Origin of the sequence: Pseudorhodobacter sp. E13 (assembly GCF_003991405.1) — a bacterium.
Lineage (GTDB): Bacteria > Pseudomonadota > Alphaproteobacteria > Rhodobacterales > Rhodobacteraceae > Pseudorhodobacter.
In genome coordinates, this window is the sequence record NZ_RPEN01000157.1 from 1 (window position 1) to 226,825 (window position 226,825).

Annotated in this window: 213 protein-coding genes, 1 tRNA gene, 2 pseudogenes and 1 riboswitch (1 of these 217 cut by a window edge); of the genes and pseudogenes, 125 read left to right on the top strand and 91 right to left on the bottom strand. The window is 60.4% G+C overall.

The genetic code is table 11. The annotated features are described in order from the left end of the window. The first annotated feature begins 355 nt into the window (after positions 1–355). Positions 356–673 (top strand): hypothetical protein, encoded by a 318-nt coding sequence (locus tag EGN72_RS19490; RefSeq protein ID WP_233587128.1) that lies wholly within the window; start codon positions 356–358, stop codon positions 671–673. A 16-nt stretch (positions 674–689) separates the two neighbouring features. On the opposite strand, the gene EGN72_RS12285 is transcribed toward EGN72_RS19490, so the two are convergent. Further along, positions 690–1,505, bottom strand: a complete 816-nt coding sequence (locus EGN72_RS12285; protein WP_158623186.1) for a ParB/RepB/Spo0J family partition protein — start codon at positions 1,503–1,505, stop codon at positions 690–692. 70 nt (positions 1,506–1,575) lie between these two features. Between EGN72_RS12285 and EGN72_RS12290 the strand changes: the two genes are divergently transcribed. The 3 genes from EGN72_RS12290 to EGN72_RS12300 are packed head-to-tail and all read left to right on the top strand — an operon-like array spanning position 1,576 to position 3,059. Further along, the gene (locus EGN72_RS12290; protein WP_127048003.1) at positions 1,576–2,457 is read left to right on the top strand and encodes an SPFH domain-containing protein; all 882 of its coding nucleotides are present in this window, start codon (positions 1,576–1,578) and stop codon (positions 2,455–2,457) included. Next, the gene (locus tag EGN72_RS12295; RefSeq protein ID WP_127048005.1) at positions 2,454–2,729 is read left to right on the top strand and encodes an NfeD family protein; all 276 of its coding nucleotides are present in this window, start codon (positions 2,454–2,456) and stop codon (positions 2,727–2,729) included. The genes EGN72_RS12290 and EGN72_RS12295 overlap by 4 nt, the downstream gene beginning before the upstream one ends. A gap of 60 nt (positions 2,730–2,789) precedes the next feature. Beyond that, entirely contained in the window at positions 2,790–3,059 is a 270-nt protein-coding gene (locus EGN72_RS12300; protein WP_127048007.1) for a hypothetical protein, read from the top strand. Here EGN72_RS12300 and EGN72_RS12305 read toward each other — a convergent pair. Then, positions 3,056–3,841 carry a DUF998 domain-containing protein gene (locus EGN72_RS12305; protein ID WP_158623187.1) on the bottom strand — a complete coding sequence of 262 codons (786 nt, stop codon included), beginning with the start codon at positions 3,839–3,841 and terminating at the stop codon, positions 3,056–3,058. The genes EGN72_RS12300 and EGN72_RS12305 overlap by 4 nt on opposite strands. A 188-nt stretch (positions 3,842–4,029) precedes the next feature. After that, the gene (locus tag EGN72_RS12310; RefSeq protein ID WP_127048011.1) at positions 4,030–4,866 is read right to left on the bottom strand and encodes an SDR family oxidoreductase; all 837 of its coding nucleotides are present in this window, start codon (positions 4,864–4,866) and stop codon (positions 4,030–4,032) included. Positions 4,867–4,937: 71 nt separating this feature from the next. Between EGN72_RS12310 and EGN72_RS12315 the strand changes: the two genes are divergently transcribed. The 6 genes from EGN72_RS12315 (at position 4,938) to EGN72_RS12340 (ending at position 9,832) form a co-directional block, all read left to right on the top strand. Next, positions 4,938–5,552: a class I SAM-dependent methyltransferase gene (locus EGN72_RS12315; RefSeq protein WP_127048013.1), complete on the top strand. Its 615-nt coding sequence runs from the start codon at positions 4,938–4,940 to the stop codon at positions 5,550–5,552. Between the two features lie 114 nt (positions 5,553–5,666). After that, entirely contained in the window at positions 5,667–7,148 is a 1,482-nt protein-coding gene (locus EGN72_RS12320) for an AMP nucleosidase (protein ID WP_127048015.1), read from the top strand. Between the two features lie 141 nt (positions 7,149–7,289). Continuing rightward, positions 7,290–7,577: an HU family DNA-binding protein gene (locus tag EGN72_RS12325; RefSeq protein WP_127048017.1), complete on the top strand. Its 288-nt coding sequence runs from the start codon at positions 7,290–7,292 to the stop codon at positions 7,575–7,577. A 155-nt stretch (positions 7,578–7,732) separates the two neighbouring features. Continuing rightward, positions 7,733–8,611 carry a DMT family transporter gene (locus EGN72_RS12330; protein ID WP_127048019.1) on the top strand — a complete coding sequence of 293 codons (879 nt, stop codon included), beginning with the start codon at positions 7,733–7,735 and terminating at the stop codon, positions 8,609–8,611. 78 nt (positions 8,612–8,689) lie between these two features. Continuing rightward, complete coding sequence (locus EGN72_RS12335) at positions 8,690–9,415, top strand: cytochrome c biogenesis CcdA family protein (RefSeq protein ID WP_127048021.1); 726 nt, start codon at positions 8,690–8,692, stop codon at positions 9,413–9,415. Between the two features lie 12 nt (positions 9,416–9,427). After that, positions 9,428–9,832 (top strand): thioredoxin family protein, encoded by a 405-nt coding sequence (locus EGN72_RS12340; protein ID WP_127048023.1) that lies wholly within the window; start codon positions 9,428–9,430, stop codon positions 9,830–9,832. On the opposite strand, the gene EGN72_RS12345 is transcribed toward EGN72_RS12340, so the two are convergent. Next, positions 9,829–10,446: a glutathione S-transferase family protein gene (locus EGN72_RS12345; RefSeq protein ID WP_127048025.1), complete on the bottom strand. Its 618-nt coding sequence runs from the start codon at positions 10,444–10,446 to the stop codon at positions 9,829–9,831. The two genes, EGN72_RS12340 and EGN72_RS12345, sit on opposite strands and share 4 nt — an antisense overlap. A gap of 71 nt (positions 10,447–10,517) precedes the next feature. Here EGN72_RS12345 and EGN72_RS12350 point away from each other — a divergent pair, with 71 nt between their 5' ends. Continuing rightward, on the top strand, positions 10,518–11,231 hold the full coding sequence (locus tag EGN72_RS12350) for a YafY family protein (RefSeq protein WP_127048027.1): 714 nt from the start codon (positions 10,518–10,520) through the stop codon (positions 11,229–11,231). Here the strand turns inward: EGN72_RS12350 and hspQ are convergent. Continuing rightward, the gene (hspQ, locus tag EGN72_RS12355) at positions 11,228–11,554 is read right to left on the bottom strand and encodes a heat shock protein HspQ (RefSeq protein ID WP_127048029.1); all 327 of its coding nucleotides are present in this window, start codon (positions 11,552–11,554) and stop codon (positions 11,228–11,230) included. The two genes, EGN72_RS12350 and hspQ, sit on opposite strands and share 4 nt — an antisense overlap. 83 nt (positions 11,555–11,637) lie before the next feature. Here hspQ and EGN72_RS12360 point away from each other — a divergent pair, with 83 nt between their 5' ends. Then, positions 11,638–12,519, top strand: coding sequence for an AEC family transporter (locus EGN72_RS12360; protein ID WP_127048031.1), 882 nt, complete (start codon positions 11,638–11,640; stop codon positions 12,517–12,519). Between the two features lie 75 nt (positions 12,520–12,594). Then, positions 12,595–13,176 carry a lytic transglycosylase gene (locus EGN72_RS19195; RefSeq protein WP_158623188.1) on the top strand — a complete coding sequence of 194 codons (582 nt, stop codon included), beginning with the start codon at positions 12,595–12,597 and terminating at the stop codon, positions 13,174–13,176. A 497-nt stretch (positions 13,177–13,673) separates the two neighbouring features. Here EGN72_RS19195 and EGN72_RS12375 read toward each other — a convergent pair whose 3' ends face one another. The 8 genes from EGN72_RS12375 to EGN72_RS12410 are packed head-to-tail and all read right to left on the bottom strand — an operon-like array spanning position 13,674 to position 22,812. Further along, positions 13,674–14,579 carry an FAD:protein FMN transferase gene (locus tag EGN72_RS12375; protein WP_127048035.1) on the bottom strand — a complete coding sequence of 302 codons (906 nt, stop codon included), beginning with the start codon at positions 14,577–14,579 and terminating at the stop codon, positions 13,674–13,676. A gap of 4 nt (positions 14,580–14,583) precedes the next feature. Further along, positions 14,584–15,153: a nitrous oxide reductase accessory protein NosL gene (locus EGN72_RS12380; RefSeq protein ID WP_127048037.1), complete on the bottom strand. Its 570-nt coding sequence runs from the start codon at positions 15,151–15,153 to the stop codon at positions 14,584–14,586. Then, a complete protein-coding gene (locus EGN72_RS12385; RefSeq protein WP_127048039.1) occupies positions 15,150–15,974 on the bottom strand; it encodes an ABC transporter permease in 825 nt (274 codons plus the stop codon). The genes EGN72_RS12380 and EGN72_RS12385 overlap by 4 nt, the downstream gene beginning before the upstream one ends. Beyond that, entirely contained in the window at positions 15,971–16,867 is an 897-nt protein-coding gene (locus EGN72_RS12390) for an ABC transporter ATP-binding protein (protein WP_127048041.1), read from the bottom strand. The genes EGN72_RS12385 and EGN72_RS12390 overlap by 4 nt, the downstream gene beginning before the upstream one ends. Next, positions 16,833–18,194: a nitrous oxide reductase family maturation protein NosD gene (locus tag EGN72_RS12395; RefSeq protein WP_127048043.1), complete on the bottom strand. Its 1,362-nt coding sequence runs from the start codon at positions 18,192–18,194 to the stop codon at positions 16,833–16,835. Before EGN72_RS12395 ends, EGN72_RS12390 begins: the two co-directional genes overlap by 35 nt. A gap of 3 nt (positions 18,195–18,197) precedes the next feature. Next, positions 18,198–20,135 carry a TAT-dependent nitrous-oxide reductase gene (gene nosZ, locus EGN72_RS12400; protein WP_127048045.1) on the bottom strand — a complete coding sequence of 646 codons (1,938 nt, stop codon included), beginning with the start codon at positions 20,133–20,135 and terminating at the stop codon, positions 18,198–18,200. Positions 20,136–20,155: 20 nt separating this feature from the next. Then, positions 20,156–22,351 (bottom strand): NosR/NirI family protein, encoded by a 2,196-nt coding sequence (locus EGN72_RS12405; protein WP_127048047.1) that lies wholly within the window; start codon positions 22,349–22,351, stop codon positions 20,156–20,158. Continuing rightward, positions 22,348–22,812 carry a hypothetical protein gene (locus EGN72_RS12410; protein WP_127048049.1) on the bottom strand — a complete coding sequence of 155 codons (465 nt, stop codon included), beginning with the start codon at positions 22,810–22,812 and terminating at the stop codon, positions 22,348–22,350. The genes EGN72_RS12405 and EGN72_RS12410 overlap by 4 nt, the downstream gene beginning before the upstream one ends. Before the next feature lie 213 nt (positions 22,813–23,025). On the opposite strand from EGN72_RS12410, the gene EGN72_RS12415 reads away from it, so the two are divergent. Beyond that, the gene (locus EGN72_RS12415; protein WP_233587129.1) at positions 23,026–24,381 is read left to right on the top strand and encodes an MATE family efflux transporter; all 1,356 of its coding nucleotides are present in this window, start codon (positions 23,026–23,028) and stop codon (positions 24,379–24,381) included. Positions 24,382–24,411: 30 nt separating this feature from the next. Here the strand turns inward: EGN72_RS12415 and EGN72_RS12420 are convergent, their stop codons facing one another. Next, a complete protein-coding gene (locus EGN72_RS12420) occupies positions 24,412–25,095 on the bottom strand; it encodes a GntR family transcriptional regulator (RefSeq protein WP_127048053.1) in 684 nt (227 codons plus the stop codon). A 317-nt stretch (positions 25,096–25,412) separates the two neighbouring features. On the opposite strand from EGN72_RS12420, the gene EGN72_RS12425 reads away from it, so the two are divergent. From EGN72_RS12425 to EGN72_RS12480, 12 genes are all read left to right on the top strand, one after another. Further along, positions 25,413–26,516, top strand: a complete 1,104-nt coding sequence (locus EGN72_RS12425) for an ABC transporter ATP-binding protein (RefSeq protein ID WP_127048055.1) — start codon at positions 25,413–25,415, stop codon at positions 26,514–26,516. After that, positions 26,513–27,508: a sugar ABC transporter permease gene (locus tag EGN72_RS12430; RefSeq protein WP_199743743.1), complete on the top strand. Its 996-nt coding sequence runs from the start codon at positions 26,513–26,515 to the stop codon at positions 27,506–27,508. Before EGN72_RS12425 ends, EGN72_RS12430 begins: the two co-directional genes overlap by 4 nt. 13 nt (positions 27,509–27,521) lie before the next feature. Continuing rightward, on the top strand, positions 27,522–28,403 hold the full coding sequence (locus EGN72_RS12435; RefSeq protein ID WP_127048057.1) for a carbohydrate ABC transporter permease: 882 nt from the start codon (positions 27,522–27,524) through the stop codon (positions 28,401–28,403). 32 nt (positions 28,404–28,435) lie between these two features. After that, positions 28,436–30,001, top strand: coding sequence for an extracellular solute-binding protein (locus tag EGN72_RS12440; protein ID WP_233587130.1), 1,566 nt, complete (start codon positions 28,436–28,438; stop codon positions 29,999–30,001). 87 nt (positions 30,002–30,088) lie between these two features. Continuing rightward, positions 30,089–32,416 carry a DUF4962 domain-containing protein gene (locus tag EGN72_RS12445; RefSeq protein ID WP_127048059.1) on the top strand — a complete coding sequence of 776 codons (2,328 nt, stop codon included), beginning with the start codon at positions 30,089–30,091 and terminating at the stop codon, positions 32,414–32,416. 30 nt (positions 32,417–32,446) lie between these two features. Then, positions 32,447–33,190, top strand: coding sequence for an SDR family NAD(P)-dependent oxidoreductase (locus EGN72_RS12450; RefSeq protein WP_127048061.1), 744 nt, complete (start codon positions 32,447–32,449; stop codon positions 33,188–33,190). 157 nt (positions 33,191–33,347) lie between these two features. Then, entirely contained in the window at positions 33,348–33,659 is a 312-nt protein-coding gene (locus EGN72_RS12455) for a cupin domain-containing protein (RefSeq protein WP_127048063.1), read from the top strand. Positions 33,660–33,777: 118 nt separating this feature from the next. Next, positions 33,778–34,434 carry a paraquat-inducible protein A gene (locus EGN72_RS12460; RefSeq protein ID WP_127048065.1) on the top strand — a complete coding sequence of 219 codons (657 nt, stop codon included), beginning with the start codon at positions 33,778–33,780 and terminating at the stop codon, positions 34,432–34,434. Further along, positions 34,401–35,036, top strand: coding sequence for a paraquat-inducible protein A (locus tag EGN72_RS12465; RefSeq protein WP_127048067.1), 636 nt, complete (start codon positions 34,401–34,403; stop codon positions 35,034–35,036). The genes EGN72_RS12460 and EGN72_RS12465 overlap by 34 nt, the downstream gene beginning before the upstream one ends. After that, positions 35,033–37,117, top strand: coding sequence for an MlaD family protein (locus EGN72_RS12470; RefSeq protein ID WP_127048069.1), 2,085 nt, complete (start codon positions 35,033–35,035; stop codon positions 37,115–37,117). Before EGN72_RS12465 ends, EGN72_RS12470 begins: the two co-directional genes overlap by 4 nt. Position 37,118: 1 nt before the next feature. Next, positions 37,119–37,691: a membrane integrity-associated transporter subunit PqiC gene (locus EGN72_RS12475; protein WP_233587131.1), complete on the top strand. Its 573-nt coding sequence runs from the start codon at positions 37,119–37,121 to the stop codon at positions 37,689–37,691. Between the two features lie 288 nt (positions 37,692–37,979). Next, positions 37,980–40,154: a calcium-binding protein gene (locus EGN72_RS12480; RefSeq protein WP_158623191.1), complete on the top strand. Its 2,175-nt coding sequence runs from the start codon at positions 37,980–37,982 to the stop codon at positions 40,152–40,154. Between the two features lie 365 nt (positions 40,155–40,519). On the opposite strand, the gene EGN72_RS12485 is transcribed toward EGN72_RS12480, so the two are convergent. From EGN72_RS12485 to EGN72_RS12500, 4 genes are all read right to left on the bottom strand, one after another. Then, positions 40,520–40,595, bottom strand: a tRNA-Thr gene (locus tag EGN72_RS12485). A 43-nt stretch (positions 40,596–40,638) separates the two neighbouring features. Continuing rightward, positions 40,639–42,105, bottom strand: coding sequence for a heme biosynthesis protein HemY (locus EGN72_RS12490; RefSeq protein WP_127048073.1), 1,467 nt, complete (start codon positions 42,103–42,105; stop codon positions 40,639–40,641). Positions 42,106–42,115: 10 nt separating this feature from the next. Beyond that, positions 42,116–43,486, bottom strand: a complete 1,371-nt coding sequence (locus tag EGN72_RS12495; RefSeq protein WP_127048075.1) for a COG4223 family protein — start codon at positions 43,484–43,486, stop codon at positions 42,116–42,118. 70 nt (positions 43,487–43,556) lie between these two features. Further along, a complete protein-coding gene (locus EGN72_RS12500) occupies positions 43,557–44,297 on the bottom strand; it encodes a uroporphyrinogen-III synthase (RefSeq protein WP_127048077.1) in 741 nt (246 codons plus the stop codon). A 46-nt stretch (positions 44,298–44,343) separates the two neighbouring features. On the opposite strand from EGN72_RS12500, the gene tsaD reads away from it, so the two are divergent. The 5 genes from tsaD (at position 44,344) to EGN72_RS12525 (ending at position 47,605) form a co-directional block, all read left to right on the top strand. Continuing rightward, complete coding sequence (gene tsaD / locus EGN72_RS12505) at positions 44,344–45,423, top strand: tRNA (adenosine(37)-N6)-threonylcarbamoyltransferase complex transferase subunit TsaD (RefSeq protein ID WP_127048078.1); 1,080 nt, start codon at positions 44,344–44,346, stop codon at positions 45,421–45,423. Beyond that, positions 45,420–46,352 (top strand): NAD(P)H-dependent glycerol-3-phosphate dehydrogenase, encoded by a 933-nt coding sequence (locus EGN72_RS12510; protein ID WP_127048080.1) that lies wholly within the window; start codon positions 45,420–45,422, stop codon positions 46,350–46,352. Before tsaD ends, EGN72_RS12510 begins: the two co-directional genes overlap by 4 nt. A 4-nt stretch (positions 46,353–46,356) precedes the next feature. Then, positions 46,357–46,629, top strand: a complete 273-nt coding sequence (locus EGN72_RS12515; protein WP_127048082.1) for a YciI family protein — start codon at positions 46,357–46,359, stop codon at positions 46,627–46,629. After that, the gene (locus EGN72_RS12520; RefSeq protein ID WP_127048083.1) at positions 46,629–47,048 is read left to right on the top strand and encodes an EVE domain-containing protein; all 420 of its coding nucleotides are present in this window, start codon (positions 46,629–46,631) and stop codon (positions 47,046–47,048) included. The genes EGN72_RS12515 and EGN72_RS12520 overlap by 1 nt, the downstream gene beginning before the upstream one ends. Positions 47,049–47,203: 155 nt before the next feature. Further along, entirely contained in the window at positions 47,204–47,605 is a 402-nt protein-coding gene (locus EGN72_RS12525; protein WP_127048085.1) for a DUF1761 domain-containing protein, read from the top strand. Positions 47,606–47,869: 264 nt separating this feature from the next. Here EGN72_RS12525 and EGN72_RS12530 read toward each other — a convergent pair whose 3' ends face one another. From EGN72_RS12530 to ahcY, 3 genes are all read right to left on the bottom strand, one after another. Then, the gene (locus EGN72_RS12530; RefSeq protein ID WP_127048087.1) at positions 47,870–48,211 is read right to left on the bottom strand and encodes a DUF2853 family protein; all 342 of its coding nucleotides are present in this window, start codon (positions 48,209–48,211) and stop codon (positions 47,870–47,872) included. Positions 48,212–48,343: 132 nt separating this feature from the next. Next, complete coding sequence (locus tag EGN72_RS12535; RefSeq protein ID WP_158623192.1) at positions 48,344–48,898, bottom strand: class I SAM-dependent methyltransferase; 555 nt, start codon at positions 48,896–48,898, stop codon at positions 48,344–48,346. A gap of 184 nt (positions 48,899–49,082) precedes the next feature. Then, complete coding sequence (gene ahcY, locus EGN72_RS12540; protein WP_127048091.1) at positions 49,083–50,471, bottom strand: adenosylhomocysteinase; 1,389 nt, start codon at positions 50,469–50,471, stop codon at positions 49,083–49,085. Between the two features lie 110 nt (positions 50,472–50,581). Between ahcY and EGN72_RS12545 the strand changes: the two genes are divergently transcribed. Continuing rightward, on the top strand, positions 50,582–51,172 hold the full coding sequence (locus tag EGN72_RS12545; protein ID WP_127048093.1) for an HD family hydrolase: 591 nt from the start codon (positions 50,582–50,584) through the stop codon (positions 51,170–51,172). Between the two features lie 35 nt (positions 51,173–51,207). Here EGN72_RS12545 and EGN72_RS12550 read toward each other — a convergent pair whose 3' ends face one another. The 3 genes from EGN72_RS12550 to EGN72_RS12560 form a co-directional block, all read right to left on the bottom strand. Next, a complete protein-coding gene (locus EGN72_RS12550) occupies positions 51,208–51,522 on the bottom strand; it encodes an H-NS family nucleoid-associated regulatory protein (protein WP_127048095.1) in 315 nt (104 codons plus the stop codon). A 135-nt stretch (positions 51,523–51,657) separates the two neighbouring features. Continuing rightward, complete coding sequence (locus EGN72_RS12555) at positions 51,658–52,212, bottom strand: ActR/PrrA/RegA family redox response regulator transcription factor (protein WP_127048097.1); 555 nt, start codon at positions 52,210–52,212, stop codon at positions 51,658–51,660. A gap of 66 nt (positions 52,213–52,278) precedes the next feature. Next, positions 52,279–52,893, bottom strand: coding sequence for an SCO family protein (locus tag EGN72_RS12560; RefSeq protein ID WP_127048099.1), 615 nt, complete (start codon positions 52,891–52,893; stop codon positions 52,279–52,281). A gap of 114 nt (positions 52,894–53,007) precedes the next feature. On the opposite strand from EGN72_RS12560, the gene regB reads away from it, so the two are divergent. The 8 genes from regB (at position 53,008) to trxA (ending at position 65,015) form a co-directional block, all read left to right on the top strand. Continuing rightward, positions 53,008–54,399: a sensor histidine kinase RegB gene (regB, locus tag EGN72_RS12565; protein WP_127048101.1), complete on the top strand. Its 1,392-nt coding sequence runs from the start codon at positions 53,008–53,010 to the stop codon at positions 54,397–54,399. A 139-nt stretch (positions 54,400–54,538) separates the two neighbouring features. After that, positions 54,539–56,140, top strand: a complete 1,602-nt coding sequence (locus tag EGN72_RS12570) for a PAS-domain containing protein (RefSeq protein WP_127048103.1) — start codon at positions 54,539–54,541, stop codon at positions 56,138–56,140. Between the two features lie 53 nt (positions 56,141–56,193). Further along, positions 56,194–56,673 (top strand): tRNA (adenosine(37)-N6)-threonylcarbamoyltransferase complex ATPase subunit type 1 TsaE, encoded by a 480-nt coding sequence (tsaE, locus tag EGN72_RS12575; RefSeq protein WP_127048105.1) that lies wholly within the window; start codon positions 56,194–56,196, stop codon positions 56,671–56,673. Next, positions 56,666–57,676 (top strand): aminoglycoside phosphotransferase family protein, encoded by a 1,011-nt coding sequence (locus tag EGN72_RS12580; RefSeq protein WP_127048107.1) that lies wholly within the window; start codon positions 56,666–56,668, stop codon positions 57,674–57,676. Before tsaE ends, EGN72_RS12580 begins: the two co-directional genes overlap by 8 nt. After that, positions 57,652–58,359, top strand: coding sequence for a nucleotidyltransferase family protein (locus tag EGN72_RS12585; RefSeq protein WP_127048109.1), 708 nt, complete (start codon positions 57,652–57,654; stop codon positions 58,357–58,359). Before EGN72_RS12580 ends, EGN72_RS12585 begins: the two co-directional genes overlap by 25 nt. After that, on the top strand, positions 58,349–61,285 hold the full coding sequence (addB, locus tag EGN72_RS12590) for a double-strand break repair protein AddB (RefSeq protein ID WP_127048111.1): 2,937 nt from the start codon (positions 58,349–58,351) through the stop codon (positions 61,283–61,285). Before EGN72_RS12585 ends, addB begins: the two co-directional genes overlap by 11 nt. After that, positions 61,282–64,635 carry a double-strand break repair helicase AddA gene (gene addA / locus EGN72_RS12595; RefSeq protein ID WP_127048113.1) on the top strand — a complete coding sequence of 1,118 codons (3,354 nt, stop codon included), beginning with the start codon at positions 61,282–61,284 and terminating at the stop codon, positions 64,633–64,635. The genes addB and addA overlap by 4 nt, the downstream gene beginning before the upstream one ends. A 59-nt stretch (positions 64,636–64,694) precedes the next feature. Next, the gene (trxA, locus tag EGN72_RS12600) at positions 64,695–65,015 is read left to right on the top strand and encodes a thioredoxin (RefSeq protein WP_127048115.1); all 321 of its coding nucleotides are present in this window, start codon (positions 64,695–64,697) and stop codon (positions 65,013–65,015) included. A gap of 63 nt (positions 65,016–65,078) precedes the next feature. Here trxA and EGN72_RS12605 read toward each other — a convergent pair whose 3' ends face one another. Beyond that, positions 65,079–65,978, bottom strand: a complete 900-nt coding sequence (locus EGN72_RS12605; protein ID WP_127048117.1) for a hypothetical protein — start codon at positions 65,976–65,978, stop codon at positions 65,079–65,081. 132 nt (positions 65,979–66,110) lie between these two features. On the opposite strand from EGN72_RS12605, the gene hslV reads away from it, so the two are divergent. The 3 genes from hslV (at position 66,111) to EGN72_RS12620 (ending at position 69,328) form a co-directional block, all read left to right on the top strand. Beyond that, on the top strand, positions 66,111–66,668 hold the full coding sequence (hslV, locus tag EGN72_RS12610; protein WP_127048119.1) for an ATP-dependent protease subunit HslV: 558 nt from the start codon (positions 66,111–66,113) through the stop codon (positions 66,666–66,668). Beyond that, a complete protein-coding gene (gene hslU / locus EGN72_RS12615; RefSeq protein WP_127048121.1) occupies positions 66,665–67,972 on the top strand; it encodes an ATP-dependent protease ATPase subunit HslU in 1,308 nt (435 codons plus the stop codon). The genes hslV and hslU overlap by 4 nt, the downstream gene beginning before the upstream one ends. A 126-nt stretch (positions 67,973–68,098) precedes the next feature. After that, entirely contained in the window at positions 68,099–69,328 is a 1,230-nt protein-coding gene (locus tag EGN72_RS12620) for an MFS transporter (protein WP_127048123.1), read from the top strand. On the opposite strand, the gene EGN72_RS12625 is transcribed toward EGN72_RS12620, so the two are convergent. Genes EGN72_RS12625 through EGN72_RS12635 form a run of 3 tightly spaced genes read right to left on the bottom strand, consistent with a single transcriptional unit; the run spans position 69,311 to position 71,585 of the window. Beyond that, positions 69,311–69,883, bottom strand: coding sequence for a Smr/MutS family protein (locus tag EGN72_RS12625; RefSeq protein WP_127048125.1), 573 nt, complete (start codon positions 69,881–69,883; stop codon positions 69,311–69,313). The two genes, EGN72_RS12620 and EGN72_RS12625, sit on opposite strands and share 18 nt — an antisense overlap. Further along, the gene (locus EGN72_RS12630) at positions 69,883–70,926 is read right to left on the bottom strand and encodes a murein transglycosylase A (RefSeq protein WP_127048127.1); all 1,044 of its coding nucleotides are present in this window, start codon (positions 70,924–70,926) and stop codon (positions 69,883–69,885) included. The genes EGN72_RS12625 and EGN72_RS12630 overlap by 1 nt, the downstream gene beginning before the upstream one ends. Next, positions 70,926–71,585 (bottom strand): Tim44/TimA family putative adaptor protein, encoded by a 660-nt coding sequence (locus EGN72_RS12635; protein ID WP_127048129.1) that lies wholly within the window; start codon positions 71,583–71,585, stop codon positions 70,926–70,928. The genes EGN72_RS12630 and EGN72_RS12635 overlap by 1 nt, the downstream gene beginning before the upstream one ends. 152 nt (positions 71,586–71,737) lie before the next feature. On the opposite strand from EGN72_RS12635, the gene EGN72_RS12640 reads away from it, so the two are divergent. After that, positions 71,738–72,235, top strand: coding sequence for an FxsA family protein (locus EGN72_RS12640; protein WP_127048131.1), 498 nt, complete (start codon positions 71,738–71,740; stop codon positions 72,233–72,235). A 54-nt stretch (positions 72,236–72,289) separates the two neighbouring features. After that, positions 72,290–72,799 carry a protein-export chaperone SecB gene (gene secB, locus EGN72_RS12645; protein ID WP_127048133.1) on the top strand — a complete coding sequence of 170 codons (510 nt, stop codon included), beginning with the start codon at positions 72,290–72,292 and terminating at the stop codon, positions 72,797–72,799. A 50-nt stretch (positions 72,800–72,849) separates the two neighbouring features. Here the strand turns inward: secB and dnaQ are convergent, their stop codons facing one another. From dnaQ to EGN72_RS12665, 4 genes and pseudogenes are all read right to left on the bottom strand, one after another. Next, complete coding sequence (dnaQ, locus tag EGN72_RS12650; protein WP_127048135.1) at positions 72,850–73,545, bottom strand: DNA polymerase III subunit epsilon; 696 nt, start codon at positions 73,543–73,545, stop codon at positions 72,850–72,852. Next, positions 73,538–74,131, bottom strand: a complete 594-nt coding sequence (coaE, locus tag EGN72_RS12655) for a dephospho-CoA kinase (protein WP_127048137.1) — start codon at positions 74,129–74,131, stop codon at positions 73,538–73,540. Before coaE ends, dnaQ begins: the two co-directional genes overlap by 8 nt. Beyond that, entirely contained in the window at positions 74,128–74,967 is an 840-nt protein-coding gene (locus tag EGN72_RS12660) for a shikimate dehydrogenase (protein WP_127048139.1), read from the bottom strand. Before EGN72_RS12660 ends, coaE begins: the two co-directional genes overlap by 4 nt. Further along, a pseudogene (locus EGN72_RS12665) lies at positions 74,964–75,556 on the bottom strand (nucleoside triphosphate pyrophosphatase). Before EGN72_RS12665 ends, EGN72_RS12660 begins: the two are co-directional and overlap by 4 nt. Before the next feature lie 396 nt (positions 75,557–75,952). Here EGN72_RS12665 and hemJ point away from each other — a divergent pair. From hemJ to EGN72_RS12700, 7 genes are all read left to right on the top strand, one after another. After that, a complete protein-coding gene (gene hemJ / locus EGN72_RS12670) occupies positions 75,953–76,402 on the top strand; it encodes a protoporphyrinogen oxidase HemJ (RefSeq protein WP_127048141.1) in 450 nt (149 codons plus the stop codon). 130 nt (positions 76,403–76,532) lie between these two features. Beyond that, complete coding sequence (gene rho / locus EGN72_RS12675) at positions 76,533–77,831, top strand: transcription termination factor Rho (protein ID WP_127048143.1); 1,299 nt, start codon at positions 76,533–76,535, stop codon at positions 77,829–77,831. Positions 77,832–77,949: 118 nt separating this feature from the next. Continuing rightward, the gene (gene mnmE / locus EGN72_RS12680; protein WP_127048145.1) at positions 77,950–79,251 is read left to right on the top strand and encodes a tRNA uridine-5-carboxymethylaminomethyl(34) synthesis GTPase MnmE; all 1,302 of its coding nucleotides are present in this window, start codon (positions 77,950–77,952) and stop codon (positions 79,249–79,251) included. Between the two features lie 11 nt (positions 79,252–79,262). After that, positions 79,263–81,128 (top strand): tRNA uridine-5-carboxymethylaminomethyl(34) synthesis enzyme MnmG, encoded by a 1,866-nt coding sequence (gene mnmG / locus EGN72_RS12685; RefSeq protein WP_199743744.1) that lies wholly within the window; start codon positions 79,263–79,265, stop codon positions 81,126–81,128. Next, on the top strand, positions 81,125–81,739 hold the full coding sequence (rsmG, locus tag EGN72_RS12690; protein WP_127048149.1) for a 16S rRNA (guanine(527)-N(7))-methyltransferase RsmG: 615 nt from the start codon (positions 81,125–81,127) through the stop codon (positions 81,737–81,739). Before mnmG ends, rsmG begins: the two co-directional genes overlap by 4 nt. Beyond that, the gene (locus tag EGN72_RS12695) at positions 81,732–82,559 is read left to right on the top strand and encodes a ParA family protein (RefSeq protein WP_127048151.1); all 828 of its coding nucleotides are present in this window, start codon (positions 81,732–81,734) and stop codon (positions 82,557–82,559) included. The genes rsmG and EGN72_RS12695 overlap by 8 nt, the downstream gene beginning before the upstream one ends. After that, positions 82,559–83,467: a ParB/RepB/Spo0J family partition protein gene (locus EGN72_RS12700; RefSeq protein ID WP_127048153.1), complete on the top strand. Its 909-nt coding sequence runs from the start codon at positions 82,559–82,561 to the stop codon at positions 83,465–83,467. Before EGN72_RS12695 ends, EGN72_RS12700 begins: the two co-directional genes overlap by 1 nt. A gap of 7 nt (positions 83,468–83,474) precedes the next feature. Here the strand turns inward: EGN72_RS12700 and hemW are convergent, their stop codons facing one another. The 3 genes from hemW to rph are packed head-to-tail and all read right to left on the bottom strand — an operon-like array spanning position 83,475 to position 85,976. Further along, on the bottom strand, positions 83,475–84,665 hold the full coding sequence (hemW, locus tag EGN72_RS12705; protein ID WP_127048155.1) for a radical SAM family heme chaperone HemW: 1,191 nt from the start codon (positions 84,663–84,665) through the stop codon (positions 83,475–83,477). Beyond that, complete coding sequence (gene rdgB / locus EGN72_RS12710; protein WP_127048157.1) at positions 84,653–85,261, bottom strand: RdgB/HAM1 family non-canonical purine NTP pyrophosphatase; 609 nt, start codon at positions 85,259–85,261, stop codon at positions 84,653–84,655. Before rdgB ends, hemW begins: the two co-directional genes overlap by 13 nt. A gap of 1 nt (position 85,262) precedes the next feature. Next, positions 85,263–85,976 (bottom strand): ribonuclease PH, encoded by a 714-nt coding sequence (rph, locus tag EGN72_RS12715; RefSeq protein WP_127048159.1) that lies wholly within the window; start codon positions 85,974–85,976, stop codon positions 85,263–85,265. A 119-nt stretch (positions 85,977–86,095) separates the two neighbouring features. On the opposite strand from rph, the gene hrcA reads away from it, so the two are divergent. Beyond that, positions 86,096–87,175: a heat-inducible transcriptional repressor HrcA gene (gene hrcA / locus EGN72_RS12720; protein ID WP_127048161.1), complete on the top strand. Its 1,080-nt coding sequence runs from the start codon at positions 86,096–86,098 to the stop codon at positions 87,173–87,175. 6 nt (positions 87,176–87,181) lie between these two features. Then, positions 87,182–87,763: a nucleotide exchange factor GrpE gene (locus EGN72_RS12725; RefSeq protein ID WP_370323275.1), complete on the top strand. Its 582-nt coding sequence runs from the start codon at positions 87,182–87,184 to the stop codon at positions 87,761–87,763. Positions 87,764–87,823: 60 nt separating this feature from the next. On the opposite strand, the gene mutS is transcribed toward EGN72_RS12725, so the two are convergent. Next, positions 87,824–90,439 carry a DNA mismatch repair protein MutS gene (gene mutS, locus EGN72_RS12730; RefSeq protein WP_199743747.1) on the bottom strand — a complete coding sequence of 872 codons (2,616 nt, stop codon included), beginning with the start codon at positions 90,437–90,439 and terminating at the stop codon, positions 87,824–87,826. A 174-nt stretch (positions 90,440–90,613) separates the two neighbouring features. On the opposite strand from mutS, the gene EGN72_RS12735 reads away from it, so the two are divergent. The 3 genes from EGN72_RS12735 to EGN72_RS12745 all read left to right on the top strand — a co-directional run bounded on the left by EGN72_RS12735 (position 90,614) and on the right by EGN72_RS12745 (position 95,672). Then, a complete protein-coding gene (locus tag EGN72_RS12735) occupies positions 90,614–92,344 on the top strand; it encodes a DUF563 domain-containing protein (RefSeq protein WP_127048166.1) in 1,731 nt (576 codons plus the stop codon). A gap of 92 nt (positions 92,345–92,436) precedes the next feature. Next, complete coding sequence (locus tag EGN72_RS12740; RefSeq protein WP_127048168.1) at positions 92,437–94,695, top strand: NADP-dependent malic enzyme; 2,259 nt, start codon at positions 92,437–92,439, stop codon at positions 94,693–94,695. A 110-nt stretch (positions 94,696–94,805) separates the two neighbouring features. Beyond that, positions 94,806–95,672 (top strand): ribokinase, encoded by an 867-nt coding sequence (locus tag EGN72_RS12745; RefSeq protein ID WP_127048170.1) that lies wholly within the window; start codon positions 94,806–94,808, stop codon positions 95,670–95,672. On the opposite strand, the gene msrA is transcribed toward EGN72_RS12745, so the two are convergent. Continuing rightward, the gene (msrA, locus tag EGN72_RS12750; protein WP_370323276.1) at positions 95,673–96,323 is read right to left on the bottom strand and encodes a peptide-methionine (S)-S-oxide reductase MsrA; all 651 of its coding nucleotides are present in this window, start codon (positions 96,321–96,323) and stop codon (positions 95,673–95,675) included. It abuts the gene before it with no gap. Between the two features lie 88 nt (positions 96,324–96,411). Between msrA and EGN72_RS12755 the strand changes: the two genes are divergently transcribed. The 3 genes from EGN72_RS12755 to EGN72_RS12765 all read left to right on the top strand — a co-directional run bounded on the left by EGN72_RS12755 (position 96,412) and on the right by EGN72_RS12765 (position 98,615). Continuing rightward, positions 96,412–97,311 (top strand): D-amino acid aminotransferase, encoded by a 900-nt coding sequence (locus EGN72_RS12755; RefSeq protein WP_127048172.1) that lies wholly within the window; start codon positions 96,412–96,414, stop codon positions 97,309–97,311. A gap of 84 nt (positions 97,312–97,395) precedes the next feature. Beyond that, the gene (locus EGN72_RS12760) at positions 97,396–98,118 is read left to right on the top strand and encodes an HAD family hydrolase (protein ID WP_127048174.1); all 723 of its coding nucleotides are present in this window, start codon (positions 97,396–97,398) and stop codon (positions 98,116–98,118) included. An 86-nt stretch (positions 98,119–98,204) separates the two neighbouring features. Further along, positions 98,205–98,615 (top strand): hypothetical protein, encoded by a 411-nt coding sequence (locus tag EGN72_RS12765; protein WP_127048176.1) that lies wholly within the window; start codon positions 98,205–98,207, stop codon positions 98,613–98,615. 84 nt (positions 98,616–98,699) lie between these two features. On the opposite strand, the gene EGN72_RS12770 is transcribed toward EGN72_RS12765, so the two are convergent. Further along, positions 98,700–99,941, bottom strand: a complete 1,242-nt coding sequence (locus tag EGN72_RS12770; protein ID WP_127048178.1) for an argininosuccinate synthase — start codon at positions 99,939–99,941, stop codon at positions 98,700–98,702. A gap of 134 nt (positions 99,942–100,075) precedes the next feature. Between EGN72_RS12770 and ilvA the strand changes: the two genes are divergently transcribed. Further along, positions 100,076–101,323, top strand: coding sequence for a threonine ammonia-lyase IlvA (ilvA, locus tag EGN72_RS12775; RefSeq protein WP_127048180.1), 1,248 nt, complete (start codon positions 100,076–100,078; stop codon positions 101,321–101,323). Positions 101,324–101,326: 3 nt separating this feature from the next. Here the strand turns inward: ilvA and EGN72_RS12780 are convergent, their stop codons facing one another. Then, entirely contained in the window at positions 101,327–101,659 is a 333-nt protein-coding gene (locus EGN72_RS12780) for an Hpt domain-containing protein (protein ID WP_127048182.1), read from the bottom strand. 181 nt (positions 101,660–101,840) lie between these two features. On the opposite strand from EGN72_RS12780, the gene EGN72_RS12785 reads away from it, so the two are divergent. Further along, the gene (locus EGN72_RS12785; RefSeq protein WP_127048539.1) at positions 101,841–103,100 is read left to right on the top strand and encodes a PP2C family protein-serine/threonine phosphatase; all 1,260 of its coding nucleotides are present in this window, start codon (positions 101,841–101,843) and stop codon (positions 103,098–103,100) included. Here the strand turns inward: EGN72_RS12785 and EGN72_RS12790 are convergent. Continuing rightward, positions 103,097–103,543, bottom strand: a complete 447-nt coding sequence (locus EGN72_RS12790; protein ID WP_127048184.1) for an NUDIX domain-containing protein — start codon at positions 103,541–103,543, stop codon at positions 103,097–103,099. The genes EGN72_RS12785 and EGN72_RS12790 overlap by 4 nt on opposite strands. Positions 103,544–103,619: 76 nt before the next feature. On the opposite strand from EGN72_RS12790, the gene EGN72_RS12795 reads away from it, so the two are divergent. The 8 genes from EGN72_RS12795 to EGN72_RS12830 all read left to right on the top strand — a co-directional run bounded on the left by EGN72_RS12795 (position 103,620) and on the right by EGN72_RS12830 (position 112,710). Continuing rightward, a complete protein-coding gene (locus tag EGN72_RS12795; protein ID WP_127048186.1) occupies positions 103,620–104,612 on the top strand; it encodes an Hsp33 family molecular chaperone HslO in 993 nt (330 codons plus the stop codon). After that, a complete protein-coding gene (locus EGN72_RS12800; RefSeq protein ID WP_127048187.1) occupies positions 104,602–105,192 on the top strand; it encodes a CoA pyrophosphatase in 591 nt (196 codons plus the stop codon). The genes EGN72_RS12795 and EGN72_RS12800 overlap by 11 nt, the downstream gene beginning before the upstream one ends. Further along, positions 105,189–106,316, top strand: coding sequence for a CCA tRNA nucleotidyltransferase (locus EGN72_RS12805; RefSeq protein WP_127048189.1), 1,128 nt, complete (start codon positions 105,189–105,191; stop codon positions 106,314–106,316). The genes EGN72_RS12800 and EGN72_RS12805 overlap by 4 nt, the downstream gene beginning before the upstream one ends. Positions 106,317–106,379: 63 nt before the next feature. After that, a complete protein-coding gene (locus tag EGN72_RS12810) occupies positions 106,380–108,224 on the top strand; it encodes an ABC transporter ATP-binding protein (protein ID WP_127048191.1) in 1,845 nt (614 codons plus the stop codon). Next, positions 108,221–110,065 carry an ABC transporter ATP-binding protein gene (locus tag EGN72_RS12815; RefSeq protein WP_127048193.1) on the top strand — a complete coding sequence of 615 codons (1,845 nt, stop codon included), beginning with the start codon at positions 108,221–108,223 and terminating at the stop codon, positions 110,063–110,065. The genes EGN72_RS12810 and EGN72_RS12815 overlap by 4 nt, the downstream gene beginning before the upstream one ends. Further along, positions 110,062–111,282 (top strand): class I SAM-dependent RNA methyltransferase, encoded by a 1,221-nt coding sequence (locus EGN72_RS12820; protein WP_127048195.1) that lies wholly within the window; start codon positions 110,062–110,064, stop codon positions 111,280–111,282. Before EGN72_RS12815 ends, EGN72_RS12820 begins: the two co-directional genes overlap by 4 nt. Before the next feature lie 41 nt (positions 111,283–111,323). Then, the gene (locus EGN72_RS12825; RefSeq protein ID WP_127048197.1) at positions 111,324–112,109 is read left to right on the top strand and encodes an ion transporter; all 786 of its coding nucleotides are present in this window, start codon (positions 111,324–111,326) and stop codon (positions 112,107–112,109) included. A gap of 97 nt (positions 112,110–112,206) precedes the next feature. Then, positions 112,207–112,710, top strand: coding sequence for a murein L,D-transpeptidase family protein (locus tag EGN72_RS12830; RefSeq protein WP_127048199.1), 504 nt, complete (start codon positions 112,207–112,209; stop codon positions 112,708–112,710). A gap of 21 nt (positions 112,711–112,731) precedes the next feature. Here EGN72_RS12830 and EGN72_RS12835 read toward each other — a convergent pair whose 3' ends face one another. Beyond that, positions 112,732–113,244, bottom strand: coding sequence for a CAP domain-containing protein (locus EGN72_RS12835; protein WP_127048201.1), 513 nt, complete (start codon positions 113,242–113,244; stop codon positions 112,732–112,734). A 158-nt stretch (positions 113,245–113,402) separates the two neighbouring features. Here EGN72_RS12835 and EGN72_RS12840 point away from each other — a divergent pair, with 158 nt between their 5' ends. Then, the gene (locus tag EGN72_RS12840; protein WP_127048203.1) at positions 113,403–114,002 is read left to right on the top strand and encodes a L,D-transpeptidase; all 600 of its coding nucleotides are present in this window, start codon (positions 113,403–113,405) and stop codon (positions 114,000–114,002) included. 274 nt (positions 114,003–114,276) lie between these two features. After that, positions 114,277–114,456: a hypothetical protein gene (locus EGN72_RS12845; protein WP_127048205.1), complete on the top strand. Its 180-nt coding sequence runs from the start codon at positions 114,277–114,279 to the stop codon at positions 114,454–114,456. Positions 114,457–114,574: 118 nt separating this feature from the next. Here EGN72_RS12845 and hemH read toward each other — a convergent pair whose 3' ends face one another. Next, complete coding sequence (gene hemH / locus EGN72_RS12850; protein WP_127048206.1) at positions 114,575–115,657, bottom strand: ferrochelatase; 1,083 nt, start codon at positions 115,655–115,657, stop codon at positions 114,575–114,577. Between the two features lie 54 nt (positions 115,658–115,711). Beyond that, complete coding sequence (locus tag EGN72_RS12855; protein WP_127048208.1) at positions 115,712–116,545, bottom strand: methyltransferase domain-containing protein; 834 nt, start codon at positions 116,543–116,545, stop codon at positions 115,712–115,714. A 23-nt stretch (positions 116,546–116,568) separates the two neighbouring features. Between EGN72_RS12855 and EGN72_RS12860 the strand changes: the two genes are divergently transcribed. Genes EGN72_RS12860 through EGN72_RS12885 form a run of 6 tightly spaced genes read left to right on the top strand, consistent with a single transcriptional unit; the run spans position 116,569 to position 120,346 of the window. After that, positions 116,569–117,291: a ComF family protein gene (locus EGN72_RS12860; RefSeq protein WP_127048210.1), complete on the top strand. Its 723-nt coding sequence runs from the start codon at positions 116,569–116,571 to the stop codon at positions 117,289–117,291. 36 nt (positions 117,292–117,327) lie between these two features. After that, a complete protein-coding gene (gene grxC / locus EGN72_RS12865) occupies positions 117,328–117,585 on the top strand; it encodes a glutaredoxin 3 (protein WP_127048212.1) in 258 nt (85 codons plus the stop codon). A gap of 3 nt (positions 117,586–117,588) precedes the next feature. Continuing rightward, a complete protein-coding gene (locus EGN72_RS12870) occupies positions 117,589–118,425 on the top strand; it encodes a carbon-nitrogen hydrolase family protein (protein WP_127048214.1) in 837 nt (278 codons plus the stop codon). Next, positions 118,422–118,865 (top strand): MarR family winged helix-turn-helix transcriptional regulator, encoded by a 444-nt coding sequence (locus EGN72_RS12875; RefSeq protein ID WP_127048216.1) that lies wholly within the window; start codon positions 118,422–118,424, stop codon positions 118,863–118,865. The genes EGN72_RS12870 and EGN72_RS12875 overlap by 4 nt, the downstream gene beginning before the upstream one ends. A 6-nt stretch (positions 118,866–118,871) precedes the next feature. Further along, entirely contained in the window at positions 118,872–119,717 is an 846-nt protein-coding gene (locus EGN72_RS12880; RefSeq protein WP_127048218.1) for an NAD(P)-dependent oxidoreductase, read from the top strand. Then, the gene (locus tag EGN72_RS12885; RefSeq protein WP_127048220.1) at positions 119,714–120,346 is read left to right on the top strand and encodes a sugar transferase; all 633 of its coding nucleotides are present in this window, start codon (positions 119,714–119,716) and stop codon (positions 120,344–120,346) included. The genes EGN72_RS12880 and EGN72_RS12885 overlap by 4 nt, the downstream gene beginning before the upstream one ends. A 75-nt stretch (positions 120,347–120,421) precedes the next feature. Here EGN72_RS12885 and EGN72_RS12890 read toward each other — a convergent pair whose 3' ends face one another. The 13 genes from EGN72_RS12890 to EGN72_RS12950 form a co-directional block, all read right to left on the bottom strand. Beyond that, entirely contained in the window at positions 120,422–122,137 is a 1,716-nt protein-coding gene (locus EGN72_RS12890) for a hydantoinase B/oxoprolinase family protein (RefSeq protein ID WP_127048222.1), read from the bottom strand. Beyond that, complete coding sequence (locus tag EGN72_RS12895; RefSeq protein WP_127048224.1) at positions 122,130–124,163, bottom strand: hydantoinase/oxoprolinase family protein; 2,034 nt, start codon at positions 124,161–124,163, stop codon at positions 122,130–122,132. Before EGN72_RS12895 ends, EGN72_RS12890 begins: the two co-directional genes overlap by 8 nt. Positions 124,164–124,269: 106 nt before the next feature. Beyond that, positions 124,270–124,965: an ABC transporter ATP-binding protein gene (locus tag EGN72_RS12900; RefSeq protein WP_127048226.1), complete on the bottom strand. Its 696-nt coding sequence runs from the start codon at positions 124,963–124,965 to the stop codon at positions 124,270–124,272. Positions 124,966–124,969: 4 nt separating this feature from the next. After that, positions 124,970–125,677: an ABC transporter ATP-binding protein gene (locus EGN72_RS12905; protein ID WP_127048228.1), complete on the bottom strand. Its 708-nt coding sequence runs from the start codon at positions 125,675–125,677 to the stop codon at positions 124,970–124,972. Beyond that, the gene (locus EGN72_RS12910; RefSeq protein WP_127048230.1) at positions 125,665–126,600 is read right to left on the bottom strand and encodes a branched-chain amino acid ABC transporter permease; all 936 of its coding nucleotides are present in this window, start codon (positions 126,598–126,600) and stop codon (positions 125,665–125,667) included. Before EGN72_RS12910 ends, EGN72_RS12905 begins: the two co-directional genes overlap by 13 nt. Further along, entirely contained in the window at positions 126,597–127,475 is an 879-nt protein-coding gene (locus EGN72_RS12915; RefSeq protein ID WP_127048233.1) for a branched-chain amino acid ABC transporter permease, read from the bottom strand. The genes EGN72_RS12910 and EGN72_RS12915 overlap by 4 nt, the downstream gene beginning before the upstream one ends. Positions 127,476–127,566: 91 nt before the next feature. Beyond that, entirely contained in the window at positions 127,567–128,847 is a 1,281-nt protein-coding gene (locus EGN72_RS12920) for an ABC transporter substrate-binding protein (RefSeq protein ID WP_127048235.1), read from the bottom strand. An 89-nt stretch (positions 128,848–128,936) separates the two neighbouring features. Beyond that, positions 128,937–130,250 carry a hypothetical protein gene (locus EGN72_RS12925; protein WP_158623193.1) on the bottom strand — a complete coding sequence of 438 codons (1,314 nt, stop codon included), beginning with the start codon at positions 130,248–130,250 and terminating at the stop codon, positions 128,937–128,939. 74 nt (positions 130,251–130,324) lie between these two features. After that, entirely contained in the window at positions 130,325–130,906 is a 582-nt protein-coding gene (locus EGN72_RS12930; protein WP_127048238.1) for an amino acid synthesis family protein, read from the bottom strand. Continuing rightward, on the bottom strand, positions 130,899–131,717 hold the full coding sequence (locus EGN72_RS12935; protein WP_127048240.1) for a UPF0280 family protein: 819 nt from the start codon (positions 131,715–131,717) through the stop codon (positions 130,899–130,901). Before EGN72_RS12935 ends, EGN72_RS12930 begins: the two co-directional genes overlap by 8 nt. Before the next feature lie 79 nt (positions 131,718–131,796). Next, a complete protein-coding gene (locus tag EGN72_RS12940) occupies positions 131,797–133,236 on the bottom strand; it encodes a 6-hydroxynicotinate reductase (protein ID WP_127048242.1) in 1,440 nt (479 codons plus the stop codon). A gap of 97 nt (positions 133,237–133,333) precedes the next feature. Continuing rightward, positions 133,334–136,021, bottom strand: a complete 2,688-nt coding sequence (locus EGN72_RS12945; protein WP_127048244.1) for a molybdopterin cofactor-binding domain-containing protein — start codon at positions 136,019–136,021, stop codon at positions 133,334–133,336. Then, positions 136,018–136,860, bottom strand: a complete 843-nt coding sequence (locus tag EGN72_RS12950; protein WP_127048246.1) for a xanthine dehydrogenase family protein subunit M — start codon at positions 136,858–136,860, stop codon at positions 136,018–136,020. The genes EGN72_RS12945 and EGN72_RS12950 overlap by 4 nt, the downstream gene beginning before the upstream one ends. Before the next feature lie 261 nt (positions 136,861–137,121). On the opposite strand from EGN72_RS12950, the gene EGN72_RS12955 reads away from it, so the two are divergent. Genes EGN72_RS12955 through EGN72_RS12965 form a run of 3 tightly spaced genes read left to right on the top strand, consistent with a single transcriptional unit; the run spans position 137,122 to position 141,435 of the window. Then, on the top strand, positions 137,122–138,150 hold the full coding sequence (locus EGN72_RS12955) for an ABC transporter substrate-binding protein (protein WP_127048248.1): 1,029 nt from the start codon (positions 137,122–137,124) through the stop codon (positions 138,148–138,150). Positions 138,151–138,197: 47 nt separating this feature from the next. After that, positions 138,198–140,366, top strand: coding sequence for an iron ABC transporter permease (locus EGN72_RS12960; RefSeq protein ID WP_199743745.1), 2,169 nt, complete (start codon positions 138,198–138,200; stop codon positions 140,364–140,366). A gap of 1 nt (position 140,367) precedes the next feature. Beyond that, positions 140,368–141,435 (top strand): ABC transporter ATP-binding protein, encoded by a 1,068-nt coding sequence (locus tag EGN72_RS12965; protein WP_127048251.1) that lies wholly within the window; start codon positions 140,368–140,370, stop codon positions 141,433–141,435. Positions 141,436–141,441: 6 nt separating this feature from the next. Here EGN72_RS12965 and EGN72_RS12970 read toward each other — a convergent pair whose 3' ends face one another. Continuing rightward, on the bottom strand, positions 141,442–142,557 hold the full coding sequence (locus EGN72_RS12970) for a hypothetical protein (RefSeq protein WP_127048253.1): 1,116 nt from the start codon (positions 142,555–142,557) through the stop codon (positions 141,442–141,444). Between the two features lie 65 nt (positions 142,558–142,622). Beyond that, positions 142,623–144,857: a Hint domain-containing protein gene (locus EGN72_RS12975; RefSeq protein WP_127048255.1), complete on the bottom strand. Its 2,235-nt coding sequence runs from the start codon at positions 144,855–144,857 to the stop codon at positions 142,623–142,625. 199 nt (positions 144,858–145,056) lie between these two features. On the opposite strand from EGN72_RS12975, the gene EGN72_RS12980 reads away from it, so the two are divergent. Together EGN72_RS12980 and EGN72_RS12985 are read left to right on the top strand one after the other, a co-directional pair. After that, positions 145,057–145,392, top strand: coding sequence for a hypothetical protein (locus tag EGN72_RS12980; RefSeq protein ID WP_127048257.1), 336 nt, complete (start codon positions 145,057–145,059; stop codon positions 145,390–145,392). Between the two features lie 35 nt (positions 145,393–145,427). Next, positions 145,428–145,567, top strand: a riboswitch (FMN riboswitch). Positions 145,568–145,628: 61 nt separating this feature from the next. Continuing rightward, positions 145,629–146,150 carry a 6,7-dimethyl-8-ribityllumazine synthase gene (locus EGN72_RS12985; protein ID WP_127048258.1) on the top strand — a complete coding sequence of 174 codons (522 nt, stop codon included), beginning with the start codon at positions 145,629–145,631 and terminating at the stop codon, positions 146,148–146,150. Between the two features lie 4 nt (positions 146,151–146,154). Here the strand turns inward: EGN72_RS12985 and EGN72_RS12990 are convergent, their stop codons facing one another. The 14 genes from EGN72_RS12990 to EGN72_RS13055 form a co-directional block, all read right to left on the bottom strand. After that, the gene (locus EGN72_RS12990) at positions 146,155–146,952 is read right to left on the bottom strand and encodes an inositol monophosphatase (RefSeq protein WP_127048260.1); all 798 of its coding nucleotides are present in this window, start codon (positions 146,950–146,952) and stop codon (positions 146,155–146,157) included. Between the two features lie 102 nt (positions 146,953–147,054). Further along, the gene (locus EGN72_RS12995; protein ID WP_127048262.1) at positions 147,055–147,993 is read right to left on the bottom strand and encodes an MBL fold metallo-hydrolase; all 939 of its coding nucleotides are present in this window, start codon (positions 147,991–147,993) and stop codon (positions 147,055–147,057) included. A 3-nt stretch (positions 147,994–147,996) separates the two neighbouring features. Beyond that, positions 147,997–148,887, bottom strand: a complete 891-nt coding sequence (locus EGN72_RS13000; protein WP_127048264.1) for an MBL fold metallo-hydrolase — start codon at positions 148,885–148,887, stop codon at positions 147,997–147,999. A 51-nt stretch (positions 148,888–148,938) separates the two neighbouring features. Next, entirely contained in the window at positions 148,939–150,195 is a 1,257-nt protein-coding gene (locus EGN72_RS13005; RefSeq protein ID WP_127048265.1) for an NAD(P)/FAD-dependent oxidoreductase, read from the bottom strand. 21 nt (positions 150,196–150,216) lie between these two features. Then, a complete protein-coding gene (locus EGN72_RS13010; RefSeq protein WP_127048267.1) occupies positions 150,217–150,930 on the bottom strand; it encodes a c-type cytochrome in 714 nt (237 codons plus the stop codon). 1 nt (position 150,931) lies between these two features. Beyond that, entirely contained in the window at positions 150,932–152,056 is a 1,125-nt protein-coding gene (locus EGN72_RS13015; protein ID WP_127048269.1) for a c-type cytochrome, read from the bottom strand. After that, positions 152,040–153,305, bottom strand: coding sequence for a sulfite dehydrogenase (gene soxC / locus EGN72_RS13020; RefSeq protein ID WP_127048271.1), 1,266 nt, complete (start codon positions 153,303–153,305; stop codon positions 152,040–152,042). Before soxC ends, EGN72_RS13015 begins: the two co-directional genes overlap by 17 nt. A 32-nt stretch (positions 153,306–153,337) precedes the next feature. Beyond that, positions 153,338–155,029 (bottom strand): thiosulfohydrolase SoxB, encoded by a 1,692-nt coding sequence (soxB, locus tag EGN72_RS13025; protein ID WP_127048273.1) that lies wholly within the window; start codon positions 155,027–155,029, stop codon positions 153,338–153,340. 128 nt (positions 155,030–155,157) lie between these two features. After that, on the bottom strand, positions 155,158–156,018 hold the full coding sequence (gene soxA / locus EGN72_RS13030; RefSeq protein WP_127048274.1) for a sulfur oxidation c-type cytochrome SoxA: 861 nt from the start codon (positions 156,016–156,018) through the stop codon (positions 155,158–155,160). Between the two features lie 31 nt (positions 156,019–156,049). Further along, positions 156,050–156,379, bottom strand: coding sequence for a thiosulfate oxidation carrier complex protein SoxZ (gene soxZ, locus EGN72_RS13035; protein ID WP_127048276.1), 330 nt, complete (start codon positions 156,377–156,379; stop codon positions 156,050–156,052). A 17-nt stretch (positions 156,380–156,396) separates the two neighbouring features. Beyond that, entirely contained in the window at positions 156,397–156,816 is a 420-nt protein-coding gene (soxY, locus tag EGN72_RS13040; protein ID WP_127048278.1) for a thiosulfate oxidation carrier protein SoxY, read from the bottom strand. A 53-nt stretch (positions 156,817–156,869) separates the two neighbouring features. Then, entirely contained in the window at positions 156,870–157,343 is a 474-nt protein-coding gene (soxX, locus tag EGN72_RS13045) for a sulfur oxidation c-type cytochrome SoxX (protein ID WP_127048280.1), read from the bottom strand. A gap of 135 nt (positions 157,344–157,478) precedes the next feature. Continuing rightward, complete coding sequence (locus tag EGN72_RS13050) at positions 157,479–158,039, bottom strand: thioredoxin family protein (RefSeq protein ID WP_127048282.1); 561 nt, start codon at positions 158,037–158,039, stop codon at positions 157,479–157,481. 12 nt (positions 158,040–158,051) lie between these two features. Further along, on the bottom strand, positions 158,052–158,789 hold the full coding sequence (locus EGN72_RS13055) for a cytochrome c biogenesis CcdA family protein (RefSeq protein WP_127048284.1): 738 nt from the start codon (positions 158,787–158,789) through the stop codon (positions 158,052–158,054). A gap of 158 nt (positions 158,790–158,947) precedes the next feature. Between EGN72_RS13055 and EGN72_RS13060 the strand changes: the two genes are divergently transcribed. From EGN72_RS13060 to EGN72_RS13070, 3 genes are all read left to right on the top strand, one after another. Further along, positions 158,948–159,343 (top strand): thioredoxin family protein, encoded by a 396-nt coding sequence (locus EGN72_RS13060; protein WP_127048285.1) that lies wholly within the window; start codon positions 158,948–158,950, stop codon positions 159,341–159,343. 100 nt (positions 159,344–159,443) lie between these two features. After that, a complete protein-coding gene (locus EGN72_RS13065) occupies positions 159,444–159,800 on the top strand; it encodes a helix-turn-helix transcriptional regulator (RefSeq protein ID WP_127048287.1) in 357 nt (118 codons plus the stop codon). A gap of 21 nt (positions 159,801–159,821) precedes the next feature. Continuing rightward, a complete protein-coding gene (locus EGN72_RS13070) occupies positions 159,822–160,868 on the top strand; it encodes a YeeE/YedE family protein (RefSeq protein WP_127048289.1) in 1,047 nt (348 codons plus the stop codon). 24 nt (positions 160,869–160,892) lie between these two features. Here the strand turns inward: EGN72_RS13070 and EGN72_RS13075 are convergent, their stop codons facing one another. Continuing rightward, positions 160,893–161,795 (bottom strand): LysR substrate-binding domain-containing protein, encoded by a 903-nt coding sequence (locus tag EGN72_RS13075; RefSeq protein WP_127048291.1) that lies wholly within the window; start codon positions 161,793–161,795, stop codon positions 160,893–160,895. 196 nt (positions 161,796–161,991) lie between these two features. Between EGN72_RS13075 and ugpB the strand changes: the two genes are divergently transcribed. From ugpB to EGN72_RS13095, 4 genes are all read left to right on the top strand, one after another. Continuing rightward, a complete protein-coding gene (gene ugpB, locus EGN72_RS13080) occupies positions 161,992–163,305 on the top strand; it encodes a sn-glycerol-3-phosphate ABC transporter substrate-binding protein UgpB (protein ID WP_127048293.1) in 1,314 nt (437 codons plus the stop codon). Between the two features lie 61 nt (positions 163,306–163,366). Continuing rightward, positions 163,367–164,248: a sn-glycerol-3-phosphate ABC transporter permease UgpA gene (gene ugpA, locus EGN72_RS13085; RefSeq protein WP_127048295.1), complete on the top strand. Its 882-nt coding sequence runs from the start codon at positions 163,367–163,369 to the stop codon at positions 164,246–164,248. Positions 164,249–164,280: 32 nt separating this feature from the next. Then, entirely contained in the window at positions 164,281–165,117 is an 837-nt protein-coding gene (ugpE, locus tag EGN72_RS13090) for a sn-glycerol-3-phosphate ABC transporter permease UgpE (protein ID WP_127048541.1), read from the top strand. Between the two features lies 1 nt (position 165,118). After that, a complete protein-coding gene (locus EGN72_RS13095; protein ID WP_127048297.1) occupies positions 165,119–166,174 on the top strand; it encodes an ABC transporter ATP-binding protein in 1,056 nt (351 codons plus the stop codon). Here EGN72_RS13095 and EGN72_RS13100 read toward each other — a convergent pair. Both EGN72_RS13100 and EGN72_RS13105 read right to left on the bottom strand, forming a co-directional pair. Continuing rightward, entirely contained in the window at positions 166,171–167,322 is a 1,152-nt protein-coding gene (locus tag EGN72_RS13100) for a TIGR03862 family flavoprotein (RefSeq protein WP_127048298.1), read from the bottom strand. The genes EGN72_RS13095 and EGN72_RS13100 overlap by 4 nt on opposite strands. Then, a complete protein-coding gene (locus EGN72_RS13105) occupies positions 167,319–168,596 on the bottom strand; it encodes a mechanosensitive ion channel family protein (RefSeq protein WP_233587132.1) in 1,278 nt (425 codons plus the stop codon). The genes EGN72_RS13100 and EGN72_RS13105 overlap by 4 nt, the downstream gene beginning before the upstream one ends. A gap of 124 nt (positions 168,597–168,720) precedes the next feature. Between EGN72_RS13105 and EGN72_RS13110 the strand changes: the two genes are divergently transcribed. Both EGN72_RS13110 and EGN72_RS13115 read left to right on the top strand, forming a co-directional pair. Then, complete coding sequence (locus EGN72_RS13110; protein WP_127048301.1) at positions 168,721–169,029, top strand: HNH endonuclease; 309 nt, start codon at positions 168,721–168,723, stop codon at positions 169,027–169,029. 57 nt (positions 169,030–169,086) lie between these two features. Next, complete coding sequence (locus tag EGN72_RS13115) at positions 169,087–170,115, top strand: proline racemase family protein (protein WP_127048302.1); 1,029 nt, start codon at positions 169,087–169,089, stop codon at positions 170,113–170,115. Positions 170,116–170,172: 57 nt separating this feature from the next. On the opposite strand, the gene EGN72_RS13120 is transcribed toward EGN72_RS13115, so the two are convergent. The 6 genes from EGN72_RS13120 to EGN72_RS13150 form a co-directional block, all read right to left on the bottom strand. Continuing rightward, positions 170,173–170,661, bottom strand: a complete 489-nt coding sequence (locus tag EGN72_RS13120; protein ID WP_233587133.1) for a GAF domain-containing protein — start codon at positions 170,659–170,661, stop codon at positions 170,173–170,175. A gap of 120 nt (positions 170,662–170,781) precedes the next feature. Next, a complete protein-coding gene (locus EGN72_RS13130; protein WP_158623194.1) occupies positions 170,782–171,945 on the bottom strand; it encodes an HPP family protein in 1,164 nt (387 codons plus the stop codon). Positions 171,946–171,971: 26 nt separating this feature from the next. Next, entirely contained in the window at positions 171,972–172,985 is a 1,014-nt protein-coding gene (holA, locus tag EGN72_RS13135) for a DNA polymerase III subunit delta (RefSeq protein ID WP_127048306.1), read from the bottom strand. After that, positions 172,982–173,497 carry an LPS assembly lipoprotein LptE gene (gene lptE / locus EGN72_RS13140; RefSeq protein ID WP_127048307.1) on the bottom strand — a complete coding sequence of 172 codons (516 nt, stop codon included), beginning with the start codon at positions 173,495–173,497 and terminating at the stop codon, positions 172,982–172,984. The genes holA and lptE overlap by 4 nt, the downstream gene beginning before the upstream one ends. Next, complete coding sequence (gene leuS, locus EGN72_RS13145) at positions 173,484–176,036, bottom strand: leucine--tRNA ligase (RefSeq protein ID WP_127048308.1); 2,553 nt, start codon at positions 176,034–176,036, stop codon at positions 173,484–173,486. Before leuS ends, lptE begins: the two co-directional genes overlap by 14 nt. 132 nt (positions 176,037–176,168) lie before the next feature. Next, a complete protein-coding gene (locus tag EGN72_RS13150; protein WP_127048310.1) occupies positions 176,169–176,717 on the bottom strand; it encodes a DUF3576 domain-containing protein in 549 nt (182 codons plus the stop codon). Between the two features lie 431 nt (positions 176,718–177,148). Here EGN72_RS13150 and EGN72_RS13155 point away from each other — a divergent pair, with 431 nt between their 5' ends. The 4 genes from EGN72_RS13155 to EGN72_RS13170 all read left to right on the top strand — a co-directional run bounded on the left by EGN72_RS13155 (position 177,149) and on the right by EGN72_RS13170 (position 180,036). Next, complete coding sequence (locus tag EGN72_RS13155) at positions 177,149–178,099, top strand: porin (RefSeq protein WP_127048311.1); 951 nt, start codon at positions 177,149–177,151, stop codon at positions 178,097–178,099. 161 nt (positions 178,100–178,260) lie between these two features. Further along, positions 178,261–178,623: a porin gene (locus EGN72_RS13160; protein ID WP_127048313.1), complete on the top strand. Its 363-nt coding sequence runs from the start codon at positions 178,261–178,263 to the stop codon at positions 178,621–178,623. Positions 178,624–178,730: 107 nt separating this feature from the next. Beyond that, positions 178,731–179,384 carry a YggS family pyridoxal phosphate-dependent enzyme gene (locus EGN72_RS13165; protein WP_127048315.1) on the top strand — a complete coding sequence of 218 codons (654 nt, stop codon included), beginning with the start codon at positions 178,731–178,733 and terminating at the stop codon, positions 179,382–179,384. Then, positions 179,377–180,036, top strand: a complete 660-nt coding sequence (locus EGN72_RS13170; RefSeq protein WP_127048317.1) for a hypothetical protein — start codon at positions 179,377–179,379, stop codon at positions 180,034–180,036. The genes EGN72_RS13165 and EGN72_RS13170 overlap by 8 nt, the downstream gene beginning before the upstream one ends. On the opposite strand, the gene EGN72_RS13175 is transcribed toward EGN72_RS13170, so the two are convergent. Together EGN72_RS13175 and ribA are read right to left on the bottom strand one after the other, a co-directional pair. Then, positions 180,033–180,533: a L,D-transpeptidase gene (locus EGN72_RS13175; RefSeq protein ID WP_127048319.1), complete on the bottom strand. Its 501-nt coding sequence runs from the start codon at positions 180,531–180,533 to the stop codon at positions 180,033–180,035. The two genes, EGN72_RS13170 and EGN72_RS13175, sit on opposite strands and share 4 nt — an antisense overlap. Further along, on the bottom strand, positions 180,530–181,612 hold the full coding sequence (gene ribA / locus EGN72_RS13180; protein WP_127048320.1) for a GTP cyclohydrolase II: 1,083 nt from the start codon (positions 181,610–181,612) through the stop codon (positions 180,530–180,532). The genes EGN72_RS13175 and ribA overlap by 4 nt, the downstream gene beginning before the upstream one ends. A 157-nt stretch (positions 181,613–181,769) precedes the next feature. Here ribA and EGN72_RS13185 point away from each other — a divergent pair, with 157 nt between their 5' ends. Further along, positions 181,770–182,456 carry a response regulator transcription factor gene (locus tag EGN72_RS13185; RefSeq protein ID WP_127048322.1) on the top strand — a complete coding sequence of 229 codons (687 nt, stop codon included), beginning with the start codon at positions 181,770–181,772 and terminating at the stop codon, positions 182,454–182,456. A 161-nt stretch (positions 182,457–182,617) separates the two neighbouring features. On the opposite strand, the gene EGN72_RS13190 is transcribed toward EGN72_RS13185, so the two are convergent. The 4 genes from EGN72_RS13190 to uxaC form a co-directional block, all read right to left on the bottom strand. After that, positions 182,618–184,039: a mannitol dehydrogenase family protein gene (locus EGN72_RS13190; RefSeq protein WP_370323281.1), complete on the bottom strand. Its 1,422-nt coding sequence runs from the start codon at positions 184,037–184,039 to the stop codon at positions 182,618–182,620. Then, a complete protein-coding gene (gene kduD, locus EGN72_RS13195) occupies positions 184,029–184,772 on the bottom strand; it encodes a 2-dehydro-3-deoxy-D-gluconate 5-dehydrogenase KduD (RefSeq protein WP_127048326.1) in 744 nt (247 codons plus the stop codon). The genes EGN72_RS13190 and kduD overlap by 11 nt, the downstream gene beginning before the upstream one ends. Next, a complete protein-coding gene (gene kduI / locus EGN72_RS13200) occupies positions 184,769–185,593 on the bottom strand; it encodes a 5-dehydro-4-deoxy-D-glucuronate isomerase (protein ID WP_127048328.1) in 825 nt (274 codons plus the stop codon). The genes kduD and kduI overlap by 4 nt, the downstream gene beginning before the upstream one ends. Positions 185,594–185,678: 85 nt before the next feature. Then, on the bottom strand, positions 185,679–187,085 hold the full coding sequence (gene uxaC, locus EGN72_RS13205; protein ID WP_127048329.1) for a glucuronate isomerase: 1,407 nt from the start codon (positions 187,083–187,085) through the stop codon (positions 185,679–185,681). A 162-nt stretch (positions 187,086–187,247) separates the two neighbouring features. Here uxaC and EGN72_RS13210 point away from each other — a divergent pair, with 162 nt between their 5' ends. Continuing rightward, on the top strand, positions 187,248–187,973 hold the full coding sequence (locus EGN72_RS13210; protein ID WP_233587134.1) for a GntR family transcriptional regulator: 726 nt from the start codon (positions 187,248–187,250) through the stop codon (positions 187,971–187,973). On the opposite strand, the gene EGN72_RS13215 is transcribed toward EGN72_RS13210, so the two are convergent. After that, on the bottom strand, positions 187,970–189,202 hold the full coding sequence (locus tag EGN72_RS13215; protein ID WP_233587135.1) for an MFS transporter: 1,233 nt from the start codon (positions 189,200–189,202) through the stop codon (positions 187,970–187,972). The two genes, EGN72_RS13210 and EGN72_RS13215, sit on opposite strands and share 4 nt — an antisense overlap. A gap of 130 nt (positions 189,203–189,332) precedes the next feature. On the opposite strand from EGN72_RS13215, the gene EGN72_RS13220 reads away from it, so the two are divergent. Continuing rightward, positions 189,333–190,121 carry an exodeoxyribonuclease III gene (locus EGN72_RS13220; RefSeq protein WP_127048333.1) on the top strand — a complete coding sequence of 263 codons (789 nt, stop codon included), beginning with the start codon at positions 189,333–189,335 and terminating at the stop codon, positions 190,119–190,121. 27 nt (positions 190,122–190,148) lie between these two features. Here EGN72_RS13220 and EGN72_RS13225 read toward each other — a convergent pair whose 3' ends face one another. Further along, a complete protein-coding gene (locus EGN72_RS13225; protein ID WP_127048334.1) occupies positions 190,149–190,604 on the bottom strand; it encodes a CreA family protein in 456 nt (151 codons plus the stop codon). A 147-nt stretch (positions 190,605–190,751) separates the two neighbouring features. Between EGN72_RS13225 and EGN72_RS13230 the strand changes: the two genes are divergently transcribed. Together EGN72_RS13230 and EGN72_RS13235 are read left to right on the top strand one after the other, a co-directional pair. Next, positions 190,752–191,198, top strand: coding sequence for a MarR family winged helix-turn-helix transcriptional regulator (locus EGN72_RS13230; RefSeq protein ID WP_127048336.1), 447 nt, complete (start codon positions 190,752–190,754; stop codon positions 191,196–191,198). A gap of 12 nt (positions 191,199–191,210) precedes the next feature. Further along, the gene (locus EGN72_RS13235; RefSeq protein ID WP_127048338.1) at positions 191,211–194,417 is read left to right on the top strand and encodes a 4Fe-4S dicluster domain-containing protein; all 3,207 of its coding nucleotides are present in this window, start codon (positions 191,211–191,213) and stop codon (positions 194,415–194,417) included. A 7-nt stretch (positions 194,418–194,424) separates the two neighbouring features. Here the strand turns inward: EGN72_RS13235 and EGN72_RS13240 are convergent, their stop codons facing one another. Both EGN72_RS13240 and EGN72_RS13245 read right to left on the bottom strand, forming a co-directional pair. Beyond that, complete coding sequence (locus tag EGN72_RS13240; protein WP_127048340.1) at positions 194,425–196,002, bottom strand: hypothetical protein; 1,578 nt, start codon at positions 196,000–196,002, stop codon at positions 194,425–194,427. 36 nt (positions 196,003–196,038) lie between these two features. Continuing rightward, positions 196,039–196,383, bottom strand: a complete 345-nt coding sequence (locus EGN72_RS13245; RefSeq protein WP_127048341.1) for a hypothetical protein — start codon at positions 196,381–196,383, stop codon at positions 196,039–196,041. Positions 196,384–196,665: 282 nt separating this feature from the next. On the opposite strand from EGN72_RS13245, the gene tssA reads away from it, so the two are divergent. From tssA to EGN72_RS13360, 24 genes and pseudogenes are all read left to right on the top strand, one after another. Then, positions 196,666–197,703 (top strand): type VI secretion system protein TssA, encoded by a 1,038-nt coding sequence (gene tssA, locus EGN72_RS13250; RefSeq protein ID WP_127048343.1) that lies wholly within the window; start codon positions 196,666–196,668, stop codon positions 197,701–197,703. A gap of 63 nt (positions 197,704–197,766) precedes the next feature. Then, on the top strand, positions 197,767–198,285 hold the full coding sequence (gene tssB, locus EGN72_RS13255; RefSeq protein WP_370323282.1) for a type VI secretion system contractile sheath small subunit: 519 nt from the start codon (positions 197,767–197,769) through the stop codon (positions 198,283–198,285). 3 nt (positions 198,286–198,288) lie between these two features. Continuing rightward, entirely contained in the window at positions 198,289–199,782 is a 1,494-nt protein-coding gene (tssC, locus tag EGN72_RS13260) for a type VI secretion system contractile sheath large subunit (RefSeq protein WP_127048347.1), read from the top strand. Positions 199,783–199,957: 175 nt separating this feature from the next. After that, positions 199,958–200,500 (top strand): type VI secretion system tube protein Hcp, encoded by a 543-nt coding sequence (locus EGN72_RS13265; RefSeq protein WP_127048348.1) that lies wholly within the window; start codon positions 199,958–199,960, stop codon positions 200,498–200,500. A gap of 121 nt (positions 200,501–200,621) precedes the next feature. Next, positions 200,622–201,458, top strand: coding sequence for a type VI secretion system accessory protein TagJ (locus EGN72_RS13270; protein WP_127048350.1), 837 nt, complete (start codon positions 200,622–200,624; stop codon positions 201,456–201,458). Beyond that, on the top strand, positions 201,458–201,982 hold the full coding sequence (tssE, locus tag EGN72_RS13275) for a type VI secretion system baseplate subunit TssE (RefSeq protein ID WP_127048351.1): 525 nt from the start codon (positions 201,458–201,460) through the stop codon (positions 201,980–201,982). Before EGN72_RS13270 ends, tssE begins: the two co-directional genes overlap by 1 nt. Further along, positions 201,982–203,859, top strand: a complete 1,878-nt coding sequence (gene tssF, locus EGN72_RS13280) for a type VI secretion system baseplate subunit TssF (RefSeq protein WP_127048353.1) — start codon at positions 201,982–201,984, stop codon at positions 203,857–203,859. Before tssE ends, tssF begins: the two co-directional genes overlap by 1 nt. Continuing rightward, on the top strand, positions 203,823–204,887 hold the full coding sequence (tssG, locus tag EGN72_RS13285; RefSeq protein ID WP_127048355.1) for a type VI secretion system baseplate subunit TssG: 1,065 nt from the start codon (positions 203,823–203,825) through the stop codon (positions 204,885–204,887). Before tssF ends, tssG begins: the two co-directional genes overlap by 37 nt. A 79-nt stretch (positions 204,888–204,966) precedes the next feature. Continuing rightward, positions 204,967–207,660, top strand: a complete 2,694-nt coding sequence (gene tssH, locus EGN72_RS13290) for a type VI secretion system ATPase TssH (protein WP_127048356.1) — start codon at positions 204,967–204,969, stop codon at positions 207,658–207,660. A gap of 47 nt (positions 207,661–207,707) precedes the next feature. Further along, positions 207,708–208,643, top strand: a complete 936-nt coding sequence (locus EGN72_RS13295) for a hypothetical protein (RefSeq protein WP_127048358.1) — start codon at positions 207,708–207,710, stop codon at positions 208,641–208,643. Between the two features lie 52 nt (positions 208,644–208,695). Then, positions 208,696–209,547 carry an ion transporter gene (locus EGN72_RS13300; protein ID WP_370323283.1) on the top strand — a complete coding sequence of 284 codons (852 nt, stop codon included), beginning with the start codon at positions 208,696–208,698 and terminating at the stop codon, positions 209,545–209,547. Continuing rightward, a pseudogene (gene tssB / locus EGN72_RS19495) lies at positions 209,544–210,029 on the top strand (type VI secretion system contractile sheath small subunit); the annotation flags it as partial. The gene EGN72_RS13300 and the pseudogene tssB (EGN72_RS19495), both read left to right, overlap by 4 nt. 6 nt (positions 210,030–210,035) lie before the next feature. Further along, positions 210,036–213,485, top strand: a complete 3,450-nt coding sequence (locus EGN72_RS19680) for a type VI secretion system contractile sheath domain-containing protein (RefSeq protein WP_370323298.1) — start codon at positions 210,036–210,038, stop codon at positions 213,483–213,485. Next, positions 213,485–213,790 (top strand): hypothetical protein, encoded by a 306-nt coding sequence (locus EGN72_RS13310; RefSeq protein ID WP_127048362.1) that lies wholly within the window; start codon positions 213,485–213,487, stop codon positions 213,788–213,790. The genes EGN72_RS19680 and EGN72_RS13310 overlap by 1 nt, the downstream gene beginning before the upstream one ends. Positions 213,791–213,861: 71 nt before the next feature. Next, entirely contained in the window at positions 213,862–215,892 is a 2,031-nt protein-coding gene (locus tag EGN72_RS13315) for a type VI secretion system Vgr family protein (protein WP_233587136.1), read from the top strand. 7 nt (positions 215,893–215,899) lie between these two features. After that, positions 215,900–216,514, top strand: a complete 615-nt coding sequence (locus EGN72_RS13320; protein WP_127048365.1) for a hypothetical protein — start codon at positions 215,900–215,902, stop codon at positions 216,512–216,514. A gap of 30 nt (positions 216,515–216,544) precedes the next feature. Continuing rightward, the gene (locus tag EGN72_RS19585) at positions 216,545–216,814 is read left to right on the top strand and encodes a PAAR domain-containing protein (RefSeq protein WP_255417435.1); all 270 of its coding nucleotides are present in this window, start codon (positions 216,545–216,547) and stop codon (positions 216,812–216,814) included. A gap of 7 nt (positions 216,815–216,821) precedes the next feature. Then, complete coding sequence (tagH, locus tag EGN72_RS13330) at positions 216,822–218,426, top strand: type VI secretion system-associated FHA domain protein TagH (RefSeq protein ID WP_127048369.1); 1,605 nt, start codon at positions 216,822–216,824, stop codon at positions 218,424–218,426. A gap of 72 nt (positions 218,427–218,498) precedes the next feature. Continuing rightward, positions 218,499–219,839, top strand: a complete 1,341-nt coding sequence (gene tssK / locus EGN72_RS13335; RefSeq protein ID WP_127048371.1) for a type VI secretion system baseplate subunit TssK — start codon at positions 218,499–218,501, stop codon at positions 219,837–219,839. A gap of 21 nt (positions 219,840–219,860) precedes the next feature. Further along, complete coding sequence (gene tssL / locus EGN72_RS13340; protein WP_127048372.1) at positions 219,861–221,285, top strand: type VI secretion system protein TssL, long form; 1,425 nt, start codon at positions 219,861–219,863, stop codon at positions 221,283–221,285. Then, positions 221,285–224,872 carry a type VI secretion system membrane subunit TssM gene (tssM, locus tag EGN72_RS13345; RefSeq protein WP_127048374.1) on the top strand — a complete coding sequence of 1,196 codons (3,588 nt, stop codon included), beginning with the start codon at positions 221,285–221,287 and terminating at the stop codon, positions 224,870–224,872. The genes tssL and tssM overlap by 1 nt, the downstream gene beginning before the upstream one ends. Next, the gene (gene tagF / locus EGN72_RS13350) at positions 224,872–225,552 is read left to right on the top strand and encodes a type VI secretion system-associated protein TagF (RefSeq protein ID WP_127048376.1); all 681 of its coding nucleotides are present in this window, start codon (positions 224,872–224,874) and stop codon (positions 225,550–225,552) included. The genes tssM and tagF overlap by 1 nt, the downstream gene beginning before the upstream one ends. Continuing rightward, a complete protein-coding gene (locus EGN72_RS13355; RefSeq protein WP_127048378.1) occupies positions 225,549–226,259 on the top strand; it encodes a PP2C family serine/threonine-protein phosphatase in 711 nt (236 codons plus the stop codon). The genes tagF and EGN72_RS13355 overlap by 4 nt, the downstream gene beginning before the upstream one ends. 141 nt (positions 226,260–226,400) lie before the next feature. After that, positions 226,401–226,825, top strand: partial view of a hypothetical protein gene (locus EGN72_RS13360; protein ID WP_127048380.1) — the beginning only. Its footprint extends 2,143 nt past the window's final position; 425 of the gene's 2,568 nt are visible here — the first part of the coding sequence; the start codon lies at positions 226,401–226,403; its stop codon lies beyond the right edge, outside the window.

Here is a 226,825-nt window from a genome sequence, read left to right on the forward strand (position 1 = left end):
CGCACGGTCAGCGGGGCCGAGGTAAAGGCAGATGTCATTGCGTCTCATGCCCCGATTGTGACACACCTGTTCACGGTTGGGAATCTTCCGTCAGGCGGCTAACACTAGTATCGATTCATTAACGATCTCACCAGCCCTTGCCTACCTATTATGTAGAGCCAAGAGAAATGTTGAGACAACGAAGTTTGACTGTGTTTTTCACTTTCATGAACCCCAAGTATTCAAAGGTGTCGTAGAGGGAAACGCTTATCCTATAGTCACGATTGATACAAATCGGGACGAGCAGCACCGCGACATTCAAGATCTTCAAGCGCAGTTGTTGCAACTCCCAAGCAAGGCCGATTTTCTTGTCCTTATGGAGTATCTTGAAAAATACATTGCATATCGAAAAATCGAAATGCCTGCCCTTAAGCTAACGGTTGCAAGCGCAGATGTTGCGCTACCTGAACACTATCTCAGTTATATTGATGAATGGGAACAGCTTTCGAGAGATTTGGCCGATGTTGTGGCCCTCGAAGTCGAGGCGGCAGAAGACGCCAACTCATCCGGTCTAGCCGGTAACGGCGACATGACCGAAGCAAACACAGTCCTAGAGCGCTGGGTTAAACAGCTTGGTACAAAAGGTGAAAAAGCTCAAAAGGATGACGATCCTGACAAGGCGGTCATCAAATAAGGGGCATTAGGCTCCCTCACCCAAACAACCTCTCCACCTCATCCATCACGAAATCCATCCGCATGCCCGTGGCATCCGGCCCCGTGAACCTCAGCACCCAGCCGTCGGAGGTCATCTCGCGCCGGACCACCACGCCCGGCGCTGGCCGTAAGACGCGGCGGGGGCGGCCGGGGCGTTGGGGGTGGGTGGGTTGGGGCTGTTCGGCCTCGGCCATCACGGGCAGCAGGGCTTGCCATTGCGCCTCGATGGTTTTGGCGCGGGTTTCTTGCAGGGTGGCCACGATCAGCGGGGTGAAATCGGCGCGCAGGGCGGCGCTCAGGCGGAGGATCTGACGTTCGGACAGATGCTCGGGGGTGGCGAGGTGGCCGTCCAGTTCCTCTACCACCAAGGCGGCGGAGCGCAGGCGTTGGCGTTTGGCGGCATTGGCATGGGGGTAGAGCGCGCGGGTGGCGGCGTCCAGCGTCTCAAACTCTCCATTATCGCGCAGGGTGGTGATGATAAGGCCGCGCTCCCACGCCGATGGGTTCTGGCGGATGTCATTCTCCTCCACCATGGCGATGAGGGCATCGGTCAGGGTGGCGGGGCTGCGGATGAAGGCGGCGATTTCGGGCGTGGTGCCGCGCAGGTTGCACAGGTTTGTCACCGCGGTCAGGCGGCAGAGGCCGGAGATGAGCGCGTAGCCGGTTTCGGTCTGGAACACCTCGATCGGCATGCGCAGGCCGTTGGTGGCGATGGAGGCTTGCAGTTCGGCAATGGTTTCGGGGTTCAGGTGGATGCGGTCGCGCGGCAGGGCTGTGGCGTCGATTTCCGCGATGGGAAGGGTGGTGAGCATGTGCATCCTCTTGCGTGGGGGGGGCTTTGCGGCCATGTAGGAAGGCAGGTGTTTTTGAGAGGGTTCTGCGATGGATATTGAGCAATTGATTGGTGGGAATGCGGTTTACCTTGCGGTCGCCGTCTTCATCATTGTTTGTATTTTTCTGGGCGTGCGGATTGTGCCGCAGTCCGAAAAGCATGTGGTGGAGCGGTTTGGCCGCTTGCGGTCGGTGCTGGGGCCGGGGATCAACTTTGTGGTGCCGTTTCTGGACAAGGTGGCGCATAAGATTTCGATCCTTGAGCGGCAGTTGCCCAATGCGATGCAAGACGCGATTACCGCCGACAACGTGTTGGTGAAGGTGGAGACATCTGTGTTCTACCGGATCACCGAGCCGGAAAAGACGGTGTATCGTATCCGCGATGTGGATGGCGCGATTGCGACGACGGTGGCGGGGATCGTGCGGTCCGAGATCGGCAAGATGGAGCTGGATCAAGTGCAATCCAACCGGACGGAGTTGATCGGCAAGGTGCGGGAGTTGGTGGCCGCGATGGTCGATGACTGGGGCATTGAGGTGACGCGGGCTGAGGTGCTGGATGTGAATCTGGACGAGGCGACGCGGGCCGCGATGTTGCAGCAGTTGAATGCGGAACGCGCGCGGCGGGCGCAGGTGACGGAGGCCGAGGGCAAGAAGCGGGCGATGGAGTTGAACGCGGATGCCGAGCTCTATGCCGCCCAGCGCGAGGCGGAGGAGCGCCGCGTGTTGGCCGATGCCGAAGCCTATGCCACGGGGGTGATTGCCGAGGCGATCCGCCAGAACGGGTTGGAGGCGGCGCAGTATCAGGTGGCCTTGAAACAGGTGGAGGCGTTGACGGCTGTGGGCCAAGGCTCTGGCAAGCAGATGATCATCGTTCCGGCGCAGGCGCTGGATGCGTTTGGTGATGCGTTCAAGATGTTGAAGGGCAAAGCATGAGCTGGTTTGCTACCTGGTGGGTCTGGATCGTCGCGGGCTTTGCCTTGGGCGTGTTGGAGGTGCTTGCGCCGGGCTATATCTTCCTTGGCTTTGCCATCGGCGCCGTAGCGACCGGGGTTTTGGTGGGGGTGGGCCTGTTGGGCGCATCGCTGCCGCTGACCTTGCTGGTGTTTGCGTTGGCCTCGCTGGGTGCGTGGTTTGTCACGCGCAAATTGCTGGGCAAGCAGGCAGGGCAGGCAAAGATCTGGGACCGCGACATCAACGATAACTGACGATCCGTCGCGCCCTGCCATCGGGTGGGGCGCGACCCTTTGGTGACATTGGGGGCCGTTATGCCCATTTTTCTTCTTGCGCTGGTCTGTATCGGGTTTTTCATCTGGTCCAATTGGGGCCGGGCGAAGGCGCGATCGGAACTGAGCCGCAAGCTGGACCCGATGTGGGACCGGCTGCGCAAGCCAAAGCAATGCCGCTGGGTGGCGAGCCGCCAGCACGGGCAGGGGTTGCGCGAATTCACCTGCGAAACCTGCCATGTCACCGCCTATAGCGGGCACCCGGACGGGCCGAAGGATTGCAAGAAAACCATCGGCGGCGGCGCGCTTTAGGAGGTCTTGGTCATCAACGCCTCTAGTGGTTGCAAGGCCTTGCCCTTGGTCAGCCATGAAATTGCAAAGGCAAAGATGCCGATGCTTTCCAGAATGAAAACCAGATAGCTGCGATCAAGCCGGGTTTTGCCTACGCTGTCTTGCATGGCATAGACCACGCCATAGACGCCCAGCGCCAGAACGCAGGCGACGATGGTCCAGCCGCACAGAGCATAGATGCGGTTGCGGGCGGCTTTTTCGGCATCCTGACCCTGCCCGCCATCGCGGCGGAACAGCACAAGGCAGAACAGGGCCAAGGATGAAAAGAAGATGCCCGCAGCAAGGTAGTGCAAGCGCCGGCTGATATTTTCGCCGACAAGGCATTGGAACACGCTGCAATCCTGCATGACCTGACCGGGCGGGGCGAGGTTGTCGCCGGTTGGGAACAGGGCCACGCAAATCACGGCGACAGCGGCAATGCGCGAGACTTGTTTGTCGGTCGGTGCCTCGCCCCGATGCGCGGGCGGGTAGCCGACATAGGACCACAGGAACACCCCGATGGCGCAAAGCGTGCCGACAAAGAATTCGCGGCCCTGACCGTGGTAGAATTCGGAAATCGAGGGGCGCATGGGTTCATCGGTCAGGATGGCGGTGGCCAGTAGCGACAAGGGCAGGAACAGGCCCAAAAGCCCCAGCATCCGGCGCACGGCGAGGAAGGACAGCACCAGATCATTCTGCGCCTCGGCGACAAAGCCGGGTTTGGGGTCGCGGGGTTGCATCAACGCCTCCTGTCCGTTGTTCACGATCAGGATGCCACAAATTTGGCAAGAAATCAGGCGTGGTGCGGGGGCTGGGGCCCCATTTGACGCGGGATTGACGGGCGGCAGGCACGGGGACCAAGCGGGGTGGCCAAGCGCGGGGGGCTGTCTGCCCCCCCTTGGCCTTGCGGCCAATTCCCCCCCGAGGATATTTGAGCCGAAAAGAAAGTGGATCAGGGGTCTTGGGCCAGCAGGGCCGCAAGGCCCGCGCGGTAATCCGGGTGGATCAGGGTGATGCCAAGATCGGATTTTAGCTTGTCGTTCCGAACGCGTTTGCTTTCGGCGTAAAAGCTGCGGGCCATTGGGGTCATCTCCGCCTTGTCCCAGTCTTCGGCGGGGGGGATGGGCAGGCCGAGCAGTTCGGCGGCATAGGCGATGACATCTTCGGGCGGGGCGGGATCATCGTCGCAGACGTTATAGATGGCGCCCGGATCAGGGCGCGTGATGGAGGCGGCGAGGATTTGCGCGATATCCTCGACATGGATGCGGGAAAACACCTGGCCGGGTTTCAGGATGCGGCGCGCGCTGCCATCGCGCACTTTGGCAAAGGGGCCGCGACCGGGACCGTAAATGCCCGCCAGCCGGAAGATGTGCAGGGGCAGGCCGAGGGCTTGCCATTGTGCCTCGGCCTGCACGCGCTGTTGGCCGCGTTTGGTGCCGGGGGTCAGCGGGGTGGTTTCATCGACCCATCCGCCTTGATGGTCGCCATAGACGCCGGTGGTGGACAGATAGCCGACCCATTCGAAGGCGGTCTGTGCGATCTCCTTGGCGTGTTCGGCCAGCACCGGGTCGCCATTGGCATCGGGCGCGATGGAGCTGAGCAGATGCGTGGCGCGGGGCAACGGGAGCGGGGTGCCCGGCCAGACCAGCGCTTCGACCCCTTGGGCGCGCAATTGGACGGCACCTTCGGTGCTGCGGGTGGTACCGATGATATGCCAGCCCTGCGGCTGCAACAGCCGGGCAAGCGCTTGGGCGGAATAGCCATGGCCAAGGGAAAGCAGTGTTTTCATGCCCCCTTTATCCGGTGCGGTCCCGTGCTGTGCAACTTGATTTTATGCGCCGGATGCGGCTTGATTGACGCATGAGCCAGCCACCCGATCTTGACCAAGCCTATGCGCTGAAAACGCCCGACGATAACCGCAAGCTTTATGCCACATGGGCGCAAAGCTATGATGAGGGGTTTGCCGCGCGGATGGCCTATCGTTTGCCCGCGCTGGTGGCGGGGGCGTATGCGGGGGCCGGGCCGGTGCTGGATGTGGGTGCGGGGACGGGCCTGCTGGGGCAGGCGCTGGCTGCGCGCGGGGTTGGCCCGATTGACGGGATCGACATATCGCCCGAGATGCTGGCGGTGGCGCGGGGCAAGGCGGTGTATCGCGACTTGCGGTTGGCGGATGTGACGCAACCGCTGGATCTGGGCCAGCGCTATGCCGGGGTTGTCAGTTCCGGCACCTTTACCCATGGCCATGTCGGGCCGGCGGCGATTGCCGGATTGCTGGATCTGGCCCTGCCCCGGGCGCAATTTGTGCTGTCGGTGAACAAAGGGGTTTTTGCCGCCCAAGGGTTTGACGCGGCACTGTCGGCGCTTGGCGGGCGGATCGCCGGGGTGCATCTGCACGAGGAGGCGATTTATGGCGATGCCCCTGACCCGGCACATCGGGCCGACCGGGCCATCATCCTGACGTTTCGGGCCGTGTGAAAGGGTGTCTTTGCCCTGTTACCAAACGGAATTAGCGTTACGCGAGGGCTTGCAGTGGCCCCCCGGCATCGGGTTATATGCCCAATCATTTTTAACAAGAAAAAGAAAAAACGAATGAACGACGATACCAATCTACCGATTTTGACCCCCGCGCATCCGATCAGCGACAGTTTCACCAGTGCCGAGGCCGCCGTAGACCGGCTGGAAGCGCTGTATCGTGAGGCGACGGAATTTCTGGCGCGGCATTTCAGCACCACGGTGCAAGGCGCACGCCCCGAGGCGCGGGTGCGGGCATTTTATCCCGAAATCCGGCTAACGACGACCAGCTTTACCAAAAGCGACAGCCGCCTGAGCTTTGGCCATGTGGCGCAGCCCGGCACCTATTCCACCACGATCACCCGGCCTGATCTGTTTCGGAAATACCTGATCCAGCAGATTGATCTGTTGATGAAGAACCACGGCGTTTCGGTGCAGATCGGGCCATCGGAAACACCTATCCCGGTGCATTTTGCGGTGGCGGGCAATCCGGGTGTGTCGATCCCGCAGGAAGGTGTGCTGGAGTTCAGCCTGCGCGATGTGTTCGATGTGCCGGACCTTGCGACCACCAATGATGATATTGTGAACGGCACCCGCACGGCCTTTGCCGATGGGTCGTTCCCGCTTGCGCCCTTTACGGCGCAGCGGGTGGATTACAGCCTTGCCCGGTTGACGCATTACACCGCCACCGACCCCGAGCATTTCCAGAACCATGTGTTGTTCACCAACTATCAGTTCTATGTGGAGGAGTTCGAGGCCTATGCCCGCGCGATGCTGGCAGACCCGGACAGCGGCTATACCGCCTTTGTCGGCACCGGAAACGCGGTGTTGACGGATGCGAAGGGCGATTTGCCGGTGCCGTTGAAACTGCCGCAAATGCCGACGTATCACCTGAAGCGCGCCGATGGGCAGGGGATTACGCTGGTCAATATCGGGGTAGGCCCCAGCAATGCCAAAACCGCCACCGACCATATTGCCGTGCTGCGCCCACATGCCTGGATGATGGTGGGCCATTGTGCGGGCTTGCGCAACAGCCAGAGCCTTGGCGATTTCGTGCTGGCCCATGCGTATCTGCGCGAAGATCATGTGTTGGATGATGACCTGCCGGTTTGGGTGCCCATTCCCGCATTGGCGGAAATTCAGATCGCATTGCAAGAGGCGGTGGCCGATGTGACCAAGCTGGAAGGGTATGAGCTGAAGCGCATCATGCGGACGGGGACGGTGGCCACGATTGACAACCGCAACTGGGAATTGCGCGACCAATCCGGCCCGGTGAAACGGCTGTCACAATCCCGCGCAATTGCGCTGGATATGGAAAGCGCGACGATTGCCGCCAACGGGTTCCGGTTCCGGGTGCCCTATGGCACCTTGCTTTGCGTCTCTGACAAGCCCCTGCATGGCGAGTTGAAGCTGCCGGGCATGGCCTCGGATTTCTACAAAACCCAAGTGGCCCGGCATTTGCAGATCGGAATTCGGGCGATGGAACGGCTGCGCGAGATGCCGCTGGAGCGCATCCACAGCCGCAAGTTGCGCAGCTTTGAGGAAACCGCCTTCTTGTGACGCAGAGAAAACCCGCCGAAACATGCTGTTTTACTGGAATTTGGGCTTGATTTAGGTCGCAAAAACCTGTGTAGCGATGGCATCGGCCCTGAAGGGCAGCGACGGCCCCTGACATAATGGGGCATGAACAGGAGACAGGACATGAATAAGCCGATGACCAAGACGCAGTTGATTGCTGCACTGGCCGAAGAAATGGGCGCAGACAAGAAAACCGCAACCGCAGCGCTGGACGCTGTTGCTGCGATCGTCACGCGCGAAGTGGCTTCTGGTGGCGCGATCACGCTGCCGGGTTTGGGCAAAATGGCTTGCCGCGCCCGCCCGGAGCGTATGGTGCGCAACCCGGCGACCGGTGAAACCGTGCAAAAGGCTGCCGACAAGCAGGTGAAATTCACCATTGCCAAGGCACTGAAGGATTCGGTCAACGACTGATCCAAGGCGTTCGGCACTGCCGGAACCGATGGGCCGCCCCTGCATCAGGGGTGGCCTTTTTCTTTGCGCGCCTATGACCTGCCAAGGGCCAAGGGCGGTTGACCTTGGCCGCGTGCAGGTTCACCAAAGGCCGCAGGCAGCAGCAGGTGAGACGGATGGATTTCAAAGCGATTGCGATGGGCTTGGCCTTTGCGCTGATGTGGTCTTCGGCCTTTACCTCGGCGCGGATGATCGTGGCCGATGCGCCACCGCTGACGGCGCTGGCCTTGCGGTTTCTCGTTTCGGGCCTGATCGGGATCATGATCGCCACGGCCCTTGGGCAAAGCGCGCGGCTGACGCGGGCACAATGGCGGGCCACGGTGATTTTCGGCATTTGCCAGAACGCGCTTTACCTTGGCTTCAACTTTGTCGCGATGCAATGGATCGAGGCGTCAATGGCCGCGATTGTCGCCTCGACCATGCCGCTGTTGGTGGCGCTGGCAGGCTGGCTGATTTTCCGTGAGAGGTTGGCCCCCTTGGGCTATGCCGGGTTGATCGCCGGGATGGTTGGCGTGGGCATCATCATGGGGCATCGCATTTCGGATGGGGTGGACCTGATGGGCCTGTTGTTCTGCGGGATCGGGGTTCTGGCGCTGACCTTTGCGACGCTGTCGGTGCGCGGGGCCTCCAGCGGGGGGAACCTGCTGATGATCGTGGGGCTGCAAATGCTGGTCGGCTCTGCGCTGCTGGCCGTGGCGGCACTGGCGCTGGAAAGCTGGGATGTGAACTGGACGCCGCGGCTGGGCCTTGCCTTTGCCTATACCACGTTGGTGCCGGGCTTGTTGGCAACATGGGTCTGGTTCTTGCTGGTGGCGCGGATCGGGGCGGTGCGGGCGGCGGCGTTTCACTTCCTTAACCCGTTTTTCGGGGTGGCGATTGCGGCGCTGCTGTTGCGCGAAAGCCTGACGTTGTGGGATGTGGCGGGGGTGGTGATCATCGCGGCGGGGATTCTGGCGGTGCAGATCAGCCGCGTGGCGCGCGCGCCGGTTTCGTAACAATTCATCACGCAGGCTTTGGGTGACTGTGATCCCGGCTTGCGCCAATTTGGCCCAAAGCAAGTTAGCCGGGGCGTGATGGAGATTTTACTGGGATATGTGGCGGGGCTGTTGACGCTGATCAACCCGTGTGTGCTGCCGGTGCTGCCCATCGTGCTGGCCAGTGCCTTGCAGGCGCATCGGCTGGGGCCTGTGGCGCTTGCGCTGGGGATGTCGGTCGCCTTTGTCAGCCTTGGGCTTGGTGTGGCCGTGGCGGGGCGCAGCCTTGGGATTTCCGAAGAAACGGTATCGAAAGCGGCGGCGCTGCTGATGGTGGGCTTTGGCCTTGTGCTGCTGGTGCCGCGCCTGAACAGTGGGTTCGCACTGGCCACCGGGGGCATGGCCGCGCGCGCCGATGCCGGGTTTGATGAGGCGGTTCAGGGCCGCTTCGGCGGTGGATTGCGCGGGCAGGTTCTGGGCGGCGCGTTGCTTGGCGCGGTCTGGAGCCCCTGTGTCGGCCCGACCTTGGGCGGTGCAATCGGTTTGGCCAGCCAAGGGCAAAGCCTGATCTGGGCGGGTGCGATCATGGTCGCCTTTGCCGCCGGTGTTTCCAGCATCATTCTGGGCCTTGGCTATGGCGCGCGGGCCGCCCTTGCGCGGCGCAAGGCGCTGTTGCGCCGGGTGGCCGAGGTTTCAAAGCCCGTGATGGGCGTGGTGTTCGTTTTGGTGGGGCTGATGATTTTCTTTCAGCTTCATTATGTGATCGAGGCATGGCTGTTGGACGTATTGCCCATATGGCTGCAAGACCTTTCGGTATCTGTTTAGGGAGAAATGCAAATGAACCGTCGTGATTTTATGTTGCTGACCGCTGCTGTCACCTTGGCCGCCCCGATGGCGCGGGCCGAAGCGGCCGCCTATACGCCGGACCTGCTGGAGGCAGAGCTGGCCGCAGGCAAGACCGTGTTTCTGGATTTCAAGGCAAGCTGGTGCAGCACCTGCAAGGCGCAAGGCCGCGTGATCGCGGCGTTGAAGGCCGAGAACCCGGAGTATGCCGCCAAGATCAGCTTTATCGACGTGGATTGGGACCAGTGGAAAGACGATATGATCGTCGCTGATCTGAACATCCCGCGCCGGTCCACCTTGGTGGTCTTGCGCGGGGATGCCGAATTGGGCCGCATCGTGGCAGGAACCGCCAAGGATGAGATCAAGGCGCTGCTCGATACGGCCCTCGCGGGCGCTTAAGCGGCGGCGTGCTGGGGTGCCAGTTTGGCATCCCGCGCCTTGGTGCGGACGCTGGCCGGGCGGGCGATGCAGCGCGCGACCCAATCCGCGATCAGCGGGTCATCGGGCATGGCCTCGGAAAACCACGCATAGGGCGAATGGACCAGCAGGTCTGCGGCGGTGAAATGATCGCCCAGCAGCCAAGGCCCCTTTTGCAACGCCGCGCGCAGCCGCGCCTCAACCGCGTCGGTGCCGCGAAAGGTTTTCGTCAGAATAGGGTGGGACAGGCCCGCAAAGCTGTGGATCAGCACAGGCTCCATCACCGATCCATACCAGAACAGCCATGTCAGAAAGGGGCCGCGTTGTGGGTCGCCCTGTTGCGGGGCCAGCGCTGAGGGGAACAGATCGGTCAGGTAAAGCATGATCGCGGCGGTTTCCGAAATCAGCGCGCCGTCATGGTCCAGCAGCGGCACCTTGCCTTCGGGGTGCGGGTTCGCCGGGTCCGCGCCGCCTTTGCCATCGTTGCGGGCGATATCCACCAGTTTCAGGGTGATCTGATCGGTGATCCCCAACTCATCCGCCAAAGTCAGGATACGAGAGGAGCGGGACGGGGCCGCGTGATACAGCGTCAGCATTTTGTTTTCCTTTGTCGGTTGCGATAGCGGTGGTATAGCCGGGGCATCCTGACAAAAACCGACAGTATGCCATGGCCCGCTCTGACCGATTGTTCCGCCTTCTGGATGCGCTGCGGCGTTTGCCGCAGCCCGTCACCGCCGCCCGTCTTGCCGAGGAAACCGGCGTTTCAGAGCGCACGCTGTATCGCGACATTGATACGCTGCGCGCGGGCGGGGCGCTGATTGATGGGGCGGCGGGCTATGGCTATACCCTGACCGAAGACCCAAGCTTGCCGCCACAGATGTTCACCCGGCTGGAGGTGGAGGCGCTTGTGCTGGGGCTGGCCGAGGTGCAGATGGCCGGGGATGCCGCGCTGGCTGCCGCAGCGCAGGCGGCTTTGGCAAAGATCACCGCCACCCTGCCCGAACGGGTGCAGCGCCAAGCGTTACATGCGGTGCAACAAACCTATCGGTTTGAAAGGCGCCCCCCTGCCCCCGCTGCGCTGGCTTTGATTCGCGAAGCCTGTTGGGATGAGGCGGCGCTGGAGATCACCTATACCGACAACACGGGCGCGCAGACGCAGCGGCGTATCTGGCCGCTGTCGGTGGTCTTTCTGGACCGCCGGTTGATGATCTTGGCGTGGTGCTGTCTGCGTCAGGGCTTTCGCAAGTTCCAATTGCACAGGATCGAAGATGCCAAACGGACGGGAGAGTCGTTCCGACCCCGGCGGGTGCCGCTGTTGCGAGAGTTTCTGGCAGAGTTGAAGCGCGAGGGCGCAGCGCGGCGCGCAAATGTTGAAGGTTAGTTCAACTGAAATTGCAGCGGATAGCGGCCATCTTCAAAATCGCCGAACAGGTCCGACAGGTCCGGGTGATCCACCGGTTCGCCGGTTTCATCCGGCATCAGGTTTTGTTCCGACACATAGGCGACGTAATAGCTTTGGTCATTTTCGGCCAGCAGGTGATAAAATGGCTGGTCCTTGGAGGGGCGGCTTTCTTCGGGAATATTCTCATACCATTCATCGGTGTTAGAGAACATTGCATCCACATCGAACACCACGCCCCGGAACGGATGTTTCCGATGCCGCAGCACTTGGCCCAAATGGTATTTCGCGCGTGATTTCAGCATCTGTTGCATCCCCCGACTGTGGTTAGTAATCCCTTGGGCTAGGTCTTGTCCACTGGGCAGACGGCAAAATAGGGAAACAGTCTGTGAACCTCATCCTTACAGTCCTGCAAATCGTGGCCCCCGTTGGTATTTTGGCAGGCGTTGGCTTTGCTTGGGTCAAGGCCGGGTTCGAATACCGGATGGAGTTTGTGACCCGTCTGGCGATGACGCTGGCGACCCCCTGCCTGATCTTTACCGCGCTGATGAAAACCGAGATTGACCGCGCGGCGCTGGCCGATCTGCTATTTGCGGCCATTGCGGCTTATGGCCTGCTGACGCTGGTGTTCTGGGGGCTGACGCTGGTGCTGAAACTGGAACGGCGGACCTATCTGTCACCGCTGATTTTCGGCAATACCGGCAATCTGGGCCTGCCGCTGGCCCTGTTTGCCTTTGGGCAGGTCGGGCTTGGCTATGCCGTGGTGGTGTTTGCGGTCGCGGGCGTCTGGGGGTTTACCTTTGGTGTCTGGCTGGTCAGCCAAGGCGGATCACCGCTGCGGGTGCTGAAAGAGCCGCTGGTCGCAGGCACGCTGCTGGGTGCGCTGTTTTTGTGGCAAGGCTGGCATACCCCGCTGTGGCTGACCAACAGCCTTGACCTGATCGGGCAGATGGCGATTCCGCTGATGCTGATCACACTGGGGGTGGCCGTGGCGCGGCTGTCGCCGGGGCGGTTGGGGCAGGCCGTCTGGTTGTCGGCGCTGCGGGTGGTTCTGTGTCTGGCGATCGGGGCCGGGGTGGGGCATCTATTCGCGCTGGAACCGGTGGCCGCGGCGGTTCTGATCTTGCAGGTCAGCACGCCAGTGGCCGTGACCACCTATATGCTGGCCGCAAAATATGGCGCAGATTCCGAGGCTGTGGCCGGGATGGTCATCGTTTCTACTCTGCTGTCGATTGTGACTTTGCCGCTCACTCTCGCTTTTCTGATCTGACGCGACCCCCTGCCCCATTTCCCTTTGCCGCGTTTTGCCCTATGTTGGCTAAAAATAGAATGTGCGAGGGGCATAATGAGCAGGTTTCTCCGCGCGTCGATCCTTTTGTTGTTGCTTGGCTCTTGCGGCGGCGGCAATTTTTCGGCGCCCCGTGATTTGGACAATGCGTGCAGCATCGTGCGCGAACGTCCGAAATATTATAGCGCCATGAAGGCGACAGAGCGGAAATGGGGTGTTCCTGTTCACGTTCAGATGGCGACGATCCATCAGGAATCGAAGTTCATCGGCGATGCCAAGACCCCGCATAAATATGCGTTGGGAATTATTCCCTTGGGGCGTCAAAGTTCGGCCTATGGCTATAGTCAGGCGCTGGATGGCACATGGGAAGAATACCAGGACGATCAGCGCCGCCGATCGGCACGGCGCGACCGGATCTCGGATGCGACCGATTTCATGGGTTGGTATATGGACCAATCGGAAAAGAGCCTTGGCATTTCCAAATGGGATGCGCGCGCGCATTACCTTGCCTATCACGAAGGCCGCACCGGCTATGCGCGGGGCAGCTATAACAGCAAGCCTTGGCTTATCACCGTGTCGCAACGGGTGGCCGACCGGGCAGAGCTGTATCGCGCGCAATTGGCAAGCTGCGGACGGTGAGCGCGCAAGCGCTTGCCCCGGCTTGGCCCAAACTGGCGTGAAGGTGTTTCGAGCTTCACAAGATTGGCCTGTCGCGGCCTGACATCACAGGTTTCAATGCGATGGGTGGCGCTGTTCGCCACGGGCCAAAAGGGGAAATGGTGTCCACGGCGGGATTCGAACCCACGGCCCCAGGATTCATACCACTTCGGCTTTCACCGCCGCCCTTTCGGGGCGTTCGTGGTCTGGACTGTCCCTTCACCCTAGGCTTTGCGGCCCTTAGGTGCTGCCCTACCAGTCTCTACACCTTCCCCGGTTTGCGGGGCTTGGCTCGGGATTGGCAAGGTGCAAGCGCACCGTAGCGTTCCCCGAATTTGAGCAGATCCGTTACGCCGTTTCCGCACGCAACGCCCAATTTTGAACTAGGAATCCTGTGCTCTATCCAGCTGAGCTACGCAGACGTCATTTCCTTATGGTCCGTCCTACACTGATCCGGCTGTCTGGGCAATATCTGCGCGTTACCCCTTGGCGGCGATAGCGGCTTCCAGCACGGCGCCGGGAAACGGGGCCAGCGTTGCGTCAATCTCGGCGCGCGTTTGTGCAAGGCAGGCGCTGGTGGACAGCGCATCGGCCAGCGCCGCCGATGGGGCCGAAACGGTGATGGACTGCCAGACAGGTGCCGCGCTGTGCCCGGTTCTTGGGTCCAGAATGTGGCCTTGCTGCCGCCCTGCATCGAAACACGTCCCCAAGGGGGCAGAGGTGGCCAGCGCGCGTTGGGTCAGCGGCACCTCCCCGCCCGAGGCAAGCTGCACGGGCCAGGCCCCGCCCCCCGGATGGCCGCCCAGCGCGCGGAACTCGCCCGTGTCCACCAGAATATCGTTCAACCCTTCGGCAGCCAAAAGCGCCGCTACCCGGTCAGCGATATAGCCCTGCGCGATGCCGTTCAACGTCAGCGCCATGCCGGGGCGCAGGGTGATGGCATCCGGTGCCAGCGTCACCCCGCCCCAGCCTGTCAGGGCGCGCGCGCGGTCAAGCTGGGCGGCCAAAGGCGTGCCCCCGGCTTGCGCATAAGCGGCCCACAGCGGCTGCACCGTGGGGTCAAACCGACCTTCGCTGGCGCGATGCACGGCCCCGGCAAGGCTCAGGCATTCCAGCAGCTCAAACGGTGGGTTTGCCAGCGTTCCGGCGGCGTTCAAGCGTGACAGCGCGCTTTCGGGCTGGAACAGGCTGAACACACGCTCCAGCCGTGCCATTTCGGCCATGGCGCGGGCGGCGATGGCCTGTGCATCCGGGTGGGCCAAGCGCAGCACGGTGCGCGCGCCCAGCGCCTGGCCCGTCCATGTGGTCACATTGGCCGCGCGGACAAGGCTGGGCAGGGCAAAGGCGGCGGCGCTGATGGTCAGAAAACGGCGGCGGGTGGTCATGGTCTTATCCTTTCGGCTGGCGCGACAGGGCGCGCAGGCGATCTTCGAAATCCTGATCTTCGGCAGAGGTCGGGTCGGGTTCGGCAATCGGGGCAAGGGCGGCGCTGTCGGGGATATCGTCAAACCGCATCACCGCGCCGCCGTGCTGTTGCACAAAGGCATTGGCGGCGGCGGCGGTGGCAAAGGGCACGATTTCCGGCGCACCCATGCCGCCTTTGATCTGACTGCCGACCACGAAATAGGCCTGCGTGGCATCGACCCAATTCGTGGCCCCCGGTGCGGCCCAGCTTGCGCCTTCGGCCCCCATGTCATTGACCCAGATCGCCAGAATGGCGTGGCTTTGTTCTGGCATGCGGGCATAGGCCACGGCATCGCGGACCTGACTGAAGAACAGGGGCGCGCCGGGCAGGCCCGACAGGTGTATCTGCGCCTTGGGGCCATCATGTTCCAGCAGGGTCATCTGGCAGTAATAGCCCGCCGCCGTTTCCGTCAGCGCGACGGGGGAGGTGTCTTGCGTCACCTCCTCTTGGCAGGCGGCCAAAAGTAACAAGGGCAAAAGCAACAGGTGTTTCATGGTGTCACCTTACGAAAGGCGAGTGTGGCAAGACCAAGCGCGGCCACGGGCCAGAGCAGGATGGACAGCAGCGATTGCCACAGCGGAATCGCCGCAGCCGCAGCCCCCACACCTGCCGCCGCCGCCGTTGCCTGCGATGCGGCAAGGTTGAACAGGCGGAAGGCATCGGCAGGGTTGGCCAGCAAGGCCACGGGAAAGACGCGGGTGGTGAACACCCCGCCATCATCGGCCACAATCGCCGCCAGCAGGCCCAGATCATAAAGCACGACAAAGCCCAGCCACAGCCCGATCGCCAGCCCCGCCGCCGCCGAAGGCCTGCGCGCCAAAGCCGAAAGCGCATAGCCCGCCGACAGGAAGGTAGCGCCAAGCAAGACCGCGCTCCATGTCAGGCGCCAGAGGGCGGCAAGGCCCGCAACCGCGCCTGCATCCGTGAACAGCGCCGCAATCGCCGCCGCGCCAAAGCCGGCCACAATCGCCAGCGTCAGCACGCCCAGATGCGCCAGCAGCTTGCCCAAAAGCACCTCCCACCGCGCAACGGGATAGGTAAGCAGCAGGGGCAGCGTACCGCGTTCCACCTCGCCCGCGATAGCATCGAAAGACATCAGCAGCGCAATCAGCGGCACCAGATAAACCGACAGCGAGGTAAGCGAGGCAACCGTGACCGACAAACGATCCGCCCCCAAAGCGCCAGAGGGCGCAGAGCCAGCGGCGGCCAGCACGAGCGAGAACACCAGCATCAGCAGCACCGCAATGGCAACCCAGCGGTTGCGGCTGGCGATGCGGGCCTCGGTGGCGGCGGTGGCAAGGATGCGGGCGATCATTGGCCGTCCCTCCGGCTGAAGTGGCTGTAGATATCTTCAAGGCTGGGCGGGATGATTTCCACGTCTGCGACCTTGGAATGCTGAGCGGCGATCTGCGCCAACAGGCCCAGCTTTTCGCCCTGCGCGCAGGTCAGATGCACATCGCCGCGCAACAGGGTGGCACCCGGAAAGGCCGCCATCAGATCCGGCGCATAGCCATTGCATGGCGTGATATGCAGCGCCACGGGCAAGGCGGCATCGCGGCGCAGATCGGGCATCGTGCCGCTTGCCACCAGCTTGCCCTTGGACAGGATCAGCAAGCGGTCGGTGCGGGCCTCTACCTCGGTTAGGGCATGGCTGGACAACAGGATTGCGGCGCCTTCGGCGGCAAGCCCGTCCAAGAGCGCATAGAAATCGCGGCGCGACACCGGGTCAAGGCCAGAGGTCGGCTCATCCAAAACCAGCAGTTTCGGGTGGCCGATCAGCGCTTGGGCAAGGCCGACACGTTGGCGCATGCCTTTGGAATAGGTGCCGATCCGGCGTTTGGCAGCATGGCCAAGGCCGACCCGGTCCAGCAGGCCAATGGCCTGACCGGGGCTTTCGCCGCGCAGGCGCAGGTAATGGGTGATTTGTTCCAACCCCGTCAGCGCCGGATGAAAGGCGGTGTTTTCCGGCAGATAGGCCACCTGCGCGCGGGCCTCGGCGCTGCCCGGTGCCGCGCCGCAGACGGTCACATCGCCTTTGTCGGCGGCGATCAGGCCAAGGATGATCTTCATCATCGTGGATTTGCCAGCGCCGTTATGGCCCAGCAGGGCCACGCGTTCCCCCGCTGCGACATGCAGCGACACATCCGACAAGGCGGCCAGCCCGTCGAAGGTCTTAGTGAGATGAGAGATCGTTAATGTCGAAGTCATCTTGCAGTCCTTTGGCCCGGTTTTCAGCAGCCTCTAGGGCCATTTGGGCATAGGTTGGGGGAACGGCGATCACGGGCGGGGCCATCAGCGGAAAGCTGTCGACCACACCACCCGGAAGCGTCGCGGGAAAGCTGGATTGTGACCAGCGCACAAGCTGCACGGCGGGCGAACCCGTCAGCAGCCGCGCGGCGGGCTGTGACCACAGGATGTGATCCATCAGGTCATTGGGGCGGAACGGGCTGTCGGCAAGCGCATCGCCGTTCAGGTCAAACCCCGGATGATCCGACCAGAAATTGCCGCGCCCCTCAAAGCTCCATTCCACATCGCGGGTGCCGACGTATTTCACCTGCTCGCGGTTGCCAACAAAGCCGTTGCCTGTCAGCACATTGCGCTCGGACCCGGCGGTGAAATGGATGCCGATATCGCAGTTTTCAAAACGGTTGTTATAGATCAGGTTCTTGTGGGCGTTATAGATGAAGGTGCAGCGGTCAGTGCCAAGCTGCGGCTGGCCATCGGCGCGCGGGGCCATCCAGCCCAGCACCAGATTGCCGGAAATATCGGAATTGTTGGTGTAGTTCAGCATCACGCCATGGCTGCGGTCGCCAAGGCTCAGGTTATCCTTGGCGACGACCCGGTCAGAGAACATCAGCGCAAAGCCCAACTGATTGCCGATGGAGATATTGCCCGAAACCTCGGAATCGTTGGTATACATGTAATGCACGGCAAAGCGCAGATCGCGGAACAGGTTGCCGCGATAGATGCCCTTGCGCGAGGTGTTCGAGAAAATGCCATCGCGGCCCCAGCGCACGGTATTGCCTTCGACCAAGGCACCCGGCGCGTTCCAGACATAAATCCCGTTGCCGCGATCATTCACGCGGGGCTGGCGGGTGCCTTCGATGGTATTGCCGCGCACGGTGGCATCATGGCCGCCGTGAATATCGACCCCGTGCAGATTGCCGAGGACATGGGTGTTTTCGATCAAAGCGCGGTCGGCGCCTTTGACAATCTTGATACCGGCATCAAGGTCTTGGCTGTTCATACCCGAACCGGTGACGGTGACGCCGCGCATGGTCACATCATCGCCGGTGATGGTGACAACCGTGCCTTGCCCCAAACCGTCGATAATCGCCGTGGCAGGGCCGGTGACGGTCAGCGCGCGGTCAATCACAACGGGCCCGGCATAGGTGCCCGGTTGCAAGGTCAGCACATCGCCGGGGGCGGCCCCGGCGATGGCGTTGGCAAGCGCGCCCTGCCCCGGCAGCACAGCCACATCCCGCGCCAAAGCGGGCGATGCAACCAAGACCAGAAGAAGAAGGGCGCGCAGCATGGCTCAGGCCTCTTTCGGTTCAACGAACATACGGCCGCGCATTTCCATGTGCAGCGCGTGGCAGAACCACTGGCAGTAATACCAGTAAACGCCGGGCTGTGCTGCAATGAACGTGACCGACGATGTTGCTTGCGCGCTGATCTCCATGGCGACGCCGTGGTTGCCCATGGTGAAGCCGTGGGTCAGGTCGTCGATGTCATCAAGGTTGGTGACGATCACCGTGACCTCATCGCCTTCCTTCACGGTAAAGCTTTCGATCGCGAAGTTCGGTGCCTGAGACGACATATAGACCCGGACCTTGTTGCCATCGCGGATGACGGTATCCTGATAGTCATCCAGATCAACACCATCCGCTTCGGCCTGCTTGCGGGTATCGGCCCACATCGGGTCTTGGCGGTTCCAGATCGACAGCGGGTTCACCTTGGACGGGTCCACGATGATGCTGTCATGCGGCTCGGCAAAGGTCGGGCCGTCATGGATCAGCGTCAGCGTGTCGCCATCAATGGCAAAGAGCTGCTCGTTTTCCGGCTTCAACGGGCCGACGTTCAGGAAGCGGTCCTTGGAAAACTTGTTCATCGACAGATAGTATTTGCCGTTGGCATCCAGGGTTTCGCCCATCGCGGTGGAGTTATGGCCCGGCTGGTAATGCACATCGGTTTTCGACCGGATCGGGTCCACCGCCTCGCCGTTATAGGCCTTGATGGCGTCTTCGATGTTCCAGCGCACAACCTGACTGTCAAGGAACAGCGTGGTCATGGCGTTGCCGGTGCCGTCAAAGCAGGTGTGCAGCGGGCCAAGGCCCAGTTCGGGTTCCGCCACCACGACAGAGCGCGGCTCTGCCTCGTCATTGAACACCGCGTCCAGTTTGCGCACGTCGATCACCGACACGGTGGGCGACAGTTTGCCCCCGATGCACAGGTGAATCTTGTCCGGGGCCATGTTGCAGCCATGCGGGTTGTTCGGGATCGGGATGTAGCGGGTGTATTTCTTGTTCTGCCCTTTGCGGCCGTCGATCACCTTGACGCCGTTCAGTTCGATGAAATCGCCCTCGGCAATCCCTTTTTCGATTTCCGCGATGTTATAGACGACGACATGGTCCATATCGGATTCTGTCATCTCGGGCAGGGTCATCCCCATTTCCGAGTTATACGAGGTCGAGAAGGCGTATTTGCCTTCGTAATCGGCATCGGTGTTGTCAAGGTTGCCCGATACCATCACCTGCCACGCCACGGTCATATCGTCAGCGTTCAGCGCGGTGTAGAAGTTTACATATTCTTCCGGCTTGTCGAGGATCTTGCCGTCATTGACCATCGGCACTTCGTCTTCGCCGTTGCAGAAGACATAGTTGGTGCGGGGCCAGCGTTGCGGGCGCAGACCGTGGATGCCCTTGGCGTTCGGGATCTCGGTGATCTTGTCGCATTTCATCACATCGCAGCGCACGCGGGCGACGCGGGTGTTGGCCTTGTCGTTCATGAACAGGAAGCGCCCGTCATAGGTGCCTTCGGTAAAGGACATGTGGACGTGGTGCAAATCGCCGTTGCGCGGGAATTCCAGACCGTTGGCAGCAAGGAATTTCTTGGTTTTCTCGGTCAGCCCTTCGGTCAGGATTTTCTTGGATTCATTGGTGATGCCCCAACCCGTGGCCGAGCAGATGTTGAACACCGGCACGCGCATGAATTCGCGCATGGAGGGGATGCCAAGGATGCGCATCTCCCCAGTCTGGCCCGAGGACCAGAAGCCGTAATATTCGTCCAATTGGCCGGGCGCGACATTCGCCGCCTCGGAGGCATGGGCCGCTGTGGTCGCGGCCACGGTGGCCCCACCCAATGCACCGCCTGCCAGAATCGCGCGGGCACCAAGGCCACCGGCAAGGGCAGCGCCCCCGGCTGTTGCGCCCAGAAGGCCGCGGCGCGTCAGTTTCATTCCAAGATCGTCAGACATGACTAGTCCTTTCGGTTCAGTTAGGATTTGAGTTGGTTCGGATGCCCCATGAACCCGCGACCGGGGTTCGTGCCAAGATCGGGCACATCCCCCACTTTTTCGCGGCGCTTCATCTTTTTGATGACAACGGGGCAGGTGGTTTTCGACTGATACAGAACCTGACAATGCAGGCAGTTTACACACTCGTTCGGGTTGATCTCACCCGTCGGGTGGATGGCTTGCACGGGGCATTGATTGGCGCAGGACTGGCAGGGGTTGCCGCATTCCTTGTAGCGTTTCAGCCAATCAAACATCCGCAACCGCGCCGGAATCGCCAAGGCCGCGCCCAAGGGGCAAAGGTAGCGGCAATAGAACCGTTCCACGAACAGGCCCGCGATCAGCAAGGCGGCGGCATAGGCCACAAAAGGCCAGGCCCGCACGAATTTCAGCACGATGGCAGTTTTGAACGGCTCCACCTCGGCCAGATGCTCGGCTTGTTCGATGCTCATCAAGGACACGCCGAACAGGCCAAGGAAGATCATGTATTTCAGCGGCCACAAGCGTTCATGCAGGCCCCAAGGCAGCGTCCATTGCGGGATGTGCAGCGCCTTGGCGATCCGGCTGAGCAGTTCTTGCAGCGCGCCAAAGGGGCAAAGCCAGCCGCAATAGGCCCCCCGGCCCCAGAACAGCAGCGCCGCAGCCAGCGAGAACCAGAGGATGAACGTCATCGGGTCCAGCAAAAACGCCTGCCAGCTAAAGCCCGACACCAGCGCGCCAAACAGCGCCATCAGGTTGACTACCGACAATTGCGCATTGGCATACCAGCCAAGGAACACCAGCGTGACGGTCAGATAGCCGATGCGGAACCAGAAAAAGGCGCGGGCGTTGCGGGTGGCAAGCCCTTGGAAAAAGAACACCCCCGTCAGCACGCCCAGCATCGCGATCAGCACGATGATCTCGGGCTTTTTGTCCAGCCAGATGCGTTTCCACAGGGCCTGATGCGCGTCGGCTTCGGATTGCGTGGTCGCCTCTGCCACGGCGGCGGGCATATCGGCGGCAGGCGGGGCTGCGATCTGGCGCAGATATTGTTTCGGCAGTTGATAGGCCAGATCGAAGGTGGTGAAGACCTTTTCAATCGCGCCCACCTCGCGCTGCACCAAAAGCTGAATGCGGAAGGGTTGCGTTGGGTCAAACCCGGTATCGGCGGGAATTTTGAACAGATCGGCCTCGTTAAAGGCAGGCGCGCCCTCGGCGGCCAACCCATTGATGCGGCGGTGCTGTTTGTCGTGGAAGCGGACAGAGACATCATCCTGAATCAGCACGATCCGGTCAAAGATGCCGCCACGCACATAGCCCGAGCCTTTGAAGGAATAGATGCCCTTGCCGACAATCGCGATGGCGGAATCGCCTGTTGCCAGCCAGTTGGCAAGGTTGCCCGCTTCGGCCTCGCCCAGAATGGTTTTGGCGATGGCAGGCTGCGAGACAAGCGCCACCTGCATTTCGATATAGGTCGTCTCGGGTGCTTCGGTCAGGGCGCGCTGGGCGGCGCGGGGGTCTTCCATCGCGGCAAAGGCGGCGTTGACCTGCCCCACGTCCAGCGACAAGCGGCGAATGGTGCCATCACCTTCCAGCGTCATCCAATCGGCGGCGGCCTCTGCCTCGGGGTTCACTTCGAACTGGGGGCCTGCGGGGCGTTCTTCGACGGCAAGCCCGCCAAGGCCCAGCGCGCGCGCCACTTTCAGGCCAGACCGCACGATGGAATCGTCAATCACCATCACCGTCACAGTCGCGCCCGAGATGATGTCCAACTCATGCGCGGTGCCGCCGGAATTGGCTTCGGCCACCAGATCCATGCCGCGATAATTCGCGACCAACGCTTTCATCTTGCTGTCGGGGATGCCGATCAGGACGATGGGTTCGGAATGTTTGACCAGTTGCACGCCAATCACGCGTGCATCCGCGTCTACCGCGACCAGCGTATGAATGGGCTTGCCCGAATAGCCCGTGGTCGACACGAAATCCGAGGTGATGAAGGCCCAGCCCACCTGTGCCCCCGCTTTCAGGATCGGCGCAACCGCCACATCTTCGCGCAGCGGACCAAAGCTGTCGGCACCGTCAACCAATTCGCCCGCCACAAGGTCGGGCAGCATCTTGGCCAGCACCGTATCGGCCTGCGCGGGCAGGGCCAGCAGCAGAAGGGCAAGCACAAATGCAAGAAGGGGGCGCAGCGGGCTCATGTAAGGCTTCCTTGAAGGTAGGCCCCGCCGCTGTGCGAATAGTCTCCGAGTGACACTTTTGATTTGTCAAATGTCGCTGGGACAACCATTCGGTGCGTCATCCGGTTTCCGACTGCTTGCGACAGCGGGGGACCACGCGGCATGGGGCGGGCAATGCTAGGGACAAAGGGATCGGCCACAGCCAAAAGGCGCAGCAGCGCAGGGCGCGGCAGCGGCGGGGCCATGGTTTCGGGCGCAGGTAGCAAGGCCAGCAGGGGTGGGGCGTTGCAATCCAGACAGGGGCAGCAGGTTTGCCCCGGTTCCATCGGCGTGCCACTGGCATCCAGATAGATGGTTTCGGTGCCACCATCGGCACAGATCACCATGGCCGTGCCGCGTGAATCCGCCTTTTGCGCGACTGCGAACAGGGCGACACAAATGCAAAGGACGCTGAGCCCAAGATATCTGGCGATGGCTTTCATGCGGGCCTTCTATCAACCGCCGTCAGCGCCGGGATTGATCTAGGTCAAGGGTCCGCGAATATTTCTTCGTGTTTTCAACTACATATTCGCATTTTAAAATATGTTGCGCCTTCGGTCACTATGGAAAAGAGTTTCCGCCCAATACTGGTATTCTAGTCGACAAGCCTCACGTCTCGGCTTATGGCTAAGGCCATAGCTTGCCACAGGGTCCGCATGCACGCCGCCTCTACCCGTTCCATGACCGATGTTTATCGCATTGCCTGGCCGCTTGGCCTGAAGGCGTTGATGCTGCACGGCATCATCGTGATCGACGCCTATCTGATTTCCGCGCTGGGCGAGGCAGCGCTGGCCGCGATGGGGATCGCGGGGGCGGTGGCGGGGTTGCTGCTGGGCATTCTCTTTGCCTTTTCCAGCGCCACACAAATCCGCATCGCGCAAAGCTTTGGGGCCTCTGGGGCCATCGGGTTGAAAACCGCGTTTTATTGTGGGCTTGCGATCAATCTGGCCTCGGTGTTGGTCGGGGTGGTGTTCGTGCTGGCCTTTGGCGATACGGTCATCACCAGCGCCGCCAAAACGCCGTGGATTGCCGAACAGGCCAAGGCCTATCTGCATGTGTTCTTGCTGGTGGTGTTTGCCGAGGCGGTCGGGCAATGCCTTGGCAGCCATTTCAACGGCTGCGGCAAGACCAAGATCACCTTTCTAAGCTATCTGATCGCCATGCCGGTCAATGTCGGTGTCAGCATCATCCTGATTTACGGGCTTTATGGCGCGCCGGAGCTGGGGGTTGTGGGGGCGGCCTATGGCAGCGCGATGGCGTCCTTGCTGCGGGCGCTGTTTCTGGCGCTGCGCTTTCACCGCCTGCACCGCAGCTTTCTGGACGTGGAAGGCTGGGCGCGCGGCAGTTTCGCCAACAGCCTGAAGCGGCACATGGCCTTTTCATGGCCCATCGCGGGCACCTTCCTTAGCATGACCTTCGGCACCCAGGTGTGCGTGCTGATCTATGCACGGATGAGCGTGAATGACTTTGCCGCAATCTCGCTTATCAGCCCTTGGGTGCAGGTGGGCGGAACCTTCGGGATGAGTTGGGCACAGGCCACGGGCATCGTGATCGCGCAGATGCTGGGGGCCAAGGCGGATGAGGCGACGCTGGACCAGTTTCTAAGCCGGGCGTGGCGGGTGGCCTTTGCGGCGGCGGCGGTCGTGGCGCTGGTTTACCTAGTGCTCTGCCTTGCCTCGCCGTGGATCTACGACGATCTGGAAGCGGAAACCCAAGCCGCGCTGATGCTGTTTTTGCCCACGCTGCTGCTGTTGCCCTTTCCCAAGGGTTCGAATGCGATGTGCGGCCAGACCCTGCGCGCGGCAGGCGATACGCTGAGTGTGATGAATATTTTCATCATCGGGCAATGGGCGTTCAAAGTGCCGATGACGGTGCTGTTCGTGCTGGTGCTTCAGCTTTCGGTGGGCTGGGTGTTCGCACTTTATCTGCTGGAAGAACTGGTCAAGTTTCCGTTCTTCCACCGCCGCCTGTTCAAAGGCCAGTGGAAGCGCGCGGATGTTGATGACAGGTAGCGCAAGACCCGGCGCGCGGAAACACCGGGTTCAAGTGTCAAAGTAATCGGGGTTGCGTTCAAAGATCGCCTCGATCGTGGCATCCAGCCGCGACAGATGCAGCATCCCCGCCTTGACCGCGCCTTCCTCATCCCCGGCCTTGACGCAATCCGCGATCGCGCGATGATCCTCCAGCAATTGCGGCATCCTGTCCTCTTTGGAAATGCTCAGCAGACAAAGCCGATCAACGCTTGCTTTTTCAACGGCGATCACCTCAAAGGCGAATTCGACGCCGCCGATCCGGCACAGTTCCTGATGAAATTCGTAGTCAAGCTTGCCGAAGGCTTCGTAATCGCCCTTTTCCACCACCGCCGCCTGTTTGGCCAGATGCCCCTCCAGCACCTTGCCATCTGCGGGCGTGGCCAGACGAGAGGCGCGGCGCAGAACCTCAGCCTCGACGCTGGAGCGCACGAAGCGGGATTTGGTGACCTCACGCAGGGAAAATCGTTTCACCTCGGTCGCCTTTTGCGGGCGGATCACCAGCAGATCAAGGTTTTGCAAACGGCTGAACGCATCGCGCACGGGCTGGCGCGACACGCCAAACTGCGCGGCGATATCGGCCTCGGAAATCTTGTCACCGGGCAGCAATTCCAACGTGGTAATGGCTTTTTGCAGATGGTCAAAAACCACATCGACGCTGGTTTTGCGGTCTTTTGACTGAATAAGCGACGGCATCTTCACCCCTTCCCTTTGCTGACAGGGTGGTTGCCCCCCTGTTCTTTTTCCAGCCCGGCCCAGCGCTTTTCCCCCGCTGTCGCCCCTGCTGCGCGCTGTGATGTGGGCCATCAGCCATGACTTGGCAAGCCCCCCACCCAACGCTTTGAAATGAGTAGACATCCGAAAAAATCAAAAATCAATACTAGTATACTAGATATTTTAGACTAGTATACCAGATTAACCTGAACGAATCACCCACCCGCCATTTTGGCAGGCCGGTGCGGCAGGGTTGCAGCGCGCGCAGTCGCGCAATGTATCACGGGGGGGGAGAAGCCATGGCTGGCGTTGAATTGAAGAGCATCGTGAAAGCCTATGGGGCGGTTCAGGTTGTGCATGGCATTGACCTTGACGTTCAGGAAAAGGAATTCGTGGTTCTTGTCGGCCCTTCGGGCTGCGGCAAATCCACCACCCTGCGCATGATCGCCGGGCTGGAAGAAATCTCGGACGGTGAGCTGACGATTGACGGGCGCGTGGTGAACAATGTGGCCCCAAAGGATCGCGATGTGGCGATGGTGTTTCAGAACTACGCGCTTTACCCGCATCTGAACGTGGCCGAAAACATCGCCTTTGGTCTGCGCATCCGCAAGGAGGGCCAGAAAGCGATTGACGACGCGGTCGAAGAGGTCAGCGGCATCCTTGGCCTGCGTGACTATCTGGAACGCCGCCCCGCCGATCTGTCGGGCGGGCAGCGGCAGCGCGTGGCGATGGGCCGGGCGATTGTGCGCCGCCCCAAGGTGTTCTTGTTCGACGAGCCACTGTCCAACCTTGACGCCAAGCTGCGCACCCAGATGCGTGCGGAGATCAAGCGGCTGCACAAGCGGCTGGGCGTGACCAGCATTTACGTCACCCATGATCAGGTTGAGGCGATGACACTGGCTGACCGGATCGTCGTGATGCATGACGGCCGGATTGAGCAGATCGGCACCCCGATGGAACTGTTCCTCAACCCGGTGAATTCCTTTGTCGCGGGCTTTCTGGGCGCACCGCCGATGAACCAGATCAAGGGTAAGATTGTCGCGGGCAGCAATGGCCCCGCCGCCGATCTTGGTGGCCAGCATATCGCCTTGGCCCCGCTGCCCGGCCTGCAAAACGCCGTGGGGCGTGAGGTGATCGTGGGCGTGCGGCCCGAATATGCGCAGATCGTGACCGAAAAGCAGGATGGCGCGATCATGGGAGAGTTGGACCTTGTGGAAACGCTGGGTTCCGAGGCGCTGCTGCATATGTCCGTCGGCGGAGCCCCTTTTGTCATCCGCACCGAAACGCTGGGCAATATCAACAAGTTGGAGGCTGTCAAAGGCTTCACCGCCGCACCGGAACTGATCAAGGTGTTTGACGCGAAAACGGGTATGGCCCTGTCCGGCCAGACGCGTGTCGAATGAGCGGCCCGGTGGAAAAAGCGGGCACCTCCTCGGCTGAAATGGCGGTCGCTGCCCAAGGCCGCGTGCTGGCACCCAAACGCAGCAAGCTGGACCGCTTGGTTGGCCATTTGCGCCGGGAATGGCAACTTTATGTCATGTTGCTGCCCACGATCATCTGGCTTTTGGTGTTTCTGTATAAGCCGATGTATGGGCTGCAAATCGCCTTCAAGGATTACAGCGTATTCCGCGGCATCGCGAACAGCCCCTGGATCGGGTTTGAACATTTCGAAACCCTGTTCGGCAATGAGCAATTCCTGCGGGCGCTGAAAAACACCATTTACATCAGCATGCTCAGCCTTGTGTTCGGCTTTCCGATGCCGATCCTGCTGGCGCTGATGTTCAACGAGATTCTGAACCAATGGTTCAAGAAAACCGCACAAACCATCGTTTATCTGCCGCATTTCATCAGCTCGGTGATCATTGCGGGGATCGTAATCACGGCGTTTTCACCTTCTGCCGGGATCGTCAATACGGTGCTGGGCTGGTTCGGCTATGACTCGGTTTACTTCCTGACCAAACCGGAATGGTTCCGCCCGATCTTTGTGGGCACAAGCATCTGGCAAGAGGCGGGGTTCCAATCCATCGTCTATCTTGCCGCCATCGCAGGCGTTTCGCCCACGCTTTACGAAAGTGCCGTGGTCGACGGGGCCAGCCGCTGGCAGATGATGTGGAAGATCACCATCCCGTCGATCATGCCGACCATCATCATCATGCTGATCATCCGCATCGGCAACATGCTGGAAGTGTCGTTCGAGATGATCATCCTGCTGTATCAGCCCGCAACCTATCAGACGGCGGATGTGGTCAATACCTTCATCTATCGTCAGGGCATTCAGGGCGGCCAATATGATCTGGCCGGTGCTGCGGGCCTGTTCAACGCGGTGGTCGCCTTTGTGCTGGTAATGACGGCGAACACGATTTCGAAGCGCTATTCGCGCACGTCCCTGTGGTGAGGAGCTTCGCATTATGACAAACATGAATCTGTATTCCCGCGGCGACAAGATGTTCGTCATTCTGAACATGGTGCTGATCGCCCTGTTCACCCTGTCGACGCTGTATCCGTTCATCTACATCGCATCGCTGTCGATGAGCACGGGGTTCGAGGCGCGGGCCGGCAATGTGATCTTGACACCCGTTGGTTTCACACTGGAGGCGTATAAGCAGGTGTTGTCAGAACCGCAGTTCTGGAACAGCTACAAGAACACCTTCATCTATACCATCGGCGGCACGCTGATGAGCCTCGCGTTCATCATCCCCGGTGCCTATGCCCTGTCGCGCCCGCAGCTTTACGGGCGGCGGTTCTGGAACCTGATGGTGGCCTTTACCATGTGGTTCCATGCCGGGATGATCCCGTTCTTCCTGAACATGCGCGATCTGGGCCTGCTGGACAGCTATTTCGGTATCATCATCGGCTTTGCGGTCAACGGTTTCAACATCATCCTGCTGCGCAACTTTTTCGAAGGTATCCCGCAAAGCTTTGAAGAAGCGGCCCGGATGGATGGCGCGAATGAGTTTCAGGTGCTGTGGAAGGTTTACCTGCCGCTGTCCAAACCCGCCATTGCCACGGTTGCGCTGTTTTGTGTGGTGTCGCGCTGGAACGGGTTTTTCTGGGCCATGGTTCTGCTGCAAGATGACAGCAAGATCCCGCTGCAAGTCTATCTGCGCAAGGTCATCGCCGACCTGAGCGATGACGAGGAATTCGCCACCAGCCTGCTGAACGCCGCCTATTCCTTTGAGACGGTCAGCGCCGCCATCATCGTCTGCTCGATCATCCCGATCCTGCTGATCTACCCTTTCCTTCAGAAATACTTCTCCAAGGGGATTCTCTTGGGTGGGGTCAAGGAATGACCAAAAATAACGCATCAAGGGAGGACACCATAATGCGGAAACTACCATTAGCGCTTGCCATCCTCGGCACGACCGCCATGACGGCACCGGCCTTTGCCGATGATCATCTGCCGATCGTCGACAAGCCGCTGGAACTGACCATCCACATGCACTGGCCCCGCGCCCAAGGCTATGGCCCCGGCGGCGACACGACCAAGCTTTACCCCGTGGAAGAAGTCGCGCGGGAGCGGACGAATATTCACCTGATCGACAAGACCTCGGGCCGCAACACCAAGGACAACAACGAGGCGATGAACCTGTTGCTGGCCACTGGTGATCTGCCCGATATCGTCGGCGGCAACCGTATTCAGCAGCCGGTCAACCAATATGGCCCCGAAGGCGCGTTTCTGCCGCTGAACGATCTGGTCGATGAACATGCCCCGAACATCAAGAAGTTCTGGGAAGAGCATCCCGGCCTGAAAGAGGCGATCTCGGCCTATGATGGCAATTATTACTACATCCCCTATCTGCCCGATGGCAAATATGGCCGGGCGTGGTTCATCCGTCAGGATTGGCTGGACAAACTGGGCCTGAAGCAACCCGACAATATCGACGAGCTGTATGACGTGCTGGTGGCCTTCCGCGACCAGGACCCGAACGGCAATGGCAAGAAAGACGAAGTGCCCTATTTCGCCCGTGACTGGGAAGAAGTGCTGCGCCCGTTGACCTTCTGGGATGCCCGCACCTCGGGGTCGGATACCTATCACGACTTTTACGTCACCGACGAAGGCAAGATCGCGCATCCCTATGCGCAGGACGCTTATCGCGACGGGATGGCCAATCTGGCGAAATGGTATGCCGAAGGGCTGATCGACGCCGAAGTCTTTACCCGTGGCTCCTCCTCGCGCGATTATCTGCTGGGGGAAAACCTTGGCGGCCTGACGCATGACTGGTTCGCCTCTACCTCGGGCTATAACGCGGCGCTGGCCGAAAAGATTCCGGGCTTCAACTTCATCCCCTTCCTGCCGCCGAAATCGGCCAAAGGCGTGCGGATGGAAGAGCATCGCCGCATCCCGATCAAGCCGGATGGTTGGGCGATCAGCTATAACAACAAGCATGTTGTCGAAACCATCAAGTATTTCGACTACTGGTTCTCGGAAGAAGGGTCGCTGCTGTCCAACTTTGGTGTGGAAGGCAAGACATGGAACATGGTGAACGGCGAGCCGATCTTCACCGATGAAGTGTTGAAGTCGGAAACCCCGGTGAACAGCCAGATGTATCTGGAAGGCGCGCAAATCTATCGCGGCTATCCGCAAGATTACCGCTATGAATGGCAGTGGACCGCCGAAGAAGCGCGTAAAGGGATTGAGCTTTACGACACCGAAGACCTGCTGGTCGATCAGTTCCTTGGCGTGGCCTTCAACAAGGACGAACAAGCCGTCTATGACAAATACTGGCCGTCGATCCAGACCTATATGCTGGAGCGTCAGCAGGCTTGGGTTCTGGGCACCGGCGACGTTCAGGCCGATTGGGCCGACTATATGAACGCGCTGGAAAAGATGGGCTATTCGCAGGTCATCGAAGTGATGAACTCGGCCTATCAGCGGCAGTATAACTAAGCCCCTGCGGGTTTCCTGAAACGCAGGCACGGCCCGATCTTGGGCCGTGCCACCCCCCCTTGATCCGCAAAACTGGAAAGAAAGCGCATGCCTCGCAACGACCTACCCCCCCTTGACGAACCGGTTGCCGGGCGCCTGACGATCCAATATGCGCCGGCCGAAGATGCCCGGATCATCGAAAACCCGCCGCGTTTTTCGTGGCTGCCGGTGATCGAGGATGAAGCCGAATATGTGCTTCGCATCTCCTCCGATCCGAAGTTTCCCGCCCAAGCCACGCAAGTGTTCAGCGGGATCACCCTGAATTTCTTTACGCCTGACACGGTTCTGCCCGCAGGCGATTATTACTGGTCCTATGCGGTCTGGGATGCCAAATCCGGCAAGCCCGGTAGCGGATGGAGCACGGCACGCCGCTTTCATGTGGCCGAAGGATTGCCCGAAACGCCGCTGACCAGCCGGGCAAAACGCTATGCAGGTTGCGACAAAAGCCACCCCCGCCTGTGGCTGACGCCAACCCGGCTGGCGCAGTTCCGCAAGGATGTGGCAGCGAACCCCGATCATTGCACCTGGTCCACCTTCTTTGAACAATCCGTGCTGCCTTGGATGGACCGCGACATCATCCCCGAGCCTGCGGGGTATCCCAACCACCAGCGCGTCGCCGCTGTCTGGCGCAAGACCTATATCGACTGTCAGGAACTGATCTATGCAATCCGGCATCTGGCCATCGGGGGGCAAGTGACCCAAGACGCCGCCATGCTGGCGCGGGCCAAGGACTGGCTGCTGTCGGCGGCGGCATGGAACCCTACGGGCACCACTTCGCGCAGCTATACCGATGAATGGGCGTTCCGGGTGAATGTGGCGTTGGCTTGGGGCTATGACTGGCTCTATGACCAATTGTCGGAGGCAGAGCGCGCCGTGGTGCTGAAGGCGCTGCTGGAGCGGACCCGCGAAACCGCCGATCACATCATCAAACACGCCAATATCCATCTGTTCCCCTTTGACAGCCATGCCGTGCGCGCGGTGTCTGCGGTGCTGATCCCGGCGTCGATCGCGATGCTGGATGACACGCCCGAAGCGGCGGAATGGCTTGATTACTCCATTGAGTTTCTGTTCACCGTCTACAGCCCTTGGGGCGATGCCGATGGCGGCTGGGCCGAGGGGCCGCATTACTGGATGACAGGCATGGCCTATCTGATTGATGCCGCCAACCTGATGAAAGGCTATACCGGGATTGACCTGTATCAACGCCCGTTCTTCCAGAAAACCGGGGATTTTCCGCTGTATACCAAGGCCCCCGACACCCGCCGCGCCACCTTTGGTGATGACAGCACCATGGGCGACCTGCCTGCGGTCAAGGTCGGCTTTAACCTGCGGCAATATGCAGGCGTGACGGGCAATGGTGCCTATCAATGGTATTACGATGAGATAAAGCGCACCAACCCCGGCACCGAAAAGGCGTTTTACAACTGGGGCTGGTGGGATTTCAACTTTGACGAATTGGCCTATCGCACCGATTTCCCGATTGTGAAGGCAGTGCCGCCTTCGGATGACGATCAGTTGCGCTGGTTCAAGGGCATCGGCTGGGCCGCGATCCAGCACCGGATGCAAGACCCGGAAAACCATATCCAGTTTGTGATGAAATCTTCGCCCTACGGCGCGATCAGCCACAGCCACGGCGACCAGAACGCCTTTTGCCTTGCCGGGTTTGGCGAGGATCTGGCGATCCAGTCGGGCCATTACGTTGCCTTCAACAGCACGATGCACCAGAAATGGCGGCGGCAGACCCTGTCCAAGAACGCCATTCTGGTAAATGGCAAAGGCCAATACGCGGGCAAAGACAAGGTTCTGGCGATGCAATCCGCAGGCCGCATCAATGCCGCGGAACAGCGCGAAGATCACATCTTCATCCAAGGCGATGCCACGGCGGCCTATCAATCGCTGTCGCCGGAAATCACCTCGGTGCTGCGCGATGTCTATTTCGTGCAGAACCAGTATTTCGTGATCGTCGACAGCATTGACGCTGCGGAACCGGTTGAAATTGATTGGCTGCTGCATGCCAATGCCCCAATGACGCTGGGCGATACCACCTTCCGCTATTCCGGTGAAAAGGCCGGGTTCTATGGCAAATTCCTGTGGTCAGAGGCTGGCGCGCCTGCCCTGTCACAGACAACCGGTTTCCCCGGTGTTGACCCGACCGAGATTGAGGGTCTGCCCGTCAGCACCTGCCTGACCGCCCGCTTCCCCAAAGCAATCCGCCACCGGATTGCCACGCTGTTGGTGCCTTACCCGACAGCCGCCCCCCGCCGGGTTTTCAGTTTCCTCGACGATCAGGGATATGACTGCGACCTCTACTTCACAACCTCAGACGACCGCAGCTTCAAGGTTGTCGTGCCCAAGACATTCGATGTCGGGGCTTAAACAATAAAACGCTTACGAAAGGGACACTTTATGAAACTCGCAGGACAAACGGCAATCGTCACTGGCGGCGGACGCGATATCGGGCGCGCTTGCGCGATCAAGCTTGCCTCGGAAGGCGCGAATGTTGCCATCAACTACTTTTCCAGCAGCGAAGGCGCTGACAGCGCTGTTGCCGAGATCAAGGCCGCAGGCGGCAAGGCATTCGCGCTGCAAGGCGATCTGAACAGCCAAGCGGGCGTTGATGCGCTGGTCGCCAAGACCGTGGCCGAGTTTGGCGGCATCAATGTGCTGGTCAACAACACCGGCGGCCTGATTGCACGCAAGAAAATCTCGGAAATGTCGTTGGAGCATTGGAACAAGGTGATGGAGCTGAACCTGACCAGCACCTTCCTGATGACCAAAGCCTGCTTGCCGCATATGGCCACGGGCACGATTGTCAATCTGGCCAGCCAAGCGGGCCGGGATGGCGGCGGCCCCGGCTCGGTTGCTTATGCGGCGTCCAAAGGGGCTGTGATGACCTTCACGCGCGGTCTGGCCAAGGAATTGGGGCCGAATATCCGCGTCAACGCGCTGTGCCCCGGCATGATTGATACCGATTTCCACAACATCCACACCGCCGATGCAGCCCGCCGCGGCTATGAGGCGAATGCCCCGGTGCGCCGCCAAGGCCTGCCGGTGGATGTGGCCAATCTGGTGCTGTTCCTTGCCTGCGACGATTCCGCCTTCATCACCGGCGCGAATGTCGACATCAACGGCGGCATGTTGATGAGCTGAGGCGCATCAAAGCCAAATCGACCCAAAGGCGCAGCGCCCGGTGCTGCGCCTTTCCATCATTTCACAAACAGGGGCAGGCGGCAGTAAGGCCCTTTTCTTTTGGGCGCAGATTGCTGATCCTGCCCAAAGCCACCACCGCAAATGCAGGAGACATCACATGACCCAATTTCCCGTTGTCCAGACCGGAGAGAATGTAACCCGTCAGGTGTTGGCAGATCATCCCGATCTGATGGTCGTTGCCTTCAGCTTTGGCGCGGTTGGGGCGGTTGGGGCGCTGCACAATCACCCGCATGTGCAATCGACCTATGTGCAATCGGGCCGCTTCCGCTTTTCGGTGGATGGCACCGAAACCGAGGTCGGCCCCGGCGACAGTTTCGTCGTGCCGTCCAATGCCGTGCATGGCTGCGTTTGCCTGGAGCCGGGCCGCTTGGTGGATTGTTTCACCCCCCGCCGCGACGACTTCCTGTAAGCGGGCGCAAGCCACGGCCAGCACCCGCCTTGACCCGCGTAACAAGATTGAAACATTCGGGATACATCGTTTAGGAGCGGGCCTTTTAACCCGCTTGGCCCTGCTGTAGAAGGCAGGAATGGAAAACGCTGCCACCACACACAAGGCTGATTTTGGCCCGGATCTGAATGATCTGGTGGCCTGCCCTGTCTGCGATACGCTGCACCGCTTTTCGGCTATTCCTTCGGGTGGGCGGGGGCGCTGTGTGCGCTGCCATCACACCCTTGCCGCCCCCCGCCAGAACGCGATGACCCGGATCGTGATGCTGGCCATCACCGCGACCATCCTGATGATCAGCGCGATCAGCTTTCCGTTTCTGACCATCGAAACCCATGGTTTGCGGCAGCAAGCCTCGGTGATTGATACGATTTTGGCCTATTCCGACGGGTTGATGGTGCCGCTGTCGTTGGCCATGGCCGCGCTGATCGTGGTTTTGCCGCTGACCCGGCTGTTCGCCATTCTTTACACCATCGCCCCCATGGCCATCGGGCATCGGCCCATCCGCGGCGCGGCGCAGGCCTTTCGCATCGCCGAATATCTGCGCCCCTGGGCCATGGCCGAGGTGTTTATCGTCGGTGTGGCCGTTGCCTTGGTCAAGGTGGGCGGGCTTGCCACGCTGACCATCGGCCCCGCCTTCTGGGCCTTTGCCGCCCTTGTTCTGATCACCGTCGTCAATGACACTTACATGAGCAGTCTGATCATATGGAAAACGCTGGAAGCGCGCGTCACACCCTGACCGCCCGCGAGGCGGGTCTGGTCAACTGTCGGGCCTGTGGCAAGGTCAGCCCGGCCACAACGCAGCTTTGCCCGCGTTGCGGTGCAACATTGCAAAGCCGCGACACGCAAAGCCTGCAAAAGGTCTGGGCGTGGTGGATTGCAGGCGTGATTGCCTTTGTTCCGGCCAATACCTACCCGATGCTGAAAACCGCCACGCTGGGCACAGAAACCGAAAGCACCCTGCTGGGCGGGATCGTGGAATTGCTGCATCACGGCTCTCTGGGGATTGCGGCGATTGTGTTCTTTGCCAGTATCGTCATCCCGGCCAGCAAGTTCTTTGCCATCGCTTATCTGGCAATGGGCACCCGCAAGCCCAGCCGCATCACCGCCCATCGCCGCCACCAGATCTATGAGGTGGTGGAATTTGTGGGCCGCTGGTCAATGATCGACGTGTTCGTCGTTGCCATTCTGGCCGCACTCGTGCAACTAGGCTCCGCTGCAAGCATCCATCCCGGAATTGCGGCGGTAAGCTTCGCCCTGTCTGTTGCTTTCACCATGCTCTCGGCCCAAAGCTTTGACCCAAGGCTTATCTGGGATGCCGACAAGGATACCCCTAAATGACCATGCCCGACCTGCCCGAAATGGATGTAACCCCCGCAAAGCGGTCGCCTTGGCGCAACCTGTCCTTTGTGTGGCTGGTGCCGATCCTTGCGCTGATCATTTCGATGGCGGTGGCGTGGCAAAGCTATAACAACAAGGGCACGCTGATCACCATCGTCTTCAAGGACGCCGCCGGGATCACGCCCAAGGACACCACGATCCGCTTTCGCGATGTGATCATCGGCGCGGTAGAGGAGGTCAACTTCTCCAAGGATATGGCCCAGGTCGAAATCTCGGCCCGCATCAACAAGGATGTCGCCGATACCTTTACCCCCGAAACCCTGTTCTGGGTGGTTCGGCCAGAGGTCAGCGCGCGCGGCATCAGCGGGTTGTCGACCGTTTTGTCGGGTGTTTACATCGATTCCGACTGGGTGCCGACGCAGGATTCCGCCGAGCGCGACTTTGTCGGCCTGTCCGAAACCCCGCTGATCCGCCCCGGAAACAAGGGCACGCGGGTCAAGATCCGGTCCAAGAACGGCACCAGCCTGACCCCCGGCGCGCCGGTGTTCTTTCGCGGGATGGAGGTCGGTCATCTGGACACGCCGCGCCTGTCTGAAACCGGCGACAGCACCGATGTCGAGGCTTTCATCAACGCACCCTATGACAAGTTTCTGACCACGGATTCGCGCTTCTGGAACCTTGCCGGCTTTTCGGTCACGCTTGGCCCGGCAGGGCTGGATTTGAACGTGGCCAGCCTTGGGTCGCTGCTGACAGGCGGGGTTGCGTTTGAAAACATCGTATCGGGCGGCCAGCCTGTCACGGATGACACGCTGTTCCGGCTGTTTGCCAATGAAACCGCCGCACGCGAAAGCATCTTTACGCAGCTTAGCGCCAATTCGGTGACGATGTCGGTTGTCTTTGGCGAATCCATCAGCGGCTTGGCCGCAGGGGCACCGGTGGAATATCGCGGGTTGCGCATCGGGCAGGTCAACGGGATTGGGGCGTTTATCGTCAAGAACCCGGCAGGCAGTTCGGTGAACATGCGCGCGGTCATCGCAATTGACCCGCAGTCACTGGGGCTTGGCGCAGAGGCGGGCGAAGATGTCACCCGTTCTTTCGTGGAAAAACTGGTGGCGGACGGCATGCGCGCCCGGCTTTCGACGACCAGCATCTTCAGCTCGGCGCTGAAAATCGAACTGGCCGAGGTGCCGGATGCCCTGCCCGCCCGGCTGGAAGATGATGCCGATGGCACACCCGTGATCCCCAGCGTCAAATCTGATCTGCCGGACTTTACCGCCACCGCCGAAGGTGTGTTGGAACGGGTAAACAATCTGCCCATCGAAGACGTGATGAATCAGGCCATCTCTCTTATGGCGTCGATTGAGGCGATTGCAGTTGCCCCCGGAACCCAGCGCGCGCCCGATGCCATTCTGGGCCTGCTGGAAGATGCGCGCGGGCTGATCGGCAAGGAAGATACTCAAGCCATCCCGACCGAATTGCGCGCTGTGATTGCCGATCTGCGCAGCATCGTGGGCGAGTTGAAGGAACGCGGCGCTGTGGACCAATTGTCCAGCGCGCTGGCCAGCATCGACAAGGCATCGGCTGATTTTGCCACCGCTTCGGGTGATTTGCCCAAGCTGATCGAGGACCTGCGCGCCATTGCCGCCAAGGTGAACGACCTGAAAGCCGAAGAGCTGATCGCCTCTGTCACCCGCGTGATGGACAGCACCGATGCGCTGATCGGCACCGAAGGCGCGCGCAGCATCCCGCCCGCACTCGCCTCGGCGCTGGAGGAGGTGCAGGTGGCGCTGAAAGAATTGCGCGAAGGTGGCGCGATTGAAAACACCAATGCCACGCTGGCCTCGGCCCGCGAGGCGGCGGATGCGGTGGCGAAAGCCGCCAAAGACTTCCCTGATGTGACAGCACAGCTAGACTCTGTCATCTCCAAGGCCGATGCGCTGATCTCTGCTTATGGCGCGAAATCGACCTTCAATTCCGAAACGCTTGACCTTCTGCGCGAGTTGAAGGCAGCGGCGAAATCCGTTGCCCAATTGGCCCGCACGATTGAGCGTAACCCCAATTCCCTTATCCTAGGACGTTGATGTGACCCTACGTATCGCTGCCCTCACCCTCGCCGCTGCCCTGCCCCTTGCCTCCTGCGGGGATACCAATGCCCGTTTCCCCATCGCATCGGCGACGACGGAAACCGTGGCCAAATCCCGCGTTGCCGTGGGCACGATCGAGGTGCGCGACGTGTCGCTGCCCGCCTATGCCGCCGCATCCGAAATTGTGGTGGAACAGGACAGCGGCGCGCTGACCGTGGTGCCCAAGGCGATCTGGGCGGATGACCCGGTGCGCGCGGTCACAGGTTCGCTTGCGCGCAGCCTTGACCTGCGCTCCACCGCCTCGGTCGCGTCAGAGCCGTGGCCGCTGGCCGAACCCGCCGCCGTGCGGGTAGAGGTGCGCATCGACCGCATGATCGCCAAGGTGGACGGCACGTTTGAGCTGAGCGGGCAATTTGCCATTGCCGCACCGGATGGGGCTGTGCGCGAAACGGTGCAGCGCTTTGCGGTTTCGGCCCCGATGGCCGATAACTCCCCCGCGGCTGTGGCGCAGGCCACCGGGCAGGCGATTGATAACCTGGCCAACGAGATCATCAAGAAACTGCGCCGCTAAGCCAGCGCTTTGTCAGACGCATAAAAACCGCGGCGGGTTTCCCTTCGGCGCGGCGACACTGCGGCTGCAACAGGGCAGGCGCAGGCCAAACCCTACCGCTGCCAATCCGCCAGATTTAGCTGCCGTCTGCCTATATTTTACGCTAGGTTAATTTGTTGCCGTTTGCGACGGGCCTCCAATTGACGCTGTTGAATTAGCACCTTACGGTGACACAAATTTTTAGATGGTTGGGAGTTATCAATGCCATATCCAAGCTGGTCAGAAGTATTCGATATCGATGGCTCTAACGTGAGCCAAACATCAACCATGTTGGCCCTTCTGAACACCGATGGGACGCATACCCGTGTTCTGGGCACGGGGCTTACCTACAGTGGGACGCATCTCATTGGCGGAACGATCACCGGGTTGGCACTTTTTGACCCCAACACAAGCACCGTTTTGGTAAGCTATCTGGGCATGAGCCGACCCGTTGTCGACGTGCTTGCGGACCTGAGCGTCATCGAAGATGTTACCGAAGACTTTGCGCAGCTTTCGGCCTTTTTTGATTTTGAATCATCGGAAGACCCGGCCACTGTGTCACCAAGCTTGTTCGAATCCGTGGATAGCGCTGGGAATGTCGCGCAGTTCATCGGCACCAATCTGTTGACCAGCAGCGGTGACTTCAACTTTGCCACCGGGGTCATCACAGAGGTCCGTATTCTGAACTCCAATGGTGTCCAGTTGGGGACAACAGGACCTGTTTCGTATAATCTGGGTCTGTTTGCTGATGGGTTTGACGGTCCCGGGCGCTATCTTATTAACTCTGCGGCAGGCGCCGCCAGCAACATCTATTACGATCCATCCTACAGCACCGACGATAATTATCTGGATATTCTGCCGGGTTCTGTCGCCAAGACCCTTGACCTGAATAGCAGCGGATTCTTTCTGGTGGGCTATGTCGGAACCAACGGTTTGATTGCCGACCTTGGCGCCGGAACGGTTATTCGTGACGGCGTCACCGATACTTATACTGGCTCTCCGACCGGCTTTGGCCTGCTTGATGGCAGCCCCGGCGACGACATCATCACGATGGGCGGCAATGTTTTCAAAGGCGTCTTTGGTGCAGGGGGCAATGACTCTATTCTTGGATCAAGCGGCAATGACCAGATCGAAGGCGGCGATGGCGCGGATACGATCGAAGGCGGCGCTGGCGGCGATGCCATGTGGGGTAACGGATACAACTATGGTGATTCCGACGAGGATACCTTGGCCTATACAACCTCGGACGCCGGGGTCACGATCAATCTGACCACACAAACCGCCAGCGGTGGCCATGCAAACGGCGATTTCATTCAGGGCTTTACACATGTGCTTGGGTCTGACCATGGCGATGACCTGACCGGGTCAGACGCTGGCAACACTTTGCGCGGCAATGCGGGGAATGACCGACTGTCGGGTGTTAACGGCAACGATATTCTGGTCGGCAGCGCGGGTCTTGACTCGCTTTTCGGCGGCAATGGTGCCGATAGATTGTTCGGCGGCCAAGACGCAGATATTCTGGCGGGCGGTAGCGGTGATGACGAAGCCTTTGGCGGCGACAGCAGCGACGTGATCTACGGGAATGATGGCAACGATACGCTGGACGGCGGCAGCGGCGAAGACGACATGTCGGGCGGCAATGGCAACGACCGGATGTCGGGTGGCGATGACAATGACCTGATGCGCGGCGGCAATGGCGATGACCGCCTTGACGGTGATGACAACAATGACGTGATGGCCGGCAACAATGGCAATGACACGCTTTTGGGCGGAGACGGAGACGACCGCTTGTTCGGCGGCGCGGATGCGGATTTGCTGGCCGGTGGCAACGGCGATGATCTGGCCAATGGTGGCAGCGGCGCCGACCTGATTTACGGGAACAGCGGCCTCGACAGCCTTTATGGCGGCGATGGCGGCGACGAATTGTCCGGCGGCAATGACAATGACCGTCTGTGGGGTGGCAACGACCTTGATACCATGCGCGGTGGCAATGGCGATGATGAGATGTTTGGCGGCAATGGCGAAGATCTTCTGGCCGGCAACCTTGGCAATGATTCCATCTATGGTGACAGTGGAAATGACTCTTTGTTTGGCGGCGGCGGGGATGACTTCATCTTCGGTGGCAGCGGCTCAGATAGGATGAACGGCGGCGCTGGCGCGGATGTGTTCGTGTTCACCGCTGTGACAGACAGCATTCACGGCGCTGGCCGTGACGTGATCACCGATTTTGCCCATGGTGTCGACAAGATCGACCTCAGCGGTCTTGCCGCATCCCTTACATTTGTGGGGGCCAGCTACACGGGCACAGGCACCGCCGGAGAGGTGCGCTATAACGCGGCTATCGGGCGTGTCTATGTCGATTTGACAGGCAGTGGCGCTTCTGATTTCAGCATTGATCTGGACGGCGCGCCGACCATCACGGTGGATGATTTCATTCTGGCCTAAGGGTCATTACCTGAACGAAGAAAACAGGGGCAGCTTGCGGGCTGCCCCTTTTGCCAATCCGCTTTAGCCACTGACCTGCCACGCAGCCAGCCGATGACTGGATGACCAAGGACTTGGCTTGCGCAGAATGAAAGCCTGCACCTCTGGCCGCCCCATCACAGCGCCGCGCCCCTTCCGATACGACAGCCAAAACTATCGCACCCTTCGGTCAAGGGCGCATTGCGCAAGGTCTGTCTCGGGGGATCAGGCGTCGCATTGAGGTTCAGAAAGCGCCTTCTGCGCGTGGCGACGCGGATAGCCTCTTTCCCGAACCCATTCACGCGCAACGGCTTTCCGGGTTTCGTCGGGATTCTGAAAAGGGAAAGTGGTGCCGCTGAAGGGACTCGAACCCCCGACCCCATCATTACGAATGACGTGCTCTACCATCTGAGCTACAGCGGCTTGGTGGCGGGCTATTACCACCGGGAAAGGTAACTGTGTAGCCCTATTTTTCGGTTTTTTCCTCTGGCGTATCGGAAATGATTTCGGCGTCGTCGGGTTCCGGCTCTGCGTCGACGGTGACAGAGGCCGGTTCGGGCGCGCCGATGATCAGTGGCAGGAGTTCCGAGCCAGTGGCGCTGGGGCCAGTTGCATCTGCGGGTTCACGCCATGACAAGGTGTCAAAGCTGGCGCAGTTGTCGCAAACCGGAACCCATTGCGCATGGATCGCCTGGCATTTGTCGCAGCACCATTGCGGGCCGCGCGGCGCTGTCAGCGCGCGGGCAAGCCAGCCACGGATCACCGCATCATCGGCACCTTCGCCACGTTCCACCGCCGCCATGATCGCCAAGGTCCGCGCATTCGGGTGCGAGGTGGCCAGATCGCCCAGCGCGCGGCGGGCGGCGGGGAAATCTTCGGCAGTGATGTTCAACTCGGCCAGAAGCAGGCGGGTTTCGATATGGTCGGGGTTGATGCCAGTCAGCGTGCGGAACCGCTTGAGCCGGGCCGCCACGGATTCGTCCGGGGCAATTTCGGCAAAGGCGGCCGCCAGATCAGGGTGCGGTTGCGCCGACCACGCTTTCTTGAGAACCTTGGTCGCGTTGCGGCTGTCGCCTTTGGCGATATAGCTGCGAGCGGCCATGGCAGCGGCGGGGATCAGATCGGGCGACAGGCGATTCGCCTCGATCGCGGCCTCGCGGGCTTCGATGCTGGCATCCTCGTCGAACACGCCTTTCGCCTCTTGCAGGGCCAGAACGGCATCGCGGCGGCGGAAGATATCGCGCGGCAGATCGCCGGATTTCAGCTTGGCGCCCAGCGTGACGCGCGCGCCTTTCCAATCGCCATGTTCGGTTTGCAGGCCCAGCAAGGTTTCCTGAATCTCGCTATGCTTGGGTTTCAGCGCAAAGGCCTTTTCGGCCAGTTTCAGGGCGGTTTCGGTATCGCCTTCGATCATCTTCTGGCGCATCAGGCCACGGATGCCGACAAAGCGCGATTTGTCATCTTCCAGCAACTGCTTATAGGCCTCGGATGCGCGCTTGGTGTCGCCTGTCATCTCGGCGGCTTGCGCGATCAGCAGGGTGGTCAGTTCCGGACGGTCCAGCAGCTTGTCGGCCTTGGCCGCGCGTGACAACGCCACCCGCCCTTCGCCCGAGGCCAGCGCCATCAGCCCATCCGACAGCGCCTGATAACCCTTGCGTTCGCGGTTGCGGTCAAAATAGCGCGAGATGGCAGTTTCATCACCATTGAGAAAGCGCAGCACCGCGACCAAGAGGCCGATAAGCTTCAGCAGCAACCACAGCGCCAGCATCAGCACCACAAGGGCAACCGCCGCCTGCAAGGGGCCAAGGTTATATTCCATGCCCAGCATGGCGATACGGATGCCGCCACCGGTATCCATCAAGATACCTGCGCCATAGGTAAGCCCGGCGATGGCTGCGACAAACAACAGAACTTTCAAGAGCGACCAGATCATTTTGTGGGTGTTACCTTTCGCTCAGTGCGGCGGCCAATTCGGCCGTTGCTGTTTGTGCGGACAACCGCAGTTTGGCCTGATCGACCCATGCAGCCATGGCCGCTTGTGCCGCTTCTGGCAGGGCAGAGATTTCGGTCAGCGCGGCAGGCAGATCCCCTGCCGCCACGGCGGCATTGGCGCGTGACAGCACGGCATCCGGGTCATTGCCTTCGCGCGGGGTCAGGGAACGTGCGCCGGTCTGGCTGCGCAGGAAAGAGCCGAAGCGTTCGGACCAAGTGCTGCCCATATCGCCGCGCAGGCTTTCGGACAGCGCCTCGCGCGCGGGGGCGGCAAAGCTTTCGGTCAGGGCAGCGATGGAGGGCACGCCTGTCTCGGCGCTATCGGTCAACACCGCAGGCACGGCCAGCCCGGCCTCGGACAACAGGGCCAGCGGTTCGGCAAAGGGGGCGCCGCTGTCCATCGCGGCCTCGACCTTGACCAGCGCGGCTTGCAGCAAGGTGGTTTCGGCCTCGGCCTCTACTTCCAAGCGGGCGGTTTCGGCTTGGGCGGCAGCGGTTTCGGCGGCGGCTTTCTGGGTGTCAATCTCGTTGCGCAGGGCGGCGATATCCGCGGTCAGCGCCGACAGCGCCGCCGGGTCAACCGCAGCACCGCTGGCGGGGCGGGTTTCCAGCGCGGTCAGGCGTTCTTCGATCGCGGTCAGGCGCGGGCCGAAATCTTCGCCGCTTGGGGTGTTGCTTGCAGCCTCTGCCGCGGCCTTTGTCGCAGCTTCGGCGGTTTGCAAGGCGGTTGTGGCGGTATCGCGCAGCGTGGCCAATTCGCTGCCAAGGGCTGCCACCGCATCGCTGGTGCTGTCGGTTTGTGGCAAGGCGGCGACAGTGCTGCGCAGGTCAGCAATCGCGTTGCCCTGTTCGGTGATCTGGCTTTGCAACGGGCTTGTGCCGGGCACGGGCCACCCTTCGGGCACGACATAGCGCGCAAGGGCAAAGCCAAGACCTGCAGCCACCACGCCACCCAGCACCAGCGGCACAAAGCCGGGGCTGGCCTTGACCAAGGGCGGCGATGCAGGCGCTGCCATGGGTTCTGGCTCTGGTTCTGGCGCGGATGGTTCCGGGTCCGGGCTGCTTTGCGTGGCTGCGGCCCGCGCGGGTTCGCTGGGGGTTACAAGGTCGGCTGCGGCGTCATGCTTTTCAGCTTCGGCCGCGATTTCGGCTTTCACGGCGTCGGGTTCATCCAGCACCACTACGGCATCTTCAACGGGGTCTGGCGTGCTTGTCGTGGCGCTGTCCTCGGCGGAAACGATTTCGCTTTTGTCCTCAGGCACAGGCGCAGTGCTGTCTTTGGCCGACTTGTTGCGCTTGCCCGATGATCCTTGGGTAGCCATAAATGCGTCTCCGTTCCAACTCCCCAGATTTCCGGGGTTTTTATCAATCTAGACTGTGATCGTCACAGGCTCAAGGCGTCTGGGTTGCGTCATAGGCACCCACAAGGGAATCAAGCAGCGCCACCGCGTTTGGTTCCTTTGCATAAAGCAGTTTTATCGGTTGCGACAGCAAAGGCTCGGCCACAGCCGCGCTTAGAACCGCACAAACCAACGGCGCGCGCGGGGTGATTGGCCCGACCTGCGCCAAGAATAGGTGGGCAGAGCGGGGCGAGAACAGGGGAACCACAACCGGGCGTTCCCCCCGCAGCAGGGTCTTTGCCTGATCTGTCAGCGGCTGGTCGGCTTGGCGATAGGCGGTGCAGGCTGTGGTGGGGATGCCGCCTGCGGTCAGCCGCCCGGCCACATCGCCGCGCGTGTCGGCACCGCAAAGGTGCAGCAAAGGGCCGCTTGGGCGCTGCGACAGGATCAGGGCGACCAGCGCATCGGCATCGCCTTCGGCAGACACCGGGGCGAGACCCGCCGCTTGCGCCGCCTGCGCGGTGCGCCCGCCCACGCAATAGGCGGTGTTCCCGGTGACAGCAAAGCGCGCCGGATCGCGGCGATAGGCGGCGACCCCGGTTTCAGAGGTAAAGACAAGGGCGGCAAACGGGCCGGATGGCACCTTTGGCACCGGAAACTCTGGCTCCATCAGGGGGCTGATGACCACCGTCAGCCCATCGCCAAAGCGGTCACGCAGCATATCGGCAAACCGCGCGCTTTGCGCGGAGGGGCGTGTCAGCAGAAAGGCGGGCAGGCGGGATTGTATGGCCATAGGGTCGGTGTTACCTGCTAGGAACCCAAACGGCAACTGATCACGCATGGACACACCGCTTACATTCCTTGGCATCGAAAGCAGCTGCGATGATACCGCAGCGGCGATTGTGCGCGATGGCCCTGCGGGGCGCGAGATTTTGGCAAGCGTGGTCGAAGGCCAAACCAGCCTGCATGCCGATTTCGGCGGCGTGGTGCCCGAGATTGCCGCCCGCGCCCATGCCGAACGTGTGGATGGCTGCATCGCGCAGGCGATGGCGGCGGCGGGGCTGGGCTTTACCGATCTGGATGGAATTGCGGTGACGGCCGGGCCGGGGCTGATTGGCGGCGTGTTGGCAGGTGTGATGTGCGGCAAGGGGCTTTCGGCGGCGACGGGTTTGCCCTTGGTCGGCGTCAACCATCTGGCGGGCCATGCGTTGACCCCGCGGCTGACCGATGGCTTGGCCTTTCCTTACCTCATGCTGCTGGTTTCGGGCGGGCATTGCCAATACCTGCGCGTTGACGGCCCCGAGGCGTATACGCGGCTTGGCGGGTCCATCGACGATGCCCCGGGCGAGGCGTTTGACAAAATCGCCAAGATCCTTGGCCTGCCGCAACCGGGTGGCCCAGCGGTCGAGGCAAAGGCGCGCAAAGGTGACGCCAAACGCTTTGCCCTGCCGCGCCCGCTGCTGGATCGTCCGGGCTGCGATATGTCTTTTTCCGGGTTGAAAACGGCGGTGCTGCGCACGCGCGACAAGATGATCGCGGAACAGGGCGGCTTGACGCGGCAAGATCGCGCCGACCTTTGTGCCGGGTTCCAGACCGCTGTGGCCGAGGTGATGGCCGAAAAGACCCGCCGTGCGCTGGAACTGGCCCCGGTGGCCGCGCTGGCGGTGGCCGGGGGTGTGGCCGCGAATGGGGCCATTCGTGCGGTGCTGGAACAGGTGTGCGCCGCGGCGGGCGTGCGGTTTCTGGCCCCGCCTTTGGCGCTGTGCACCGATAACGCGGCGATGATCGCCTGGGCGGGGATTGAACGGTTCCGGGCCGGGGGGCGCGATGACCTGTCGCTTTCGGCGCGGCCCCGCTGGCCCTTGGATCAGACCAGCCCGGCGCTGCTTGGCTTTGGCAAGAAAGGGGCGAAGGCATGATCGGGATCATTGGCGCGGGGGCCTTTGGGGGGGCCTTGGCGATTGCCTTGGGGGCCAAGCAACCTGTCAGCCTGTGGGGGCGTGGCATGTCAGGGCGCGAGATTGCGCGGCTGCCGGGGGCGGTGCTGCCGCAAACGGTGCAAGTGGTTGGGCTGGACGTGGTAAGCCGGGCCGATACGCTGTTGCTGGCGCTGCCCGCGCAGGCGATGGGGCAGTTTCTGGCCGAGCATTGGCGCGTGCTGGATGGCAAGGCGCTGGTGGCTTGCTGCAAGGGTGTCGATGTCCTTAGCGGGTTTGGGCCGACGGGGGTGATTGCCCAGCATTGCCCGCGCGCGCGCGCCGCCATTCTGACGGGGCCCAGCTTTGCCAGTGACATTGCCAAGGGCCTGCCCACCGCGCTGACGCTGGCCTGTGCCGACAAGGCGGAAGGCGAGGCCTTGCAGCAGCGCCTGTCGACCGATGTTTTGCGCCTGTATCGGACCAGTGACGTGACCGGGGCCGAGTTTGGCGGCGCGTTGAAAAACGTGATCGCGATTGCGGCGGGCGTGGTGATGGGCGCGGGCCTGGGCGAAAGCGCGCGGGCGGCCCTGATGACGCGCGGCTTTGCCGAAATGCAGCGACTGGCCTTGCACCTTGGCGCACGGGCGGAAACGCTGGCGGGCCTGTCGGGCTTTGGCGATCTGGTGCTGACCTGCACCTCGGCGCAATCGCGCAACTATCGCTATGGGCTGGCGCTTGGCGCGGGGACGGGGTTTGATCCGGCCCAAACCGTCGAAGGGGTTGCGACCGCGAAAGCCGTGGCTACACTCAGCCAGCACAAACAGGTGGATATGCCGATCACGCAGATGGTGGCGGCCCTTACACAGCAAAAGATCACCCTTGAGGCTGCGATCCATGCCCTCATGTCCCGCCCATTGAAACAGGAGTAAACCCATGCGTGTCGCCCTTATCGCCCAAGACAAACCCGGAGCGTTGCAAATCCGGCTGGACAACCGCGCGGCGCATTTGGCGCATATTGAGGCTTCGGGGATTGTGGAAATGGCAGGCCCGCTGCTGACCCCCGAAGGCACGATGAGCGGATCTCTGGTGATCCTGAGCGTGGAGGATATGGCGCAGGCTCAGGCTTGGGCCGATGCGGACCCTTATGCGCTGGCAGGGCTGTTCCAGTCGGTGACGCTGACCGAGTGGAAAAAGGTTATCGGCTGATGGCATATTGGCTGTTCAAATCGGAACCCGATGTCTGGGGTTGGGACCATCAGGTCGCCAAAGGGGACGCGGGCGAGGAATGGGGCGGCGTGCGCAACTATCAGGCGCGCAACAACATGCGTGCGATGAAGGTCGGTGATCTGGGGTTTTTCTATCATTCCAACATCGGCAAGGAAGTGGTGGGCATCGTTGAGGTGTGCCGCGAAAGCGCGCCCGACAGCACGACCGACGATCCGCGCTGGGATTGCGTGATGATCAAGGCGGTGGAGCCGTTGAAAACCCCGGTCACGCTGGAGGCCTGCAAGGTTGCGCCGGGGCTGGAAGATATGGCCTTGGTCAAGAACACCCGCCTGTCGGTTCAACCCGTAACGCCCGAGGAATGGCGCATCATCCGGCGGATGGGCGGGCTGGACGCGTAAGCGGTTGGGAACAAAACCTTTTCCACGGAAAAGGCGTTCGCAGCCTTAGGGGTTTTGCAAGGGTTTCCTGCCTGCCCTGCGCGCAAGGCCGAAATCCTTTGCCTGACGGGCTGCCTGTCTGTCATCTTGATCCGAACAAGAGGGGGAGAGAGACAATGGGCTTTCTGAGTGTGATCGTGGCGGCGGCAGCATCCTGGGTGCTGGGGGCCGCGTGGTATATGACGCTTTCCAAGCCATGGATGGAGGCGGCGGGCATCGCCTACGACGAGAACGGCAAGCCGAAAGGCGGGGGAAGCCCGCTGCCCTTTGTCTTGTCGGCGCTTTGCATGCTGTTGGTCGCGGGCATGATGCGGCACATCTTTGCCGGGTCTGGTGTTGATACGGTGTTCAAAGGGTTGATGGGCGGGCTTGGTATCGGGCTGTTCTTCATCGCGCCTTGGGTCATGATCAACAACGCCTATGCGATGCGGCCCTTTAAGCTGACGCTGATTGATGGTGGCTATGCGGTGGCGGGCTGTGCGGTGATCGGGGTTGTGTTGACGCTGTTCCAAGCCTGAACCGCGCAAAAGATAGGAGGGCCCCGACCCCATCAGGACCCTCCTCCCACACCACGTGCTCCCTCAGCACCACACGTGTTCTGTTTGAAAAGGTCCCGGGCGTCCTGCCCTATGGTTTTGATATACCCGATCCGGGCCAAGCTGGCAAAAGCCATTCACATCGCAATTGAAACAAGCGCGGTGCAGTTTGTCAGGCTTTTGGAAACACATGCACCCGCGACCTTGCGGGCGCGGGTGCGTGTTGGACTGAAACCGGGGCTGCGTTCAGCCGTAAACGGATTCTTTGCCGAAATGCTTGGCCAGCATGTAATAAATCACGGCGCGGTATTTGTTACGCTCGGACTTGCCATAGGTGTTGATGACGGCATTGATCGCTTCCATCAGGGCGGGGCTGTCGGCAAGGCCCAGCTTTTTCATCAGAAAGTTCTTTTTGACGGTTTCCAGTTCGGACGGGTCGGTGCCCGCGACCGTAGAGCTGTCAGCGTTATAGATCGCGGGGCCGCAACCGATGGTGACTTTGGTCAGCAGTGCCATATCCGGTTCCATCTTGCACTTGGTGCGCAGGTCCTCGGCATATTTCGCGATCAGATCGTCTCTCTTGCTCATGTGTCGTTGCTCCTTGTTGGTTGACGTCCGCTTTTTGCCCTGACTTTGGGCGGCTTGCGAAAGCTTAGGCGGAAAACGAAGGCTAAATAAAGGGAAAATTCACCCAGTTTTCACCCTAAGCGGTGCGACGGTTTATCCGCGCTTCAACTCGATGATATACTGGTTGGCCATCAGGGTCAGCTCAGCCTTGTCGCCCAGCTCTTCCATCAAAGCCTCGACTGCGCGGCGCACGGGGGCACCTGACGCTTCGGTTTGCCAGTTATAATCATCGCCGGAAATAATGCCGTTCGGTTTTACCTTTTTAAGGCACAGCGCCAGATCATTGCCGATAAAGGGTTCGTTGTGATTGCCATCAATATAAACCCAATCCAGCGAGGCATCGGGCAAGCTGTTCAGCGCGTCTTCGGAGGTGGCGCGGTGAATATGCACGCGGTCATCGGATTTGAAGGCGGCGACGACATCTTGATATTTCACTTCCATCAGATGTTCGTTTTTCTTGCGGCCAAACCCGGTGTTGCCAAATTCGGGCTGATAGAGCCATGGGTCGATCAGGTGCAGTTCCTTCGGCTCGCAGATCTCGATGATGCGGCGGCTGAAATTGCCTTCCCAGACACCGATTTCGGCCACGACCGCGTTTTTCGGCATGCGGCCAAGCAGGCGGCCGCGCACGATATCCCGTTTACTCATTTCTTCCATGATCTGCCTCTCTTGCCCCAGTTATCGGGGCTTTATTGTTTTCGTTGGCGCAACAATACACGGGCTTTTGCCAAACACAAAAGCCTTGCGCGCGGTCGCGGTGCAAGCGTTGTAGAAAAGCCGCAAGGGCCGGACCTCTGTGTTGGGTCCGGCCTTTTGGCGCGTGGGACGCGCCTTAGTAGCGGTAATGCTCGGGCTTGAAGGGGCCTTCTTGCGGCACGCCGATGTAATCGGCCTGTTCCTTGCGCAGTTCCGTCAGCTTCACGCCGATACGGGCAAGGTGCAGACGGGCCACTTTTTCATCCAGATGCTTGGGCAGGATGTAGACGCCGGGGGCGTATTCGTCGCCCTTGGTCCAGAGTTCGATCTGCGCCAGAACCTGATTGGTGAAGGACGCCGACATCACGAAGGACGGGTGGCCGGTGGCGTTGCCAAGGTTCAGCAAACGGCCTTCGGACAGCAGGATAAGACGGTGCCCGTTGGGCATCTCGATCATATCCACCTGTTCCTTGATATTCGTCCATTTGTGGTTTTTCAGCGCGGCGACCTGAATTTCATTGTCGAAATGGCCGATGTTGCCGACGATCGCCATGTCCTTCATCTCGCGCATATGCTCGATGCGGATCACGTCTTTGTTGCCGGTGGTGGTGACGAAAATGTCGGCGGTGGCCACAACATCTTCCAGCGTGGTCACCTGGAAGCCATCCATCGCGGCTTGCAGCGCGCAGATCGGGTCCACTTCGGTGACGATCACGCGGGCACCCGCCCCCTTGAGCGAGGCAGCAGAGCCTTTGCCCACATCGCCGTAGCCCATCACAACGGCAACCTTGCCGGCCATCATGGTGTCGGTGGCGCGGCGGATACCGTCAACCAGCGATTCCTTGCAGCCGTATTTGTTATCAAACTTGGACTTGGTGACAGAGTCGTTGACGTTGATCGCCGGGAAGGGCAGTTGGCCCTTTTTGTGAAGGTCATAAAGACGGTGCACGCCTGTCGTGGTTTCTTCGGACACGCCTTTGATCGCGGCTTTGGTCTTGGCGAACCAGCCGGGGGTTTCCTTGATGCGCTTCTGGATTTGCAGCTTGATGACTTCTTCTTCTTCGGATTGCGGCACGGACAGCACGTCCTCGCCTGCTTCCATCCGGGCACCCAGCAGAACGTAAAGCGTGGCGTCGCCGCCATCATCAAGGATCATGTTCGCGCCTTCGGGGAACATGAAGGATTTGTCCAGATAATCCCAATGCTCGGTCAGGGTCTGGCCCTTGATGGCAAAGACCGGAACGCCAGCCTTGGCAATGGCAGCGGCGGCGTGATCCTGGGTTGAAAAGATGTTGCAAGAGGCCCAGCGCACATCGGCACCAAGGGCCACCAGCGTTTCAATCAACACGGCGGTCTGGATCGTCATATGCAGCGAGCCGACGATACGCGCGCCTTTCAGCGGCTTGGCAGCGCCGAATTCCTCGCGCAGCGCCATCAGGCCCGGCATCTCGGTTTCCGCGATGTTCAGTTCCTTGCGCCCAAACTCGGCCAGCGCGATATCTTTTACGACGTAATCCTTCGGCATGTGCCGATCTCCTTGGCAATTATACTGTTGTGGTCCAGATACCATTGTATCCATGTGGGGGCAATGACGGCGAAATTTGGTGAATTAATGGCAGAAATGGGAACAATTCGATGAAACAGGCACGGGCATGGCAACGGATGCTTTCGGGGCGCAGGTTGGACCTGCTGGACCCGACGCCGGTGGATATCGAAATTGAGGATATCGCGCATGGCTTGGCCTTTGTGGCGCGCTGGAATGGGCAAACTGTGGGGGATTGGCCCTATTCGGTGGCCGAACATTCGCTGCTGGTCGAGGAGATTTTCACGCGCGCCCATCCGGCGGAGGCGGCGCGCTGGCAATTGGCCGCGCTTTTGCATGATGCGCCGGAATATGTGATCGGTGACATGATCAGCCCGGTCAAGGCCGCCGTGGGGCCGGGTTATGGCGCGCTGGATGAGCGGTTGACTGCGGCGATCCACATCCGCTTTGGCCTGCCTGCCGTTTTACCGCCCGCGATAAAAAAGGCGATCAAGGCGGCGGACAAGGTTTCTGCCTGGATGGAGGCGGTGCATATCGCGGGGTTCACACAAGCAGAAGCAGACAAGCTTTTTGGCAAGCCCGCGCCCGCGCTGATCCAGAACCTGACCATTCAGCTTCGGCCCCCGATGCCTGTGCGCGCCGCTTTTGTGGAACGGCACGCACAGCTTTTAAGCCAGATGTAGCGAAAAAATAAACGCTGCCCGGTGGGCTAACAATTTCAAATCGTTAAATCATCCGGCGATTTACCCGCAGCCAATGCTGCGGCAAACCAACGCGGTTTGCGCCCGCGGCCTGACCATGTTTCGGTTTTATCCGCCGGGTTTGCATATTTCGCGACAGCCGGGGCGCGTTTGCGCGTCACAGAAACGCTCGTCAATTCGGACAGAGAAAATCCAAACTCTTTGGCTTTTTCTTCCAGCTCTGCGAGCGCTTCTTTTTTCCGGCGGTCTTCAAAATTTGCAATGGCCTTTGAAACCCGGGTTTGCAGGTTTCGCAGGTCATTGAGTGAGAGTGCATTAAGATCAATTTCCAAATCCGGGTCCCTTTCTTCATTGGAACCCGCAAAATACAGGAAATCATTAACTCTCGCAATGAGGCCCGGCTCAATTGGGCGCGATAAAGCCTATTTGGCATTATCGGGTCAAAACCGTTTTGTGGCGCGGGACAATCAGCGTGGGCTGCGTTTGGCCAGAATACGCTGCAAGGTGCGGCGGTGCATGTTCAGACGTCGGGCCGTTTCGGACACGTTGCGATCGCACATTTCATAAACGCGTTGAATATGTTCCCAGCGCACGCGGTCGGCTGACATCGGGTTTTCCGGCGGGGGTGGCAGGGCATCGCCGCGTGCCAGTAGCGCATTGGTCACTTCATTCGCGTCAGCCGGTTTCGACAAGTAATCCGTCGCGCCGATTTTCACAGCGGCCACGGCTGTTGCGATGGCACCATAGCCAGTCAGCACCACAATGCGGCAATCGGGGCGCTTTTCGCGCAGCACCTCGACCACATCGAGCCCGTTACCATCCTCCAGCCGCAAATCCACCACGGCAAAGGCCGGGGGGCGGGCCTGCGCAATCGCCTTGCCCATCGCCACGGTTTCCGCCGTTTCCGGAATAAAACCACGCTTTTCCATGGCTTTGGCCAGACGTTTCAGAAAGGGTTCGTCATCATCTACCAAAAGAAGCGAACGGTCGGGCCCTATTTCTGCGCCAAGATCTTCGGACATTTCAAATCCTTCTTTCTTTGTATTCTTATCTAGGGCTTGTCGCAGACTATCAAGTCACCTTGGGAATTATCGCGCCGCAACGAAACAGGCGACCGATGCGGCCATTTCATCTGGCGTCACCTCACGTTTGAAAAACTCGGCAAAGCCGGTGCCTGGCAACATCAGATAGGTGAAGGTGGAATGATCGACGAGGTAATATTCATCCTCGGCCGGTTGCGCCTTGAAATAGGTTTTATAGGCGAGCGAGGCGGCTTTTACCTGTTCTTCGCTGCCAGTCAGGGCGATCATCTTGGGGTGCATGATTTCGGCATATTCGGCCATCACCTCGGTCGTGTCGCGCTTGGGGTCGATGGTGATGAAAACGGGCGTTGCATCAATGCCCATTTCTTCAAGGATATCCACGGCCTCGGCGTTACGGGTATTATCCAGCGGGCAAACATCGGGGCAGAAGGTATAGCCAAAGTATACCAGGCTTGGCTTGGTAATCACGTCAGCATCGGTGACGGTTTCACCCTTTTGGTTGACCAGAGTGAACGGCCCGCCAATCGCGCCCCCGGCGACCTGACCGGCGCGGCATTGGGCGAAGGGGTCAGAGGATTGGTTGCTGTAAACCCAATAGGCCGACCCACCGATCAGCGCGGCCACCACAGCGACCGCAGCGCCTGCATAAAGTTTGATCATCTGCATCTCCTCGGGCTTGGACGCCGGTTTTCGCGCGGGTCCGGTTTCCGTTGAAACCCTGTCATCCGCTGCGTATCAGTTGAAATAGTCCTTTTGCACTTTAGAGGCAATGCAATGATCTTTATCGAACCCGGCCCCAGCCCGTTTCCGCGCGATGTCGGGCGCAACCAGTTGCGGCTGCGGACGCTGATCTTGCTGCGTTGGATGGCGATTGCGGGGCAATTGGCCGCCATCACTATCGCCTATTTTTACTTTGATCTGATGCTGCCGCTGGGGCTGTGCTATCTTGTGGTAGGGGCCTCGGTGATCGCCAATCTGGTCTCGGCCACCATCTTTCCGGAAAACCGGCGGCTTTCTGAGATGGAAGCGATGGTGGTGCTGCTGTTCGATCTGGCGCAGCTTTCCTTCCTGCTTTACCTGACCGGCGGGCTGACGAACCCTTTTGCCTCGTTGATCATTGCGCCGGTCATCATTTCGGCTTCGGCGCTGCGGGTGCGGACAACGGTTGTGCTGGGCTTCATGGCGATCTGGTTGATCAGCCTTGCCGCGATTTTCAACTTTCCGCTGCATTTTGCCGATGGCTCCATGCTGTCGGTGCCGCGCTTGCTGGAGTTTGGGCTGTGGCTGTCGGTGGTCATCGGGATCTTGTTTCTGGGCCTGTATTCGCACCGGGTGTCGTCGGAAATTCAGTCAATGTCCGATGCGCTTTTGGCCACGCAGATGGCATTGGCGCGGGAACAGAAGCTGACCGATCTGGGTGGGGTGGTCGCCGCCGCCGCGCATGAGTTGGGCACGCCGCTGGCCACGATCAAGCTGGTCAGTGCCGAGTTGATCGAGGAACTGGCCGACAGTCCCGAACTGCGCGACGATGCGCAATTGATCAAGGATCAGGCCGACCGCTGCCGCGATATTCTGCGATCCATGGGGCGGGCGGGCAAAAGCGATCTGCATCTGCAACGCGCCCCGCTTGAAACGGTGTTGCGAGAGGCGGCAGAGCCGCATCTGGACCGTGGCAAATCAGTGATCTTCAAGCTGCAGCCCTTGCAAGGCGGGACGGACCAGCAGCCCACCATTTTCCGCAAGCCCGAGTTGATCCATGGCATGCGCAACCTGATCCAGAACGCGGTGGATTTTTCCCAAAGCCGGGTCTGGGTGGATGCGGAATGGGGGCCAGAGGTGTTGACGGTGCGCGTGGTGGATGATGGCGAAGGCTATCCCAGCCATATCCTCGGCCGGATTGGCGACCCCTTTGTCACCAAGCGCAACGCGCCCCGGCAAAACCAAAGGCCGGAATATGAAGGCATGGGGCTTGGCCTGTTTATCGCCAAGACCTTGCTGGAACGGTCGGGGGCAGAGCTTTCCTTTGCCAATGGCACCGACCCGTTCCTGACCTCCAGCGAAAAGCCGGACCGCTGCGGCGCGATTGTCGAGGTGATCTGGCCTTTGGAAAAGATCGTCGCTCCCGATCAGGGCAGCCTCGGAGAGAACCTGCCCATCGCGCATTGACCGAAGGCCGCGCCGGCAGCGGGCCACAGTAGCGAAAAATCTATGAAAATGACGCGCTTTCTACGGCGCAGTTAACGTCACATTAACAAAATCCCCTTCTGGTTGTGGTTGAAACCGGAAGCATCGCCGAGGGGAAATTGTGACGTTTGATCCGCTATTGGCCTCGGGCCTGCTTGTGACAGGGGTTTTGTCGGCACTGGTGGGCGTTTTGTTCCTTGCTGCGCTTCAGAAAAAGCCAGCCATCGGGCGCGCATCGATTTTTGTGGAAGGCGGCAATACGGCAGAATATCTGTTTGATGGCGAGGTGTTGGTTGATGCAACCCCCACGGCGCGCAGCTTGTTGCCTTCATCTTGTCGGCGGGGGGCGGCGGTTTGGCCCGGCCTGCTGAACTATCTGGAACACCGCTTTCCCGGCGCAAGCGCGCGCATTGCCAACCTGCTGACCGAGGGCACGCTGGTGATGAGCACGGATCAGGACGGAGACTCCAACCCCTTGCTGTTGCGGGCCGAGATCAGGGGCGGGCTGACCCGGATCACGATCATGGATGCAGAAACCAGTCAGGCCCTGCGCGGGATGGACCCGCTGACCCGCCGCGCCATCCGCGAAGAGTTGGAGCAATTGCGCCAAATCTCGGCCATGGCACCGCTGCCGATCTGGCGTGAATCTTTGACGGGCGATGTGATCTGGGCGAATGCCTGCTACCTTGATCTCGCTGCCGAACATCTGGGCGAGGAGGAGGATCTGACATGGCCGCTGCCCAAGCTGTTCGACCCATTGCCAGAAAGTGATACAGACAAAGCGGCAAGCAATGGGCAAAGGCAAAAGCTGACGCTGCGCAGCACCGGGCAGAATCGTTGGTTTGATCTGCGCGGCTATGCCGAGGGCAAAACCCGCCATGTCTACGCTCTGCCCATCGACGAAGCAGTCAAGGCCGAGGAAGGGTTGCGCGCCTTCATGCAGACGCTGACGAAAACCTTTGCACATCTGTCCACCGGGCTTGCGATATTCGATCAGGGGCGCAAACTGGTTCTGTTCAACCCCGCCTTGATGGACCTGACGGGCCTGCCGCCGGAACTGCTGATCCGCCGCCCCTCGCTGCCCGCCTTTTTCGACGCCATGCGCGAGAAATCCATGATCCCGGAACCGCGCAATTATAAAAGCTGGCGCAACCAGATCACCGATATCGAGGAGGCCGCCGCCAATGGGCTATATGAAGAAACCTGGAGCCTGCCCAGCGGCCAGACCTATCGCGTAACGGGGCGGCCACATCCGAACGGGGCGCTGGCTTTGTCATTCGAAGATATTTCCACCGAAATGTCGCAAACCCGGCGCTACCGTGCGGATCTGGAGCTTGGGCAAGCGGTGATTGATGCGGTGGATGCGGCGATTGCGGTGTTTTCCGCCTCGGGTGTGCTTGTGATGTCCAACGCGGCCTATGCAAAGCTTTGGGGCCATGACCCCGCGGCCAGCCTTGGGGGGGAGGGCACGATTTCCATGCTGTGCAACTATTGGCGCACGGCCACGGCCCCTACGGCGCTGTGGGACCGGGTGGAGGATTACTCGACCCAGCTTGGCGAGCGCAGCAGTTGGCAAGACCCGGCCTGGTTCCCCGATGGACGCAGGATCACTTGCCAGTTTTCGCCGCTGGCAGGCGGGGCCACGATGGCAACCTTCCGGCTGGAAGCTGTTGATCCACAAGCACAAGAGGGTTCGGTTTCGCAGGCGCGCAAATTGGCCTGACCACAGGGGGCTTCGCCCTTGCGCCGGGCGATGTGGCGCGTAAAACTGCACCCATGTCATCCCAGCCGCCCTTGTCCCTTTTCCTTGCTGACGAAAGCGCCTCAACCCGGTTGGGGGCGGTGCTGGCGGATGTGTTGCAACCCGGCGATGCGGTGTTGCTGCGCGGCGGCATCGGTGCGGGCAAGACCCATCTGGCGCGGGCCTTCATTCAGCATCGGCTTGGCCGGATGGAGGATGTGCCCTCCCCCAGTTTCACGCTGGTGCAAACCTATGACGCGGCAGGGGCCGAGATCTGGCACGCCGATCTTTACCGCTTGTCGCACCCGGATGAGGTGATGGAACTGGGGCTTGATGCCGCTTTTGACAGCGCGATTTGCCTTGTGGAATGGCCCGACAGATTGGGCGATCTGGCCCCGGCGACCGCGCTGAACATCGCGCTTTCCCCCAGCGGCGACGGAAGGCTGGCCGCGTGCAGCGGCGGGCGGCCCGGATTACTGGCGGCGATCAGCGCTGCATGGGGGCAAGATGACTGACCGCGCGGCCGCATCGCGGCAGTTCTTGCAACAGGCAGGCTGGGGCGATGCCGAGCGCCGCTTTCTGGCGGGTGATGCGTCTGACCGCAGCTATGACAGGCTGCACCGTGCCGGCGAAAGCGCCGTTTTGATGGATGCGCCACCCGGCAAAGGCGACGACCCCAAGGATTTCATCGCGATTGGCGCGCATCTGAACACGCTTGGCCTGTCGGCCCCGCGCATCCTTGCCAAGGATCTGGCACAGGGGTTCCTGCTGATTGAAGATTTGGGCGATGGCATTTTCGCCCGTCTGATCGCGGGTGACGCTAGCCAAGAAGCCACGCTTTACGCCGCCGCCACCGATGTTTTGCTGCATATTCAATCCCATCCCGCGCCGCCCGCCCTGCCGGACCTGAGCGCGCGGGACTGGGCGCAGGCCGCCGCCTTCGCGCTGGATTGGTATCGGTTCGGCATTACCGGGGCGCGGACTGAAACGGATGTTTTTGTCGACATCCTGAACGGGCTGCTGCGTCGCCATGCCGATGGCCCGCGTGTGTTGATCCTGCGGGATTACCATGCCGAAAACCTGTTGTGGTTGCCGGGGCGCGCGAGTCTGGCGCGGGTTGGGTTGCTGGATTTCCAGCTTGGCCAGATGGGCCAGCCCGCCTATGATCTTGTGTCGCTGTTGCAAGACGCCCGCCGCGATGTCAGCCCAGAGGTTGAGGCCGCGATGATCCAGCGCTTTCAAGCGGCACGGCCCAGCCCTGAATTTGAGGCCAGCTATGCCGTGATCGGTGCCCAGCGCGCCTTGCGGATTCTGGGGATTTTCGCGCGGCTTTGCATGGTGGCGGGCAAGCCGCAGTATCTGGCGCTGGTGCCGCGGGTCTGGGGCCAGTTGCAGCGCAATCTGGCACATCCGTCGCTGTCGCCGCTTGCCGAATATTGCGCCCAGACCTTGCCGGAACCGACCCCCGACGCCCTTGAAAGGATTGCCGCCGAATGCGCGAAACACCGGATGCCGTAATGCTGTTTGCTGCCGGGTTCGGCACGCGGATGGGCGCTTTGACGGCCAATCGGCCAAAGCCCTTGATCGAGGTGGGCGGCAAGGCCTTGCTGGATCATGCGCTGGCGCAGGTGCGGGGCGCGGGCCTGTCGCGGATTGTGGTGAACACGCATTACCACGCCGACCAGATCGCCGCACATGTGCAGAGCCAGCGCGATGTTCAGCTTTCGCCAGAGCCTGACCTTATTCTGGAAACCGGCGGCGGGTTGCGAGCGGCCTTGCCTTTGCTGGGGGCTGGGCCGGTGTTCACGCTGAACACCGATGCCGTCTGGACGGGGGCGAACCCGCTGAAAACACTGGCGCAGGCGTGGGACGCGGGGCGGATGGATGCGCTTTTGCTGCTGGCCCCGCCGGACCGGATTGTCGGGTTTCGTGGCACGGGCGACTTTATGCTTGGTGCCGATGGCCGGATTGAACGCGCCAAGGGGCGGGCCGGTTTGGCCTATCTGGGCGCGCAGATTTTGCTGCCGAAAGGGATTGAGGATATTGCCGAACCGGCCTTTTCGCTGAACCTGCTGTGGGACCGGATGATCGCTGAAGGCCGCGCCTTTGGTGTGCTGCATCCCGGCGGCTGGTGCGATGTTGGCCGCCCCGAAGGCATTCCCGAGGCCGAAGACCTGTTGCGGGGTGCGCATGTTTCCTGACCCTCGTCCGCATGTGTTTGCCATGCCCCCCGGTGCCGATTTTCCCGCGCAATTGGTGCAGGGGTTGAAAAGCCGCATGGCGGGGCAACCGCCCGAGGCGATGGCCCGCGTGACGCTTTACGTCAACACCACGCGGATGAAGCGCCGGATCACCGAGATTTTCGTGGCTGGGGGTGCAAGCTTTTTGCCGCGCATCCGGTTGGTCACCGACCTTGCCGATACGCATCCGGCGGCGGGCCTGCCCCCTGCGGTATCGCCTTTGCGGCAACGACTGACGCTGGCGCAACTGATTGAACAATTGCTGCAACAGCAACCCGATCTGGCCCCACGCGCCGCGCTTTATGATCTGGCCGACAGCCTTGCCACCTTGCTGGATGAGATGCAGGGCGAAGGCGTTTCGCCCGATGTCATCGCCGGGCTGGATGTGGCCAACCATTCCGCCCATTGGGCGCGCACCCGTGCTTTCATGGCCATCGTGGCGCAATTGCTGCAAGACCTTGCGCAACCCGACAGCCAGACCCGGCAGCGCAAACTGGTCGAGGCGATCGCCGCCTTGTGGGATGCCTCGCCCCCCCTTGATCCGATTATCGTTGCAGGCTCTACCGGGTCGCGCGGCACGACGGCGCTGTTCATGCAGGCGGTGGCGCGGTTGCCGCAGGGCGCGATTATCCTGCCGGGGTTTGATTTTGACATGCCCGCGCCGATCTGGGACGGGCTGGCAGACGCGATGACCGCCGAAGACCATCCGCAATACCGGTTCTTCAAACTGGCGCGGCAACTGGGCATCACCCCGGCAGATGTGGCCCCTTGGGTTGACCACAGCGCGCCCAATCCGGCGCGGGCGCGCTTGGTATCACTGTCGCTGCGCCCGGCCCCGGTGACGGACCAATGGTTGACCGAAGGCAAGCACCTTCCCGATCTGGTGCAGGCCTGTGCCGAAATGACGCTGATCGAGGCGCAAACCCCAAGGGCCGAGGCGCTGGCGATTGCGCTGATCCTGCGCGATGCGGCAGAGCGGGGGGTGACGGCGGCGCTGATCTCGCCCGACCGGGGGCTGACGCGGCAGGTCACTTCGGCGCTGGATCGCTGGGGCATTGTGCCGGACGATTCCGCGGGGCGGCCTTTGGCGCTGTCGGCGCCGGGGCGGTTCATGCGGCATGTGCTGGGGCTGTTTGAAGATCGGCTGACCGCCGAGGCGCTGTTGATCTTGTTGAAACATCCGCTGACGGCTTCGGGCGGGCCACGGGGGCCGCATTTGCTGTTCACCCGCAATCTGGAACTGAAGCTGCGCCGCTATGGGCCTGCCTTTCCGACCGGTGCGGATTTGATCGCTTGGGCAGGGGCAGAGAAGGACGCGGCGGTTTTGCCTTGGGCGCAGTGGTTGGCGGGGCTGCTGGATGGCATTGCGCTGGGCGCTGTGATGCCCTTGGCCGACCATATCGCGCGGCATCGGGCGCTGGCCGAGGCTCTGGCGCTTGGCCCTGCGGCATTGGCCACAGATAGCGAGTTGTGGCGCAAGGAGGCAGGTGAAGCCGCGCTGAAAATGCTGGTGGAGCTGGAGTCAGAGGCCAGCTATGGCGGCATCATGACCGCCAGTGATTACCGCCATCTGTTTGAGGCACTGTTGAACCGGGGCGAGGTGCGGGAAACCGTGCAGGCGCATCCGCGCATCATGATCTGGGGCACGCTGGAGGCACGGGTGCAAGGTGCGGAACTGGTGGTTCTGGGGGGGTTGAACGATGGTATCTGGCCACAACTGCCACCGCCCGACCCGTGGATGAACCGCGCGATGCGGATGGAGGCGGGCTTGCTGCTGCCCGAACGGCGGATCGGGCTTTCGGCGCATGATTACCAGCAAGCGGTTTGCGCGCCGCAGGTGGTGATCAGCCGGGCCGTGCGCAACGCAGAGGCGGAAACAGTGCCTTCGCGCTGGTTGAACAGATTGACGAACCTGTTGGGTGGGTTGCCCGATCAAGGTGGTGCCGCGGCATTGAAGGCGATGCGCGCACGCGGGCAGGCCTGGCTTGCGCTGGCCGAAGCCTCGGAGCGGCCCGACCCGGTGGTGCCCAGCGCCAAGCGCCCTGCCCCGCGCCCCCCCGTTGCGGCGCGACCCGACAAACTGGCGGTGACGGGTATCAAGACGCTGCTGCGCGACCCTTATGCGATTTACGCGCGTTATATCCTGCGGCTGTTCAAGCTGAACCCGCTGCGGCCATCGCCCGATGCCCTGCTGCGGGGGTCAGTGTTGCACAAGGTGTTGGAGAATTTCACCAAATCGCGGCCAGAGGGCGAAACCCGAGAGGCGGCGCGCGCGCGGCTGATCGCCGAGGCGACCGCCGTTCTGACGCAAGAGGTGCCTTGGCCCGCCGCGCGCGCGCTGTGGATGTCGCGCCTGCACCGGGCCGCCGATTTCTTTTTGGCGACCGAGGCTGATCTGGGCGGCGTGCCGGTTGTGGTGGAAAAGCAAGGCGCGGCCCCACTGACCGGCCTGCCCTTCACGCTGACCGCCAAGCCTGACCGGATTGATGCGCTGCCGGATGGGCGGGTGCATATATTCGACTATAAAACCGGAAGCCCGCCGACCAAAGATCAACAGGCGTTTTTCGACAAACAGCTTTTGCTGGAGGCGGCGATGGTCACACGCGGCGCTTTTGCAGCACTTGATGGCCCGCGAGAGGTGTCTGGCATCACCTATATCGGCCTCGGTTCAAGCCCAAAACGTGAAACGACGACCCCGGATGAGGCCATGTTGGGCAAGGTTTGGGAAGAATTGCACCACCTTATCAGCAGCTATATGGACCCGTCGCGCGGCTATGTTTCACGGCGCGCGATGCATGGAGAGCGGTTTCCCGGTGACTATGACCACCTTGCCCGGTTTGGCGAATGGGAAATGACGGATGTGCCCAACCCCGAGGATGTGACATGAGACGCGACGCAGCCTCGGAACGGCAGGTGCAATCGGCAAACCCGCGCGCCTCGACATGGTTGTCGGCGAACGCGGGCTCCGGCAAGACGCGGGTGTTGACGGACCGGGTGGCGCGGATGCTGCTGTCGGGCGTCGATCCGGGGCGGATTTTGTGCCTGACCTATACAAAGGCAGCGGCGTCCGAGATGCAGAACCGCTTGTTCAAACGCCTGGGCGAATGGGCGATGAAAGAGGATGCCGCCTTGCGGCAGGCCCTGGGCGAATTGGGCGTTGACGATGCGGTTGATGCGGCCCGTCTGGCGCGGGCGCGGCAGTTGTTTGCCCGCGCGATTGAAACGCCGGGCGGATTGCGGATTCAAACCATCCACTCGTTTTGTGCGTCCTTGTTGCGGCGCTTTCCACTGGAGGCGAAGGTTTCACCGCAGTTCACCGAAATGGACGACCGGGCCAGCGCCTTGCTGCGCGAAGAGATTGTCGATGAGCTGGCAGACAGCATCGCGCCGGAGGTGATCGGCGCTTTGGCAGGGGCCTATACCGGCGAGGATTTCGATGCCTTTTCGGATGAGGTGGCCGGGCGGCGCGGCGATTTCGGAACGTTCCTGAGCGAGGCAGAGTGTTTTGCCTTGTTCGACGTGCCAGAGGGCCAGACCGAGGACGCGATTTTGGCGCAGGTGTTTCTGGGCGGCGAGTCGGAATGGCTGGCGGAGGCGACCGCGATCATCGCCACCGGCACCACCAATGATGTGAAAGCGGCGGAGAAGCTGCGCGCGCTGGATTTTGGGCGCATGGATATGGCGCTTTTGTCCGGGCTTGAAGGGATTTTGCTGACAGGTCCGGGCGCGAAAGAGCCATTTACCGCCAAGTTAGGCTCTTTCCCAACCAAGGGCACGCAGACAAAGCTGGGGGATTTGCTGAACCGGCTGGAAGATCTGATGCGCCGGGTTGAGGCAGCGCGGGCGGCGCGGCTTGCGCTGTCCGCCGCGCGGCGCACCGCTGTTTTGCACCGCTTTGCCGCTGTGTTTTTGCCGATTTACAAGGCCCGCAAGGATGCGCGGGGCTGGCTGGATTTTGATGATCTGATCACCGCGGCCAAGGGGTTGCTGACCGATCCAGCGGTGGCGCAATGGGTCTTGTTCCGGCTGGATGGCGGGATTGACCATATCCTTGTTGACGAGGCGCAAGATACCAGCCCCGACCAGTGGCGGGTGATCGAATTGCTGGCGGATGAGTTTACCTCGGGCCGCAGCGCACGTGAGGAACCGCGCACGATTTTCGTGGTGGGGGATAAGAAACAGTCGATCTATTCCTTTCAGGGTGCCGATGTCGCGGCTTTTGATGAAAAGCGCGATCTGTTCCGCGCCAAGCTGGAACAGGTGCAAACCCCGCTGCAAGAGTTGCAGTTGGAGCATTCCTTCCGCTCCTCTCATACGGTTTTGCGGCTAGTTGACCTGACCTTTGATGAACGCCGCCAAAAGGGGTTGGGCGGCGAGGTCAAGCACATCGCCTTTTCGCCGGATATGCCGGGGCGGGTGGAGGTGTGGCCGGTGATCGAGCGGCAGACGAACCCGAAGCCAGAGAATTGGTATGACCCGGTTGACCTGATTTCCGAGGAGCATCACGCGGCGAAGCTGGGCCGCAAAGTGGCCGAGACGATCAAGGCGCTGATTGACCGGGGCACACAAATCCCGATCAAGGGCGGGGCGGAAAGCCGGGCCGTGCATGCCGGGGATTTTCTGATCCTTGTGCGCAGGCGATCCGAGATTTTCAGCGAGATCATTCAGGCCTGCAAGACTGCGGGCTTGCCGATTGCGGGGGCGGATCGGCTGAAACTGGGCGCGGAACTTGCGGTGCGCGATCTGGCGGCGCTGTTGGCCTTCCTTGCCACGCCCGAGGATGATCTGTCGCTGGCCGCCTGCTTGCGCAGCCCGTTGTTTGGCTGGACGGAACAGCAGCTTTACGCACTGGCGCAGCCGCGCAAAGGCTATTTGTGGCGGGCGCTAGAAAACGATGCGGCACATGTCGAAACAGTCTCTATCTTGCAGGATTTGCGGGATCAGGCGGATTTCATGCGCCCCTATGATCTGATCGAACGCATGCTGACCCGGCATGATGGCCGCCGCAAATTGTTGGCGCGTTTGGGGGCCGAGGCCGAGGATGGGATTGACGAACTGCTGTCGCAGGCGCTGGCCTATGAACGCAATGATGTGCCCAGCCTGACCGGGTTTCTGGGCTGGTTAGAGACGGATGACGTTGAGGTAAAGCGCCAGATGGACAGCGCGGGCGACCGTATCCGCGTGATGACAGTGCATGGCGCAAAGGGCTTGGAAGCCCCGATCGTGATCTTGCCCGATACCGCGCAATACAACGCCCGCGAACGAAATGAGCTGTTCGTGCTGCCGCAGGGCGCGGTGTGGAAAGTCAGCAAATCAGACAGCCCGGAGCTGATTGCCCAAGCCCGCGCCGCCAAGAAAGCGCGCGACGAGGCAGAGGCGATGCGCCTGCTGTATGTGGCGATGACCCGCGCGCAAAGCTGGCTGATCGTGGCAGCAGCGGGGGAGATTGGCGCAGATCGCAGCGACGAAGATGCGCCCGGCGTGGTCTGGTATCGGCTGATCCAAGAGGCGATGACGGCGGCAGGCGCGGTGGCGGGGCCCGATGGCAGCCTTGTGCTGGCCGAGGGTGATTGGCCGCCCGATCTGGGGGTGCAACCGCGCAAAACCGTTGCGGCCAAGGCGCTACCCGCCTGGGTTTCCGCCCCCGCGCCCGATGCGCCGCGCCCTGTGCAGCCGCGCAATCCTTCGGATCTGGGCGGGGCCAAGGCGCTTGCAGGCGATTACACCACCGATGATGACAACCGCGCGGCGATGGATCGCGGCACGCAGGTGCATTTGTTGCTGGAACATCTGCCGAACCATCCGCAGGAAAGCTGGCCCGCGCTGGCCGACGCGATGCTGCAAGGCAGCCCCGACAGCGCCGCCCTGTTGGCCGAGGCGCGCGCGGTGTTGACACAACCTGCTTTCAGCGCGCTATTCGCCCCCGGCACCTTGGCCGAGGCACCGATTACCGCCGATCTGAACGGCACGCCGATGGTCGGCACCATTGACAGGCTTGTCATCACCGAAACTTCGGTTCTGGCGGTGGATTTCAAATCCAATCTGATCGTGCCGCAAAGCGTGGCCGAGGTGCCCGAAGGCCTGTTGCGCCAGATGGCGGCCTATCATTCGGCGCTGTGCCAGATTTACCCCAACCGCGCGGTAGAGGTGGCGCTGTTGTGGACCCACTCGGCGCAACTGATGCCACTGGATCGCGATATAGTGAGGTCAGCCCTTGCGCGCACTACACTCCCTTGACGTTACTGGGGCGCGCCCTTACCTTCGATAGCAACACATTCCAATCAGGAGATATGTCCATGGCCACCACCGCCGTCACCGACGCAACTTTCGACGCCGAAGTTCGCAAATCGGATATTCCCGTCGTCGTCGATTTTTGGGCTGAATGGTGTGGCCCCTGCCGCCAGATCGGCCCCGCTCTTGAAGAGCTTTCGGCCGAATATGAGGGCAAAGTGAAGATCGTGAAGATCAACGTCGACGAAAACCCCAACAGCCCGGCAGAGCTGGGTGTGCGCGGCATTCCGGCGCTGTTCCTTTTCAAGGACGGTCAGGTTGTGTCGAACAAAGTCGGCGCGGCCCCGAAGGCAGCGCTGGCGACCTGGATTGCCTCGGCGGTTTGATCTTGCCTAACGTTGAGAAAAGGGCGGCCTTCGGGCCGCCTTTTTGCGTTTCATCGGCCTAATTCACACCGGCCAGCCACACGCCCGCATCCGCGCCAAAATCTGCGCCTCTGCATCTTCGGCACCGCCGTTGATCATATGGGATTTGAAAAACCAATAGAGGTAGGGAACAAAAGGCGCGCGGGCCTCCATCTGTGCGAAAGCCGCCGCCACCCCGTCCCGCGCGACCGAGCCCGCGATATGATGGAAATCTATGCCCGCAAACAGCACCGCCGGCTTTTTGGCAAAGAAGCCCGACAGCGCCACGGAGGAGTTTTGCGTCACTACATAATCACAACGCCACAACAATTCCCGCGCATCTGCCTTGATCAGTTGAAACCGTGGAAAGCGCTGCGAAACCGTCTCTAACATGGCGAAATCTTCGGGGTCATAGATCTCTTTCGGGTGCAAGGTGGCGCGGATTTCACGCTTTGGGTCGGCCTGCAAACACGCCTCGATCATGGCTTTCGGGCTCATGGTTTGAAAAGAGCGGTGATCGCGCAGCCGCCCTTGCAACGGCATGAAGATAAACCCCTCTTGGCTGCGCGCGCCCTCTCCCAACAGTCGTTTGCGCCAACGCCGGAAAAAGGGCTGCGCCTCCTCCAGATCAACAAGGCTTCGGTCAAACCGTTCCCGCGCGATGCTGAAATTCCAGCGCTCATTCGTCGCCTCGATCTGCCAGAACGGGTAAGTATAGGCCCGGCGCAGGGTCAGCACATTCGGCGCGTTGGGTTCCTGCATGTGAAACAGATGCAAATCCGGCCCCGGCACGGCGCGGGCGCGTTCTTCGGGCGTGTCGCCGTGATAGGCCATGCCATAGCCCGCCTGCCCCACCGCCGCCCCGATCCGGTTGATGATGTTGACCTTGCCCTGCATCGCATCATCCCGCATTTGCGGCGGCAGGTAGACATGCAGGTTTGGCATCGGGCATTTTCCTTGGCGATTTTCCCAAGATTACCGAATGCCGCGCGCGGCGAAAGCCAAATCAACCCCCCTACCGTTCTTGTGCCCCGGCCCCAGCGCGGCCATATAGGGCAAGACGAAGGAGAGATTGAGATGGCAGAGGATAAGTTTCCCGGTTGGCACGGCACCACCATTCTGGCGGTTCGGCGCGGTGGAGAGGTTGTGGTGGCGGGTGATGGGCAAGTCAGCCTTGGCCAGACGGTCATCAAGGGCACGGCCCGCAAGGTGCGCCGGCTAAGCCCCGGTGGCCGCGATGTGGTCTGCGGCTTTGCAGGCTCTACCGCTGATGCCTTTACCCTGCTGGAACGGCTGGAGAAAAAGCTGGAAGCCATGCCGGGGCAACTGGCCCGCGCCTCTGTCGATCTGGCGAAGGACTGGCGGATGGATAAATACCTGCGCAATCTGGAAGCGATGCTGATCGTGACCGATGGTGCGGATTTGTTCGTGATCACCGGGGCAGGCGATGTGCTGGAACCGGAACATGATGTTGCGGCCATCGGCTCTGGCGGGAATTTCGCGCTTGCCGCCGCGCGTGGCCTGATGTCCACCGATCTGCGCGCCGAGGAGATCGCGCGCAAGGCCATGGCCATCGCGGCCGATATTTGCGTCTATACGAATGGTAATCTGACCGTGGAGACGATTTCAAAATGACAGACCTGACCCCCCGCGAAATCGTATCCGAACTGGATCGCTATATCATCGGCCAGAAGGACGCCAAGCGCGCGGTGGCTGTGGCCCTGCGCAACCGCTGGCGGCGCAAGCAATTGGCCGATGATCTGCGCGATGAGGTTTATCCCAAGAACATCCTGATGATCGGGCCAACCGGCGTTGGGAAAACCGAAATCAGCCGCCGTCTGGCAAAGCTGGCAAAAGCGCCGTTTCTGAAGATCGAGGCCACGAAATTTACCGAAGTCGGCTATGTCGGTCGCGATGTGGACAGTATCATCCGCGATCTGGTCGATGCCGCGATGATCGACACCCGCGCCCGCATGCGTGAAGACGTGAAGGCCCGTGCACAAGCCGCCGCCGAAGATCGCGTGATCGAAGCGGTGGCCGGCAAGGACGCCCGCGAACAAACCCGCGAAATGTTCCGCCGCAAGCTGAAAGCCGGAGAGTTGGACAATACGGTGATCGAGCTGGACATCGCTGATACCACCAACCCTTTCGCCGCCTTTGATCCCACGGGCCAAGGCGCTGGCGGCCCGATGGGCGGCATGATGAACCTTGGCGATCTGTTCGGCAAAATGGGCCGCACCCAGAAACGCCGCCTGACGGTGGCCGAAAGCCATGAACTGCTGGTGTCAGAAGAAGCCGACAAGCTTCTGGATGATGAGGCCGTTAAACTGGCCGCGCTGGAGGCGGTGCAGGAAAACGGCATCGTTTTCATTGATGAGATTGATAAGGTTTGCGCCCGTGCCGATGCCCGCGGCGCCGATGTGTCGCGCGAAGGCGTGCAGCGCGATCTGCTGCCCTTGATTGAAGGCACAACCGTCTCCACCAAGCACGGCCCGGTGAAAACCGATCACATCTTGTTCATCGCCAGCGGTGCCTTCCATATCGCGAAACCCTCGGATCTTTTGCCCGAACTGCAAGGCCGCTTGCCGATCCGCGTCGAACTGCGTGCCCTGACCGAAGAAGATTTCGTGCGCATCCTGACGGAAACCGACAATGCGCTGACGCTGCAATATTCGGCCCTCATGGGCACCGAAGGCGTCACCGTCACCTTCACCGAAGATGGCATCAAGGCGCTGGCCCGCATCGCCGCCGAGGTCAATCAATCGGTGGAAAACATCGGCGCGCGCCGCCTTTACACCGTGATCGAACGGGTGTTCGAGGACCTGTCCTTCACCGCCCCCGATCGGATGGGCGATGCGGTTGAAGTCAACGCCGCCTTCGTGGAGGCGCATCTGGGCGAATTGTCCCGCTCCGCCGATCTGTCGCGCTACGTTTTGTAAGCGCCACCCCTTCATCTTGGTCCAAATACCTCGGGGGTCCGGGGGCAGCGCCCCCGGCCTTCATCACATTGCAAAAGGCCCAAATTGGGCCTTCCCCCTGCCGGCTTTCCCGATCATGACTGGGGGATGAAAACTCCAACGCTTGCCTTTCTCCGCGACAACGCGCCCTTTCTGGCCACAGGCGCGCTTTTGTCCTTTCTTTCCAGCTTTGGGCAAACCTTTTTCATCTCCATCTTCGGCGGTGAAATCCGGGCGCATTTCGGGCTGAGCAATGGTGATTGGGGCGTGATCTATATGGTCGGCACCGGATTCTCCGCCTTGGCCATGGTCTTTGCGGGCGGCTTGGCAGATCGATTCCGGGTGCGGGTTCTGGGTGTGGCTGTGGTGGGGCTACTGGGGCTGGCCTGCCTTGCGATGGCCTTCAACCCATGGGCTGCCGCCCTGCCCCTTGTCATTTTCGCGCTGCGATTCACCGGCCAAGGCATGACAAGCCATGTCGCCGTGGTTGCGATGGTGCGCTGGTTCGTGGCGGCGCGTGGTCGTGCGCTGGCGGTGGCCACCATGGGCTTCATGACCGCCGAAGCTTTGATGCCGCTCACCTTTGTCTGGCTTAAACAGCATATCGACTGGCATCTGCTTTGGGTGGGTGCGGCGCTGTTTTGCTTTCTCTGCCTGCCGATCCTGCATCGTTTGCTCCGGTTGGAACGCACACCGCAAAGCAGTGCCGAAAGCAACGCCACCTTGGGCATGAATGGCCGCCACTGGACACGGGCCGAGGCGCTGCGGCACCCGCTGTTCTGGTCGCTGACCCCGGCGCTGTTGTTCTTTCCGGCATTTGGCACCGCTTTCTGGTTCCATCAGGTGCATTTCGCCGAGATCAAGGGCTGGGACCATCTGGCGCTGGTTGCGGTGTTTCCGCTGGGCACGCTGACCTTTGGTCTGTTCACCCTTGTCTATGGCTGGGCGATTGATCGGTTTGGCGCGGCGCGTCTGCTGCCGATCTATCTTCTGCCGTTAATCCTTGCGTTCAGCCTGCACGCTTTCGCCCCCTCTTTGGGCTGGGCGGCAGCGGGTGTGATCCTGATGGGCATGGCCGGGGGCGGGCAATCGACCATTCCCAACGCGGTCTGGGCCGAGTTTTACGGCACCCGCCATCTGGGCGCGATCAAATCGGCGGTGGCGGCGGTGATGGTGCTGGGGTCTGCCATCGGGCCGGGGCTTTCGGGTGCGCTGATTGATGCGGGCATCGGATATGAGACGCAGCTTTACGGCTTTGCTGCCTCTTTCGCTTTTGCGGTGCTGGTGATGCTGCTGCCGTTGGCCCGGGCGCGCGCGGCCTTATCGGTGGCGGCGTAGATAGATGTAATACGCCCCGCTGCCGCCATGGCGCAGGTGCGCCTCGGTCACTTGCAGGATTGCCGGGGCGAGGGGGGGCTGGTGCAACCAATGCGGCACCTGCTGACGTAAAATCCCGGTGCGGCGCGGAATGGGCCCGGTATCGACCCCCGGTTTGCCCTTACCTGTAATCACCAGAACCAGCCGCATCCCCGCCGAATGGGCATTCAGGATAAAGCGGATGAGTTCGGGATGCGCCTCGGCCAGCGTCATGCCGTGCAGGTCGATCCGCGCCTCGGGGGCCAGTTTGCCGCGCGTCAGCTTGCCAAAGGCTTTGGCATCCATTTGCAGCGCCGGCGGCGCGGCGGTTTGCGGGCGGGGTGTGGCAGGTTTTTCGCCCAGTCGAAACGGCGCAATCCGCGGCACGGAATGGGATTTCACGGCGGGTTCCGAAAACTCTGCCGGGTTGTCCTGAACCTTGCGGCGAAAAACCGGGGCATGCATCGGCTTGGCGGTGCGGGCCACCGCGCGCCAAAGCTCCTCCTCCTCGGGGCGCAGAGAGCGGCGGCGCGGCATCAGTCTGTCTCCAATGCGGCAAAGGCGCGTTCGATCGGCAAGAGCAGGACCATACGGCCGCCATCCTTGACGGTGCCTGCGTCCTCTCCGGCCTGCGGACCGGTGCCAAAGAAGATATCGGCGCGCTGCGGGCCTTTGATCGCGCCGCCCGTATCTTGCGCCACCATCAAGCGGTTGATCGGGTTGCGCCCGGCCTTTTCCAGCCAGACCGGGGCACCCAGCGGGGTGTAGGCCGGGTCAACCGCCAGTGTGCGCATCGTGGTGATCGACCGGCCCATCGCCCCGATCGGCCCTTTTTCCGGCGGCAGGTCAGGCAAGCGCCGAAAGAACACGAAAGACGGGTTATGATGCAGCATCTCGGCCCCCAAGGTGGGGTTGGCGCGCACCCACGCCTTGATGCCTTGGGCCGAAACACTATGCGCCCCCAAAATACCGCGCCGCACCAATTCCTGCCCGACAGAGCGATAGGGGTGGCCGTTGCGCCCGGCATAGCCAACGCGAACAACCTGACCATTGGGCAGGCGCACCCGGCCAGAGCCTTGAACCTGAAGGAAAAACACTTCGACCGGGTCTTCCAGCCAGACGATCTCTAAGCCGCGCCCGCGCAAGGCCCCGCTGGATTCAATCGCGCCCCGGTCCAGCCATTGCTGACCGTCCCGCAATTCTGGCGGGCGGGCATATAGCGGGTAAGCATAGCGCGGCGTGCGCACGGCAGAGCCGGGAAGTTCAGGTTCATAGTATCCGGTGAACAGCGCCGGGGGTTCGCCCACGATCACGGGCCGGAAGAGCAATTCAAAGAAACTGCGCGCCGCAGCGGGGGAGGCCATCGCATCCGGGGCCAGTTTGCAGATCGGTTCCCAATCGGGATCCTCCAGCAGGGAACAGGTATCCAGAAAGGTCGACAAGGCCGCACGATGATCGTCTTGTTCCCACCCTTTCAGGTCGGAAAAATCCAGCATCTGCGCCATTGCGGACACCGCCGTCAGCCCCAGCGCCAGAAGCGGCACTGCGGCAAAGGCAAGAAGGCGGGCCGCGCCACGCATCAATCCCCGGTGGCAACCAGCAGCCAGTTCGGGTCCGAAGCCCCCATCTGGCGCGAGAAAGTCCAAACGTCGCGCTGACGCTTGATCTCGGTCGGGCTGCCTTCGACGACTTCGCCCAGTTTATTGCGCACGACCGAATTCAACTCAGCCACAAAGCGCACAGAAACCTCACCCTCGCGGGAGGTGGTGTCAAATTCGGCACCTTGCACGGCAAGCTCCCGAATACCGATGAAATTAGCCTCAATCGTCAGGCCCTGCGCTTCGCGGGCGGCGACAGCTTCGGCAAAACTTTCGTAGACATCCTGGGCGAGGAAAGCTTTGACCTTTTCCAGATCGCCGGTTTCAAAGGCCATCAGGATCATTTCATAGGCGCCACGGGCACCGCCCAGAAATTCAGACACTGAAAAGCTGGGCTCTGCGGCTTTCATCGCGGCAAGGGCCTTGGCGGCGGGGGAGCCTTCGGCGACATGGTCCGTGATATCGCGATCCGGTCCGCCTTCGATCACCTCAAACTGCTTTTTGCTGCGGGGTTTCACCTCCTCTGGCAGGACGGGCGGCTTTTCAAACCCCTCGCGCGTGCCCAGAACAGATTTCAGCTTCAGGATCAGGAAAATGGCAATTCCCGCCAGAACAAGGAGTTCGATCATCGAAGAGTTCATATCAGACCTCAGTAAGCCGGAGGCAGGACCCCCGAGAATGAATGCGATATTGGTATCGCCCCGCTTTATCCCTATGTAGGGCAGGGGTGTTGCCAAGTCTACCGACACCTATGCAAAGAATTGAGTGGAAATCACGGAAGGGAAACGGGAAAATGTGGCTTTTATTGGCATTTATCGCCGTTCCATTGATCGAGATCGGGCTTTTCATCAAGGTTGGTGGCTGGTTGACCCTGTGGCCGACCCTTGGAATTGTGCTGCTGACCGGGATCATCGGCACGATGTTGGTGCGCCAGCAAGGGTTGAAGGTGTTGGGGGAATTGCGCAATTCGATGGCGCAGATGCGCGACCCGCTTTCGCCGCTGGCGCATGGTGCCTTGATCTTGTTTGCGGGGGCGTTGCTGCTGACACCCGGCTTTTTCACCGATGCGGTGGGGTTTGCGCTGTTGGTTCCGCCTTTGCGCCGGGCCATCATTGCGGCGGTAGCGGCACGGGTTCAGGTTGCCAGCTTCAGTGCCGGGCAAGCGCCTTCGCCGGGGCCGTATCGGGACGCTGGGCGCGATGATGTGATTGAAGCGGAATACGAAGATCTGACCGAAGACCGCCCGCAAACGCCGCCAAACAAACGCCCCTCGGGCTGGACAGAGCATTGAGGCCAATGCGATCACCTGCTAGACCATGCGCAATGATTTTTTGGGAGAGTTGAAATGACCGAAGGAAATGGCGCTGAGCCGGCAGCAAACACCGCAGCCGCAGGCCAAGTGAAAATGCAGGTTCTGGGGCAATTCGTGCGCGATCTGTCCTTTGAAAACGCCGTTGCCCAGCGCGGCTTGCAGGGCACGGATGTGCAGCCTGATACACAGGTTGCCGTTAGCCTTGATGCCCGCAAGCGCAGCGGCGACCACCAGTTTGAGGTGATCACCAAGTTCCGCGTTACCTCCAAGAACAAGGCCACCAATGAGACGCTGTTCATGGTAGAGCTGGATTACGGCGGCATTTTCCATGTCGAAGGCGTGCCGGAAGACCAGATGCACCCGTTCCTGCTCATCGAATGCCCGCGGATGCTGTTTCCCTATGTGCGCCGCATCATCTCGGACGTGACGCGCGATGGGGGCTTCCCGCCCCTGAACATCGACACGGTGGACTTTTTGGCCCTGTATCGCGCCGAACTGGCCCGCCGCATGGAAGAACAGAAAACCGCGCAGCCGGTTTCCTGAGCATATCCGACATTACGATAAAGGGGCCGGACGTTTTGTCCGGCCTTTTTTTATTGCCGTTTCAACCAGATAGCGGCGTCGCCCAGTTTTCCCACAAAGGCGGCATGGGCGGCGGCTTCGGCCTCTGTCAGGCGGGGGGGCAAGGGGTTTGGCCGCGCAGAGGGGCGCCATTCGCTTTGATCCGTGGCCGACGTTGCGGTTTTCTCTGCGTTGCTGGACAGGCCGAAATCTGGCTGGCGGCCGCCGATCAGTTCCAGATACACCTCGGCCAGAATTTCACTGTCCAGCAACGCGCCGTGTTTTTCGCGGCCCGAGTTATCGACGCCAAAGCGGCGGCACAGTGCATCGAGCGAGGCAGGCGAGCCGGGGAATTTTTGCCGTGCGATCATCAAGGTATCAATCGCCTGACTGTTGGGAAGCGTGGGCAGGCCGATTGCTGCCAGTTCGTGATTGAGAAATTTCATGTCAAAACTGGCGTTATGGATCACCAGCTTGTCGGTGCCGATAAAATCCAGAAAGGCTTGGCCAATCTCGCGGAACACCGGTTTGTCGCGCAGGAAATCATCGCCCAGACCATGCACTTCAAACGCGGCTTTGGGCATGGAGCGTTCTGGGTTGATATATTGGTGATAGGTGCGGCCCGTGGGCATGTGGTTGAACAGTTCCACCGCGCCGATTTCAACAATGCGGTCGCCTTCGGTCGGTTCAAACCCCGTGGTTTCGGTGTCGAGGACAATCTCACGCATGCTGCACCTGTCGGATATAGGCGATGAGCGCGGTCACGCAGGCCTGCGCTGCATCAAGACTAAGGGTTTCGATGATATGGGTGGCGCGTTTCCGCTTTTCGGCATCGGGCATCTGGCGGGACAGGATGGTGTGAAACTGCGCCTCGGTCATGCCGGGGCGGGCCAAAACGCGGGCACGTTGCAAGGCGGCGGGCGCGGTGACAAGCAAGGTCGCATCCATGTCAGATTCAGAGCCTTTTTCGAACAGCAGCGGGATATCCAGCACGACGATATCAGCCCGCGCCTTGTGCAGGAAATCAGCGCGATCAGCCGCGACAAGCGGATGCACGATCTGCTCGATACCGCTCAGCGCGCCCGGATCGGCGGCGATGATGGTTTTCAGCGCGCTGCGATCCACCGCGCCACCGATGATCGCTTGCGGCCATTGGCTTGCGATGGCCGGAACCGCCGCGCCGCCTTGGGCATAGAGCCGGTGGACGGCGGCATCGGCATCCCAGACCGGCAGTCCGGCTGCGGCGAAAAACCCGGCAGTGGTGGATTTGCCCATGCCGATAGACCCGGTCAACCCAAGCCGGAAGGCCGTCATAGCCCCATGACCGTATCGCGGGTGTCTTCGTCCACCTCGGGCCGTTGGCCGAACCAGCGTTCAAAACCGGGGGCGGCCTGATGCAAAAGCATTCCCAAACCATCCACCGTCTGGCAGCCGCGTTCGGCGGCATGGGTCAGCAATTCGGTTTGAATGGGGGTATAGACCAGATCATTGACCAATGCGGCGGGGTTGAGTTCGGCAAGGCTGACGTTGAATTCCGGCTTGCCAACCATACCAAGGGCTGTGGTGTTGACCACGGTTGCCACATCATCCAGACAATGCGCGGATTGCACCCAATCCACCACCGTCAGCTTTGCGCCAAAATCAGAGCGCAGCGCCTCGGCGCGGGCGCGGGTGCGGTTGGTGATGCGGATTTCGGGAACGCCGACCTCTATCAAGGCAGCGACAACAGCGCGGGCCGCACCGCCAGCACCAAACACCATCGCAGGACCGGATTTTGGCTGCCAGTCCGGCGCGTTCTGACGCAAGTTTGCCACGAAACCAGAACCATCAGTGTTATCGGCGTGAATTTTACCATCGCTGCGGAAGATCAAAGTATTCGCCGCCCCGATCAGCGCGGCGCGGTCTGTCACGATATCGGCAAGCGCGATCACGCTTTCCTTGTGGGGGATAGTGACATTCAGCCCGACGAAACCCAATTTCGGCAGCATCCGCAGCGCCTCGGCCATATCAGCCTGGGCGATATCCATCGGGATGTAATGGCCTTTGATGCCATAACGTTTCAGCCAGTAATTATGCAGGATGGGCGAGCGGCTATGGGCGATCGGAGAACCGATAACCCCAGCCAATGGAATGCGCGGATGGTCCGTCATGTGTCAATAAATCCCCTTACCCTGAGATAGCCCAAGAGAGGCAACAGGGGAAGCCCGAGGATGGTGAAGTAATCGCCCTCCACCTCTGAAAACAGCCGGATGCCTTCTTGTTCCAGCAAATAGGCCCCGGCAGAGTGGCGGATGCTGTCCCAATTGCGGTGAATATAGCCATCAAGCCAGGCATCGGAAAAGCTGTGCATGGTCAACCGGGCCTTGCCGACATGGCGCCAGATCGGCTTTGCCTCATGGTAAAGCACCACGGCTGACAGAAGTTGATGCTTTTGGCCGCGCAGTTGCAAAAGCTGGCGCTTTGCACCCTCGGGCGTTTCGGGCTTGCCCCAGGCTTTGCCCTTGAATTCAAGCACCTGATCGCAGCCCAGAACCAAGGCATCGGGCTGGCGTTCCGCGATTTTACGGGCCTTCATTTCGGCAAGGAAATCCGCGATGTCTTGTGGTGTGGCATCTTCTGCTTCCAGCCCCGCGCGCAGGGCGGCTTCGTCGATGCGGGCTGGCTGGTGACATCAACCCCGGCGGCGCGCAGCATATCCAGCCGCGTCGAGGAGGAAGAAGCGAGAATGAACGGCGGCATCGGTTGTGTGTGACCCTGTGGAAAATCTTGATATGTTCCAACGGCCGGTTTTGGGGACAAGCCGCGTTTTGCCCAGTGGTGGGGGTAAGGGGCGCTTTTTGTCAAGCTTTCGCGATGGATATCCACATGTGGAAGCGCACGGAAAGGGGCTGGGGATAGAGTAGAAACGGCGATAGCTGTTGATGAAACGGAGCCAAGACAAAGCGGTTAGTTTATTGATTTTATTGCCGTAATCAGGGTTTGACGAAACTATCCTGTCATTTACCCACAATATTGGCTATGGGGATGAACCTGCGGAGAGATTCAGATATTCTGTTATCCATAGGGCCATCTATATCTACATCTTTCTATATATATCTTATATTTAAAGAGTAGGCAGAGCAGAGAAGACAAAACATGACCTCGATACTGGCGGATATATATCTTTGGGTGAAGGCCCTGCATGTGATGGCGGTGATCTCGTGGATGGCGGGGTTGTTTTATTTGCCACGGCTGTTTGTCTATCATGCAGAGCAGGTGAAAACCGGGGATGCGGCGGATGGTTTGTTTCAGACCATGGAAATGAAGCTGCTGCGGGTGATCATGAACCCGGCGATGGTTGTGACCTGGGTGGCAGGCCTGATGCTGGTGCTGACGCCGGGGATCGTGGATTGGTCGATGGTCTGGCCCTGGACCAAGGCTGTGTCGGTGCTGGGGATGACATGGTTTCACATGTGGCTTGCGGGTCGGCGCAAGGCGTTTGAAGTGGGACAGAACAGCCTGACCGGGCGCAATTACCGGATGATGAACGAGGTGCCGACCATTTTGATGGTTGTGATCGTCTTGTCGGTTATTGTGAAGTTCTGAGGCTTTTCTTGACAATTTAGCGGCTGTTGCCTATCTGGGCCAAAGCTGGGCCGTCCGGTCCGTAAAGCGTTTCCCCTTTTGTCGACGATGCCATCGCCATGATCCGCGATGAGCCGAGGATGTTGCAGCCATGACCGATGAGACCTTTTCCGAAGATGCCCCTGTTGGACGGCTTAATCTTGCTGACCTGAAAGCCAAGACGCCTGCTGATCTGCTGGCGATGGCGGAAGAATGGGATGTGGAAAACGCACCTTCCATGCGGAAGGGTGAGATGATGTTCTCTATCCTGAAAGAGCATGCCGAGGAAGGTTGGGAAATCGGCGGCGATGGCGTGCTGGAAGTGGTGCAGGATGGGTTTGGATTCCTGCGCTCTCCTTCGGCGAACTATTTGCCGGGGCCGGATGATATTTATGTCTCGCCCGATATGATCCGCCAGTTTTCACTGCGCACAGGCGATACGATTGAAGGCGTGATCGCGGCCCCGCGTGAGACGGAACGCTATTTCAGCATGACCAAGGTAACACGGATCAACTTTGATGATCCGGAAAAGGCACGTCACAAGGTTCATTTTGACAACCTGACGCCGCTTTATCCTGATGAACGCTTCAAGATGGAAGTGGATGATCCGACGTTGAAAGACCGTTCGGCGCGGATCATTGATCTGGTTGCCCCGATCGGGAAGGGGCAGCGTGGCTTGATCGTGGCGCCGCCGCGGACGGGTAAAACCGTTTTGCTTCAGAATATTGCGCATTCCATCGCGACCAATCATCCGGAATGCTATCTGATCGTGTTGCTGATCGACGAACGCCCGGAAGAAGTGACGGATATGCAGCGTTCTGTGAAGGGTGAAGTTGTGTCTTCGACCTTCGATGAACCGGCAACGCGGCATGTGGCCGTGGCCGAGATGGTGATCGAGAAGGCCAAGCGGCTGGTGGAGCATAAGCGCGACGTTGTAATTTTGCTTGATTCGATCACGCGTCTGGGCCGGGCCTTCAACACGGTTGTGCCGTCCTCGGGCAAGGTTCTGACCGGTGGTGTGGATGCCAATGCCTTGCAGCGGCCCAAGCGGTTCTTTGGGGCGGCGCGGAACATTGAAGAAGGCGGGTCGTTGACCATCATTGCCACGGCGTTGATTGATACCGGCAGCCGGATGGATGAAGTGATCTTTGAAGAATTCAAAGGCACTGGTAACTCTGAAATTGTTCTGGATCGAAAGGTTGCCGATAAGCGCGTGTTCCCGGCGATGGACATTCTGAAATCCGGCACACGGAAAGAGGATCTGCTGGTGGATAAAATCGACCTTCAGAAAACCTATGTTTTGCGCCGCATCCTGAACCCGATGGGGACAACGGATGCGATTGAATTCCTGATTTCGAAGTTGAAGCAGACCAAAACCAACTCGGATTTCTTCGATTCGATGAACACCTGACCGAAGCGAGGGCTGGGGAGCTATAGACGCTTCCCGGCATTGGCTGTATAGCCCTGCTTTCGCTTCTTGCGCTGTGTTATTCCGTTTTGCAGATCGGCGTTAATTCGGGAGAATGGCCATGTCAGACACCATTTTTGCGCTTGCCTCGGCGAGAGGCAAGGCGGGTTTGTCCGTTGTTCGGCTGTCTGGACCGAAGGCGCATGATGCTGCGCGCCTGTTTGCGCCTTTGCCTGCTATGCGTCAGGCGGGTTTGCGTCGCTTGATGTGGAACGGGGCACTGTTGGATGAGGCGCTGGTGCTGGCCTTTGGGAAGGGTGCGAGTTTTACCGGGGAAGATGTGGTGGAGCTGCATCTGCATGGAAGCCGTGCGGTTGTTGCGGCTGTGATCGCGGCCTTGTCTGAGATTCCCGGCTTGCGGCCTGCGGAGGCTGGTGAGTTCACACGGCGGGCCTTGGAAAACGGGTGTTTGGATCTGACCCAAGTTGAAGGGCTGGCTGATCTGATTGATGCAGAAACGGAGGCGCAGCGGGTTCAATCGCTTCGTGTTTTGTCCGGGGCGATTGGCGAGAGAGTGCGTGATTGGCGCGGCAAGATGATCCGGGCTGCGGCATTGTTGGAAGCGACGATCGATTTTGCCGATGAAGATGTGCCTGAAGATGTGCTGCCAGAAGTTCGTGCGCTGTTGGATGGTCTGTTGGTAGCGCTGCGTGCTGAAGTAGCAGGCGCGGCGGCATCGGAGCGTATTCGGGACGGGTTTGAGGTTGCGATCGTTGGTCGGCCTAACGCAGGAAAATCGACGCTTCTCAATAGTTTAGCTGGTCGGAATGCGGCGATTACTTCGGAAGTGGCGGGCACTACGCGCGATGTGATCGAAGTGCGGATGGATTTGCAGGGGCTTGCTGTTACTTTTCTTGATACAGCTGGTTTGCGCGAAACGGATGATCTGGTTGAGGCCTTGGGTGTGAGCCTTGCGATAGAGCGTGCGCAGAAGGCGGATCTGCGGGTCTTTCTGCAATCAGAAGGTGCCGATGTTGAATTGCTAGAGCCGCAGGATGGAGATATTCTTGCGATGGGGAAGGCGGATATCTTCGGTGGGTGTGCGATCCATGGGGATGCCATTCGGGTCTCTGGTAGAACGGGTGAGGGGGTTTCCGCGCTTATTCAGCGGATTACGGAAGTCCTTTCGCAGCGTGTGGCGGGTGCCAGTGTCCTAACCCGAGAAAGGCATCGTATTGCGATCGCGGAAGCGGTGCGAGCTTTGGAAATTGCCCGAATCGAGGTAGACAAGCTTGGGCCAGTACTGGAGATAGCGTCTGAAGAATTGCGGATTGCGTCGCGTGCGCTTCAGATCTTGCTGGGTGAGATTGATGTTGAAACCTTGCTTGGGGAAATCTTCTCAAGCTTTTGCATTGGGAAATGAGGATGTTTCACGTGGAACATTTTGATGTCATCGTTGTTGGTGGCGGGCATGCGGGCTGTGAGGCTGCGGCAGCCGCCGCGCGCGCTGGTGCAGAAACGGCATTGGTGACACTGAAGAAGGCCGCGTTGGGCGTGATGTCCTGTAATCCGGCTATCGGTGGGCTTGGAAAAGGCCATCTTGTTCGTGAAATAGACGCGTTTGATGGGATAATGGGCTTGGCGGCGGATGCGGCAGGCATTCAGTTTCGTCTTTTGAACCGCAGTAAAGGGCCGGCAGTGCAGGGGCCAAGGACACAAGCGGACAGGAAGCTGTATCGGCAAGCTATTCAGGGGATTTTGGAGAAACAACAGGGGCTTACCGTCATTGAAGGTGAGGTTGTTGATTTTATCTTACAGCAGGGTCAAATCTTTGGCGTTCGCTTGGCTGATGGTTCTGAGATCCGCGGCAAGTCAGTTATTTTGACAGCTGGGACTTTTCTGAACGGTTTGATCCATGTTGGCGACAAAAGAACATCGGGCGGCCGGGTTGGGGAATTGCCGTCAGTTAAGTTGGCGGAAAAGCTTGCCGATCTTGGGCTGGCGTCTGGTCGGTTGAAAACGGGAACGCCGCCCCGTCTTGACGGCAGAACCATCAATTGGGCCGAGCTGGAAAGCCAGGCGGGCGATGATGTTCCGACCATGCTCTCGTTTATGAGTATTTCACCAGTTGCGCCACAGGTTGAATGTGGGATTACCGAAACCAATGAGAATACGCATGAGATCGTGCGTCGCAATCTGGACCGTTCTGCCATGTATGGTGGCCATATTGAGGGGGTCGGCCCACGTTATTGCCCCTCGATCGAAGATAAGATTGTCCGCTTCTCGGATAAATCTTCACATCAAATTTTCCTAGAACCAGAGGGTGTCGACGATCACACAGTCTATCCGAATGGTATTTCGACATCTTTACCCGCAGAGGTGCAAGAGCAATATGTGCGCTCGATCAAAGGTCTAGAGAAAACAGTGATTTTGCAGCCAGGTTATGCGATTGAATATGACTATTTCGACCCGCGGGGCCTTGGCCCAGATCTTATGGTTCGTGGCGTCACGGGACTGTATTTTGCGGGTCAGATTAACGGGACAACAGGATATGAGGAGGCGGCAGCACAGGGGCTTGTCGCTGGGTTGAATGCTGCACGATTTGCGAGACAGCAGGATCCGGTTAGCTTTAGTCGCGCCGAAAGCTACATTGGTGTGATGATTGACGATCTGATTTCCCGCGGGGTTACTGAACCTTATCGGATGTTCACTTCTCGCGCAGAGTATCGTTTGGTCTTGCGGGCGGATAACGCCGATCAGCGCTTGACGCATTTGGCCTTGTCGATTGGTGCCGTTGGAGAGGGGCGCAAGAAGGAATTTCTTGCCAAGATGGAAAAGCTGGATAAGGGCCGCGATGCCCTGAACCAGATTAGCTATACGGCTAATCAGTTGGTAAAAGCAGGCTTTCACGTGCGTCAAGATGGGGTGCGCAGGACAGCGTTTTCTCTCTTATCCCAGCTTGATATATCTCCTTCAGCGATTGCTACGCGATTGGATGGATTTCCATTCTTGGAGCCCGATGTGTTGATGCAGATGTGGCGGGAATCTCTCTATTCCAATTACTCGGATCGTCAGAGCGCGGACGCGGCTGCGCTGAGGAAAGACGAAGCCGTTGTTATACCAAAGGATTTTGATTTCCAATCACTCCCCGGTCTTTCTGGGGAATTGAAAGCAAAGCTGACCCTGCGGCGTCCTGGTTCAATTGCGCACGCAGGCAAGATAGAAGGGATGACCCCGGCCGCGCTCTTACTCGTCCTCTCTCGTCTGAAAAGCGAAGAATCGGCGCGGCGCGCAAAATGATACTCTTTCAAAGTGCCCCGGATGTTTCACGTGAAACAGTTGATCGACTGCACGCTTTTTGTGATCTGGTCAAAAAGTGGAACCCTGCGATCAACCTCGTTTCGAAATCCAGTATCGAATCGATCTGGAAGCGCCATGTCGAAGATTCCGCGCAAATTTTTCCTCTGATCCCTCAGCATTGTTCTCATATCGTTGATATTGGAAGTGGTGGAGGCTTTCCCGCAATCGTTCTGGCGATCTTGTCAAAGGAGTTTGCGCCGGAGCGTCGTTTTACTTTGATCGAGTCAGATCAGCGCAAGGCCGCATTTTTGAGGGAGGCGGTGCGCCATTTACAGTTGAACGCAAATATTATCCCGGAAAGGGCAGAATTGTTGCCACCGCTTGAAGCGGATGTTCTTTCAGCAAGGGCGTTGGCTTCTCTTTCTGTGCTTTTACAGTTGGCCCAACGGCACTTAATCAGTGGTGGCACCTGCCTCTTTCCGAAAGGTGCGACCCATCTTGCAGAAGTCGCAGAGGCAAAGAAAGAATGGGCTTTCGAGTATGAAGCGGTGCCAAGTGAAACTGATGACAATGGTGTCATATTGAGAATTCAGGATATCAAACATGTCTGACCCGGCCAAACATGGCGCCCCCAGAATTATCGCGATCGCAAACCAGAAGGGCGGTGTTGCCAAGACCACGACGACGATTAACCTCGCCGCAGGTCTAGCGGAGCTTGGTGCGAAGGTGCTGGTTGTCGATCTGGATCCGCAGGGTAATGCATCAACCGGGCTTGGGATTGAATTGGCTAGCCGCAGCCTTACGACTTACGACCTGATGGTCGAAGAAGCGCCGTTGGATTTGGTGGTTCATGCGACCGCGTTGGAGAATATTTTTGTTTGCCCGGCCAATTCAGATCTTTCATCGGCAGATATGGAGCTGGTGGCCAATGAAAAGCGTAGCTTTTTGTTACATGATGCCTTGCGGCAGCCAGCGATGGCAGATTTGTCTTTCGATTTTGTCCTGATCGATTGCCCGCCTTCACTCAGTCTTTTGACTGTCAATGCCTTGGTGGCCTGCCATTCGGTCCTGATTCCACTGCAAAGTGAGTTTTTTGCGCTGGAAGGCCTATCGCAATTGATGTTGACCGTGCGGGAGATCAGGCAAACTGCCAATAGTGATCTGCGGATAGAGGGGGTTTTGCTTACCATGTATGACAAGCGTAACAACCTTTCGCAGTTGGTTGAAGCGGATGCGCGCGAAAATCTTGGAGAGCTTGTTTTCAAGACTATGATTCCGCGCAATGTTCGGGTGAGCGAGGCGCCATCATATGCGCTGCCGGTCCTGTCTTATGATAGCGCATCAAAGGGGTCGGAGGCCTATCGCGCCCTTTCGCAGGAGATAGCAGAGCGGTATGGTTTGGCTCAGAAAGAAACAAGGAGCGCGCAGTGATGGAAAAGAAGCAAGAACGTCGCGGTTTGGGGCGCGGTTTGTCAGCCTTAATGGCGGATATCAATGCGACGGCTGACAAGGACGGTCAGGCTGTCGATGTGCGCCGTTCGGATATCGTCGTTGCTGTTGAAAACTTGTTTCCCAATCCAAATCAGCCACGCCGGGATTTCACGCCCGAAGCACTTGAGGATCTTGCGAATTCGATCAAGCAGAAGGGGGTGTTGCAACCGCTCATCGTTCGCCCGCGTGCCGAGCAAGGCACTTATGAAATTGTTGCGGGGGAGCGGCGTTGGCGCGCGGCTCAGATGGCGCAACTCCATCGTTTGCCCGTTTTGGTGCGGGAGTTCTCGGATACCGAGGTGTTGGAGGTCGCAATTATTGAGAATATTCAGCGTGCGGATCTGAATGCGATTGAAGAGGCAGCGGGTTTTCGGCAGTTGATGGATCGTTTTGGGCATACCCAAGAAAAGATTGCCGAAGCTTTGTCTAAAAGCCGGAGTCACATCGCAAATCTATTGCGGTTGTTGACCTTGCCTGATGATGTGCAAGCCTTTGTTCGGGAGGGAAAGCTTTCTGCTGGTCATGCCCGCGCACTGATCACAACAACTGATCCATCGCGTTTGGCAAAAGTCGCGATTGAAAAGGGGCTTTCAGTTCGCGAAACAGAGCGGCTTGCGCGGGAATCGGCGGAACCATCGGCCACGAGAAAAAATGCCGGTCCACGGGCGACGCCCGAGAAGGATGCCGATACGCGCGCTTTAGAGGCTGATCTGAGCGCCAATTTGCGCATGGCGGTCAGCATCAATCATGAGCCGGGCGGGGAGCGTGGGACGCTGACAATCAGGTATAACACCTTGGATGATCTCGATAACCTGTGTCGCACATTGTCTTTGATGGATAGGGACTAATCCTCCGCTATTCGGCCATCAGCTTCTCAATCACGGCGTTCAGAACCAGCCGACCCGAGGGCGTTGCGCTGAGCCGGTTTTCCCTTCGGACAACCAATCCAAGGGATTCGAGGTCTGCAACAGTGGTTCGGTTCAGCGTCGATTTTGCAAGACGGCTGTATCGTTCCAGATCAATGCCGATGTCCCGCCTCAGGCCCATCATAAGGTATTCTGTTCCCTGCTCTGCGCTTGAAAGCAGATCCCGGCGCTCCTTCGGTGCGCCAGCCTCGATGCTTTCAAGCCATGCTGTTGGGTTTGATGTGGCCTCGGTGCTCCATCTACACCCGTCAAGGCTAAGGCGGCCATGTGCACCCGGTCCAATGCCAATATAATCACCAGCATTCCAATAGATGCAGTTGTGGCGTGATTCTTGGCTGTCTTTGGCGTAGTTTGAGACTTCGTAGCTCTTATACCCTGCCGCATTCGTAGCGTCTTGGGTAGCCAGATACATGTCTGCACCCAGATCTTCGTCTGGCAGTCCTTTCAACAGGCCGCGCCGGAACCGATCACCGAAGGCCGTGCCGTCCTCTATCGTTAATTGATAAAGGGATAGGTGCCCATTCGCAATTTGTAGGGCTTGATCCAGTTCCGCTTGCCACGCTGCAAGGGATTGCCCTTGTCGCGCGTAGATCAGATCAAAGCTCGTCCGGTCAAAGGTCTTTTGTGCGATCTTTATCGCAGCGAGCGAATCTGCAACGCTGTGTAGCCTGCCAAGCGCTTTCAGATCCGTATCGTTCAGGGCTTGAACGCCGATTGAAACACGGTTGACGCCTGCTTGCCGATACGCTGCAAAACGGCCCGCCTCCACGGAACCGGGATTTGCCTCCATAGTGATTTCTATATCGTTTGCCGTTGGCCATGCAGCGCGAACTTTTGCAATAATGGCATCGACAATTTCGGGTGCCAGCAGTGACGGCGTGCCCCCACCAAAAAAGACGGTTTGAAGGATGCGGCCGGGCGTTTCCGCAGCAGCGCGGTCTATTTCCCGCAAATAGGCATCCCGCCATCTGGCTTGATCAATCTTCGCCGCAACATGACTGTTGAAATCGCAATAGGGGCATTTCGACTGGCAAAAGGGCCAATGGATATACAATCCGAAACCACCTTGCTGCCAATCCTCTGCCAGTGGCCGAGCTTTTAAAGGTTTCACGTGAAACATCCCGCGACAAGTTTCCGAAAGGCATCGGCACGGTGGCTGATCAGATTTTTCTCGTCGGCGGGTATTTCGGCAAAGGTGCGTTCATGACCATCAGGTTGAAAAATAGGGTCATATCCATGCCCCAAATCACCGCGCATCGGCCAAATGACGGACCCCGGCATCACACCTTCAAAAACTTCATCATGCCCATCGGGCCAAGCCATCACCAAAGTGCAGCGGAACTGAGCGGTGCGCGGGTAGGGTGCACTGATGGCCTCCAGTTCCCGCCAAGTCCGCTCCATCGCCATGGTGAAGTCGCGACCTGTCGGCGTTTCTGCCCAATCCGCAGTATAGACACCTGGCGCACCGCCCAAACCATCCACGCAAATTCCAGAGTCATCCGCCAAAGCCACAAGACCCGAGGCCTGAGCGGCGGCGTGGGCCTTGATCCGCGCGTTACCGATGAAGTTATCCTCTGTCTCCTGTGGTTCGGCCAGCCCAAGCTCCGCGCAAGAGGTCACTGCTACATCAAAACCATTCAAAAGCTCGCGAATTTCGGCAAGCTTTCCAGCGTTATGGGTGGCAACGACTAGCCGGTTATCTGAAAACTTCCGCATCTTATGCCAGCGCCGCTTTCTGTGCGGCAACCAAACCCGCGCAACCTACTTCTGCCAGATCCATCAACTGCCCCATTTCCTCGCGTGAAAAGGTCGCGCCCTCTGCCGACATCTGAACCTCAATCGAGCGCGCGGTTCCCGTCAGGATGAAATTGCCATCGGTTCCGGCATTTGAATCTTCTGCATAATCAAGGTCAAGAACGGCTTGCCCGGCATAGATGCCGCAAGATACCGCAACCACATGATCCACAATCGGGTCGCTGGTGATAACCCCGGCCTTCAACATCTGGTTCACGGCCAGCCGCAAAGCGACCCAACCACCGGTGATAGAGGCGCAGCGCGTGCCGCCATCGGCTTGCAAGACATCACAATCCACCACGATCTGACGCTCCCCAAGCGCTCTGCGGTCCACACCGGCCCGCAAGGCGCGACCGATCAGCCGTTGGATTTCTTGTGTGCGGCCTGTTTGCTTGCCCACCGCCGCCTCACGCCGATTGCGGGTGTTCGTGGCCCTTGGAAGCATGCCATACTCAGCCGTCACCCAGCCTTGACCCGTATTCTTCAGAAACGAAGGCGCCTTCTCTTCAATTGAGGCAGAGCATAGCACATGCGTTTCACCCATTTTGATCAAACAAGACCCTTCGGCATGTTTCATGACGCCGGTTTCAATCGTGACATGGCGCATCTGGTCCAGGTTTCGTGCCGATGGTCGCATTGGATCGCTCCTCAAATTGATATATTGCTCAAATACCCATCGCTGGCCGAAGGATGCAAGCATCATTGACGAAAAGCCCTTGTTCTCATTAAGGTATAGGGCGCCTTGGGAACAAAGAAATGACCGACCAGAACAAACGCGCAGCCATCATGTCCGAGCTGAATGACCGATCCCGCGAGGTTTTTCGCAGGGTCGTTGAGGGCTATCTTGCGTCCGGTGATCCGGTTGGATCGCGAACGCTGTCGCGCACGATGTCCGAAAAGATCAGCGCCGCGACCATTCGCAACGTGATGCAGGATCTTGAATATCTTGGCCTCTTGGGCAGCCCGCACACGTCCTCCGGTCGCATCCCGACGCAAATCGGATTGCGGATGTTTGTCGACGGTGTGCTGGAGGTGGGCGAGGTAGCTGCCGAGGATCGTGACAAGATTGATGCGACCTTTGGCCAAAATCAGCCGGATGTGACGACGATGCTGGATCGTGTCGGCTCCACCTTGTCCGGAATTACGCAGGGCGCCAGTCTGGTTTTGACGCCAAAACATGAAGCGCCGATCAAACACATTGAATTTGTCAGCTTAAACGCAGATCGCGCTCTGGTTGTTCTTGTCTTTGCAGACAGCCATGTCGAGAATCGCGTGTTCACCCCGCCGCCGGGCCAAACACCATCTTCGATGCGAGAGGCGGCTAATTTCCTGAATGCGCTGGCAGAGGGGAAAACGCTCTCGGAATTGCGCCAAAGCGTGACGGCGCAGATAAAGTCGCGCCGCCAAGAAATCGACGCGCTTGCGCGTGAACTGGTCGAAACTGGGCTTGTCCTGTGGGAAAACGCGGGAGAACAAAGCGAGCGGCTGATCGTTCGCGGGCGCTCGAATCTGCTTGATGGCTCCAACGAAGCCAAGGACTTTGACCGGATTCGTAGCCTCTTTGACGATCTGGAGCGCAAGCGCGATATCGCAGAATTTCTGGAACTTACCGAAGACGGCGAAGGTGTCCGCATTTTTATTGGCTCTGAGAACAAGTTGTTCTCACTTTCGGGGTCGTCTCTGGTCGTCTCTCCCTATATGAACGCTGATCGAAAGATTATAGGTGCCGTGGGTGTGATCGGGCCGACGCGGTTGAATTATGGCCGCATCGTTCCCATCGTAGACTACACGGCCCAACTCGTCGGGCGGCTTATTTCAGATCGCTCGAAGGGGTGACGCAGAGTGACGAAAGCAAGGAAAGACAAAATGGCGAATGAACAGGCAGCCAACGTAGAAACGCCGGAAATGGCTGAGGCCGAAGTAGATATGGCGCAGTTTGGGGCCGAGCCCGCGGTGGATGAAGTGGAACAACTGCGCGCAGAGCGGGATGACATGCGCGATCGTTTCATGCGAGCGCTGGCCGATGCTGAAAACGCCCGCAAACGTGGCGAGCGGGATCGGCGCGAGGCAGAGCAATACGGCGGTTCAAAACTAGCCCGCGATCTGTTGCCGGTTTATGACAATTTGCGCCGGGCGCTGGATGCCGCAACAGATCAACATCGCGCAGAAGCGGCCGCTTTGATTGAGGGGGTAGAGTTGACCCTGCGCGAATTGCTGAGCGTGATGACCAAGCATAACGTTACCCCGGTCGCGCCAGAGGTCGGCGACCAGTTTGATCCGCAATTGCATCAGGCCATGTTTGAAGCGCCTGTTCCCGGGACGAAGGCGGGTCAGATCATTCAAGTCATGACCGAAGGCTTCTTGTTGCATGATCGCCTGTTGCGGCCTGCGCAGGTTGGCGTTTCTTCGACTCCCGCAAACTGACAGATGAAGGCAGGGGGGCTAGCCCCCCTGACCCCCCAGGATATTTGGGCCGAAAAGAAATCAGGACTTATTCGTCTGTTCTGCTTTTGCCTTCAGTTCATAGATCAGGTGCAGCGCTTCCATTGGCGTCAGGTTGTCTGGCAACAGATCACGGAGGCGTTGTTCTACTTCTGACGTTTTTTGCGTAGCTGGCGCAGGCCTTGGGGGGGCCGCGCGGAACAGTGGCAAATCATCGATCAGTGTTTTTTGTTTGTTTCCGCCTTCGCGTTCGCCTGCTTCCAACGCTTCCAGCACCACGCGGGCACGATCGGTGACGGCTTCTGGCAAGCCCGCAAGTCGCGCGACCTGCACACCATAGGATCGGTCGGCCGCGCCTTTGCGGACCTCATGTAAGAAGATCACATCGCCTTGCCATTCCTTCACATTGACGGTAGCGTTTTCGACGCCCGCCAACTTGCCAGCGAGCGCGGTCATCTCATGGTAGTGAGTCGCAAAAAGGGCCCGGCATTGGTTTTTGTCGTGCAAATATTCCAGCGTTGCCCAAGCGATTGACAACCCATCATAGGTGGCCGTTCCGCGCCCGATTTCATCGAGAATGACCAAAGCCCTTTCATCCGCTTGATGCAGAATTGCGGCGGTTTCCACCATTTCCACCATGAAGGTGGAGCGCCCACGCGCGAGGTCGTCAGAGGCACCGACCCGGCTGAAAATCTGGCTGACAAGGCCAATATGCGCGCGGCGCGCGGGAACAAAGCTGCCAGCCTGTGCCAGCAAGGCAATCAACGCGTTCTGGCGCAGGAAAGTGGATTTACCGGCCATATTCGGCCCGGTCAGCAGCCAGATCGCAGCGGTTTTCTGGGCCGAGAGGTCACAATCATTGGCGATAAACGCCGCCCCGTTTTGTTTGCGCAGCGCCCTTTCGACCACCGGGTGCCGTCCGCCCTCAATCTCGAAGGCACGGCTGTTGTCGATCTTGGGCTCTGACCAGTTTTCATCGACAGCAAGATCGGCGAAGCTGGTGGCAAGATCAATTTCTGCAATCGCCCGTGCGGCGGCTGAGATCGCGCCGGCATGCGTCAGAACAGCCTCTCTCAAGCCAGAATAGTGCCGTTTTTCTATCTCTAGCGTCAGGTTGCCCGCATTCAGAATTCGGGTTTCCATGTCGGATAGCGGCACGGTCGTAAACCGGACTTGTCCCGCCGTGGTTTGCCGATGAATAAAGGTTTCTGACAGCGGGGACGACAGCATCTTGTCGGCGTGGGTGGTCGTTACATCGACAAAATAGCCCAGCACATTGTTGTGCTTGATCTTGAGTGAGCTGATACCGGTTTGCGTGACATATTCTGCCTGCATGGCCGCGATCACGGCGCGCCCGTCATCGCGCAGTTTTCGCGCCTCATCAAGTTCAGCGTCATACCCCGGCGCGATAAAGCCGCCATCGCGTGCCAGCATTGGGGGTTCTGCGACCAGCGCGGCTTGTAGTTGGTCAAGCAAATCGTCGTGACCGTTTAAATCAGTCGCGGCTTTTTGCAGCAGAATTGGTCCTTGCGTGCCAATGGTCTCGGCAAGGATCGCGGCTTGCTCCAATCCGTTGCGGATGGCTGCCAGATCGCGGGGTCCGCCGCGGTCCAAGGCGAGGCGTGACAATGCGCGGTCAATGTCTGGGCAGCGGCGCAGGGCGTCGCGCAGATCGGTAGCAAAACGTCTCTGTTCCACCATAAACCGCACAGATTCCAGCCGTTCTTCGATGACCGAAATTTCGCGCGATGGGGCGGAAAGCCGCCGCTCCAGCAATCTGCCGCCGGCGGCTGTGGCGGTGCGATCCACCGCAGCCAGAAGGGAGCCTTCTTTGCCGCCAGACAGCGCGCTGGTAATCTCCAGATTGCGGCGGGTGGAGGCATCAATTTGAACCAAGCCACCCGGTTCTTCGCGGATCGGAGGGCGCAGCAAGGGGAGGTTGCCACGTTGTGTCAGGTCCAGATAATCGACCAAAGCCCCCATGGCCGATATTTCAGCGCGACCGAAATGGCCGAACCCCTCCAGTGAGGCAACGGAGAACAAATCGCAAAGTTTGCGTCCGGCCCCTGTGCTGTCAAAGCTGGAGCGTGCCATTTGGGTTAGCGCGGGCCCGTCTTCGATTGAAAGATCAAACCCTTCTGCGACTAGAATTTCCTTAGGCGACAGCCGCGCCAGCTCCGGCCCCAGCCGCGTTGGCGGGCAGGGCATGACACGGAACTCTCCCGTCGAGATATCGCACCAGGCAAGGGCTGAATCGTCTCTAACTTCGGCAAAAGCGGCAAGAAAGTTATGCCGCCGGGCGTCCAGCAGCGTGTCTTCGGTGAGCGTGCCGGGGGTGACAAGCCGCACTACATCACGGGCCACAACGGATTTGGACCCGCGTTTCTTGGCTTCTGCCGGGTTTTCCATTTGCTCGGCGATGGCGACGCGAAACCCTTTGCGGATCAGCGTCAGCAAATAGCCTTCGGCGGCATGGACCGGCACGCCACACATGGCGATATCTTCGCCCAGATGTTTGCCGCGTTTGGTCAGCGCGATATCCAGCGCGGCGGCGGCATTTACGGCATCTTCAAAAAACATCTCATAGAAATCGCCCATACGATAGAACAGCAGCGCATCGCGGTGCCGGGCCTTGATTTCAAGATATTGCGCCATCATCGGCGTCACGGTTTCTGTGTTCAACACCCACCCCCCGGTTTCGCCCCGACCCTACAAAACCCAAGGCCGAGGGGAAAGAGGCTTTGGCATCAACCGCTAAATCGGGTATATCAGGCCTCGCGAATTCGAAAATCTAGAGCGCATCCACAAAAGCCGCGCTATCATACCAAAGCCATGCGCAACCAGATCAGCTTTCATCAAGACCCGCAGGATCTTTTTCTGAATCCGGCACAGGATTCCGGGGTCACGCTTTTGTTTTCGGCGGCGTTTTTCTGGCGAGAGGTGGAACCTGCGCTGATTACCGGTTTTGCCAGTAGCGCGTATCCCGAGATGAACCACAAAATCGAAGCCTTTCTAACCGTGACCCGCCGCCACAAGGCGTTTTCCAAAGCAGTTGAGTTCAACACGGTGCCGGTTTTGCTGCAAAACGCATCATTCCGGAAATCTTTTTCGTTGGCGAATGATAAATGCCTGCTCAGCGGGGCGTCGGGCACGCGGCTGCTGAACCGCTATTGCTGGGAGAATGAGGAGGAAGATCACGACCCCGAGGAGACACTTGTCGCCTATTTCCGGAAATGTCAGGCAAAGAATCACGCCGCTTCAATTCCTGTGTGGCAAGGCCCGTTGCCGCAGGGTGTCGCCATCGCGATTGAGTGCCGCAATACCTTTAATTACTATCATTTTATCACGGAATCCTTGTCTCAACTGGCGGTTTTGGCCGAAATTGGCTTTGCGGGTGATATCTTTTTCCACTTTCCCAACAACCCGGAAAAGACCCGCCCTTTTGCCGCCGATTTCGTGGCAGCCCTGTTCCCGGAGCTTGCAGGCCGGGTGTTTTTTGAGAGGGCCCCCAAGGATTATGACTATGTGATCACAGCCTTGGATTTCTTTAGCACCTATTTCCAGTTCCCGGCCGAAGTGGTCGGCAGTCTGGACCATCTGGCGCCGTCGGATGCGATGTGGCGGGGGCAGGATGCCTATCGCGGGTCGCAAGCGATTCTGGCGATGAACAGTTTTCACGCCAGCTTGCGCGCCTTGCGCAAACGCGCGCTGGCGGCGATTGAGGGCCATGATTTCAGCCATCTGCCCAAGCGGTTTTTCGTTGGTCGCGATCGCACCCAAGCCCGCGACCGTAAGATGGATGGTGAAGCGCAGTTGTTCGAGATGCTGCAACTCTTTGGCTTTGACTATGTCGTGTTTGAGCATCTGACCCCGTTGGATCAAATCGCCCTCATGGCGAATGCCGAGATGATGGTGTCGTATCACGGGGCGGGCTTTACCAATATGCTGTTTGCCGGGCCGCAGGCCTATGTGCTGGAACTGGGCACGTTGCAAACCGCGATTTACCGCTGGGGCGATTTCTGGAGCATCGCCCATGCCGCCGGGTGCCGCTATGTTTCCTTCTTTGCCGATTACAACAAGGCCGACCCACTACAGGACCCGTCTTTTGATGTGGATGGGATCGTGCCTGTCGCCCTTTCAGATCGCGCGGTGGCTGAGGTAATGACGTTTATCGTCTCTATTCTTGGGAAAACGCCCGATTTGCCCTCGGCCCAAACGGTTCAGATTCTTGCCGAGCGTCTGATCGCCGTGCATGAATTTGACCGCGTGCTTTTGCTTTTGGAACGGCATGCGCGCTTTGTTCCGGGTCATCTGGCCCTGTGCCTTGCCAAAGCCGAATGTCACAAGCACCGAGGGGAGTTCCATTCGGAGCTGTTCGCGCTGCATCAAGCCTATGAAGCGGACCGAGAGCGCTGGCAAACCCTGATCCGGATGATCTGGTGCGCCAAGAAATGCGATGCGCCGGATGTGATGACATGGGCCTTGGCCTGTCTGCGGCATGATTTTCCGAAACGCTATGCCGTCTTGACCAAGACAAAGCCTTGGATGCGGCAAATTGCCTGACGGCGCGCTGTGCCATTTGAAACGCCAACGCTGCATTGTGCCATCGCGCGCGCCTGTCTAATATCCCCGAAACATCGGAGGAAAAACGGCCCATGGCTCCAAAAAACCGCGTCACGCCCGAAGAGGCACTTGCTTACCACCTTGAACCAAAGCCGGGTAAGTATGAAATCACCGCCTCAACGCCAATGGCCACCCAGCGTGATTTGTCGCTGGCCTATTCGCCGGGCGTGGCGGTGCCGGTTCAGGCCATCGCGGATAACCCCGAAGCGGCCTATGATTACACGGTCAAAGGAAATATGGTTGCTGTGATCACAAACGGCACGGCCATTCTGGGCATGGGGAACCTTGGGGCGCTTGCGTCCAAGCCGGTGATGGAAGGCAAGGCGGTTCTGTTCAAGCGGTTTGCCGATGTGAACGCGATTGATCTGTGCCTTGATACCGAAGACGCGGACGAGTTTATCAAAGCGGTGTCGCTGATGGGCCCCACCTTCGGCGGCATCAACCTTGAGGATATCAAGGCGCCGGAATGTTTCATCATCGAACAGCGGCTCAAGGAAATCATGGACATCCCGGTGTTCCACGACGATCAGCATGGCACAGCCGTGATCTGTGCCGCAGGGTTGATCAATGCGTTGGAACTGTCTGGCAAGAAGATCGAGGATGTTCGGATCGTTCTTAATGGGGCAGGGGCGGCGGGGATCGCTTGTCTGGAACTGCTGAAATCCATGGGCGCGCAGCATAACAACTGCATCATGTGCGACACCAAGGGCGTCATCTACCAAGGCCGCACCGAAGGTATGAACCAATGGAAATCGGCCCATGCCGCCAACACCGAATTGCGGACGCTGGAAGAGGCGATGAAGGGCGCAGATGTGTTTCTGGGCGTTTCGGCCAAAGGCGCGGTGACGCCGGAAATGGTCTCTAGCATGGCGGAAAACCCGGTTATTTTTGCCATGGCCAACCCAGACCCCGAAATCACCCCCGAAGAAGCGCATGCCGTGCGCCCGGATGCGATTGTCGCGACAGGCCGCTCTGATTACCCCAATCAGGTGAACAACGTTCTTGGCTTTCCCTATCTGTTCCGCGGCGCGCTCGATATCCATGCCCGCGCCATCAATGACGAAATGAAGATCGCCTGCGCCAATGCGCTTGCCAAACTGGCCCGCGAAGATGTGCCGGATGAGGTTGCCATGGCCTATGGCCGCAAGCTGAGCTTTGGCCGCGATTACATCATCCCCACCCCTTTTGATCCCCGGCTGATCTATGTGATCCCGCCAGCGGTCGCCAAGGCGGGAATGGATACTGGTGTCGCCCGCAGGCCGATCATTGATCTGCACGCCTATGAGTTGACGTTGAAATCCCGGATGGACCCGACAGCCTCGATCCTGCAAGGCATCCATGCCCGCGCGCGGCAGGCACAAGCCCGGATGATCTTTGCCGAAGGCGATGACCCCCGCGTGCTGCGCGCCGCCGTTGCCTATCAACGCGCGGGCCTGGGCAAATCCATCGTCGTCGGGCGCGAAGCCGATGTGAAGGAAAAGCTGGAAGCCGCAGGCCTCGCCGATGCCGCCCGAGAGTTGGAGATCGTGAACGCAGCCAACACCCGCAATCTGGAGGTCTATCGCGAATTTCTGTATAAACGCTTGCAGCGTAATGGTTTTGACCGGGCAGATATCCACCGCCTTGCTGCCCGTGATCGCCATGTGTTTGCCTCGCTGATGTTGGCGCATGGGCATGGTGACGGACTTGTCACCGGGGCCACGCGCAAATCGGCGCATGTGCTGTCACTCATCAATCATGTGTTTGACGCCAAGGCCACGGATGGTGCAGTGGGTGTCACGGCACTGCTGCACAAAGGCAAAATCGTGCTGATCAGTGACACTTTGGTGCACGAATGGCCAGAGCCGGAAGACCTTGCCACCATCGCCACCAAAGCCGCAGGCGTTGCCCGCAATCTGGGGCTGGAACCGCGCGTGGCCTTTGTGTCCTTCTCTACCTTCGGCTATCCGGTGTCCGAACGCGCAACCAAGATGCACCAAGCACCAAAAGTGCTGGATGCCCGCAAGGTCGATTTCGAATACGAAGGCGAAATGACAGTCGATGTGGCGCTCAACACGGATATCGCCGCGCATTACCCTTTCAGCCGCCTTACGGGGCCCGCCAATATCCTCGTCGTTCCCGCGCGGCATTCGGCTTCTATTTCGGTGAAATTGATGCAGGAAATGGCAGGGGCAACCGTTATCGGCCCGATTCTGACCGGGGTGAAACATCCGATCCAGATTTGCAGCACCAACTCCACAGTGAATGACATTCTCAACATGGCCGTCATGGCCGCCTGCAAAGTGGGATAAATCGCTTGACGGGGGCCTCTCGCCCTCGTTTCATCTATTGTTAAATATCCCGGGGTCCGGGGCAGCGCCCCGGCTCTGTGCCCTGCGATCCCGTCGAAACAGGGGCAGACATGGCCATCTATACGCTCGGTTCCATCAATATCGACCACGTCTATCAAGTGCCGCATCTGCCCCGACCGGGTGAAACCCTTGCGGCAACTGACTATGTTCAAGGTCTGGGCGGCAAAGGCGCAAACCAATCCGTTGCCGCCGCCAAAGCGGGTGCGCGGGTGTTTCACATTGGCGCCATCGGCACCGATGCCGCCTGGACGCTAGAGGCGCTGCAACGCCATGGTGTCGACACCAGCAATGTTACCCAGATCAAAACCCCAACCGGCCACGCCATCATCCAGCTCGATCCACAAGCCGAAAACTGCATCACGCTGTTTCCTGGCGCCAATCGTCAAATATCGGATGCCATGGCCGCCCGCGCCTTGGCCTCAGCCCGGCCCGAAGACACGCTTCTGATGCAGAATGAGACCTCGGCCCAATCTTCCACCGTCCGGCTGGCTGCCGATATGGGGTTGCGCATCCTGTATTCCCCCGCGCCTTTCGATCTGACGGCGCTGCAAGAGGTGATGGCTTACACCTCCCTTCTTTTGATGAATGAAGGCGAAGCGGCAGAAATGGTGGATGCCTTCGGTGCCTTGCCTGACTGCGATGTCATCATCACGCGCGGGGCGGATGGCGCGGAATGGCATAGCCCCAAAGCAGAGCCTCTGTTCATGCGCGCTTTTCCCGTCACTGCTTTGGATACCACCGGCGCGGGCGATTGTTTCGCCGGAACCATCGCAGCAGCCCTTGATGCTGGTCTTTCACCCGAGCAGGCCCTGCGGCGCGCTTCTGCTGCGGCTGCGCTTCAGGTCACACGCCTTGGTGCCGCGGCCGCCATGCCGACCGCCGCCGAAGTTGACATGTTTCTGCAAACTGCTCCGTGATTACTTCACGAAAGGCGCGGCCTTACCCCAAAGCTGCTTGACCCGTGCATCACGACCGCAAGCGCTGCGATAAAACTTATACGCCTCCGCTTGCGATTTTGGCCCGCGCCGGGTGATTACGATGTTCTGCCCCTTGTAGTAATCCTGATGATAGCCCTCGGCCTTCCAAAACGGTCCCGCAGGCAATATCGGCGTCACGATCTTGCGCCCCAAGGCCTTGGCTGCCTGTGCCTTCTCTGCCTCTGCCGCTGCCTTTTGTGCCGCGTTCAACGGGAAAACGGCGGTGCGATAACTGTCGCCCCGATCGCAAAACTGCCCCCCGGCATCCGTCGGATCAACGGAGCGGAAGAACAGTCCGATAATCTGGTCATAGCTGATCTTGGCATTGTCAAACGTGATCTCAACCGCTTCATAATGCCCTGTGCCACCTTTGCCGACCTGCTTGTAAGTCGGGTTCGCGGTGGTTCCCCCGGTATAGCCCGAAACAACGCGCTTCACCCCGGAAACGGATTCGAAATCCGACTCAACGCACCAGAAACACCCTCCGGCGACCACCGCCTTTTCCGTTGCCGCCTGCGCTACGCCGCTACCCAGCGCCAAACTCAGCAAAACCCATTTCCACATCGCCAAAGCCTCCCTTTTCGCAAACATGGCGCACCGACCCGCGCCAAGGCAACACAACTCCCCCGTTGTCACGGCAAGGTGATGCTCCTAACCTCGCCGCAAAACAGGGGGCCACATGACCGACCACATCACGACGCATCAATCCGAGGAAGATGCCCGCAACGACTCCATCCTCATCTGGCTGAACGGGAAACTGGTGCCGAAAGCCCAAGCTTTGGTTTCAGTCTACGACTCCGGCTTCATGCTGGGCGATGGCGTCTGGGAAGGGCTGCGGCTTTACAACGGCAGATGGTCTTTTGCCGATGAGCATCTGGACCGGTTGTTTGAGGCTGCAAAAGCGATCGACCTGACAATCGGCCTGACCCGTGATCAGTTGATGACCGCACTCACCGATACACAGGCCGCCAATCAAATGACCACCGACGCCCATGCCCGGCTGATGGTGACCCGCGGCGTCAAAACCCGTCCTTTCCAGCATCCGGGCCTGTCGCGTCAAGGGCCAACGATCACCATCATCATGGAACATTCCAAACCGAAAATCCCGCGCCCGATCCGCCTTGCCACGGTCCCACACCTGCGCGGGCTGCCCATGACCCAAGATCCAAAGCTGAACTCTCACTCCAAACTCAATTGCATCCTCGCCTGCATTGCCGCCGAAAAGGCCGGCGCGGATGAGGCGCTGATGCTGGATGTGCATGGTTTCGTAAACACGACGAATGCCTGCAATTTCTTCATCGTCAAAAAGGGCCAGGTTTGGACCAGCACAGGCGACTATTGCATGAACGGCATCACCCGCCAAAAGGTCATAGATCTGTGCCACGCCAATGATATCCCGGTGTTCGAACGCAATTTCAGCTTAGTCGATACTTATTCCGCCGATGAAGCTTTCCTCACAGGCACCTTTGGGGCGCAAACACCGGTGGGTCAGATTGATGGCCGCCAAATCGGCACCGGCGAAATGGGCCCCGTCACCACGCACCTGCGCAGCCTTTACAAAACCCTCGTCGGTGCCTGATCTCATCTTGGCCCAAATACCTCACGGGGGGTGCGGGGGGTGTGAAACCCCCCGCTCCTCCGGTCACAGCAAAGGGAACGGAATATGAAAATCGCGATGTGGTCCGGGCCACGCAATCTGTCAACCGCCATGATGTATAGCTTTGCCGCGCGGGGTGATTGCGCCGTGGTGGACGAACCTTTCTACGCCGCTTATCTGGCGCAAACTGGCATCATTCACCCGATGAATGATGAAATTCTCGCCAGCCAACCAACGGACCCGGCACAGGTTGCTGCCACGCTCATCGGCTCTAACCCCGCACAAAAACCGATTTTCTACCAAAAACACATGACGCATCACATGCTTCCCGGCATGGACCTGTCCTGGATGGCGCAATGCGAGAATGTCTTTTTGATCCGCCACCCCGCCCGCGTCATCGCCTCCTATGCCCGCAAACGCGAAGGGCCAAGCCTTTCAGACATCGGCTTTCCGCAGCAAGCGGCCCTGTTCCAGCGCGAGGCAGATCGCCTTGGCCGCCCACCCATCGTGATCGACAGTGTCGATATCCGCGCCGATCCTGCCGTGGCACTGGCCAAGCTTTGCGCGGCGCTGCACATTCCCTTTACCGAAAACATGCTTCACTGGCCTGCAGGCGGCCACGCCGATGACGGCATCTGGGCCACGCATTGGTATGGCGCGGTCCACCGCTCCACCGGGTTCGAAGAGGCCGAGGGCCCGCTGCCAGCGCTTCGTGCTGAATACGCAGACCTTCTCGCGCAGGCCCTGCCGTATTACGAGGCGATGGTGCCGTTCAAAATCACGCTCTAGCGAAAAAAGAAAGATGGCGCTGAAACTTTCCCCGGCTGGTTTGCGTAGCTTCGGCATAAGTCACGCAACCATCAAAGGGAAACATGATGAAATTTGTAACATTCACCACCGCCACGCTGCTTTCCACCACCATGGCCTTTGCGGCGGGCGATATGGTTCAAGGCGTCACTGCCGCTGATCAGTCCGTTGCAAACGGGATCGTCTCGGCAGAAAAGATCACGGCGGCGCAAAATGGTTGGCTGGTTGTCCACCGCACCGATGCCAGCATGAAGCCCGGCCCCGTTGTTGCCTATGCCCCGATCCGTGAAGGCGAAACGATGGATGTTGCCGCCATCCTGACAGAGCCGGTCGCCCCCGGTGATATGCTGATGCTTATGGTGCATGGCGAAGATGGCGGCAATATCGTCGGCAATTTCGAATATACGCTGGGCGCGAAAGAAGATGGCCCAGTGCGGATTGATGGCAACTTGGTGATGACCGTGATCACCGTGCAATAAGCACCGCTTTGGCCAAATAAAAAACGCGGGCGCATCCTTTTGCGCCCGCGTTTTTATTTTCTAGTCCTTCGGTTTTTGCCCCGATCAGCCTTTAACCCGCGCGTTGCGGGTGGCAATCAGTTTCAGACGCAGCGCGTTCAAGCGGATAAAGCCTGCGGCGTCTTTCTGGTCATAGGCACCCGCATCATCTTCAAAGGTCACATGCGCTTCGGAATAAAGCGAATGCTCGGACCAGCGGCCCACGCAGCTTGCAACGCCTTTATACAGTTTCAACCGCACGGTGCCGGACACATGTTCCTGCGATTTGTCGATCAGGGCTTGCAGCATTTCCCGCTCGGGGCTGAACCAGAACCCGTTATAGATCAGCTCGGCATAGCGCGGCATGATGCTGTCTTTCAGGTGGCCCGAGCCTGCATCAAGCGTGATCTGTTCAATCCCGCGATGCGCTTCCAGCAGCACGGTGCCGCCGGGGGTTTCATAAATCCCGCGGGATTTCATGCCGACAAAGCGGTTTTCCACGAAATCCAACCGTCCGATTCCGTGCTTGCCACCCAATTCGTTCAGCTTGGTCAAAATCGTGGCCGGGCTCATCGCTTCGCCATTGATCGCGACTGCATCGCCTTTTTCAAAGGTGATCTCGATATATTCCGGCGTGTTCGGCGCGTCCTCGGGGGACACGGTGCGCTGATACACATATTCCGGCGCTTGCTCCGCCGGGTTTTCCAGTGCCTTACCTTCGGAAGAGGTGTGCAGCAGGTTCGCATCAACCGAGAAGGGCGCCTCGCCGCGCTTGTCCTTGGCAATCGGAATCTGGTTCGCTTCGGCAAATTCCAGCAGCTTGGTGCGGCTGGTCAGATCCCATTCGCGCCAGGGGGCGATCACCTTGATTGACGGGTCCAGCGCATAGGCGGAAAGTTCAAACCGCACCTGGTCATTGCCTTTACCGGTCGCGCCATGGGCGACTGCATCGGCCCCATGCTCATGCGCCAGTTCCACAAGACGCTTGGAAATCAGCGGGCGGGCAATAGAGGTGCCCAGCAGGTAAAGCCCTTCATACAGCGCATTGGCGCGGAACATCGGGAAAACGAAATCGCGCACGAATTCCTCGCGCACGTCTTCGATGTGGATATTCTTGGGGTCGATGCCCAAAAGCACGGCTTTCTGGCGCGCTGGCTCCAGTTCTTCGCCTTGGCCCAGATCGGCGGTAAAGGTGATAACCTCACAGCCATATTCCGTTTGCAGCCATTTCAGGATGATAGAGGTGTCCAGCCCGCCGGAATAGGCGAGGACGACTTTTTTAGGCGCAGATGCTTTTGCGGCAGACATTGGTCTCTCCTTCGCGATTTCCCTGCGATTACTGGGAAATCGGGCCGAGGGCAAGCGGTGGCTTTCTGCCGCAGCCGTGCGCGGAAGCATTGGTCCCGCTTGTTTTTGCACCGCTGATCGGTCTAATCGGCGGTATGAGCAATTTTACCGATGCCGCCCGCCTTGCCACTGCCGCCCTGCGCGATCTGTTTGATCCGACGCCGTTGCAGCGCAACGACCATTTATCCGCGCGCTACGGGGCCGAGATTTGGCTGAAACGCGAAGATCTGGCCCCGGTGCGATCCTATAAAATTCGGGGTGCGGTGAATGCGATGCGCAAGGTGCGGGTTGCCGACCCGGCGCAAAAGCAGTTCGTTTGCGCCAGCGCGGGCAATCATGCGCAGGGCGTAGCCTATGCCTGCCGCCATTTCGGGGTGCGCGGCACGATTTTCATGCCGGTGACAACGCCGCAGCAAAAGATAGATAAAACCCGTGTTTTCGGCGGGGATAGTGTCGATATTGTGCTGACTGGTGACTATTTTGACCAGACGCTGACAGCCGCGCAAAAGTTCTGCGCCGAGAAGTCTGCGCATTTCCTGTCACCTTTTGATGACCCCGATGTGATCGAAGGGCAGGCAAGCGTTGCGGTGGAGATGTTGGAGCAACTGGGCAAAGCGCCCGATCTGGTGATCTTGCCAGTCGGTGGCGGTGGGCTTGCCTCAGGCGTGACGGGATTCATGCGGGATGAATGCCCCGGGACGGCGTTTCGTTTTGTCGAACCTTTGGGCGGTGCCAGCCTGACTGCCGCGCTGGAACATGGTGGGCCGACGACGATCGCCAAGGTGAATTCTTTTGTCGATGGTGCAGCCGTGGCGCGGCTCGGGTCTTGCACCTATGAGATGCTGAAATGGGTGGACCCGGCACAAGTGTTGCTCGCCCCCGAGGACCGGATTTGCGTGACCATGCTAGAAATGCTGAACGTCGAAGGCATCGTGCTGGAGCCCGCAGGCGCGCTTTCGGTCGATGTGCTTCCCAGCCTTGCCGAGCAGATTGCGGGGAAAACGGTTGTCTGCGTCACCTCTGGCGGCAATTTCGATTTTGAACGTTTGCCCGAGGTGAAGGAACGCGCGCAGCGCTATGCCGGGTTGAAGAAGTATTTCATTCTGCGGATGCCGCAGCGCCCCGGTGCCCTGCGAGAGTTTCTGATGATGCTGGGCCCGGATGATGACATTGCCCGGTTTGAGTATCTGAAGAAATCAGCGCGCAACTTCGGTTCGGTCCTGATCGGGATTGAGACGAAGAACGCGGATAACTTTAAGGACTTGTTCGCCAATATGCAGACCGCCGGGTTCAGCTATCGCGACATCACGGCGGATGAGGCTTTGGCAGAGTTCCTGATCTGACCTTCAGGCCGCATCCTCGGCCGCCTGCCCATTGGCATAAGCCCGTTTTGACGCTTCGTAAACTGTGACGACGCGTGCCAGATCAATACTTGCAACGTCCCCCAGAGCAGCCGCTTTTTCCCCTGCCTGACACAACGCGGCAAATTCCTTGAACCCAAGGTTCAAGGCACTGCCTTTCAGGAAATGTAGCGCAGATTCAATCTGATCGGCGGCCGTAAGGGCGGGGATTTTGGCGGCAACCTCATCCGCTTCCTCCAGAAACAGGTCCACCACCTCTTCAAAATCATCTTCGCCGATTTCGTCGCGCAATTCGCGCACGCGTTGCCAATCAATCATATCACCCTCCAACACGGCAATCTTGTCGCCTCCACACCACGGGATTGTGCGGCGCGGGGTTTAACAATCTGTAACCCCGGTTTTGCAGAGAAGGACGAATTTTAGGTTTTACAGCGCCTTAAGGTTTTGGCGGCAAACCAAGCGGACGACTTGCAAAGGAAACCTCGTGTCGGCTTTGGTGATGAACGATCTGGCCATTGATACACTGCCGCGCCGCACCGCCGCGCGGCATGTGCTGGTTGTGGATGACAGCCGCGCGCAACGGCGCATTCTGGCCTTGGCGCTGCAACGGGGCGGCTATCGCGTCACCGAGGCGGATTCCGGCGTGTCGGCGCTGGCGCTTTGCCGTGATATTGCCTTCGATTTCGTGCTGAGCGATTGGATGATGCCCGAGATGAACGGGCTGGATTTTTGTCAGGCTTTCCGCGCCTTGCCAAGGGAAGGGTATGGCTATTTCATCCTGCTGACATCCAAATCCGAAAAGGCCGAGATTGCAGATGGTCTGGACTGTGGGGCCGATGATTTCTTGTCCAAACCCGTCAATCCTGGGGAATTGCACGCCCGTTTGCGCGCAGGTGAACGGATACTAAGCATGCAGGCGGAGCTGGTGGAAAAGAACCGGCTGGTCGGTTCTACCCTCGATGAATTGCAAAAATTGTATGATTCGCTGGATCGCGACCTGATTGAGGCGCGGAAGCTGCAACAAACGCTGGTGCGCGAAAGGTTCCGTGATTTTGGCCGGGGCGAGGTGTCTGCGCTCTTGCGGCCCTCTGGCCATGTCGGCGGCGATCTGGTCGGTTTTTTTGAGATTCATCAGAATCGAATCGGCATCTATTCTGTCGATGTTTCGGGGCACGGCGTCGCCTCTGCCATGATGACGGCGCGGCTTTCGGGCCTGCTGTCGGGCACCACGCCAGATCATAATGTCGCGCTGACGGTCAGCGCCCGTGGCGAACGCAACGCCCACCCGCCCGAGGTTGTGGCGGCGCGGCTGAACCGGATGATGTTCGAAGACATCAAGGTAGAGCAGTATTTCACCCTCGCTTATGCCGATATTGATCTGGAAACGGGGCGGGTGCATCTGGTGCAGGCGGGGCATCCGCACCCCGCGATCATCCGTGCCAGCGGCGCGGTTGAATATATCGGGGATGGTGGCATGCCCATCGGATTGATTCCCGATGCAACCTATGAACGGGTGGAGGCGGTTTTATCCCCGGGCGACCGCATGTTCCTTGTGTCCGATGGGGTAACGGAATGCCCGTCCCCCGATGGCATTGAACTGGGCGAAGAGGGGCTGACGCGTATCTTGCTGGCCAACAAATCCATGTCCAACGCCGCCTTGATAGAGGCGTTGATCTGGGATCTGTCCAGCTACTTCGGGGGGGAGGATTTTCCCGATGATGTGTCTGGCGCGCTGTTCTTGCTGAAAGGCCCGCCCTAGCGCATCAATTCCGCGAACCGGGCCATCAGCGCGCGATCGCCTGGGTTGCCCAAAACCTCGGCGGCAGAGCGGAGCGGCAGCCAAAGCGGCAGGTGCCCCGGCTCTGTCGGCGCGGAAACCCGAACGGTGGGGCGGCCCACATAGATCGTGCACAGCTTTTCGGCCCAAAGGTCATATTCCGGCATATAGGTAAAGCGCCGGAAGGTGCCAAAGCGAAATTGCAGCGCCATCCGCCATCCGGTTTCCTCAAACACCTCGCGGTGCAGGGCGGCGATGGGGTGTTCGCCTTTGTCGATTCCACCGCCGGGCAACTGAATTTCGGGCGTCGGTTCGGCCTGATGGGTGGCCAGAATCTCGCCATCCCGCAGCAAAATCGCATAGACGCCGGGCCGCCTTGTGTAGCGTTGGCCCGTTCTTGGGGGGTCGCCATAGCATTTGATCATCGCTTTGCCCTTGGTCCTTTGGTTGCCGTGCCTATATGTTCGCGGTATGCCAAGGCTGGCTTGCCAAGGGAACCCCATGACCATCGGAACAAAAATCGCTTGGGACGATACCGTCCTTCCGTTTCAACTTGATCACTCTGACATCCGGGGCCGCGTCGCGCGGCTTGATGGTGCGCTGGAGTCGGTGTTGAAGCAACATGAATATCCGCCACAGGTGGAGGCGTTGGTCGCAGAGGCCACATTGCTGACGGCTTTGATCGGCCAGACTATCAAGCTGCGCTGGAAACTCTCGCTGCAAATCCGTGGCGAAGGGCCAGTCCGCCTGATTGCCACCGATTATTACGGCCCGACAGAGGATGGCCAGCCCGCGCGGGTTCGGGCCTATGCCGGTTACGACCAAGAGGCTGATCTGGGTGACGCTGCGCCGTTTTCGCTGCTTGGGGCTGGGTATTTCGCCATTCTGATCGACCAAGGCGAAGGCATGGTGCCGTATCAGGGCATCACGCCTATCGCCGGATCATCGCTTTCCGCCTGTGCAGAGACGTATTTCGCCCAGTCCGAGCAGTTGCCGACCCGGTTTCAGCTTAGCTTCGGCAAATCCACCCTGCCGGGTGAGGGGGCTGCGTGGCGGGCCGGTGGCGTGATGTTGCAAATGATGCCCAAGGCGTCCCCTTTTGCGGCCAAGGATGGCGGGTCGGGCGATGAAGGTTTGCTCGCGCATCAAGATCTGGTTGATGGCGATGAGGGTGAAAACTGGACCCGTGTGAACATGCTGTTGGACACGGTAGAGGAGTTGGAGCTGATCGGCCCGCAGGTTGGTCCGACAGACCTGCTGATTCGTCTGTTCCATGAGGAAGGGCCGCGCGTGTTTGACCCGCAGCCGGTGCGCTTTGGCTGCACCTGTTCCGAAGAACGCGTGCGCCAGTCGCTGTCGATCTATGGGGCCGAGGATATTGCCGAGATGACGACCGAAGACGGTGTGGTCACGGCGGATTGCCAGTTTTGTGGGGCACAATATGTGCTGGACCCCAAAACGCTTGGCACGCAGGCAGGGCAAGATGACGCCTGATCGGTTGCATCGGGCGTTGGCGCGGGAAACTCCTGCCTCGTCTGATTTTGACCTGAACCCCGGCACGGTCTTGCCGGAAAACCGGAAATTGCGTGCGGCTGCCGTCTTGGTGGCCGTGCAGTTTTCCGAAGCTGGGGCGCGTTTGATCCTGACGAAACGGTCGTCGCATCTGAAACATCACCCCGGCCAGATCGCCTTTCCGGGGGGCAAGGTCGAAACCTATGATGCCGGCCCCGCCGCTGCCGCGCTGCGCGAGGCAGAGGAGGAAGTGGGCCTGCCCCGTGGCTTGGTTAATGTTTTGGGCGAATTGCCGACGCATGAAACCGTCACAGGCTTTACCGTGACCCCGATTCTGGCCGTTGTGCGCGGGGCGTTCAATGCCGTGCCAGAGGCGGGTGAGGTGGAAGAAGTTTTCACCGTTCCACTTGATTTCGTCACTAATCCGGCAAATTTCCGAGTAGAGGCACGGCTTTGGCGCGGGGATTGGCGGCGCTATTACACGGTGCCTTACGGGCCCTATTATATCTGGGGGGCCACCGCGCGGATTTTGCGCGGCTTGGCGGATCGGGTGACAGAATGAAGATCGGCGGCGCATGGCTGGACCATCTTGGCACCCAAGGCTTGTGCAAAGCTTTGGCCGAAGGCGGCGCGATGGCGCTGTTTGTCGGGGGCTGTGTGCGCAATGCCCTGATGGGGGTAGAGGTCAATGATATTGACATCGCCACCGATGCGCGGCCCGAAACCGTGACTAACCTTGCGGAAAGGGCGGGTTTCAAGGTGGTGCCAACGGGCTTTGACCACGGCACCGTGACGGTGATCGCCAAAGGTGTTGCGCATGAGGTGACGACCTTACGCCGCGATGTTGAAACCGATGGTCGGCATGCGGTTGTCGCCTTTTCTACCTCGGTCAATGAGGATGCCGCGCGGCGGGATTTCACGATGAACGCGCTTTACGCGCAGGCGGATGGCACGGTTGTGGACCCGTTGGGTGGCCTGCCGGACCTGTTGGCGCGGCGCGTGCGCTTTGTTGGCAATGCCGAACAGCGCATCACCGAGGATTATTTGCGTATCCTGCGCTTTTTTCGTTTCTTTGCGTGGTATGGCGACCCTGCGCAGGGGTTGGATGCCGAAGGTTTGGCCGCCTGTGCTGCCCATTCCGCCGGATTAGAGACGCTTTCGCGCGAACGCGTGGGGGCGGAGTTGAAAAAACTGTTCTCGGCGACGGACCCGTCGATGGCCGTGGCCAGCATGGCCCAAACCGGGGTTCTGGCCGCAGCGCTGCCCGGCGCAGATGCACGCGCCTTGCCGATCCTCGTTCATCTTGGTGGGCGCGATTGGCTGGCCCGGCTTGCCGTGATTGGGGGCGATTTTGACAGCCTGCGCCTGTCGTGCGCCGATCTCGCACAGGTCAGGTTGATCCGGGCGGAGTTGGCAACCATGCGCGGTGCGGCAGAGCTTGCCTATCGCTTTGGCGCGGCGGTGGCCGAGGCGGTTATTCTGGGCCGTTCCGCTATGTTAGAGACTGATCCGCCGCCAAACTGGCGCACGGAGGTGCAGCGCGGGATTGACGCGGTGTTCCCGGTTGCCGCCGCTGATCTGATGCCGCGTTTGCAAGGCAAGGCACTAGGCGATGCCCTGCGAGACGCTGAACAGCGCTGGATCGACTCGGGCTTTGCGCTGACAAAAGCCGATCTGCTGGGCTGAGTGTTTTCCTTTCCGGTCGCAAAGACTATATCGGAGAGACGCATTTAACGAAGGCATCCCCCCGTGTTTCGGTTTTTCGAAGGGTTGATAGATCCATACGGCCCCTATCCGCAGACAGACACGCCGCCCCGGCAGCTCTGGCCCTTTCTGAAGGAATATATCCGGCCGTTTCACAAGGTCTTTGCGATAACGGCTGTGGTGTCGATCCTTGTTGCGTCGATCGACGTGGTGCTGATCTGGTATGTGGGCCGTTTGGTCGATGTGCTGGCAGGGGGTGGCCCGGCGCAGGTTTGGGCCGACCACGGGCTAGAGTTCATTCTGGTTGCCATGGGCATTTTCCTTATGCGCCCGCTGTTTGCGGGACTGAACACGGCGCTGCTGCACAACTCTATTTTGCCGAATTTTGGCACGCTGATCCGCTGGCGCGCGCATAGCCATGTGTTGCGCCAACCCGTTGGCTGGTTTGAATCGGATTTCGCGGGGCGCATCGCCAACCGGATCATGCAAACCCCGCCTGCGGCTGGCGATGCGGTGTTTCAAACCTTTGATGCGGTGGCCTTTGCGACTGTGACGCTGATCGGCTCGGCCTTCGTTCTGGCCGATGCGGACCCGCGCTTGATCGTTCCATTGCTGATCTGGTTTGCGCTTTATCTGGTGTTGGTGCGCTGGACCTTGCGGCGGGCCGGGCCTGCGGCCAAGGCCAGTTCGGACGCGCGCTCGGCGGTGACGGGGCGGGTGGTGGATGCCTATACCAACATTCATTCCGTCAAGATGTTCGCCCATCACGACAGCGAACTAACCTATGCCAAAGAGGCGATTGAAACCGCGCGCGAGACGTTTTCGCGGGAAATGCGGGTTATCACGACGATGGATGTGGCGCTGACCGTGTTGAACGGTGCCTTGATCGTGGCGATCACGGGCTATGCGCTTTACCTGTGGTTTCAGGGGCAGGCGAGCGTTGGGGTCGTGGCCGCCACCACCGCGCTGGTGCTGCGGCTGAACAATATGACCTATTGGATCATGTGGGCGACGACCAGTCTGGTGCAGGCGCTGGGCGTGGTGGCCGAAGGCATGGAAACCATCGCGCAGCCTATCAGCCTTGTGGACAAACCCGATGCCAAACCGCTGGCACTGCACGCGGGCCGGATAGAGATTGACGCGCTGTCGCATCACTATGGCCGGGGTAGCGGTGGTTTGCGCGATGTGACGCTGACCATTGCACCGGGCGAAAAGGTTGGGCTTGTGGGCCGGTCGGGTGCGGGGAAGTCGACCCTCGTCAAGCTGATGCTGCGGTTTTATGATGCCGAGGCGGGGCGGATTCTGGTCGATGGCCAGAACATCGCTGATGTCACCCAAGCCAGCCTGCGCGCTCAAATCGGCATGGTGCAGCAAGACAGCAGCCTGTTGCATCGCTCGGTCCGTGATAACATCCTGTATGGTCGCCCCGATGCCTCCGAGGCCGAAATGATCGAGGCCGCCAAGCGTGCCGAGGCGCATGACTTCATTCTGGACCTGCAAGATCCAGAGGGTCGTCGCGGCTATGACGCACATGTCGGCGAACGCGGGGTGAAGCTTTCGGGCGGGCAGCGCCAGCGTATCGGTTTGGCGCGGGTGATCCTGAAAAACGCACCGATCCTGATACTGGACGAGGCGACAAGCGCGCTGGACAGTGAGGTGGAAGCTGCGATTCAGGAATCGCTTTACGGGGTGATGCAAGGCAAGACAGTGATTGCCATCGCGCACCGTCTGTCTACCATTGCCGCGATGGACCGGATCGTCGTTTTGGATGACGGGGCTGTTGTGGAAACCGGCAGTCACGCCGCGCTTTTGGCGCAAGATGGGCTATATGCCCAATTCTGGGCTCGTCAATCCGGCGGGTTTCTGGGCACGGATGAGGAAACAGAATGACTTTGGTTGCGCGCATTGGTGGCTTGATAGAGGCTTTTCGCCCGGCCGAAGGGCCGCCGCCGCAAAATCTGGGCGCGTTCTTTCGCTGGTGCCTGTCGGGCAGTTGGCCAATGCTGTGGCTTGCTGGCGCGCTGTCGGCGATTGCCGGCGCGATGGAGGTGGTTTCCGCCTTGTTTCTGGGCTGGGTGATTGATGCGGCGCTTGCCTCGGGGGCCGAGGTGTTTTTCAGCGAACACCTTTGGCTGCTGGTTGGTTTTGTCGGCTTTTACCTGATCTTGCGGCCCTTGGCCTTTGCGGCTTCGGCGGCGTCAAACTCTATCATCGTGGGGCCGAATGTGTTGCCTTTGGTGTTGTCGCGCCTGCATCGTTGGACGCTGGGGCAGGCGGTGACGTTTTTTGACAATGATTTCGCAGGCCGGATTGCGCAGAAACAGATGCAAGCCGCGCGGGCCGTGACCGATGTTGCGACCGAGGTGATCAACACGGTGGCCTTTGCGCTGGCCTCTGTCATCGGGTCGGTGGTGTTTCTGGTGGCGGTGGATTATCGCGTGGCGCTTGCGCTGGCGGTGTGGCTGGTCGCCTATGTCTTTACCATTCGCTATTTCATGCCGCGCGTGCGGGTGAATTCGGCGGCGCGGGCCTCGGCGCGGGCGATGGTGACGGGGCAGGTGGTCGATACCATCACCAATATCAAAACGGTCAAGCTGTTCGCCCATGCCGCATTCGAAGATCGCGTGGCCCTGAAGGCGATGCAGGTGTTTCGCGACCGGTCGCTGGAGTTTGGGCAGATTTCAACCCTGTTCCGCTTTGCCCTGATGACGCTGGCGGGGGCTTTGCCCCTGATGCTGATCGGTGGCACGCTGATTTTGTGGGGGCAGGGGATGGCCACGGCAGGCGCGATTGCGGCGGCGGGTGCGATTTCGATGCGGATCGCGCAGATGTCGGGTTGGGTCAGCTTTACGCTGATGTCCATCTATACCTCGGTCGGAGAGGTGGAGGATGGGATGCGCACCCTGTCGATTCCGCATACGCTGGCCGATGCGCCCGATGCGGTGGAATTGCCACGGGTGAAAGGCGAGGTGACGTTTCAAGATGTGTCCTTTGCCTATGGTCGCAAGCGCGGCGGGGTGGAACACATCAACCTGACGATCAAGGCCGGGGAAAAACTGGGCATCGTTGGTGCCTCGGGTGCGGGGAAGTCGACCTTGGTTTCCTTGCTTTTGCGGCTCTATGATACCGAAAAAGGCGCGGTTTTGATTGATGGCTGGGATGTGCGCAAGGTCACACAAGAAAGCCTGCGGCGGCAGATCGGCATGGTCACGCAGGAAACCGCGATGTTCAACCGCTCGGCCCGTGACAATATCAAATATGGCCGCCCAGATGCCGATGAGGCCGAGGTGATTGACGCCACCCGCGCCGCCGAAGCGCATGAGTTTATCGAACACATGATCGACCATAATGACCGCAAGGGCTATGACGCCTATCTGGGTGAACGCGGTGTCAAGTTGTCCGGCGGGCAGCGGCAGCGGATTGCCTTGGCCCGGACCTTCCTGAAAGATGCGCCGATTCTGGTGCTGGATGAGGCAACCTCGGCGCTGGACAGCGAGGTAGAGGCGGCCATTCAATCCACTCTTGCCAAGGTGATGGAGGGCAAGACCGTGCTGGCAATTGCGCACCGTTTGTCCACGATTGCCGAGATGGACCGCATAGTTGTGCTGGACAATGGGCGCATAGTCGAAGAAGGCAGTCATGATGCGCTTTTGGCCTTGGATGGGCTTTATGCGCGCTATTGGAACCGCCAATCCGGCGGCTTCATCGGATCGGAAGAGGCGGCAGAGTGAAACTAACCATCGAACGGCTGGGCCATTTGGGCGATGCGATTGCCCAAGGTGAAAACGGCCCGATCTTTGTGGCGCAGATGTTGCCGGGTGAAGAAGTTGAAGGCGAGCTGGTCGGCAGCCGTCTGGAAAACGCGCGGATCGTGACGCCTTCGCCCGACCGCGTGCGCCCACCTTGTGCCCATGCCCGCAGTTGCGGCGGCTGCATGATGCAGCATGCCAAGGATGATTTTGTCGCGGCATGGAAGATGGATGTGGTGCGGTCTGCACTGGCCGGGCAGGGGTTGGAGGCGGATTTGCGTCCCATACTGACCTCGCCACCCCAATCGCGGCGGCGTGCGACGATTGCGGGGCGTCGCACCAAAGGCGGCGCGATGCTCGGCTTTCACGCGCGCGGGTCCGATGCGCTGGTGTTGGTTCCGCAGTGCCAGCTTTTGCACCCTGATCTGATAGCCGCTTTCCCGGCGTTGGAGGCGCTGGTGATGACGGGTGGTTCGCGCAAATCGGAACTGGCGCTGACCATTACCCGCAGTCTTGCCGGTCCCGATGTGTCGGTTACGGGGGGCAAGCCGCTGGATGGGCAGTTGCGGCTGGAACTGGCCCGCGTGGCCGAGGCGCGCGGCTTGTCACGCCTGACATGGGAGCATGAGGTGGTGGCCCTGCGTGCCGCCCCGATGCAGGCCATGGGCCGCGCACTGGTGGCCCCGCCGCCCGGTGCGTTCCTGCAAGCCACGGATCAGGGGCAGGCCGATTTGTTGCGCGCGGTGCAAGAGGCTGTCGGCGATGCCAAGCGCATCACCGATCTGTTCGCAGGCTCTGGCACCTTTGCCCTGCCTTTGGCCGAACGGGCCGAGGTTCACGCGGTCGAAGGCGATGCGGCGATGATGGCCGCGCTGGATAAGGGCTGGCGGCAGGCTGAAGGGCTGAAACGTGTGACCACCGAAACGCGTGATCTGTTCCGCCGCCCGCTGGAACCTGATGAGTTCAAGAATGTGCAAGCCGTGGTGATTGACCCGCCGCGCGCCGGGGCCGAGGCACAGACCAAAACGCTGGCGGCCGCCAAAGTGCCGGTGATTGCGGCGGTGTCCTGCAACCCAGTCACCTTTGCCCGCGATGCCCGGATCCTGACAGCAGCGGGCTATCGGCTGGATTGGGTGCAGCCTGTGGATCAATTCCGCTGGTCCTCGCATGTGGAGCTTGCAGCCCGCTTCAGCCTGTAGAATATGGGCGCATTAAACCTCGAACCGGGACGAGACCATTCATGACCTTGCGCCAGCGCGTCGCCTTTTGGATTACCAAATCATCTACCCAGCGGTTCATCACCGGGGTCATCATGTTCAACGCGGTTCTGTTGGGCATGGACACATCCGAAACCATCATGGGCCAGATCGGCCCGCTGGTCAGCCTGCTTGATACGCTGTGCCTGATGATCTTCATCGTCGAGATTCTGCTGAAGCTCTACGCGTTTGACCTCCGCTTTTTCAAATCGGGTTGGAACATTTTTGATGCCTTGGTCATCGGCATCGCGATCATGCCGGGGGCGCAATCGCTTTCTGTTCTGCGCGCGCTGCGGATTTTGCGGGTGCTGCGGGTCATCTCGGTCGCGCCCTCGCTGCGGCGGGTGGTCGAAGGCTTTGTGACCGCCTTGCCGGGCATGGGTTCGGTCTTTTTGTTGATGGCGATCATCTTCTACATCGGCTCTGTCATGGCGACAAAGCTGTTTGGCGACACCTTCCCGGAATGGTTCGGAACCATCGGGCATTCGGCCTATTCGCTGTTCCAGATCATGACGCTGGAAAGCTGGTCGATGGGCATCGTGCGGCCCGTCATGGTGGTTTACCCCTATGCCTGGGCTTTTTTCGTGCCCTTCATCATGATGACAACCTTTGCCGTGGTGAACCTGTTGGTCGGTCTGATCGTGAACTCGATGCAGGATGCGCATAATGTGGCCGATAACGAACGCACCGACCAATACCGCGAAGATGTGCTGAGCCGCCTAGACGCCATTGAAAAGGCATTGACGGAGCGATCACGCAAAAGCGATTGAATCGCTGAGGTAATTGCTAAGTTAATCTGGGCAAATCATGTGTTTCACACTAAGGTTTCGCCGAAACACCAATCTAAAAACGACAGAGGCTTTGGCAATGCGGGCGTTCAAGCTAATCGCGGCACTTTTCTTGATTTTGGGTCTGGCGGCCTGCGGTGGCAAGGACAGCAAGTTCCGCACCTATAACGGCCCGCCAATCACCAAGGTCGTCGTTTATAAAGACGCGCGCAAAATGCAGCTGTTCAGCAATACCAAGATCGTCAAGACCTATGATATTGCCTTGGGTTTTGCGCCCAAGGGCCACAAGCAGTTTGAAGGCGACGGTAAAACGCCGGAAGGTTTGTATTACATTGACCGGCGCAATCCGCGCAGCCGGTTCCATCTGTCCATCGGGATCAGCTATCCCAACAAGGCCGATATCGCCTATGCCAAATCACAAGGTAAAGAGCCGGGGGGCGAAATCTTTATCCATGGCAAGACCGGGTATAAGGGCGACAACAAGGGCGATTGGACTTGGGGCTGCATCGCCGTGACCGACCGGCAGATGGAAGACATCTATGCCATGGTCCGCGACGGAACCCCGATCCACATTTTCCCGTAAAGCCGCAAAGGGCTGGCGCGATTACGCGCCAGTCACCAATGTCCACCAGATTTTGCCGGATTCTTCCTGGAACCATGCAAAGCCCAGTTCGCGGGCATTCGGGTCCATGATCACGTCGCGCGTGCTTGCCTCTGACATCCAGGCCGACAGCGTCTCAAGCTCTGTTTCAAATGTTTCAGAGATATTCTCGCCAACTAGCCGCCCTGTATAGCCAACGCGGTTCACCCGGTCCAAAGGCGAGGAGCCGTCCGAGCCGAAATGCCACGGGCGGTTCTGCACCGACATGTCGCGGGAATGTGTGGCCGCAGCGGCGTTCAACTGGGCATTATACTGCAAGGGCCCCGCCCCTTTCGCAGACCGCAAAGCATTGACGGAATCCAGCAAGCGGAAGGGGATTTTCTGCTCTTGCCCTGCGGAAATACGGTAAACTTGCGGCAAAGGGCGCCCATCACTGCCAACCCTGATTTGATTGCCGGTGCCACATGCGGCAAGCGCAAGAGAGGCACAGACTGCGACAACTGACAAAGCTTTCATTTCATTCCCATCCGGTGCGATTAGCCCTGTCTTTAACGCTTTGCAGTGATATGAGCAAATGCAACTCTGCATGTTACCGCCGATCAACGTCTCTGTGATTTGAAGATCGCAGCAAAAAGCGTTACTTTGCAGCCAAAGCTTAAGAAGGAGTATGTCGGATGAATGCCGGCCGCGCCAAATACATGAATCGCCGGGCCCTGTTGGGTGCTGCTGCTGCAACTGTCGGGATGGCCGCCGTTCCGGGCTTTGCGCAGGAAAACTCTACCGAGTTTGATGTGCCAAGCACTGGGTCGGTGCGCAATAACATCTCCAGCTTCCGCATGCTGGATTGGCAACCCTATTTCAGCGACACAAGGAACGGTGCTGTGCTGGTCGACACGATGTCGCGCGCGCTGCATTTCTGGTCAGAAGATCAGACGATTTACAAACTCTACCCGACCTCGGTGCCGCTGACCGAGGATCTGACGCGCCGCGGCCGCACGGAAATTGTGCAGAAGGTTGTTGGCCCGACGTGGCGTCCGACCCCGGAAATGAAAAAGCGCAACCCGGAATGGCCCGATTTCGTGCCCGCAGGTCCCGAAAATCCGCTTGGCACCCATGCGCTGTATCTGTCCTGGACCTATTACCGGATTCACGGCACGCATGACACGCGCAAAATCGGGCGCCGGTCTTCGAACGGCTGCGTTGGCCTGTATAATGAACATATTGCAGAACTTTTCGGGCTGACAAAGGTTGGCACGCAGGTTCTGCTGATTTGAATCATCTGGCGATGCCATGGTGCAGAGGGGGGCTTTTGGCCCCCCTTTTTGTTTCTCAACCGCAAGATTTCCGCCGAGAATCTGGCCTCCCCCGCTCCTAACCCGGCAAGAGTGTTGCTAAATTGACGAAACCTGCGACGAGCGTGCCATATTTTCACGAGCCAGATTGCAATCTTTCCCGCAAGCTGATTAGAAAAACCCACGAGGTATAGTCTTGGGTGCGCGTTATCGTCCTCTGAAAAAATTCGATGGCGCGCGAAAACTGGAGGTTACTATGAAGAAACTTGCACTCGCAGCGGCTCTGACCGTTGCTGCATCCACCGCTTTCGCTGGCGGTATGGCTGAACCGGTAATGGAACCGGCTGTTGTTGAAGCGTCGACTTCGTCGTCTGCTGGCGGCATCGTTGTTCCGCTGCTGCTGCTGTTGGTTATCGCAGCTGCTGCCGCGAAGTAATCCTTTCAGGATTACATCGAATGGGGACGGTGGGGTTAAACCTGCCGTCCTTTTTCTTTGTGTGATGCAAGGCAAGTGCCGCGCCCGCTCTGTTGCAACAGAGCGAACGCGATAGAGGTCAGCGCACCCAACCCACCAGATTCTCGGTGATAATCTGAACCAGCGCCTCAATATGGGCGGCGTCATCGTTCAGGCAGGGAATATAGGTAAAGCTTTCGCCGCCCGCGTGCTCAAAGGCTTCGCGAATCTCACCGTTGATTTCTTCCAGCGTTTCGATGCAATCGGCCGAAAACGCAGGCGCGATGACCGCGATGCGTTTTTTGCCTTGTTTGGCCAATTCCGCCACATGTTCCACGGTATAGGGTTTCAACCATTCTTCGCGGCCAAAGACCGATTGGAAGCTGGTATCAATCGCCGATTTGTCCCAGCCCAGCCGTTCCCGCAAAAGCCGCGTGGTTTTGGCGCAATGGCAATGATAGGGGTCGCCCTCCATCAGATAGCGGATCGGCATGCCGTGATAACTGGCAACCAGCACATCGGGCGTATGGTCCAGCTTGGCATAGGCGCGCTCCACCGATTGGGCCAAGGCCTCGATATAGGCAGGGTGTTCGAAATATTCTGGCACCGTGCGCACGGCGGGTTGACGCTTTTCCTTCATCAGCGCCGCAAAGAACGCATCATTCGCTGTGGCAGATGTGGCGCCCGCGTAATGCGGATAAAGCGGGAAGAACAGGATCTTTTCGCAGCCCGCTGCCACCATCGCCTTGACCTTGGATTCGGTCGAGGGGTTGCCGTAGCGCATGCTGAAATCCACGATCACCTCACCGCCATAGGTTTGCGACAAGGCGGCAGCAATCGCCGCGGTCTGATCCTTTGTGATGGTCAGCAGCGGGCTTTCGTTCTTTTCGTGGTTCCAGATCAGCTTGTAATTCGCGCCCGAGGCAAAAGGCCGTTTGGTCAGAATCACCAGCTGCAACAGCGGCTGCCAGATCCAGTCTGAAATATCGACGACCCGCTTGTCCGACAAAAACTGGTTCAGATAGCGCCGCATCGACCAATAGTCGTAATTGTCGGGCGTCCCGAGGTTTGCCAGCAGAACACCAATCTTGGGGGCCTTGACCGGCGGGTGATCTGCGGGAGCATGGGCCAGACGCCCTTCGCCTGCGGGGATGTCGGGTTGGCTATATCTGGAATCCAGCATGGCTTTGCTCCTGTTTTTCTTTGTTGTGGGCAAATAACGCCTATTTGCGTCGGGTCAACCTTCGCCCTTTGTCGCAGGCAGCGTAATCTCGGGTGCGCCAAGCGCATCGGCAAGCCGTTGGGCCGCCGATCCGGGGCGCAGTGGCTTTTGTTGGGTTTCATGCGGGGCCCAGCCGGTCAGGAAAATCGTCTCAAAACTGGCGGTGATTCGGCCCTGCGGCGCGGGATAGGCGGTGGCATAGCTTTGCGCCGCTTGCGCAAAGACGGCGCGCGCCGTGGGGCGGCGCAAGCGGGCGGCAAGCGCATTGCCTTCACCCATCGCGCGCAGGTCTTGCATCAGGTGAAACATGTCGCGGTAGTGCGCCTTGCGGGTAAAGCCATCGGCCACGGGCAAGGCAAAGCCCGCGCGTTGCAACAGGCCGCCCAGATCGCGGATTTCGGCCATCGGCAGCACCCGAGGTGACAGCCCGCCCGTCACCGCCGCCTCTGCCTCGGCCAGACAGGCGCGCAATTCATGCAAGGTTTGCCCGCCAAGCAGTGCCGCGATGAACAGCCCATCGGGTTGCAAGGCGCGTTGGCATTGAATCAACTGTCCCACCGGGTCATTGGCCCAGTGCAGCGCCATCGCGTGAATAACCAGATCATGTGCTTGGGGTTCCAGCGTCAGCACATCGCTATCGGCCACGATCTGGGCTTGCGGAAAGGCCGCGCGCCACAGATCGGGAAAACCTGTGACGATCGCAACCCTCGTAAACGACCTGTTAACCTCTGTGAGTCTCTCCTTAACCTCGTCCAGCACGTCTTCGTGCAAAAACAAGGCGGGCGATGGCTGGGCCAACGCGCGGGCGCGGTTGCGGGCAAGGGCAAGGGGGTCGGTCAGCATTTGCATGTGCCGGACAATAGGAGGGATGGATGGGATTGCAAGCCATGCTGCAACTGGTTTACCCGCCGCAATGCTTGGGCTGCGAAACGCTTGTCACGTCCGATTTCGGGCTGTGCGGCAAATGCTGGCGCGAAACGCCCTTCATCGCAGGGCTGGTCTGCGATGGCTGTGGAACACCTTTGCCGGGTGAAGACCACGGCAAACCTTTGCACTGCGATGATTGCCTGACCTTGGCGCGGCCTTGGGCGCAAGGGCGCGCGGCGATGCTCTATAAGGACAACGGGCGCAAGATGGTGCTGCAACTGAAACATGGCGACAGGCTTGATCTGGCGAAACCCGCCGGGGCATGGCTGTTGCGGGCAGCGCGGCCCATTCTGCGGCCTGATATGCTGGTGGCCCCGGTGCCTTTGCACTGGCTACGCTTGCTGCGCCGCCGCTATAACCAATCCGCGCTGCTGTCCGCCTCGCTTGCCAAACTGGCCGGGCTGCCGCATTGCCCTGACCTGCTGCAACGCCATCGCAACACCCACAGCCAAGAAGGGCGCGACCGCATTGGCCGGTTTGAAAACATGCAAGACGCGATCCGCACCCATCCCCGCCGCCGTGCGCTGCTGGCGGGGCGGCATGTGCTGCTGGTGGATGATGTGATGACCTCGGGCGCAACCTTCGCGGCAGCGACCGAGGCTTGCCTTGCCGATGGCGCAAAAGAGGTTTCGGTTCTTGCTCTGGCGCGCGTTGCGAAGGACGCCTAAATCCCTATAGTCATCGCGACCATGGGGATTGTGAACATGAAGCAAGTTGAAATCTATACCTCGCCGCTTTGCGGTTATTGCCACGCTGCCAAACGGCTGTTGTCGAAAAAAGGCGTGGCTTTCGTTGAACATGACGTTTCGCGCGATCCGTCGTTGCGGGCGGTGATGGTGCAGCGCGCGAAGGGTGGCCGCACCGTGCCGCAAATCTTTGTCGGGGAAACCCATGTCGGCGGGTCGGATGATCTGCATGCGCTTGACCATGCGGGCAAACTTGACGCGCTGCTGAAAGACTAGCCGATGCGCGTGGGTCTTGTGCAGCTTTGCGTGACGGATGATCCGGCAGCCAATCTGCCGGAAACCCTGCGCCTTGTGCGTGTGGCAGCCGAAGGCGGGGCGCAGTTTATCCTGACGCCGGAATGCACGAATGGCCTGTCATCCAGCCGCAAGCATCAGGCCACAGTGTTCCACCATGAGGCGGATGACCCCACGCTTGCCGCCTTGCAGGCCGAAGCCGCACGCGCCGGTGTTTGGGTTCTGGTCGGTTCATTGGCGATGCTGACCCATGATGCCGATGGCCGCTTTGCCAACCGGTCTTTTCTGATTGATCCACAGGGCCAGATTGCCGCGCGCTATGACAAGATCCACATGTTTGACGTGGATGTATCGGAAACCGAGCGTTACCGCGAATCCGAAGGGTATCGCCCCGGCACGCAGGCGGTTCTGGCAAAAACGCCCTTTGGCGCGGTGGGGATGACGGTGTGCTATGATGTGCGCTTTGCCTATCTTTACCGGCGTCTGGCGCAGGCTGGCGCGCAAATCCTGACGGTGCCTGCCGCTTTCAACCACATCACGGGTGCGGCGCATTGGGAAGTGCTGCTGCGCGCCCGCGCGATTGAAACCGGCTGCTTCGTTCTGGCTCCGGCGCAAACCGGGTTTCACGCAGAAACCTCGGGCGGGAAAGGGCGGCGCACCTATGGCCACAGCCTTGCCATCGCCCCATGGGGAGAGGTTCTGGCCGATGGCGGCGTTCAGGTTGGCGTCACCTTCGCCGAGATTGATCTGGACCGCGTCGCACAGGCGCGGGGGCGCGTGCCCTCGCTTGTCCATGATCGCAGCGTTGCGGGGCCGGAATGACGGAAAACGCCGAAGACCTTGCCGTCACCCTGTTTGGCGAATTGTTCATGGCCGATCAATTGGCCCGCAACCGCATTTCCAAGGTGCTGCCCAAAGGGATGGAACTGTCACATTTCGCGGTTCTGAACCATCTGGCGCGGGTGAATGATGAACGCTCTCCGGCGCAGCTTGCCCGTGCGTTTCATGTGACACGCGGGGCGATGACGAACACGCTGAGCAAGCTGGAATGGGCCGGGCATGTGCATATCCGCCCCGATTGGGATGATGCCCGCCGCAAGTTTGTCGCGATCAGCCCGTCAGGCCGTGCGGCGCGGGATGCGGCGGTGCAGGCGGTCGCCCCCTTGATCGCCGAATTTGTGACCGATCTAGGGGCCGAACGGGTGCGCGCCTTCATGCCCGTGCTGCGAGAGCTTCGCGTGCGGCTTGAGGGGAATGAGTAGGTGCCGATGATCGCCCCGCTTTTGGTCATGGGTGCGACCGGGCGCATTGGTCGGGTGTTGCGGCACTGTTGGGCCACAAGGCCGCCGATGGGCCTGCGCCCGATCTGGCAGGCGCGGCGGCCTGCTGCCGGATATGTCGCTTGGGATATTCTGGCGCAGCCTTGTCCGGTTGATCTGACAGGGGGCGTGGTGCTGTGTCTGGCGGGTGTTGTGCCGGGGACGGCAGGGCAGATGGGGCAGAATACCGATCTTGCGCTCGCGGCTTGTGCGGCGGCAAAAGCGGGTGGCGCGCGGCATGTATTTCTGGCCTCCTCGGCGGCGGTGTATGGTGCGGCGGGCACCGCCTTGCCGGAGGAAAGCCAGCCCCAGCCAGCCGCCCCCTATGGTGCGGCCAAGCTGGCGATGGAACGCGCGGTGCTGGACTGGCAGCGCGCGCATGGGCTGGGCGTGACGATCCTGCGGATTGGGAATATCGCCGGGCTGGATGCGCTGCTGGGTCAGGCGCGGGCGGACAGGGTCGTGCAGCTTGATCCGGTGCCGGGGCAGGACGGCGGGCCTGTGCGGTCTTATATCGGGCCGCGAACGCTGGCTTTGGTGCTGGGCGGGCTTGCGGAACGGGCGGCGCGGGGCGCGGATTTGCCCCCCGTGTTGAATGTGGCCGCCGCGCCTGCGGTGTCGATGGGCGCGCTGTTGGATGCGGCGGGGATTGGCTGGGCCTACGCGCCGCCCAATCCGGCTGTTATCCCGAAGGTCGAACTGGAAACCGCCCGCTTGCAGGCTTTGGTTCCGTTGGCGGCCGGGGCCGGGCGGCCAGAAAACATGGTGGCCGAATGGCGGGAGATACAGGGATGAAGCCAAGCAAACGCGCGCTGGATCTGGTGTTGGTTGTGATCCTCTCGATGATCCTTGTGTTGCCGTTTTCCATCCTTTTGATCGTGATGATCTTCAAGGAAGGTTTTCCGCTGTTTTACGTTGCCGAGCGGATGAAAGGCGTGGGGCAGCCGTTTCATCTGTGGAAGCTGCGGACGATGACGGTGGCGGGGCAAGACAGCGGTGTTTCGGGCGGCGACAAGACCGCGCGGATTACCCCGCTGGGGGCCTTTATCCGGCGGGCCCGGATGGATGAGGTGCCGCAGCTATGGAACGTGCTGAAAGGGGATATGAGCTTTGTCGGCCCCCGCCCCCCGCTGCGGGAATATGTGGAACGCTTCCCTGACCTTTATGGGCAGGTTTTGAAAAGCCCGACCGGGATCACCGGGTTGGCGAGCCTGCGTTTTCATGACCGGGAAGAAAAGCTTTTGGCGGCCTGTCACAGCCGCGAGGAAACCGACCGGGTCTATTCAGAGCGCTGCGTGCCGCAAAAGGCGCGGCTGGATCTGATTTATCAAAAGAACTGGTCGCTGTGCTTTGATCTGAAGCTGATCTGGGAAACCGGGACGGGGATTCTGATTCGGCGGTTCTTTAAGGGTGGCAAAGCATAGCACGGATGAATCGCGCACGGAATGTCTGCTAATACATTGATTTACAAACATTTCATCCAAAAAATTCACCAAAAATTAACCGCCTGCCGCGCCTTTGAATAAGGCGCGGGCTTGCTCTGGCGAGTAGCGGCCAAGGCGGATGTCTTCGGCCACAAGCGCCGGATCGCGCAGCGCGGGGTTGCCATAGCCGCCGCCGCCGGGGGTGCGGACGCGGACGCGATCACCGGGGGCAAGGGCGATATCTTGCGCTTTGGACAGATGCGGCGGGGTGAAGGTTTCGCCGCCGCGCGTCACCTCGACCCGGTTCATCGCGCCATCCGCGCCGCCCATCGCGCCCAAGGGGCCTGTGCGCCCGTGGTCCATCACGAAACTGGCGCGGGCATGGCCGCGCAGCAGCTCTATCTCATAGTCCAGCCCGAAGCCGCCGCGATGCTGGCCCGCCCCGCCCGAGCCTTCGTGCAGGGCATAGCGGTGGTAAAGGACGGGGAAGTTTTGCTCCATGATCTCCACCGGGGGGGCCTTGGAAATGCCGATGGTGGAACAGCCGTTCGACAACCCATCATGGTCGCTATTGCCGCCATAACCGCCGCCCGAAATCTGATACATCACGAAATCGCGGCCCTTTTCCGGGTCATGCCCGCCAAGGCCGAAATTGCCGGAGGTGCCAGCGGGGGCGGCCGTGACATGGCTCGGCAGGGCCTGAACCAGCGCGGCAAAGACCGCCTCGGCGATGCGCTGGCTGACCTCGGCGGCGCAGCCGGAGACGGGGCGGGGGTAATGGGCATCAAGGAAGGTGCCCTCGTGGCCCGTAATCACTAAGGGCTCAAAGGCGCCCGCAGACAGCGGCACATCGGGGAAAATGTGGCGCAGCGCGAGGTAGACCGAGGAGAACGTGGTTGCCCGCACCGAATTCATCGGCCCGGCGCAGGGCAAGGAGGAGCCGGTGAAATCAAACGTCAGCCGGTCACCTTGGCGGGTGACGGTCAGCGCGATGGTCAGGGGTTCATTCACCACGCCATCGGAATCGATAAAGGCGCGGGCGCTGTAGCTTCCTTCGGGGATCAGCCCGATTTTGGCCCGCATCTGCGCGGCGGCAAGGCTGCGGATTTCGGCAATGGCGGCGCTGACCGTGGCGTCACCGTAACGGTTGAGAAGTTCGGTCAGCCGGTCCGCGCCGACCAGCAGCGCCGAGGCTTGGGCCTGCACATCCCCGATGCGTTGTTCGGAAACGCGGATGTTGGAGCGGATGATGTACCAGATTTCAGGGTCTAACTGGCCCTTTTTGAACAGTTTGACCGGGGGCAGGCGCAGGCCTTCCTGTTCGGCAGCGGTGGCCGAGGCGGAAAAGCCACCCGGCACCGCGCCGCCCGTATCGGGCCAGTGGCCGGTATTGGACAGCCAGCAGTAAATCGCGCCGTCCCGGTAAAACGGCATGGCAAAGCGCACATCCATCAGATGCGTGCCGCCAAGGTAGGGATCGTTGACGATGTAAATATCGCCTTCCTCGGGGGGCAAGGTTTCGCCGCTGGCGATACGTTCAATGATATGGCGGGTGGAAAACTGCATGGTGCCCACAAACACCGGCAACCCACGCGCGCCTTGAGCGATCAGCGCGCCATCCGTGGCGGAATAGATACCATCGGACCTGTCATCCGCCTCGGCGATCACCGGAGAAAAGGCGGCGCGGCTGAAGGTCAGATCCATCTCATCGCAGCATTGTTGCAGGCCAGCTTGGATCACGGCGAGGGTGATGGGGTCGATTTTCGCAGTGTTAGAGACTGTTTTAGCCATGAGGCACCGTGATGATCAGGTTTCCATCGGGGTCGGATGTGACCGTGCAGCCGGGATGAACGAGGGTTGTGGTATCCATCTGTTCGATGATGGCGGGGCCGTTCAGTTGCAGGTCCAGCGGCAGGTGGTCGCGCCAATAGACGGGGGTATCCACCCAGCCGTTGAACCAGACCTTACGGCTGGATTGCGGCGTGGCGGTGCTATGGCGGCCTGCCGGATCAATCAGACGCGACAGGTCCATTTCCGGGCGCTGCCCGATGACCGAGACGTTGAGGTTGACCAGATTGGCGCGGATTGTGGGCAGATTGACGCGGAAGCGCGCGTGATAGGCGGCTTCAAACCGCTGTTGCAGATCTGCGCGGGTTGGTGTGGCGCTGGCCAGGGGCACGCGCAGCAGGTGGGTTTGGCCGATGAACTGCATATCGGCAGAAAGCTCTGTCTGAATATCGGTCAGCGCGATGCCTGCGGCCTTGATACGGGCGGTTCCGGTGTCGATCTGTTCTGCCAGAATGGCGTGGATCTGCGCGATATCCGCCGTATCCAGCGGTTGGTTGAGTGTGCGCACCGAATCGTGCCGCAAATCGGCGACCACGCAGCCAAGTGCGTTGGTCATGCCGGGGCGGGCCGGGACCAGCACGCGGGGGATGCCCAGCTCGGCGGCAAGCGCTGTGGCATGCAGCGGCCCTGCGCCGCCAAAGGCAAAGAGCGCGTAATCCCGCGGATCGGCCCCCAGCGACAGCGACACCATGCGGATGGCACCCGCCATATGGGTGTTGGCGATGCGGATGACGGCTTCGGCGGCGGCTTCGGGCGAAAGGCCAAGGCGCGCGCCGATTTTCGTCTCGAATATGGCGGAAAGCTGGTCTTGATGCGCGCCGAAGCGGCTGGCAGGCAGGCGGCCAAGCAGCAGGTTTGCGTCGGAAATCGTTGGCTCGGTGCCACCGTTGCCATAGCAGATCGGGCCGGGGAAAGAGCCTGCGGACTGCGGGCCAACGCGCAGCATACCCCCTGCATCCACCTGCGCGATAGAGCCGCCACCCGCGCCCACGGTGCGCACATCGACCATCGGAACGTGGATCGGCATGGCATATTCAACCTCGATTTCGTTGGAGACCGGGGCGCGGGCGTTCTTGATAAGGGCGACATCGGTCGAGGTGCCGCCCATGTCATAGGTGATGAGGTTGGGCATGCCCGCGCGGCGGCCTGTGGCCACGGCAGCCATGACCCCCGAAGCGGGGCCGGACATCACGGTTTTCACCGCCTCGGCGCTGACCTGCGCGGCGGGGACCATGCCGCCGTTGCCGTTCATCACGAGAAGGTCGTGTTTGTAGCCTTTGGCGTGCAGGGTCGTGGCAAGGGACTGGATGTAGCGTTCCAGCAGGGGTTGGACGGCAGCGTTGACGGCGGCGGTCACACCCCGCTCAAACTCTCGCGATTCGGACAAGAGGGCGTGGCCGCAGGTGATATATCTACTGGGCCAGAGGTCGGCTGCGATTTCGGCGGCGCGTCGTTCGTGGGCGGGGTTGGCATAGGCGTGCAGGAAGTGAATCACGAGGGATTCGCAGCCCATTTCCGCCAGTTTAGTGACGTTTTGGCGCAGTTCCTCCTCATCCAGCGGGGTCAGGATGCGACCCTTGGCATCCATGCGCTCGGCCACTTCCAGGCGCAGATCGCGGGGGATGACGGGGGTGAACTGGCCCGTCATGCCGTAGGGGTTGGGCCGGGTGCGGCGGCCCAGCTCCAGCACATCGCGAAAGCCGCGCGTGGTGATCAGCCCTGTTTTGGCCAGCTTGCGTTCCAGAACGGCATTGGTGGTGGTGGTGGTGCCGTGGACGATCAGCGCGATCTGGTCCAGCGGGGTTTGCGACTGATCCAAGGCGGCCAGCACGCCTGCGGCTTGCCCGCCGGCCTTTTGGTCCAGCGTGGTGGGGGTTTTGGCAAGCCGCACTTCGCCCGTGGCAGGGTTGAGGATGACAAGATCGGTGAAGGTGCCGCCGACATCGGCGCCTGCGATGAGGTTTGTCATGGTTTTGGACCTTGCTGCATATGGGCAGGCCGGGGGAGGCTGGCTGCCTCCCCCGGACCCCCTCCGCGGATATTTGTGCCGAAAAGAAAGCGGGAGGGGGGCATTGTCAGACCCCAACGTATTTTTGGAATTGCGGGGTGGCGGAGCTGAGGTTTGTGTTTTGCAAGGTTTCGGCCACGGTGCCATGGGTGACGAAGGCGATGTGATCGGCCATGGAAAGCACGGCATCGACGCGTTGTTCGACAAGGATTGTGGCGACGCCGGTGGATTTCAGGGTGAGCAGCGTGTCGCGGATGAGGGTGATCATGGAGGGTTGCAGCCCTTCGGTCGGTTCGTCCAAGAGCAATACGCTGGGTTCAAGGCAGAGGGCGCGGGCGATGGCGAGCATTTGCTGTTCGCCCCCCGACAGGGTGGAGGCGCGTTGCGAGAGCCGTTCGCGCAGGCGTGGGAACAGTGAGAGCACCGCATCGCGGGTTTTTGCGCCCTTTTGCCGGGTCATCAGCCCGATCTGAATATTCTGGGCGACGGTGAGTTCACCGAACAGGCGGCGGCCTTGGGGCACATAGCCGATGCCATGGCGTGGCACCTCATGCGCGGGCAGGCTGTGGAGCGGTTGGCCGTTCAATGTGATGCTGCCTGCCGTGACGGGAACCTGCCCCATGATGGCGCGCAGCATGGTGGTTTTGCCTGCGCCGTTGCGGCCCATGACGCAGGTTACCTCGCCCGGTTTGGCGGTGAGTGACAGGCCCCGCAGCACTTGCACATTGCCATAGGCGGCGTTGATGGCTGACAGGTCCAGCATGGCCCTAACCCCCCAGATAGGCGGATTGCACCGCCGGGTTGGCCCGGATTTCGGCGGGGGTGCCGGTGGCAAGTGTTTCGCCAAAGTTCAGCACGGTGATCTGGTCGGCAAGGTCCATGACCACATCCATGTTATGTTCGATCAGCAGCACGGTGGTTTTTGGCGTGACCGCGCGGATCAGGGTGTTGAAGGCGTCAATCTCGGCATTCGCGAGGCCTTGGGTCGGTTCATCAAGTATCAGGAGTTTCGGATCCATCGACAGGCCCATCGCGATTTCCAGCAGGCGTTGGTGGCCGTAGGCCAGAGTGCCTGCGATCTGGTCGGCCATCGGGTCCAGCCCGACGCGGGCAAGGGCGGCCATGGTATCGGCGCGCAGGGTGCGGCTGCCTTTGCGTTGGATCGCCAGTGCCACGTTATCAAACACCGGCAGATTGGCGTAGATTGAGGTGATCTGGAATGTATAGGCGATGCCGCGCGCGACCCGTTCATGTGCGGGAAGCTTGGTGATATCGGCCCCGTCAAAGGTGATCCGGCCTGCGCTGGGCGGGATGCGGCCTGACAGCAGGCTGACAAAGGTGGTCTTGCCTGCGCCATTGGGGCCGATCAGGGCGTGGATTTGCCCGGCCTGCAGGTCGAAATCCACAGCCTCCACCGCTTTGATACCGTCGTAATGTTTGCTGAGCCCGCGGGCAGACAGGATTATGGCAGCCATTTTGCCCCCCTGTCGCGCAGCCAGCCCAGAATGCCCTTGGGCGCAAACAGCACAAGCACCAGAAGCGCCGCCCCCACGACAAACAGATGCGCGGTTGTGACGCCCGAGGACAGATCAATCAGATAGAACATCAAGAGCGCGCCCAGAAACGGGCCGAGCGTGGTGCCCGCGCCCCCCAGCAGCACATATAGCAGCGGCATGATGGAATATTGTATCGCGGCAAAGCTGGCCCCGACATAGCCAAACAGCACGCCATAGGCCGCCCCTGCCGCCCCTGCATAAAGCCCGGAGATGACCAGCGCTGTCAGCTTTACCTTGAACGGGTTATAGCCCAGCATGCGCGAGCGTTCCTCATTCTCGCGCATGGCGACCATGGCGCGACCAAGCCGCGAGCGGACGAGCGCAAGATTGGCCAGCAGGCCCAGGGCGAACAGGATGAGTGCCGCGAAATAGCGGGGCGTATCGCTTGACAGGTCCAGCGGGCCAAGGCTGCGGGCGGCGCGGGCGATGACAAAGCCTTCATCGCCGCGCGTATAGCTGCCGAAATACAGAATGGTCAGATAGCCCGCTTGCGCGAACATCAGTGTGACGATCATGAAGCTGACGCCACCGGTGCGCAGGGCCAGAACGCCGGTGGCCGCTGCAATCGCACCTCCGGCCAGCAGGCCCAGCACAAGGGCAGGCGCTGCGGGCAGGCCCCACAGCTCTATTCCCAGCCCGGTGGCATAAAGGCCAGTGGCGAAGAACAGCGCGTGACCGAGCGAGAGCAGGCCAGTGTAGCCAAAGGCGATGTTATAGCCCATGGCGAAGACAGCCAGCACCATGATCCGGGCGATATTGGTGTGGTGATAGGGGGGCAGGATGAATTGCGCGGCGAAAAGCAGCGCCAGAACCGCAAGATGAAGGGCGATGGCGCGCGTCATGGTTTTGCCCCGAACAGGCCTTGCGGGCGAAACACCAGCACCATGGCCACCAGCAGGGTTGCCAATATCTTTGCCAGCGTTGGCGAAAAGAACACCGAGATCACGCCATCCGACAGGCCGATGATCACGGCGGCCAGCAAGGTGCCGCGCAAGCTGCCCAATCCGCCGATGATCACCACGATAAAGGACAGCAGCAGCGGGTCATGCCCCATCAGGTAATGCGCCTGCTGGATCGGCACGATCAGCACCGCCGCAACCGCCGCCAGCCCCGCGCCCAGCGCGAAAACACCCGCATAAACCTTGTCGACATTGATGCCAAACGCCCGCGCGGTGTTGCGGTCAAGCTGCGTGGCCCGCATGATCAACCCGGCCCGTGTCCGCGTCATCAACAGCCAGACCGCCAGCAACAGCAGCATCGCCGCAAGGACAACCGCGATCTTATAGCCGGAATAGCCGAACCATGGCAGTTGCAGCCGCAGGTTGAACGGTGCCTCTACCGGGCGCGCGTCGGGGCCATAAAACGTCAGCGCGGCTTGCTGAAAGATATAAGACAGCCCGATGGTGGCAACGATTGTCGCCTCCGGGTCATAATTCAACCGCTTCAGGATCAGCGTATCCGAAAGCGCCGCAATGCCGCCCACGACCAACGGGCAAATGACCAAAGCCGCGGCAAAGGCAAGGGCAGGCGGGCCGGGCATGTAATGGGTGACAAACCACGCCACCACCGCGCCCAGCATGAAAAACTCGCCATGCGCCACATTCACCACGCGCATCACACCAAAGACCAGCGACAGCCCCACCGCCGTCAGCGCCAGAACAGCCGCCATCACGGTGCCTTCCATCAGCGCCAGCAAAAGATAGGGGCCGAAATCCATTCAGTCGTGCCAGTCTTTCATCTTGGTCCAAATACCTCGGGGGTGAGCCGCATCGCGGCGAGGGGGCAGCGCCCCCTCCCTCCTTGCCCCATCAAAACGACATCGCGGTATAATCCACATCGCTTTCATACATCGTCTCGTCGATGGTGGTCTGATGCACCCGCACCAGCTTTCCGCCTTCCACCTTGGAGATGTTCTGACGCCCGAACACCTGATGCAGCTTGCCGTTAAAGATCTTGGACCCTTGCGGATGCGCTTGGCTTTCCGGCAGCTCGGTCATTGCCTCCAATGCCTCGATCAGCTTCTGGCGGTCGGCACTGCCCTGATAGCCTGCCGCTTCCATCCCGGCCTTGATCAGGAACAGCGTTTCCCATGTTGAAAACATATGCGCATAGGTCGACACATCCTTGGCATCCGAAACCGAGGCGCCATTGTCATCCACGCCCACCGCCGCGCGGTAAAAGGTTTCATGCTCGGACGCGTCGGCTTGTTTCACCCGGCAATGGCCTTCCCAGAAATGGGTGCCTTCCAGAAATTCCAGGCCGGGGGCGGCGGTATCGACCGCCTCTAGGCTGTCGATGAAGCCAAAGATTTCGGGCCGCGCGCCGCTGCCGTAAAACTCGCCCAATTCCTTCACAAAGGTCAGCACAGCAGGGCCGACCATGACGTGATACAGAACCTCTGTGTCACGCGGGATTTGCGGCAGATAGCGGGTAAAGCTGGTTTCGGTCGGCGGCACGGCGATATGCTTGATCACCTCGCCGCCCTGCGCGGCAATCGCGGCGGTGAAAAAGTCACGGTGATCATGGCCAAAGGCATAATCGGGGAACACCATCGTTACCTTCTTGCCCAGATTATTGGCGACCCATGGCGCCATGGACGAAACCTGCGCCCGCACATCGGTAATGCCGGGCTGCATGGTCCAGCGGTTCAGCTTGCCACTGGCCACATGATACCCTTCAGAGCAAACCAGATAAGGCACTTTCAACTCTCCCGCGCGGGGGGCAGAGCCGATGACGACATGGCTGAACAGCGGCCCGAAGATCGCGTCACAACCTGCTTGCGAGGCCAGCTTTTCCACCACTTCCGCGCCGCGCTTCGGGTCGGTGCCATCATCCTCGAACACCACTTCCACCGGGCGGCCATTGATGCCGCCTTGGTCGTTCAGCACTTTCAGCGCAGCTTGGGTGGTGCGTTCATACCAGCGGCCATAAGCAGCGCCGATCCCTGTGCGGTGCAACTGAAACCCCAGCTTGATGGGCGCAGAAGATTGCGCCTGCACAAATCCGGGCAGTGCCAGGGCCGAAGCGGTGGCCGCCATCCCCTTCAGCAAGCTGCGGCGGGAGGGGGTGATTCCGATCAGTTTCGTCATGTCACAATCCTCTGTCTGTTGTGGCTGGCCTTTTTGTCGCTTTGGCCTTGGGCCAAGAATGAACCGATGCAAGCGGCTTGTCTATTGCTTTAGCCACCGGGCGAGGCCAGCAGCCAAAGCCCCAGCACCGTATAGGCCACCATCAGCGCCGTCAGGGGGAAATGCGCGCGGGCCTGCACCCCTTCGGGCGACAGCCGTAGCGCAAGGATCACCGCAAGGATATGTGCGCCAAGGATAAGGGTGAATTGCGTGTTCCACACCAGCGTCATGGCCCAGCGATCTGTCAAAAATCCCATCGACACATAAAACGGGGGCAGGCCCAGAAAATCATCACCGCGAAACAGCGGGTCATTCAGCGCGGCCAGCGTGTATTGCCCGGCGGTCAGCAGCGTCGTCAGGTAATGCGCGGCGTGATAGCCCGCCGAAATCGCCAGAAACGACAGCATGACGGGCATAAGGTTGGGGCGTTTTTCAGAGGGCACAGCCCCGCCCGCAAAGGCGAGCACGGGGCGCGATTGCAGCAAGGGACCAAGGCGCAGCGCGGCCAGAATGGTTGTGGCCGTCAGCGCCCAAGTCACGAGCAAGCCAAGACTGTTCACCCCGATCACGGCAGAGCGCCCGGTAAACTCCAACGGGTTTTCCCCGATCAGGCCCATATACCAGAACGTCTCTCGCAGCCCGTCAAAGGTCAGCCCGGCCAGCGACAAGGTGACAAAGGCAATGGCCGAGGGCGACAGCGGCGGCATATGCAGCACTTGCGTTCCCGGCCAGCCGTATTTCACGGTGGCGCGCGTGCTATCTCGTTCCAGCCAGAAGGGGGCGATTTTGGCCAGAAAGCCGAAATAGACGGTCAGAAACTCTCCCTGTTCCAGCCAATCCTCGCCTTCCAAGACGCCAAGGGCAAAGACCACGGCCCAATAACTCAGCGCGGCGGTGGCAAGGGTTTGCGGATCGTCAGGTGACATGGAGACGATGTAGAACCAGAAGAAGCCGAACAGGCCCAGCACGGCGGGCCAATGCCCAAGGCGGGCAAGGCCGATGCCGGTGCTGCGGCCCAGCAATTGCCGGGTCAGGCGGATCGGGGCTGTCCATGGGTTTACCGCGCGCCACAGGTTGCCAAAGATCATGCAACCCATCGGCAGGGCCACCCATACCACGGTCCAGATGGTCAGTGTCAGCAAGTTGTGCATCGGGTCGCGCGCGCCGATAAAGCCGATCAGGACCAGTGCAAGGAACAAGACCCAAGCGGCATAGCTGCTGGCCATCACGGGGATCAGCACGCGGCGGCGCAGCAGCACCCGCGCCTCCATCCGGGGCAGCAGGTTGGGGCTTGCAGCCAACAGCCCGGTCACCGCCACGGTGGCCGCCGCCCCCGCCATGTAATAGCCGGTTGGCAGGGTCATGATGATGGAAGGGGGTAGCGCGCAGGCCAGTGCCGCCCCCGGCCAAAGCAGCGATATGGCCGCCGCGCGCCGCATCAGCGCAGGCCGTCCTCGCCCTTTACATCGGCCAGTTCCAGCCCGCCCATGCGCGAATGTACCCGCGCGCCGCGGGCCATGCACAGGATGAAGGCAATCTCATCCTCGCGCGGGGCATCGGTGACGGATACGGTAAAGGCATCGAAATGGCCGCGCACATAGGCGGCGTTGATATGACCCAGCGGCACGTCAAGGCTGGCACCCATGCTGGCCACTTTCATCGCGGATGGCACAATCGCGCGGCTGGTGCCAAGGCGTTCGCGCATGGCATAGCCGCCGGGCATGTGCCACAGCGCGCCGTGTTCCACCTCGCCCCGGCTGCCGACGATGGCGCCTTTGCCGTAACCGTCGATCCCGTCGCGCCCGCCCATGGCCGCGATCAGCCGGTCGGTCAGCATCAGCCCAAGGGGTTTGAGATCCTCCATCGCGGGTTGCAGATCGGGTTCATAGCGGCCCGCGAAAGGGTTGGTGACCACGGCCACAATGGCGCCCCGGCTGCGTGGCACGTCCGCGCGCGGGCCGCCTTCGTGATGGGTTTCGTCCAGAATGATCTGAAGTTTGCGCAGGGTGAAATCAGGCAAAGGCAGGCTCCTTTTCAAGGCCGAGATAGCCAATGGTTCGGGATGCAGAGTGCAGGAAAAGCCCCGCCCCCGCAAGCAGGCCATGTGCCGCATAGGCCCGTGCGCAGGTCTCGCCCGCGGTCAGGGCCTGTGCCACCTCGGCTGGGGTCAGGGGGCCAAGGGCGGTGGTGACAAGGCGGTCACACAGGTCGCTGTCGGCTTGCAACTGGCGCGCGGGCTGGCGCGTGATCGCGGGATGGCCGGGCAGATCCACCGCATTGGCAATCATGGTGGCGGCGGCATCGGCCATGGCTGCCGTCCGGGCAAGCACGGTCACGGCATCGGCAATCCCGAAGGAAAAGCTGCGCCCGCCGCGCCCGGATGTGGCGATGCCGCCAATGCCCTCACCATGCCGCAGCACAACGCGCCCGCCGCCTGCCATGGCCGCCGTCAGGCTGTGGCCGGGGGCCAGATGCAGCGCGATATCGCCGCCATTGTTCACATAGGCCCGGTTCAGCGCGGTGCCGTGGCACATCGCGGCCAGCACTGCATCGGCCACCGCCCCCGCCACCGCTGCCATCGGTGTGATGAAATCGGGGCGAAACGGGGCGACCGCCGCCGCCATCGCCTGCGCAATCGGGTCGGTGAACGTCTGCGGGTGCGGGCTGCGCAACTGGGGCAGCTCTGCCGCCAGTCGTGCCAACAGCCCGTCAAACCGGGCCTCTGCTTGGCGCATCGCCTGATCGGCATCCGCGCCTTCGGCCCAGACAATCAGGTCAATCGGCCCATGGTGCAAATGTATCCGCCCGCCGGACAGCCGCGCCACCTGCATCACGCGGCCCCTACTGCTGTGGGCCCAAAACCCCGGCCGCTGATTTCATCTTGGCAAAAATACCTACAGTCCCCCGGCCTCATTTCAGCGGTGCCTTCTGAGGTATAAGCCGAACCCCTGTCGGGTATTCCCCACCCTGCGCTAGCATCTCGGGTAGGGATTTGATCGCCGCCGCATGCCCGCCCATGGCCAGATAGTCCGTGCGCGGCAAGGTGAATTCCAGCGGCGCCACCAGCGCGGGGGTGGGCACATAGCCAAAGGCCCCCGGCGGCAGTTTGGTGACATCGACCATGAAGGTGATGCCGCCACCCGGCCAGACATAACATTCCGCCCCGCCTGCGGTCAGCCGGGTGGTCCGGGCCTGCACCGACCGCGTCAGCCGCACCGGGTTTTGCGTGACACCTGCTCGAAGAGAGCCACCCGCCCCGCCCATGAACAACACCGTGCAGAGCGAGGGTTCGCAGTTTTCATCAATCAGTTTGACCGAAGGCAGCAGCGCCTCGGGGATCGGTTTGGGCTGCGGGGTCAGGGCATCATCCAGCTCGTAATAAGCGAATTCTTCGCCTGTGGTGGACACCATAAGCAGCCGCAAGCCCGCCCGTGCGCCTTTCTTGGGGTTCCAGGGGCCAAGGATATCCAGCGGGTCGCGGATCGTGGTGCCGCCCCAGCCAAGCCCCGGTTCGGACACGCGGAAATAGCGGCCGGGGGTAGAGCGGCGACCAAGGATCTTGATTCCGGTGTCTTCCCAGCCCAGCACTTTGCCGGCCTGATGTTCCGAGACAACGCCAGTGATATGGTCATCGACCACGACCACCTCATCCACCAGCCCCCGCCATTGGTCGGCGAACATGCCGATGGTGGCAGAGCCGCAGCCCACCCGCATCCGGTTTTCCGGGCGGCCATCGACGATTGGCGCGTGACCTGCCTGCACGGTGACGGTGCTGCCTTGGTCGATCGTCAGTTCCACCGCTTCGCCGTTGCACAGGGCCAGAAGGGTGGCACAGGTGACGCGGCCTTCGGCTTTCTCGCCCCCGGTCAGGTGGTGCACCCCGCCGAGCGAGAGCATCTGGCTGCCATATTCGGCGGTGGTGACATGGCCGACCGCCTCACTGCCTGCGCGGACGGTGGCGCCTTCGGGGCCGAGAAAGCGGTCGGTGTCAATCTTCACCTTGACGCCGCAATAGGAAAAGATGGCCTCGGTGACGACAGTCACCATGTCCGCCCCGTCGATTTCAGAGGCGATGATGAAAGGGGCGGGTTTGTAATCGGGGTAGGTGGTGCCAGAGCCGATGCCGGTGACACGCGTGTCGCTGGGGAACGGCTCTGCCTGCCAGTCGCGGGCGGCGAAGAGGACAATGCGCCCGCCCTCGGTCAGGGTTTTCGAGAGCAGAACGACGGGATCGGTGCGGATGATGCGGCCTGCGTCATTGGCGTAGCGGTCGCAGGCCCCGGTTTGTCCCGGTGCGATATAGCACATCACCGGGCAGGCATCGCATCGGATTTTTTCGGGGGTGGTCATGGTGCGTGCGGGTCCGGTTGCGGGGAAGGGGGCATTCTGCCCCCTCGGCCTTTGGCCTCACCCCCTGAGGATATTTTTGAATAGATGAAAGCGGGGGTCATGTTTTGGCCTTTTCTATTGCGGCAAGGATGCGATGGGGCAGCGCGGGGAGGCGGGTGATTTCGGCCCCCGTGGCGTGGCGTATCGCGTTGAGAATGGCGGGGGCGGTGGGGATGAGGACGTGTTCGCCCAAGCCTTTGGCACCGTAAGGGCCGTGATCATCGGGAACCTCGATCAGCAGGCTTTCGATGTCCGGCACATCGCCTGTGGTGGGGATCAGATAGTCATGCAGGTTTTCGGTGCGTCCGGGGAGGTATTCTTCCATCAGGGCAAGGCCGATGCCTTGGGCGATGCCGCCTTCGATCTGGCCGGTGGCGAGCAGGGGGTTGATTGTGCGGCCAAGGTCATGCGCGGCGGTGATCTTGATCAGTTTAACGGTGCCGAGTGTGGCGTCGACATCCAGTTCCACCAGTTGCGCGCCAAAGCCGTAGACGGCGTAGGGCGTGCCTTGGCCGTTTTCATCGAGGCCGGTTGTGGGCGGGTCATAGGTTTCTTCGGCCATCAGGGCATAGCCATGCGGGTTGGCGGGCAGTGTGGCCAGTGACAGCGAGGCGGTTTGGGTGCCTTCGCTTGCGGTAAGTGTGCTGCCGGCAAGCGCCAGTTCTGCACCGTCGCCCATGTTCAGGCGGCGCAGGATATCGGCGCGCAGGGCGCTGCCTGCAGCTTGGGCGGCGCGGCCGGTGACATAGGTTTGACGGCTGGCCGAGGTTTTGCCGCCATCGGGGGTGAGGAAGGTATCGGGGCCAACAAGTTGGAACTGTGCCAAAGGCAGGCCCAGCGCATCGGCGGCGATTTGCGTGATGACGGTGTTGGCGCCTTGGCCGATATCGGTGGCCCCTTGGTGCAACATCAATGCCCCTTGTGGGGTCAGGCCCAGCCGTATGGTGGAAGGGTTGGGCAGGCCGGTATTGCCGCAGCCATACCAGCAGGAGGCGATGCCGACCCCGCGACCTGCTGTCCGTTGGGCCGTGGCAAGGGCGCGTTGCCAGTGCGGGCGCAGCGCGGTGAGGCATTCGGCAATGCCGGCGGCTTGCATCTGTTGCCCGGTGACGCTGGTTTGGCCGTTGCGCAGGGCGTTGAGGAGGCGAAATTCCAACCGGTCGATGCCTGCCTGATCGGCGAGCCTGTCATAGATGGTTTCCTGCCAGATCGCCGCCTGTGGCACGCCAAAGCCACGAAACGCCCCTGAGATCGGGTTGTTGGTGTGGACGGCATGCGCTTCTGCCCGGTAATGCGGGGTGAAATAGGGGCCGGAGGCGTGGACCGGCACGCGGTTGGCAACGGTGGGGCCCCAGCTGGCATAGGCCCCGGTGTCGAAGATGCCATCAAACTCCAGCCCCGTGATCCGGCCTTCGGCGTCGCAGCCGATGCGGCCTGTCATCTGTGCTGGGTGGCGTTTGGTGGTGGAGGCCATGCTTTCAGCGCGGGTATAGGTCATGCGGCAGGGGCGGCCGGTTTTCAGCGTGACCAAGCCGATTAAGGGTTGCAAGGACACATCAAGTTTGGAGCCAAAACCGCCGCCCACCGCCGAAGGGATGATGCGCAGGCGGTCATGGGGCAGGCCGAGGACGGTGGCGGTTTCATCGCGGTCCATGATCGGGGCTTGGGTGCAGGCGCGGATGACAAGCACATCGCCATCCATCCATGCAGCCCCTGCTTCGGGTTCGATATAGGCATGTTCGACGAAGGCGGTTTCGATGCTGGCACTGGCGACATGGGCAGAGGTTGCAAGAGCTGTTGCCACATCGCCGCGCTGCACCCTGCCTTTGATCAGCGTGTTGCCGGGGCGGGTTTCGTGCAGTTGCGGGGCGCCCGTTGCCATCGCCTCGCGGGGGGAGGTGAGGGCGGGCAGCGGCTGCCATGTGATCGGAAAGCTGGTCAGATCGGGTGGGTCGCTGCCGTCTTCATGGGCGACGAGGGCGACAGCCTCGCCGCGCAGGCGGGTCCGGGATTCGGCAAGGGCGGGTTGGTCGGCAAAGGGGGGAATGGCCCCAAAGCGGTTGAGGCCGGGGATATCGGCTGCGGTAAAGACCTGCGCGCCATGGGTCTTTGCCCAAGCGTCGGTATCGCCAAAGGTGAAGCGGGCGGATGGATGGGGGGAGCGGATGGCCCGCACCACAAGCCCGCCGCCTTGCCACAGGTCCGCGCCAAAGATATCGCCTGCAACCTTGGCCGCGCCATCCAGCCGGGGGGCGGCGGCACCCACGGCCTTGCCTGCCTTTGGGGCGGGGCTGTCGGGGGCGGGGTTGGTATCGCAGATCGCCTCGATGATCTTGGTATAGCCGGTGCAGCGGCAAAGCACCCCGCCCAGCGCCGCGCGGGCTTGCTGCGGCGTGGGTTGCGGGGTTTCGGCCAAGAGGGCAGAGGCCGCCATCAACATGCCGGGGGTGCAGATGCCGCATTGGGCCGCGCCGTGGCGGTGAAAGGCGGCGCGCAGGCGGGTGAGTGTGTCGGTCTGTGCCTCGACCGTTTCGACGGATGTGCCTTGCACGCGGGCGGCGGGCATAAGGCAGGCGCAGACGGCGGCCCCATCCACCAGCACGGTGCAGGCCCCGCAATCGCCTGCATCACAACCGACCTTGGTGCCGCGCAGCCCCGCCTTTTCGCGCAAGAGGTCTGAGAGGCGCAGGCTGGGGGGTGCATCAAATTCGGCAGCTTGGCCGTTCAGCGAGAACCGGAGTTTCATGTCAGCCCTTTGCAGGTTTGGGCGATGGCGCGGCGCAGCAATTCGGCGGCGGCGCTGTGGCGATAGGCGGCGGTGGCGCGCAGGTCATCCAAGGGGGAAAGGGCGCTTGCCACCTTGGCCGCATCAAGGGCGCTTGCGGCTTGGTCAAGCGGCAGGCCGATCAACGCGGCTTCGGCGGCGGGAAGGCGCTGGGCGGTGGCCGAACAGGCCCCGACGGCCAGCGCGGCACTGGTGATCTGGCCTTTTGCGGCGGTCAGGCGCACGGCCACCATGGCGATGGAAATCACCAGATAGGCCCGCGCACCGAGTTTCAGGAAATGCGAGGCCCCTTCCAAGCCGGGCTTTGGGATCAGGATTGCGGCCAGCACCTCGGCCCGGCGCAGGGCGGTTTTGCGCGGGCCGATCAGGAAGTCGGCCAGTGGCAGGCTGCGGCTGCCCGATGCGCTGATCAGTTCCACCTGCGCGTCCACGGCCAGCAAGGGCGGCACCCCATCGGCAGCGGGCGAGGCGTTGCAGAGATTGCCGCCAAGCGTGCCTGCGTTCTGGATTTGCCTGCCACCCACCTCGGCTGCGGCCTGTTGCAAGGCGCGTAGCGCGGGGGGCAGGGGCGCGCGGGCAATTTCGGCCCAAGTGGTGCAGGCCCCGATCCGCAAGCCGTGATCTGTTTGGGTGATGCCGCGCAGCGCCGGAATGGCCGTGAGGTCCATCACATCGCCCGAAAGCGTGGCGTTCTGGGTGGCGGGATAGATATCCGTGCCGCCTGCCAACAGCCGCCATGCGCCACCGCCCAGCTGCGCCAAGGCATCCTTCAAATCGCTGGGGCGGATGAAATCTGTCATCAGGTGTCTCGCGGTTTTGGTCGCCAAACAGGGCGCATGGGGGCTACGCTGCTTCACTGTGCTGTTGAAGGTTGCCGGCTGTCAACGCTGTTGCACCGCCTTGTGGCGCGCGCCGAAACCCTGCACCGGGCAGCGCGGAAAAAAGCGGCCCGGCTGCCCGCTCTGTCATCAGGGTTTCACAAAATCAGTTGCATGCTTGGGCAGAGCGATGCAACCTTGCGTCATAAGAACATACATAATGAGATGTCCAGGGAGGGAATCATGCGTAACTACACACTCGCCGCGTCCGTATTGGCATTGGCCACGGGTCTGTCGGCCACCAGCGCGATGGCGGCTGGCAAGTTGAACCTCTATTGCTCGGCGCAGGAAGATTGGTGCCAGTTGATGGCGCGCAGCTTTGAAGAGGCGACGGGCATTGATGTGGATATGACCCGCAAATCCTCGGGTGAGACATTTGCCCAGATCAAGGCCGAAGAAGTGAACCCGAAGGGCGATGTGTGGTGGGGCGGCACCGGTGATCCCCATCTGCAAGCCGCCGAGGAGGACCTGACGGAACCCTATGTTTCCGCGATGCGCGACCAGTTGCACGACTGGGCGATCAAGCAGGCCACTTCGGCAGGTGACAAGACCATTGGCATTTATTCCGGCGCGCTGGGCTTTGGCTATAACACCAAGCTTTTGGCCGATAACAACCTGCCCGCGCCTACCTGCTGGGAAGACCTGACCAAGCCGGAATTCAAGGGCCATGTGCAGATGGCAAACCCGAATTCGTCGGGCACCGCCTATACCACGCTGGCGACGATGGTGCAGTTGTTTGGCGAAGAAAAGGGCTTTGACTACATGAAGCGCCTGCATGCCAATATCAACCAATACACCAAATCCGGCTCTGCCCCGATCAAGGCAGCGGGCACGGGCGAAACCACCGTCGGCATTGTGTTCATGCATGATTCAGTGGCGCAAACCGTTGCGGGCTTTCCGGTTGTGACCGTGGCGCCATGCGAAGGCACCGGCTATGAAATCGGGTCGATGTCGATCATCAAAGGCGCGCGCAACATGGATGAGGCCAAGCAGTTCTATGACTGGGCGCTGAGCGCCGAGGCGCAGAACCTTGCGTTGCAGGTCAACGCGTTTCAGGTGGCCTCGAACAAGGCTGCAACCTCGTCCGACAAGGCACCGAACATGGATCTGATCAAGCTGATCGACTATGATTTCAAGCTTTACGGTTCCTCGGATGAGCGCAAGCGCCTGCTGGAAAAGTGGGACAATGAAGTCTCTACGTTGCCGCAGTAAGCCCTGTGCGCATTGCCACAAGTGAAAGCACCCGCCACCCGGTTTTGATGTTCTGGATCATTGCCGGGTGGGTCGGGTATGTCCTCCTCCCCTGGTATGGGGTGGAGGATTTTTACACCTTTGAATGGCTGTTTGACGGCTATCCCCTGCATTCCGACTATGCCCCTGCGGCGGCGCTCATTGCGCAGGGAAAAAAGCTGTGGCTGGCCCCGATGCTGCTGGCGTTGCTGGCACCTTTGGTCGTGATGCGCAGGCGCAAGACGGACCCGCTTTATGGCAAGGTGCTGATAATCGCGGGCGGCTTTGGCTTTGCGTGGATGATCGCGCAAGGCTTGGGCATTGGGTTGCGCGGCTATAACTATGCCTGGATGACGGCGCTGTTCGGTGAATTGGGCGACCGGCAGTTCGGCATGGGTTACGGCGCGCTGATCGTGGCCTCGTCTTTTCTGTTTCTGTTCACCCAAGGCATCGCGGCGCGCGGTGCGGTGAATGGCGATGTGTTTGTGACGGCGGCGATTGGCGGTGTGATCGCGGTTGTGTCGATCTTTGTATTTTTCCCCATCGTCAAGATGCTGGGTGCAGCCTTTGTGTCGGATGATGGCGGCTATTCGATTATCGAGTTTTTCGGCAAATTCGTGGATCGGCGCATCTGGGGCCTTGGGTGCTTTAGCGGCACAAGCTGCGGTGCGGCGTGGAATTCGCTGTTCCTTGCTGTGCTGGTCGGAGTGCTGACAACGGTTCTGGGGCTGATTTTCGCGCTGGTGCTGACCCGCTCCGGCTTTCGGTTCAAGCAAAGCCTGCGGGCGTTGACGGTGCTGCCCATCATCACCCCGCCTTTCGTGATCGGGCTTGCGCTGATCTTGCTGTTCGGGCTGTCGGGCACCGTGACGCAATGGGTGGCCGAGGTGTTCGGCATGCAGCCGACGCGCTGGCTTTATGGGCTGCCGGGGGTTCTGATTGCGCAGGTTCTGGCCTTTACCCCGATTGCCTTTCTGGTGCTGATCGGTGTGGTCGAAGGCGTTTCCCCCAGCATGGAGGAAGCCGCGCAAACCCTGCGGGCGAACCGTTGGCAGACCTTTCGCACCGTGTCCTTGCCCCTGATGCGGCCCGGTCTGGCAAATGCGTTCCTGCTGGGCTTCATCGAAAGCATGGCCGATTTCGGCAACCCCTTGGTGCTGGGTGGCAATTTCGATGTGCTGAGCACCGAGATTTTCTTTGCCATTGTCGGCGCGCAATATGACCAAAGCCGTGCGGCCATTCTGGCGATGATCCTGCTGGGGTTCACGCTGGGTGCGTTTTATTTGCAGCGGTTCTGGCTGGGCAAGAAAAGCTATACCACGGTGACGGGCAAAGGCGATGCGGGGGTGCATCCGCAGATGCCGCTGGGCTTGGCGCTGCCGGTCTATGTGATCGCGGGGCTGTGGGGGCTGTTTACGATCGCGGTCTATGTCTACATCGTTTACGGGTCTTTCGTGCAGCTTTGGGGCGTGGATAACAGCCTGACGCTGACGCATTACAAAACCGCCTTCGCGCTGAGTTGGGGCGACAATGGCTTGCGCTGGACCGGGTCGGCCTGGGATAGTTTCTGGACGACGATCATGATCGCCACCATCGCGGCACCGTTTACGGCGGCGGTGGGGCTGATTACCGCTTATCTGCTGACGCGGCAGAATTTCGCGGGCAAAAAGTCGTTCGAGTTTGGCACCATGCTGTCCTTTGCCATTCCCGGCACCGTGATCGGGGTCGCCTATATTCTGGCTTTCAACGTCCCCCCGATTGAGATTACGGGCACCGGTATCATTCTGGTGGTCAGCTTTGTGTTCCGCAACATGCCGGTGGGCGTGCGTGCAGGCATCGCGTCCATGAGCCAGCTGGACAAATCGCTGGATGAATCGTCGCTGACCCTGGGGGCGAATTCTTGGCAGACCTTCCGGCTGGTCATCCTGCCCTTGCTGCGGCCTGCCATTCTGGCGGCGCTGGTTTACAGCTTCGTGCGGGCGATGACGGCGATTTCGGCGGTGATCTTCCTTGTGTCGGCGCGCTATGACATGGCGACCAGCTATATCATCGGGCGGGTGGAAAACAACGATTACGGTCTGGCGATTGCCTATTCGACGGCGCTGATTTTCGTGATGCTGTTTGCGGTTGGGATGCTGCAACTGGCGGTTGGCCGCACGAAAATCGGGCGGCGCAGTTCACATTCTGGGGGGCATTAACATGGTCAAGATCAACGCCAAGGCGGCCTCGGTCAGTTTTCGCAATGTCACGAAGGTTTACGGCCGCGATGTCGTGGCGGTGGATAACATTGATCTGGAGGTGGCAGCCGGGTCGCTGGTGACGTTGCTGGGGCCTTCGGGCTGCGGCAAGACCACGACCCTGCGGATGATTGCCGGGCTGGAGATGGCCAGCAAAGGCCAGATTTTCATCGGCGACAAGGATGTGACGACTCTGCCCGCGACGGATCGCGATGTGTCGATGGTGTTCCAGTCCTATGCCCTGTTTCCGCATATGACGGTGATGGAAAACGTCAGCTATGGGTTGAAGTTTTCTGGTTTTGACAAGGCCGAGACGAAGGACAGGGCCATTGCGGGTTTGGGGCTGGTCGGGCTGGAAGGCTATGGCAACCGCCTGCCAAGCGAGCTTTCGGGTGGGCAGCAGCAACGCGTGGCCGTGGCCCGCGCGCTGGTGCTGGAGCCGCAGGTGTTGCTGTTCGATGAGCCGCTGTCGAACCTTGATGCCAAGCTGCGCCGCCAAGTGCGCGAGGAAATCCGCGAGATTCAGCAAAACCTTGGCCTGACCGTGGTTTATGTGACCCATGATCAGGAAGAGGCTTTGGCCGTTTCGGATGAGATTGTGGTGATGCGCAATGCGGGCATCGCCCAAAAGGGCACGCCGCGCGATCTGTATGAAGCCCCGGCGGATGCCTTTGTCGCGGATTTCATCGGTGAGGCGAATTTGATCCCTTGTGAGATTCTGAGCGTTTCGGGCGATATGGCCGAAATCGGAATCGGGTCTTTCCGGCATAAGCTGGCCGCGCGCGGGTTGCAGCCGGGCAAGGCGCGGGTTGCGGTGCGGCCCAGCCGGGTGCGGATTGATGCCGAAGGGCAAGGCATGCCCGCGCGGATTGCCAAGGCGACCTATGTCGGCAGCCGGATGGAATATACAGTCGAGGCGGCGTTTGGCAGCCTGTTCGCGGTGCTGGATGATGTGACCCAACCGCTAAGCATCGGTGATGAGGTCAAGCTGTCCTTTGCGGCCTCTGGTCCGGTGCTGGTGCCCGGTTAACCCGCGCTACAGCCCTTTGCCACAGCCATCGGCCAGCGCCTGTTGGGCCAGTTGGCGCGGGTAATCATTGCCGATCACGGTTGATTGGGTCGCAATGCTGCGCAGTTCGGCCACTGTTTCCGGGGTGATGCTGGCGCGAAAACCGGGGGCGCAGACCAGTTCTATCGCGTAGCGGGTGGGGAAAAAGCCACCGCTGCGCAAGGCGGGCAAGGCGCGTTCCGGCTGATAGGGAAAGCGCTGCGCCAGAACCGCCTGCACGTCGGGATCATAGGCCGGACCGATACCCCAGCCCTGTGCATAGACCAGTGCCTGAAGGCTGCCGGGGGGAAGGCCCGCGATTGTCGCTTCGCCCATGGGTTGGCCAAAGCGCAGATCGTTGGTTTTCTGCGGCAAGAGACCCGCCAGCACGGGCAACCAATGCAAACCCCAAAGGGCCGGAAACACCGGACGGTCCAGCCGAAAAGCGGTTAGTGTGGTGGACTGCGATGGGCTGGTCGCGATGATCTGGCCATAGGTCTGGCCCGGAAAGCCGGGGATAGGGGCGCTGTGATAGGCCAGCGTGACGCCGGGCGCCGTGGGCGCGGCGGCGCGCAGGCAGATGCCTTGCGCGATCAGATAGGCGACAAGCGGGTCTGGCAGCGTATTATCGGCGGATTGATAAAAATCGCAATCAGGGGCGTGTTGCCAATCAAGGTGCTGCGCGCCCTCTGGCCCAAGCAAGGCAAGGCTGTGGCCCTGCACCGCAAGCTCTGCCCCCAGCGAAAAATCACAAAGCGGGCTGTCGTATTCGCGGCCCGCACATTCGCTGAACTGCGCGCGCCCGGTGTCCGGGTTCAGGGTGCCGGTTTCCAGCGCGAGTCTGGCCTCCGGCGGCAGCATCAGGACGGGTGCCGCGGGCAAGGTGGTGACCCATTTGGCCAGCATCCGGTCGCGCGTATATTCCACCGCCATGGGCAGCATCCAGACCACAGCCAAGGCCGCCCAGATCACCAGCCAAAAGGGGCGGCGGCGGTTTTGCCACAGCTTCCACAGCAGCAGCCCCGGCACCCCCAGCACAAGCGCCCAATACAGCACCTGCATCAGCCCTTGCAGCAAGGCCATGATTGCGTAAATCAACCCCATGCCGCGCCCTTCCTGCCAATCATTCAGGGCAACCCTGCCCAATCAGGCGGCAAAAGGAAAGCGGTTCAGGCGGCACGGCGCTGCGGGAGTGACAACAGGGCTGCGGCCTCATACCCGCGCAGGGATGGGCGTGCGCTGTCACTTGGTGCAGGCAAAAGGCCGGGGAAAAGCGCGTCCAGCTCTGCCTCTACCCCCGGGTCGTCTGCAAAGGCGCCGTGCTGATAGCTTTCGGTCGCAATGCCTTCGGCAAAGATGATCTCATGCCGGTCCAGCAGCAGGTGGTAATAGGTGACACGGTCGCAAGGGGCGCGGGTGATGGTGCAATCATTCACCAGCGCGCGGGCCGAGATCAGCACCTCGGACTCTCCAAACAGCAGCTCGGCCCGCCAATCCGCGATCAGCATCCGATGCGCGGGAGAGGTGGAAAAGGCGCGATGATTGCCCAAAGCGCCGGCGTGAAAGCGGATCGGGGCAAAGCGGCCATCGCCGGGAACAGACCGGGTCAGAACCGCGCGCAAGGGTTGCAAGCCATGGTCCAGCGTGCGGATCAGGGTGCCTGCGGTCAGGCTTTCGATCAGCGCGGGGCCATCTGCGGTTTCAATCTGCGTGCCAGCGGTAAAGCAGGCGACGTTGATGTTATCGGTGGTCAGATCTGTGCGGGTGATCCCTGTCAGTATGATCGACCCGCCCAGCGCCGTGTTATCGGAATAATCCCCGACCGACTGATTCAGGATACCATCATCCGAGAAGTCGTCGCGCAATTCGTTCAGGTTGGTGTAGAAGGCCGACAGATCAAGGAAATCGTTGTTGGTCTGGTCGCCATCAAGAATACCACCAGAGTTTCCGAGGTTCAGATCACTGATCGTCAGGTTGCTGCCGATGGTATAGATAAACCGGTCATTTCCCGCGCCGCCTGTCAGGGTGTTGTTCCCCGCGCCGCCGTTCAGCGTGTCATTTCCCGCGCCCCCGAACAGGCTGTCATTGCCCGCGTCGCCGTTCAGGCTGTCATTGCCATCGTCACCGTAAAGCGTGTCATTGCCCAGACCGCCAAGCAATGTGTCATCGCCCAGCCCGCCGAACAGGCTGTCATTGCCATCGTCGCCGCTCAGGCTGTCAGCGCCATCGCCGCCATAAAGCGTATCGGCCCCGGTGCCGCCGAACAGGCTGTCGCTGCCCAGGCCGCCGAAAAGCTGGTCGGCATCGGCCCCGCCATAAAGCGCATCATTGCCATCATCGCCGTTCAGCGTATCCAGACCTGCGCCGCCATAAAGCGTGTCATTGTCGGCATCGCCGCGCAGGCTGTCATTGCCATCATCGCCGTAAAGCGTGTCGGCACCCGCGCCACCATTCAGGGTATCATTGCCCGCACCGCCATAAAGCAGATCGGTGCCGTCATCGCCGTTCAGGCTGTCGCTGCTATCATCACCGTAAAGCGTGTCATTGCCTGTGCCACCGAACAGGGTGTCATTCCCGGTGCCACCGTAAAGCAGATCGTTATCGGCACCACCGAGCAGCGAGTCATTGCCGCCATCGCCATAGATCGTATCATTGCCCGCGCCGCCATCCAGCACGTCATTGCCTTCGACCCCCATCGCGGTGCCGGTGACCGAATAGCTTGGCCCCGGCGGCAGCCCCAGCATGGGTGAGGTGAGCAGGTTTTGCGTGGCCCCGCCCGTATCCGGCCCGTTGATGGTGGCGGCCAGCGTATCGGCCCCCAGATTTTCCCAATAGCGGATCTGGATCGTATAGGTCTGGCCCGGTGCCAAAACCACATCGCCCCAGCGGGTCGTCGTGCTTTGGTGAAAATCGTTGTTCAGGTAGTTCAGCGTCCCGCCTGTCTGGTTGCTGAAATTCAGCGGCACGCCGGCGGAGTTGAAGATCTGCACGGTGGAGCCATCATCGGAGGAGGTTGTCAGCCGATAGGTGCCACCCGTGGTGACGTTCAGGGTAGAGGTATAGACCACCCCGAAATCTTCGGGGTTTGTGCTTGCCGCCACACCGCGCATCGTATTGGTGATGCCGCCTTCGTCAAAATCGGTGACATAGCCGGAACCGGTGCGGGTAGCGGTGGTAAAGGCCGCAGGGGTGAAGGCCTGACCATTGGCCGATGAAAAGTTGTAGTTGAAGGTTTCATAATGCCACGCGCCTTGCACCGCGCCATCGCCGCGCAGGAAATCATTGCCCGCCAAGCCGTTGATGGTGTCATTGCCCAAGCCACCCGTCAGCGTATCCGTGCCAGACGAGGCCGTGATCGTCTGATTGGTCTGCGCCCCTGGGTTGGTGTTTGTATTCGTGACCATCCGTTAACCGTTCAAGAATCGGGCGCAATCTGCGCGCGAGAGTGGCTTTGTTTCTGAACGAGCCACGCGGCGCCATTTAGATAACTTTGTGGCAAATTGGCGGTATCCCTCGCGGTCTGCCGCGCCGCGCTTTCTTTTTGCGGCGGGGCTGTTAACGATAGCGGCACGCCGATTGGGGCAGGAAACAAAAGGGGGGCTTATGTTTATCCGATGCGCTTTTTTCAAAGGGCAGATCAAGCCGGGGATGGAGGCGGCCTTCCATGCCCATTGGCAAGAGCATGTGTTGCCGCATTGGCAGGCCTTTCCGCATCTGCTGGAACTGCGGGTGATGCGCGATGTGGAAAGCGATGATGACGACAGCCGCTTTCCGCTGGTCATGGCGATGACATTCGCGGAACGGGCGCATATCGCCGAAGCGTTGGCATCCGATACGCGCTGGGCCAGCAAGGCGGCCTCAAAGCCGTTGATTGATATGCTGGACGGCCATGTCATCCACACGGTTTTTGCGGCGGATCACTTCGATCCCATCGGGTGACGGGTTGCCATTGCAATTGCGATGGTTTTAGGTGGGCGCGTTCTCGGGGCGGGGTGCAATTCCCCACCGGCGGTGATAGCCCGCGAGCGCCTTGCGTTTCGGTTGAAGCGCTTGGGTCAGCAGACCCGGTGTAATTCCGGGGCCGACGGTATAGTCCGGATGGAAGGGACAACGGTTCGGGCAGTTAACTGCCCCGGCCGCGCCTTGGGGGCCTGACATGTAAAGGGAAGGTTCCTATGACTAAAAAACTGACAATCGCCTTTATCAAGGCACGCTGGCACGCCGGGATCGTCGATCAGGCGCTGGTGGGCTTTGTCGAGGAAATGAAAGCCATCGGGCTGGATGCCCATGTGGTGACCTATGACGTGCCCGGCGCGTTCGAGATGCCGCTTCTGGCGCAGAAACTGGCAGGCACCGGCAAGTTTGACGCCATTGTCGCAGCAGCACTTGTGGTGGATGGTGGCATCTACCGGCATGATTTCGTGGCCGCCGCCGTGGTGAACGGCTTGATGGAGGCGCAGATGAAAACCGGGGTGCCGGTGTTCTCGGTCAGCCTGACGCCGCACCACTTCCAGCCGACGAATGAGCATGTGAATTTCTTTGCGCAGCATTTCCTGAAAAAAGGTGCAGAGGCCGCGCAGGCGGTTCTGGGCGTGGTGGGGATTGATGTGAATGCCCCGTTGCAAGTGCCAGCAAAGCCTGCCGCAGCGGAGCCCGCCGCAGCAGAGAAAACCGAGCCGAAGAAAAAGGCGAAGTAACCCCTTAGGACGTGTAGGATTTGTTCGCCAGATCCTGCACTTCGTCAAACAATTCAGCGGTGGCCACGACGACGCGGCCGCCGTTTTTTATCATCTCATCAGCGTCCTGGCGTTCCACCTTGCCGCCTGCCTCGGCGATCATCAATTGACCGGCAAGGCAATCCCAAGCGTTCATGTGTTCTTCGACATAGCCCAGAAGCTTGCCTTGCGCGACATAAGCCAAGCTGAGCGCGCCAGAGCCGTTGCGCCAGAACACGCCCCCTGCGCGTGTAATCAGGTCAATCAAGGTGATGACATTGCCAGAGGCGCGGGTGCGCCCCGAAAAGCCCACGCCCAGCGAGCCGTTGGTCAGCGGGCGGCCTTGAAGCACCCGGATCGGCTTGTCGTTGCAAAAGGCACCTGCGCCGCGCATGGCGTGGTTACATTCATCATGCACGGCGTCGTGGATGACGCCCACCACGGTTTGCGCATTTTGCACGATGGCAATGGCCACGCACCATTGCGGGATGCCGTGAATGAAATTGGTGGTGCCATCAATGGGGTCGATGACCCAAGTAAAGCCCGAGGTGCCGCGCGTGGGGGCGTCTTCCTCGCCCACAATCGCGTCTTCGGGGAAAGCCGCAGCGATGGCAGCGCGCACAAGGGTTTCGACGTTCTTATCCGCCTCGGAGACGAAATCCTGATGCGATTTGGATTCGATGGTCAGGGTGTCGAAGCTGTTGAAATAGCGCAGGCCCAGCGCCCCAGCCTCGCGCGCGATAGTTTGCGCCGCAGCATAGCGTTTTGCGATCTCGTCAGCCATGGAACCCCCCCGATGCAGCCGCGAATTTTCGTTGAAAATTCTTGTTGCGCCGAGTGTTGCAGGTTTCAAAGCGACCGCAAGGGGGGAGCAGGGTTTTCGCGGCTATTCAAACTCCATTTCCGCAAAAACCACGCCTGCGTTCTTGGTGGCGAGTTCCTCAAACGTGTCCAGATGGGCATAGGGCGATTGATCGACATAAAACGCCCCGGCAAGGTCGCCGCCTGCATCAAGATGTTCACCGACCTTTCCGCGCAAATAGACAAGGTAATCGCGGGTATAGCGGGTGACTTGCGCAAAATTGGTCGGGTGGCCGTGGCCGGGAATGATATAGGTCGGTGACAGTTCGGTCAGCGGGCCTTCCCATGTTTCGATCCAGCAGCTTGTGCAGGTGCCTTCAAAGATCGGGGGCATGCGTTCGTGAAAGGCGATGTCGCCCGCAATCATCAGCCCTTGATCGGGTAGCCAGACCTGCGTGTCACCGGGGCTATGGGCGGGGCCAAGGTGCAGCACCTCGATCCGAAAATCGCCCATCGTGATCTCGCGCTTGTCGGTGAAGGTTTCGGTGGGGCCCATCGGGTCGGTGCCTTCGGCGTTTTCGCGGGCATAGGCCTTGAGCGCGATAAGCCCTTGGCCAGAGCTGTGTTCAAACTCTGCGGCGGCATCCTCATGTGCCAGCACGGGCACGCCTTGTTCGATCCAGTAATTGTTGCCCAGCATGGCATGGCCTTGGCCGTTTTCATTGATCACCAGTTTCACCGGTTGGTCTGTGACGATCTTGATCTCATCATGCAGGGCGCGTGCCAGCAGATAGGACGCGCCGGAATTCACCACGACAACGCCGTCACCCGTGACGATGAAGGACAGGTTGTTGTTATGGCCCGCGTTTTCATAGGTCGGCGGCGCGGTGGCCCCGATAGCGGAAAACACATGCGGAATCACCTCCACCGGTTTGGAATACAGCACCGACTGCGGGTATTGGTCGGGGATATCCTCGGAGGCAAAGGCCGGGGTGGCGAGGAGCAGGAGGGCGAGCGCGCGCATGGGTTATCCTTCGACGTAGCTGTAGCTGTCGCCTTGGCGGGTGACGTTGCCAAGCCCACCGCCGGGCAGGTGAAAGCCCGAGACGGCAAGCCCGTCAGCGGTGATCTGGTCCAGCAGGCTGATGCGGGTGGCGGCGGCCATATCGGGATCCTGATCGGATGGTGAGGCAAAGCCGGGCTGTTCGAAGGCCACGAAATTGTTGGAAATGGCATCGCCCAGCACCATCACCTTGCCGCCGACGATAAAGGACATGTGGCCGGGGGTGTGGCCTGCGGACAGGCGGGCGATGACGCCGGGAACGGGTTCTTCGCCATCGTTGAAGAACTGTAGCTGTTCGGCCAGAATATCAAGGCGACGCGCCGCCCCCGCCGCGAATGTGGTGCGGGCCTGACCAATGGTGTTGACGGTTTCCGGATTGGTCCAATAGTCAAATTCTGCCTGCCCGATCAGATATTCGGCATTGGCGAATTTCGGTTCGTCAAAATCATCCAGCAGGCCCCAAAGGTGGTCGGGGTGGGCATGGGTAAAGATGACATGGGTGATATCGTCATGGGTAAGGTTTGCTGCCTCCAGCGCCGCATCCAGCTTACCGGCCGAGGGCATGAAATCAGGGCCAGCGCCGACATCAAACAGCACGTTGCGGGTGCCATCCTGATACAGGGTCAGATTGCAGGGCGGGGTGTAGCTGTCGGCGGCGAGGTTGTATTTCTGGCGCATCGCGGCGGCGGCGTCGGCATCCATCGCCGCCAGCACGAAATCACCCGGCAGGGTCAGGTTGCCATCTGACAGGGTGATCAGTTTGCCATCACCCAAGGCCAGCTCACTGGCGGCAAAACCTGCGCGGGGCAGGGTGAGGGCTGCGGCGGAAAGGGCCAGAAAGTCACGTCTTTTCATAGTTTTATCCTTTGGAAGGATGGGCCGCCTGAACGCGGCCCATCGCAACGGTCAACCGAACATATCGGTCGTGATGCCGGTATACCAACCGATGCTTTCTTCATAAGTTGCCTTGCGCAGGGCGGCATCTTCGCCCGTCTGGCTGATGAAGCTTTCGACCGAGGCGATCTTTTCCGGGGTCGGTTCATAGCTGGCACCGACCTTCACGCCATCATCCGCCGCAATCAGTGACCAGCAGGTGTTGGAATATTTCGCCGGGAACACCTTGGAGCCTGTCAGCGCGCCGCGAATGTGATTGGCGGCAACCTTGGCTTGGCTATTGGCCGAGAAGCCCGATTTCGGCATGTCGCCCTGATCGGTGGAATCGCCCAGAACATAGACGTTCTCGTCAAGTTTCGACAACATGCTGTCGGGATGCACCGGGGCCCAGTTGCCTTCGGTGACACCCGCAAGGCTGGCGATATTGCCTGCGCGCTGGCCGGGGATGACGTTGCACATGTCTACCTTTTCAGCCTCGCCATCGACCACGACTTCCATCGTATCGGGGCGCACCTCAATTGCGTTGCCGCCCATATCGGGGCCGATGCGGGTGATCATGCCCGAGTAATGCTTGTTCCAGCCTTCTTCGAACAGACCCTGTTTGGAGAATTTGTCCTTCGGGTCCAACAGCAGGATTTTCGCGGTCGGGTTATTGGCCTTCAGGTGGCTGGCAACCATTGAAATCCGCTCATACGGGCCGGGGGGGCAGCGGTAGGGGTTGGGCGGGGCAACCATGGCAAAGGTGCCGCCTGCGGGCATCGCGGCCAGTTGCGCCATCAATAGCTGGGTCTGGCTGCCGCCCTTATAGGCATGCGGCATGGCGTTTTGCGATTCAACCGACCAGCCGGGAACCGAGCCTTCGACAAAATCGATGCCGGGCGACAGGACCAGCTTGTCATAGCCAAGGCTGGACCCAGAGGCGAGCGTGACGGTCTTGGCATCACGGTCCACGCCCACGGCATAATCATGCACCACGTTGATGCCATAGTCAGCCGCCAGCTTGCCATAGGTGTGACCAAGGCTTTCAAAGGTGCGGAACCCGCCGAGGTAGAGGTTTGAGAAGAAACAGGTGTAATAGGTGCGCGCCGGTTCGATCAGCACGACATCCATCTCGCCTTTGCTATCTTTCGCCAGATAGCGGGCAACGGTTGCGCCGCCTGCGCCCCCACCCACCACGACAACGCGCGGTTTGGCAGATTGTGCCATGACCATGGGGGCGGCGAGTGTTGCTGTCAGCGAGCCTAGGAAAAGTCTTCTGTTCAGTGTCATCTTGTCTTCCTCCCTTTATGATTAGTCTTCGATCGTCGCGTAATAGGCAGCCAGCGCCGCTATCTCCTCATTCGACAGGCGGCCTGCCATCATCTGCATCACAGGATGGGGCCGGAGTTTCACCTTATAGGCATGCAAGGCCGCGACAAAATCTTCTTCGGGCCAATTGGTGATAGAGGGGATGCCATCGGCGCTGCCATCTTTTTGGTGGCAGGTGGTGCATTCGGCCGACAGGTATTCGCCATATTCCGGGTCGCCTTCCAGTGCGAGGATTTCGGGCGCAAGGTCGGGCACGGTGCGGATGGCGGTGGGTTGCGCTTCGGGAATGTTTTGCGGGCTGTCGGAATAGTCACGCAGAAAGGCCATCAGATCATGGCGTTGCGTAGGGTCAGTAAGGCCGCGATAGTTCATGCGGGTGCCGGATACCAGCGCCTTGGGGTTTTCGATATAGGCGTCCAGACGTTCGATCGTCCAGTCCAGCCCGTCCGCGCCCATCCGCGCCATGGATTTGGAATATTTGAAACCGTCCATGCTGCCCGCACGGCGGCCATAAATGCCGTTCAGGCTGGGTCCGATGCGGTTTTTGGCATCGGGGCCGACCATATGGCATTGCTTGCACTCTTTTCCGAAAATATCCGCGCCTTTCGCGGCATCGCCCAAGGTTTCCGCAGCACCCGGGCCGACAAGCCCAGGTGCTGTAAGGAGAAGGGCGAGGAGGAAACGCCCGCTCCCCATGTTATTGCCCGAAGGTTGCAAGATAGGCGATGACGGCGTCACGCTCTTCGACTTTGCGCAGCCCGGCAAAGGACATCTTGGTCTTTGCGATGACCGATTTCGGCTTTTCAAGGAAAGCATGCAGGGTTGCATCATCCCAGATCATGCCATTCGCGCCCGCTTCGGCCATATCGGCAGAGTATTTGAAGCCGTCAACCGCGCCGATGGCATTGCCCACGACGCCGTTAAGGATAGGGCCGGTGCTGTTTTTGGCACCGTCACCAACCTTATGGCAGGCGGCGCATTTCTTGAACACCTTTTCGCCTGCGGCGACCAGTTCCGGGTCAGCGGCGGCCACTTCGACAGCGGGTGCTGCTTCGGGGGCGGCCTCTTCGGCTTTCTTCTCAGGCTCGGCAGCGGGTGCGGCAGTGGGTTCTGCGGCTGGTTCGGCGGCAGGCTCTGCTGCGGGCGCGGCGGCACCCCCTTCGACAGCGGCGCCGGGCGGCGGGCCTTCGCCATCGGTCGGATCACCGGGGGTCACATCCAGCACGCTGGCGTGCATGGTGATCTTTACCTCATCCTTGCAGTTTTCCATGCAGGCAGCTTGCGAAAACTGCGGGTATTCGGTGGTTTCCCGGTCATCGACAAAGAACCCGCCTGCGTTCGGCAATTCGAACGAAGCAAGGTTTTCATTCGACAGAACGAAGTCATCCTCGATCAGGTTGTTGGAATAGAGGATATAGGCGACGATGGCGTAAACCTCATCGGGTTCCAGCGTCTGCGCCGCGCCGAAGGGCATGGAGCGGTTGACGTAATCCCATACCGTTGACAGATGCGGCCAATAGCTGCCCACGGTTTTCAGCGGGTCGTCGCGGTTCAGCGTGTTCATGCCGCCCGCAAGCTTGGGCCAGTTGTCGATGCCTTCGGCAAAATCGCCATGGCAGGCGGCGCATTTTTCGGCAAAGACTTCCTCACCGACGATGGCGTCACCAGAGCCTTCGGGCAGGCCAAGGCCATCGGGGCGCACATCTTTGTCCCATGCGGCGATTTCTTCGGGCAAGGCGGGACGGCCAAGGCCGAAATCGCCCGCGATTGCGGGGGTTGCCAGCAGCGTTGCCGCAAAGGCCAGATTAAGAAACTTCGACATTTTCAGCCTCCCCGTTTGGTTTGACCCACCAGGTTTGGATACAGTTGTTATGATAGACCGAATTCACGCCGCGCACTTCGCGCAGTTGTGCCTTGGTCGGTTGAACATAGCCGGTGCTGTCGGTCACGCGCGATTGCAGCAGCATTTCTTCGCCCTGCCAGTTGTGATCGAAGTAGAACCGGGTCAGCGCCATTGGCTGGCCGGGGGCGGCAAGCCGCGCCTGTTTCCACGTTTTGCCACCGTCCAGCGACACATCTACGCCCGTCACGGCACCGCGGCCTGACCATGCCAAGCCGGTGATGACCAAGGGGCCGTGACCATGGGTGATCGGCACTTGCGGGCTGGGCGAGGTGACGACGGATTTCGCATCCATCACCCAAGTCCATTTGCGGCTGGTGCCATCTTCCATCGTGTCGGTGTATTTGGAGGTTTCCTCGCGGCTTTCCACCGGCGCGTCGGTCACTTCCATGCGGCGCAGCCACTTGACCCAGAGGTTGCCTTCCCAGCCCGGCACGACCAGACGCACCGGATAGCCATGTTCCATGCGCAGCGCTTCGCCATTGGCCTTGAAAGCGATCATGCAATCGTCCAGCGCCTTTTCCATCGGGATGGAACGCCCGTTGGACGAGGCATCGGCCCCTTCGACAAACAGCCAGGTGCCTTCGGGCTTGATACCCGCTTCGTCCAGCAAGGTGCGCAGGGTGACGCCGGTATATTCCATGTTGTGAATCATACCATGGGTGAACTGCGAGCCGTTAAGCTGCGCGCCGGCCCATTCCATCCCTGTGTTGGCGGCACATTCCAGAAAGAAGGTGCGGGTGACGCGGGGAAAGCGTTCTAGATCGGCATAGGTAAAGACCAGCGGCGTATCAACCAACCCGTTGATCATCAGGCGGTAATCTTCCTTTGCCAGCTCAATCGCGCCGGAATGGTGACGCTCAAACGCGCAGCCTTGCGGGGTGATCGTGCCATCTAGCGCGTGAATCGGCGTGAAGTTGATGGAGGAGATCACATCCGCCGTCAGCCACGATACGTTGCGGCGCACCACATCGGATTCAAAGCGGATCGGCAGGCCGTAGGGGGTGGCATCGACGCCCTCGCCCAGACCCGAGGCCCATTCCTGCACCTCGGTGATCAGCGGATCAGGGGTTTGCGCACTTGCGGCATTGGCGACAAGGGCGGTGCCTGTCGCGGCAGAGGCGGCCAGAAAGCCGCGCCGGGTTGTGCCTGATTTGGGTTCGTTTGACATGACGAAACCTTTCTAAAGCGGTTGTTGATGGGTCAGGCCCCGGTCACTTTGACCGAGGTATTGGGGTCTAGTTTAATCGTGCCGATCTTGCGGATATGGCTTTCGACCACGTCCCAGATGGGCGGGCCTTCGGTGCCTTCATTGACCGATGCCCAGCCCGCAACGACATAGTTGCGCGCGGGGTCAATCGCCTCGCCGGTTTTCAGCAGGGTCATTTCGGAAATGCGCTTACCCATGGGTTGGCCCACGTCAATCGCAAAGCCCATGCCACCCACGCGCACCATATCACCGCCTTGCTGGTAATAGGGGTCGGGGTTGAACAGGTTATCGGCCACGTCTTCGAGAATGACATTCAGGAATTCGCCTGTCATTTCCGTGCGATAGCAGTTCGGGTAGGTCATGGAGGTGGCGTTGTAGATATCTTCGCGGGTGATGTTTTCCCCCGGCATCACAGAGGCCCCCCAGCGCACGCCGGGCGACATGACAATCTCGGCGTCACGTTCCGACAGCATGGCGTCGCAGATCAGATCATCCCATGTGCCGTTGAAGTTGCCGCGCCGATACAGCAGGCTTTCGGTTTTGCCGACAACCTCTTCCAACTGCTCCTTGAAGGGCGCACGCTCGGCGTCGATCAGCGCGGCCATTTCGGCATCGGGGGTGATGACATCGGCAAAGATCGGGATCAGCTTGTGGCGGAAGCCCATCATCTTGCCATCGCGCACATCCAGATCGACGCGGCTGACATATTTGCCGTGGGAGCCAGAGGCGATCAGGATGGTTTCGCCGACCAGAACCGGCTCGGGGATGGCGTCATGGGTGTGGCCCGTCAGGATCACGTCGATGCCCGACACGCGAGAGGCCATCTTGCGATCCACGTCAAAGCCGTTGTGCGACAACACGACCACAAGGTCCGCCCCTTCGGCGCGCACCTCATCCACCATTTCCTGCATGCGTTCATCGCGGATACCAAAGGAGTATTCGGGGAACATCCAGCCGGGGTTGGCGATGGGCATATAGGGGAAGGCTTGGCCGATCACGGCGATTTTCGCGCCACCGCGTTCGAACCATGTATAGGGGTCAAAGGCGGGTTCATCCCATTCGGCGTCAAAGATGTTCTGGCCAAGGAAGGGGAAGGGCAAGCCTTCGACGATTTCCTTGACGCGTTCGGTGCCCAGCGTCCATTCCCAATGCGAGGTCATCGCCTCGACGCCCAGCTTGTTCATGACGTTCACCACGTCCTGTCCCTTGGTCAGAAGCGAGGTCATGGAGCCGTGCCAGGTATCGCCGCCATCCAGCAAGATCGCCTCGGGGCGTTCGGCGCGGATGGATTTGACGACGGTGGCCACGCGGTCCATCCCGCCCATTTTGCCATAGGTTTTGCCCAGCGCGACAAAATCCTCATAGGTCAGGGCATAGGCTTCGGGGCTGCCGGGTTGCAGGTTGAACTGCTTGATGAAATCCATCCCGGTGATATGGGGCGGCACGCCTTTCACCTCGCCCACGCCGATATTGATTTCCGGCTCGCGGAACCAGATCGGCTTTAGCTGGGCGTGGATGTCGGTGATGTGGATCAGGGTGACATTGCCGAAAGCATCAAACTGCAAAAGCTGATCCTGAGTCAGGGCCTGCTGCGCTGCAAGGCGTGACCAGTTGCCAACGCCAGAGGCACCGTAAAGCGCCGATGCGGCCACCGAGGCCTGTAAAAACTCGCGCCGCGAGATCATGCTGTGATCCTTTCCTTGCAGACAAACCTTTCCCGTGCGCCCAAACAGGGCGGGAGAGCAGATGCCAGATTTTCTAAATTTCCAAACGAATAGGCGGGTGCCCGAGCGTGCCGGGCACCCGCTATTGGTTAGTGGCGCACCGATACGCCTTCAACCGCCAGACCATTGCCGCGCGCAGCGACATACAGTTCCAGCGCGTTGAATTCATCCGAACCCGCCGCAAAGGTTTCGGCGCGGGTATCCCGCACGCAACCGACAAAGCGGCTTTGCGGCGAGACAAGGCCTGCGTCCTTCAGGCGATACACCGGAAAGCCGTTGATATGGCCTTGGGACAAATGGTCCGAGCGGATGTAGTTGCCATAGTTATCCTCATGGCAGCTTGCGCAGGACAGTTCCAACTGGCCGTAACGGGTATAGTAGATTTCTTTACCTTTTTCGTAGAACGGCGCTGCCGCCCCATCAATGGCAACATTCACCAACTCGCCGCGCGACTGGAACGAGATCAGCGCGAGCATATCGGTCATCTCGCTGCCGCGCAGGTTCAACGCTTCTGCCCCCATGCGGGTCGTGCGGCAGTCGTTGACATAGGCCTCGATGTTCATGACCTTGCCGGTCTTTTCATCGACGCGCGGTGTCACGGCGCGCAGGCCCTTCATGCTTTCCGGGCCTTCGTGGCAAGAGGCGCAGGATTTGCCTTCGGTGCCCTGCACGGCGTTCCACGCATCAAGCCCACGATCCACAAAGATCATGCCGGGATTGTCGAAATCGTCCATCTGCATGGCGCGGGTTTCGGTATCGCGGAACGCCCAGCCCGAGATCAACTCGGTCAAGGCGCCGTCGAGATGCGCCGGGGCCGGCGCACGAATGGTGATTTCAGTGCCGTCGATGACAAGCGCATCATCGACCGGCTCTGCCATGGCCGCGCCGGTAAAGGCGAAGCCAAGAATTGCGGTTGCGGCCAGTGCCGTCTTGATTGTCCGCTGCGTCATACTGTTTCCTCCCTATATGCTGCTGCGGCGATCAAGCGATTTCGATCGGCTTGCTGTCCTCATAGACAGAGCCATCGTCATCATACCATGTGAACTTGAACTCGCCTGCTTCGCCGACAACCGCCTCAAATTCGATATAGGGGTTGGTAGAGATCGCAGGCTCCAGCTTCACGTCGATGACGTTCTTGCCGTTGAAATCGCAGGTGAAGCGGTTGATGATCGAACGCGGGATCACGTTGCCGTCTTTGTCCTTGCGCTGGCCGGATTCCATCGGGTGGCTGATCAGCGTTTTCAGCACGACAGCCTCACCAGCCTTGGCTGATTTCGGCACTTTCACGCGGGGTTTTACATCGTTTGCCATGTGTTTTTCTCCCTAAATCAGCCGCCGCAGCCGCCGATGGTGACCTTAACTTCCGAAGACGTGCGCACGAAGCTGCCATCTGCCAGTTTGGCGATTGCAATCACGTCTTGCGTCTTGGACAGGCGAATCCGGGTAGAGGCCATATGCGCCCCGGCCAGTTCGCCGAAGGTAAAGGTCGCAACCGCGGGGGTCGGGTTGCCAGCCGCAAGCACCATGATCGCAGAGGCGCCGGGCGCATCTACGGAAACCGGAACGGTGTTGCCGTTTTCGGCGATTTCAGGGGCGGTCAGCGTAACGCCAGCGCCATCGGTGACAGCCGCACCGCCGGTAAAGGCCGCAACAGCCTCTTCTACACTTGCCAATGCGGGCAGCGGGATCGCAGCGGCAGCCACGCTTCCCAGTGCAAGCACAAGCGCTTCTCTTCTTGAAAGGATCATCTCATCACTCCTCAGTCGCGTCCGGGCCTTGTGCCGGACAGGGGTGTCACGGTTTATTCTTTGAACGTCATCAGATAGGCGACGACGTCTTCGATCTGCTGCGCGGTCAGAATCGGCGGCAGCGGCTCAGTGCCTGCTTTGCCGGTATAGGCATCGCCGGGGCGGATATAGCCGGATGTTTTGTAGAACGAGGGCATAACGGTGCCGTCGAATGTCATTTTGGCATTCGCGACGATGCCGCGAAGCTGGGCCTCGCTCCAGCGGTCGGCCGCACCGTCAAGCGCCGGGCCAACCGTTCCGGGGAACGGAATGTCCTTGCTGATTTCGGCCGCATGGCACGCCACGCAATTGCCCAGACCAGCCGTCGCAAAAACCTTCTTGCCCTCTTCCGGGTTGCCCGGTGTTCCGCTCAGTGATTGTTCAACTGCACCTTCCGTGTATGCCACGGTTTCCGGCGCAACTTCTGCCATGGCAACACCCGCGCTGAACGCAGAAATCGCCATGCCAAGCATAAATTGGCGCTTCATTCGAAGACCTCCCTGTTTCCTCCGAATCCGAGGATAGACCAAGCATCCCATGGTATGCAATAATGATATTTCAATTATTGCATATCTTCTTGGTGTTACCGCAATCATGCGGCCAGAGAGCAGGTCAATGCGCCATCACCCTTGATCGGCCATGGTCCGCGCGAGGTATTTCTGGAAGTGTTCGCCGCTCAGGTATTCCTTGTCCTTGATCCAGGTCAACAAGGCCGCGGTCGTGCCTTTGCCAAAGGCGCCGGGCATAGAGACGATGGCGGCTTGCTGCGCGGTCTGGCCCTCGGCCACCTCTTCAGGGAAGAACATCATTGTCGGGGTGAAAACAACGCCCCAGCGCTGGGCCATTTCCTTTTCCGGCAGGGTGGTGCCGTCAAAATCTGTCACCTCGACATCGCCAAACAGGTTCATCTGCACGACAAAGTAATTCTCGGAAATCAGGGCTTCGATCTTGGGGTCGGGAAACACTTCTTCATGCATCTTGGTGCAATAAATGCAGCCGCGCTGCTCCCAGATCACCAACAGCCGCTTGCCGGTCGCATTGGCCTCGGCCAGATCCTCGGACAAATCCTTGAACGTGTCGCGCAGCCATGCTGGCTTGTGCAAACCGTCATCGCCCAGATCTGCCGCCGAAACCGGCAGGGCAAGGGCAAAAACCATGGCCAATAAGGTGAAAAGACGCGTCATAAGGGCCTCCCGTTATCTGAGTGTGCCGGACCAGTCGAAGTTCCGGATCATGAAATCTGCAATGTAATTGACCGAATTCGTCGCGATCAGAACCGCAAACAGAATCAACATCGCGCCCATTACCTTTTCCACATGGCCAAGGTATTTGCGGTTGCGCCCGACCCAAGCCAGAAACGGCTTGGCAAACAGCGCGGCGATGACGAAAGGCAGGGTCATGGCCAGCCCATAAACCAACAGCAAGCTGCCACCTTGCCACAAATCGCCCATACCACTGGCCACCATCAAGATCGCCGCCAATGCGGGCCCCACACAGGGCGTCCAGCCAAACCCAAAGGCCAGCCCCATGACATAGGCCCCGATCAGGCTGGTCGGCTCTGTCTTTGCGTCAAGCCGCGCTTCGCGATATAAAAACGGCACCTTGATGATCCCAAGGAAATGTAGGCCAAACACCAGCAAGATCGCCGCCGCAACATAGGAAAGCTGGTCCTTCCACTGAATGAATGCCTGCCCCAACGCCGTTGCCCCAAGGCCCAGCATGACAAAGATGCTGGTCACTCCCAGAGCAAAGGCAATGGCAGACCCGACCAGCCTGCGCTGTGCCCCCGGTGCAATCGCCCCGTCACCGCGCAATTCCTGCATCGAAATCCCCGCCATATAAGACAGGTAAAACGGCACCATTGGCAAAATGCAGGGCGACAGAAAACTCAACAGCCCCGCCAAGGCCGCGCCGCCATAACTGATCTCAAACATTGCCAGACACCGCCTTCTTTCTTTTCGGCCCAAATATCCCACGGGGGGTCCGGGGGGTGTGAAACCCCCCGGCTTTGGCCAAAATCCCGGCCATGCGGGGGCTTGCGCCAACATCGATTCATATTACAATGTGAATATATTTTAGTGGGTCGTCAATCATGCGCAGCGCTGCCAAAGCTTTCTTCTTCGCCTTTCGGGTCGCGCTGCTGGCGCTGCTGTTGCCTGCGGTCGCGCCACATGCCGCAAGCGCACAGGAGTGGACGCTTTATATGGTGGAACAGCCCGGATGCATCTATTGCGCCCGCTGGGATGAGGAGGTGGGCGATGCCTACCACCTGACTGCCGAAGGCAAAGCAGCCCCCTTGGCGCGGGTGGACCTGCGCGCGCCCTTGCCCGAAGGCGTGACTTTTGCCCGCAAGGCGGTGTTCACCCCGACCTTCGTGCTGGTGCGGGACGGGCAGGAAATCGACCGGATCGAAGGCTACCCCGGCGAAGATTTCTTTTACGGCCTCTTGGGGGTGATGCTGAAAAACGCAGGTGCGACGGTAGACTAACCTGCCCCTTTGAAAACTTTTTGTGGCGCTTTCGCTTTTCGTGCCATAGTCGCCACAGGCAAAGATGCCGCACAAGACCGGGGAAGGAGTGGGGGCGCAGATGCCTGACACAGCCAGACCAACAACAGAGATCATCAGCGGCGCAACCTGCGCCTCGATTCCGCCTGAGCAGATGATGCAAAACGCGTTTGAGGCGGCCAATTTCCTCAAGGCGCTCGCGCATGAGGGGCGGTTGATGATCTTATGTCACCTGTCCTCTGGCCCCAAAAGCGTGACGGAGTTGGAGAACCTGCTGTCCTCGCGGCAGGCGGCGGTCAGCCAGCAACTCGCCCGCCTGCGGCTGGAGGGGCTGGTTTCGGCGCAGCGGGATGGCAAGGCGATCTTCTATTCGCTGCAAGACCCCAAGGTCGTCCGGGCCGTTGCCTTGGTCTATGACATGTTCTGCAACCCAAGCTGAAATCACCAAAGGGGGCGAAGAGTGGACAGCATACCATATGGCGCGATTGCGGCTTTGGCGGGGCTGGTTGCGGGGCTGGTCCTTGGACTTGCGGCGCGGTTGGGCGATTTTTGCACCTTGGGCGCATTGGAATCCGCGCTTTACGGTAATGATCAGCGGCGCTTGCGGCTGTGGGGTGTGGTGCTGGGCGTGGCGATTTTTGGCACCTTCCTTGGCGATGCGCTGGGCCTGATTGATGTTTCGGCCAGCTTTTACCATCAGATCGCGTGGAACCCGCTTGCCTCGATCTTTGGCGGATTGCTGTTCGGTTATGGCATGGCGATGGCTGGAAACTGCGGTTTCGGGGCCTTGGTGCGCTTTGGCGGCGGTGATTTGCGGTCTTTGGTCGTGGTGGTTGTGATGGGCATTTTTGCCTTTGTCGCTTTGTCCGGCCCGCTTGCCCCGCTGCGCGCGACCTTGTTTCCGCAGCAAGACGCCAGTGGCCCGCAAGGCATCGCCTATGATCTGGGCGGGTTGATTGGGGCCTCACCTTTGGCGATTGCGGCAGTTCTGGCGGCTTTGCTGCTGGGCTGGGCGCTGGCCCATGCGCCTTTGCGCGCCCGGCCCCGGCAGGTGGCTTGGGGCATTGCGGCCGGGGTTGCGGTGGTCTGGTCTTTTGCCGCCACCAGTTGGATCGCCGCCGACAGCTTGGGCGAAGTGCAGGTCGAAGGCTTGTCCTTTACCGCGCCGCTGGGCCGCACGCTGATCTGGTTGATGACCTCTACCGCCGGGGGAATTTCCTTTTCGGTGGGTTCTGTCTGCGGAGTGTTGATCGGGGCCTTGGCGGGGTCCATTTGGCGCGGGCTGTTCCGCTGGGAGGCCTGCGAAGACCCGCGCGAATTGGGGCGGCAGGTGTCTGGCGCTGCGATGATGGGCGTGGGCGGCGTGATCGCGCTTGGCTGTTCGGTGGGGCAAGGCGTATCGGCCTTTGCCACGCTTGCCTGGTCCGGCCCAGTCACTTTGGCGGCGATTGCGGTTGGCGCGGCCTTTGGGTTGCGGCAATTGATCGGCGGTTTTCAACCTGACTAGGGCGTTTCGCTGTCATGCCGCGCCTCAAGCCTGCTCAAACCCGCGCAGGCTGTCGCGGAAAAGCTCCATGAATTCCAGCGTGATCATCGACGGGTGTTTATGCACGGGCCGCACCAGTGACAACCTGTGCGGGATCGCAGGGGCAAAAGGCCGATAGGCCAACCCGCGCGCACGATAGCCCGCAGCATCCAGTTCCGAGATGATGGACACCCCGACCCGCCGCGCCACCAATTCGCAAGCGGCGGTAAACTGGCGCGCTTCGACCACGGGTTTGATTTCGACCCCGGCGGCCAGAAACGCCTCGTTCAACTCGCGGAAAAAGGCGCTGTCACGGCGGGTATGGATCAGCCGTTCCTCGGCCAGATCGGCGGGGGTGATGGTTTTCTTGGCCGAAAGCGGATGGTCGGCGGGAAAGACACAGACCGACCGGATCAGCACGGTTTCACTGTCCACCGCCGGGTGGCCTTCGAACCCGTCGGTGATACCGCAGTCATATTGCTCTCCGATGATCCATTCCAGAATACGTTCGGGGCGGTCGGGTTCGATTGTCACCGTCACGCCGGGGCGTTCGGCCAGAAAGCGGGCGATGATGTCGGGCAGGTGGCTGGTGGCAAAGCCGGGCAAGCAGGCCACGCGCAGATGCCCTGCCTTGCGGGTGGTGATATTGCGGCTGGTGTCGTGCAACTGGTTCATCATTTCCAGCATGCGGCGAATATCGGGCAGCAGGAATCGCGCCTCTTGCGTGGGCACAAGGCGGCCTTCGCGGCGGTCGAACAGTTGAAAGCCCATTTCCTCGGACAGGTCCGAGATCAGCCGGCTGACCGCAGGTTGCGAGATGCCAAGATCGGACGCGGCGCGGGTCATCGACCCGTGTTCCGCCACGGTATTCAGCGCTTCGAGTTGCCGGAGTTGAAAGCGTGCGTGCATCTTTGGCCTGATTTGACTGGGGCGCTGCTATTTTCATAATATTATGTTATGACGATGTAAAAAGAAATACTGTTGTCTTATAACTTTCATAGAGTATCGTTAGCGAGTTGGAGGAGCGATACGGCGCAAAGGCGGTGTCGTCTTTTTGTTCAATCGGCCTGTCTGTTCGGGCCGCCATCCACGTTGGGAGGATACAATGAAGAAGTTTGCAATCGGCGCAATGATCGCCGGAACCACGATGTTGTCGCCGCTGGTCGCCAGCGCGCAGACCGAGATTCAATTCTGGCATGCCTTCACCGGCCGTCTGGGAGAGCTGGTGGACGCGCAGGTCGTGGCCTTTAACGGCGGGCAGTCGGACTACAAGGTCGTTGCCAGCCACAAGGGCAACTATTCTGAAACCCTGAATGCCGGGATTGCTGCGTTCCGCGCGGGTGAACAGCCTGATATTCTGATGGTGTTCGAAGTGGGCACCGCCACGATGATGGGGGCCAAAGGTGCTGTGAAGCCGGTGTTTCAGGTGATGGCCGATGCGGGTGCCAGTTTTGACCAAGACGCCTATATCGGCGCGGTAAAGGGCTATTACACCGATACCGATGGCCAGATGCTGTCGCTGCCGTTCAACTCCTCTACGCCGGTGCTGTGGGTGAACCGCGATGCGCTGACCGCTGCCGGGATTGATGCCGATGTCGACCTGTCGACATGGGATAAAATCGGCCCGGTGCTGGATCAGTTGAAAGCGGCAGGCAGCACTTGCCCGCTGACGACGGCTTGGCAGAGCTGGATTCATCTGGAAAACCTGTCAGCCTATCACAACGTGCCCTTTGCCACCAAAGACAACGGCTTTGCCGGGCTGGATGCGGAACTGGCCTTCAACAGCCCGCTTCAGGTCAAGCATGTGCAGACCATGGGTGACTGGGCCAAGGATGGCAAATTCATCTATGCCGGGCGTCGCAACGAAGGCGGTGCAAACTTCCGCGCCGGTGAATGCGCGCTGTTCACCGAAAGCTCGGCTGGCTATGCAGGTATCAAGGCCGAAGCAAAATTCGCCTTTGACGTGCGCCCCTTGCCCTATTGGGAAGGGGTGGAAGGTGCGCCTTTGAACACGATCATCGGCGGGGCCTCGCTTTGGGTGATGGAAGGCAAGGATGAGGCGAATTACAAAGGTGTTGCCGAATTCCTGAACTATCTGTCCTCGACCCCGGTGCAGGCGCAATGGCATCAGGATACCGGCTATCTGCCGATCACCGCAGCGGCAGGCGATGCCACCCGCGAGGCTGGTTTCTATGAGGCCAATCCAGGCACCGATATCGCTGTGATCCAGATGACGACGAACACGCCCACCGCCAATTCCAAGGGCATCCGTCTGGGCAACTTCGACCAGATCCGCACGATCATCGACGAAGAGCTGGAAGGTGTCTGGTCCGGTGGCAAAGACGCGCAAACAGCGTTGGACAGTGCTGTGACCCGTGGCAACGAATTGCTGCGCCGGTTTGAGGCTGCAAGCCGCTAAACCAGAGTGTCAGGCGGGGGGGGGTGCGCCCCCGCCTGATGTATTTGCAGGGGGGGGATGAATGGAAAAGCGCGTGACGTTCAAGGGCTGGAAGCTGCCCTTGCTGTTGATTTTGCCGCAGGTTTTTGTGTCGGCGGTGTTTTTCTTTTACCCGGCGGTGCAGGCGATCTGGCAGTCGATGTTCATCCCCGACCCCTTCGGCCTGTCGACCCGGTTTGTGGGCCTTGGGAATTTTGAATACCTGTTTTCCAACAGCCATTATCGCGCGTCTTTTGTGACGACTGCGGTGTTTTCGCTTCTGGTCACGCTGTGTTCCATGGTGCCTGCACTGTTTCTGGCCGTGCTGGCCGATCGCTTGGTCAAAGGCGCCGGAACCTACCGCACCTTGCTGATCTGGCCCTATGCCATTGCGCCGGCTGTGGCGGGGGTGCTCTGGCTGTTCATGTTCAACACGCGCATCGGCATTGTGTCATGGTATCTGGGCAAGCTGGGCTATGACTGGAACCATGTGCTGAATGGGGCCGAGGCGATGGGGCTTGTCGTCGTTGCCTCTAGCTGGGGGCGCATCAGCTATAACTTTTTGTTCTTTTTCGCGGCCCTGCAAGCCGTCCCGAAATCGGTGATCGAGGCGGCGGCGATTGATGGCGCGCGATTCTGGCGGCGGTTCTTTACCATCGTCTTGCCGCTGATCTCGCCTACTACGTTTTTCCTGCTGGTGGTCAATGTGGTCTATGCCTTCTTTGAAACCTTCGGCGTTATTCACACCATCACCGGGGGTGGGCCGCAGCAAAGCACCACGATCCTTGTGTATAAGGTGTTTTCCGATGGGTTCGTGGGGCAGGATCTTGGCTCCTCTGCCGCGCAATCGGTGATTTTGCTGGTGGTTGTCGGTGCGCTGACGGTGGTGCAATTCAAGTTTCTGGAAAAGAGGGTGCATTACTGATGGCGCTTTTTTCACAAGACGAACCCACGGGCATGGTGGAACGGCGCGGCGCGGGGCTGTGGCTGACGCATGTGCTGATGATCTGCGGCGTGCTGGTCGTGTTCTTCCCGATCTGGCTGGCCTTTGTTGCCTCTACGGTGACGCAGGCCGATATTGTCAGCCCGCCTTTGCCACTGATCCCCGGCGGGCATTTCTGGGATAATTACAGCCGCGCGCTGTTTTCCGGCGTCAATGTTCCGGTGGGCACAATGCTGGTCAACAGCCTGATCATGGCGATTGGCATCGCGGTCGGCAAAATCGTGATTTCGCTGCTGTCGGCCTTTGCGATTGTGTATTTCCGCTTTCCGGGGCGGAACCTGTTTTTCTGGCTGATCTTTCTGACACTGATGCTGCCGGTAGAGGTGCGGATTGTGCCGACCTATGAGGTGGTGGCCAGTTTCGGGATGCTGAACAGCTATTCCGGGCTGATCTTTCCGCTGATCGCCAGCGCCACGGCCACCTTCCTGTTCCGCCAGTTCTATCTGACCGTGCCGGATGAATTGGCCGAGGCAGCGCGCGTCGATGGTGCCAGCCCAATGCGGTTTTTCTGGGATATCATCTTGCCGATGAGCCGCACCAATATCGCGGCGCTGTTCGTGATCTTGTTCATCTATGGCTGGAACCAGTATCTCTGGCCGCTGCTGGTCACAACCGACCCCGAAATGAACACCATCGTCATGGGCATCAAGCAGATGTTCCCCAGCGGCGATGATCTGGCCGATTGGCCGGTCATCATGGCAACGTCGATCCTTGCGATGGTGCCCCCGATTTTCGTGGTGGTGTCGATGCAGAAACTTTTCATTCGTGGGCTAGTGGACAGCGAGAAATAAGATGGCAACGGTAGAACTTGACCATGTGAAAAAGCGCTTTGGGAAAACCGAAGTGATCCAAGGCGTCAGCGTCGATATCGCGGATGGCGAGTTTATCGTGATCGTCGGGCCGTCGGGCTGTGGCAAATCCACCTTGCTGCGGATGGTGGCGGGGCTGGAAACCATTTCCGAAGGCGAGGTTCGGATTGGCGGTGTGCGTGCCAATGACAAGGAACCGATGGAGCGGGACATCGCGATGGTGTTCCAGAATTACGCGCTGTATCCGCATATGTCGGTGGCGCAAAACATGGGCTACGGGTTGAAGATCGCGGGTCTGCCCAAGGCCGAGATTGACCGCAAAGTGCGCGAGGCGGCAGAGCTGTTGCAGCTTTCGGCGTTGCTGGATCGGCGGCCAAAGCAGCTTTCGGGCGGGCAGCGGCAGCGGGTGGCGATGGGCCGCGCGATTGTGCGCGAACCGGCGGTGTTTTTGTTTGATGAGCCGCTGTCGAACCTTGATGCCAAGCTGCGGGTGCAGATGCGGCTGGAAATCAAGGAATTGCAGGCCAAGCTGGGTATCACCGCGCTTTATGTCACGCATGATCAGGTAGAGGCGATGACAATGGCCGACCGCATGATCGTGATGAATGGCGGCGTGGCTGAACAGATCGGCACACCTCTTGATGTCTATGAGCGCCCGCAAACCCTGTTCGCCGCGCAATTCATCGGCAGCCCCTCGATGAACATACTGGAGGCCGAGGCGCGCGCGGGCCGGGTGACGCTTGTCGCCGGGGGCGCGTCCTTTGATGTTCCGGCGGGGGTAGGCGGGCCGGTGAAGCTTGGGTTGCGGCCCGAGCATGTGACCCCCGATGCCAATGGCCCCCTGTCGCTGGAGGTGCATCTGGCCGAACCCTTGGGCGCGAATACTTTGCTGCATGGCAAGATCGCGGGGACGGGCGTTGATTTCACCGCCAGCCTTGCGGGTGTGCACCGGGTCGGCGCGCGGGGAGAGGTGATGCGCCTGACGGCCAGCCCGGAAAACCTGCATCTGTTTGACGCAAAAGGCCAGCGGATCGGCTAGGTCTTTGCGGCGGCGCGCCCGGCCCAAAGCCCGGTCGCAAGGCAGGCGGTCAGCAGATAGCCGCCTGTCGGGGCCTCCCAATCCAGCATTTCGCCGCAGGCAAAGACGCGGGGGAAGGCGCGCAATTCCAAGCCTTCGGTCAGGCCCGCCTGTGCAATGCCGCCCGCGGTTGAGATCGCCTCATCCATCGGGCGCGGCCCTGCCAGCGGCACCGGCAGCGCCTTGAGCAGCGGGGCCAGATCATCGGGCAAGGGGCGGCCCCATTCCTGCACCAAGGCCACCGCCACCGCCGACAGCCCCAGTTTGCGCAGTTTCGCCGCCACCGTATCACCGCGCCGTGCCTTGGCCAGCCGCGCGGTGATCGCCTCAACGCTTTGGTCTGGCAACAGGTCCAGCCGCAGCGTGGCCCCATTGCGCAAGGCGCGGCTGATCGCATAAATTCCGCCGCCTTCCAGCCCTTTGGACGAGACGATGAATTCCCCCCGCTCGCGCACGCCGGTGGACAGGCATAGCGCCGCCCCTTTCACCGGTTGCCCGAAATGCCGCGCCATATGGGCCGACCAGTCAATGACAAAGCCCATATTTGCGGGTTGAAACGGGCTGATTTGCACGCCGCGCGCCGCCAGCCACGGCACCCAAGCGGCATCAGACCCCAGCCGCGCCCAGCTTGCCCCGCCCAGCGCCAGCACCGTCACCGCCGGGCGCAGCGCTTGCCGCCCCGCAGGGGTTTCAAAGGCAAAGGCATCGCCATCGAACCCGTCCCAGCACCAGCGGGTGCGCAGTTCCACCCCGTTTGCCCCCAGCCGCGAAAGCCATGCGCGCAACAAGGGGGAGGCCTTCATCGCGACCGGAAACACCCGGCCCGATGATCCGGTAAACACCGCTTGCCCCAAATCGCGGCACCAATCTTGCACGGCCTGCGGGCCGAATTCGGCCAGCATCGGGGCCAGCCACGCCTGTTCGGGGTAGGCGGCGGCGAAATCCGGGCCGGCGTGGGTGATGTTCAGCCCCGACTTCCCCGCCATCAGAAACTTGCGCGCGGGGCTTGGCTTGGCCTCTACCACCAGCACCTGCCGCCCGGCAGCGGCCAAGGCTTCGGCCGCCATCAGCCCTGCCGGGCCTGCGCCAATGACCAAAGCATCGGTCACAGCTTTGGCACCGCGCCTTTGAATTCCACCACGCGATGCGGATAGGGAATTTCGATGCCGTTCGCCTTCAACGCGTTCCAGATCGCGAACAGCACCTGGCTTTGATATTTGTTCTTGCCGTCATCAATGCCCGACACCCAGTATTCGATGGCAAAATCAATGCCGCTGTCGCCAAAACCGCGCAGCTCGCAATCCGGGCCCTCGGGCGCGCGCAGAACGAAAGGCAGCGCCTCTACCGCTTCGGTGATGATCGCGGGAACGCGGTTGATATCGGTGTCATAACTCACTGAAAACGCGGCCTCATAGCGGTTGGCAGAGCCTTGGTCGGAATAGTTCACCACCCGCGTCGTGATGAAATGATCGTTCGGCACCACGATCCACTTGCCGTCAAAGGTTTCCAGAATACAGGCGCGCGCGGTCATCTTGACGATGGTGCCGGTTTCCCCGCCATCCAGTTCGACATAATCGCCCACGGTGGTTTGGCCTTCGACCAGCAAGATCACGCCCGATACGAAGTTCGCCGCGATCTGTTGCAGGCCAAGCCCGATGCCGACACCCAAGGCGCCGCCCAGAACGGCAATTGCCGTCAGGTCGATGCCCATGATCGACATCAGCAGCAGGAACGCCGCACCAAAGATCGTGATTTCGGCGGCCTTGACGGCCAGTTGCCGGGTCGCGGGGCGCAGTTCCTTTTGCTTTTGGATATATTCGCTGCTTTGACGGTTTGACCAACCGCCCAGCCAGAACAGCAAGCTGCCCGCGATAAGCCCTCGGATCAGCGACAGCAGCGAAAACCGGATATTGCCCAGTTCGATCATCGTCTCGCTAAGCCGCAGCATCAACGGGTCCAGCGCGCCCAGCGTGTAAAGCGCCGCCACCGGAATCAACACATAGCGCCCCAGCAAGCGCAAGAACGGGTCGGTCAGCGCCTCGCGCACCAGCGCGCGCACGGCGATGAACAAAAACACGCGCTTGCCAAAAGCGATCACCGCGCCAGATCCGAACAGAGAGCGGGTAAACTCCTCTCCCACAGCGGTCAGCGCATAGGCGACAAGGGGCATCAGCAAGGGCATCAGCTTCAGCGCGAACAGCCGCGCCTGCGGGATAAGACCTTCGGCCCCTTCTGGTGGTGTCAGCAGGTTAACGATCAACGGGCGCAGCCGCCGGGTCAGGAAAATCGCCAGAACGAAAGCGGTTGCCAAAAGCGCAAACTGCGACCATGCGGCAGGGCTTACCAGCCATTGCATTGCCGTATCGGTCACGGGTTTGATCATCTGCAAAAACGATTGCACAAATGCTGGCATCTGTTCCATGGAAATCTAGGCCCTTGTCCCTGTGGGGGTTTGCGCTTTCTTTGGCAAGAAACCCTAACCGAGACAAGGGAAACCACAAAGCGCCATGCCAATCCCTGACCCAGATATCCCGATCTGTGCGCTTTGTGGGCGGCCTATCCCGCCGGATGTGCCGCAAAGCCTGCATCACCTGATCCCGCGCGCCAAGGGTGGCAAAAAGGGGCCCGTGGTTTTGCTGCATCACATTTGCCACAAGGAAATCCATGCCAGCCTGACGGAAACGGAATTGGCGCGGCGGTTCAACACCATCGCGGCCTTGCAGCAGCATCCGCGTCTGGCCAAGTTCATCGACTGGGTCGCCAAACGGCCACCGGGGTTCCTGTCGCGTAGTCCGGGCAAGGCGCGCCCGCGATAAGGCTTGCCAAAGCGGCGCGCAGCTTCACAAATGGATAGGCACAAAGGGGGGCAGATCATGCGCAGCCGCACGACCATCCAGATCATCGGCTGCCATGCCGAAGGCGAAGTTGGCGATGTGATCATCGGCGGTGTGGCCCCGCCTCCCGGTGATACGCTCTGGGCGCAGTCGCGCTGGATTGCCGCCGATCAAACCCTGCGCAATTTCGTGCTGAATGAACCGCGCGGCGGCGTGTTCCGCCATGTCAATCTGTTGGTGCCAGCCAAAGACCCGCGCGCCGCCTTTGGCTGGATCATCATGGAGCCTGTGCATACGCCGCCCATGTCCGGCTCCAACGCCATTTGCGTGGCGACGGTGTTGCTTGATACGGGTCTGGTGCCGATGACCGAACCCGAAACCCGCTTTTACCTGGAGGCGCCGGGCGGGTTGATCGCCGTGACCGCGCAATGCCAAGACGGCAAGGCGAAATCCATCCGCGTCACCAACCTGCCCAGCTTTGCGCAACGGCTGGATGCCCCGCTGGAGCTTGCGGGCCATGGCACGTTGCGGGTTGATACGGCCTTTGGTGGCGACAGTTTCGTGCTGGTAGATGCTGCCAGCCTTGGTTTTTCCCTGCGCCCTGATGAAGCGCGCGATCTGGCCGAAATTGGCATGAAGTTGACCCAAGCGGCCACCGAACAACTGGGCTTTTCCCATCCCACCAATCCCGATTGGGCGCATGTCTCCTTTTGCCAGTTCACCGCGCCGATCACCGTGGAAAACGGTATCAAGACCGGGCGCAATACCGTCGCGATAGAACCGGGAAAGCTGGACCGCTCCCCCACTGGCACCGGCTGTTCGGCGCGCATGGCGGTGCTGCATGCGCGCGGCGACATGCGGGTGGGAGAGGCGTTTGTGGGCCTGTCCATCCTTGGCAGCCGTTTTGATTGCCGGATTGAAAGCACCACCACCCTCGGCAGCACACCTGCCATCATCCCCAGCATCCAAGGCCGCGCATGGATCACCGACAGCCGCCAGTTGCTGCTGGACCCCGAGGACCCATGGCCCCAAGGCTACCGTTTGGCCGACACCTGGCTAGTTCTGTGAAGGCTGGGTTTTATCTGGTTATATATATCCAAAAAAACGGCAAGGCCGGGTGGGCCCTTACCCAAGCGGACGCGCTGCGATTTCCGCCAGCAAGGCATCGTGATGCGCGGCCAGCATCGCCTGATATCCCGCCAGCCGCGCGGGCGTGAAATGCCCGGCCTCTGCCAAAAGGTTCAGGGTGCCCACCACCTCACCTTTGCGCAGAATGGGCAGGTTTGCGCAGGATCGGCAGCCTAGTGCCACGATCTGCGCATGGTCGGGGAACAGGTCTTTGAACCCGCTGTCGTGATTGGCCACAAAAGCCTCACCCCGCCCGATGACTTGCTGCGACCACGCGTCATCGGACAAGGGTTTCGTGCCCGATACCGGATAGGCCACCGGGTCCGAGCTATAGGCACGGCGCACCTGTGCATGGCCCGGATCATGCAGGGTGACGGTGAACAGCTTGATGCCAGCGCTTTTGGCCGCATCGCATAAATCATCATAAACGTTCATCGCGCCATCGCCCTTTGACAGGCGGGTTTTGCGCGCACCAGCTCGGGACATGCATTCCGCGCCACCACCTCATCCGACTGGGGTGGGGCGGCGATAGGTTCGAAGGGAACGCCCAGTTCCTCCACCCTCCAGATCGCCCGCGCGGCGCGGGTTTTGACGGTTCCGATCAGCTTATACATCGTTACCCTCTGCTTCTGTCTGCTCAGCGTGATGGCTTTGATGCGCCTTGGCAAGGGCTGCGATCAGATCAGCGCGGCTGACGATGCCAACCAGCCGGCCATCGTCCAGCACGGGAACCGCCTGTTGCGCGCCTTCGGCCAACAGGTCGATCAGCACGCCCAACGGGGTGACTTCGCTGACGGTGCCAACCATGGGTTCCATCACATCGGCGGCAACAGGTTCCACCACATCACGGCTGGCGCGCAGCAAACGGTTCAGAACGCCGCTGTCGGCTTTGGCATCGGGGTTATGCAAGGTGCGCACCAGATCAGATTCCGACACCAACCCCTGAAACACGCCATCAAAGCCAACCACGGGCAAGGTGCGCACCTTGTGCTGCCGAAACAGCGCCGCGATCTGGCTGACGGGCATGCGCGGATAGGCCGTCACCACATCGCGCGACATGATCTGCGCGGTTTCCACGCCATCGAACAGATGTTCTGCTGCCTGTTTATGTGCGGCATCAATCAGCCGGGCAAGGTCGGCCGCGCCGATGTTGGCGTCCAGACCCAGACGCTGCAAAAGCGCCGTCAACTCCTTGCTGTCAATCGCCGGGCTAAGACTGGCCTCACCCACATGGCGGGGTGCATGGTCTTCGGGCTGGCGAAAGGGATAGACGCGCCCGGTGACGCGATTGAACAGAACTGCAACCAGCAGCAAAAGGCTGGTATCCAGCAAGACCGGGCTGAAGGCATAGGAAAAGCCAACCTCGCGCACGGAATCGGCGGTCAGCACCGCGCCAAGGGCGACACCTGCGGCGGGAGGATGTGTGGCGCGCAGCAGCATCATCACGATCATCGCCAAAGTCACCGACAGGCCAAGCGCCAGCCAAGGTTCTGTCACCGTCATGACCACGGAAACCCCGACCAGCGCCGATGCGGTGTTGCCCACAAGGGCGGACCAAGGTTGCGCCAAGGGGCTGCTCGGCACCGCAAAGGCCAGCATCGCGGTGGCCCCCAAAGGGGCGATCAGCAGCAAGGTCGGGTCTGGTCCTTCGGCTGTGACGGGCGCCATGGTCAAGCGGACCAGAAAAGTGCAAAGCGTCAGGCCAATGCCAGCCCCAATGCAGGCCCGCAGCATTTCGCGCAGGGGCGGGTGGCCGACGGCAGGGCTCATGGCTCGGACGAAGCGCCGCCACCCAGTCATTTTGGGGCCATCGCCAAGCGGATCAAGGCGCGCTCCATCACCGCCATGGCTGGCGCGCGGCTGGCTGATCGCAGCGTGAGGTCGGTTTCCAGCAATTCCCCCAAAGCCCATTCCAGCATTGGCACCCGCCAGCTTTGCAACTGCCGCAGCATCCGTTCGCGGCGCGGGCCAAAGACGCGCATCCGCACCATGCCATTCGCCGCCCCACCTGTATCGGTGGCCGCCCCATGCAGCGCCCTGAAATGCCGCAGGGCCCCGATACATAGCGTGACCGGGGTCACGCCTTGCCCTTCCAGCCGCCGCATCAAGGCGCCGATTTGCTGCTGGTCGCGTTCGGCAACGGCATGGATCACATCATCCACCTCGGCCTCTATCGTGCCCGGGGCGCAGGCCGCCACATCGGCAGAGCTGAGCGGCGCGGTGACCCCCCAGTGATATAGCGCAATCTTTTCCAGCGTTTGCCGGAAATCGCCGGGGTCCAGCGCGCGGGCCAGCACGCCCAGATCGGTCATCGCCTCGGGCGAAATGGCCGCCAGCCCCGCGCGTTTCAGCTCTGCCTCGATTTCCTCGCGGCTGGGCGGCTCGTCATACAGCCCAATGCAGACCGCCGAGCCGGACTCGTCAAACACCTTCTTGAGCGGCGATTTCGCCGTCAGGTTGCCTGCCGTCACCACGATCACCGCATCGCCGGGACGCCATTCGCGCAACGCATCCGCAAGTGTCTCGGACAGGCCATCGGTGGCTTCTTCGACAAATACCACGCGCGGGCCGGGGAAAAACCCCTGGCTGCGCAATGCATCCGACAGCGCCGCACCATCCTTGCGCAGATCGGCGGCGGGCAGGCGTGTCAGCCGCATTTCGGCCTCTCCCTGCGGACCAACCAGTGCAAGGATCGCTTCTTGCCGTTTCAGCGCCACGCGCATGGCATCGGCCCCGAAAATCAGCAGCCCTGCCTTGTTCGGGTCAGGGGCCGCGCAATATTTGGCCGCTTGCTGCCCCTTCAGGTTCATGGGGCCGCCGCTGCGGGGGCTGCCTCCGCCCATTGGCCAGAGGTCGCCAGAAGCTGGCTGATGATCTGATCGGCGATGATCCGCATCAAACGATACGCGGCATCTTCCTGCGCGGCCAAACCGGCCACCGTGGACCCGGTTGCGGAATAAGAGGTGAAATTGGTCGAGACGCCGCCGGTCAGCCGGGTGCCTGTGATGACATCGCTCAGCTCCCAAGTGACCTTGCCAGTCAGGTTATAACGGGTAATCGCGTTATCGGTGGTCACGGCAACCCCGATCGGGTTCAGTTCAATCGTATAGGTCAGCGCATATTTCGGGATATCGGACGGGCCCAGCCGCTCTTCGATCCGTTCCACCAGATCGAAGGCAGGCTTGTCGCGCGGTTCGGCGGCCAGAACGGTGTTCTGCAACGCCAAACCGCTGCCCCCCGGCGCATAGGCGGGCGTGAAACCACAGGCCACAAGCGCAAGCGACGCAAGCGAGGCGAAAAAAATCCGTCTAGATAACCACATTTACAATACGCCCCGGCACCACGATCAATTTCTTTACCGGCTGACCGGCAAGGAACTTCACCACAGCATCATCCGCCAGAACAATCTTTTCAACCTCGGATGCAGGCATATCGGCAGGAACAGTGATTTCTCCGCGCCGTTTGCCATTGATCTGCACCGGCAGGGTGATGGAATCGAGCACCAGCATCGCAGGGTCGGCTTTTGGCCAGGCGGCTTGGGCGACCAAACCCGCCCCGCCTTGCATCGCCCAGATCTCTTCGGCGAGGTGAGGGACCATCGGGCTCATCAATTGGGCGAGGTTGCGCATCGCCTCTACCATCGCCGCCTTGCCCGCTCTGGATTTGGACAGGGTGTTGGTGAATTCATACAACTTCGCGATGGCCTTGTTGAAGGCAAAGTTTTCGATGCCGCGCGTCACATCTTCAATCGCGCGATGCATGGCGCGCAGCAGGTCCTGATCGCCTTCGCCGTCCGCATCGGGCATCTGGGCGATCCGCTCGCTCAGCGCCCAGACGCGGCCAAGGAATTTGGCCGTGGCTTCGGCACCGCTGGCTGTCCATTCCACGTCCCGCTCGGGCGGGCTGTCGGACATGACGAACCAGCGCGCGGTATCCGCCCCGAAAGTGGCGATGATATTCATCGGGTCCACGACGTTTTTCTTGGACTTCGACATCTTGATGATCGGCCCAACCTCCACCGGGGTGCCATCGCGCAAGGCCGCACCGGTTTCGGATTTCACCACATCTTCGGGCAATTGCCAGACCGGGCGGCCATCGGCCCCCTTGGTGGCATAGGTTTCATGCGTCACCATGCCTTGGGTGAACAGCGCGTTGAACGGTTCAATCGCCTTGGCAGGCAGATGGCCGGTTTTCTGCATCGCCCGCGCAAAGAAGCGCGAATAGAGCAGGTGCAAAATCGCGTGTTCAATGCCGCCGATATATTGGTCGACGTTCATCCAATAGGCCGCATCATCCGCATTTGTCGGCGTGGGCGCGTGGGGCGAGGTAAAGCGCGCATAATACCACGAACTGTCAACAAACGTGTCCATCGTATCGGTTTCGCGCCGCGCCGCCGCGCCGCATTTCGGGCAGGTGCAACTGCGCCATGTCGGATGACGGTCCAGCGGGTTGCCGGGGATGTCAAAGGTCACATCATAGGGCAATTCGATCGGCAGGTTTTCCTTGGCCTCCGGCACCACACCGCAAGCCTCGCAGTGGATGACCGGGATCGGGCAGCCCCAATAGCGCTGGCGCGAAACGCCCCAATCGCGCAGGCGGAAATTGGTGACGCCATGGCCCACGCCCTTGGACTCGCAAAACGCAATCGCTTCATCCACGGCATCGGCCCCGGTTTGCACCTCATCGCCTGCAAAACCGCGGATATAGCGAACCTTCTCCGATTTCAGCGGCACGAAAGCCTCGGTCAGCTTTGCTTCCTCGGCCCCTTCGGCGACGAAAACCGGCGGGATCGGCAAACCGTATTTGGTGGCAAAGTCAAAATCGCGCTGGTCATGCGCCGGGCAGCCGAAAATCGCGCCGGTGCCATAGTCCATCAATACGAAATTGGCGATGTAAACCGGCAGCTCCCACGCGGTATCGAACGGGTGGCGCACGCGCACGCCGGTATCAAACCCGCGCTTCTCGGCCTTTTCCAAGGCCTCCTCGCTGGTGCCGATCTTGCGGCACTCGGCCACAAAAGCGGCAACCTCGGGGTCATGCCGCTCCAGATGCTTGGCCAGCGGATGATCGGGGCTGATCGCGGCAAAGGACGCTCCCAAGAGCGTATCGGGCCGCGTGGTATACACCTCAACCCGGTCAAACCCGTCTGGTGCACCCACGGTGGAAAACGCAAATTGCAAACCGCGCGACTTGCCGATCCAGTTGGCCTGCATCAGACGCACCTTCTCGGGCCAGTCCTTCAACCCGTCCAGCGCCTCCAGCAATTCGCCCGAATAGTCGGAAATCTTGAAGAACCACTGCGTCAACTCGCGCCGTTCCACCACGGCCCCCGACCGCCAGCCCTTGCCGTCGATCACCTGCTCATTGGCCAGCACGGTCATATCCACCGGGTCCCAGTTCACCACCGCATTCTTGCGGTAAACCAAGCCCTTTTCCATCATGTCGATGAACATCGCCTGCTGCTGGCCGTAATACTCCGGGTCACAGGTGGCAAACTCGCGGCTCCAGTCGATCGACAGACCCAAGGGCTTCATCTGCCCGCGCATGTCTGCGATATTGCCATAGGTCCAGTCCTTGGGGTGGCCGCCCCGCTCCATCGCGGCGTTCTCGGCGGGCATCCCAAAGGCATCCCACCCCATCGGATGCAACACCGCATGGCCACAAGACGCCTTATACCGCGCCACCACATCACCCATGGTATAGTTGCGCACATGACCCATATGAATGCGCCCCGACGGATAGGGGAACATCTCCAGCACATAATACTTCGGCTTGGCCGCATCCCGCTTGGCGGTAAACACACCGGCCTTGTCCCAGGCGGCCTGCCAACGGGCTTCAATCTCAGAGGGGGTATAGGGCATGGCAGCGGGCCTTTTCGCGCAAATTCAACGGATGCGCGCAGTTAACCCACATGCCCCCAGAACGTCCAGAGTGTCCGCCGTTTCATCTTGGCAAAAATACCTCGGGAGCGCGAGGGCTGGCCCTCGCTTGCCTTACAGCTTGCTGTCGCGAATCCGCAACTGCCGCGCCCGTGTCAGGATGGCGTCTTCCACCGCGCGCTGGGTGTCACGGCTCACCGCGCCACCGCCCCGCGTCTGCAACGACAGCTTCAACGACCGCGCATCCAGCGCCGGGTCCTGAATATACACAGTCGCGCGATAGGCACGGCCACCGCCCGGCGGGGTGCCATAGCCGGTGACGATCACACCGGTAAACGGGTCCACCGTCTGCACGGGCAGGAAGTTCAGAATATCCAGCGTCGCGTTCCAGATATACTTGTTCACCTCAACCGTGGTGTTCGGATCATCCGAATTGGTGAACAGATCCCACAGCGTGCCATTGTCTTCGCGCGGCTTCGATGCCTCAAGCGCCGCGCGCTGGGCATCGGCAGCTTGCTTGCTGCGCAATGTCGCCTCGGACGGCACCGTATTGCGGTTGCGCGATCCAAAAAGCCCTGAATCCCCGCTTGCGATACCGCTACATGACGCGACCAAGGCTACTGTCACACCCATCACGGTGGCACGAAGAAGATAACGGCTCATACGGGGCTCCCGGCTTTCAACAACGTTTGTCTAACTTAGCGCCCCCTTTGGAACAAGGGCTTTCAATACCCTACCTATATGCCAGCAAGGATTCGCGCGTAAACCCATCCTGAACGACCGCAGCCAGAGCAGCAGCAGAATCGCGGCGATTCAGACAACCTGCCGCGCGGCGATGGCCAGATGGTCCGTGCTGCCTGCCTTCGGCGCGCAGGCCCGAAACCCTGTGAAACCCCGTGTTCCGGCACCTTTACAGCTAAAAACGCCCCGGCGGGTCACTCTACTGTGGCTTTGACGCACCACAAAACACGTTCTTCCTATTCCGGACGCCGTGATCGTTGCAATCAAGGCAGGAAGGGTTGATTAGAAGTGCATACCCAGTTCGGATTTCCCTGAATTGGGCAGCACCTTTGAAAAAAACACGAGGGAAAACGATGAAAAAGATTCTTATTGCTACGACCGCGCTCGTTGCAACCGCTGGCGTTGCTGCCGCTGAAGTTGCAGTTTCGGGCAACGGCCGTATGGGTGTCGTATATGACGGCGCTGACCTGAACTTCTCCAGCCGTATCCGCGTTGTGTTCACCCTGTCCGGTGAAACCGATGGCGGCCTGCAGTTCGGCGGTTCGTTCCGCGCTGACAACGCAACTGGCGCTGCTACCGGCAATGCTGGCAACGTGTATATCTCCGGCGCATTCGGCAAGCTCGCAATGGGCGACGTTGTTGGCGCTGCTGAAGAAGTTATCGGCGATCTGCCGGAAATCGGCTTCCAGGACGTTGCAAACAACGACGTTTCCTACCTGACCGGTGACAATGGCGGTTCCGTTTCGGGCACGAACGCTCTGTACACCTACTCCGCTGGCGCTCTGTCCTTCGCTCTGTCGATGAACGACGGTAAGCAAGCTGCAGTGCCTGCTGGTTTCGCACTGAACACCACCACTGGTGTGATCGCTCCGGTTGCTGCAGTTGGCGTTGACACTGCAAACGAAGTCGCTGTTGGTGTGAAGTATTCCATGGACGCTTACAGCGTTGCCTTGGCTCACGAAGTTTCTAAGCCCGTTGTTGGCGGTGCTCGCAAGCACACCATCATCGGCGCAACCGGCACCTTCGCGGACACCACCGTAATGGCATTCTACGGTGCTATGTCCGGTGGCACATTGCCGAAGCAAAAGCAGTATGGCATCGGTGTGACCTCGAAGTTTGACGCAATCACCGTCAAGGGCTTCGTTCGCAACGACAAGACCACTGGCCTCAAAGCTGTGACCTCCTGGGGTCTGGGCGGCGAATACTCGCTGGGCGGCGGTGCATCCGTTGCTGGCGGTCTGGCCGACAACAACGTCCCCGGCTCCAAAGTCAAAGCTGACTTCGGCCTGAAGTTCACGTTCTAATCCAACCGGATTGGTTCTTGGGGAAAGAGCGGGCCTTGCGCCCGCTCTTTTCTTTTCTGCCGCCTGCAAGGCACCCCGCGCCGATGTGATGGCCCTGCGCTTGCCAAACAGCGCCGCCTCTGGCACGCTTTCGCCATTGCCACAGCCGAAAAAGGCCACCCATGCCCCGCGTGAACCCGCTTTTGCCTGTTCTCACCGCCGCCGCACTTTGCGCCTCTGCCCCGCTCGCCTCCGCCGAGGTGGTGTTTTCCGGCGAGGCAAAGATGGGCCTTGTGTTTGATGGCGAGGATCTGAAAGCGGTCGCAGGCACACGGATCACCGCCCATGCCTATGGCGTCACAGATGGCGGCCTTGAATATGGCATCGTGCTGGATATGGATCAGGTCAACACCAAAACCTTCAACCGCACCCGCCCGCGCAGTTCCGTCTATATCCAAAGCGGCAACCACAGCCTGCGTATCGGCAATGGCGTAGATAATGCCATCCGCAGCACCATCGGCACCCTGCCCAAGGTGGAATTCTAAAACCTCCCGCTTTCTTTTCGGCCCAAATATCCCCGCCGGAGGCACCGCCCTTTCCTTTTGCGCAGCATCGGCCTAATTTCCCGATGACCGATCAAAAAGGCTTGCCCATGTCCCTGTCCGCCATCCAATCTCGTCTGCTGACTGCCTGTCAGGCCGCCGGGCGCGACCCGGCCACGTTGACCCTGATCGCGGTGTCCAAAGTGCAGCCGCTGGACCGCGTGCGCGCAGTGCTGGACGAAGGGCATCGGGTGTTCGGCGAAAACTATGTGCAGGAAGCCGCTGGCAAATGGCCCGACCTGCGGGCGGAGTTTGGTCCGGTGCAGGTGCATATGATCGGGCCGTTGCAAACCAACAAGGCCAAGCTGGCGGTGGACTTGTTTGATGCGATCCACACGCTCGACCGTCCGTCCCTTGCCACCAAACTGGCCAATCTGGCACAGGCGCGCGGCGGCAGCCCCGATCTGTTCATCCAGATCAACACCGGCGAAGAGCCGCAGAAAGCCGGGGTTCTGCCCGGCGATGCCGATGCCTTCATCGCCGAGGCGCGGCGGCTTGATCTGCCCGTCAAGGGCCTGATGTGCATCCCCCCCGAAGATGAACCCAGCCCCCCGCATTTCGCGGCCCTCGCCGCCATAGCCGCCCGTAACGGGTTGGCCGGGCTGTCCATGGGCATGAGCAGCGATTTTGAGGCTGCCATCGCGGCCGGGGCCACGCATATCCGCGTCGGCTCGGCCATTTTCGGCGCGCGCACTTATGCTTGAACGCGCGGCGCTTTTGCTGGTGCTGGCTGCCAGCCCTGCCGCGGCGGAACAATCCTACACGGTGTTTCTGGGCGGGCATCAGCTTGGCACCCTGCGCTATGACCCCGGCGCGACAACCGAGCTGCGCAGCACCTTTGATGGCACCCCTTTGGGCGTGTTCGACGGCGGCTATGCGGGGCGCAGCCGCCAGACCGGCGGTCAAGCCGCGCGCTATGAAGGCAAAAGCAGCGCCAAGCGCAAAAGCCGCGCGGTAGAGATTGCGACAGATCGCGCGGGGCAAGTGGTGGAGGTGACGATCACCCCCGAAAGAGACCGCACCGCCTTGTCAAACGTGGCAGAGGTGCCAAAGGGTGTGCTGAACCCGGTGGCGGGGTTCGGTCGCCTTGTGTCGGGTAGCACCTGCCCAGAGGCGTTCAAGCTGTATGATGGCCGCCGGGTGATCGCGGTCAGCCCCGGTAAATCCAGCATCGACGGGACTGTCACGACCTGCTGGATGGACTACCGCGTCATCCTTGGCCCCGGCCACCTGTCGCCGCTGTATATCAAATCCATCGACATCAAGATGGTGTTTGACAGCAGCAAAGCCAAAACTGGCCCACAGGAATTCACGCTGCGCTCTGGCGTGTTTGAGGTGGCGTTCCGGCGCGATTAACGTGAAACGATCAGCCGCGCCCCAAGTGAAATGCGCGCGGCGATCCACAGCAGGTCGTGGCGCGCAAAGGCCACGCAGCCTGCCGTCGGATAAGCCACCCGCCGCCATGTGTGCAGAAAAATCGCTGATCCTTTGCCCGGCACTGCACCCGGCCAGTTCCAATCGGTGATCATCACCAGATCATACAGCGGATCGGCGCGGCGCATCTGCTCATGGCTGAACGGGTGCGGCCTGCGGACCAAGTGGTTATAGGCCGGGTCCGCCACATCATCGGACCACAGATCGCCCAGCCGGATCGGCTGCGCCCAGCCGGGCAGGGATGCGCCGCGCAAACGGTCGGGGCGGTAATACATGCCCATGATGCGATGCACGCCCACAGGTGTCGCCCCATCGCCTTCGCGCTTGTCCGCGCGTATCCCACCGCGCCCGATGGTGCAGGCAAAGCGGCGGCCCGCAAACAGCACGCCTGTCGGGGTCAGCCGCAGATCGCCCGTCATAGCAGATGCCCCGATTTCGCGGCCTTGGTCGCCAGATACGCGGCATTCTGGTCGGTTTTGCCCACCCGCAGCGGCACGCGTTCGGCCACGCGGATGCCCATCGCCTCCATCATGGCGAGTTTGGCAGGGTTATTGGTCAGCAGGCGCACAGCGGAAAATCCCAATTCCCGCAGGATGGAAGCGCCAAGGCGAAAATCACGCTCATCATCCTCAAAGCCAAGGCGATGGTTGGCCTCTACCGTGTCAAAGCCTTGATCTTGCAGGGAATAGGCGCGCATCTTATTGGCAAGCCCAATCCCGCGCCCCTCTTGGTTGAGGTAGAGCAGGATGCCTGCACCTTCGGCCCCCATCTGGGTCAGGGCGGCATGCAGTTGCGGGCCGCAATCACATTTCAGGCTGCCCAGCACATCCCCGGTAAAACAAGCGGAGTGCAGCCGGGCCAGAACCGGGGCGGCGCGGTCGGGGCGACCCACCTCTATCGCGTAATGCTCTGGCCCGCCGTCTTCGGGGCGCAATACATGCACGCGGCCCGCGCCTGCGGCGGCCATCGGCAAACGTGCCGCGCTGACAGGATGCAGCGGAGAGCTGCGCGTCAGCTCTGGCATAATCGCGGCAAGGGGCAGGCGGGTCAGCGCCTCGGCCCCCGGCAGATCCGGGGGCACCGCAACCGCGACAATGGCGGGCAGCAGCGGCGCAGATTTCGCCAGCAGAATCGCCGCGCGGTGCAGATCGGCGTGGCCATCGCGCAGGCTGCGCAAAGGGCCTTTCATCGGAAAGCGCAGATCATCCGCGGGGTCCGCCAGCGCGCGCAACCAATCCATTCCGGTGTCAGGCGGCACGACGATGCGCACCAGATCGCCATCATAGGCCGGGGTTTTCAGGGTTTCCGCCCGCCGCGCCGTCAGCGCCAGTTCCAGCGGGCCAAGCGCCTGCATCTCCTCCAGCCGCGTTTGCCCCAGCGATTCCACCGCAACGACCAGCAAGGCCCGCGTGCCATCCTGCACCAGAACCGGCACGCCCATCCGCAAATCGCCCCGCGCGCGGGTCAATTGTTCAACGATCGAAAGGCCGAGCACCATGTTTGCGTCCTTGTTCTGCGCCTTTGATGTAACCGCAGCCGCAGGAAATTGAAACATACCGCCCAAATCTCACACGACCCCGTGAGAAGTTTGCAGCATATCTTGCCGAAACGGTGTTGCAGGCGCATCTCAAACACAAGCAAGAAGGAGCACGACAATGGCATCATTGCGCAAAATTCTGTTGGTGGACGACGACGACGACCTGCGCGAGGCGCTGAGCGAGCAGTTGGTCATGACCGAAGACTTCGATGTGTTCGAGGCCGGGAACGGTGCGGATGGAATGGAACGGGCGAAAGCCGATCTGTATGATCTGGTGATCCTTGATGTCGGCCTGCCCGATACCGATGGCCGAGAGCTGTGCCGCCGGATGCGGAAAGTGGGTGTGAAAAGCCCGATCCTGATGTTGACCGGCCATGACACGGATGCCGATACCATTCTGGGGCTGGACGCAGGCGCGAATGATTACATCACCAAGCCGTTCAAATTCCCGGTGCTTCTGGCCCGTATCCGCGCGCAATTGCGCCAGCATGAACAGTCGGAAGATGCGGTGTTCCAGCTTGGGCCATATACGTTCAAGCCCGCGCAGAAACTGCTGCTGGATGAGAAGGACAAGAAAATCCGTCTGACCGAGAAAGAGACGAATATTCTGAAATTCCTCTATCGGGCATCTTCCAGCGTGGTGGCGCGGGATGTGCTGCTGCATGAGGTTTGGGGCTATAACGCCGGGGTCACGACCCACACGTTAGAGACACATATCTACCGGTTGCGCCAGAAGATTGAGCCTGATCCCTCGAACGCGCGCTTGCTGGTGACAGAGTCGGGCGGCTATCGACTTGTTGCCTGACTGCCATACTACGGCAGAATCTCAATCTTGGCGCAGCAGATTCGGCTTTTCTGACGTATAGTGGTTGTATTGGTTCCCCTTGTCGCGTCGGGGTTATGGCGCGGCATCCTCCCTGTTGGACCTGGCCGGGCATACGCGCCCGGCCTTTTTTTGTCTTGGTGTCAGGGGTTTGCCTTGTTCAACGCGGCAATGGCCGCCGATGACCCCATGGACCAAAGGGTTTCAGCCGCACGCGTCAGCGGGGGCTGCATGCGGTCTGCCAGATCGGCGGGAAACACCTCTCGCAAGGCCAAAAGGGCCGCTGCCTTGGCGGCGGGTGTGGGGGCAGCGGCCAAAACGGCCTGCATTTTTGTGGCCAGCGGGTCACGCACATCTATCGGTTTGCCGGCCTCATCGGTGCCACTGACATAGCGCATCCATGCCGCCACGGCGAGGAACAGGCCGGGTGCTGCGCGCCCCGCGTCAAGGTTTTCGCGCAGGGTGCCAAGGATACGCTGCGGCAGTTTCTGGCTGCCATCCATCGCGATTTGCCATGTGCGGTGCCGGATATTCGGGTTGGCATAGCGATCAAACAAGGCATCGGCATAGGCGCTTAGGCTGACATTGGGCGGGGCTGTCACGGCGGGCATGATTTCGGCCCAAAGACGGCGGACATAGGCGGCGAAGACCGGGTCCGCCACCGTGTCGGCGATGGTTTCATGCCCCGCCAGGTAGCCGGTATAGGCCAGCGCCGAATGGGTGCCGTTCAGCATGCGCAGTTTCATATGTTCATGCGCGGTGACATTGGCAACCAGTTCCACCCCGGCGGCGGCCAGATCGGGGCGTGCGCCATTCACAAAATCATCCTCTACCGCCCATTGCGCAAAGGCTTCGTGCATCACCGGGGCGGCATCGGGGCGGCCTGTCATGTCTGCCACGCGGGCGATATCGGCGGGCGTCGTGGCAGGGGTAATCCGGTCCACCATGGTAGAGGGAAAACGCCCCTGTGCCGCGATCCAATCGGCCAGACCTGCATCCAGCAAGCGCGCCAGCTCCAGCACCAGCCCGCGCAGCAGCTTGCCGTTCTCCGGCAGGTTGTCACAGGTCAGCACCGTAAAGGGTGGCAGCCCCGCCGCGCGGCGCATCTGCAAGGCACGCACCAGAAAACCGGGGGCCGAGACGGGCAGCGCATGGGCCAGATCATGCTGGATATCCGGATGGTCGCGGTTCAGCGTCCCCGTCGCCGGGTTGTGGCAATAGCCCTTTTCGGTGACGGTCAGGCTGACAATCTTGACCTTTGGGTCGGTCATCGCGGCCAGAACCGCCGCCGGGTCTTCGGGGGCGACCAGCACATCGTTCAGCACTGTGATCCAGCGCGGCACCGCCCCCGCCGCTGTCAGCGCAACCGAGGTATAGCCCCAATCCTGCCCACGCAACGCATCGCGCGTATCGGGACTGCGCAGCGATACCCCCACAATCCCCCAATCCCCGCCCGAGGCCGCCATCGCATCAGCGATGTAAATGCAGCCAAAGGCGCGAAAGAACGCGCCAAGCCCCAGATGCACGATGCCAGTGGCCGGCTTGGCGGGGTGATCAGCGGGCAAGCCAGCCTCCATCCACGTTCAGAACTGCGCCATGCACATATTTCGCCGCAGGGGTGCAGAGATAAACCGCTGCCCCCGCGATATCTTCGGCTTGGCCCCAACGCCCTGCCGGTATCCGTTCCAATATCGCGCGGTTGCGGTCGGCATCGGCGCGCAGGGCTTCGGTGTTGTTCGTCTCGATATAGCCGGGGGCCACGGCGTTGACGTTGATGCCTTTGGCCGCCCATTCATTCGCCAGCAGCTTGGTCAGCCCCACGACCCCATGTTTGGACGCGGTATAAGACGGCACGCGGATGCCGCCCTGAAACGACAGCAAGGACGCGATATTGACCACCGCCCCTTGCCCGCCCCGCGCAAAGGCCGCCTTGGCAAAGGCCTGCGTGGTAAAGAACAGCGCCTTGAGGTTTACGTCCATCACCGCATCCCAATCGGACTCGGTAAACTCTACCGCATCGGCGCGGCGAATGATGCCTGCGTTGTTGACCAGTATGTCGATCCCGGCCCCGTCGAACAGCCCTTGCCCCGCCATCGGGTCCGCGAAATCCACCAGGACAGAGGAGGCCGTGCCACCCGCGCCCGTAATCCGCGCAACCGTGTCATCACAGGCGCGGCGCCCTGCGCACAGCACCTCTGCCCCGGCTTGGGCCAGCCCGATGGCAATGGCCTGCCCGATGCCGGTATTGGCCCCCGTCACCAAAGCGCGGCGACCGTTCAGGGAAAAGGCCGCGTTCACCGCAAATCCTCCATCGCGATCATGTCCATATCGGTGAAATCGACGTTATCGCCCGCCATCGCCCAGCAGAAGGTATAAGACGCAGTGCCCGCCCCCGAATGCACCGACCACGGCGGGGAAAGAACCGCCTCTTCATTCGCCATCACGATATGGCGGGTTTGCGATGGTTCGCCCATCAGGTGGAACACACGCTGGTTTTCTGGCAGTTCGAAGTAAAGATACGCCTCCATCCGGCGGTCATGGATATGCGCAGGCATGGTGTTCCAGACAGAGCCGGGCGCGAATTGGGTGTAGCCCATCAGAAGTTGGCAGCTTTGGCACACATCAGGGTGCAGGAATTGGATGATGACCCGTTCATTCGCAGTTTCGCGCGCGCCCAATTCCACACGGCGGGCATCGGCCAGTTTGATCAACCGGGTCGGATAGGTTTGATGCGCCGGGGCTGACAGAACGTAATACCGGCCCTTGCCTTCAAAGGTCACAGGTCCGGCACCTTTGCCGATATACAGCACTTCGCCGTTTTCCAACCTGTGGCTGGTGCCGCCCACGCTGACGTTGCCTGCCTCGCCAATGTTCAGCACGCCCATCTCGCGGCGATCAAGGATAGAGGCGGTTCCGGTTTCGGCCACTTTGTCCAGCGTCAGCTTGCCACCCGCAGGCACGGCAGACCCAAGGATCAACCGGTCATAATGGCTGTAAACCAGATTGATCTCTCCTTCTGCGAACAGGCCGCCGACATGGAAATGGTCGCGCAATTGCTCGGTGTCCAGCGTGCGGGCGGTGGCGGGATCAATGGCGTAACGGGTCTGGGTTTTCAGCATGTGTCTGGTCTTTCTTTTTGAAGTGGGTCGCGCTTGCGCGCGGAAGGTCAGGCGCCGCTGCGCCGGTGTGTCGCGTGGGCTGGGGTCACAGCCGATAGGCTTGTTTCGCCAGCCGGTAGGCAAGATCGGTCGCGACCTCATGCGCCTCCTCCTCCTCCAGCCGCCCGGTGGCGACCAGCGTGGCAAGAAAAGAGCAATCGGCGCGGCGGGCCACATCGTGACGCGCAGGAATAGAGCAGAAGGCGCGGGTATCATCGTTGAAGCCCACGGTATTGTAAAAGCCCGCCGTCTCGGTCGCCATTTCGCGAAAGCGCATCATGCCTTCATAGCTGTCATGGAACCACCACGGCGGCCCAAGCCGCAACGCCGGATAGACCCCCGCCAAGGGGGCCAGTTCGCGCGCATAGGTGGTTTCGTCCAGCGTGAACAGAATGATCGTCAGATCAGGCCGCCCGCCCACCGCATTCAGCAAGGGGCGCAAGGCGCTGACGTAATCGGTGCGGGTGGGGATGTCATAGCCCTTGTCGCGGCCAAACCGCACCATGATATCCGCCGAATGGTTGCGGAAAGAGCCGGGATGGATTTGCAGCACCAAGCCGTCATCAAGGCTCATCCTCGCCATTTCCGTCAGCATATGGCCACGGAACCGGTCGGCATCTTCGGGGCTGCACTGTCCGCGCAGGGCCTTGTCAAACAGGGCTGCTGCCACATCGGGGGCAAGGTCTTCGGTGCGGGCGGTCGGGTGGCCGTGATCGGATGACGTGGCGCCAAAGCTTTTGAAAAAGGCGCGGCGGTTGCGATGGGCGGCCAGATAGCCGGCCCAAGTGGTCGCATCCTCGCCCGTCATTTCGCCCAGCCGCTCGACATTCTGGGCAAAGCCGGCAAACTCCGGGTCCACCACCGCATCGGGGCGGTAAGCGGTGACAACCTTGCCCGTCCAGCCGCTGTCGCGGATCATCTTGTGCCAGCGCAGATCGTCGATCGCGCTTTCAGTGGTGGAAATCGCCTCGATCCTGAAGCGTTCAAACAATGCGCGGGGGCGGAAGGCATCTTGGGTCAGGCACGCGGCGATCTGGTCATAAATCGCATCTGCATTCGCGGCGCACAGCCGTTCCGTGATGCCAAACACATCCTGAAACGCGTGATCCACCCAGAGCCGCGACGGGGTGCCGCGAAACAGGTGGTAATTCTGCGCAAACAGCCGCCATATCTTGCGCGGGTCTTGCTCGGTCGGGCCGCCGTCACTGCGTGGCACGCCCAGCCGTTCCAGCGGGATGCCTTGGGAATGCAGCATCCGAAAGACATAGTGATCGGGGGTGACGAAAAGCTGTGCCGGATCAGGGAAGGCAGCGTTTTCGGCGAACCAGCGCGGGTCGGTATGGCCATGCGGGCTGATGATCGGCAGGTCGCGCACGCCGTCATACAGCCGCCGCGCGAGGCTGCGCAGCGTGGCATCCACCGGAAACAACCGATTTTCATCCAGCAGGCTCACGGCACTCCCCCCTTTTAACCCATCCAACGGCAGACCGATTGTCGTGCTGGCTTGGCAAGTAATAACCTAGTATACGACTTTTACCGAGTCAACTGGTATCCCAGTTGTGCTGACGGGGCTTTGCTGTATTCTGATGATCGTTGCGCCACGGGGGGCCGCCCATTGACCACATCTTACAACCAGCCGAATGCCAGCTTGCCGGGGCAGACCATGGGGCTTGCGCCACAGCGCACCATCGCAGATCAGGTGTTTGACAGGTTGCAGCAGCAAATCCTGACGTTGGACCTGCCACCCAACAGCCGCATATCCGAGACGGAGATTGCCAGACAAATGGGCGTTTCGCGCCAACCTGTGCGAGAGGCGTTCAAACGGCTTGCGCGGCTGGGCTTCTTGTGGATACGCCCGCAAAGCGGCACCACGGTCAGCCTGATTTCCGAGGCGGCGGTGCTGCGCGCCCGTTTCATCCGCACCGCGCTGGAACAGCATACCTGCCGCACCGCATGCGCCATGGCAGGCGGGGCCGGGCTGGCGCGTCTGGCCGAATTGATCGAGGCGCAAAAGGCGGCGGTTGCCGCGCAGAACCGCGATCTGTTTCACGCTTTGGATGATGCCTTCCACCGCGAGATTTGCGTGTTGGCGGGGGCCGGATATGTCTGGGATCTGATCAACGAAAGCAAGGCGCATATGGACCGTATCCGCATGCTCTCGCTAAGCGCCTCGTCGCAGCAGCTTGCATTGAAAGAGCATATCCAGATCTTTGACGCGATCACCCAAGCCGATGCCGAAGCCGCAGCAGCGGCGATGAACAGGCATTTGTCGCGTATCCTTGTGCTGATTGAGGAGATAAAATCCGTCAATCACGGTTGGTTCACTGATCTTGCGCCCTAGCGGCGCAGCCGGGTCAGCGCATAGATCAGCACCAGCACGATCCCCGTTGTGGCCGCCACAAAGGGCAGGCGCAGGGCCAGTTCGCGGCCCAGATCCCCTTCTGTCAGGCTGACCAGCGCCCCGCCCGCCAACGCGCCCAAAGGCATCGAGCCCCAGCCGAAAAAGCGGTAGATGCTGTTGACCCGGCCCAGAATGTCATCCGGGATGATACGCTGGCGGAACGACACGGTGGCCACATTCCACACCATCGCCCCAAAGCCGCCGATGGCCAACGCCAAGCCCGCCACAGCGGCAGAGCCCGTCAGGGCAAAGAGCGCATAATCGGTGCCAAAGGCGATCAGCCCAAAGATCATGCTGGCCCGCAACCCGATCTGCCGACAGATGCGCGGCGCGATCAACCCACCCAAGACGCTGCCCACCGCGCCCGCGGTCATCAGCAAACCGGTGCCGATGGCATCAAGCTGCAACACCTCTTGCGCGTAAAGCACCAGAATGGTCAGCCCGGCCATGTGGCAGGCGTTGATCACCCCCAGCATCACAGCCAGTTGCAAGATCACCGGATTGGCCCGCATCCAGCGGATGCCTTGCAGCAGCGCCTCTTTGAACGGGGCAGGGGTTTGCGGCGCACTCGGCGGCAGCACCATAAGCCAGATCAGCACCGCCGCCACCGCAAAGGTCGCCGCGTCAAAGCCGAACGGCACCGCCACGCCCATCGCAATCAGCACCCCAGCCAGCGGCGGGCCGATGAATTCGCCCATCACGCGCTCGGCGCTCCACATCTGGCCGTTTGCGGCCTCCAGATCGGCCTTGGCCACGATAGAGGGCAGGATGGTTTGCGCCGCATTGTCGCGCAGGACCTCGGCGCAGCCCAGCAGAAAGGCCACCAGCGCTAGCGCAAGGATCATCGGGGTGCCTGTGCCATCGGGTAAGGGCAGGCTGGTGGCAGACAGGACCAAAGCGACGATCAGCATGGTCAGCAGCAGCCGCACCACATCGGCCCGCACCATCAGCACGCGGCGGTCCATCCGGTCGGTCCAGACGCCTGCAGGCAGGCTGAGCAGGAACCACGGCAGGCGCTGGGCCGTTGCCACCATTGCCACCAGCATTGCATCCCGTGTCAGCAAGGTGGCCAACCATGGCAGCGCCAGCGTCGACACCCCATCCCCCAGATTGGTGATCGCCGCCGAGGAAAACACCAGCCGGTAATTCCGATTTCTGACCAGCAGCATGGCGCGCGCCCCCTTTATTTGCGCCAGCATGACGCGCCGCACCCAGCGCGGCAAGAGGGTCCCGCAGGAAACGGGTTGAGCCTGCCCCGGCGCCGCCCTACTGTGCGCCGATTGAAACAGGAGCCTTCCCATGCCGTTCACGCTTGCCACATGGAACATCAACTCGGTCCGCCTGCGGGAAAACCTGGTCGCAAGGCTGATGGCGGATGAAGCCCCCGATATTCTGTGCCTGCAAGAATGCAAAAGCCCGGTGGAAAAAATCCCGTTGGAGCAGTTTCAGGCGCTGGGCTATCGCTACATGGTGGCGCGGGGGCAAAAGGGCTATAACGGCGTGGCGATCCTGTCCAAGTTGCCGATTGTCGATGCGGGCGGGCGCGACTTCGTGCAGATGGGCCATGCCCGCCATGTGGCGGCGCAATTGGAAAATGGCGTTGTCATCCACAATTGCTATGTGCCGGCAGGTGGCGACATTCCCGACCGGGAGCAGAACGAGAAGTTCGGCCAAAAGCTCGATTACCTGACCGAGATGCGCGACTGGTTCCGATGGGAAAAGCCCAGCCGTTCGATCCTTGTCGGCGATCTGAACATCGCCCCGCGCGAAGATGATGTCTGGAGCCATAAGGCCCTGCTGAAAATCGTCAGCCACACCCCGATTGAAGTGGAGCATTTCAACGAGGTGATGGAAGCGGGCAACTGGGCCGATGTGACCCGCGCCGATATCCCCGAAGGGCTGTTGTATAGCTGGTGGTCTTATCGCGCAAAGGATTGGGATGCCGCCGACAAGGGCCGCCGCCTCGATCATATCTGGGCCACGGGCGATATTGCCAAATCCGCCCATTCCAGCCGTATTCTGCGCGATGTGCGCGGCTGGGATCACCCCAGCGACCACGCCCCGGTTTTCGCCAGCTTTGATCTGTAAGCCGGTGCGTTGCTTGAATCCGGTGCGCTACTTGGCCTGATACAGCGGAATCGTAGAAATAGAGGTCTTGGCAGAGCCTTGGCTGACCTCGCTGCCATGCGCGAGGTAGATCAGCGTTTGCGAAGCCTCGTCATACACGCGGGTGACACGGATGGATTTCAGGATGATCGAACGGCTTTCCTTGAACACCTGTTCACCGCCCTTTCCGCGATTGATGTCGCCCAGCGTGATTGGCCCGGTCTGTGTGCAGGAAATAGAGGAATTTGACGGGTCCTCAAACCAGTTGCCCTGTTGCAAACGGTCGATGATCCCGCGTTCAAAATAGGCCAGATGGCAGGTAACGCCCTGCACCTTCGGGTCTGCGATGCTTTCGATGATGATATCATTGCCGAACCAGTCCACACCCACCTCGCCGATCACTTCGGCCTGAACGGAGGGGGCGGAAAGGGCAAAAGCGGCAGACAGCAGGATAGAGCGGACCATGGGGCACTTTCTGTAAAGGTAACGCGGTATAACGCGCTGGTGGCGCAGGTGGTTCCCAATTATTTCCGCGGACTGCCCAGGTTTGTCAATCTAGTTGACACTGATAATCAGTTTCGCCACCCTGCACCAGTATCGCATGGGGGCGGAATGGCAGAGCATGAACTTCACAAACGGCTTGGGTTTCGCGTGTCGCGGCTTGCGCAGATCATGCAATCCCGGCTGGAAGGGCAGCTTGCGTCCTTGGGTCTGACGCGGCTGTCGTGGTGTGTACTGACGGGGATTGCGGATGCACAAATCACCGCGCCCTCCGATCTGGCCAGTTATATCGGGATCACCCGGCCCACCATGTCCCGCCTGCTGCGCGGGCTGGAGGCGCGGGGGCTTGTGCTGCGCGAGGCGGGGCAGGGCGATGGCCGCGCGGTGGCGCTTGCGCTGACTGAGGCGGGGCGCGACGTGCATGCAGCAGCCCGCCGGATTGTCGATGCCGAGGGCGCGCATTTCGCGGCCAAGCTGACCCCGGCCCAGCACGCGGCGTTCATGCAGGCCATTTCCTTGCTGGATGATGGCGAAACCCAAACCCTGACCGGTTTCTGAAAGGTTTTTGTGATGCGCATGTTTTCCATCAAAGACCGGCCCGTGCATCTGGGCCCCTTCCCGCTGGAGCGGTTGCGCCGCCATGATGGGCAGGTGGATTTCAGCAATTTTCCCACGCCGATGCCCTTGGCCTTTGACCATCCCGACCCGGAAAACCTCACCCATGCGATGGCGCGGTTTATGGGCATGTTTGACACCGTGCGCGATGGTGCGCTGGGCCATGGTATTGCCGATATTCCCGCAGATCCCTTGGCTCGCAGCCAGCACCTGAAGGCCGCGAGCTATTACTTCGATGCCGCGATGGTGGGCATCGCCGCCCTGCGCGCCGATCATCACCTTGCCACCCCTTACCGCAACCCGGATATTGATGCCTTGCGGCAGGAACTGGAACAAGGTCAGCCCGCCACCCATGCCGCCGGGATTGACCAGATCTATGCCGATGTGCTGGATGCCGCGCGGCTGACGCATGGCCCGGTTCCGCATCACAGCCATGCCTTGGTGTTTCTGGTCGAATTCACCCGCGACCCCGCCAAAGCAGAGCCGGGAACAGATTGGCTTCACGGTAGCCAAGCCCATCGCGCAGCGCTTTTGGCCAATAACACCGCCGTGGTTCTGTCCAGCTATTTGCGGCTGTTGGGATATGAGGCGCGGGCCCATTCGGCCAGCACATCCGATGTTGACCTGACGCGGCTGGCGGTCAGCGCGGGGCTGGTGGATGAAACGGGCACCGCGCCCTATGTCGGCAAACGCTTTGCCCTTGCCGCCGTGACAACCACGCTGGAACTGGTGCCCGATGCGCCGCTTGCCGCCAATGCGGGGCATAACGGCTTGCGCAGCCACGGTCCCGATTGGCAACTGGGGCGCGGCACGGCGCGGAGGGCGGCCACAGCCGTGCCCTTTGCCAAGCGTCCTTTCCACCTTGGCCCCTATCCGTTCGAAACCCTGAAGCGGGTGAAAACGCCCACCACCTTCATGGATGAACCCCGCATCCCCCGCTTTCCCAAACGGGCAGAGTTTTTTGCCCGCGCGCTGTTCGGGGATATGGGAAAATCGGTGCAAGAGGTGGCGAAGGGCGGCTATTACGTTGTCAAAAGCCCCATCGGGGCCTGTGCGCGCCGGGCTTTGGGGGCGCTTTTGTTGTTGCAATTCGGCGGGCCGCGCGTGGCCCCGTCCCCGCGCAGTGCTGACCCCAAGCGCAACGCGCAAAACCTGAAAGCTGCCAGCTATTACCTGTCTGCCGATGCGGTGGGCCTGTGCCGCGTGCCGGAATGGGCGTGGTATTCGCATGGCTCCAACGGCGACCCGATTGCTGCGCGCCACCCGCATGCCGTCAACCTGCTGCTCGACCAAGGGCATGAAACGATGGAGGGTGCCTCGGGCGATGACTGGATTTCGGTCGCGCAATCCATGCGGGCCTATTTGCGGTTTTCGCTGTTGGGCGGCGTGGTTGGTGAACAAATCCGCCGCCTCGGCTATGACGCGCGCGTGCATTCGGTGATTGATGGTGAGGTGCTGCAACCGCCGCTTTTGCTGTTGTCAGGCTTGGGCGAGGTGTCGCGCATCGGTGAGGTGATCCTGAACCCCTATCTTGGCCCGCGTCTGAAATCCGGCACGGTAACAACCGATATGCCGATGGAGCATGATCTGCCCATCGACTTTGGCCTGCAAACCTTTTGTAATTCCTGCAATAAATGCGCGCGCGAATGTCCGTCGGGGGCGATCACTGCCGGGCCGAAGCTGATGTATAACGGCTATGAAATCTGGAAATCGGACGCCGAAAAATGCACGCGCTACCGGCTGACCAATGCGGCGGGGGGCATGTGTGGCCGCTGTATGAAAACCTGCCCGTGGAACCTTGAGGGGCTGTTTTCGGAATCGGCGTTCCGCTGGGTTGCGATGAAGGCCCCGCAAACCGCCAAGGCCCTTGCCGCGCTGGATGACAAGCTGGGCCGTGGCCGTATCAACCCGGTCAAGAAATGGTGGTGGGATATTGAACTTGACCCCAAGGCGGGCCGCTATGTGACGGCGCGGGCAACCAATACGCGCGGCCTTAGCCCCGAGATTGACCTGAAATATGAAGATCAGACTCTGGCCGTCTACCCCGCCGATGTGATGCCGCAGCCCTATCCGGTGGTGCAGCCCTTGAACCGCGAGGACGGCATAAAACGCTATCGCGCGCTGCTGCTGCCGCAAGAGTATCAGGCCCGATTGGCGCGGGGGGAGACGGACGGCCTTGCCCCCGGCCCCAAAGCGGTTGAGGAACCGCCCGTCTTTCCGGTGGTCGTGGCGAAACGCCAAGACCTTGGCCCCGATATCGCCCGGTTCGAACTGCGCCGCGCCGATGGCGGCGATTTGCCGGCCTTCACCGCGGGCGCGCATATCGACGTGGTGATCGCACCGGAATACCAACGGCAGTATTCGCTGGCGGGTGACCCGGCAGACCGTTCCAAATATGTGCTGGGCCTGCTGCGTGAGGCAGAAGGGCGTGGTGGTTCCGCCCTCATGCACCGAATTTTCCGCGAAGGGCGGCGGGTGTTCATCAGCCCGCCCCGCAACCATTTCCCGCTGGACGAGGCGGCGCCGTTCAGCCTGCTGATGGCAGGGGGTATTGGTGTCACCCCGATGATCACCATGGCGCATCGTTTGCATGCGCTGGGCCGCGATTTCGCGCTGCATTATTCCGCCGGTGACGCACAGGCCGCTGGCTTTGCGCCGGAACTGGCCGCGCAAGCCTGGGCTGACCGCACGCATCTGCACCTGTCAAAATCCGGGCAGCGCGCCGATCTGACCAAGGTGATTCCCGCCTATGCGCCGGGGTTCCGGCTATATACCTGCGGGTCAAACCGCTACATGGATGCGGTGTTTGAAGCGGCCAAGGCGAAGGGCTGGCCCGAGGCCGCCTTGCTGCGCGAATATTTCACCGTGCCGGAACCCCCAGATTGGGTGAACCATCCCTTCACGCTGGAACTGGCCCGATCCGGCAAGCGGCTGGCGGTGCCTGCTGACAAATCCGCCACCGATGTGCTGGCCGAGGCGGGGCTGCCCATCAGCACGAAATGCTCTGACGGGATTTGCGGGGTCTGCGCGGTGGGCCACGCCGCCGATCAAGAGATCGAGCATCGCGATTATGTGCTGTCAGCGGCCGAGCGGGAAACGCGCGTCATCCTGTGCTGCGCGCGTGCCAAGGCCGCAGGTGGCGTGATGCGGGTGGACCTGTAGCGCGGGATTACGCTGCAAGCGCGGTTGAGACTTGCTGCAACGCCGCTACGGCGGGCGCGCGGATTTTGACGGGGGCAAAGCCGTTGTCGCCATCGACATCGCGGAAGAAATCGCCATCCAGCTCTGCGCTATATTCGGCAATGATCTCGCGCGCTTTGGCTTTCAGCGCCTGACGTTCTGGCCCGTCTGGCGTTTTGACCAGATCTTCCAGCGTGTTTTCCAACCGATTGTCCAGCGCATCCAGATAGGTGAACAGCTTGCCGGTTTCTGCAATCGCCTCCTCCATGCCTTCGATATTCGACAGCGCCGTGTCCATCGCGGATTTCAGAGTTTGCATTTCAGCCCGCAATTGCGTGCGGGTGTTGATCCAGGCAAGGCGTGATTTCACGAAGGGCACGACATCGGCGGGAATCGCTGCCTCGGCTTGGGTTTGTGTGGCAGCCTGCGCGCTGCGGATCATCTCGGCCAAGGCGGGGGCGGCGGCGATTGCGGCCTCATGCTGGCCCGCAGCGGCCTGATCCTGCATCGCGTAGAACTTCAGCTTGATCGCGTCGATATCGCCTTTCCCGGCCTTGATCGTAGCGAGAACCACGGGTTCAAGCTTGGCGGCGATGGCATCCCATTTGCGCGCGGCCTCTGTCGGGGCAGGGGCTTCGGCGGTGGGGGCCGCAGGGGTGGCGCTGTCGGGCTTTGGTGCGGCGTCGGCCTTGGCGCGGGTCATCGCCTGTTCCACCGCGTCCATGGTCTGGCTGGCCTTTGCCAGATCGCCCCCGGTGATCATCTTGGCCACAAGCCCAAGGGCAGCGCCAAGCTTTTCCTGCGCCGGGCCTTGCAGCAGCCCGGTCTGGCCGTGCAGCTTTTTCAACCGTTGGGCGGCGGCCAAGGCATCGGCATTGGGTGGTGGCGGCGGGGGTGGTGGTGCGGCGGCAGCCTTGGCCTGCCGGTCATAGGCCCGCCCGATGGCGTTGATGGTGCTTTCTGCCCGCACCAGATCACCGGCCTTCAGCAAACCAACCGCGCCCCCCAAGGCAGCGCGCAGCTTATCGCCCGCATCGCCTTGCAGCGCCATGATCCCCGGTTGCAGCGCCTTAAGCTGGCGCGCGAGGTCTTTGGGGTCGGGCAAATCGTCATCCGGGTCGGGCTGCGTGGTGTCGGCGCTGGCCTCCTCGGGTGCGTCAGTGTCGTCGATCTCTTCCTCATCGGCATCCAGAATGGGATCGTCGGGCAGGTCCTCGATATCGGTTTCCAGTTCATTGCCCATCACGTCTACGACTTTGACGTTCAACGGCAACCTCTCGTGCCGAAGATGCTTTTTCAGCTTCTTGGCGATGGAGGGCAGCTCCTTGATCAGCACAAGCGTCATCAGCTTGGCCTCAACCGTGAAGGTGCCAAAGCAAACCTTGGTCTGCCCCGAGGCTTTGCGCGCCGATTTGGCGATCATTTCCGGCGGCTTCTTGCGATGCGTGGCAAACAGGCTTTCGCTATCGCCGCCCGCGCTGGGGCAAAAGGCAAAGGGCATCGGGCGCTTTTTGCCAAGCCGGACAAGCTGGTGCAGCTCCTCTCCGGTTGCTTCGAAATCAGCCATCTTGCTCTCCTGTTCTGCGGCGCTTTGGGCGGGGGCTTAGCCGCCTACCTCTTGCCCTTCCGCATCCATGACCACGACATCAAGAGGCAGTTTCTGGCCACGGAAAAACTTTTTCAACTTCTTCGACATGCCCGGAACAAGGCGATCACAGGTCATGTTCAGGGTTTTGCCCTCCACGGTCGCCATGCCAAAGGCGACTTTGGTCTGCTCTGATTCCTTGCGCAGAGCCTTGCCCAGAATCTCTGGCTTTTTGCGGCGATGCAGGCAAAACATCGGCTCCTCCTCGCCCGCAGCCGGGCAGAAGGCGAAAGCCAAGGATTTCGTGCGCGCAATCTTGACGAGCTTCTTCAGCTCGGCACCTTCTGTTTGAAATTCACCCATTGCCCCCTCCGGGGAAAAAATATGTCAAAAATAACCCCTGAAGGATGCCGCGATTTGGGTCCGTCGGTCAAGTTTTGAATGATCCTTGCGCGACCGACGGTGCATTTGTGATGACAAGGCTTGAAATTTTTTCAATCCACGACAATATGGGGGCATTGAACAGGATTTTGCGAAGTTTTGATTTTGCGTTAAAAATTGCTGGATTGAAGGGTTCGTTCTGCTAACCTTTGCGGCAAGTATCAGTAGTGCGTTTGAATTTGAATTACATTTGAGAGTCTTTCTATGGATCTGTCTGCCTTTCTCAACAGCCATGGCGACGAAGAGCCGAGTGGCGAAAATCTTGAGTATGATCCCGCGTTTATCTCGCTGGAACTGGCAGCACAGCCCGGAGAAGAACGTCAGATCGGCGACAGTGTTATCGCCGCCGAAGAACCAGATCATGAAGAAGTCATCACCCATGCAGCCGAAGTTCTGGGGCGTAGCCATGATTTGCGCGCTGCGGTGTTTCTGGCCAATTCCATGCTCAGAACCGAAGGCTTTCCGGGGTTGGCGCGGGTAACGGCCTATATGCGCGGCTGTCTGGAGCAATGGTGGGATACCTGCCATCCGCAACTGGACGCCGATGATGACAATGACCCCACGATGCGGGTGAATGCTGTCGCCTCGCTGGTCGATGGCGATACGATTCTGCGCTCTGTCCGCTTGGCCCCCTTGACCGAAAGCCGTGCTTTTGGGCGGCTAAGCCTGCGGGACATCGCTATTGCGTCTGGCGATATGGCCCCGCCGGAAGGCATGGAAAACATCCCCGATACCGGAACCGTCTCGGCGGCGTTTCAAGATACTGATCCGGCGAAATTGCAGGCCTTGCAAGAAGCGGTTGTCGCAGCGCTGGAGGATGTCAAAGCCATCACCGCGATTTTCGATGACAAGATCCCGGGTCAGGGCCCGGACCTTGGTGCCCTGCAAAAGCTGTTGAAGCAAGCGAAGGCCCAGTTTGCCGAAGCCGGTGTCGGTGCCGCCAGCGAAGGCGAGCCTGCGGCTGAGGAAGCGGTTGCCGAAGGCGCCCCGGCCGAGACCGCGCGGACTGCCAGCGGCGGCGGTGGCGGGGCGATCAACAGCCCTCAAGATGTGCGTAACACGTTGGACCGTCTGATCAATTACTATGCAAGGGCAGAGCCTTCCAGCCCCGTGCCGATGTTGCTGGAGCGGGCAAAACGGCTGGTCGGCGCAGATTTCATCACAATCGTCAAAGATATGGCTTCGGGTGGCTATCCGAATGTCAAAACCATCGGAGGGCTGCCGGATGATGACGATTATTGACCGAAGGCCCTCATTCGCTGCATTGTTGTCGCAATACACAAATAATTCTTCAGGGAGCATATAATGGCCAGTTCACAGAAGTTCATTGCCAGGAACCGCGCGCCCCGCGTTCAGATCGAATATGATGTGGAGCTTTATGGCGCCGAGAAGAAGGTGCAACTGCCTTTCGTGATGGGTGTCATGTCTGACCTTGCGGGCAAGTCCGAAGCGCCGCAGCCCGCGATTGCAGACCGCAAGTTTCTGGAAATTGATGTCGACAATTTCGACAGCCGGATGAAAAGCATGAAGCCTCGGGCGGCCTTTACCGTGCCAAACACCCTGACGGGCGAAGGCAATATGGCGGTAGATATCACGTTCGAATCGATGGATGATTTCAGCCCTGCCGCGATTGCTGCAAAGGTGGAGCCGCTGAAAAAACTGCTGGACGCGCGCACGCAGCTTGCCAACCTGATGACCTATATGGACGGCAAGTCCGGCGCTGAAAACCTGATCGCGACTGTTATTCAAGACCCTGCTTTGCTGTCGGCCCTGGCGGCCCAACCAGCGCCCAAGGGTGATGCGACCGAAGAAGACAAGGGGTAAGTCATGGCCGAAGCAGAAGTTCAATCATCGGGCGGCGCCACGCAGGAGGCTTTCGGGAATTCTGAATTTGCGAACCTGCTGCAAAAAGAGTTCCGCCCAAAATCCGAACAAGCCAAGACAGCGGTGGAGCAAGCGGTGAAAACCCTTGCCGAACAGGCGCTGTCCAACACGGCACTGGTTTCGGATGATGCGCTGCGCACCATTGAAGGCATCATCGCCGAAATCGACAAGAAACTGACCGAGCAGGTGAACCTGATCCTGCACCACCCTGATTTTCAGCAGTTGGAAAGCGCGTGGCGCGGTCTGCACTATCTGGTGAACAACACCGAAACCGATGAAATGCTGAAGATTCGCGTTTTGAACATCTCCAAGAAGGATATGGCCAAGACGCTGAAGAAATTCAAAGGCACCGCTTGGGACCAATCGCCGATCTTCAAGAAGATCTACGAGGAAGAATTCGGCCAGTTCGGTGGTGAACCCTATGGCACGCTTGTGGCCGATTATCATTTCGATCACTCGCCGCCGGATGTTGAGCTGCTGTCGGAAATGTCAAAGATCGCGGCTGCGGCCCATGCGCCGCTGATCACCGGTGCAAGCCCCAACCTGATCCAGATGGATAGCTGGTCGGAACTGGCAAACCCGCGCGATCTGACCAAGATTTTCCAGACCCCGGAATATGCGTCCTGGCGCAGCCTGCGGGAATCGGAAGATTCGAAATATGTCGGCCTCGCGATGCCGCGCTTTTTGGGCCGTCTGCCTTACGGCGCCAAAACCGACCCGGTCGAGGCTTTTGCGTTCGAGGAAGACACCGAAGGCGCGAATTCCGAGAAATATGGCTGGGTCAATGCCGCCTATGGCATGGCTGTGAACATCAACCGGTCCTTCAAGACCTATGGTTGGTGCTCGCGCATCCGGGGCATCGAATCGGGTGGCGCGGTGGAGAATCTGCCGTCTCACACCTTCCCGTCCGATGATGGCGGCGTCGATCAGAAATGCCCGACCGAAATCGCCATTTCCGACCGTCGCGAGGCAGAACTGGCCCGCAACGGCATGATGCCTTTGATTCACCGGAAGAATTCGGATCTGGCTGCCTTTATTGGTGCGCAATCACTGCACCAGCCTGCCGAATATGATGATGCCGATGCGACGGCCAACGCCAATCTGGCGGCGCGTCTGCCCTATCTTTTTGCGACCTGCCGCTTTGCGCATTACCTGAAATGCATCGTTCGTGATAAAGTAGGGTCATACAAAAGCCGGGACGATATGCAGGCCTGGCTGCAAAACTGGATCAACCAGTATGTTGATTTCGCCGCCGCCTCTTCGCCCGAAGATGAAAAGGCACGGCGCCCCTTGGCAGCAGCCGAGGTTGTTATTGAAGAGGTTGAAGGGAACCCGGGCTATTACACGTCCAAGTTTTTCCTTCGGCCGCATTACCAGCTTGAAGGCCTGTCGGTCTCCTTGCGGTTGACGTCAAAATTGCCCTCTGAAAAGGGGTAATCCTAAGCGCCCTGAGGGACAGGGCGTTATTGAACGGTGGCTCAGTCGGGCAATTTCCGCAAGCCATCCTTAAGCTGGGCATCTTTGCGGATGCTGTATTAACCGCGGGCCACCAAACGCCTGCGCCGGTTGCGGAAAGCCCGCGGTCCGGTCAACTCAGTAAGGGGAATTACTCATGTCTTTTGACGCATTTCTTTGGTCTCCGACCCATAGTAAAGAATCCGTGGATGTTGGCGGCATTCCTGGCGAAACCCAGGATGAAAATTACTCCAAAAAAGGCGCTTTCGAGATCATCTCATTTGAAATCGGGGCGGAAAACAACATCAACATCGGCTCGATCAGCTCGGGCGGTGGTGCCGGTAAGGCAACCTTCAAGGAATTCACCGTCACCAAGAAAACGGACACCGCTTCTTGCGGTCTGTTCCACGCGCTGGTGACGGGTAAGCACTTTCAGGATATGATCGTCGAACTGCGTCGCTCTGGCGAATCTGCCAGCGTGACCGGCGGTGTGTTCATGAAGTTCGAATTCCGCCTTGTGATGGTGCAGGATATCAGCTGGTCGGGTTCTGACGGTGACGATACGCCGGAAGAAACCGTTATCTTCCAGTTTGGCGCGATCGAAATCACCTACAGCCAGCAGAGCATCAAGGGCCAGATGGAAAAGCCGAAGGTCGTTCGTTGGAGCCGTGTGAAGAACACGCCTTCCTTGACGGTCTGATCTTTCAGATTGGTCCGGCCCATATTGCGGGCCGGACCGCTTTTGCTGGCATGGGGTCCTTGGCTGGCCTTGCCGGGTGCATTGGCTTGCGCCGAGGGTGGCAAGTAAGAAAGGATTTTTCATGAGCAGCGTAGGTGGTGACAGTGGCAAGGCGCCAAACGCCGAAGACCTGATCCGGCAAGGCGATCCGGTCGCGGCGCTGGCCGCACTCCAAGCGCAGATCCGAGGGTCCGCCGCCGATCCGAAACTGCGCGTTTTCTTGTTCCAGCTTCTCGCCGTTCTGGGCGATTGGAAGCGGGCCATCACGCAACTGAAAGTTTCCGCAGAACTAGACGCGCTGGCCACGCCCATGGCGCAGACCTACCGCGAAGGTATCATCTGCGAGGTGTATCGCGAAAAGGTGTTTTCGGGCGAAAAGGAACCGCTGGTATTCGGCGAGCCGCAAGAATGGGTTGCCTTGTTGATCGAGGCGCTGAAAGTGCAGGCGGCTGGCCGGATGGCCGATGCCGCCGCCCTGCGCGCCAAAGCATTTGAGGCTGCCCCCGCCGTTGGTGGCACGCTGAACGGTGAACATTTTGAATGGGTGGCCGATGCCGATATGCGGCTTGGCCCGGTTTTGGAAGTCATCGTGAACGGGCGGTATTTCTGGATGCCGTTCAACCAGATTGGCAGCATCACCGCCGAGGCCCCTGCCGATTTGCGCGATTGCGTCTGGACGGCGGTGAACATGACCCTGCGCAACGGTGGCGATATCGTTGCCTTGATCCCGACGCGCTATACAGGAACCGCAGAACGTGGCAGCGCCGCCGAAAAGCTGTCGCGCGCAACCAATTGGCAAGATATCGGGTCGGACACGTTTGTCGGCCTTGGCCAGCGTCTTTTGGCCACCGATGCGGGGGATACCGCGCTGATGGATCTGCGCAGCCTTGTGATTACGCAGCCTGACGAGGCCCCCTGATGTCCGATCATGCGCTGACCGAACGGCTTCAGCCTTCCTTGCTTGATCGGTTGACCGATGATGACCCCACGAACCCTAAAGAAACCCGCGACAGCCGTGTGATTGATCTGCGCCGCCTGCGCGAGATCATTCAGCGCGATCTGGTCTGGTTGCTGAACACTTTTGACAACAGCTCCATGGTTGATGCGGAACGCTATCCCAATGTCAGCCAATCGGTGCTGTCCTATGGGGTAGAGGAAGTGGCGGGGGAGTTTTCGACAGCCGCGCGGGCGGGACGTATCCGCAATTCCATCCACCGCGCGATTGAAAAGTTTGAACCGCGGATCATCCCCGGCTCGCTCGATGTGATTTTGCGTGATTCGGAATCCAAGGGGCAAACGCTTGTTACCTTTGATATTGCCGCAGATATGTGGGCGCAGCCCTTGCCGATGGAACTCTATCTGCGGTCCGAGGTGGATATCACCACCGGTGAGCTGAAGCTGGAGCGGCCGGGCCAAGGGGCCGCCCCGGTGCGGAGGCGCTGATGGATACCCGCCTGCTGCGCCATTACGAAAACGAACTGTCCTATCTGCGCGAGATGGGGGCCGAGTTTGCCGAGGCCTATCCCAAGATTGCGGCCCGTCTTGGCATGGAAAGCGCCGAAGTGCTGGACCCCTATGTAGAGCGGTTGCTGGAAGGTGTGGCCTTTCTGTCGGCGCGGGTGCAGTTGGAAATGGAACTGCAATTCCCGGCCTTTACCCGGCATCTGCTGGAAATCGTCTATCCGCATTATCTGGCCCCGACCCCGTCCATGATGGTCGCGGCCTTCGATCCAGACCCTGCCAACGCCGCCATGGCCGATGGGTTTACCTTGAAGCGGGGCACGCAATTGCGGTCGTCGCTGGGCGAAGGGGATCAGACGGCTTGTGTCTTTACCACCTCGCAGGATGTCACGCTGTGGCCGATTGATATCATTGAGGCGGAATATCTGGACGGGCGCGGGCAATTGGTGGCTGCCGGAATTTCGCGCGATGTTGAGGCGCGGGCTGGTATTCGCCTGCGCTTGCGCCGCCGGGGGGTAGAGCCGATTTCGGGCCTGTCGCTGGACAAGCTGACCTTGTTTCTGAACAACAAGGCAGGCCGCCACTGGGATCTGCACGAACTGTTGTGCACCCAAGTCACTGGTATGGCTGCACGGTCCACCGACCGGCGGGCCGATTGGGTGTTGGACCTGCCGCAAGCGCAGGTCACGCCGCGCGGTTTCGCGGCGGATGAGGCTTTGTTGCCCACTCCGAAACGTTCGTTCGACGGCTATCGCCTGTTGCAGGAATATTTCGGGATGCCCGAACGCTTTCATTTCGTTGATCTCAAAGGCCTGTCGCCAGCGTTGAAAAAGGCCACCGGCACCGAGGTGGATATCTATCTGATGCTGCGCGATGGCATGCCCGATATCGCCGCCTCTGTTACGCCTGAGGCGTTTACTTTGCATGCCACCCCCGCGATCAACCTGTTTGACAAGCGTTGCGACCGGGTGCTGCTGACCACGACGGATGTGGAGCATCACATCGTGCCAGACCGCACCGCTCCGCTGGATTTTGAGATATACAGCATCAAATCGGTGCAAGGCATTTCAGAGCGCGGCGACAAGGATACCGAATTCCGGCCTTTCTATTCCTCGGATGATTTTACGGCGGCGGGCGATATGCACCCGTCTTACTACACCCAATTCCGCCGGATGCGGCAGCGCAGTGAGAAAGAGCGCCTGAAAGGTGTGCGCACCTCATACCTTGGGTCGGAATTGTATCTGACCTTGGTTGACCCGCAGCAAGCGCCCTATCCGGTCGATCTGGGCCAGCTTTCGGTGCAGGCGATTTGCACCAATCGCGATTTGCCGATGCTGCTGGCAACCGGGGCGGCAGATGTGTTCCACTTGCCCGATGGCGGGCCTGTGGCGCATGTGACCACCCCGGTGCCGCCCACCCGCCCGCGCCCCAGCTTGGGGCAGGGCGATACGGCCTGGCGGCTGATCAGCCACCTTAGCCTGAATTATCTGTCGATTGTCGATACCGATAATGGCGGCGGGATCGAGGCGTTGCGCGAATTGGTCGGCATCTATGCACCGTCATCCGACAAGACCATCGAAAAGCAGATCGAGGGCATGATCTCTATCGAAAGCCGCCCGATTGTGCGGCGCATGTCGGATGGGGTCTTGTCAACGGCGGTGCGCGGCCTTGAACTGAAGCTTGGCTTTGACGACAGTTTTTATGAAGGGACAAGCGTCTATGTGCTTGGCTCGGTGCTGGAGCGGTTTTTCCGCAGATATGTGACGATCAACAGCTTTACCGAAACCGTGCTGTTCACGCGGCAGCGGGGGGAAATTGCAAGATGGAAACCGGAGACGGGGCTGGCCAGGATCATCTGACGCATTACGCGCAGCTTCTGGCCGAGCCTGAAAAATACCACATCTTCCGCGCGCTTCGTATCCTCGAAGCGCAGTTTCCCGATTTGCCCCGCTTGGGCGAAAGCACGCGCCCCCGGCAAGAACCCTTTCGGCTGGAACAAGAGGCAGAGCTAGCCTTTCCCCCCTCCACCATCGCGAAAATGGTGCCGCCTGCGCAGGGCAAACCGGGGAGGTTGATCAACCGTTTCTTTGGCTTGTTTGGCCCGCATGGCCCCTTGCCGCTGCACCTGACGGAATTTGCCCGCGACCGCCAGCGCAACCATCGCGACCCGACCTTCCTTGCCTTTGGCAATATGCTGACGCATCGCCTCTTTGGGTTGTTTTATCGCGCCTATGCCGTGGCGCATCCGGCACCGTCCTTTGACCGGTCGCTGAAAGGCAACCGTGCAGGGCGCGAGGTGGACCCGTTTGCGCGCAAGGTCGCGGCGCTGTCTGGCCATTATGAAAAGGGGTTCAACAACCGCGATGAAATGCCAGATATGGCCAAGCGCCATTTCGTCGGCCATCTGACACCGGGGCCAAAACATGCGCATGGTCTGGTGTCCATCATCTCGGGCTTTGTGCGCGCGCCTGTGACCTTGCAGCAATTCGTCGGGCAATGGCTGGAACTGGAACCCGGCGACCGCTGGCAATTGGGCAGCCGCGTGGGGCTTGGGCTTGGCACCTCGATCGGCAGCAAGGTGTGGTCGCATGCCGCCAAGTTCCGCCTGCGTATCGGCCCGCTGACGCTTAAGGATTTTGAACGGATGATGCCCGGCTCGCCCTCTCTGGCGCGACTGGAGGCGATTGTGCGCAACTATGTCGGTGACACGCTGGATTGGGATATCAACCTTGTGCTGCGCCGCGAGGAGGTGCCGCAGGCGGTGCTGGGCCAAACCACGATGCTGGGCCACACAAGCTGGATCGGCACCAGAACAGGCGACACAGACGCCGATGATCTGTATCTTATTCCCAGAAGTCTGGTGCAAAGGCGGTCAACCGCAGAGTGACGGGGCACGCAATCATTTCGGGATGACGACATAACAAAGGGGCAAAGCCCAAAGATTTGACAGGGAAAGGTTTTGAAAGATGAGCGATATCAGCCGCGTTGCACTTTTTGGCAAACTGAACAAACTGGGCTATCAGGCAATCGAAAGTGCCGCTGTTTTCTGCAAATTGCGCGGCAACCCCTATGTGGAGGTGGTGCATTGGTTCCACCAGATTTTGCAGGGTGCCGACAGCGATATTCACCGCATTGCCAAGCATTACAAACTGGACGCCTCTAACCTCGCCCGCGATATGACGCGGGCGCTGGATGCTTTGCCGCGTGGCGCCTCGGCGATTTCTGATCTGTCCAGCCATCTGGAAAACGCGGTTGAACGCGCTTGGGTCTATGGCTCGCTCAAGTATAATTCCAGTCAGGTCCGCACCGGGCATATCGTGCTGGGCATGCTGAAAACCAAAGAGATGCAGAATATCCTGTTCGGCATCTCGGACGAATTCCGCAAGATCAAACCGGATGATCTGGCCGATAATTTTGACGCCGCTGTCGAAGGCTCGCCCGAGGACAACATGCGCGCGCAGGATGGGTCCAGCGTTGGCGGGGGCGTTTCTCCCGGTGAACATTCGGGTGCCATCGCCCCCGCCCAGATGGGCAAGGAAGAGGCACTGGCGCAGTTCTGCACCGACCTGACGCAGCAGGCCCGCGATGGCAAGATCGACCCGATTGTGGGCCGCGATGAAGAAATCCGCCAAGTCGTCGATGTGCTGATGCGCCGCCGCCAGAACAACCCGATTCTGACCGGCGAGGCAGGCGTGGGCAAAACCGCCGTGGTCGAAGGCTTTGCCCTGCGCATCGCGCGCGGTGATGTGCCGCCCGCGCTGAAAGAGGCCAAGCTGATGTCGCTGGACGTGGGGCTGTTGCAGGCCGGTGCCAGCATGAAGGGCGAGTTTGAAAACCGTCTGCGCTCGGTGATCGACGAGGTGCAGGCCTCCACCGTGCCGATCATCATGTTCATTGATGAAACCCACACGCTGGTCGGCGCAGGGGGCGCGGCGGGCACGGGTGATGCGGCCAACCTGCTTAAACCCGCTTTGGCGCGCGGCACCTTGCGCACCATCGGCGCGACGACTTGGGCCGAATACAAAAAGCATATCGAAAAAGACCCGGCACTGACCCGGCGTTTTCAAACCGTGGTGGTGGATGAACCCAGCCCGACCAAAGCCATCATGATGATGCGCGGCATCGCGTCGATGCTGGAAAAGCACCACAAGGTGCAGGTGCTGGACGAAGGGATTGAGGCGGCGGTGAACCTGTCGGCCCGCTATATCCCCGCGCGGCAATTGCCGGATAAATCGGTGTCGGTGCTGGATACCGCCTGCGCTCGCGTGGCGATCAGCCAATTCGCGGTGCCCGCCGAGGTCGACGACAGCCGCCGCCGCATTTCCGCGCTGGAGACGGAGCTGGAAATCATCGGCCGCGATGAAACCGCAGGTTATGACGTCGAAGAACGCCGCGCTGCCGTCACCTTTGCCAAGACGGAGGAGGAGTCGCGGCTGGAAGGGCTGACCGCGCGTTGGGAAGCAGAAAAAGCGGTGGTGGAGGAAATCCTCGCAATCCGCGCCAAGCTGCGCGAAGGCGGTGCGCCCGTCGATCAGGCCGATGCCCCCGCCAGCCCGCTGGAACCCGAAGCGCGTGCCGATCTGATCGCGCAGCTCAAGGCCAAGAACAAGGACCTGATCGCGATGCAAGGCGACAGCCCGCTGATCCTGCCCATCGTCGATGCGCAGGCCGTGGCGACCGTGGTGGGCGATTGGACGGGCATCCCCGTGGGCCGTATGGTCAAGGATGAGATTGAAACAGTGCTGAACCTTGAGCAGCATCTGGCCAAGCGCGTCATCGGGCAAGACCACGCGATGAAGATGATCGCCAAGCGCATCCAAACCAGCCGCGCGGGCCTTGATAATCCGCAAAAACCGATTGGGGTGTTCATGCTGGCAGGCACCAGCGGCGTCGGCAAAACCGAAACCGCACTGGCCTTGGCCGAGGTGCTGTATGGCGGTGAGCAGAATGTCATCACCATCAACATGTCGGAATATCAAGAGGCGCATACCGTCAGCAGCCTGAAAGGCGCCCCCCCCGGCTATGTCGGCTATGGCGAAGGCGGCGTGCTGACCGAGGCGGTGCGGCGCAAACCCTATTCGGTGGTGCTGCTGGACGAGGTGGAAAAAGCCCATCCCGATGTGCATGAGATTTTCTTTCAGGTGTTCGACAAGGGCGTGATGGAGGATGGCGAAGGCCGCTCCATTGATTTCAAGAATACCCTGATCCTGCTGACGACCAATGCAGGCACCGAGATGATCATGGACCTGTGCTCTGACCCCGATCTGATGCCCGACCCCGAAGGCATGGCCAAGGCGCTGCGCGAACCCTTGCTGAAAATCTTTCCGCCCGCGCTGCTGGGGCGTCTGGTCACGATCCCCTATTACCCGCTGTCGCCGGAAATGATTGGCAAGATCACCGTCTTGCAATTGAACCGGATCAAAAAGCGGGTTGAGGCCGCGCACAGCGTTCCCTTCGAGTATTCTGACGCCGTTGTGCAAACGATTGTTGACCGTTGTCAGGAACTGGAAAGCGGTGGCCGCATGATCGACGCCATCGTCACGAACACCATGCTGCCCGAGATTTCGGAGGAATTTCTGCGCCGGATGATGACCGGGGGCGAGGTGAACAAAGTGGCTATTGATGCAAAGGATGGAGAGTTCAGCTATAGTTTTGAGTGATTGCACCAAAAACAGCCTGACCAAAAATATTTTTGAAAGGATAGACTATGGCTGGCGATTTGAAGGTGAAGATGGAGGCGAAACTTAAGGTCTTTCCCATGAAGGAGATGGGCAAAGACGTGACCGCCTATATGAAAAAGAACCCGGCACTTCAGAAGAAGTTTGAACGCATCGAATATTCGGAAAAGGTAGAGCTGGATAAGCGCAAATGGACGCCGAAAAAGCTGCAAGACGGTTTGGCGGCGGTCGCGCGGTATGAATTGAAACTGCTTGCCGTGCGCGCGGCCAAGATGATCAAGGATGGCGAAAAGGGTGATCCGAAAAAGCTGGAAAAGGCCCTGACCAAGGAATTTGAGGATATCAAGTCGCAAATCCTCGACAAGGCCTCTTTGGCGATTGAAGAAGTGGTCAGCGACAAAGGCGACAACGCCAAATCGCTGAAGGATTGCAAGGCGGCATTTGGCAAGCTGGGGGATGTGGATTTCGCCAATATGTATAAGGGACCACGGGAATCCATGGTCGTGATCTTTGACAATCTTGCCGCTGCCCTCAAGGATGCGGGTGAACAGAAAGATGGCGGCAAAGCGATGTTTTCCAGTTATCTCAAGGATATTGAAGAGATCACGGGTGATTTCGAAAGGGTGGGAAAGGCCGCGAATACGGCGATTGATACATTGCTGAAAGCCGCCAAAACCACGAAAGCCGATAAAAGCGTGGATGCAGAGCTGACGGCTTTTGCCGAAAAGGTATTGAAGAACGAAGGTAAATTCACCAGCGCCGTGGACAAGGGCAAGAAGTTCTCGGATGCGCTGGAGGCGGCGGCAAAACTGATGAAGGCGGGCAAGGCGACCGAGAAAGACGCCAAACTGCAAGCCGCAGTATTCAAAAAGCTTTCGGGGCTGGATGGGTCGGGAAAGGATGCAATTTCACTGGCCCGCAAACTGGAACCCGAATTCAAGAAGATTGAGAAGAAACTGAAATAGTCTGCGGCGCCCCAGTTCCCGATGGGGCGCGAATTTTAAGAGGAACGTCGCATTGGAACACTCGACTGATATCGCCATCTCTCCGCTCCGTCAGAAACTGCGTGATGTGGTCGAACGACCGCTGGTGCGGATGTGGATCATGGCATTGGTCATCCTGAACGCGGCGTTGTTGGGGCTGTCTACTTCGCCTTGGGTGATGGAACGGGTTGGGGGGCTGATCTGGCTGTTGGATCGCTTGATCCTTGCGATTTTCGTGTTGGAGATTTTGGCGAAACTGGTGGCCTATGGGCGGTCCTTTTTCCGCGATGGCTGGAATGTGTTTGACTTCTTTGTCGTTGGTCTGGGTCTGTTGCCGCAGGCCAATGGCCTGTCTGCCTTGCGGGCGCTGCGGGTGATCCGGGCGCTGCGCATTCTGTCGGCGGTGCCGCAGATGCGCAATGTGGTGCAGGCCTTGTTTGACGCGCTGCCGGGGATGGGCGCCGTTGTAATCATGCTGTCCATCGTGTTCTATGTCTTTGCCGTGATGGCGACGATCATGTTCGGCGCGGCCTTCCCGGATTGGTTCGGAACTGTGGGGGAATCGCTTTATTCCTTGTTCCAGATCATGACGCTGGAAAGCTGGTCGATGGGCATCGTGCGCCCGGTGATGGAGGTATTCCCCTTCGCTTGGGCGTTTTTCGTGCCTTTCATCGTCATGACGGCGTTTTCCGTGCTCAACCTGTTCATCGGTTTGCTGGTCAACACCATGCAATCGGCGGTGGAAAGCGAAGCCGAGCAAGAGTTTGAACAATTGCGCGATCTGGTCAGGTCAGAGACGGATCAGGTCGATGCGCATGTGATGGAGTTGCAGAAAGAGATTGCAGAGTTGCGCGGAGACATCCGCGCTTTGATGGATAGGTCATAATGGCAAGCTCACAGAAATTTATCGCGCGGAACCGCGCGCCCCGCGTTCAGATCGAATATGATGTGGAGCTTTATGGCGCCGAGAAGAAGGTTCAACTGCCTTTCGTGATGGGTGTCATGTCTGACCTTGCGGGTAAATCAGAGGTGCCGCAGCCCACGATTGCGGACCGCAAGTTTCTGGAAATTGATGTCGATAATTTCGACAGCCGGATGAAAAGCATGAAGCCACGGGCGGCTTTTACCGTGCCAAACACCCTGACGGGCGAAGGCAATAGGGCCGTCGATATCACGTTCGAATCGATGGATGATTTCAGCCCCGCTGCGATTGCCGCCAAGATTGAACCGCTGAAAAAACTGTTGGACGCGCGCACGCAGCTTGCCAACCTGATGACTTATATGGACGGCAAGTCCGGGGCGGAGTCTTTGATTGAAAACGTCTTGCAGGATCGCAGCCTTTTGGCCGGGCTGGTCTCAGGCGCGGCCGAAGACATGAGCCAAAGCGCCATTTTGTCAGACTTGCGTGCCAAGGCCGAAGCTGCGCGCGCCAAGGAGGCCGAGGCCGCCGCCAAGATCGAGGCAGAGAAAGCCGCAGCGCTTTCGGCCCTACGCGCCAAAACGGTGGAAGCGGAGCCAGAAGCCGACCCATCCACCGCCGCACTGGCGGCCCTGCGCGCCTTGCAGCCGGGTGAAAACCCGCACGCTGACACCAGCGCCGAAGACGCCTTGAACGCCCTGCGCAGTGCCGCCCCGGTAGCGAAGGCGCCAGAGGACAACAGCGCCGCCTTGGATGCCCTGCGCAGCGCTGCCCCGGCAGCGAAAGCGCCAGAAGACAACAGCGCCGCCTTGGACGCTCTGCGCAATGCCGCCCCGGCAGCGAAAGCGCCAGAGGACAACAGCGCCGCCTTGGACACCCTGCGCAGCGCCGCCCCGGTAGCGAAGGCCCCAGAGGACAACAGCGCCGCCTTGGACGCTCTGCGCAATGCCGCCCCGGCAGCGAAAGCGCCAGAGGACAACAGCGCCGCCTTGGACACCCTGCGCAGCGCTGCCCCGGCAGCGAAGGCTCCAGAAGACAACAGCGCCGCCTTGGATGCCCTGCGCAGCGCCGCCCCGGCAGCGAAAGCGCCAGAAGACAACAGCGCGGCGCTGGACGCCCTGCGCAGCGCTGCCCCGGCAGCGAAAGCGCCAGAGGACAACAGCGCCGCCTTGGACACCCTGCGCAGCGCCGCCCCGGTAGCGAAGGCCCCAGAGGACAACAGCGCCGCCTTGGATGCCCTGCGCAGCGCCATCCCGACGCAGGCGGATGATGAGGCGACATTGCCGCCGCGACCGTTGGAGGATGCCTTGGCGGACCTGTTGGCGGATGCTGCCCCGATGGGGGAGGAGGCGCAAGAGGATCTGAGCGCGCTTTTGGGCGGGCAGCACAGCGCCGAGACTGACCCGCTCGCCGATCTTCTGGCCGACGCTGCCCCCACGGTTGATGATCTGGAGGGCGAGGTGGAGCGGGAAGGCATCGGCAGCTTGCTGGGCCCGCAAGAGGATGACGCGCTGGCGGCCTTGCTTGCCGATGACGAGCCCGAGGCGACCGACGATCTGACCGCGTCTGATGCACCGCTTTCGGGCGATATGGGTATGGCGCTGGACGGGCTTGATGACCTGCTGGCCGAGGGTATCGCCGAACCCGTGCCAGAGGTTGACCCGCTGGATGCGCTGTTGGCAGACCCGGGACCTGCGCCCGAAACCTCTGAGCCGCTGGGGGCCTTTCTGGCAGAGCCGGCAGAGGAGTCGCTGGAAGGCTTGGTGCCCGTGGATTTGACCACCCCGGATGATGACCCCTTGGATGGGTTGATGGCAGAGGCTGCGCCGGAGCCGGATCCGCTGGCCGATCTGGGCGATCTGGATGACCTGCTGGACGGGTTGACGGGTGATGCCGCAGACCCGATGGACGCGCCGCCCGTGGTCGCAGAACCCGCCGCCGAGGATACGTTGGAACTGGCTGATCTGGATGATCTGTTGGGGGCCTTCGACAGCCCGCCAGACCCGGCCCCGCAACCTGCCGCGCTACAGCCCGCGACATCAGAGTCCACGGACCTGTTGGATGATCTGGACCTGCTTTTGGCCGAAACTGCACCGCCCGCACCTGCCGCCGCAGCAACGGCGGAGCCGGACGCCCTGTCCGCCTTGGATGATCTTTTGGGCGGCGATCCGGCCCCCGCTACCGCTGCCCCCCATCAAAGCCGCTCGCGCGGTGGGCGGTTCGGGACGCTGACCGCGCCCACGCCCAGTATCGACGCGCTGGACCGCCCGCGTTTTCGCATGGCGATCTTTGGTGATTTCTCGGGCCGGGCCGCTCGCGGCGCGATGGAGGTTGGCGAAGCGCTGGCCCGTCGGCGTGGCATCCCCTTGGATGTGGATACGGTCGAAGAGGTGATCGAAGGTTTTGCCACAACGCTGGTGCTGCCCATCGGCCCCGATGGCAAAGGCATCTCGGTGAAACTGGGGGGGCTGGACGATCTGCACCCCGATGAACTGGTTGATAATCTGGACCTGTTCGACGCGCTGAAAGGCCTGCGTGGGCGGCTGGCCAATGCCTCTACCGCCGCCTCGGCGGTGCGAGAGATGCAAGGCTGGGGCGAAAGCTTCACCATCGCTGCCGCGCCCACCCATGGCCGCTCTGCCGCGTCCAGCATCCCGGCAGACAAGAAGCTGAGCGATTTTCAAAAGCTGATCGGCGATACCACGGGGCGCTTGTCGCAAGCCTCGCCGATTGATGATCTGATAGGGCAGATCGTGGGGCCGCATATCGTGCCCGGCCCAAACCCCGAAGCCGAGGCGCTGAAAGCCTCGGTTGACGAGGCGATGTCATCGGCGATGCGGCTGGTGCTGCATCACCCGGAGTTTCAGGCGCTGGAGGCGCAATGGCGCGCGCTGGACCTGTTGGCGCGGCGCATTGAAACCGATGTGAAGCTGACAATCACGCTGTTTGACGTGTCTGCCGAAGAGATTGCGGCCGACCTTGCCTCGGTCGATGATCTGTCGCAATCGGGCCTGTTCCGGTTGCTGGATGCACCGCTGCAAGAGGAAGGCGCGATTGGCTTTTCCGCCATGTTCGGCATGTATGCGTTCGAAGAAACCCCGCCCCATGCCGAACTTCTGGCGCGGATTGGCAAGATTGCGGCGCATGTGCAGGCCCCGTTCATCGCCTCTATGGCCCCCGGTTTCATGGAAGTGCCGTTGAAGGAACGCCACGCCCTGACCGCCGCCGCCTGGGACAAGCTGCGCGAAACCGATGCGGCGCGCTATCTTGGCCTTGCCACCCCGCGCTTTTTGCTGCGCCGCCCCTATGGCAAGAAAACCGAACCGATTGACGCTTTCGCCTTTGAGGAATTCACCCAGTCCGAAGGGCTGAAAGGGATGCTCTGGGCCAATCCGGTGGTGCTGGTTGCCATTCTGATGGCGCAGGAATGGAAAGACGGCGACCGCAAGATGAGTTTGGGGAATGTGATGTCGCTGGATGATATCCCGTTCCATTTCGTCACCGATCAGCACGGCGATCAGGTGGCGCTGCCCTGCACCGAGCGCAATCTGACAGAGGCGCGCGCGCAGCTTGTGCTGGGCCGGGGCTATATGCCGGTCGTGTCCATTCGCGGGCGCGATGTGGTGCGGCTGGCTTCGTTTCACGCGTTGAGTGGTGACCTGTTGGCGGGGCCATGGTCTGGCCCGTTGAAACCGCGGGTCGCGCCGACCGGGTCGCCGCTTGACGTGGAAACCACCGCAAAGAGGGTGCCGGATCAACCCAAGGTGCCGCAACCGGACCCGGCCCCGACTGCGGAAGAAGAAGATGATCTGGACGCGCTGTTGGCCGGGTTTGGTGACTTGCCAATCGCGACCGATCCTGATGCGATTGACGCCGATTTGGCCGCACTGTTGGAGGGCTTGTGATGCAGGATGCAACGGATCAAAAAACCAATCCTGGCGAAGGCGATGATGATGCCCCGATGACTTTGCTTGCAGTTGGACAAGGATACTGGCTTTATAAGGGAGTCGACCTGCTGAATGACATGTTGTTTGGGCAAGGTGCCTACCCGTTTAAGGTCAAGTGCTATGTTTTCAAGGATGTGTTTGAATTGAACAAGTTCGGGGGGGGGTCTATTTCGGTCCCCTCTTTGTGGAGAATTACGCCGGATATTGTGGACCGGTTGCGTGATGAGAACCTACTGATTGAGATATTTTCACCTGACGGCTGAATTACGGCGCGCCGGGACGAAAGGGTAAGATTATGGCGGACCAAGCTATTAAAGAGAACCGGAAGCTCCGAATGAAGGGGCCGTTGCCGGAAACACAGATGTTCATCAAGGCGGCCCGCGTTGTTGAAGGGCTGAGCAAACTTACCGAAACCACTGTCGATTTCATGTCACCGGACAAGAAGCTGGACCTTGGCAAGGTGGTCGGGCAGCCGATCACCGTCAAGATGATGCTGGGCGATGATGACAGCGGCGACTGGCGCGAATTTGTCGGCACCTGTATCGAGGCGCAGTTCATTGGCCTTCACGAAGGCTATGGATATTATTCGTTGCAAGTGCGGCCCTGGCTGTGGTTTTTGACCAAGGCGCGCAACAATCGGATTTTCCAGAACCTGAATGCTATTGATATCATTAAAGAAGTTCTTTCTGACCATTCGTTTGCAGATTTCACCGTCAACCTGAACCGCACACCTGCCGAGCGGGTCTATACGGTTCAATATGACGAAACCGATTATGATTTCGTCTGCCGTTTGATGGAGGAGGAAGGGATTTACTTCTTCTCGACCGTCAAGGATGGCGTCGACCATCTGATGATTGTCGATGACATCGGCGCGCATAGCCCGGTGGAAAATGCGGCCTCGATCAAGTTCTACCTGCGCGAGGCAGAGTATCGCCGCAGCGAGGATCATGTGTTCGAATGGCGCGGGGCAGAGGCCGTGACCTCCGGTCTGGTGACGCTGAACGACTGGAATTTTGAAAAGCCCAAGGCCGATCTGAAAACCGCCAAGGCCCTGCCGAAAGGCAGCCACAAGCATAAGTCATACGAGTTGTATCGCTATCCCGGCCACTACCGCGAAACCGCGCAGGGAGAGGTCTATGCCCGCGTCGAAATGGAAGCCAACGCCGCCGAGTTTCAAATTCGTCACGGTGTCGGCAACGTGCGCACCTTGGCAACCGGGGCGACGTTCAAGCTGACCGACCACTTCCGCGACAGCGAGAATCAGGAGTATCTGATCATCTCGGGCATCCACATGATGCAGATCGAAGCGGATGATGAGGATGAAAGCCAGAAGGACGAAGAGGTAAAGCGCGAAAAGGGCAAAGAGAAAAAGATCCCCTCGACCATCGAATTCGATGAAGAGAACAAGGATGCCTATCGCTGCACCTTTGCGTCCTTGCCCAAGAACACCCCTTTCCGCGCCAAGCGCAAAACGCCATGGCCACGGATTCCGGGGATTCTGATTGCCAAAGTCACCGGCCCCGCCGGCGAAGAGATTTACACCGATAAATATGGCCGCATCAAAGTGCAGTTCCCATGGGACCGCGACGGCCAGAATGACGAAAAGACCACCTGTTTCGTGCGGGTCACGACGCCTTGGTCAGGCAAGAACTGGGGCATGATCCATATTCCCCGAATCGGGCAAGAGGTTGTCATCCAGTTTGAGGATGGCGACCCGGACCGTCCGATCTGCACAGGGATGTTGTATAACGCCGACACCATGCCGCCCTATGCGCTGCCCGATAACATGACCCAATCGGGGATAAAGACCAATAGTTCCAAAGGGGGCGGCGGTTTCAACGAATTGATGATGGAAGACAAAAAGGGCGAGGAGCTGGTGCGGCTTCAGTCCGAAAAGGATTACGTCGAGATCATCAAGAACAATGCCACGATCACCATCGGGATGGAAAAGAAAGATCCCGGTGATCTGACGCAGACAATCTATGCCAACAAGACCGAGACGATCAAAACCGGCGACATGACCTTTACGGTGGAAACCGGCAATGAAATCCGGTCAATCGCCACAGATCAGACGCAAACGATTGGCGCCAATCAGACAGAGGACGTTGGCGGCGATGTGGCGGTGACGGTGGGGGGCAACCAATCCCACACCACGGGCGGCACCTATGACAGCACGGCAAGCGGGGCCATCACGATTGAATCCAGCCAAAGCATCACGCTGAAGGTCGGCGGCAATTCCATTGTGATTGATCAGGTGGGAATCACGATCAAAGGCACCATGATCGAAACCAATGCTTCGGGCATGGCCACACATAAGACGAGCGGGATCATGGTGATCCAAGGCTCCCTCGTGAATATTAACTGAGGGTGTCATGAGCAAACGTTTTCAAAACCTCAAGAAAATCCCGGCAGAGCCAGCCGCGCGCATGCTGGCGATGACAAATACCAAGCTGCAAACCAAGCTGACCTCTCCGGCCAGCGCGCCTGTCGATGCCGTGCTGGAGGAATTGGCCGGGCTGGGTGCCAAGATCGACATTCTGCGCCTGCTGTCGGTGGCCTTGCCCCCGAGAGAGGCAACATGGTGGGCCTGCCTTGCCGGGCATGATCTGATTGGCCCGAACCCCAAGGCGGTGCCGCCACCGCTGGCCTGCGCCGAACGCTGGGTTTTCAAGCCGACCGAGGAGAACCGCATCGCCGCGCGGGATGCGTTTGAAACGGCGGATATGGATGATGACACGACCTTCTGTGCCATGGCCGCCCTTTATGCCGAAGGCACGCTGGGCCCCGGTGACCTGAACCAGACCCCGGCGCCGCCCAATGGTGTTTCGGCGGCGGTTTTCGCGATGAACCTGTTGTCGATGAAGATGAATGTAGACCGGATGCAGGTGCATCTGGATATCCTGATCGACCGTGGCCTTGATATCGCGCGGGGTGGCAATGGCCGCGTTGCTGCGGGTGATGGTGCCAAAGCCGAAGCGAAAGGATGATCTGATATGCCCGGACCTCCACAAGCCCGCATGACTGATTTGCACACCTGCCTTCTGACCTATGGCGCGCCTTTGCCGGTGTTGCCGCCCTGTTGTCCAACCGTGATGGTGGTCAAACTGTTCGCGGCCCGGATGACCGACATGTGCCCCGGCGTCTCCCCCCATCCGATTGCCAAAGGGTCAACGAGTGTTATGATAGGGAAACTGCCCGCTGCGCGGATAGGGATTGATCTGTGTGGGGGCCCGACGCCGGCGCCGATTTTGCCGCCGGGCGCCATCACTGTCTTAACCGGAGGCTAATGACGGTATGTCTGTAACACTGCGGTTTCAATCAACGGGATCTGTTCCGGGTGACGGGGCCCCGATCGTCATGATCGGGCCCAGCCTGACCATCGGGCGCGGACCGGAAAATGACGTGGTCTTGCCAGACCCCGACCGTCTGATTTCCAAAAACCACTGTGCGATCGAGGATAATAACGGTGACGTGACGGTCATTGATTTTTCGACCAATGGCACATTTCTGAACTATGGCAAGAATGCTTTGGGCCGGGTGCCAACGCCCTTGAATGACGGGGATGTGCTGTCGATGGGGGCCTACGAACTGGTCGTCGCCATTACCAGCGATGTCTCGGCTGACCCGCTGGCAGGTTTGCCGCCCCCGGTTGATGATGGCCCGGTGTCGCATGGGTCTGCGGGGGCGTCGCCCGAAAGCCTGCTGGATCTGCTGGATGATCCGGGTGCCAAGAAAGCGGATTTTCTGGATGATCTGATGGGCGATCAGGCCCCGCGTGGCCCCTCGCAGATTGTGCGCGAGGACCCGATTGACAGTTTGATGCTGCCCAATGTGGGGGATGGCGATGACCCCATTCTCGGCCCGCTGCCCGACCCGCTGGATGAAGAATTCGGCGCCTCGCATGGGTCGCATAGCGCCTCGGTGTCGGACAGTTTTACGGCGCGCAAAACCGCGAAATCGGTGATACCGGATGATTGGGATGATGATTTCCTCAGCCCAACGCCCAAAACCCCCGAGGCAAAAGCCCCGCCGCCAAGCCCCGTGCCAGACCTGCCGCCAGAGGTGGATGACGATCTGCTGCCAGAACCGCCTGCACCCAGCCCGCCGCCAAAACCGGTGGCGGAACCGGTGGCAAGGCCGAAACCCGCCGCCCCCGTGGCCGAGGATGAAAGCTCTCCCTTCGCGGTGTCGGTCGGGTCGTCCAAAGTCACCTCTTCGGTGGTGCCGCCGCCGCCGCCATTGCAACGCGCCGCCGCAGCGCGTCCCGCTGCGGTGGCCGCAAAGCCCCCCGTTGCCGCCAAGCCCGCCGCAGCACCCCAATCGCATGATGCCGCCCGTGCCTTTCTGCGCGGGGCCGGGGTCGAAGACCTGACCATCACGGATGATGAACTGGCCGAAACGATGGAACGCTTGGGCAGTGTGATGTTCACGCTGATCTCGGGCCTGCGCGATATCTTGATGACGCGCACCTCGATCAAATCCGAGTTTCGGATCGAAAAGACGGAACTGGCCGCCGGTGGCAACAACCCGTTGAAATTTGCGCTTAGCCCTGAACATGCGGTGGAATTCATCGTCAAGCCGCGCAAGGGTTATATGCCCGCCTCTGCCGCAGTCGAGGAAGCGCTGGGCGATATCAAGGCGCATGAGGTGGCCATGGTCACCGGCATGGAAGCCGCGATCAAGGATGTTCTGGGGCGGCTGGACCCCAAAACGCTGGAAGAAAAGATCGGCAAGGGCGGCGGTTTTGCCGATATGCTCAAAGGCCGCAAATCCCGCTATTGGGAAACCTATGAAAAGCTGTATGCCGATATTTCGGAACAGGCCGAACATGATTTTCACGAGTTTTTCAGCAAAGAGTTTGCCAAGGCCTACAAGAAGCAATTGGAAAGATTGAAATGACAGAAAGGCCAAGTGCCATTAGGCTCTGCCATTGGGTGTGTGGCCATCGGAATTTATTTGAAGGAGTAGCCTGTGTCCTGGGATAGCAAGGTTCTCTGGACCGAGGGGTTGTTTTTGCAGCCCCATCATTTTCAGCAGGCAGATCGTTATGCCGAAGGGCTGATCAGCGGTCTGGCGCGGCGTGTTGCCCCCTATTTGTGGGGCGTGAATGAGCTTGAGATTGATGAAGAAGTCCTGAAGATCGGCAAATTTGCGATCAAGGGCTGCGCAGGGCTGACGCCCGATGGCGCAACCTTTCGCGTCCCGCAGTCGGTCGATCACCCGCCCGCGCTGGATGTGCCCGAAGAGATCAAGGATTGCGTGGTTTACCTGTCGGTGCCGCAGCGCCGCCAAGGCGTGCTGGAAGTGGATATGACGGGGGCGGAACGCTCTGCCGCGCGCTTCCGTCCGGCGGAACTGGAAGTCACCGATACCATGGGCGAAGGGCGCAAGCCCGTGACGCTGGGTGTGGGCAAGCTGCGCCTGCAATTCGCGCTGGAGGTGGATGATCTGGCCGACCGGCTGACCATTCCCATCGCGAGGATCATCGAACGCAAACCCGATGGCGAGGTGGTGCTGGACAAGGCTTTCATGCCGTCTTGCCTTGATGTGCGCGCCGCCCCCACCTTGGGTGCCTTCCTGCAAGAGTTGGAGGGGTTGCTGGGCCACCGGGTCAAGGCGCTGGCCGGGCGGCTTGCCGAAAGCGGCACCACCAAGGGCGTGGCCGAAATTCAGGATTTCCTGCTGTTGATGTGCGTGAACCGGGCGCTGCCTGTGTTCCGCAACATGCTGGAAATGGAAAACATCCACCCCGCCGAATTTCACCGCATGTGCATCGCCCTTGCCGGGGAACTGGCCACCTTCATGGCGACCGATAAGGTGCCGCCGAACTTTCCGCCCTATCAGCATGCCAACCTTACCACAACCTTCGCGCCGGTGATCCGCACCCTGCGGCAATACCTGTCCTCGGTGCTGGAACAGACGGCGATTTCCATCGCGCTGGAGGCCCGGAAATACGGCATCAGCGTGGGCATCATTGCCGATCGCAAGCTGATCACCACGGCGGGTTTCGTGCTGGCGGTAAAGGCCGATATTCCGGCCGAATCCGTGCGTCGCCATTTCGCGGGGCAAGCCAAGATCGGCCCGGTGGAGGAAATTCGCCAACTTGTAAACTCGGCCCTGCCGGGGATCACGCTGCGCCCGTTGCCGGTTGCGCCGCGGCAAGTGCCATATCATTCAGGTGTTGTGTATTTTGAACTGGATCGGGAAAGCCCCTATTGGCGCAAGATGACCACTTCAGGCGGCATCGCTGTGCATGTGTCGGGGGATTATCCCGGTCTGACCATGGAGCTTTGGGCCATCCGCCTCTCCTGAGGCCGACAAGAGGATTAAGCTATGTCGAACAATGACCCGTTTGCAGAGCCGGACGATTCGGAACGGACCGTCATTCGCCCCAATCCGGCTGGTCGCAGGCCCGGTGGCGGCGCTGGTGCGGGCGTGCCCACTTATGGCGCGCAAGCAGGTGCGCAGGCCCCGGCGGCGCAGGGCAATGTAGGTTACGGCGTCCCGCAAGCTGCGGCAGCCCCCGTGGCGGCAGATAGCGGGAAAACAGCGGAATCGCCAATCGCGCTGGCGATGACAGGGATGAATCGGCTGAACGCGGCGGCGGCCACGTTGTTCGCGCTTGTCAGCCGTATCCGCAACCGCGCGCAGCATATGGAACCCGAAACCCTGCGACGCAATGTGGTGGCCGAAATCCGGGGGTTCGAGACCCGCGCCATTCAGGGTGGCGTTGATCCGCAGCAGGTCAAGGTGGCCCGCTATGCGATTTGCGCGACGATTGATGACGTGGTGCTGAACACGCCTTGGGGCGAGCAATCCATCTGGGGTATGCAGTCCATGGTGGGCACCTTCCACCGCGAAACCGTGGGCGGTGACCGGTTCTATGATGTGCTGGCCCGGTTGGAACAAGACCCGCCGAACAATATCGAATTGCTGGAATTCATGTATATGTGCCTGTCGCTTGGCTTTGACGGGCGTTTGCGCGTGGAACAGGGCGGGGCCGACAAGCATCTGCAAATCCGCAACGGTCTGGCCCGTATTATCCGGGCGCAGCGTGGCCCGGTGGAACAAGATCTCTCGCCGCATTGGCAAGGGGTGGACCGCCCGCATAAGGCGCTGTCGGTGTGGAAACCGGTCTATATTGCGGTGGGTGCGATTGCGGCGCTTCTGACAGTTACGTTCGGCGGTATTTCCATCGCGCTGGGCGGGCAAACCGAACGGCTGCTGGGGCAGCTTGCCTCGGTTGATCCCGGTCGCCCGCCGGTTCTGGAACGTCCGGCCCCACCTCCGCCACCACCGACGCCCCCGCCCGGCCCAAGCCAGGTTGAAGTGGTCTCGGGCTTTCTGGAAAAAGAAATCACAGCAGGCACCATCAAGGTGTTTGAGGATGCCAACACCCTGACCGTGCGCATCAACGGCAATGGCATGTTCGGCTCTGGCTCTGACCGTTTGGCCAAAGAGGTGGCCGATACGATCACCCGGCTGACCAAGGCGATGGACGATCAGGTTGGCAAGATCATCGTCGTGGGCCATTCCGACAATGTGCCGATCAAATCCTCGCGCTTTCCGTCCAACATGCACCTGTCTTTGGCGCGGGCGGAATCGGTCAAGAAATCCATGGAAACCCATCTGAAAGACCCAAGCCGCATTTCGGCTGAGGGGCGTTCCGATAAAGAGCCGCTCGAATCCAACGCGACCGCCGAAGGCCGCGCCGCGAACCGCCGGATCGAGATCGTATTGCTGAGGGAAGAAAGCTAATGTTCAACCGCTTTATCCGGCCCCTGTTCCGGTCCCTGTATACGGCGATTCTGTTCAGCACTGCGCTGCTGTGCGGTGCGATCTGGTATTTCGGGCCGCTGCTGCCCTGGGGTGGCATTTACCCGCTGGAAACCATCTTTGCGCGTGCGGTGACGACGGGCGTGTTGATGGGCCTCGCGATTTTTGTGGTGCTGCTGATCTTTTTGATCCGCCGCCGCCGCAACAAGAAGATGACAGATGACATCGTCGCCTCGGTCGATGAGAGCGATACCGAAGATGATGTGATCAAAGGCGAGATGGAGGAGTTGCGCACCAAGCTGAAAAGCGCGCTGACGCTGTTGCGCAAATCCAAGCTGGGCCGCAAATCGCTGTATGAACTGCCGTGGTATGTGATGATCGGCCCCCCCGGTGCGGGTAAAACCACGGCCATCGTTAATTCGGGCCTGAAATTTCCGCTGGCCGAGGAGATGGGCAAAGGCTCTATCGGTGGGGTTGGGGGCACGCGCAACTGCGATTGGTGGTTTACCGATGCGGCGGTGCTGATTGATACGGCAGGCCGCTACACCACACAGGAAAGCGATGCCGAAAGCGACAATGCGGGTTGGCTTGGCTTTCTCAACCTGTTGAAAAAGCACCGTAAACGCCAGCCGATCAATGGTGCGCTGATTGCGATTTCGCTGTCTGACCTGTCGATGCAGGATGAGGTGACGCAGGCCAGCCATGCCAAAGCCATCCGCCGCCGCCTGCATGAATTGCGCGAAAAGCTGGGCGTGCGCTTTCCGGTCTATGTGCTGTTCACCAAGGGCGATCTGATTGCGGGCTTTGCCGAGTTTTTTGACAATATGGGCAAGGACGCGCGCGAACAGGTCTGGGGCTTTACCTTCCCGCTGGACAAGACCGCCAAGAAAAACACCTCTCCCATCGCGTTGTTTGATGATGAGTTTTCGGCCCTGCTGACCCAGCTTAACACCCAATCGCTGGAACGGATGCAAGCCGAAACGGACCACCAGCGCCGCAGTCTGATCGCGGGCTTTCCGGGGCAGGTGGCCAGTGTGCGGCAGGTCGCGCGGGATTTCCTGAACGAGGTGTTTCTGGAAAACAAGTTCGAACACCGCCACATGCTGCGCGGTGTCTATTTCACCTCTGGCACGCAGGAAGGCACCCCGATTGACCGTCTGATGATGGGCATGGCGCGCACCTTTGGTATCGGGCGGCAGGCGATTGGTTCGGGCAAGGGCACCGGGCGCAGCTATTTCCTGACGCGGTTGTTTGAACAGGTCGTGTTCAAAGAGGCTGGCCTGGTATCGGCGGATGACAAGGTGGAACGCCGCTATCGCTGGATACGGCGCATCGCCATCGCGGCGACGGTGTTGATCGCCGTGACCGCAGGCGCCTTGTGGACCCGCAGCTTCCTGGCCAATAACGCGATGATTGCGGACGCGACAGAGCGGCTGAACGCCTATCAGGCCGCCGCTGCCGATATCCCCTCCAACCCGATTGCCGATAGCGATCTGATCTCGGTTATTCCGGCGCTGAATATCCTTTACGACATGCCGATCAACCATGCCAAAGGCCGGGAGTCGGTGCAGCGGCCCGAAGGTTCTGGCTATGGGCTGTATCAAGGCGACGTGCTGGGCGATCAGGCGGCGCAATCCTACCGCGCGGGCCTGAACCAGCATTTCCTGCCCCGGCTTTTGCTGCGGCTGGAAGATCAGATTCAGGGCAATATCAACAACCCCGACATCCTGTATGAGACGTTGAAGGTCTATCTGATGCTGGGCCAGCAAGGGCCGATGAACACCGAGTTTGTCACCGAATGGATGAACCAGGATTGGAACCTTTCGTTCAGCGGCCCGTCCCGTCAGGCGCTGCGCGATGATCTGAACAAGCACCTGCAAATCCTGCTGTCGCAACCGATGCAGAAGGTTTCGCTCAATGGGCCATTGGTGGAACAGGCGCAGACCTTGCTGGCCGCGATGCCGATGGCGCAGCGCATCTATAATGGCATCATCAACAGCCCCAAGGCGCTGGAACTGCCAAGCTGGCGGATTGTGGATGTCGGCGGCCCTGCGGTGACGCGGGCGCTGGTGCGGTCCTCGGGTAAGCCCCTCACCGAAGGGGTTGAGGGGATTTTCACCTATCGCGGCTTTAACACCGTGTTTCTGGAAGAGGCGCTGAGTGTGGCGCGCCGCATCCAGAACGAAAGCTGGGTGCTGGGGCCGGATGCAGGCGCAGATCAGTCCGATGCCGCCATTCTGGCGCTGACCCGCGATGTGCTGGACCTGTATTACAACGACTACACCTCTCGGTATGAAGGTATCTTGTCGGATGTTGATATCATCCCGATGGAATCGCTGCGTCATGCGGTGGAAGTGACGAATATTCTGGCTGGGCCTACCTCGCCCATCGTCAACCTTCTCAACGCGATTGCCGATGAAACCAAACTGACCGAGGATCGCAGTGCCGTCAGCACCGAAGCGCTAAGCGAGGGTGCCAGTGCCGTTGCCAATCTGGAACTGAAATCCCTTCTGTCGGTGCAGGCGCAAACCTTCCTTTTCGCCTTGGAAAACGCCGAAACGGCAGATGGCAACAAGCCAAAACCACCGGGGCAATATGTCGAGGAACGCTTCTCGTGGCTGCATGAGCTGGTAAAGCGCCCCGATGGCCAGAACTCGCAACTGGACGAATTGATCCGCCTTCTGGATGAGGTGTATCGCGAGATGAGCAAGCTGTCTTTCTCGGGCGTGGGCACCGTGTCCACCGACCCGGAAAACAGCGCGATCTTTCAATTGACGCAGGCAACCGCGCGGCTACCTGGCCCGATGCAACGCTGGACCACCCAAATCACCACCGGGTCTTCGGGCATTACCGCCGATGGCAACCGCTCGGCCATCAACGCCAAATGGCAAAGCGCGGTGTTGCCCTTCTGCGAACAGGCGTTTGACAGCCGCTATCCGTTCAACCGCCGATCTTCCAATGATGTCGGGATGCAGGATTTCGCGCGCATGTTCGCGCCCGGCGGGATGCTGGATGTGTTCTTTGAGGAGAACCTTGCGAAATTCGTCGATACCACCAACCGGCCTTGGGTCTGGAAACGGGTGAATGATGCCGATCTGGGCATCTCGCCCGATGTGCTGTTGCAGTTTGAACATGCGGCGGCGATCCGCGCGGCCTTCTTTACCGCAGGGGCCAACCCCGCCGTCAGCTTCCAGATCACGCCAGAGGCGCTGGACCCCAAGGCAACCTCGGTCAAGCTGGAGATTGACGGCACAACGGTGGAATTTGCCCAAGGTCAGGGACAGCCTGCACCGGCTGCGGTGCAATGGCCGGGGGCCGCAGGCTTTGCGCGGGTGGTGTTTGAACCCGCCAGCCAAAGCACCGAAAGCCAGTTGCGGCGCGATGGGCCTTGGGGCTGGTTCCGCCTTCTGGATGCGGCGGAAATCCGACGCACCAATGTTTCCGACAAGCAGCGCGTGATTTTCAACATCGGGGGGCGTATCGCGATTTTCCAAATGCAGTCCGGTTCATCCATCAACCCGTTTGCCCTGCCATCCTTGGGCAAATTCAGCTGCCCGAAGTCGTTTTGATGGGGGTCCGGTTCGGGGCCTTTGGCAAGCTGCCCGCCTTGGGCGATTTCCTGCGGATGGACCTTCCGCAGGGGTTCATCGACCCGTGGGATCGTTGGTTGCAAGGCGGCTTGCTGGCGGCCAAAGAGGCCTTGGGCGAGCGGTGGCAGGATTGCTATTTCTCTGCCCCGATCTGGCGCTTTAACCTAAGCGCGGGCTTGCTTGGCGCGGCCCCGGTGATGGGGGTCATGATGTCATCGGTGGACCGGGTGGGCCGGCAGTTTCCGTTGACGCTGGCCGCCCCCATGCCCGATGGCAATAACGCGCTGCTGGATCACTTTCTGTCCGTCCCGACCTTTGAGGCGCTGGACGATATTGCGCTTGCCGCGCTGGAAGATGACATGACGCGCGATCTGCTGAAGGCGCGGCTGGAGGCGGTTTCCGCCCCTGCACGCCCCAGTGACATGGTGATCCGTCAGGCGCAGGGCGGGCTGGTTGTCACCGGGGCGGCACCGGAAACGCTGGTGCCGGAACTGGCCGCCGGGCTGACGGCGGGACGGTTCCGCAAGCCCTCGCTCTGGTCGGCGGTGGCCGAAGACGGGATACGCATGATGGTCTGTGAAGGCTTGCCTGCGGGCGGGCAAATGTTGGGCCTGTTCGACATGGCGGCTCAGGTTTGGAAGAATGAGGATACAGAATGACGATCCGCTACAGCGCTGCAACCCATGTGGGGCGCGTCCGCAAGATTAATGAGGATAGCATTCTCTCGCTTCCCGATCAGAAGATATGGGTGGTTGCCGATGGCATGGGCGGGCATGAGGCTGGGGATTTCGCCAGCCAAGCCATCGTTGACACTATCGCCATGATCGAACCGGATCAGCCGCCCGCCGATCTGATGCGCGGCCTGCGTCAGACGATCCTTCAGGCGCATGACATCATTCAGGCAGAATCAACCACGCGGCAGCTTGGCACCGTTGGCGCAACCGTGGTCGCCCTGATCCTGTCAGAGGAGCATTTCGTGGCCTTCTGGGCGGGTGACAGCCGCCTCTACCGCTTCCGCGATGGCAAGGTTGAAATGCTGACGACAGATCATTCCCTTGTCGCCGAACTGGTGCTGTCGGGCGAACTGACCTGGGATGAAGCGGAAATGCACCCGCAATCCAATGCCATTACCCGCGCGGTGGGTGTGGGCGATGTGCTGGAACTTGACAAAATCCGGGGCGATGTGGCCCGCGGGGATCGCTTTTTGCTGTGTTCAGACGGGTTGACGAAATACGCAACCTTCAACACACTTGAAAAGATGGTGGTTGGTGCGCCGATTGAAACGATCGCGGATATTTTGGTCAGTTTTGCATTGGATGCGGGGGGTGGCGATAACATCTCGATCATTGTGATAGATGTGATCTGACGCGACGCGCGCTGTGTCGGCTTTGCCTGCGAGACGGCGATTTTGACTGGTAAGGCCCCGAATTTTTCGCAGGGGCGTTTTTGAAAGATATTTGGGGCTGGCCGCAGATTTTGGGCCGCAATCACGTTATGGAGGCACAAGATGCCAGAGGGTGAATTGAACCCGGCGCAGGTCAAGTTCTTTGAGCGCCATATCAACAAGGGCCTGTTGGGCAAGCTGCGCAACAAAAAAGATCTTGGCTTCGCTGCGGCGTTTCGTGGCTACACCGATGCCGACAAGGCCGCAGCCCCGTTGCTGACCCATTTGCCGATGTATCCCAATGGTAGCGCGGAACTGGCGGAAAAGAACGCGCTGATTGCCGAATACAGCCGGATTCAAACCGAAACGCTTGCCAAGACCAGCAGCCAGAAAACTGCCATCGCCGCTTGTGAACAGGGGCGCTTGGCGCTGGCCGCTTTGACCACTCGCGCGACCGCCTTGATGAACAAGGCAGTGATGGACCCCAGCGCCTCGGACCCCGAGCGGATTGTGATGCTCAAGCAATCGGCGGCGCTTTACCTGAATGA

Coding starts and splice junctions, on each gene's coding strand:
- EGN72_RS19490 (WP_233587128.1), top strand. CDS start 356: ATGGAGTATCTTGAAAAATACATTGCATATCGAAAAATCGAAATGCCT.
- EGN72_RS12285 (WP_158623186.1), bottom strand. CDS start 1,505: ATGCTCACCACCCTTCCCATCGCGGAAATCGACGCCACAGCCCTGCCG.
- EGN72_RS12290 (WP_127048003.1), top strand. CDS start 1,576: ATGGATATTGAGCAATTGATTGGTGGGAATGCGGTTTACCTTGCGGTC.
- EGN72_RS12295 (WP_127048005.1), top strand. CDS start 2,454: ATGAGCTGGTTTGCTACCTGGTGGGTCTGGATCGTCGCGGGCTTTGCC.
- EGN72_RS12300 (WP_127048007.1), top strand. CDS start 2,790: ATGCCCATTTTTCTTCTTGCGCTGGTCTGTATCGGGTTTTTCATCTGG.
- EGN72_RS12310 (WP_127048011.1), bottom strand. CDS start 4,866: ATGAAAACACTGCTTTCCCTTGGCCATGGCTATTCCGCCCAAGCGCTT.
- EGN72_RS12315 (WP_127048013.1), top strand. CDS start 4,938: ATGAGCCAGCCACCCGATCTTGACCAAGCCTATGCGCTGAAAACGCCC.
- EGN72_RS12320 (WP_127048015.1), top strand. CDS start 5,667: ATGAACGACGATACCAATCTACCGATTTTGACCCCCGCGCATCCGATC.
- EGN72_RS12325 (WP_127048017.1), top strand. CDS start 7,290: ATGAATAAGCCGATGACCAAGACGCAGTTGATTGCTGCACTGGCCGAA.
- EGN72_RS12330 (WP_127048019.1), top strand. CDS start 7,733: ATGGATTTCAAAGCGATTGCGATGGGCTTGGCCTTTGCGCTGATGTGG.
- EGN72_RS12335 (WP_127048021.1), top strand. CDS start 8,690: ATGGAGATTTTACTGGGATATGTGGCGGGGCTGTTGACGCTGATCAAC.
- EGN72_RS12340 (WP_127048023.1), top strand. CDS start 9,428: ATGAACCGTCGTGATTTTATGTTGCTGACCGCTGCTGTCACCTTGGCC.
- EGN72_RS12345 (WP_127048025.1), bottom strand. CDS start 10,446: ATGCTGACGCTGTATCACGCGGCCCCGTCCCGCTCCTCTCGTATCCTG.
- EGN72_RS12350 (WP_127048027.1), top strand. CDS start 10,518: ATGGCCCGCTCTGACCGATTGTTCCGCCTTCTGGATGCGCTGCGGCGT.
- hspQ (WP_127048029.1), bottom strand. CDS start 11,554: ATGCTGAAATCACGCGCGAAATACCATTTGGGCCAAGTGCTGCGGCAT.
- EGN72_RS19195 (WP_158623188.1), top strand. CDS start 12,595: ATGAGCAGGTTTCTCCGCGCGTCGATCCTTTTGTTGTTGCTTGGCTCT.
- EGN72_RS12375 (WP_127048035.1), bottom strand. CDS start 14,579: ATGACCACCCGCCGCCGTTTTCTGACCATCAGCGCCGCCGCCTTTGCC.
- EGN72_RS12380 (WP_127048037.1), bottom strand. CDS start 15,153: ATGAAACACCTGTTGCTTTTGCCCTTGTTACTTTTGGCCGCCTGCCAA.
- EGN72_RS12385 (WP_127048039.1), bottom strand. CDS start 15,974: ATGATCGCCCGCATCCTTGCCACCGCCGCCACCGAGGCCCGCATCGCC.
- EGN72_RS12390 (WP_127048041.1), bottom strand. CDS start 16,867: ATGACTTCGACATTAACGATCTCTCATCTCACTAAGACCTTCGACGGG.
- EGN72_RS12395 (WP_127048043.1), bottom strand. CDS start 18,194: ATGCTGCGCGCCCTTCTTCTTCTGGTCTTGGTTGCATCGCCCGCTTTG.
- nosZ (WP_127048045.1), bottom strand. CDS start 20,135: ATGTCTGACGATCTTGGAATGAAACTGACGCGCCGCGGCCTTCTGGGC.
- EGN72_RS12405 (WP_127048047.1), bottom strand. CDS start 22,351: ATGAGCCCGCTGCGCCCCCTTCTTGCATTTGTGCTTGCCCTTCTGCTG.
- EGN72_RS12410 (WP_127048049.1), bottom strand. CDS start 22,812: ATGAAAGCCATCGCCAGATATCTTGGGCTCAGCGTCCTTTGCATTTGT.
- EGN72_RS12415 (WP_233587129.1), top strand. CDS start 23,026: ATGCACGCCGCCTCTACCCGTTCCATGACCGATGTTTATCGCATTGCC.
- EGN72_RS12420 (WP_127048053.1), bottom strand. CDS start 25,095: ATGCCGTCGCTTATTCAGTCAAAAGACCGCAAAACCAGCGTCGATGTG.
- EGN72_RS12425 (WP_127048055.1), top strand. CDS start 25,413: ATGGCTGGCGTTGAATTGAAGAGCATCGTGAAAGCCTATGGGGCGGTT.
- EGN72_RS12430 (WP_199743743.1), top strand. CDS start 26,513: ATGAGCGGCCCGGTGGAAAAAGCGGGCACCTCCTCGGCTGAAATGGCG.
- EGN72_RS12435 (WP_127048057.1), top strand. CDS start 27,522: ATGACAAACATGAATCTGTATTCCCGCGGCGACAAGATGTTCGTCATT.
- EGN72_RS12440 (WP_233587130.1), top strand. CDS start 28,436: ATGCGGAAACTACCATTAGCGCTTGCCATCCTCGGCACGACCGCCATG.
- EGN72_RS12445 (WP_127048059.1), top strand. CDS start 30,089: ATGCCTCGCAACGACCTACCCCCCCTTGACGAACCGGTTGCCGGGCGC.
- EGN72_RS12450 (WP_127048061.1), top strand. CDS start 32,447: ATGAAACTCGCAGGACAAACGGCAATCGTCACTGGCGGCGGACGCGAT.
- EGN72_RS12455 (WP_127048063.1), top strand. CDS start 33,348: ATGACCCAATTTCCCGTTGTCCAGACCGGAGAGAATGTAACCCGTCAG.
- EGN72_RS12460 (WP_127048065.1), top strand. CDS start 33,778: ATGGAAAACGCTGCCACCACACACAAGGCTGATTTTGGCCCGGATCTG.
- EGN72_RS12465 (WP_127048067.1), top strand. CDS start 34,401: ATGGAAAACGCTGGAAGCGCGCGTCACACCCTGACCGCCCGCGAGGCG.
- EGN72_RS12470 (WP_127048069.1), top strand. CDS start 35,033: ATGACCATGCCCGACCTGCCCGAAATGGATGTAACCCCCGCAAAGCGG.
- EGN72_RS12490 (WP_127048073.1), bottom strand. CDS start 42,105: ATGATCTGGTCGCTCTTGAAAGTTCTGTTGTTTGTCGCAGCCATCGCC.
- EGN72_RS12495 (WP_127048075.1), bottom strand. CDS start 43,486: ATGGCTACCCAAGGATCATCGGGCAAGCGCAACAAGTCGGCCAAAGAC.
- EGN72_RS12500 (WP_127048077.1), bottom strand. CDS start 44,297: ATGGCCATACAATCCCGCCTGCCCGCCTTTCTGCTGACACGCCCCTCC.
- tsaD (WP_127048078.1), top strand. CDS start 44,344: ATGGACACACCGCTTACATTCCTTGGCATCGAAAGCAGCTGCGATGAT.
- EGN72_RS12510 (WP_127048080.1), top strand. CDS start 45,420: ATGATCGGGATCATTGGCGCGGGGGCCTTTGGGGGGGCCTTGGCGATT.
- EGN72_RS12515 (WP_127048082.1), top strand. CDS start 46,357: ATGCGTGTCGCCCTTATCGCCCAAGACAAACCCGGAGCGTTGCAAATC.
- EGN72_RS12520 (WP_127048083.1), top strand. CDS start 46,629: ATGGCATATTGGCTGTTCAAATCGGAACCCGATGTCTGGGGTTGGGAC.
- EGN72_RS12525 (WP_127048085.1), top strand. CDS start 47,204: ATGGGCTTTCTGAGTGTGATCGTGGCGGCGGCAGCATCCTGGGTGCTG.
- EGN72_RS12530 (WP_127048087.1), bottom strand. CDS start 48,211: ATGAGCAAGAGAGACGATCTGATCGCGAAATATGCCGAGGACCTGCGC.
- EGN72_RS12535 (WP_158623192.1), bottom strand. CDS start 48,898: ATGAGTAAACGGGATATCGTGCGCGGCCGCCTGCTTGGCCGCATGCCG.
- ahcY (WP_127048091.1), bottom strand. CDS start 50,471: ATGCCGAAGGATTACGTCGTAAAAGATATCGCGCTGGCCGAGTTTGGG.
- EGN72_RS12545 (WP_127048093.1), top strand. CDS start 50,582: ATGAAACAGGCACGGGCATGGCAACGGATGCTTTCGGGGCGCAGGTTG.
- EGN72_RS12555 (WP_127048097.1), bottom strand. CDS start 52,212: ATGTCCGAAGATCTTGGCGCAGAAATAGGGCCCGACCGTTCGCTTCTT.
- EGN72_RS12560 (WP_127048099.1), bottom strand. CDS start 52,893: ATGATCAAACTTTATGCAGGCGCTGCGGTCGCTGTGGTGGCCGCGCTG.
- regB (WP_127048101.1), top strand. CDS start 53,008: ATGATCTTTATCGAACCCGGCCCCAGCCCGTTTCCGCGCGATGTCGGG.
- tsaE (WP_127048105.1), top strand. CDS start 56,194: ATGTCATCCCAGCCGCCCTTGTCCCTTTTCCTTGCTGACGAAAGCGCC.
- EGN72_RS12580 (WP_127048107.1), top strand. CDS start 56,666: ATGACTGACCGCGCGGCCGCATCGCGGCAGTTCTTGCAACAGGCAGGC.
- EGN72_RS12585 (WP_127048109.1), top strand. CDS start 57,652: ATGCGCGAAACACCGGATGCCGTAATGCTGTTTGCTGCCGGGTTCGGC.
- addB (WP_127048111.1), top strand. CDS start 58,349: ATGTTTCCTGACCCTCGTCCGCATGTGTTTGCCATGCCCCCCGGTGCC.
- addA (WP_127048113.1), top strand. CDS start 61,282: ATGAGACGCGACGCAGCCTCGGAACGGCAGGTGCAATCGGCAAACCCG.
- trxA (WP_127048115.1), top strand. CDS start 64,695: ATGGCCACCACCGCCGTCACCGACGCAACTTTCGACGCCGAAGTTCGC.
- EGN72_RS12605 (WP_127048117.1), bottom strand. CDS start 65,978: ATGCCAAACCTGCATGTCTACCTGCCGCCGCAAATGCGGGATGATGCG.
- hslV (WP_127048119.1), top strand. CDS start 66,111: ATGGCAGAGGATAAGTTTCCCGGTTGGCACGGCACCACCATTCTGGCG.
- hslU (WP_127048121.1), top strand. CDS start 66,665: ATGACAGACCTGACCCCCCGCGAAATCGTATCCGAACTGGATCGCTAT.
- EGN72_RS12620 (WP_127048123.1), top strand. CDS start 68,099: ATGAAAACTCCAACGCTTGCCTTTCTCCGCGACAACGCGCCCTTTCTG.
- EGN72_RS12625 (WP_127048125.1), bottom strand. CDS start 69,883: ATGCCGCGCCGCCGCTCTCTGCGCCCCGAGGAGGAGGAGCTTTGGCGC.
- EGN72_RS12630 (WP_127048127.1), bottom strand. CDS start 70,926: ATGCGTGGCGCGGCCCGCCTTCTTGCCTTTGCCGCAGTGCCGCTTCTG.
- EGN72_RS12635 (WP_127048129.1), bottom strand. CDS start 71,585: ATGAACTCTTCGATGATCGAACTCCTTGTTCTGGCGGGAATTGCCATT.
- EGN72_RS12640 (WP_127048131.1), top strand. CDS start 71,738: ATGTGGCTTTTATTGGCATTTATCGCCGTTCCATTGATCGAGATCGGG.
- secB (WP_127048133.1), top strand. CDS start 72,290: ATGACCGAAGGAAATGGCGCTGAGCCGGCAGCAAACACCGCAGCCGCA.
- dnaQ (WP_127048135.1), bottom strand. CDS start 73,545: ATGCGTGAGATTGTCCTCGACACCGAAACCACGGGGTTTGAACCGACC.
- coaE (WP_127048137.1), bottom strand. CDS start 74,131: ATGACGGCCTTCCGGCTTGGGTTGACCGGGTCTATCGGCATGGGCAAA.
- EGN72_RS12660 (WP_127048139.1), bottom strand. CDS start 74,967: ATGACGGACCATCCGCGCATTCCATTGGCTGGGGTTATCGGTTCTCCG.
- hemJ (WP_127048141.1), top strand. CDS start 75,953: ATGACCTCGATACTGGCGGATATATATCTTTGGGTGAAGGCCCTGCAT.
- rho (WP_127048143.1), top strand. CDS start 76,533: ATGACCGATGAGACCTTTTCCGAAGATGCCCCTGTTGGACGGCTTAAT.
- mnmE (WP_127048145.1), top strand. CDS start 77,950: ATGTCAGACACCATTTTTGCGCTTGCCTCGGCGAGAGGCAAGGCGGGT.
- rsmG (WP_127048149.1), top strand. CDS start 81,125: ATGATACTCTTTCAAAGTGCCCCGGATGTTTCACGTGAAACAGTTGAT.
- EGN72_RS12695 (WP_127048151.1), top strand. CDS start 81,732: ATGTCTGACCCGGCCAAACATGGCGCCCCCAGAATTATCGCGATCGCA.
- EGN72_RS12700 (WP_127048153.1), top strand. CDS start 82,559: ATGGAAAAGAAGCAAGAACGTCGCGGTTTGGGGCGCGGTTTGTCAGCC.
- hemW (WP_127048155.1), bottom strand. CDS start 84,665: ATGTTTCACGTGAAACCTTTAAAAGCTCGGCCACTGGCAGAGGATTGG.
- rdgB (WP_127048157.1), bottom strand. CDS start 85,261: ATGCGGAAGTTTTCAGATAACCGGCTAGTCGTTGCCACCCATAACGCT.
- rph (WP_127048159.1), bottom strand. CDS start 85,976: ATGCGACCATCGGCACGAAACCTGGACCAGATGCGCCATGTCACGATT.
- hrcA (WP_127048161.1), top strand. CDS start 86,096: ATGACCGACCAGAACAAACGCGCAGCCATCATGTCCGAGCTGAATGAC.
- mutS (WP_199743747.1), bottom strand. CDS start 90,439: ATGATGGCGCAATATCTTGAAATCAAGGCCCGGCACCGCGATGCGCTG.
- EGN72_RS12735 (WP_127048166.1), top strand. CDS start 90,614: ATGCGCAACCAGATCAGCTTTCATCAAGACCCGCAGGATCTTTTTCTG.
- EGN72_RS12740 (WP_127048168.1), top strand. CDS start 92,437: ATGGCTCCAAAAAACCGCGTCACGCCCGAAGAGGCACTTGCTTACCAC.
- EGN72_RS12745 (WP_127048170.1), top strand. CDS start 94,806: ATGGCCATCTATACGCTCGGTTCCATCAATATCGACCACGTCTATCAA.
- msrA (WP_370323276.1), bottom strand. CDS start 96,323: ATGTTTGCGAAAAGGGAGGCTTTGGCGATGTGGAAATGGGTTTTGCTG.
- EGN72_RS12755 (WP_127048172.1), top strand. CDS start 96,412: ATGACCGACCACATCACGACGCATCAATCCGAGGAAGATGCCCGCAAC.
- EGN72_RS12760 (WP_127048174.1), top strand. CDS start 97,396: ATGAAAATCGCGATGTGGTCCGGGCCACGCAATCTGTCAACCGCCATG.
- EGN72_RS12765 (WP_127048176.1), top strand. CDS start 98,205: ATGAAATTTGTAACATTCACCACCGCCACGCTGCTTTCCACCACCATG.
- EGN72_RS12770 (WP_127048178.1), bottom strand. CDS start 99,941: ATGTCTGCCGCAAAAGCATCTGCGCCTAAAAAAGTCGTCCTCGCCTAT.
- ilvA (WP_127048180.1), top strand. CDS start 100,076: ATGAGCAATTTTACCGATGCCGCCCGCCTTGCCACTGCCGCCCTGCGC.
- EGN72_RS12780 (WP_127048182.1), bottom strand. CDS start 101,659: ATGATTGATTGGCAACGCGTGCGCGAATTGCGCGACGAAATCGGCGAA.
- EGN72_RS12785 (WP_127048539.1), top strand. CDS start 101,841: ATGAACGATCTGGCCATTGATACACTGCCGCGCCGCACCGCCGCGCGG.
- EGN72_RS12790 (WP_127048184.1), bottom strand. CDS start 103,543: ATGATCAAATGCTATGGCGACCCCCCAAGAACGGGCCAACGCTACACA.
- EGN72_RS12795 (WP_127048186.1), top strand. CDS start 103,620: ATGACCATCGGAACAAAAATCGCTTGGGACGATACCGTCCTTCCGTTT.
- EGN72_RS12800 (WP_127048187.1), top strand. CDS start 104,602: ATGACGCCTGATCGGTTGCATCGGGCGTTGGCGCGGGAAACTCCTGCC.
- EGN72_RS12805 (WP_127048189.1), top strand. CDS start 105,189: ATGAAGATCGGCGGCGCATGGCTGGACCATCTTGGCACCCAAGGCTTG.
- EGN72_RS12815 (WP_127048193.1), top strand. CDS start 108,221: ATGACTTTGGTTGCGCGCATTGGTGGCTTGATAGAGGCTTTTCGCCCG.
- EGN72_RS12825 (WP_127048197.1), top strand. CDS start 111,324: ATGACCTTGCGCCAGCGCGTCGCCTTTTGGATTACCAAATCATCTACC.
- EGN72_RS12830 (WP_127048199.1), top strand. CDS start 112,207: ATGCGGGCGTTCAAGCTAATCGCGGCACTTTTCTTGATTTTGGGTCTG.
- EGN72_RS12835 (WP_127048201.1), bottom strand. CDS start 113,244: ATGAAAGCTTTGTCAGTTGTCGCAGTCTGTGCCTCTCTTGCGCTTGCC.
- EGN72_RS12840 (WP_127048203.1), top strand. CDS start 113,403: ATGAATGCCGGCCGCGCCAAATACATGAATCGCCGGGCCCTGTTGGGT.
- EGN72_RS12845 (WP_127048205.1), top strand. CDS start 114,277: ATGAAGAAACTTGCACTCGCAGCGGCTCTGACCGTTGCTGCATCCACC.
- hemH (WP_127048206.1), bottom strand. CDS start 115,657: ATGCTGGATTCCAGATATAGCCAACCCGACATCCCCGCAGGCGAAGGG.
- EGN72_RS12855 (WP_127048208.1), bottom strand. CDS start 116,545: ATGCAAATGCTGACCGACCCCCTTGCCCTTGCCCGCAACCGCGCCCGC.
- EGN72_RS12860 (WP_127048210.1), top strand. CDS start 116,569: ATGGGATTGCAAGCCATGCTGCAACTGGTTTACCCGCCGCAATGCTTG.
- grxC (WP_127048212.1), top strand. CDS start 117,328: ATGAAGCAAGTTGAAATCTATACCTCGCCGCTTTGCGGTTATTGCCAC.
- EGN72_RS12870 (WP_127048214.1), top strand. CDS start 117,589: ATGCGCGTGGGTCTTGTGCAGCTTTGCGTGACGGATGATCCGGCAGCC.
- EGN72_RS12875 (WP_127048216.1), top strand. CDS start 118,422: ATGACGGAAAACGCCGAAGACCTTGCCGTCACCCTGTTTGGCGAATTG.
- EGN72_RS12880 (WP_127048218.1), top strand. CDS start 118,872: ATGATCGCCCCGCTTTTGGTCATGGGTGCGACCGGGCGCATTGGTCGG.
- EGN72_RS12885 (WP_127048220.1), top strand. CDS start 119,714: ATGAAGCCAAGCAAACGCGCGCTGGATCTGGTGTTGGTTGTGATCCTC.
- EGN72_RS12890 (WP_127048222.1), bottom strand. CDS start 122,137: ATGGCTAAAACAGTCTCTAACACTGCGAAAATCGACCCCATCACCCTC.
- EGN72_RS12895 (WP_127048224.1), bottom strand. CDS start 124,163: ATGACAAACCTCATCGCAGGCGCCGATGTCGGCGGCACCTTCACCGAT.
- EGN72_RS12900 (WP_127048226.1), bottom strand. CDS start 124,965: ATGCTGGACCTGTCAGCCATCAACGCCGCCTATGGCAATGTGCAAGTG.
- EGN72_RS12905 (WP_127048228.1), bottom strand. CDS start 125,677: ATGGCTGCCATAATCCTGTCTGCCCGCGGGCTCAGCAAACATTACGAC.
- EGN72_RS12910 (WP_127048230.1), bottom strand. CDS start 126,600: ATGACGCGCGCCATCGCCCTTCATCTTGCGGTTCTGGCGCTGCTTTTC.
- EGN72_RS12915 (WP_127048233.1), bottom strand. CDS start 127,475: ATGGATTTCGGCCCCTATCTTTTGCTGGCGCTGATGGAAGGCACCGTG.
- EGN72_RS12920 (WP_127048235.1), bottom strand. CDS start 128,847: ATGACGAAACTGATCGGAATCACCCCCTCCCGCCGCAGCTTGCTGAAG.
- EGN72_RS12925 (WP_158623193.1), bottom strand. CDS start 130,250: ATGACCCTGCCAACCGGCTATTACATGGCGGGGGCGGCGGCCACCGTG.
- EGN72_RS12935 (WP_127048240.1), bottom strand. CDS start 131,717: ATGCAGGTGGCGCGGCTGTCCGGCGGGCGGATACATTTGCACCATGGG.
- EGN72_RS12940 (WP_127048242.1), bottom strand. CDS start 133,236: ATGACCACCCCCGAAAAAATCCGATGCGATGCCTGCCCGGTGATGTGC.
- EGN72_RS12945 (WP_127048244.1), bottom strand. CDS start 136,021: ATGAAACTCCGGTTCTCGCTGAACGGCCAAGCTGCCGAATTTGATGCA.
- EGN72_RS12950 (WP_127048246.1), bottom strand. CDS start 136,860: ATGACAGATTTCATCCGCCCCAGCGATTTGAAGGATGCCTTGGCGCAG.
- EGN72_RS12955 (WP_127048248.1), top strand. CDS start 137,122: ATGCGTAACTACACACTCGCCGCGTCCGTATTGGCATTGGCCACGGGT.
- EGN72_RS12960 (WP_199743745.1), top strand. CDS start 138,198: ATGTTCTGGATCATTGCCGGGTGGGTCGGGTATGTCCTCCTCCCCTGG.
- EGN72_RS12965 (WP_127048251.1), top strand. CDS start 140,368: ATGGTCAAGATCAACGCCAAGGCGGCCTCGGTCAGTTTTCGCAATGTC.
- EGN72_RS12970 (WP_127048253.1), bottom strand. CDS start 142,557: ATGGGGTTGATTTACGCAATCATGGCCTTGCTGCAAGGGCTGATGCAG.
- EGN72_RS12975 (WP_127048255.1), bottom strand. CDS start 144,857: ATGGTCACGAATACAAACACCAACCCAGGGGCGCAGACCAATCAGACG.
- EGN72_RS12980 (WP_127048257.1), top strand. CDS start 145,057: ATGTTTATCCGATGCGCTTTTTTCAAAGGGCAGATCAAGCCGGGGATG.
- EGN72_RS12985 (WP_127048258.1), top strand. CDS start 145,629: ATGACTAAAAAACTGACAATCGCCTTTATCAAGGCACGCTGGCACGCC.
- EGN72_RS12990 (WP_127048260.1), bottom strand. CDS start 146,952: ATGGCTGACGAGATCGCAAAACGCTATGCTGCGGCGCAAACTATCGCG.
- EGN72_RS12995 (WP_127048262.1), bottom strand. CDS start 147,993: ATGCGCGCGCTCGCCCTCCTGCTCCTCGCCACCCCGGCCTTTGCCTCC.
- EGN72_RS13000 (WP_127048264.1), bottom strand. CDS start 148,887: ATGAAAAGACGTGACTTTCTGGCCCTTTCCGCCGCAGCCCTCACCCTG.
- EGN72_RS13005 (WP_127048265.1), bottom strand. CDS start 150,195: ATGACACTGAACAGAAGACTTTTCCTAGGCTCGCTGACAGCAACACTC.
- EGN72_RS13010 (WP_127048267.1), bottom strand. CDS start 150,930: ATGGGGAGCGGGCGTTTCCTCCTCGCCCTTCTCCTTACAGCACCTGGG.
- EGN72_RS13015 (WP_127048269.1), bottom strand. CDS start 152,056: ATGTCGAAGTTTCTTAATCTGGCCTTTGCGGCAACGCTGCTGGCAACC.
- soxC (WP_127048271.1), bottom strand. CDS start 153,305: ATGTCAAACGAACCCAAATCAGGCACAACCCGGCGCGGCTTTCTGGCC.
- soxB (WP_127048273.1), bottom strand. CDS start 155,029: ATGATCTCGCGGCGCGAGTTTTTACAGGCCTCGGTGGCCGCATCGGCG.
- soxA (WP_127048274.1), bottom strand. CDS start 156,018: ATGACGCAGCGGACAATCAAGACGGCACTGGCCGCAACCGCAATTCTT.
- soxZ (WP_127048276.1), bottom strand. CDS start 156,379: ATGGCAAACGATGTAAAACCCCGCGTGAAAGTGCCGAAATCAGCCAAG.
- soxY (WP_127048278.1), bottom strand. CDS start 156,816: ATGATCCTTTCAAGAAGAGAAGCGCTTGTGCTTGCACTGGGAAGCGTG.
- soxX (WP_127048280.1), bottom strand. CDS start 157,343: ATGAAGCGCCAATTTATGCTTGGCATGGCGATTTCTGCGTTCAGCGCG.
- EGN72_RS13050 (WP_127048282.1), bottom strand. CDS start 158,039: ATGACGCGTCTTTTCACCTTATTGGCCATGGTTTTTGCCCTTGCCCTG.
- EGN72_RS13055 (WP_127048284.1), bottom strand. CDS start 158,789: ATGTTTGAGATCAGTTATGGCGGCGCGGCCTTGGCGGGGCTGTTGAGT.
- EGN72_RS13060 (WP_127048285.1), top strand. CDS start 158,948: ATGCGCAGCGCTGCCAAAGCTTTCTTCTTCGCCTTTCGGGTCGCGCTG.
- EGN72_RS13065 (WP_127048287.1), top strand. CDS start 159,444: ATGCCTGACACAGCCAGACCAACAACAGAGATCATCAGCGGCGCAACC.
- EGN72_RS13075 (WP_127048291.1), bottom strand. CDS start 161,795: ATGCACGCACGCTTTCAACTCCGGCAACTCGAAGCGCTGAATACCGTG.
- ugpB (WP_127048293.1), top strand. CDS start 161,992: ATGAAGAAGTTTGCAATCGGCGCAATGATCGCCGGAACCACGATGTTG.
- ugpA (WP_127048295.1), top strand. CDS start 163,367: ATGGAAAAGCGCGTGACGTTCAAGGGCTGGAAGCTGCCCTTGCTGTTG.
- ugpE (WP_127048541.1), top strand. CDS start 164,281: ATGGTGGAACGGCGCGGCGCGGGGCTGTGGCTGACGCATGTGCTGATG.
- EGN72_RS13095 (WP_127048297.1), top strand. CDS start 165,119: ATGGCAACGGTAGAACTTGACCATGTGAAAAAGCGCTTTGGGAAAACC.
- EGN72_RS13105 (WP_233587132.1), bottom strand. CDS start 168,596: ATGATCAAACCCGTGACCGATACGGCAATGCAATGGCTGGTAAGCCCT.
- EGN72_RS13110 (WP_127048301.1), top strand. CDS start 168,721: ATGCCAATCCCTGACCCAGATATCCCGATCTGTGCGCTTTGTGGGCGG.
- EGN72_RS13115 (WP_127048302.1), top strand. CDS start 169,087: ATGCGCAGCCGCACGACCATCCAGATCATCGGCTGCCATGCCGAAGGC.
- EGN72_RS13120 (WP_233587133.1), bottom strand. CDS start 170,661: ATGTCCCGAGCTGGTGCGCGCAAAACCCGCCTGTCAAAGGGCGATGGC.
- EGN72_RS13130 (WP_158623194.1), bottom strand. CDS start 171,945: ATGAGCCCTGCCGTCGGCCACCCGCCCCTGCGCGAAATGCTGCGGGCC.
- holA (WP_127048306.1), bottom strand. CDS start 172,985: ATGAACCTGAAGGGGCAGCAAGCGGCCAAATATTGCGCGGCCCCTGAC.
- lptE (WP_127048307.1), bottom strand. CDS start 173,497: ATGTGGTTATCTAGACGGATTTTTTTCGCCTCGCTTGCGTCGCTTGCG.
- leuS (WP_127048308.1), bottom strand. CDS start 176,036: ATGCCCTATACCCCCTCTGAGATTGAAGCCCGTTGGCAGGCCGCCTGG.
- EGN72_RS13150 (WP_127048310.1), bottom strand. CDS start 176,717: ATGAGCCGTTATCTTCTTCGTGCCACCGTGATGGGTGTGACAGTAGCC.
- EGN72_RS13155 (WP_127048311.1), top strand. CDS start 177,149: ATGAAAAAGATTCTTATTGCTACGACCGCGCTCGTTGCAACCGCTGGC.
- EGN72_RS13160 (WP_127048313.1), top strand. CDS start 178,261: ATGCCCCGCGTGAACCCGCTTTTGCCTGTTCTCACCGCCGCCGCACTT.
- EGN72_RS13165 (WP_127048315.1), top strand. CDS start 178,731: ATGTCCCTGTCCGCCATCCAATCTCGTCTGCTGACTGCCTGTCAGGCC.
- EGN72_RS13170 (WP_127048317.1), top strand. CDS start 179,377: ATGCTTGAACGCGCGGCGCTTTTGCTGGTGCTGGCTGCCAGCCCTGCC.
- EGN72_RS13175 (WP_127048319.1), bottom strand. CDS start 180,533: ATGACGGGCGATCTGCGGCTGACCCCGACAGGCGTGCTGTTTGCGGGC.
- ribA (WP_127048320.1), bottom strand. CDS start 181,612: ATGGTGCTCGGCCTTTCGATCGTTGAACAATTGACCCGCGCGCGGGGC.
- EGN72_RS13185 (WP_127048322.1), top strand. CDS start 181,770: ATGGCATCATTGCGCAAAATTCTGTTGGTGGACGACGACGACGACCTG.
- kduI (WP_127048328.1), bottom strand. CDS start 185,593: ATGCTGAAAACCCAGACCCGTTACGCCATTGATCCCGCCACCGCCCGC.
- EGN72_RS13215 (WP_233587135.1), bottom strand. CDS start 189,202: ATGCTGCTGGTCAGAAATCGGAATTACCGGCTGGTGTTTTCCTCGGCG.
- EGN72_RS13220 (WP_127048333.1), top strand. CDS start 189,333: ATGCCGTTCACGCTTGCCACATGGAACATCAACTCGGTCCGCCTGCGG.
- EGN72_RS13225 (WP_127048334.1), bottom strand. CDS start 190,604: ATGGTCCGCTCTATCCTGCTGTCTGCCGCTTTTGCCCTTTCCGCCCCC.
- EGN72_RS13230 (WP_127048336.1), top strand. CDS start 190,752: ATGGCAGAGCATGAACTTCACAAACGGCTTGGGTTTCGCGTGTCGCGG.
- EGN72_RS13235 (WP_127048338.1), top strand. CDS start 191,211: ATGCGCATGTTTTCCATCAAAGACCGGCCCGTGCATCTGGGCCCCTTC.
- EGN72_RS13240 (WP_127048340.1), bottom strand. CDS start 196,002: ATGGCTGATTTCGAAGCAACCGGAGAGGAGCTGCACCAGCTTGTCCGG.
- EGN72_RS13245 (WP_127048341.1), bottom strand. CDS start 196,383: ATGGGTGAATTTCAAACAGAAGGTGCCGAGCTGAAGAAGCTCGTCAAG.
- tssA (WP_127048343.1), top strand. CDS start 196,666: ATGGATCTGTCTGCCTTTCTCAACAGCCATGGCGACGAAGAGCCGAGT.
- tssB (WP_370323282.1), top strand. CDS start 197,767: ATGGCCAGTTCACAGAAGTTCATTGCCAGGAACCGCGCGCCCCGCGTT.
- tssC (WP_127048347.1), top strand. CDS start 198,289: ATGGCCGAAGCAGAAGTTCAATCATCGGGCGGCGCCACGCAGGAGGCT.
- EGN72_RS13265 (WP_127048348.1), top strand. CDS start 199,958: ATGTCTTTTGACGCATTTCTTTGGTCTCCGACCCATAGTAAAGAATCC.
- EGN72_RS13270 (WP_127048350.1), top strand. CDS start 200,622: ATGAGCAGCGTAGGTGGTGACAGTGGCAAGGCGCCAAACGCCGAAGAC.
- tssE (WP_127048351.1), top strand. CDS start 201,458: ATGTCCGATCATGCGCTGACCGAACGGCTTCAGCCTTCCTTGCTTGAT.
- tssF (WP_127048353.1), top strand. CDS start 201,982: ATGGATACCCGCCTGCTGCGCCATTACGAAAACGAACTGTCCTATCTG.
- tssG (WP_127048355.1), top strand. CDS start 203,823: ATGGAAACCGGAGACGGGGCTGGCCAGGATCATCTGACGCATTACGCG.
- tssH (WP_127048356.1), top strand. CDS start 204,967: ATGAGCGATATCAGCCGCGTTGCACTTTTTGGCAAACTGAACAAACTG.
- EGN72_RS13295 (WP_127048358.1), top strand. CDS start 207,708: ATGGCTGGCGATTTGAAGGTGAAGATGGAGGCGAAACTTAAGGTCTTT.
- EGN72_RS19680 (WP_370323298.1), top strand. CDS start 210,036: ATGAGCCAAAGCGCCATTTTGTCAGACTTGCGTGCCAAGGCCGAAGCT.
- EGN72_RS13310 (WP_127048362.1), top strand. CDS start 213,485: ATGCAGGATGCAACGGATCAAAAAACCAATCCTGGCGAAGGCGATGAT.
- EGN72_RS13315 (WP_233587136.1), top strand. CDS start 213,862: ATGAAGGGGCCGTTGCCGGAAACACAGATGTTCATCAAGGCGGCCCGC.
- EGN72_RS13320 (WP_127048365.1), top strand. CDS start 215,900: ATGAGCAAACGTTTTCAAAACCTCAAGAAAATCCCGGCAGAGCCAGCC.
- EGN72_RS19585 (WP_255417435.1), top strand. CDS start 216,545: ATGACTGATTTGCACACCTGCCTTCTGACCTATGGCGCGCCTTTGCCG.
- tagH (WP_127048369.1), top strand. CDS start 216,822: ATGTCTGTAACACTGCGGTTTCAATCAACGGGATCTGTTCCGGGTGAC.
- tssL (WP_127048372.1), top strand. CDS start 219,861: ATGTCGAACAATGACCCGTTTGCAGAGCCGGACGATTCGGAACGGACC.
- tssM (WP_127048374.1), top strand. CDS start 221,285: ATGTTCAACCGCTTTATCCGGCCCCTGTTCCGGTCCCTGTATACGGCG.
- tagF (WP_127048376.1), top strand. CDS start 224,872: ATGGGGGTCCGGTTCGGGGCCTTTGGCAAGCTGCCCGCCTTGGGCGAT.
- EGN72_RS13355 (WP_127048378.1), top strand. CDS start 225,549: ATGACGATCCGCTACAGCGCTGCAACCCATGTGGGGCGCGTCCGCAAG.